Source organism: Pseudomonas peli (assembly GCF_900099645.1).
Lineage (GTDB): Bacteria > Pseudomonadota > Gammaproteobacteria > Pseudomonadales > Pseudomonadaceae > Aquipseudomonas > Aquipseudomonas peli.
On sequence record NZ_FMTL01000002.1, the window covers coordinates 584,180 to 805,201 of the forward strand.

The following is a 221,022-nucleotide window of genomic DNA, read 5'->3' on the forward strand; positions in this document are numbered from 1 at the left end:
CAGCGCAAAAGAGCTGAAACGCACAATTAGTTGCGGGCTTCCAGGCTTATACCCATACCCCTTGCCTCTAACATGCAGTTCTACTCTAGAGCAAATGGACGGTGCGCCGCCCAGCAGGACAGCTTTTGCACCCGATTCAACGTCTGAATCCAGCGCATAAGTGCAATGCTGGCCCTTGAATAACTGCCACTTCAAGCCTGATGGCTAGCATCTACCTTTTTTTGCCTGTCCAGGAGGGCAGTGAGGCGGGCCACCTCCGCCATCTCCAATATCAACTCCTACTCCGGGAAGCCTCAGGCTGCAGCCTGACATGAGTATCGCCACCATCATCAACGCAAGTATGCGAGCAATCATTTTGTTATTTCCTTAGGCGTTAAGCCTGAAAATTCCACTGCAAAAGTCATCATTGCCTCCGCTTTAAGGTATCAACACCCTCCAAGTGCTTGAGGCCTAGAATCATCAATATAGATGTCTTTGTGGGTGCATCGTTCATTACCCATGGGTTTCTTTTCATGTGCTCTGCGCAAAGGATTCGCAGGCTTCTATCAAATTTCAGAAAACGCTTGACCTTACTCTCGTGGCAAGGTCGAGGATGTCCCCAAGGTCCAGATAGAAACGCCTATTTGGTGACTACTGAGGCGACTTAAAGGGGATTACGTAATGAGCAGAGTTGATCTGAATGTCGAAGGTATGAGTTGCGGCTCTTGTGTCAAACACATCAATGCGGCGTTGCATCCGGTTGCAGGCGTCAATGAGGTAGCTGTAGACCTGAACACTAATCAAGTGACCGTCATTGGCAGCATGGATACCGCGGCCGTCATAGGTGTTCTGCGAGAAGCGGGTTACCCAGCTCATGTTGCCACACCAGACATTAATGCAGGTACTAAGACGGCGTCATCGGTCGGTTCTGGATGTTGTTGTCATTGATAACCGGGCCCCAATCGTCGCCAAATCGTAAGCGAATTAAAATCATGCAAGCGCCCCTTTATCAGTGCGTTGGCTGATACCGCGAATGCGACTTTTTTGCAGCACTGTTCAGTAGATTGTTTGCGGTATACAAAAGGACTAATCGGTGGATAATTGGCTATCGACTTTGCTTTTAGACCTCTAGTGCCTATGCGCTTACTAAAAATTGCACTAATCTGGATGCTGATGCTCGCCTTACCGGTGCAGAGCATGGCAGCTATCAGCATGCAGTTATGCGCGGTAACCCAGCAAAGCGGGGCGATGACGCAGGATGATCCGCAAATGGCCGCGCATCACCCGGGTGCGATGGTTATGGCTGAGCCTGCGAAGGCACCTGCCCATGGCGAGCATCACGCCAGCGATACTTCCAGCAAGTCCGTGTCCAACGCCGATAACAGCCTGTGCAGCCTCTGCGCTTTTTGTGTCGGCGCGGTGGCCCTGAGCACGGTGGTTGCCAGCAATTCCCCACTGCAAGCGGTCGAGCCGTCCCTGGCGCTACTGGATCAGTTTGTCGGTTTTATCGCCGAAACCCCCGAAAGACCCCCACGACTGTTTCTCGCTTAAGCCAAACCATGCGTTGACGCACCTAGCTCAGTTGCTGCCTGGGATCGCGTAACGCGTATTTAGCTATTAGTCGGTGCTTGCCTGCGAAATGCAGGCTGCGCCTCTGCACGCGAGATTATTCGATGATGCGTTTTCTCTTTGCCCGCCCGCAGGCGTTTATCTGCCTGGCATGGTTGCTGCCGGCCGGCAGTTGGGCTGATTCACCCGATCCGCTGGACGCCCAGGCCGCCACGCCGCCTGTGCACTATCAATCGCCGCTCAAGGCCTACCAGGGTTTTAGCGAGCAACCGCTGTACGACTGGCGCGAGGCCAATGACTTGGTCGGCCGGATCGGCGGCTGGCGCACTTACGCCCAAGAGCCGTATGCCCATGAGTCCGATACCCAGGAAACCCCGGCGCAGCAGCCAGCCGAGCCTTCGAGTAAGCCAATGGAGGCGCACCATGGCCATCACTAAATCGAGTGGCATGACGAGCCGCGTCGGGCTTTGCGCAATGGTTGTTTTACTGAGCGGCTGCGCCAGCTTTAGCCAGGATGGTGGTTTTACTCAGGTCGAGCAGGCCAGCCAGGCGCAGTTGGACAAGCAGGTGACCTGGGTGAAAACCCCGGAGCAGCGCAGCCAGGTGGCCGAGCGGGTCGCCGAGTTGCTGGTCGAGCCGCTGACGGTGGATGCCGCGGTACAGGTTGCCTTGCTGAATAACCGCGACTTGCAGGCAAGCTTCGATGCGCTGGGTATCAGTGAAGCCGAGCGCGTGCAGGCCGGGCGTATCCCCAATCCGGGCTTTTCCTTCGGGCGTTTGGAGAAAGGCAGCGAGGTGGAGTACGAGCGCGGCTTGCATATAAATCTGGCGCGGCTGATCGCCATGCCGCTGACCTCCGACATGGAGGCCAAGCGCTTCGAGCAGGTGCAGCGGCAGACCAGTCTGTCGTTGTTCGAACTGGCCAGCCAGACCCGCAAGGCCTGGTACCGAGCGGTGGCCGCGCAGGAGAGCTTGGCTTATATGCAGCAGGTGATGCAGGCGGCTGAGGTTTCGGCTGAGCTGGCCCGGCGGTTGGCCGCAGTGGGCAACTACAGCACGCTGCAGCGAGCTCAGGAGCAGAGTTTTTATGCCGATGCTGGGCTGAACCTGATTCGCGCCGAGCAGGCTCGGATGCAGAGCCGTGAGCAGTTGATCCGTCTGCTTGGTTTGTGGGGGGAGCAGATTGAATTCCGCTTACCCGAGCGCTTGCCCGAGTTGCCGGCTAAGCCTGAGCAGTTGCCGGATGTCGAACGTTTGGCCATGGCTCAGCGTCTGGATATCCAGGCTGTGCGCCTGGACGCCGAGCGGCTGGCCAGCAACCTGGGGCTGAGCAAGACCACACGTTTTATCAACGTGCTGGAGCTAGGCGTGGTGAACAACCGCTCCAATGAGGAACCGACCCAGCGCGGTTACGAGATCAGCGTCGAGTTGCCGCTGTTCGACTGGAGTGGAGCCAAGGTGGTCAAGGCCGAGGCGCAGTACCGGCAGATGCTTAATCGCGCCGCTGCCACAGCAATCAACGCGCGCTCGCAAGTGCGCGAGGCCTACCTGGGTTACCAGGCCAGCCATGACGTTGCCCGGCATTATCGCGACGAGGTACTGCCGCTGCGCGCGCGTATCGCCGAGGAAAACCTCCTGCAGTACAACGGCATGTTTATCAGCACCTTCGAGCTGCTGGCCGATGCACGCAAACAGATCCTCGCGGTCGATGGCTATCTGCAGGCGCAGCGCGACTTCTGGATCGCCAAGGCCGATCTGGATATGGCCCTGTTGGGCGCGCCTAGTCTGTCATCAAGCACACCGGCAATGGCCGCCACCGACGAGCCCGCCGGGCACTGATCAAGGAAAATTCCCCATGGTTTCACGACGTGATTTCTTTCTCGGTGCCAGCGCGATTACTGCCGCTGTCGCCACCTCGGCGGTCAGCCGGGTATCCCTGGCCGGCATACCGGAGGCGGTGTCGCAGGGCAGCGCCGATACCCAGCCGCCGCTGCAACCGCAGAATGGTCGGCCCTATAACCCGGTGGTCACCCTCAACGGCTGGACCCTGCCGTGGCGCATGAACAACGGGGTCAAGGAATTCCATCTTGTTGCCGAGCCGGTGGTGCGCGAGCTGGCGCCGGGCTACAAAGCTCACCTGTGGGGCTATAACGGCCAGTCGCCGGGGCCAACCATCGAGGTGGTGGAGGGCGATCGGGTGCGCATCTTCGTTACTAACAAGCTTCCTGAACACACCAGCATCCATTGGCACGGCCAGCGCCTGCCCAATGGTATGGATGGCGTCTCCGGGCTAACCCAGCCGGCGATTCCAGTGGGCAAGACTTTTGTCTACGAATTCGTCGCGCGCCGTCCCGGCACCTTTATGTACCACCCCCATGCCGACGAGATGACCCAGATGGCCATGGGAATGATGGGTTTCTGGGTCACTCATCCCAAGGAACACCACCCGCTGATCAGCGAAGTGGATCGGGATTTCTGCTTTCTGCTTAACGCCTATGACATCGAGCCTGGGGCGGCTACGCCGCAGATCATGACCATGCTCGACTTCAACCTGTGGACCTTCAACAGCCGCATCTTCCCTGGCATCGACCCGTTGGTGGTGCGGCATAACGACAAGGTGCGCCTGCGCGTTGGCAATCTGACCATGACCAACCATCCGATCCACCTGCATGGTCACGAGTTTGAGGTGACCGGCACCGATGGCGGGCCGACGCCGTTTGGTTCGCGCTGGCCGGAGGTGACTACGGATATCGCGGTGGGGCAGATGCGTCAGGTTGAGTTCCTTGCCGACGAGGAGGGCGACTGGGCTTTTCACTGTCACAAGAGCCACCACACGATGAACGCTATGGGCCATGACGTGCCGACGCTGATTGGCGTCGATCACCGCGAGATGACGCGCAAGGTCGCCAAGCTGATCCCTGACTATATGGTGATGGGTGAACGCGGCATGGCCGATATGGCGGAAATGCAGATGCCGCTGCCGGACAACACCGCCCCGATGATGACCGGCGACGGCCCCTTCGGCTCGGTGGAAATGGGCGGCATGTTTACTGTGCTCAAAGTGCGTAAGGATCAAGCGCCCGGCGATTACAGCGACCCCGGCTGGTTTAAGCACCCGGCCGGCACTGTGGCCTATGAATGGAAAGGGGAGTTGGCCAAACCGGCGCGTTCCAGCGAGGCCGGCGGGCAATCCATGCCGCTTAAGCAGCCGCTCGGTGAAGCAGTTGAGGTGCAGGTGCGTAAACCAAGCGGCCATGCTGGCCATTGAGGAGGTAGACCCATGAAACAGACAGCTTATTTGCCGCTGGCATTCGCCCTGGCGTGCTTGCTGCTTAGCGGTTCAGCGCTGGCCCATAGCGAACAACACACTGCGCAGTACAGCGCTGCCGTAGTCAAAGAACAGAAACCCTGGGGTATTGCCGGTGACCTTGAGCAGGTCAGCCGTACCATCGAAATAGGCATGAGCGACCAGATGCGCTTTAGCCCCGACCAACTTGAGGTCAAGCAGGGCGAGACCATCCGCTTTGTGCACCGTAACCAGGGCAAGTTGCTGCATGAGTTCGTCCTGGGTACTCAGGCGGATCTGGATGCGCACGCGGCGATGATGGCCAAGTTTCCCGGCATGCAGCATGACGAGCCCTATATGGCTCATGTCGGGCCGGGGCAGAGTGGCGAGATCATCTGGACCTTTAACCGTGCCGGCGAATTCGATTTCGCCTGCCTGATCGCCGGCCACTACCAGGCGGGAATGGTCGGAAAAGTGCTGGTTGTGTCTAACTGACTGATACGTGTGAGCCCACGTCAGCTTGTGCTGGCCTGGGGAATAGCGGCAGCGCAATTCTTGCGGGTCGATAAATGAACATGGCGGCCGTGTGGGCGCCTGACTTGAGGATTAAGACCATGAAACAACTACTGATTGCGTGCCTGCTGGGTAGCCTGACCTTTAGCGTTCAGGCCGGCAATGAACACAGCGGTCATGAGGACCATGTAGCCGCGCAGGCCAACGCCAGCATGAGTCATGGCGAGGTGCGTAAGATTGATGCAGCCAACCAGAAGATCACCTTGCGCCACGGGCCGTTGGCCAATATCGGCATGCCGCCGATGACTATGGTGTTTCAGGTGGAGGATGCTGCTCAACTGGAAGGTCTTAAGGTCGGTGACAAAGTGAGTTTTGTTGCGCAGCAGCAGGGCAGTCAGTTTGTTGCAACCGATTTGAAAACTGCACCCTAAAAGGTAATCGGGGCCGTGATACGGCCCCGGTTATAATGTTGAGCGTGTTAGAACATGTTTTTTCAGAAGATTGCACATGCTCACTCCCATAAATGTGAGTGAGCTTGAACTGCTATTAGCCGACCTATGCCAAACGCTCTAGGCTGGAATCGGCTAAAAGCTGACTGCCCGCAGGCTCCAGTTTAGTCGTGGAAATATCTACGAAACTAGGAGCGATTCAGTTAGTGCACAGTCCTCGCGGGCAATCCGTCAGGAGCTCTCCGCCACCGGCAGCCATACATACTCAAAGGCCTCTATCGCCATCGGCCGGCCGAACAGATAGCCCTGGAAATGCTTGCAACCACTATCGTACAGGGCCTGGCGCTGCACCTGGTCTTCCACGCCCTCGGCGATCACTTCAAGCTCCAGGCTCTGCGCCATGGCCAGGATGGCACGCACAATCGCCAGGCTACTGGTACTGGCTGGCAAGTCGCGAACAAAGGACTGGTCGATCTTCAGCTGATCAAGCGGCAACTGCTGCAGGTAAGCCATGGACGAATAACCGGTGCCGAAATCGTCAATAGAAAACCGGATACCCATCGCGCGCAGCGCCTGCATGCGCAGCACAGCCTTGTCCTTATCATTGAGCAGCAGCGATTCGGTGATTTCCAGTTTCAGGCGCAGCGGGCTGGCCTGGGTGTCCACCAGGATCTGCTGGATCAGATCGACAAAGTCGTCCTTGTAGAGCAGCCGGGCACTGATGTTGACCGCCAGGCTCAGGCTGGCCATCTGCGGCAGTCCGGCCCAGCGGGCCAGCAGCTCGCAGCCCTGGCGCAGGGTCAGCAGATCCATCTGCTCGATCAGGCCGCAACGCTCGGCAATCTCGATGAAGTTGCCCGGCCCGAGCAAACCGCGCTGGGGGTGCTGCCAGCGCACCAGGGCCTCCGCGCCCTCCAGCGCACCATTAGCGCCGGCTTGCGCCTGCAGGTACAGGATAAACTCGCCTTCGGCCAGCCCACGGCGAATATCCTCTTCCAGTCGCAGGCGCATGCTGACCACGGCTTGCATCTGCGGGTCATAGAAACTCAGGGTGTTCTTGCCCGCCGCCTTTGAGTTGTACATGGACAGATCGGCATGCTGCATCAGCTCATCGACCGTGTGCTGCTCATCATTGAACAGCACCACGCCAAGGCTGGCGCTATTATTGAAGCGCTGGTCATTGACCAGATACGGCTCGCGCAGCGCTTGCAACAACTTGCTGCCGATATGCTCGACCTGGGCACCGGCCTCCTCGGCATAGGGCCCCAGGCCCTCCAGCAGGATCACGAACTCATCCCCACCCAGGCGCGCCACGGTATCCAGCTCGCGCAGCGTTGTCTTCAGCCTGTCGGCTACCTGGCAGAGCAGCTCATCGCCAACCTGATGGCCATGCAGGTCGTTGACATTCTTGAAGTCGTCCAAGTCCATGAAAATCAGCGCAGCGTGCTGGCCTTTTCTGCTGCACAGGATCATCGCCTGCTGCAGACGATCACGCAGCAGACGCCGGTTGGGCAGGCCGGTCAACGGATCGTAAAAGGCCAGGTGCTGGATTTTCTGCTCGGCGCTCTTGCGTTCGCTGATATCGGTGAGTGAAGCCACGTAGTTGGTGACCCGCTCCTGCTCGTCACGCACAGCACTGATGGTGAGCCATTCGGGGAAGACTTCCCCGTTCTTGCGCCGGTTCCAGATTTCACCCTGCCATTCCCCGGTTTCCGTCAGAGTCTGCCAGAGCTCCTGATAGAACTCCGGTCCCTGGCGCCCTGAGCCGAGCATGCGGGTTGGCTGACCCAACACTTCCTCCTCGCTATAACCGGTGATTTTCGAGAAGGCCTGGTTGGCTTTGACAATCCTCGTCTGTGCGTCGGTAATCAACATGCCTTGTTGGGACTCGAAGGCGATGGCAGCAATCCGCCGGTCCAGCTCCAGCGTGACCCGTTCGGTGATATCACGAGCCATCAAGACCACCGCACGCTTGCCCTCGATGGGCGCATCCAGACGCCGTGCGCGGGCTTCGAAGGTACGATGGCCCGCCTGAGTCTGCATGCCGTACTCAATGGACTGCGGAGTATCACTGCCCAAGGTGCGTTGGATGAACTGCATGAACAGATCGGCCTGGCTCGCCGGCAATACCTCATCCAGGCGCTTGCCCAGCAGCTCCTCCGAACCTGCCAGCAGCAGATCGTTGTCTGGCGTCTTGATCTTCAGGTAGCGTCCATCTTCATCCAGCACCAGAGACAGGTCGGGCACCGCCTCAGTAATGGCACGTAACTGCGCTTCACTCTGGCGCAGAGCCTCACGGGCTATTTTCTGCTGCTCGATATCCCTGAGCAGCAAGCCCATTATCAGCGTGGACGGCAGCAGAACCGTCACCACAGGCAGCAAGCCGACCTGTAGGAAATGAGCAAAACGCTCAGCCGGCAACAAGGTCAGGTTTAGCACCTGCAGGACCTGTACCAGCACCGCGAAAATCAACAGAGCCAACACATTGAAGGGCAGCCAGCCGCGCCGATGCAGGTGGCGATATAGCAAGCCCATCAAAATCGGCATCAGTACATTGAGCACGCCTGGCATCACCCCGATACCACCGAGCCACCAGCGAAACAGCGCCGCTATGCCCCCAGCAATCACCGCCACCAGAGGACCACCGAAAAAGGCGGCCATACTTAGCACCACCGTTCGCCCATCGAAGATCAAACCATCGGCAAGGGTCAGCGGCATGGCCATACCCATGATGCACACCAGACCAAATAGGACTCCTGCGCTGATATCCCCCAGCAGCTTGCGCCCCTCTAGGCAGCGCATCAGCATGCCGTGCATCCAGCACAAGGTGATAAGCAGCGTGACATTCTTGACGAGCTCTAAAATCATGCGGTTATCCACTAGCACGGTTCGGGCATATAAAGACCCAAAGTTTGCATAGTAGCAATCTACCGGCTCGGAAGAGTCGCTCTGGCTAATCGATGCCTACCCACACAGCGGTCGTCCTAACCACACGGAAAGCTTTATTTCGCAGCAGACTATTTCTCTATCCCTCAGTTTGAAATTCTATAAATGGATGCAAAGGCATACACCCAGAGTGAGGGTGTGCAAATTTTATTTGCCACAGCACATGGATTCTTCGTCGAAAAGGGAAAGATTATTTTTGCAGGCAAACAGGCCGCTTATGGCCGTTTTCTGCCAGTCAATCGGTACAGCCTACTGGTCAGGTCGAATGCAATCGCTGGTCAGGACCAATGCAACTGATTGGTCAGTTGGGTGCAATTACGCAGCGATGTACAGAAGTGAATCTGATTGTTTCATCCGCCCCCTCAACCGCTCTGCGGTATGTTGGGTGACTTGCCTACGGTCGAGTTCAGGATCATCGACCCAATCGACATAGACCTTCTTTCCCATCCCCTCCAAAAGCACTTTCACTCCTAGCACCAACTCTGCATCGATGATCGAGTGAGATAGGAAAATGTCGAATCTGGTCGCGCGCTTGTTGTACTCCATCGACTCGGTAATCATCTCGCCGAGGCTGCGGTTCTTCATTGCTCGCTTGGCTGCAGATCGCGCCTCAGCTTTAGTAAAAAAGGCCATCTTCTTCTTCCGTATGATGTGAAGGTGTAATTGGCGCTATCGGGGCTTGTACGATTCAAAGCCTACGCTCCAATGGCGGAGTTGGCTGGCAAAAATTTCCAAGCCTCTTATGAAGAAGCACAGACACAACGCTTCTGCGCCAAACCATAAGCCACAAGACCTCTTAAGCTCGGAAGTGGCGTGGCCTCGGAGCCCTCTGAACTGACCCGGAAGCCATAAAGCACTTTGGTCATCGATCTCTCGAGTATGCCAAACGAAGGCATTGCGTTCCTTTCTCAGGCCTGTCCACCTTGCGACGCTCTGAGCTCAGATGCATAAACGGGCAGCTGAGGAATTGGCTGAAAGTCACCGATGTTACTCCGCCAATTTTTGCTTGATAGAAAATGTCTGCCCAAGTGTCGAGCTCTTCGTCACTCATGCCGTCAGCTGTATTCATCATTTCTACCTCTTGTATTCAGGTGGAGAAAACCAGAGCGCACAGCTTCACCACTGACGAACTACGCGGTGATGAGGGCCACCAGTTTCCAAGTCGCGACCTGGATTTCTGAGCTCAGTAAAAACAGGGCTCCAGGTGCTGCCACTGCAGCGAACCCGACGAGATAAGCCAGCGCTTCCCTCGTTTTTAAGCTCAATTTTTCGCGCATCTTGGCCTCCAAAGAAAATGCCTAAAATGTGATCTGTGATCTGTGATCTGTGATCTGTGATCTGTGATCTGTGATCTGTGAGGTCACATCTCCCGTTGTACATTCCCGGCCAGTACGCCTGACTCGATGAGTGCGAACCGAACCAGTGCGCTAACAGATCTGTTGGATGCGTTGCTGCGTTTATTCTGTAGTGCCGATTCCTCAAGCTGATGGATCATCCAAGTGGGCAGATTGATCGTTATGGGGCGCATCTGCGATTTTGATGGACCGTCTGTTCCGCTGTAAGACCTGTCGGCGAGTGTCCGTGAAAGGGCATCTACTTCGGCGGCCAGTGGGACTGGTTTTCGTGGAGGATTAACCATTGAGGAGCTCCGTGAGCAGCTGCTGAATCTCGTCAGCTGCAAGGGGGTTATTACTTTCGAGAACCCCAATTCCCTCGGAGATACACTCGCGATATGCCAAGCGTTGAAACCCTGATGAATTTGCTAGCAGGAGGTTTTCAAACACGCTGACATAGCTGCAAAAATCACTTCGTTCACGTTGTCGAATCTTTGGGTTGGTCGTCCCCATCGATTGGTAAATCAACACCCGTATTTTTGGATTCAACGGCCGAAGAGCATGGACCTGGTCCTCTAATTCTTGCAGGGTCTCCAGGTCCAGTTGGCTGCAAGCGTGAGGAGAAATGACTATGTCCGCAACGGACATTGCACTGATCAGCTCAGGGCTGTTTCTGCCGGGCACATCAACGATTACAACCTGGTTTTGGCGGCTTAAAACCTTCAGCGCGTCAACCAGGTTTCCTCGTCGCTGTGCGACATTAACAAATGGTGTGTGTTGTTTTTGCTGTCTTACTGAGCCCCAGTAAAGAGCTGACCCCTGCGGGTCCGCATCAACGAGCACCGCCTTGTTCATCCGGATTGCAAATGCTACGGCCAAGTTGGTGGCGAGCGTTGTTTTGCCAACGCCACCTTTGTTGCTACCAATGACGATGATCAAATGCTGATCTCCTATGAGCTGTGATGTATGAGGTCATAGGCATCGTGTCAGGGCTTTTGAAAATGCAACTGTTGCTACAGCGATTAGACATTTTTGGAGCCGGCACGGCTTATCCAATTGCCCTGAAGCCGAGGTTCCCAATCTTGAGCTTTTCCCAGCCGTACCAAAATCACTTGCAGGGTCAGCCAATACCTATACCGAGTTTCTTGAGATGAGTTTTTGAGATGGATATCGATGAACCAGTGGATGTGCTTTAGTCGCCATTGTTCGGGGTGATGGCGTTGCCAGCGATCGGCAATAGCCTGTTGAATGCAGTTGGCCTGCGTGATGTGACGATTTTTGGTGTGAGCGGACCCTCTGAGCACTCCGCCAAGAAATGCTTTCATACAGATGCTCATGACGAGTGCTTACCCAGATAGGCGTTGGTGACATCCAGTCTTTCGTGCCCGAGCTCACGGCTGATTTTCTGGCGTGCCTCTCGATTGCTCGACTTCGATAGAACTGGTGATTCATCGTCCGATACGCACACGGGGGCCGGAACTCCAGCTAACTCTTGATGCCGGTCGCAGGCATAAGCTGCGCGCAGGTCATGAATGCGTGGTATGCCGTGGGCCTTGAGGGTAATGCGTGAGGCGTTAACTGTGCCCCTCAAAAACTCAACGTAACTTTCGGTAGGGGACAGTAGGTTTCGACTACCTGGTGTGGAAATGCTTCTGGCGAACTCAATCGCTGAAAGCACAATGTCCGTTGCGGGTACCCAGCGAGGTGCGAATGCACCGGAGCGGCCGCCCTTGCAACCGTCTTGGATGTTGATCTGTCCAAACTTGGAGGCCTCCCGCGCTAAGCGGGGCAGGTCTGCAAGGATGGCTTCTCTCAGTCGCATACCTGTAGCCCTAGCTAGCAGGATTATTGCAGCCACTCGCGGAAAGTCGGTCTTGATCAGGTCATCAATCAATGGATCTAGGTGTTCAAAAATCATTCCTTGCGGAGCGACGGATCTGATGTGGCTGCGCTTTTCTCCGAGTACTTTTCCAATCTTGGAAATATGAACTTTGGTGTCGCCACGAAGAATCTTCATAACGACATTTACGCTGGAAATTCGATTTGTTGCCGTGCTGACGGAGATGTCACCGTTTTCTAGCAAGCCGCGAACATGGGCAGCGTACGCATAGAAAACTTCTTGGTTGATAAGACGAGCATCTGCAATTTGATGCGATGACAACAGCCAGTCGCAGAAAAGGCGGCAGCGCTCTGAATGTGCTTGCACTGTTGCGTAATGCCCATCTGCGAAATGTGTGCGGAGGCAATTTTTGATCGCGTAATGCAGCTTGCGGCCAAAGCCGAAGTTTCTACTGTCACGTGAACCGTGATTTTTTGACATGGATACTCCTTGCCTAGTTAAAGGCGAACATTCTGAAAAGTGGTTGTCCGGATAGAACGAAAAGCAGTCAGCCAACTCCCGCCGGGGATGTTTAGTGTTAACGCGATATGCGCACTGGCTGATGAGCGAAACTGTGGAGCGCCGATAGGCACTCCTTTGCAATGCATGGCCCTGAAGGCCCGAAACGGGCGGCGGGAAGGCTGGCTACCTGACAAAAACAGCCGCAAAGCTTTTTAGGTCTGCATAGCTACAGGTCTACTTGTCAGGTAGAGGTCCATTTTGGACGCAGCGTATGAGTTGGCACCGTCTAGCCTAGCTAGAAACAGGTGATTGTCAGTAGGAATGTCTGGGGCGCTGATTGGTGAAAGCTATAACCGGCGTGGCTTTGAGCTTTCCCGACCAAGGCCGTCTCTGTTTAGGGCAAGTCATCTTCTAACGACAGTCGAGACTATGGCTAGGATGGCGGTCTAAACAGCTTGTTGTCGAACTGGAATCTTTTCGGAGTAGCGATAAGACCGCGGTTATGGTCATTGACGAACGTCAGGACATCGCACCGTGACTTTAAGGCCGGAGATGAAATTGGCGTGTGATGCATGCTGAGCGCAAACAATACTGCCGCATGGTTGGCAAAATGACTCTGCCAAGGTGGTGATCACGCCTATAAGTTCCGGACGTGAACGAATTGAGGTGCTGGTGCCACCAGCTAGGGTTGATGTCCGCACATGGGTCATCATTACGAGTTAATATTTCCACGATACAGTGGGTTTTGACAAGCGAAAAAATGGCCCGATTGCGTGCTTGCTCACATCCTTGATGCTAGATGCAGAAAAAGTTCACTTATGTGAACTTTATTCAGGGAAGGATGAGGACTGGTCATTAAAAAGCGTTCAAGTGGATAAAAAGTTCACTTTTGTGAACTTAAACCAGCAGTGAGCAAATGGCTGAAGCTTTGGGACACCGTTCTGGCGCATGGAAGGTTCACATTTGTGAACTTATTCCTGTGCTCAGCGTTTTGTTAACTGAGCGCGCAGTGATCGATTGAGCTGGTTTACAGGGGCGAATAGCTGCAATCGGCCTGTATTGATTAGTTCCAAAGAACTATTGTGCCTCAGCTTGATGTGGTCAATGCTGGTTCTTAAACCTACGTCCTACGGCTTTGCCCGTTATGTCCGATGTAATCGATTGTTACTCCCTCCAGAATATGAGCCCCGTTTTTTTGCGCCTAGATAACGGGTTATCAGTCAGGTTGTTCAGCCTTCCTTGGCTAAACCAATCGGCTCTGTGTTTGCAGGTACATGCCGGCAGCCATGATGAGCCGCTGGAATATCCGGGGTTGGCGCATTTTTTGGAGCACCTGCTGTTTCTTGGCAGCGCCGGATTTACCGCTGAGCAACGCCTGATGCCCTTTGTGCAGGCGTGCGGCGGCCAGGTGAATGCCACCACGCAGGCGCATTACACCGAGTATTTCTGTGAGGTACCGACCTTTTATCTGGAAGAGGCGCTGGTGCGGCTGTTGGACATGCTGGCTCGGCCGCTGCTGGAAGAGGCCGAGCAACTGCGCGAGCGAGAAGTAGTGCATGCCGAATTCATTGCCCGTAGCCAGGATGTCGACACCTTGCTTGGCGCTGCGTTGGGGCAAGCCCTGGCCGAAGGGCATCGTTGCGCTGTGTTTCAGGCGGGTAATCGCGACACGTTGCCGGTTACTGATGCAGCGTTCCAGCAGGCGCTACGGGCTTTTCATCAGGCGTTCTACCACGCTGGCAATTGTCAGTTAAGCATCGTGGCGCCGTTGTCACTGGCGGATCTCACGGCTCTGTCGCAACGCCATGGGGCGCTGCTGCCCGAGGCGCAGGCAGTCGTTCGCAGTCGGCTGGCGCCACTGTTACCGCTGCGCACTGAACGGCTGCGATTGAACCTGCGGAGTGCAGCCGCCACTCTGCATCTGGGGTTTGCCCTGGAGTTGCCTGAAGCGCGTGCGGACAGCGCACTTGATTGGCTGCTCGGCTGGCTATTGGATGAAGCGCCGGCAGGCTTGAATGCCGGCTTGCGTGAGAGTGGATTGGGCGAGGTGGCGCGTGCCCAGGTGTTGTACTGCCATGCGGGACAAGCCTTGTTGCTGTTGAGTATGCGCGGTGGTGTTGCCCCGAATGAGGCGGTGGCATTGCTGCTTGATTGGCTGGCCTTTGTCAGTGCGCAGGCCGATCCTCTGGCGTGGCATGAGGCGTATCAGCAGACTCGCCAGTTGCGCCTGTGTGGCATGACACCACTGGCGTTGGCCCGTGACTGGCAAGCTCCCGCATCTGATGATGGCGGGGCGATTTGCCAGCTGTTGCAGCAGTTGCAAGAGCCGCAGCGCCGTTGTGTGCTGCTGGCGGATGAGCGCGAGCTGCCACCCTGGCCTGGTACGGGTTTCCCCTTGAAGATGCGTGCCGAGCCGGCGCTGCCGCTGCCAGTGCTGCGTGGTCGTTGGCAGTTGCCGGCACGCAACCCCTTGCTGGCAGCGGTCGAGTTGCCGACGGTGAAGCTTGCCGTGCCTGCGGCATGGCGCTGGCTAGCGACGCCGGTTGATTACAGGGTGCCGGCGGCGGCCATGGCGGTGTGGCAGGCGCGTTGCTGTTTTGCTGAGCCATTGGGTGCGAGCGTATTGCTCAACCTGGCGCACACCGCTTTGCGGGCCGTGACCCAGCATCTGCATAACGTCGGTATCAGCCTGAGTCTGGAGGCAGAGGCCGCCAGCCTGAGTGTGCGTGTGCAAGGCAGTGCCAGGTTGATTCCCGCGGCGGTTGGTCTTTTGATGCCGGCGTTGTTGCAGCCTGCGCTGGCGCAGTGGTCGGCGCTTGCGGAGGCTGAGGCGCCGAGTATGCCGATACGCCAGTTGTTGGCGGCGTCTGCCGAGCTGATGCAAGGTCAAGCACAAGCGCTTGCGGGCGAGGTGGCTATTACGTTGCAACAGCGTTATCGCCCGATGCGCATCGAAGCCCTCGGGGTAGGGCTGGATCGCCCGGATCAGTTACGGATTGAGCGCCTGTTCAGCACCTCAGCGCTCTGGCCGTCTGCGCTCGTTGCCCCGTTGCAATCTGGCTTGTATTGGCGAACACGGACCGCGCCCGGGGACAGCGCGCTGCTGCTGTTCTGCCCGCAAGTGGATGAGTCGCCCGCTACCGAGGCCTGCTGGCGGATGTTGGCGCATCTGCACCAGGGCGCGTTCTACCAGCGTCTGCGCAGTGAGTTGCAGCTGGGGTATGCGGTGTTCTGCAGTTACCGGCAGATCCAGGGGCGACGTGGGTTGCTGTTCGGTGTGCAATCGCCGGGGTGCAAGGCCGCAGAAATTCTGCAGCACATTCAGGCTTTTCTACAGGCGCGCAGTGCTTGGCTGGCTGGGCTGGATCAGGCTGCATTGGCTGCGTCGATTACTGCACTGCTTGGCCAGTGGCAGGTGCAGGCGCGTAGCTGTGACGGGCTGGCCGAGCAGGCCTGGCTGGCGCACCTGGCCGGTCTTTCAGATGATCATGGCGAGGCCGTGCAACAGGCGTTGCAGTCGCTCAGCCTGGTGACCGTGCAGCAGGCTCAGCAGGCGCTGCTTGAGGCTTCCGCGGGCTGGTACGTACTGAGCAACGAGCCCACGCCCGCTCACATCTAAGGGCTGTTTCTCGCCACGCTCCTCTCTCAGTTTGCGCATTCCGTTGGGATCAGCCCGTTTGCGTACTGATCGGTTCGCGTCCATGCATTTCTCACCCGCAGCCATGCCGCCATTGTTCATCTGGGCAGGGCTTAGTCCGTCTACGACCTTGGGTGGGCATCCTTGCGGGCAGGGTCTTTGGGAGTGGCGGTCGTACACCGTTCCGACAGCGCCTCCAGGACGGGCCAAAGCAGCAGGCAATCAAGGCCATGGCAGCGTATGGCCGCTATCAGGGCTTTTCGATAATCGCCTCCGACCCGACTGACCGTTGCCGGTCGTCCCATCCAGCGGAGAGTGTTATGAACAACAACAAGATCGCCAGCACCCGATTTCTGCCCCTGACCCTGGCTGCTGCCGTCGCCATGGCGACAGCACAACATGCAGCTGCCGAGATCGTCCTGTATGACCAGGACGAAACCACCTTTTCCACCGATGGCTATATCAACGCCTTCTATGTGAACAGCGATGTAGACCGTGAAGGCGAGCAGTTTGACCGTCGCCAGTCGCGGGTGAAGATGGGCTTTCTGCCCAACTGGATCGGCTTCAACTTTGGCAAGCAGATCGATGGCCTGAAACTCGGCGGGCGTTCGTCGTTCTGGGTCACCATCAACGACAGCGAAACCAACGGCACCGATACCGCTATCGATGTGCGTCAGTTCTACGGCACCGTTTCCAGCCCGGAGTGGGGCGAGGTGCTGGTGGGTAAGGACTTTGGCCTGTTCTCGCGCTCGAACATCTTCCTGGACGAACTGCTGGCCGGTTACGGCAACGTCAGTGACACCCTGGGCCTGGTGGATGGCAACGGCGTATCGTTCGGCAACATCGGCACCGGCTACCCGTATCCGTTCCCGACGTCGCAGATCACCTACCGCAACAACAATCTGGCAGAAGGCCTGCGTGTGGCAGTGGGTATCATGGACCCTGTGGACACCAACGATGACAGCGCCGTGGGCAAGTCCTACCAGGAGGAGCCGCGCTTCGAGTCCGAGGTCAGCTATCAGTTCGATGTGGGCGGCGCGACCATCTACTCCTGGCTCAACGGCGCTTACCAGACCTCCGATAACACCGACAAGGCCGTCGACAGCGTGACCTCGCAAGGCCTTGGTTATGGCGTGCAGGCGAAGATGGCCGGTTTCTCGGTCACCGCGTCGGGTTTCCAGGCTGAAGGGATCAACCCGTTCTTCACCAACAATGCCGGTGAAGCCACGCTGCGCGAGATCGACAGCGAAGGCTACCTGCTGCAGGGCTCCTACACCTTCGGCAAAAACCGCGTGGCGCTGTCCTACGGCAAAACCGAGGATGACGGCAACGGCCTGGGTACTGCCGCCGACTACGAGACTCGCGGCATCGCCTATTTCCGCACCATCAACGACAACCTCAAGCTGGTAGCCGAGTACAACCAGTACGAGATTGATGCCGCCGAGGGCAGCGGTCTGGGTGAGGACACCAACACCTTCGCGGTGGGTGCCGTCCTCAGCTGGTAAGCATGCAGCACAGGCCGGGCAAACCTTGCCCGGCTTTTACCTGGAGGTTGCCATGCCCCTGGATGCCCTGCTGATTCTGCTGCCCTGCAGCAGCGTACTGCTCGCATTGCCACTGCTGCTGATGCGTTGCCTATAACCCTACCTGACACCAAGGACGACACCATGCTCGGTTTATGGAGTGCACATGCCCAGCAATACCTACTGTGGCTGACCCTGGCCACCACCTTGGTCTTTGCATTGCCGATTTTCTGCATCCCGCTGGTCTGGGCCCGTTTGATGGGCTGGACGTTGCCCAGTCACACCCACCTGGCGGTGTATTTCGGGCGCTGCCTGGGGGCTTTTATCCTGATTGTTGAAGCCTTGATGTTGCGCGCCGCGTTGACTGGCGAGGCGATTCACACGACTTTCGAGGTGCTCGCCGCCGTGGCCGTGATGATGATCATCGTCCACGTCTATGGGGCTCTGCGGCGTATTCAGCCGCTCAGTGAAACCCTGGAGATCGGCTTCTACAGCGGCCTGCTGATGCTGACACTGTTGTTCTGGCCCGCTACTTAGGAACTAGTCCTGCGCTACTCAAGTGGCATGTGGGGCAGTGGAGCAGCTTCGTAGAATAACCCCAGTAATTACCGTGTTTCTCATGGGGGCCGCTATGCCGCATACGCATACCGAAGGTGTGGTGACCGCCACTGCCAACGCCACGGATGTCGAGCTGGTGGCGCAGGAATTGGCCCGTCAGCTGATCCATCCACACCTTGGCTTTGTACTGTTCTTCTGCTCGGCGGAATACGACCTGCAGAGCCTGGGCGAGGCCTTGGACCAATACTTTGGCGGGATCAACCTGGTGGGCTGCACCAGTGCCGGGGAGATCACCGCCCAGGGCTATGACCGTGGTTGCGTCAGCGCCATCGGCTTCGACCACCGCAGCTTTTCGATTGCCAGCGCGCTGATCGACGAGATGGAGCGCTTCAGTCTGATCGATGCGCAACAGCTGGTTGAGCGCCTGGTCAGTGATTGCCGTAACAATGAGCTGGCTACTATCAAGGGTCACAGTTTCGCCCTGACCCTACTCGACGGCCTGTCCAGTCGCGAGGAAGTGGTGCTTGGCGCGTTGAGCGCGGCCTTTGGCAGCATTCCACACTTTGGCGGGTCGGCCGGCGACGACAATCACCTGACCCGCACCCACGTCTACTACAACGGCGAATTCCATACCGGTGCGGCGGTGGTGGTGCTGTTCAATACCTGGCTGGATTTCGAGGTGTTCAGCACCCATCACATTCTGCCGCGTGACGAGAAGTTGGTGGTAACCCGTGCCGACAGCACCAGCCGGCGGGTCTATGAGCTCAATGCAGCGCCAGCAGCGCTGGAGTATGCCGAGCTGATCGGCGTGCCGCTGGAGGCCCTCGACCATCGCCTGTTTGCCGCCCATCCACTGGCCGTGCGTATTGGTGGCCAGTACTACGTGCGCTCCATCCAGCGAGTCAACGATGACCTCAGCCTGACCTTCTATTGCGCGGTAGAGAACGGCATCGTGCTCACCGCCATGCAGCCCGGACCATTACTGCCTGACCTGCAAGGGGTGTTCGACGGCCTGCGTGAACGGCTCGGGCCATTGCTGCTGACGATTGGCTGCGACTGCTTTCTGCGCCGTCTGGAAATCGAAGGGCGCGACGGGGTCGAGCCGGTGTCGGCCTTTCTGCGCAGCCAGAACGTGATCGGCTTCAATACCTACGGAGAGCAGTTCAATGGCATGCACATCAACCAGACCTTTACCGGAGTCGCCATTGGCCGTCCTGGTCGCAGTTGATGTGGCCGAGCTGCAAGCCCGTTGCCTGGAACTGGAACGGCAGAATGGCAAACTTCGGCAGATCAACAGCGCCCTGATCGAGCGGGTCGAGTCGGTGCATTCGCGCGGTGATGATGCCTACGCCGCGTTCCAGCATTCGGTGGTGCTGGCCGAGCAGGTGCGCGAGCGCACCGATGCCCTCAACCAGGCCATGGCCGAGCTTAAATCCAGTAACCAGTTGCTCAGCGACGCGCGCCTGCGGGCGGAGACGGCTCACCAGCACCTGATCGATGCCATAGAAAGTATTTCCGATGCCTTCGTGCTGTTTGATCGCGAACAACGCATCGTGCTGTTCAACAGCCGCTTCAAGTCGTTCTGGGCCGGCAGCCGGGCGCGGATCACCCCCGGCACGCGGCTGACCGAGATCAAGCGCCTGAGCAAGAGCACCGGCCTGGTGGTCGAGGAGCAGCGCGGCAATCGCGACGACAACATGCTCTACCGCCTGCAAGACGGGCGCTGGGTGCAGGTCAGCGAACGGCCGACTCGCGAGGGCGGGCTGGTGATCCTCTACACCGACATCACTGAGGTCAAACTCAACGAAACCATGCGCCGCGAGCAAGCCCTGGCGCAGAAGTCGCGGCTGTTGCAACGGGCCATGGACAACCTGTCCCAGGGCATGGCCATGGTCAATGCCGAGGGCCAACTGGAGTTGTGGAACCATCGTTTTCTCGACCTCTGCGGCCTGGCACCGATCAGTGCCCACCGGCCGTTTGCCGAGGTAATGGCCGAGAGTGAGCTGGAACTGCTGACGCCGGCCAGCCGCGATGCCAACGGCCGGCTGATTGCGGAACTGGAGTTGTGCCTGTTCGATGGTCGCATGCTGGAGGTGCGCACCCATCCGCTGCCCACTGGCGGCTTCGTCAACACCTTCACTGACATCACCGAGCGTCACCGCCATGCCAAGGCGCTGAGCGAAAGCGAGCGCTGGATTCGCCTGATCACCGACCATGTGCCAGCGCTGATTGCTTACCTCACGGCAGATCTGGTCTACCAGTTCACCAACAAGGTTTACGAGGAGTGGTACTGCTGGCCCCGTGACGCGATGCTCGGGCAAAACCTGCGGGTGGTGCACAGCGAAGAGCATTGCCGGCGGCTGGAGCCGTTTATCGAGCGGGCGCTGTCTGGCGAAAGCGTGACCTTTGAATTTGCCGAAACCAACCACCATGGCCAGGAGCGCTACATGCTGCGCTCCTACGTGCCCAACCGGCAGGCCAGCGGCGAGGTGGTTGGCATTTTTGTGCTGATCCGCGACATCACCGAACGCCGGCGTACCGCCGAAGCCCTGCATCAGGCCTACCAGCACCTGGAGCAGCGGGTGCGTGAACGCACTGCCGAACTGACCGATCTGAACACCCAGCTGCGCCGCGAGATCGATGAGCGCACGCAGATGGAAGCCCGTCTGCGTGAGGCCAAAGGCGAGGCGGAGCAGGCCAACCTGTCGAAAACCAAGTTTCTAGCCGCCGTCAGTCATGACCTGTTGCAGCCGCTCAATGCGGCGCGGCTGTTTACCAGTGCGCTGCTGGAAAAACGCGACCTTGCCGGCAGTGCTGCCCTGGTGCGCAATGTCAGCAACTCGCTGGAGGATGTGGAAAGCCTACTCGGCACCCTGGTGGATATTTCCAAGCTCGACGCCGGGGTGATCAAGCCGGATATTGCTCCGTTCGCGGTCGGCGAACTGTTGGAAAACCTGGCCGCTGAATACCACCAGATCGCCGGCAGCGAAGGTCTGCGCCTGGACTTCATTCCCAGTTCGGCACTGGTGCGCAGCGATATTCAGTTACTCGCGCGGATTCTGCGCAACCTGCTCAGCAATGCCATCCGTTACACCTCCAGCGGGCGCATTCTGCTGGGCTGTCGGCGGCGTCGGCAAAGCCTGTCGATCGAGGTCTGGGACACCGGTATCGGCATCGCCGATGACAAGCTCGGCGAGATCTTCCAGGAGTTCAAACGTGGTGATGTCAGCCACCGCAAGCAGGACCGTGGCCTGGGGCTGGGCCTGGCGATTGTCGAGAAGATCGCCCGCATGCTTGGCCACCGCATTCGCGTGGCGTCGCGCCAGGGCAAGGGTTCGATGTTCGCCATCGACGTGCCGCTGACCAGCCTCGCGCCGCGTGCCCGTACTGTGCAGGAAGCACCCAACCCGCTGGTGGAGCGGCTTAGCGGTTCGCGCATCTGGGTGCTGGATAACGATGCCGCCATCTGTGCCGGTATGCGCACGCTGCTGGAAGCCTGGGGCTGTCAGGTGGTGACGGCCTTGTCCGAAGAGGACCTGGCACGCCAGGTCGACAACTTCCATGCCGATGCCGACCTGCTGATCGCCGACTACCACCTCGATGACGACCACAACGGTGTTGATGCCGTGGCGCAGATCAACGCCCGTCGCAGCTCACCCTTGCCCGCGTTGATGATCACCGCCAACTACAGCAACGAACTCAAACAACAGATGCGTGAGCTGGGCCATACCCTGATGCACAAGCCGGTGCGACCGATGAAACTGAAGACGGCGATGAGTCATTTGCTGGATCGCGGCGCGGCTGGCTAGGGTTGGTTGCCGTTTCGTTCGTGGATGCACCGGCCGGAAAAGCAGGCCGGTGCATATCGCATCTGATGGTTACGCCAGATCACCGAGCAGGGCGTCGGTGGTGTCCACCTTGGCATAAGCGAACGCCAGTGCGGCCATATAGGCGGCGTGTACCTGGCTGGCCGGCACGCTCACCCCGTTGAACTCCAGGGCCAGGGTGGCGCAGGCGTCATGCGCGACCGCACAGCTGTAACCGAAGTCATGTGCGGCGCGGGTTACGGCGTCGATGCACATGTGGCTCATGGCCCCGCAGATAAGCACCTGACTGGCTCCGGCCTGGTCGAGCACCTGTTTGAGCTCGGTATCACGAAAGCTGTTGATCTGCTGCTTGATCAGCACGGCCTCGCCCGGTTGCTCCTGCACCAGTGGGTAGACCTCGGCACCCTTGGAGCCTGGGGCGAAGAAGGGCGCATCGCTGCTGGCGAATACATGGCGCACGTGCACCACCGGCAAGCCCTTGGCGCGAAACGCGGTGAGCAGGCGTGCGGCATTGGCGGCGGCCGCTTCGCTGCCTTCGAGCTGCCATTTGCCACCTTGGAAATAGTCATTCTGCAGGTCGACGATGATCAGTGCTGTTTTAGACATGCGCTAAGCCTTGTAGTGAGAGCGTGAGGTGAGTAGTCGCTGGCGACTCGACGCCCTCCGTGGGCGTTGCCGCATATGGCTGTGGGTGCGGTTCAGCGGCGCAGATAAGCGGCGAAGTCGATATCCCCGGCCGAGAGAATGGCCTGTACCCGGTTGTGCACATTGAGCTTGCGCAGGATGGCCGAGACGTGGGCCTTCACCGTGGTTTCGGCGATGTCCAGGCTGTAGGCGATCTGTTTGTTGGACTCGCCCTTGGTCATGCGTTCGAGTACCAGCAGCTGTTTGCGGGTCAGTGCCTGCAGCAGTTCCGGCGGGAAGCTGTGGTGGTCGGCGTGGCTGCGCTGCGAGCCGCTCTTCTGCGTGCGGATGATGTCCGGCGGCAGGTAGACGTTGCCGTTGAGAATCTGCTGGATGGCATCGGTCATCTGCGCCCGTGGCGAGGACTTGGTGATAAAACCGACCGCGCCGTAGGTAATCGCCTGCAGGACGATCTGTTTGTCCTGCTCGGCCGAGACGATCACCACTGGAATGGTCGGCGCCTCGTTGCGCAGGTTAATCAGCCCGCCCAGGCCGTGCATGCCAGGCATGTTCAGGTCGAGCAGGATCAGGTCGAGGTCGTCATGTTCCTGGGTCATTACCAGGGCGCTGTCGAGATCGGCAGTTTCCATGATGTTGCTGCCGGGGAAGCCGTCACTGATGACGTTGTGGATGGCTTCGCGAAACAGCGGGTGGTCATCGGCAATCAGAATTTTGTACATGGCCTTATCACCTCGTTGTTTTGATTATGGTGGGGTTGCAGCCGTAACGCATGGTTTAACGCAGCAAGGGCAGTGGTTGTGCGGGTATCAGGGGCAGGCCGGCCTGTTGCCAGGCGTCGATGCCGTCACGGTACCAGTACAGGTTGGTGTAACCCAGATGATGGGCGCGTTTTACCGCATTCCAGCCCAGCCAGCAGTCGGAGCGGCAGTAGAACACCAGCGGCCAGGCGCGATTGCCCTGGCTGGCCTGGGCCAGGCTGCGCTGGAAGTAATTCTGCCACTGCGGACTCAGCTCACCGTCGCCGGTATTGGCCAGCCACAGGCTGTTAGGCAGGTTGGCGTGCACTTCATCCTCGATGAACTGGCCGTGCAGCCATTGCTGGCGATAAACGTCGATCAGCCGAGTGCCAGGCTGTTCACGCAGCAACTGCTGCAGGGCAACGGTGTCCAGGGTGCGTGCGTGTTCGTGGGTCAGCGGTGTGGGGCTGCGGTAATGGCTGAGGCGGTAGCCATCGGCAGAAAACAACGGGGTATCGGCCAGTACGGCGCTGGTCGGTAGCAGGCTGGCAAGCAATATCAGGGCCTTTGGCCAGTGTTTCATCGCCTTTGTTCTCGATTCTTTTTATGGATCTATTACAGGGCAATGCCGATGCTTTGGGAATTCTACGTTGGAGATGAAAACCAGTACCAAAGTAGTAGATATGCGTGGTGCCTGATATGCCTAGCTGCCTTTGCGCAGGGCTGCATGTTGCGGGTTGAAGGTCAGCACCGCGAGCGCTGCGAACAGCAGGGTTAGGCCCAGACATACGGCCAACGCCAGGGGGCTGAAGCGCAGGTAGAGGGCAAAGCGCACCAGTTCCACGGCATGGGTGAAGGGGTTGAGGGCGCACAGCCAGTACAGCCACTCGCTGGCCTCGCGCATCTTCCACAACGGATAGAGCGCTGATGAGAGGAAAAACAGCGGGAAGATGACGAAATTCATCACCCCGGCGAAGTTTTCCAACTGGCGGATGCCATTGGACAGCAGCAGGCCGAGGGCGCTGAGCAGCAGAGCCACCAGCAGCAACGCCGGCAGCGCAGCGAGCAGGCCCCAGACGGGCGGTTGCACGCCGTAGAACCAGGCAATGGCGAGAAAGGCGTACACCTGCAGCAGTGAGATCAGGGCAATCGCCAGCAGTTTGCTGGCAAGTAGAAAGGCCCGTGGCAGTGGGCTGGTCAGCAGCACACGCATGCTGCCCATTTCGCGGTCGTAGACCATCGACAGAGAACCCTGCATGCCGTTGAACAGCAGGATCATACAGGCCAGCCCCGGCACGATATAGGTTTCGTAGGTGATGTAGGTGTCGTAGGGCGCGATGATGGCGATGCCCAGCGCCGCGCGAAAGCCAGCGGCGAACACCAGCAGCCACAGCAATGGCCGCACCAGAGCGCTGAAGAAGCGGCTGCGCTGCAGCACGAAACGCAGCCATTCGCGTTGCACGATGCCTTGCAGGCAATACCAGTAGGCATTCATCGACCAACCTCCATCGGTTGTGGTGCTGGCGCAGTGAGTCGGTTGAAGCTGGCGGCCAGATCATCACCCAGTTCGCCGGCTGGGCCCTGGGCGACCAGGCGGCTGCGGTTGAGAACCAGCAGGTCGTCGCCCGTCGCTATTTCATCGAGCAGGTGGGTGGTCCACAGCACCGCCAGTTGCTGTTCGCTGCACAGCGTGCGCACATGCTGGTTCAGCGCCAGACGGCTGGCCGGGTCGAGGCCGACGCTGGCTTCATCAAGCAGCAGCAGGCGTGGCCGATGCAGCAGGGCGCGGGCTATCTCGACGCGACGGCGGTGGCCACCATTCAGCGCGCGGATCTTCTCGTGGCGGCGTTCGCCGAGTTGCTGGCGGGCCAGTTCCTCGTCGATGCGCGCGCCGGCTTCGCGTTTGCCCAGACCATGCAGCGCGGCGTGGTAGGCGAGGTTCTGCTGCACCGACAGGTCCAGGTCCAGGGTGCTCTGCTGGAACACCACACCCAGTTGGCGCAATGCCTGGCGCGGCTCGCAGCGCAGGCTGTGGCCGAAGATGTGGATGTCGCCGTGTTGCAGGTCATAAAGCCGGGTGAGCAGGGCGATCAGCGTCGACTTGCCCGCACCGTTAGGCCCCAGCAGTGCGCTGAAGCTGCCCGCCGCTACATTGAAGCCGACCTCCTGTAACGCCTGGCGTGGGCCGTAGGCGAAGCTCACGCCCTGTACCTGGAGTGCACTCATGGCGTGACAACCACGCCCCAAGGGTAGCGGCCGACCTTGATCGACTTGGTCACCTTGAGGCTGTCGACATCGATCACCGACACATCACCGCTGACCCCGTTGGTGGTCAGCAGGCGTTTTTGATCTGGAGTCAACGCCATATGCCAGACACGGCGGCCGACCAGCAGGTAATCGAGCACCTCATAGGTTTTGGCATCGACCACGGCCACATGGTTGGCCGGGCCGAGGGCGACAAAGGCGTACTTGCCATCGTCGCTCAGCTTGACCCCGACCGGCTGGACCTTGTCCGGGTGCACGCCCTTGATCTGGAAGTTCAGCACCTTCTCGATCTGCCGGCTGGCCACATCGATCACGCTGACTGTGCCGCCGATCTCGGCTGAAGCCCACAGGCGTTTGCCGGTCTTGTCGAATTCGACATGGCGGGGGCGTTGATCGACCAGGGTGTTGTCCACCAACTGCTGGGTGCTGGTATCGATCCAGTGCAGCATGTTGGTGGTTTCGCTGGTGTTGACCGCCCATTTGCCATCGGGGCTGACAGCCATGCCTTCCGGCTCGACGCCGACGTCGATCTGCGCCAGCACTTCGTCGCTCTGGGTGTCGACCACGGTCACCAGTGCATCGTCCTCGTTGGAGATGTACAGCCAGCGGTCGTTGGGGTGCAGGGCGAACTGCTCGGGGTCGGCGCCCGAGGGTAGTTCCTTGATTATGGTGCGGGTGGCCAGGTCCATCACCTGTACCCGGTCCGAGTCGCTGGCGCAGATGTACAGCAGCTTGTTGTCGGAAGACAGCAGCAGGCCGCGCGGCCGCATGCCTACTTCAAGGGTGGCGGTGACCTCAAGGCTGTCCAGATCAATCACGCTGATGCTGTCGTCTTTCTCGTTGGACACATAGGCGGTGGCCGCCAGGGCGGTGTGGCTGGTCAGGCCAAGGGCAATGGCGCAGGCAAGGTGAGTCAGGCGCATGGGGTTGATCCTCTTGTTGTTTTGGGCTGCAAGTTGTGTGGGTGGTGCGCGCGGCGCACCCTACGGTTCTACGCGCGGTAGGGTGAACCGCGCGCACCATCAATTACTGTTGCCTGCCAGATCGCAGCTCACTTCCGGCCGGTCATAGCCGAGGCTGTCCATTTCGTTGTTGGGGTGCAGAAAACCATCCTGTGGCGAGGTGCTGACCAGCGCGCGTGGCTGTACCAACGGGATTGGTTGGCGCAGTTCGCCGTTCCACGGGCGGAAGCTCAGCTTGCGACCCTTGAAACCATCGAGCGGCAGCTGCTCGCTCAAGGCCAGGGTGCGGATTGCCTGGGCGTCGTTCTGGCGCAGTTTGGTCACCGCGGCGGCAATGCTGCGCACGGCCATCCAGGCGGCGAAATCGCGGTCGTTCATCCAGCGCTGGGCGTGGGCCTCGAAGCGTTTCTGCAACTGCGCGGCACCGAAGGTTTCCACGGTCTTGTGCCAGGCAGTCGGGATCAGGCCCTGGGTGCCGGCCACCGGGCGCGGGTACCAGGTGTTGTAGGGCAGGTACTCGCCGAAGTCGCCACGCTCGTCGGCCACCAGCACCACGTCGTATTCCGCCGTCTGGGTGAACAGCGGCATTTCCGCCTGGGCGCTGCGGCGCTGGTCGTTGTCGAAGCTCCATGGCTTCTCGGCGACGATCTTGTGGCCGAAGCGTTTGGCGGAGCGCTTGAGCGCGGCGGCGTAGGCGATATCGTCCTCGGTGCTGCCGGTCACCAGCAGCCAGCGCGTCCATTTGCGCACGGCGAGAAACTGCGCCAAGGCATCGGCGAGCATGGTGCGGCTGGGCAGGGTGTGCAGCACATTGTTCAGGCACTGGCTGTGGCGCAGGCTGTCGTCGGCGCTGCCGGCATTGAGCAGCAGGCTGTCGGGCAGCGCCTGGCTGAGTTGGCGCAGGGTTGCTGTCGGCGCATTGACCACGAACAGGCGCAGGCCCTGTGCGTGCAGTTCACGAGCTGCAGCCAGCAGGCTGTCGTTGTCGCCTCGTTCGGCTACGTCGAGCTGGTAACTGTGCTTGAGAAAACGCCCAGTGCTGTTGCTGTCGATAATCGCCAGCTCGGCCCCGCGCAGGCCGGTATCGGCCGGCTCGGGGATGACGTTGGACAGCACCGGGCCGGTTGCCGGGGTGTAACCCAGGTAAGCGATACGCACCTGCAAGGTGTCGGTTGTCGGGCTGGCCAGGCAGGGCGTTGCCAGGCTGCACAACGCGGCGGCGCAGAGCATGAGGGGGTGGCTGATCCGACGCATGGGCAACTCCTGGATAGGTGTTGCCAGCATAGGAACAGCCCGGTATTCGGGAAATATGCCCAAAGTACCAGTACGCCAGTACCAAGGTAGTAAGTCGGCGGGTGCGTCAGCGTTTTAGGATGATCCCATCCCATAAAACAAGAACAGGTACCCTCCATGAGCACGCTCAAAACACTCGCCCTGGCGCTGATTCTGCTGAGCAGCCTGATCGGTTTTGACAACATTTATGCGGCCGGCGACCTGACCCGTCGCACCGAGAAACTGCCGGATCTGCTGCTGGGCAGCGAAGCCAGCGATTACAGCCTGTCGCAAAGCGAATACCAGCTGGAAACTGGCAAGGCCTACCAACTGAAGATCATCGCCAGCGGGCTGAAGGAGTACGCCTTCCAGGCTCCGGAATTCGCCACCTCGATCTACCTGCGCAAGGTTGAAGCCGGTGGCGTGGAGATCAAGGCCATCACCCTTACCGAACTGGAGTTTGAGGAAGCCGGCGAGGCGGAGATCTTCTTCGTACCGATCAAGCCCGGCACGTTCCGTTTCTATGCCAAGGGCCTGGAAGGCAAGGGCATGCTCGGTCATTTCGTGGTCAAGTAACGTGTCCGTTCTATGGCGCATCTACCTGCTGGTGACGCTGTTTTTTGCACTGGTCACGGTGCTGGGCCTGGCGTTGCTGCTGCGCCAGGCCCGCGAGGATGTACAGCGTGAGGTGCAGGCTGCCGAGGCGGTGGTCGAGTACCTGTACGAAGCGGCTCAGCGTGACCCGGCCAGCCTGCACAGCGGGCTGACCGGCAACCTGCGGCATGTGCGGGTGCAGTGGCTACCAGCACCTGCCGCCGTGCCACAGTTGTCGCTTGAACAATGGCTGGGGCAGCGTCTGTTCCCGCAGCAACACCGCCCGCGTGTGGTGCAACTGGCCGATGGCCGACAGTTGCAGATTGCCGTCGATCCGGCGGATGAAATCGATGAAGTCTGGGATTCGCTTCTGCAACTGCTGTTGCTCTGCCTGCTGGCGCTGTTGATCAGCCTGGTGGCGATTCGCTGGGCCGTGCACCGTGGCCTGCGCGTGCTGGATGAGTTGCTATGCGGTCTGCAACAGGTGACTCAGGGCCAGTTCGATGCGCGTCTGCCGGCGCACAGCCTGCCAGAGGCACGGCAACTGGCCGGGCATTTCAATGCCATGGCCACCACCCTGCAACAGGTGCAGGCCGACAATACCGAACTGACTCAAGCGCTGATGGCGTTGCAAGAGCGCGAGCGCACCCGTCTTGGGCAGACCCTGCATGACGACCTCGGCCAGTACCTCAGCGGTATCCGTGCCCAGGCCTGCCTGCTGCAAGCGGTGGCCGCTCAGCCCGAGCAGGTGCGCCTGACCGCCCAGCATCTGGACAACCACTGCCAGCGCTTGCAGGACGGTTTTCGCGCCTTGATCCGTGATCTCTACCCGGTGGTACTGGAGCGCCTTGAACTGGACGAGGCGCTGCAACTGCTCGCTGATAACTGGCAGGCCGCACAGCGCGTGCAGTGCCAGGTTTCGCTCAGCCGCCGGCTGCCAAGTTTGCCACTGCCGACCAAGGCGCATCTGTACCGGCTGGTGCAGGAGGCCCTGACCAACGTCGCCAGGCACGCCCAGGCCAGCGAAGTGCGCGTGCGCCTGCATTATCAGGGGCAGCGTTTGCGTCTGTTTATTCGTGACAATGGTTGTGGTGCGCAACTGCCGCAGCGTCCCGGCATCGGCCTGCGCTCGATCCACGAGCGGGCGCGCAGCCTGGGTGCCGTACTGCGCGTACACAGCCGTCCTCAAGCGGGGTGGGCACTGTGCCTGACCCTGATAGTGCCGGAGCCCGAGCTATGAAGATTCTGCTGGTCGATGATCACGCGGTGGTCCGTCAGGGCTATGCCAGCCTGCTGCGGGCCTTGTTACCAGAGGTGCAGGTGCGCGAGGCCTGCGATGGCGAACAGGCCCTGCAGATGGTGCAGGAGGAAATCCCCAATCTGGTCATCATGGATATCGGCCTGCCCGGGATCAGCGGTCTGGAAACCACCCGGCGGCTGCGTCAGCGTTTGCCGCAACTGCGGGTGCTGTTCTTCAGCATGCACGATGAGCTGCCCCTGGTTCGTCAGGCCCTGGAGGCCGGTGCACTGGGTTATCTGACCAAAACGTCCTCACCCGAGGTGCTGGTTGAAGCGGTTAAACGTACCCTGGCCGGACATGCCTATATCGAGCAGGGGCTGGCCACGCATCTGGCTTGCAATCCACTTGGCGAGGGCAGCAGTGATCCGCGCCTGCGCGGCATGACCCAGCGCGAGTTCGAGATATTCGTGATGCTGGCCAAAGGCATGCCCAGCCGGCAGATTGCCGAGCGGCTGTGCATCAGCGGTAAGACCGTGTCCAACTACCTGACCTTGCTCAAGAGCAAGTTGCAGGTCAGCTCCCAGGCCGAGCTGGTGCATCTGGCCATCGATACCGGGGTCATCCGCCTGGGCCTGGAAAGCGCCTGAGCCGTTTTTCTAGATAAAAGAATAGGTAGCCCGGCTGAACTCCTCGGAGTGCAGCCGGGCTACGGCTTTGTGCTGTGTAGAGGTTCGCGGGCATGGCCCGCTCCTACAGAGGAAGGGGGGGTGTAGGAGGGGCGTTAGCGTGAGGTTATTCCCAGCCATCGGGGCAGGCGGTGCAGCCTTCCATATTGGCGCCCTGGAAGTTGCCGTAGTGGGTGCGCGTGCCGCTTAGGTCGGCGTCGGCGAGGTTGGAGCCTGAGAGTTTGACCTCTTGCAGGTTGGCGTCCTTGAGGTTGGCGCCCTTGAGGTCAGCCTTGCTTAGCCAGGTCATTTCCAGATTGGCCGCTTGCAGGTTGGCATTGTGCAGTTTGGCGGCAGACAGGCGGGCGAATTCCAGGTTGGCAGCGCGCATATCGGCTGCGTTGAATTTTGCCGCCTGGGCATACATGGCCCAGCCGTTGATGGCTACCAGGGTGCTGTTGCTGAAGTCGGCCAGGCGCAGCTGACTTTGTTGCAGGCTGGCACGGGTCAGGTCGGCACCTTGCAGTTGTGCTTTTTCCAGGTTGGCCAGATCCAGGCGGCTATGGCGTAAATCGGCACCACGCAGGTCGGCACCTTCCAGGTTCATACGGCGCATGTCCTGGTTGCTCAGGTTGGCACCTTGCAGGTTGGCTTTGGGGCATTGGCTGTCGGCTTCGATGCGGCAGCCGTTGACGGTGAGCACCTCATCGGCATTGACCAGTTCGGTACCCAGCACCAGCAGTACGATGGGCAGAAGCAGAGGCAGGTAATTCATGGCGAGTCCTCGGGTAGGGTGCGCCGTGCGCACCACGGGGCAACGCAGGTGGTTGCTTGGAAGCGCGTGCGCATGACGCACCCTGGGGTGCGTCATGCGAGTTGCGATCAGCGTTGTGCGGTCTTGTTATCCCAGCTTGGCAGCTTGAATACCCAGAACGAGCCGCCTTGCGCGACCGGTTTGGTCAGCTCGGCCATGTCGCCGCCCCACAGCGGTACTGCTCCGCCGTAACCGGTGGTTACGCCGATGTACTGCTCGCCATCCTGTTCCCAGGTGATGGGCGGGGAGATGATTCCGGTGCCGGTCTGGAACTTCCACAGCTCCTTGCCGTTCTTCGCGTCGAAGGCCTTGAAGTAGCCGTCGCCAGTGCCGGTGAACACCAGATTGCCCTTGGTGGCCAGTACGCCGGCCCACAGTGGCAGTTTTTCCTTGTGCTCCCAGACGACCTTGCCGGTGGTCGGGTTCATTGCCCGCAGTATGCCGACGTGGTCTTCGAACAGGCGTTTGATGCGGAAGCCCATGCCCAGGTAAGCGGAGCCCGCCTTGTAGTTGGCTTCCTCGGCCCAGTAGTCCTCTTTCCAGTGGTTGGCCGGCACGTAGAACAGGCCGGTGTCCTGGCTGTAGGCCATCGGGTTCCAGTTTTTGCCACCGAGGAAAGGCGGCGACACTTCTACCGATTTGCCTTTGGCTTCACCCGGCTCCGGTTTTGGTGGGCGTTGACCTTCGTTTTCCACCGGGCGACCGGTTTTCAGGTCGATATGGCTGGCCCAGGTGATCTTGTCGACGAAGGGGAAGGCGTTTTGCAGCTTGCCGTTGGCGCGGTCGACTACATAGAAGAAACCGTTGCGGTCGGCGTGGGCGGTAGCCTTGACGGTTTTACCGGCCTTGTCCTTGTAGTCGAACAGCACCAGTTCGTTGTTGCCGGAGAAGTCCCAGGCATCGTTCGGGGTGTGCTGGTAGAACCACTTCACTTCACCGGTGGTCGGGTCTACGCCAACCTGGCCAGAGGTGTAGAGGCTGTCGTAGTCCTTCGGATTGCCACCTTCGCTGGTGCGTGCCCAGCCGTTCCACGGGGCCGGGTTGCCGGCACCGATGATGATGGTGTTGGTTTCCGCGTCGAAGCTGGCGCTCTGCCACGGTGCACCACCGCCCTGACTCCAGGCCGCTTTCTTGCCGGTCGGGTGGTTGGGATCATCCGGCCAGCTCGGTGCTTTCACGTCGCCAGTCGGGGTGCTGTCTTTGCCGTTCAGGCGGCCCATGTGGCCTTCGACGAACGGACGCATCCAGACTTCTTCACCGGTGTCCGGGTCGCGGGCAAACAGCTTGCCGACTACGCCGAATTCGTCACCGGAGCTGCCGTGGATCAGCAGGGTCTTGCCGCTCTTCTGGTCTTTCACCAGGGTTGGCGCGCCGGTCATGGTGTAGCCAACGGCGTGGTCACCGAACTTCTTGTTCCACACCACTTTGCCGGTGTCTTTGTTCAGCGCGACGACGCGGGCGTCGAGGGTGCCGAAGTAGATCTTGTCGCCGTAGATGGCAGCGCCGCGGTTGACCACGTCGCAGCACGGACGAATGTTGTCCGGCAGGCGGTGGTTGTAGGTCCACAGGCGTTTGCCGGTTTTCGCGTCGAGGGCGAATACCCGCGAGTAGGAGCCGGTCACGTAGATCACGCCGTCATGGACGATGGCCTGGGACTCCTGGCCGCGCTGCTTTTCGTCACCGAAGGAGAAGGACCAGGCGGGCGTCAGTTTGAACACGTTCTGGTCGTTGACCTGGGCCAGCGGGCTCCAGCGTTGGGCGTTGGTGCCCATGCCGTACTGCAGCACGTTGTTGGTGGTGGTGTGGTCGTTGGCGATGTCGTCCCAGGTGACATTCTTGGCCAGGGCGCTGCCACTCAAGGCCAGGCCACCGGCCAGCAGCAGGCTGTGGACGGCAAGTGCCACGGGGCGCGGCATGCTGGGTAACGATCTTGTTGTCATGGTTGTGGTTTCCCATCGTGGTGGTGAAGGTTGCAGGTCCTGTGCTGTTGGCGACCTGGCGAGCCGATAGTGGAACCACGGGGATTGCGCCGAAACGGAAAAACTCCCGCCTGCGCCGGGAAGAATGCCCAAACTGGACATGACTTAGCCTTGCTGCCAAAGCCACCTGTCATGGGGTCGCAAGCCCTACTACCAAGGGACTAGTCGCGGGCCACCAAAGCAGCATTCGGCGGGCGCGGCGCTGTTTCTAAGATGCTCGCAAGCAAGCTCCGTACGAGCTGTGTGCGTGCATTCGATGAGGCCTTGAACATGACAATTAAAAAGAACACCGGTTTTGCTCTGCTGCTGTTGGCCTTCTCGGCCAACCTCTGGGCGCATGGTGATGTGGTGCCCCAGGCGGTGAAGACCGACGGTCTGGAGCCGCTGGGCGAAGAATGGCGTGATGAGAACCCCTACCGGGGCAACCCGCGCGCCATCGAAATTGGCTCTTCGGCCTACAACCAGAACTGCGCGGCGTGCCATGGCCTGGAAGCCAAATCCGGTGGCATTGCCCCGGACCTGCGCCTGCTCGAAGCCGGCATCAGCGGCGATGAGTGGTTCAAGGAGCGGGTGATCAATGGCGCCGTGCGTGATGGTCGGGTGTATATGCCGAAAATGGCCGACTACCTCAGCCAGGAAGCGCTGTGGGCCGTGCGCAGTTACCTGGAGAGCGTGGCCATCGAGGAGTAATCGGCATGGCTCGGCGACTGGTGTGGCTGGGGCTGTGGTGTTCTGCACTGCTGGCGGTCTGTACGCCGCTGCAGGCGCAGGTGCGCAGCTATGACTCGATTGTCGAGTCCGGTGTGCTCAAGGTGGCGCTGTATCAGGATTTCGCGCCTTACAGCTTTCAGCAGGACGGGAAATCCCGTGGCGTCGACTATGAGGTCGCCGAGGCTTTGGCCGCAGGTCTGGGGCTCAGGCTTGAAGTGATCTGGGCACCGCCGGGCGAGAAGCTCGATGATGACCTGCGTGATTACATCTGGCGCGGGCATTACCTGCGTCCGCACGAACTGGCCGATGTGATGCTGCGCGTTCCTTATGACCGCGAGTTTTCCTACAAGAGCAACGAGTTCGGCGAGCTGGTCAACGAACTGGTGGTGATGTTCGGCCCGTATCAGCGTGAGCGCTGGCAGGTGGCATTCGACCGCCGCCGGCTGGACGCGGTGCCCAGTGTGGCGGTGTTTCAGCGCCACCCCATTGGTGTCGAGGTGGAAAGCGTGCCGTCCTTTTATCTGTCATCGGTGAAAGACGGCATGCTCAGCCAGCAGACCCATCACTACAGCAATGTTCAGCAAGCGTTCGCGGCGATGAAAGCCGGTGAAGTGGATGCGGTGATGGCGCTGCGCGGCGAGGTCGACTGGCAGCTCAAACTGGCGGCTGACGAGCAACTGGCGCTGGCCGAGAACGCTTACCCGGACATGGGCAAGCAGGTCTGGGACATCGGCATGGCGGTGCATGAAAGCAATCGGCAATTGGCCTATGCCCTGGAAGAAAAGCTCGAAGAGCTGATTCTCGCCGGGGAGCTCAAGCGTATCTATGGCCACTACGGTCTGCGTTATGAGTTGCCGGGGTTGTACCAGGAGGTTGAGTAGGGCTGCAGGTCAACGGCACCGGGAGGTGTGGGATGGAACTGGATTGGCGTTCATTTCTACTGCTGGCGCTGTTTGCCGTGCCCTGGGACAGCTGGGGCAGCCAGCGCGACCCGGTCACATCGGTGATGTGGGACTACTACCACGAGCGTCTGCTGGGCGGCGAAGCCTTTGTTTTCGATGAGCGGGTCAAGCTCAGCGCGCCGCCGTTTGCCGAGGACGCGCGGCAGGTGCCGATTCAGATCGACGCCAGTGCCTTCGACGGTCAGGTGGTGCGCATGCTGGCCTGGGCCGAACTCAATCCGATTCCACAGATCTTCGATTTCCAGCCGGGTGAGCAGGTGCTGCCACGGCTGGCCATCCGCATTCGGGTCGAGCAGGCCACGCCGCTGCGGGTGGCGGTACTGACCCGTGACGGGCTCTGGCATGTCGGTTCGACGCAAATCGATGCTGCCGGTGGCGGCTGCACAGCCCCCAGTGTGGTGCGCGCCCAGGCCGGTTGGGAGGAGCATCTGGGTGAAGTGCTCGGCAAGCGCTTTGTCCTGGCTGATGCCAACCGCCTTCGCGTGCAGGTGGCCCACCCGATGGACAACGGCCTGGTCGGCGGTATTCCGGAATTTTTTCTCAACCAGGCGCAGTTGCGTGATCGCAGCGGCAACACCCTGGCCAGCCTCGAACTGTTTCCCGCCGTCAGCGAAAACCCGACCATCAGCCTCGATGTAAAGGGCAACGTCGAGACCGAGCTATGGTTGCGTGACAACAACGGCAATGAATTCAAAGCCGAACTCTGAAAGCCACAAGGACCTGCCATGATCAAAGTCAGCGTGCTGTACCCCAATACTCCCGGTGTGCGTTTCGACATGACCTATTACTGCGAGCAGCATATGGCGATCGTGCGCGAATGCCTGGGCAGCGCGTGCCAAGGCATTGCCGTGGACGCTGGCCTGGCCAGCGCCACGCCCGGTGAGGCCGCGCCCTATATCGCCATGGGGCATCTGTATTTCGACAGCGTGGCGGTGTTCGAGCAGAGCTTTGCCCCGCACGCGGCACGGATCATGGGCGATCTGCCGAACTTTACCGACAGCCAGCCGCTGGTGCAGATCAGCGAGGTCCGCCTCGCGCCCTAAATGGCGGTTCTGCCCTGGGCAGCCCAGCACGGCGCTGCCCGTCTTATCGCGAGGTGCTTATGCGCTGGATACTCATACTGGCGGCGCTGGCCAGCGCCTGCGTGCACGCCAATCCGCTCGCCTACGACCTACAGCCCCGGCAGATTGCCGATGGCGTGTGGCTGTTTGAAGGCAGCACGGACAACTTCTCCCAGGCCAATGGCGGCAATATCGTCAACACCGGGTTTATCGTCACCGATAAAGGCGTTGTGGTGATCGACAGCGGGCCGTCGCGGCGTTACGGCGAGGTGATGCGCCAAGCGATTGCCCGCGTCACTGACAAGCCGCTGCTCAAGGTCATGCTGACCCATCATCATCCCGACCATGTGCTGGGCAATCAGGCCTTCAGCGATGTGCCGATTGCCGCCTTGCCCGGCACCACCGCGTTGCTGGTAGAGCAGGGCGATACCATGGCGGAGAACATGTACCGCCTGGTGGGCGACTGGATGCGCGGCACCGAAGTGCTGCTGCCCACTGAGAGCCTTGAGCCGGGAATGCTTGAGGTAGGCGGGCGGACGCTGCAACTGCTGGCCCTGAGCGGCCACACCGGGGCTGATCTGGCGATTCTCGATGTGCAGAGCGGCGTGCTGTTTGCCGGTGATCTGGTGTTTTATCAACGTGCCCTGACCACACCCGGCACACCGAGCCTGGCCACCTGGCTGGCGGATCTCGACCAGCTGCAGCACCTGCCCTGGAAGCAGATCGTGCCCGGCCATGGCCCGCTGGCCAGCGATGCTGCGCCCTTTGCCCAGATGCGTGATTACCTCGGCTGGCTGGACGGCGTCATGCGCAGCGGTGCCGAGCAGGGCGCGGAAATGAATGAACTGATCCGCACCGCCATCCCGGAACGCTTTGCCGGCGTAAACCTCAGCCGTTATGAGCTGATCCGCAGCGTCAGTCATCTCTACCCGCGTTATGAGCAGGCCGCGATGCAGCGGGTGGATCGCTAAGAAAAACTGCGATACCCAGATGCGGTGGCTCTATACCACGAGTGTGGTACGTCTGTATTTATCGACACAGACGTGAGGTGCTCTTGCTTCGTAGGGTGCGCCGTGCGCACAAGTCATTACTCGTCTAATTGGGGGTATGTCCGCGCAGACGTTGAATCCCGGTGCGCGCAGCGCACCCTACGGGTTGTCCCTGGCAACACATGATTGGCTTAGCGCAGCTGCAATTCCTCGCCGCGCTCCTGCTGCCACTCATCCTGGCTCGGCGCGGCCTGGTCGCCGTCCATATGGTGGATGATGTCGAAGTAGTGCTGCTTGAACGGGTCGAGCATCACGTCGTCACGCTTGCGTACCCGTACCGCATAGATGCTCTGCACGTTCTGATGGTCGAAGGCGCGCCACTGCTGCTGCCCCTTGAGCAACTGGTAACTGTGGTCTTCCAGGGTGCTGATCAGCCGTTCGCTGTCCAGGCTTTGCGTGCGCTGCACGGCATCGGCCCATTGCTTGACGATGGAGTAGGCGGAGGCGCTGGTGCTGCCGGGGTACTCCTGATAATCGCTGATATAGCGCTCAACGAATTGCTGGCCCTGGGCGATGTTGTCCTGGCTGGGCAGGTTCCAGGTCCAGGCTTCGGTGCCGATCACGCCCTCCATCACCAGCGGCCCGGCCTGCTGCACCACGCTCTTGGTCAGGTTGGGCACGATGATCTGCGTACGTTGCTTGAGGCCCATGTTGTGCACCATGCGCATGCTGCGCTGCAGGTTCTCGCCGAGCAGCACCAGCACGAGGATATCCGCCTCGCTGCGGGCCGCTTTATTGAGCGCCGCCAGGTACTGCTCACGGCGCACCAGACCACTGGGTAGCGCAGTACGGCCATGGCGTGCGCGGTCGGTGCTGTTGGTGGCCAGGCGCAGGGCGTTTTCCATGCTGCGGCCCCAGGCGTCATCGACAATGATGTAGTGGTAGCGCTGGCGTGGCATATGCCAGGACAGGTATTCGCCGAGCACCCGTGCACTCATCCAGGCGCTGTTGGACTCCCGGAACAGATAGCGATGGCCGGCCAGGCCGGTCACTTCATTGGCATAGCTCAGGGTGGCGAAGTACAGCAGGCCGCGCTCGCGGGCGCGTTGCCCGGCGGCTATCGCCTCTTCACTGGTGGCGCCGCCAAACACCATGCGTGCGTCCTGGTTGGCGAAGTAATCGACATTGCTGACGGCCTTGTCGGCCTGCGAGCTGGTGTTCTTGCTGAGCAGCTCCAGCGGTTTGCCGAGCACGCCACCTGCTTGGTTGATTTCGTCCACGGCCAGCAGTGCACCACGGCGCAGCTCGAGACCTTCATCCTTGTAATTGCCGGTACGTGGGTAGTTGAGGCCGATCTTGATGGGCTCGGCCTGGGCAAGGTTGCCCAGGTCTACCAGCAGCAGGCAGCTCAACAACAGGTGGCTGAGTGGGGTGGTGCGGCCCATATGGCTTGCTCCTTAGCGTGGGGGAGTAGCTTTCTAACGGCTGGGCCGGGGGCTGGGTATGCTCTTTTCAGGGGGCTGGGCTAGCACTTAAGTCGGCCAGGCCATGTGCCGGTACGGTGTGGGTGCACATCCGGGCGGGAAAATTGCCTGCGTGGCAGGTGCGTCAGGCAGCGATAAAACGGGCGGTATTGCTACCAAGGGAGTAGCTAAATCGGTACTGCGTTCAATTGTTGGGGGAGGCTGGGCAGCCAAGAATCTGTGGCAGATCGGGAAAAATTCCCGGTGATAACAATGAACCCACAGAGGTAGCCGCAATGAAACACACCGGTCTTCGCCAGCCTTTCCTCCTCACCGCGCTGTGCGCGGCGATGCTGATGCCGTCCGCCGCCGCCCTGGCGGTGACCGATGAGGAAATCCTCAAGGACGCCACCACCACCGACCAGATCGTCACCAACGGCCTGGGGCTGCAAGGCCAACGCTACAGCCCGCTGGCCACACTCAACACAGACAACATCAAGGACCTGCGCCCGGTTTGGACGCTGTCCTTTGGTGGCGAGAAGCAGCGTGGCCAGCAAGCGCAGCCGCTGATCAAGGACGGCGTGATGTATGTCACCGCGTCCTACTCGCGGGTGTTTGCCGTCGATGCCCGCACTGGGCGCGAGCTGTGGCAGTACGATGCGCGCCTGCCGGATGACATTCGCCCGTGCTGCGACGTTATCAACCGTGGCGTGGCGCTGTATGGCGACCTGGTGATCTTCGGCACCCTGGATGCCAAGCTGGTGGCTCTGCACAAGGACACCGGCAAGGTGGTGTGGCGCAAGAACGTGGCGGACCACAAGGCCGGTTACTCGATCACGGCGGCACCGCTGGTGGTCAACGGCAAGCTGATCACCGGGGTGTCCGGTGGCGAATTCGGCGTGGTCGGCAAGATCGAAGCCTACGACCCGAAAAACGGCGAGCTGCTGTGGAGCCGTCCGACCGTAGAAGGCCACATGGGCTACGTCTACAAGGACGGTAAGGCGATTGAGAACGGCATCAGCGGTGGCGAAGCCGGCAAGACCTGGCCTGGCGACCTGTGGAAAACTGGTGGCGCCGCGCCGTGGCTGGGCGGTTACTACGACGCGGAAACCAACCTGCTGCTGTTCGGCACCGGTAACCCGGCACCGTGGAACTCGCACCTGCGTCCGGGCGACAACCTCTATTCGTCTTCGCGCCTGGCGCTGAACCCGGACGATGGCACCATCAAGTGGCACTTCCAGACCACCCCGCATGACGGCTGGGATTTCGACGGTGTCAACGAGCTGGTGTCCTTCAACTATCAGGAAGGCGGCAAGACCATCAAGGCCGCAGCCACCGCTGACCGTAACGGCTTCTTCTACGTGCTCGATCGCACCAACGGCAAGTTCATCCGTGGCTTCCCGTTTGTTGACAAGATCACCTGGGCCAAAGGCCTGGACAAGAATGGTCGGCCGATCTACGACGACAGCAACCGTCCTGGTTCGCCAAGCGCGAAGGAAAAGGGCAAGAGCGTGTTCTCCGCACCCGCCTTCCTCGGTGCGAAGAACTGGATGCCGATGGCCTACAGCCAGGACACCGGGTTGTTCTACGTACCGTCCAACGAGTGGGGTATGGACATCTGGAACGAGGACATCGCCTACAAGAAGGGCGCGGCCTACCTCGGTGCTGGCTTCACCATCAAACCGCTGAACGAGGAGTACATCGGCGTACTGCGCGCCATCGACCCGAAAACCGGCAAGGAAGTCTGGCGGCAGAAGAACTACGCGCCGCTGTGGGGCGGGGTGATGACCACCAAGGGTAACCTGGTGTTTACCGGCAACCCGGAAGGTTTCCTGCAGGCCTTCAACGCCAAGACCGGCGAGAAGGTCTGGGAATTCCAGACCGGCTCCGGTGTGCTGGGTTCGCCCGTAACCTGGGAGATGGACGGCGAGCAGTATGTTTCGGTGCTCTCCGGCTGGGGTGGTGCAGTACCACTGTGGGGCGGCGAAGTGGCCAAGCGGGTGAAGAACTACAACCAGGGCGGCATGCTCTGGACCTTCAAACTGCCCAAGGACCTGGTCAGCAAGCGTTGAGTGGTAATTAGCCTGTAGCAAATGGCCGGTCTAGACCGGCCATTTGCATTTGTGCAGCAGGCAAATCGGGTGCGCGCAGGCTTGAGCTCTGCGCGCTGCCTATGCTTTGGCACGGCTGCCCCAAGACCAAAGAGGCATGGTCATCTCCGCCGTGCTGTAGCAGCGTGGCAGCATCAACGAAAGCAGGAGCCACTATGCAGGGCCTTACACGTCGTCAATTGCTCGCCGGGGCCGCCATGCTGCCCTGGCTGTTGCCGGGGGCGCTGCAAGCCAGTGTCGGCCGTGCGCGGGTACTGGTGATCGGTGGTGGTTTTGCCGGTGCTACGGCGGCGCGCTACCTGAAACGTCAGGCCGGGCAGCTGGACGTGGTGTTGATTGAGCCGAAGTCTGACTTTCACACCTGCCCCTTCAGCAACCATGTGCTCGCCGGGCTGCGTGAGCTGGGCAGCCTGCGTCAGGATTACCGCGCCTTGCAGCAGCAACAGGTGCTGCATGTGCGCGAATGGGCGCGGGAAATTGACCTGCAGGCCCGGCAGGTGGTGCTGCAGGGCGGCCAGCGTCTGCGCTATGACCGGGTGTTGCTGGCGCCTGGAATCGACATGGACTGGCAGGTCATCGAAGGTTACGACCGCAATGCTGCCAGCCGTCTGCCGCATGCCTGGCAGGCTGGCGCACAAACCGCTCTGCTGCGCCGGCAACTGCAGGCCATGGACGATGGCGGCCTGGTGATCATCAGCGTGCCGGACAACCCCTATCGCTGCCCGCCGGGGCCCTATGAGCGGGCCAGCCTGATTGCCCATTATCTGAGCCAGGCCAAACCACGCAGCAAGGTGCTGATCCTCGACAGCAAGGACAGTTTCTCCAAGCAGGCGCTGTTTCAACAGGGTTGGCAGGCGCTCTACGGCGAGCGCATCGAGTGGGTTGGGCGTGCCGGCGATGGCCGCGTGGTGCGCGCCGATGCCGGGCGGCGCGAGCTGCTCTGCGAGTTTGGCCAGCGCCATCGCGCGGCGGTGATCAACCTGATTCCACCGCAGAAAGCCGCCGAAATTGCTGCCCGCAGCGGCTTGGTCGATAGCAGCGGTTGGGTGCCGATCCGCCCGGCCACCTTTCAGGCACGCGAGGCCGGTGACATCTATGTGGCGGGGGATGCCTGCATCGCCGCGCCCATGCCCAAGTCAGCCTACAGCGCCAATGCTCAGGCCAAGGTGGCAGTCGCGGCCCTGCTGGCGGATCTGGCCGGCCAGGAGCCGCCAAGTGCGGCCTGGCGCAACACCTGTTACAGCGCGTTGGCACCGGGCCAGGCGGTGTCGATTGCGGCTGATTACGGCATTCAGGAGCAGCGCCTGGTTGAGCTGCCAGGCAGCCTGACGCTCAGCCCGTTGCAGCCGCCCGCTGGGTTGCGGGCTCAGGAAGCGGCACTGGCCGACGCCTGGTACCAGAGCATCTGCATGGATGCCTGGGGGCATCTGGCATGACCCTGCGCCTGCTGGTGTTGCTGGTGCTGGCCGGCCCTGTGGCTGCGCAGCCCTGGGGCCAGGCGCAGAACAGCGTTGAACAGTGGTTGCAGGGCCATGAGGTGCAGACACAAGGGCTGAGCCTGGCGGTGCCGACCTGGGTCGAGGATGGCGCGTTTGTCGCCATTGACCTGACCCTGCGCGATGCCCAGCCCCCGGTATCGCTCAGCCTGCTGCGCAGCGGCGAAGACGATCCGCGTATCGCCACACTGCACGTGCAGGCCTGGGAGGCGCCGCTGCGTCTGTCCACCCGTGTGCGCCTGCCGCGCAGTCAGCAACTGATCGTGCTGGCCCGTGATGGGCGCGGGCGCGTATGGCTGGCGGCGCAGGCGGTGGAGGTGTTGAGCAGCAGTTGCCTGTCGCCGAGTAGCGCTCAGCCAGGCAGCAACCTGGGGCCGTTGCAGGCCTGGCTGGAGCCGCATGGGCGCGGTCTGGAGTTGCGCAGTCTGTTGCGCCATCCAATGGAAACCGGGCGGCGTTCGAGCGTGGATGGTCAACTGCTGCCCCGGCATTTGCCGACACATTTTGAGGTCAGCGGGACGCACGGCAACCTGCTGCGCATCGAACCTTTTGAGGGTTTGGCGGCCAACCCTTACTGGAGGATGCTGCTGCCCGCCGGACAGACACCGCTGCTGCTGTGTTGGGTGGATGCCGATGGCCGCGCGTTTAGCCGGCAGCTGCCCTGAAACGGGGCGGTGCACGGCTCTGGGGCGAGCTTTACGGCTCTACTACCAAATGACGAGAGGTTTTGTGCCATGGGCGCATACCGGTCGAGCAGGGCGCTTCCTAAGATCGAACCATGACCTGCTCCACGTCCCAGGGGGCAGGCTCCGCCAACAAGAGAGGTCAATCCCATGCTTTACGCCAAACCCGGTACGCCAGGCGCCGTCATCACCCTCAAACCGCGCTACGGCAACTACATCAATGGTGAGTTTGTTGCCCCGCTGAGTGGCCAGTACTTCAGCAACACCAGCCCGGTGGATGGTTCGGTGATCGGTGAATTCCCCCGTTCCGACGCCGCCGATATCAACAAGGCGCTGGATGCTGCTCACGCCGCTGCCGATGCCTGGGGCAAGACCTCTGTGCAGGAGCGTTCGCACATTCTGCTGAAGATCGCCGACCGCATCGAAGCCAACCTTGAACTGCTGGCCGTGGCCGAGACCTGGGATAATGGCAAGGCCGTGCGCGAAACCCTCAACGCCGACGTGCCGCTGGCCGCTGACCACTTCCGCTACTACGCCGGGTGCATCCGCGCGCAGGAAGGCAGCACCGCCGAGATCAATGAAGGCACCGTGGCCTACCACTTCCATGAACCGCTGGGCGTGGTCGGGCAGATCATCCCGTGGAACTTCCCGCTGCTGATGGGGGCCTGGAAACTCGCACCGGCTCTGGCCGCTGGCAACGCCATCGTGCTCAAACCGGCCGAGCAGACGCCGCTGTCGATCACCGTGCTGATGGAGCTGATTGGCGACCTGCTGCCGCCGGGTGTGCTCAACGTCGTCCAGGGCTTCGGCCGTGAAGCCGGTGAAGCACTGGCCACCAGTAAACGCATTGCCAAGATCGCCTTCACCGGATCGACTCCAGTGGGCTCGCATATCCTCAAGTGTGCCGCCGAAAACATCATCCCGAGCACCGTCGAACTGGGCGGCAAATCGCCGAACATATTCTTCGCCGACATCATGAATGCCGAGCCGGCGTTTATCGAGAAGGCCGCTGAAGGCCTGGTACTGGGCTTCTTCAACCAGGGCGAGGTGTGCACCTGTCCGTCGCGTGCGCTGGTGCAGGAATCGATCTATGAGTCGTTCATGGTCGAGGTCATGAAAAAGATCAAGCAGATCAAGCGTGGCGATCCGCTGGACACCGACACCATGGTCGGCGCCCAGGCCTCGCAGCAGCAGTTCGACAAGATCCTCAGCTACCTGGAGATCGCCCAGCAGGAAGGTGCTCAGGTGCTCACCGGCGGTGGCGTGGAGAAACTCGAAGGCAACCTGGCCAACGGTTACTACATCCAGCCGACCCTGCTCAAGGGCACCAACCAGATGCGCGTGTTCCAGGAAGAAATCTTTGGCCCGGTGATCGGCGTGACCACCTTCAAGGACGAAGCCGAAGCGCTGGCGATTGCCAACGACACCGAGTTCGGCCTGGGCGCAGGCGTGTGGAGCCGCGACATCAACGTCGCCTACCGCATGGGTCGGGCAATCAAGGCTGGCCGCGTATGGACCAACTGCTACCACCTGTACCCGGCGCACGCCGCGTTCGGTGGTTACAAGAAATCCGGTGTTGGCCGTGAAACGCACAAGATGATGCTCGACCACTACCAGCAGACCAAGAACCTCCTGGTGAGCTACGACATCAACCCGCTGGGCTTCTTCTAACTCGTGTAACCCCGGCGTATCCGCTCCAGTGCGCCGGGCTCCTTCCTGCGATTCGCCGGTCGGCGAGATCTGTTTGTGGTCTGGGCAGATAACTGCTGCAGCAGGTCACTATCGCAACGCGGCTTCGGCCGCGTTTTTTATTGCGCCGTGCCAAGCGTGTACCTGTAGGGTGCGCCGTGCGCACCGCAGGCCAGGGCTTCCACTATTGCGGTGCGCGCGGCGCACCCTGCGTCGGTTGGCATCAGCCGGGGCCCGTAAACGCTACCAATGTCAGCAGAAATTCATCCCAAAGTACCATTTGGCTGCTGTCGGTCGGGGGGCTTAATGAAGGGGCCGGAATTCGCCGGCGTCGATAAGAAGAGGACCGCGCCATGTGGACTAAACCCGCCTACACCGACCTGCGTATTGGTTTCGAAGTGACCATGTACTTCGCCAATCGTTGAGCCGTTTTGCCCCGGCATTGCCGGGGCATCCCAACAGGCATGCCCATCGGCATCGCAATCGGAAGCGTCCATGCATATCCAGATTCTTGGCTCCGCCGCCGGCGGTGGCTTCCCCCAGTGGAACTGCAACTGCCGTAACTGCCGTGGCGTGCGCGCGGGCAGCGTGCGGGCGCAGCCACGTACCCAGTCTTCGATTGCCCTGAGTGACAATGGCCAGGACTGGATCCTGTGCAACGCCTCGCCGGATATCCGCGTACAGATCGAAGCCTTTCCTGCGCTCAACCCGGCGCGTCGGCTGCGCGACAGCGCGATTGCCGGAATCATCCTGCTCGACAGCCAGATCGATCACACCACTGGCCTGCTGACCCTGCGCGAAGGCTGTCCGCACCAGGTCTGGTGCAGCGAGATGGTGCATCAGGACCTGACCAGCGGCTTTCCGCTGTTCAACATGCTCAGCCACTGGAATGGCGGTTTGCAGCACAACCTGATTACCCTCGATGGCGAGCCGTTCAGCATTGCGGCCTGTGCCAACTTGTCGATCACGGCCGTGCCGCTGCGCAGCAGTGCTCCACCGTATTCACCGCACCGTGGCAACCCGCATCCGGGCGACAACATTGGTTTGTTTGTCGAGGATCGCCGCACCGGCAGCACGCTGTTCTATGCCCCCGGTCTGGGTCAGGTTGATGAACCGTTGCTGGCCTGGATGCGCCGCGCCGACTGCCTGCTGGTGGACGGTACGCTGTGGCGCGATGACGAAATGCGTGTGTGCGAAGTGGGCGACAAGCTCGGCAGCGAGATGGGCCATCTGTGCCAGAGCGGCCCGGGCGGCATGATCGAGGTGCTCGATGGCCTGCCATCTGCGCGCAAGATCCTTATTCATATCAACAACACCAACCCGATTCTCGACCTGGATTCGCCTGAGCGCGCTGAACTCGACGCGCACGGTATCGAGGTCGCGTTCGATGGCATGAGCATCGTTTTGTAGGGCGCCCAGGCCGTGCGCACCTCAACGAATGCGGGTGCGCACGGCGCACCCTACGGCAACGCGTATTGGAGATACTGATGAGCCAACCCGCCATGAGCCCTGCCGAGTTTGAGCAGGCCTTGCGCGCCAAGGGCGCGTACTACCACATTCACCACCCGTTTCATCAGGCGATGTATGCCGGCCACGCCAGCCGTGATCAGATTCAAGGGTGGGTGGCCAATCGCTTCTACTACCAACTGAACATCCCGCTCAAGGATGCGGCGATCCTGGCCAACTGCGCCGATCGCGACACCCGCCGCGAATGGTTGCAGCGCATTCTTGACCACGACGGTGCGCAGGGCGAGGAGGGCGGTATCGAAGCCTGGCTGCGCCTGGCCGAAGCCGTGGGCCTTGAGCGCGAGCAGGTGCTGTCGCAAGAGCTGGTGCTGCCCGGCGTGCGCTTTGCCGTGGATGCCTACGTCAATTTCGCCCGCCGCGCGTCCTGGCAGGAGGCCGCCAGCAGCTCGCTGACCGAACTGTTCGCCCCGCAAATCCACCAGTCACGCCTGGACAGTTGGCCGCAGCATTACCCCTGGATCGATGCCGAGGGTTACAGCTATTTTCGCGCGCGGCTGCAACAGGCGCGCCGCGATGTCGAGCATGGCCTGCGGATCACCCTGGAGCACTACCGCACCCGTGAAGCGCAGGAGCGCATGCTGGAGATTCTGCAATTCAAGCTCGATGTGCTGTGGAGCATGCTCGACGCCATGAGCATGGCCTACCAGCTGGAGCGCGCGCCGTATCACACGGTGACCGCTGAGCGCGTCTGGCATCGGGGGATTGCGCTATGAGCCACAGACAAACGGTGCGCACGGCGCACCCTACGGGTGAACGGTATGTAGGGTGCGCCGCGCGCACCGCCACGGAGCCGAGATTATGACTGCCACCATCCTGCCCACTATCCCCGCCATTCGCCGCGGTTTTCGCCTGCAATTCGAGCCGGCCCAGGGTTGCCATGTGCTGCTCTACCCGGAAGGCATGATCAAGCTCAACGACAGTGCCAGTGAAATTCTCCAGCAGGTCGATGGCAAGCGTTCGGTAGCCGAGATCATCGACAGCCTGCATCAGCGTTTCCCGGATGTACCGGGGATCGACGAAGACATCCTCGCCTTTATGGAGGTCGCCAGTGCTCAATTCTGGATCGAGCTTCGCTAAAGCAGGTCATGAACCAGGGCCGCCGCTGTGGCTGCTGGCCGAACTGACCTACCGCTGCCCGCTGCAATGCCCGTACTGCTCCAACCCGCTGGATTTCGCCCAGCAGGGTGCCGAACTGAGCACTGCCGAGTGGATCGAGGTGTTCCGCCAGGCCCGTGAGCTGGGTGCTGCCCAACTGGGTTTTTCCGGCGGCGAGCCGCTGGTGCGCCAGGACCTGGCCGAGCTGATCAAGGCCGCGCGTGATCTGGGTTATTACACCAACCTGATCACCTCTGGTATCGGTCTGACTGAAACGCGTATTGCCGAGTTCTCCGAGGCCGGGCTTGACCATATCCAGATCAGCTTTCAGGCCGCCGACGAGGAGGTGAACAACCTGCTGGCCGGCTCGAAAAAGGCTTTCGCTCACAAGCTGGCCATGGCCCGTGCGGTCAAGGCGCATGGCTACCCGATGGTGCTGAACTTCGTCACCCACCGGCACAATATCGACAATATCGAGCGGATCATCGAGCTGTGCCTGGAGCTGGAGGCGGATTTCGTCGAGCTGGCCACCTGCCAGTTCTATGGCTGGGCCGAACTCAACCGCGCAGGGCTGCTGCCGACCCGCGCTCAGCTAGAGCGCGCCGAACGCATCACCAATCAGTGGCGCGACAAGCTGGCGGCCGAGAATCACCCGTGCAAGCTGATCTTCGTCACCCCGGACTATTACGAGGAGCGTCCCAAGGCCTGCATGAACGGCTGGGGCAACCTGTTCCTCGACATCACCCCGGATGGCACCGCGTTGCCGTGTCATAGCGCGCGGCAGTTGCCGGTGCAGTTTCCCAATGTGCGCGAGCACAGCCTTGAACATATCTGGCGGCATTCCTTCGGTTTCAACCGCTTCCGTGGTGATGACTGGATGCCCGAGCCATGCCGCAGCTGTGACGAGAAGCACAAGGACTTCGGCGGCTGTCGTTGCCAGGCCTTTATGCTCACCGGCGATGCCAGCAACGCCGACCCGGTGTGCAGCAAGTCGGCGCACCATGGCGTGATTCTCGCCGCGCGCCAGCAGGCCGATGACGCGCCGCTGGGGCTGGAGGCCCTGCAATACCGCAATGAGAAGGCCTCGCGGATCATATGCAAGGCCTGATCGACCCCGACGCGATCTGGAGCGCCGAACAGGCCGCAGCGGCCAGCGCTGACTTTGCCGAACTGCATGCGGCCCACGGCGGAGTGTTGTGGGCGGCGTTTGATCCGTTACTGGCGCGCTGTGGGTTGTTCTTTTGTCGTGATGGAGTCGTGACTGAACTGACCCCGCCGGGGTTCTCTGTACGCAGCCGGGTTTACGAATACGGCGGCGGTGCGTGCTGTGCCACGGAGCAGGGCGTGGCCTTCGTCAATGAAAATGATCAGCAGATTTACCTAGTCAATATTGACCCTGACGGCGGTGCGAGCAGCGCACCCTACGGCGTGACCGACTCACCCAACTGCCGTTATGGCGACCTGTGTTTTGTGCCCGCCTGGCAGGCGCTGCTGGCCGTGGAGGAAAGCCATGAAGGCGGCGCGGTGGTGCATCGCCTGGTGCGTATTGGTCTGACGGGCAAGCGCGAGGTTCTGGTCGAAGGCGCTGATTTTTACGCCGCGCCAGTGGCCAATGCCGATGGCCAGCGGCTGGCCTGGATCGAATGGGATCGCCCCGATCAGCCCTGGGTTGCCACACGCCTGTGCCAGCGTAAGTCGGGCGAGCGCACCCAAGTGCTGGCCGGGCAGGGGCGTGATCAATCGTTGCAACAGCCGCGTTTTGACCCACAGAACCGCTTATGGGTACTGAACGACAAAGCAGGTTGGTGGCAGCCCTGGTGCGTTGATGATCAGCCTGATGCGCGCGCCGCGCCCTACGACCATGCGCCCGCGCCCTGGCAGTTGGGTACGCGAACCTACCTGCCGCTGGAAGATGGCGAACTGTTGCTGACACGTTTCGAGCAAGGCACAGGCGTCCTCGTAGGGTGCGCTGCGCGCACCGATTATTTTGCTGCCGAGACTGATGGTGCGCACAGCGCACCCTACGAGCGGCAACTTGCCGAGTACTTCACGCGTTTTCGCAGCCTGGCCGCCGATGCCGCTTATTTCTATTGCATCGCCGCCGCACCGGATCGCCTGCCGGCGGTGCTGGCGATTAGCCGAGGCGATGATACGGTGCAGATACTGGCCGGTGGTGAACAGCCACTGGGCGAGGAACAACTGTCCCGCCCCCAACCATTTAACTGCGAGGTGGGTGAAGGCGAGCGCAGCCACGGTTTTTTCTACTCGCCGGTATCAACCGGGGAGCGCCCGCCGCTGGTGATCTTTCTGCATGGCGGCCCCACCTCGGCTTGCTACCCGGTGTTCGACCCGCGCATCGCCTTCTGGACCCTGCGCGGCTACGCCGTGCTCGACCTGAATTACCGTGGCAGCAGCGGCTATGGTCGCGCCTATCGTCTGCGTCTGGCTGCGCAATGGGGCGAGCTGGAGGTCGAGGACATTCGCGGCTCTATCGATGCGCTGGCCGCTGCTGGCTGTATTGATCCGCAACGCGTGTTCGTACGCGGCGCCAGCGCGGGGGGCTTCAGCGCGCTGCGGGCTTTGGTCGAGCTGCCACCGCTTCGTGGGGGGGCCAGCCTCTATGGCGTCAGTGACCCGCTGGCACTGCGCAGGCAGACCCACAAGTTCGAGGCGGATTACCTCGACTGGCTGATTGGCGACCCGGAGCAGGATGCCGAACGCTACCGGGAGCGCACCCCCCTGTTGCAGGCCGAGCGGATCATGGCACCGGTTATTTTCTTCCAGGGCGCGCTGGATGCCGTGGTGGTACCGAGCCAGACCGAGGTCATGGTCGAAGCATTACGCCAGCGTGGGTTGCCGGTGGAATGTCAGCTGTTCGCCGACGAACGCCACGGTTTCCGTCAGGCCGCCAATCTGGCCGCCGCGTTGCGCGCCGAATATGGGTTTTATCAGCAGTTGAACTGAGCGCAGGTCGCATTGCATAAACCGAGCAATGCAGTAGGCTGGCGCATACCTCGCTTAACCTATTCCATAACAACAAGAACAGGCCGTTGTATGAGCCACACCCTCAGCCAGTTACGTAAATTCGTTTCACCGGAAATCATTTTTGGTGCCGGTTGCCGGCACAACGTTGCCAATTACGCCAGTACCTTTGGTGCGCGTAAGGTGCTGGTGGTGTCCGACCCCGGCGTGGTTGCCGCCGGCTGGGTCGCGGATGTTGAAGCCAGCCTGCAGGCGCAGAATATCGACTACTGCCTGTACACCGATGTATCGCCCAACCCACGGGTTGAAGAGGTGATGCTCGGCGCGGAAATCTACCGGGCCAACGCCTGCAACGTGATCGTTGCCATTGGTGGCGGCAGCCCGATGGACTGCGCCAAAGGCATCGGTATTGCGGTGGCTCATGGCCGCAGCATTCTTGAATTCGAAGGCGTGGACACCATCCGTGTGCCCAGCCCGCCGCTGATCCTGATTCCCACCACCGCCGGCACCTCGGCGGACGTGTCGCAGTTCGTGATCATCTCCAACCAGCAGGAACGGATGAAGTTCTCCATCGTCAGCAAGGCGGTAGTGCCGGATGTATCGCTGATCGACCCGGAAACCACCCTGAGCATGGATCCGTTCCTCAGTGCCTGTACCGGCATCGATGCGCTGGTGCACGCGATCGAAGCCTTCGTTTCCACCGGCAGTGGCCCGCTCACCGATACCCATGCGCTGGAGGCCATGCGCCTGATCAATGGCAACCTGGTGCAGATGATTGCCACGCCGAACGACATCGCCCTGCGCGAGAAGATCATGCTCGGCAGCATGCAGGCCGGGTTGGCGTTCTCCAATGCGATTCTCGGCGCGGTGCATGCCATGAGCCACAGCCTCGGCGGCTTTCTCGATCTGCCCCATGGCATGTGCAATGCGGCGCTGGTCGAGCATGTGGTGGCGTTCAACTACAGCGCCGCACCCGAGCGTTTCAGCATGGTTGCGCAAACCCTCGGTATCGATGTGCGCGGGCTCAACCACAACCAGATCCGCCAGCGGTTGGTGGAGCATCTGGTGACCTTCAAGAAGTCCGTAGGCTTTCATGAAACCCTCAAGCTGCACGGGGTTTCCAGCTCCGATATTCCGTTCCTCTCGCGGCATGCCATGGAAGACCCGTGCATCCTGACCAACCCGCGTGAGTCCAGTCAGCGTGATGTCGAGGTCGTCTATGGCGAAGCCCTCTGATTTGCCGCAGTCGCAGAGCGAGGCCCTTGCCGGCCTGCTGGGGCTGGGCAGTCATTCGGCACGCAAAAGCCATTACCCCGAGCTATTGGCGCGCCTGGAGGAGCTGGAAACCGAGCGCAACCGCTACAAATGGTTGTTCGAGCATGCTGTGCACGGGATTTTCCAGGCCAGCCTGCAGGACGGCCTGCTCGCCGCCAATCCAGCCCTGGCGCGCATGCTGGGGTACGACGATCCGCAGCAGGTACTCTGGTCGCTGACGGGCTTGGCCAACTACCTGTTCGTTGGCGGTGTTGCCGAGCTGGAACATATACGCAGCGTGCTAGCCCATGAGCCTGGGCTGTTTGGCTATGAAACCCAGCTGCGCCGCCGTGACGGCAGCGTGATCGACGTGCTGATGAACCTGCTGCTCAAACCCGATGAGAACGGTCTGTTCGAAGGTTTTGTCGCTGATATCACCGAGCGCAAACAGGCCCAGCAACGCCTGCAACAACTCAATGACGAACTGGAACAACGGGTCGGCGCACGCACCGGTGAGTTGCAGGAAGCCAACCGCAACCTGCTGCAGCAGATCGTCGAGCGCAAACGAATCGAGAAGGCCCTGCGCGAGGCGCGTGATGCGGCTGAAGAGGCCAACCGCAGCAAGGACAAGTACCTGGCCGCCGCCAGCCATGACTTGCTACAGCCGTTGAACGCCGCACGTCTGCTGATCTCGACCCTGCGCGAACGCAGCCTGCCGGCCAGTGAGCAGAACCTGGTGGAACGTACTCACCAGGCACTGGAAGGCGCGGAAGACCTGCTCACCGATCTGCTGGACATTGCCCGCCTGGACCAGGCGGCGATCAAGCCCGATCTGGATGTCTACAGCCTCGACGAACTGCTTGCGCCGTTGGCCTCGGAGTTTCAGCCGGTAGCAGCTGCAGTCGGGTTGCAACTGCGCGTACGCCATGGCGAGCACCTGCTCAATACCGACCTGCGCCTGCTCACGCGCATCCTGCGTAATTTTCTCAGCAACGCCTGCCGTTATACCGAGCAGGGCCGCGTGCTGCTTGGCGCGCGCAAGCGTGGCGGGTATGTCGAGTTGCAGGTATGGGACAGCGGCACGGGGATTGCCGAAGACCAGTTGCAAAGCATCTTCCTTGAGTTCAATCAGCTGAATGTCGGCCGCGCCGCCGAGCGCAAGGGCGTGGGCTTGGGCCTGGCGATTGTCGAACGGATTGCACGCATCCTCGGTTACCCGATCAAGGTGCGTTCGCAACCAGGACGTGGCTCGGTGTTCAGCATTCAGGTGCCACTGGCCAGCGGCAGCCAGTCGCGTACATTGGCAGCGCCGATGCCGCCACAACAGCGCCTGGGGGATCCGCTGCCAGGGCGGCGATTGCTGGTGCTGGATAACGAGCTGAGCATTCTGCACAGCATGAAAGCACTGCTGGAACAGTGGGGCTGCGAAGTACTGACCGCCACCGATCAGGCCACTGCGTTGCAGGTGCTTGGCCAGCAGGCACCGGAGCTGATCCTGGCCGACTTCCACCTCGACCATGGGGTGGTCGGCAGCCAGGTGGTGCAGCACTTGCGTGAGCACTTCGGGGTGACGATTCCCGCGGTGATGATTACCGCTGATCGCAGCGATCAGTGCCGTCGTGAACTGCACGGCATGGGTGTGCCTCTGCTCAACAAACCAGTCAAACCGGGCAAGCTGCGCGCGGTGCTGAGCCAGATCCTGCAGGATATGCCTTTAGTCGGCCTTTAATTTAGACGCACGATAGCTATAGATTTTTTGGGCAAAATTTGGGCAAAAGTGAGGCCGCCTTGGGCCTTTCTAGACCGTTAAGGAATTCTTTCGTCTAGGTTTTCTGCGGCCTGCAGCGGTGTACAAAGTTTACTACTAGCGTTCAAATCCCTATCTTCCCGCCATATTGAAGTAAGCAAAGCCCGCTGAAGTCTTGATAGATTCCAGCGGGCTTTTTTGTGGGCTTAGATTTTAAGATATACAGTCCCAAAAATTCTCCAAGCCTGTCCTTTTTATGCTGTTCCCCATCGGCCAGCGCTTACTTGCAGGTTAGCGGGGCAGGGGCTGGATCTTTTTCACAGCTTCAAGCCAGTCCGCATCGAGTTGCAGTTGGTCAATATCCATACCCAGTTCTTCCATGCGTTCCTGGTGTTGGTTGATTTCCGCCACCGCTTCACTCAGGGCGCTGGAGTTGCCATCCAACTGGTGCATTTGGGTCAGGCCCAGGTGGTAGAAGCGCAGTAGCTGCATGGCGGCTGGGTCGCGGGCGGCGACGCCGGCTTTGACGTGGTGCATCAGGTTGGTCACGCGCATCAGGCTGCGTTTCAGGCGCCAGCCGTACACGGCAGCGGCCATAAAGGGCTGTGGCCACAGCACTACGCGCACCAGGACCACGGTCAGCGCTAATGCGGCGATAACCCCACCAAGATTCCAGCGGAAGTTGTCGCCGCCTGGGGTGCCGAATAGCAGCACAGCGCTGCTCGACAGCAGCATGGCCAGGGCGACGAAGATTGCCGCGATAGTTAGGGTGCTGCGGCGGGTTTGCTGACGGTAGATTTCAGGAGTGCGGTGTTGGATTTTGAACATCGGGGCCACGGTAATTCTCACTTGAGCAGGTGGTAGCGGCGTTGCTTACGGGTTGGGTAGGGCAAGCCGGGGTTGTCGAGGCATGCTCCCAATGCTGCAAATTATGCGCGATTGCTCGGCAACAGGTATCTTCGCCCATCCGTTGACCGCATCGCTTAAGGATTTACCGGGTTTATGAGTCGTACTGTGTTTCAGGCTGTGATTATCTCCGTGGCGGCGCTGTGTTCGGGCGCCGCGTTGGCCAAGGTCGAGGTGCAGGCCGGGCAACACAAGACCCTCGGGCGGATGCTGGTGGCCAAGGTTTCCGAGGATATTGCGCCGGGCGATTACGAGGCGCTGCTCAAGGGCATCAAAGCCAATCCGGGCAAGTACACGAAGAAGATCGTCATGCTCGACAGCATCGGCGGTAGCGTGTCTGAGTCCATGCGCATGGGGCGTTTGCTGCGTGAAACTGGCTTCGATGCTCTAGTGCCTTCCACCGGGGTGTGCCAGGGCAGTTGCGTGTACCTGCTGGCGGCGGGCCACGCTAAAACCGTGCGTGGTTATGTGGGGATTCACCGGCCGTATTATGCGAGTAGTGATTCGGTGCATTCGGCATCTGCCTTTGGGCCGAGCAAGGCGACTCAGGCAGCTTACTTCAAAGAAATGCAGATTCCGCCGGAGCTACTTGAGGCGATCAACAGCACCGAGCCGCGGCGCATGCGCGTGCTGACGCCGGCTGAGCTGGCACGCTATCGCTTGAAGTGAGGCGGGCGCTTGCTTGCCAGCGTTCGCGCGCTATCAGCTGGTGCGGTGCCTTTCAAAGAAACTCATGACCTGCTTGCTGGCGTCCTCGCGGGGCATGTCATAGCGTTGCTGCACCAGGTTGGTCAGTTTCTGCGCATCGCCTTCGGATTTGATCAGTTCATCCAGGGTCAACTCGTCCCAGACAATCAGGGCGAGGCCGGCCAGTTTGCGCCAGTTCTTCTGGATGATTTCGGCAAGGGGTCTGCTCATGTGTGGTGCTCCTGAGGTTACCGCGCTGGGCCGGTTGCGCGGTCAGAGCGGAATTGTGCTGATGCCAGCCTGTCAAAGCTGAGGTCGCCAGTCGGTGCGCTACAGCGCTTATGCGGGTTTGCGTACCGACGCCATGGCGCTGCGCCGATAGCCTGATTGCCGCGCCGTAGGTGAAATGGCGTGGCAATTGCTCTATTTAGAGCCTCATGGGCCTGTTCTGGCATGCCTGTCGTCAATTCAAGGATATGCCGCAATGTCGATGATCGAACCTGTGCTGCTGACGGCTGCACGCGTCTGTACCTTTGCCGGGGAGCAGTTGCTGACCAACGCCAGCGGCTTTTACTTCGCCCGCGATGAGCGTTTGTTCTTGGTAACCAGTCGGCACGTGATGATTGATGAGCCGAGCCAGCATTTTCCCGATCGTATCGAGATCGAAGTGCACATCGATTTGCATAATGTGGCGCAGACCACCGGCTTCTCCATGCCGCTCTATCGCGATGGCCAGAGCCTCTGGCGGCAGGGCTGCGATGGCGCTGGTGAGGTTGATGTGGCAGTGCTGGAGATCGAGCGCGCGGCGCTGCCAGAGAGCATGGTCTATCACGCCTTTACTCCGGAGCACCTGCTGCAGCCGCAAACCCCGGTCGAGGTCGGCACATCCTTGCTGGTGGTGGGTTTCCCCCTGGGTTTTCACGACACCCTGCACCATATCGCGGTGGTGCGGCATGCTGTGGTGGCGTCGTCATTCGGCCTGCGTTTTCAGGGCCAGGGGTACTTTCTGACCGATGCCCGCACACACCGTGGCACCAGTGGTGCGCCAGTGGTAATGCGCATACCGGACAGCGAGACGGATGAGTTGCCATGGGTGCTGCTGGGCGTGCATTCGGCGCGGCTTGATCTGGGCAGCCGGGATCTAGAGGTGGACGAGGCCCTAGGGCTCAATTGCACCTGGTATGCCGATATTCTGCTGACGCTGACTCAGTAAGGACCTGGGCTCAACGTTGCTGCTGCAGCTCGGGTGCAGCGGCCATGTTGATGTCCTTGACCAGGCCGGATGTGGCCCTGATCACCTCGCGTGCCATGCGGGTCTCCTGCTCGTTGTGGGTCTGTGCCACCAGCACCACATCACCGTGGGTAATCGCCCTGCTCACCAGCTTGGCAAAGCGTCCGTGATGCTGGCCAGCGCCGGATGAAGCGCCGATCACACTGCCGAGAAAACCGCCGATAAAGCCCCCCATGCCCATCAGGGAGAAGGGCGCAAGGATCGGGCTTGCGTGGAACAGGCTGACTTCACTGACGATCAACGCTACCGCGATCAAGGCACCAATGCCGATACCAATACCGGTACCAATAGCGATGTCGACCAGCATGTCCTTGAGCACCTTGTTGCTTTTCCCCTGCGGTGCAGGAGCGGGTGGGGCGTCGGCGTTGCCTGCAACGATCTCCAGCTGTTCGTGGTGCATGCCGCGCTGAATCAACTGGGCCAGTGCCTGTTCAGCGTTGCTGCGTTGGGTAAAGAAGCCTGAAACGTGGTGGCGATAGAGGTCCATCTTGCTGCTCCTGATCGTGAGCCGTCGTCGACGACCGAACGGAAGCTTAAGCCGCGTAAATGGGCGTGTCTGTGCGCCTGCGTACGCAGGGCGTATCGCGATACCCGCGATTGTGCGGTCTATGCGCGCCAGCGTACCGACAGGACTGCGCCGAGCTGCGATTGTCGCTCCAGGCGAGCTGCAGCCGTGGCGTGAGTGCCGTGTTTCAAGGTGGCGTTTAGCCTGCAGTTGCCTGTGCATTAACCGTCGGAGATGCGCCATGAAAATCCACTACCGCCCGCTCTTGCTGGCGTTTGCCATTGTCTATGCCGTCCTTGCCGTGAGCAGTCTGCTGATTGCCATGAGCCTGGCGCAGAGCGCCATGCCATAGGCCATTGATCTGGCGACCGAGAATGCTGTCTGCCGCGCTGATTGAGCGCTGTGGCTTAGCCCACCTGGGCCCGTGTGCGGCGAAAGCTGTGGCGTGCTTACCCGTAATTGTTTTTGAGGACATTCCTATGAACAGGACTTCATCCATCGTTGATGGCATGGCTGCGTTGCGTTTTGCCGGCCTTTGCGCCGGGCTGCTGATGCTCAGCGCCTGCGCTTCACCGCCCCTGCCGCCGAGCCAGGCGTTGCAAGCTGCCGAATCGGCGATCAGCAATGCCGAACAGGCCCGCGTGGCCGATTACGCCTCACCGGAGCTGGGTGTCGCTCGGGAAAAACTGACCGCCGCCAATATGGCTGTGCAGCGTGAGGAGATGCTGCTCGCCGAGCGCCTGGCAGACCAGTCGCGGGTAGAGGCCGAGCTGGCCCTGGCCAAGTCACAGGCGACCAAAGCAAAGGTAGTCAATGACGAAATGCAGAAAAGCACCAACAGCCTGAAACAGGAAATGCAACGCAACACGGGAGCTCAACAATGAACCTTGCTCATAACGCGAAGCACCTGCTGCTGGTCAGCGCAATCAGCCTTGCACTGGCCGGCTGCGCCGCTAAACCGAGCATGCCGGAAGGCGCCGCCGATGTGCGCGGCAAGCTCACCCGCTTGCAAGCCGATCCACAGCTGAATACTCGCGCGCCTGTAGCGCTTAAGGCCGCTGAAGATGCGGTGATCGTTGCCGAACAGCCGCGCAAGGATCAGGACGCAGAGCAGGCCTTGGGCCAGCATCTGGTGGTGATAGCTGACCGCAAAGTGGAAATTGCCACGGCGCTGGCGCAGACACGCTTCTACGAGGATCAGCGCAAAATCCTCAGCCAGCAGCGTGAAGGCGCGCGTCTGGATTCGCGCACCCGCGAGGCCGATCAGGCGCAGCGGCAGAACAGCCAGTTGCAGCAACAGATTGATGAGCTGAATGCCAAGCAAACCGAACGTGGCTTGGTCATGACCCTGGGTGATCTGCTATTCGCTACCGGGCGCTCGGAGTTGCGTGCGGGTACGGCCAATAACCTCGGTAAGCTGGCGATTTTTCTCGGCCAGCATCCTGAGCGCCAAGTACTGATTGAAGGGCATACCGATAACGTCGGCAGCGAAGAAATGAACCTGAGCCTGTCGCAACGTCGCGCCGACTCGGTGATGCATTACCTGACCAATCAGGGGGTTTCCCCAAGCCGCCTGGGTGCTTCGGGCAAGGGCGAGAGCATGCCAGTTGCCGGTAATGAGTCGGCTTCAGGTCGGCAGATGAACCGGCGGGTGGAAATCATCATCAGCCATGACATGGCATCACAACGCTGATGCCATGTTCTGAACTGCAGCCTTTGTAGGTCAGCTAAGCGCAGGTCGGAGCCCTTCCGACCTGCACGGCTGTACACCATTGTCTGGCAGCTTTTCCAGGCGGCTAGGCGAACTGCACCGGGCAGCGCTCCGGGCCTTCCAGCTTGCGAATTTCGTCGATCACTTGTGGCCGTGCGTTATGCAGCACCAGATGCCGCTGCTGGCTGTGCAGGCGGCGCGCTTCTTGGTGCAGCATGGTGACGCCGGCGTAGTCGATAAAGTTGATATGCCGCGCATCGATCATCACCCACGCTGCGCCGCTACGCTGCAGGCGTTGCTGCAGGTAATGACAGGCACCGAAGAAGATCGAACCTTCGATACACAGCCATTCCTGCTCGCCGTCCTGCCACTGGCGCACGCGCGGCTGTGAAGTGCGCTTGAGGTAGACGATCAGTGAGGCCAGCACGCCGGCGTAGATGGCGCTTTGCAGCTCCAGTACCAGGGTTGCCAGCACGGTCAGCAGCATCACCAGAAACTCACTGCGGCTCACGCGCTTCAGGGCTTTGACGGCGGTGAGGTCGAACAGTCCCCAGCAGATCAGCAGAATGCTCGCCGCCATGGCGGGAATTGGCACATAGGCAAACAGGCGGCTGCCATACAAGGCGAATAATGCTACTAGCAGGGCAGCGAACACCCCGGCCATGGGCGAGCAGGCGCCGGCTTGCTGGTTGAGCGCTGAGCGGGTGAAAGAGCCGGCAGATAGCGAGCCGCCGAACCAGGGACCGATGATATTCGACAGGCCCTGGGCGCGGACTTCCTGATTGGCATCGAACAGTTGCTGGGATTTATCTGCCAGGGCGCGGGCAATCGACAGGCTGGTGACCAGCCCGAGCAAACCGCAGGCCACGGCCGCGGGCAGCAGTTGCAGGATGTGGGTGAGGTTGAACTCCAGCAGCGCGAAGGGCGGCAGGCTGCCTGCAAAACGGCTGACCAGTGCAACGTGGCCAAGCTGTCCCGGCCAGGCCATGACCAGCAGACTGGCGGCCACAATCCCGATCAGTAAAGCCGGCGCACGCGGCCACAAGCGCCTGCTCAACAGGCTGATGGCCAAGGTGAACAGCGCTACGACCAGGGTGCGCCAGTCACTTTCGGCCAGGTGCTCGTCGAGGCTGAGCAGGCTCGTCAGCGCGGTGGCTTGGCTGGTGACGGTGAGGCCGAGCAGGTTGGGCAACTGGCCGATGCCGATCACCAGTGCGGCGCCCAGGGTGAAGCCGAGCACCACCGAGTGCGAAACGAAATTCACCAGTGCGCCGAAGCGCAGCAGCCCGAGTAGCCATTGGCATACACCGGCTAAAAGGGTCAGCAGCAGTATCAGGGCAATAAAGTGGTCGCTGCCCGGTGTCGCCATCGGGCTGACACTGCTGAACAGCACGATGGAGATCGCGGCGGTGGGGCCGCAGATCAGAAAGCTAGAGGAGCCCCACAGGCAGGCGATCAGCACCGGCACGATGGCCGCGTACAAGCCGTATTGCGGCGGTAGCCCGGCGATCAGGGCGTAGGCGATGGATTGCGGCAGCGCGAGAATGGCGCCGTTGAGTCCCACCAGCAGGTCTTTACCGAGGCTGCGTTTGCTGCAATGCGGCAGCCAGCGCAAAAAGGGCAACAGGGTCTGAAGGCGGAGCAAGGGCATGCGTGGGCTTCTTTTGCAGGCGATGGACAAGGCCGCTGCACAGCAGCGGCTCGTCTACTTTAGGGAATCAAGCCGGCCGATTCAAAGCTTGGCGTTAACTGCCGCCAGACCATCACCGCCAGTGCGGCTGGTTACGCCCTCAAGCCAACCGGCAACCACCGCTGGATTGGCCTTGAGCCACGTCTTGATTGCTTCATCGTTGCTGGCTTGCTTGCTCAGCACTTTATCCACGATGGCGTTCTCCATTTCCTGGGTGAATTTCAGGTTGCTCAGCAGCTTGCCGACATTCGGGCACTGCGCGGCATAGCCTTTGCGGGCCAGGGTGTTGACGCTGCCGCTGGCACCGAAGTACTTCTCGCCGCCCTTGAGGTAGCGCATGTCGTATTGCACGTTCATCGGGTGCGGGGTCCAGCCCAGGAACACCACAAATTGCTCGCGTTTCACTGCGCGGCCAACCTGCACCAACATGGCTTGTTCACTGGATTCGACCAGGCTCCAGTCCTTGAGGCCGAATTCGTCGGCGGCGATCATCTTCTGGATGGATTCGTTGGCCGGTGCGCCGGAACCAATGCCGTAGATCTTGCGGCTGAACTTGTCGGCATGCTGATCGAGGTCGGCAAAGGTTTTCACCCCGGCCTCATAGGCGTAGGTGGGCACGGCCAGGGTGTACTCGGTGCCGCTGAGGTTTTCCACCAGTTGCTCGACTTCACCGCTGCTGACGAACTTGTCGTAGTTGCTCTGCTGCGCGGGCATCCAGTTGCCGAGGAATACATCCACCTGACCTTTCTGCAGCCCGGCGAAAATGATCGGCACGGCCAGGGTCTGCGGCTGCGCCTTGTAGCCCAGACCGTCGAGCAGGAAGCTGGCGATGCCATTGGTCACGGCAATATCACTCCAACCCGGATCACCGAGTTTCACCGTGGCGCAACTGGCGTCTTCGGCGAAGGTGTAGCTGCTGGCGGCCAGTAACAGGCCGCCGATAAGTGCTGTGCGAAGTGTGTGCATGGCAATGTCCTCTTGAATTATTAGTTTTGGATCAACGCGGCAGTGGCTTGCAATCAGGGTTGCGGAAAACGGGCGCGACGTTCGAGGTCGTCGAGATCAATGTGGTTGCGCATGTACTGTTGGCTGGCATCGACCATTGGCTGATGGTCCCAGCTGGTCAGGTGCCCCTGGGGCAGGGCGCTGGCAACAAAACGCCGGCGACGCTGGCTGGCCAGAGTGGCCTGATGAATCGCCTGCATGTCCCAGCGCGCCTGGGCCTGGTTGATAAAGTCAGCCAGCCGGCTTTGGTGCTCGGCGGACTCTGCCAGGTTTTCGCGCTCTTGCGGGTCGTGGCGCAGGTTGAACAGCAGCAGGGGGTCGTGTTCTGAATAGATAAATTTCCACTCGCCCTGGCGGATCATCATCAGCGGGCTGATGGTGCCTTCGGCCATGTATTCACCGATGACTTCATCATGCCCCTGGCGACCTTCGAGGTGTGCCAGCAGCGAGCGGCCATCCAGCGGCAGGTCGGCTTGCAGCGTGCCACCGGCCAGTTCCACCAGGGTCGGCAGCAGGTCCATGGTCGAGACGTTCTGGCTTACCCGGCGCGCAGCAAACTGCTTGGGTGCATGCACCAGCAGCGGCACGCGGGCGGCCATTTCAAACCAATGCATTTTGTACCAGAGGCCGCGCTCACCCAGCATGTCGCCGTGGTCGCCGGAGAATACGATGATGGTGTTGTCGCTCAGGTTGCAGTCCTTGAGGGTTTTCAGCAGCTTGCCGATGTTGCTGTCGATGTAGCTGCAGGCACCGAAGTAGGCGCGGCGCGCGTCCTTGATCTTCTGTTCAGGTAGCGGCTTGTCCCACAGGTCGATGACTTTCATCAGGCGTTGCGAGTGCGGATCTTGTTCGGCCTGATCGATGTGCTGGCGCGGCAGTGGGATGTCCTCGTCGCGGTAGAGGTCCCAGAACTCGGTCGGGATGGTGTAGGGATCATGCGGGTGGGTCATCGACACGGTCAGGCAGAAAGGCTGATCGCCGTCGCTGCGCACGTGGTCATACAGATACTGCTGGGCCTTGAACACCACCTCTTCATCGAAGTCCAGCTGGTTGGTGCGCACGCATGGTCCGGCCTGTAGCACCGACGACATGTTGTGGTACCAGCTGGCGCGCACATCCGGCTCATCCCAGTTCACCGCCCAGCCGTAGTCGGCGGGGTAGATGTCGCTGGTCAGGCGCTCTTCATAGCCATGCAACTGGTCCGGGCCGCAGAAATGCATCTTGCCCGACAGCGCGGTGCGATAGCCCAGGCGGCGCAGGTAATGGGCGTAGGTCGGTACATCGGCGGGGAAGTCGGCAGCGTTGTCGTAAGCGCCGATCTTCGAGGGTAGTTGGCCGCTGACCAGGGTAAAGCGCGACGGCGCGCACAGCGGGCTGTTGCAGTAGGCGGCGTCGAACACCACGGCCTCGGCGGCCAGGCGCATCAGGTTGGGCATCTGGATCGGTGAGGCGGCATCGTGCAGCGGCAGAATCGGCGCGGCCATCTGATCGGCCATGATAAAGAGGATGTTCGGGCGTTTCATGGCAGCCGGTATTCCATATAAAAGATTTATGCGACAGTGCTGGCTTGATCATCCGGCTTAGCAAAAGCTGGGTAAACCTGCTGTCAGCAGATGCATTGGATAACCTGAGCTTATGTTTGAACGCATCGATGGCGTGTCACTGGATGTGCTGCGGGTGTTCGAGTCCGCCGCCCGCCAGCTGAGCTTTACCGCCGCCGCCAGCGAGCTGGGCACCAGCCAACCGGCGATCAGTCAGCAGATCAAACGGCTTGAGCAGCAGCTGGCCACGCGGCTGTTTGACCGGGTGTATCGGGGCATTGCCCTCACGGATGCCGGCGAGCTGTTGCTGAGTTATGTGCAGGATGGCCTGCAGAGTCTGGATGCCGGTCTGCAGGCCGTGACCGCGCAACAGCAGCATGAGGTTCTGCAGGTGGCCACCGACTTTGCTTTTGCCGCCTACTGGTTGATGCCGCGCTTGCAGCGCTTCCATCAATTGCACCCGGAGGTGGATGTCAGCCTGATTACCAGCGAGCGTGATCAGGGCACGTTACCGGCGGAGATTGATGTGGCGATCAACTTCGGCGACGGGCGCTTCAAGCACGCCGAGGCGCAGCTGATGTTTCGCGAAGAGGTGTTCCCGGTGTGCAGCCCGCAGTTGCTCAAGGGGCAGACATTGCCTTTGCCACCGGCTGCACTGGCCAGCCTGCCGCTGCTGCACCTGCGCCCGGAAAATCGTTCGCGCTGGTTCGATTGGGCCGGGCTGTTTCGCGCCTTCGGCCTGCAGCAAACCCCAAGCCCCGGCAGCCTACGTTTCGATAACTACACACTGCTGATTCAGGCGGCCATCGCCGGGCAGGGCGTGGCCATCGGCTGGCGGCATCTGGTCGATGAACTGCTGACGCAGAACCTGTTGTGCCGCATGGGCGATGAAGTCGCGCATTCGGAACTGGGTTACTACCTGGTGCTGCCCGAGCGTAAACGTCGCCAGCGTTTGACCCAGGTATTTGTCGATTGGCTGCAGGCCGAACTGGCCAAGGGACCTGGGGTTTAACCGATGCTTGGCCTCAGGCGATACGGGGACGCCAAGCCCTGTTCCCAGCGCTGATGCCCAGACGCCGTTCTTCAGGTTGCGCCGCTATTTGAGTGTGGGCGGTAGCCCGCCCACTTCATGGTTGCTCACAGCTTGGCGATCGACACCTCGGTGGATTTGACGAAGGCAATCACTTCGCTGCCCACGCCCAGCTCCAGCTCTTTTACCGAGCGGGTGGTGATCACGGAGGTGACGATGCCCGAGGCGGTCTGCACGTCGATTTCCGAGAGTACGTCGCCCAGGACGATTTCCTTGATGGTGCCTTTGAACTGGTTGCGTACGTTGATGGCTTTAATGGTCATGGTGATGCTCCTTGGTTTTAAGAGTGGTCATGCGGGTTAAAGCGCCCAGCGCAACTGCGTGGGCAAGGGTGAAACAGGTTCGGGTTGCGGTGGCAGTTCGGGCAGCGACAGCACGCGGTTAAGCACCTGTTCCTCAACAGCCGCCAAGCGGGCCGAGGCACGTTGACGCGGACGGGGCAGGTCGACGCTTATATCCAGGCCGACGTGGCCGTCTTCGATCAGAATTACCCGGTCGGCAATCGCTACCGCTTCGCTGACATCGTGAGTCACCAGCAGCACGGTGAAGCCATGCTGTTGCCACAGGCGTTCAATCAGTTGCTGCATCTCGATGCGGGTCAGGGCATCCAGTGCGCCGAGCGGCTCGTCGAGCAGCAGCAGGCGCGGTTGGTGGATCAGCGCACGGGCCAGGGCCACGCGCTGTTTTTGTCCGCCAGATAAAGCGGCAGGCCATTCATTGGCGCGATCCGCCAGGCCAACGGCTTCTAGCGCCTGTTGCGCTTGCGGCCGCCAGTTGCCGGTCAGGCCCAGGCCGACGTTGTCGATTACTCGCTTCCAGGGCAGCAGACGCGAGTCCTGGAACATCAGGCGAATGTCTTCGCGTGAGGCGGCCAGCAAGCCGTTACCGGCCTGCAGTTCGCCCTGGGTGGGCACATCCAGACCCGCCAACAGGCGCAGCAGGGTGCTCTTGCCGCAGCCACTGCGGCCGACCACAGCGACAAACTGCCCGGCGGGAATGTTCAGCTGAACATTCTTCAGCACTTCGCGTTCGCCGAAGGCCTTGTGAATGCCGTTGATTGCGAGTGGCAGGCCACGTTTGAGTGTGTGCAGCGCAGTCATTGTCCACCTCCCTTGACCTGATAGGCCGGGTGCCAGCGCAGCCAGATGCGCTCAAGCGTGCGTGCTGCCACATCCGCCAGCTTGCCGAGTACGGCGTAGAGCAGAATGGCCAGCACCACCACGTCGGTTTGCAGGAATTCGCGGGCATTCATTGCCAGGTAGCCGATGCCGGCGCTGGCGGAGATGGTTTCCGCGACGATCAGGGTCAGCCACATAAAGCCCAGGGCGAAACGCACGCCGACCAGGATCGAGGGCAGGGCGCCGGGCAGGATTACCTGACGGAACAGGCTGAAACCGTACAGGCCATAGCTGCGCGCCATTTCCACCAGCGCCGGGTCGACGTTACGGATGCCGTGGTAGGTATTCAGGTAGATCGGGAACAAAGTGCCGAGGGCGACCAAAAAGATCTTTGCGCTCTCATCAATACCGAACCAGAGGATCACCAGCGGAATCAGTGCCAGGTGCGGTACGTTGCGGATCATCTGCACCGAACTGTCGAGGAAGCGCTCGCCCCATTTCGACAGGCCGGTGATAAAGCCCAGCAGCAAGCCGAGGCCGCCACCGATGGCAAAACCGATGCCGGCGCGCCAGCCGCTGATGGCCAGGTGGGTCCATATTTCGCCACTGCGCAGCAGCTCCCAGCCGGCGCTCAGCACCGCGCTCGGAGCCGGCAGAATACGCGTGGACAGCAGGCCGCTGACCACCGCCAGTTGCCAGGCCGTCAGCAGTGCCACCGGCAAGGCCCAGGGGGCCAGGCGCAGGGCCAGGTTGTGTAAGGTTGTGTTGCTCATTGCAAACCCCATCAGGTCTTTGTAGGAGCGGGAGGCACGCCTAGTTCCATTCCCGCGATGTTTCTAAGGTTCGCGGGCATGGCCCGCTCCTACGGCATTGCATCAACTGGCCGAGGCCGCCTTGGGCAGAATGTCGCTGGAGATCATCTCGCCGAACGGGCTGACATAGCTGGCCCCGCTGGGTACCTCTGGGCGATTGACGTCCAGGTGCGGGAACAACAGTTCGGCAACTCGGTACGACTCTTCCAGGTGCGGATAGCCGGAGAAGATAAAGGTGTCGATACCCAGGTCGGCGTATTCCTTGACCCGTGCGGCCACGGTCGGGCCATCGCCAACCAGTGCCGTGCCGGCACCGCCACGCACCAGGCCGACCCCTGCCCAGAGGTTGGGGGACACTTCCAGGTTGTCCTTGCTGCCGCCGTGCAGGGCGGCCATGCGCTGTTGGCCGACCGAGTCGAAGCGCGCCAGGGAGGCCTGGGCGCGGGCGATGGTGTCGTCGTCGACATGGCTGATCAGCTTGTCAGCGGCGGCCCAGGCTTCGGCATTGGTTTCGCGCACGATCACGTGCAGGCGGATGCCGAAGCGCACTTCACGGCCTTGAGCGGCGGCCTTCTCGCGCACCTGGGCGATCTTTTCCGCGACCGCAGCCGGTGGCTCGCCCCAGGTCAGGTACAGCTCGACCTGCTCGGCTGCCAAATCCTGCGCGGCTTCCGACGAGCCGCCGAAATACAGCGGCGGACGCGGTTGTTGAATAGGCGGGTAGAGCAGTTTGGCGCCTTTGACTTGAATATGTTTGCCGTCGTAGTCGACCACTTCACCTTCCAGCACGCGGCGCCAGATGCGGGTGAATTCCACCGAGGCTTCGTAGCGTTCGGCGTGGGACAGGTTGAGGCCATCGCCGGCCAGCTCATCCGGGTCGCCACCGGTCACCAGGTTGAACAGCGCGCGGCCATTGGACAGGCGATCAAGGGTTGCTGCCTGACGCGCCGCCACCGTCGGGGAAATGATCCCGGGGCGCAGGGCGACAAGGAATTTCAGACGCTGAGTCACGGGAATCAGGGAGGCGGCTACCAGCCAGGAGTCCTCGCAGGAACGTCCAGTCGGGATCAGTACACCGCCAAAGCCAAGGCGGTCGGCTGCTTGGGCAATCTGCTGCAGGTAACCGTGATCGACGGCGCGTGCGCCCTCGGCGGTGCCCAGGTATTTGCCGTCGCCATGGGTGGGCAGGAACCAGAAAATATTCAAGCTCATGGAGTGGTCTCCTCTTACGAAATCGTGGGCGTAGCCCGGATGGCTCCGGGCTACGGTGATGCAGCTGTCGCGAATGGTTATTGGGCTGTTGCGACCTTGGTCGGGGACGCCTTAGTCGGGGCTTTCCAGATCACGTCCTTGATCACCAGGCGTTTGGGAATCAGTTTCAGGTCGGTAAAGGTGTCCGCGATCTTCTGCTGCGCCTCGACCACTTCCGGGCTGATCAACTGCGCGCCGTAGCTCTGGCGCTCGACGGCGACGCGGGTGATTTCTGCCGACAGACCCAGCAGTGGAGCGACCTGGGCGGTGGCTGCAGCGCTGTTGTTTTTGGTCCATTCGCCAATGCCGCGAATTTCGTCGATCAGCACTTCAACCACTTGCGGGTTTTTCTCGGCATAGGGTTTGGTTGCCAGGTAGAACTGGTGGTTGTTCACCAGGCCTTGGCCATCACGCAGGGTGCGTGCTTGCAACTGGTTTTCGGCGGCGGCCTGGAAGGGGTCCCAGATGACCCAGGCGTCGACGCTGCCACGCTCGAAGGCGGCGCGGGCATCGGCCGGCGGCAGGTACACCGGTTGGATGTCGCTGTATTTCAGGCCGGCATCTTCCAGGGCGCGTACCAGCAGGTAGTGCACGTTGGAGCCTTTATTCAGGGCGATTTTCTTGCCCTTGAGATCAGCGACCGATTTCAGCGGCGAGTCTTTCGGTACCAGAATGGCTTCGCTGGTCGGCGCCGGTGGCTCATAGGCGACATACAGCAGATCCGCGCCTGCGGCCTGGGCAAATATCGGTGGGGTTTCGCCGGTGGTGCCGAAGTCCACCGAGCCGACGTTCAGCCCTTCAAGCAGCTGCGGGCCGCCGGGGAACTCGGTCCATTTAACGTCGATGCCTTTGTCGGCCAGGCGTTTTTCCAGGGTGCCCTTGGCTTTGAGCAGCACCAGGGTGCCGTATTTCTGATAGCCGATACGCAATGTTTCAGCTTGTGCTTGGGTGATGGCGCCGAAAGAAATGGCCGCGGCAAACAGGGCGACCAGACTCCGACGCAAAGTAACAGTGCGCATAGCGCTCTCCTTTGCTGTTGGGGTTATTGGGTTGCGACCTGCTTGCCCGTTGGCGGGCGAGTAAGGTGGGGTAAAGCGTGTTGCGGTGTGTCAGATACTCCAGCGAGCGTTGATCAGCCGATCATTCAGCACACCCGGATCAATCGGTGCCGGACGGCGGGCCAGTGCTTGCTGGAAGTGCTGTAAGGCATCATCAAAACGCTGTTCCAGTGCCGGTGCTAGCTGTGCCGCCGCGCCGTTCTCGCCGTAGGCAATCTGGCTGTCGTCAGCAAAGATGGCGTGCAGCATTTCCTGGGCTTTCAGCGCCGCCAGTACCGGCTTGAGCGCGTAGTCCACGGCGAGCATATGCGCGCTGCTGCCACCGGTAGCAATGGGCAGCACCACCTTGTGGTTCAGGGCGCGTTCGGGCAGTACATCGAGCAGGGTCTTCAGCGCGCCGGAAAACGAGGCCTTGTACACCGGTGTGGCGATAATCACGCCGTCGGCGCGCTCCACCTGCTCGATCAATTGCTGCACGGCCGGGCTGCCGAAATTGGCAAACAGCAGGTCCTCGGCATTGAAATCACGCACCTGGTAGCTGATTACTTCAACACCACGTAGCTGCAGCCAGTGTTTGGCGCGATCAAGCAAAATATTGCTGCGTGACTTCAGGCTCGGGCTGCCGCCCAGGGATACGACAAGCATCTTCAGTCCTTAGCGGTTCGGCTGCGGGGTCAGACGCAGGTAAGGTTTGACGGCGCGGTAGCCTTTGGGGAAACGCTGCTTGATTTCGTCCTCATCCTTCAGCGACGGCACGATCACCACCTCATCACCATCCACCCAGTTGGCTGGGGTGGCGACCTTGTGGTTGTCGGTCAGTTGCAGCGAGTCGATCACCCGCAGGATCTCGTGGAAGTTGCGCCCGGTGCTGGCCGGGTAGGTGATGATCAGGCGCACCTTTTTGTTCGGGTCGATGATGAACAGCGAACGCACGGTCAGGGTGTCGTTGGCGTTCGGGTGGATCAGGTCGTAGAGGTCGGAGACCTTGCGATCAGCATCGGCCAGGATCGGGAAATTGACCTTGATGTTCTGCGTTTCGTTGATGTCGTCGATCCACTTCAGGTGCGAGTCCACCGGGTCAACCGACAGGGCGATGGCCTTAACGCCACGCTCGGCGAACTGCTCTTTCAGCTTGGCGGTAAAGCCCAGCTCCGTGGTGCACACCGGGGTGAAGTCAGCCGGGTGGGAGAACAGTACGCCCCAGCTATTGCCCAGCCATTCGTGGAAGCGAATGCGGCCTTCACTGGAGTCCTGTTCGAAGTCGGGGGCGATATCGCCGAGTCGGATTGTCATGCGTGTTCTCCTTGGTAAAGTCCGTTGCCTGGCGCTCACTATGCTTATGAACAAAAAATAGTAAAAAGAATAAATAACGATTTATTTATAACTTTTAGGTCTTTATGGGCGATGCCGTCACCAAAGCGGCTTCAGCAGCTCTAAAGCAGATAAATGCATAAGCAAGTAACTAACTATTCTTTCTACGAATAAAAAACCGCTTTTATAGTCGCCGCACACCTCATTCAAAGGATGCGTAATGAAACGACTCTTACCTTTCTCGTTGCTGGCCGCCGGCCTGATCTTCGGCTCCAGTGCCCAGGCGACGACCCTGCTCAACGTCTCCTACGACGTAATGCGCGACTTCTACAAGGACTACAACACCGCCTTCCAGAAACACTGGCAGGCTGAGGGTGGTAAGCCGCTGGTGCTGCAGATGTCTCACGGCGGTTCGAGCAAACAGGCACGCGCAGTGATCGACGGCCTGCCCGCCGACGTGATCACCATGAACATGGCCACCGACATTAATGCGTTGGCCGACATTGGCGGCCTGGTCCCGAAAAACTGGGCCGAACGCCTACCGAACAGCAGCGCGCCGTTTACCTCAGCTACAGTATTTATCGTGCGCAAGGGCAACCCAAAGGGCCTGAAGGATTGGCCAGACTTGCTCAAGGATGGCGTGCAGGTGGTGGTACCCAACCCGAAGACCTCGGGTAACGGCCGCTACACCTACCTGTCCGCTTGGGGTTACGTGCTGGAAAAAGGCGGCGACGAGAAAGCCGCCAAGGAGTTTGTCGGCAAGCTGTTCAAGCAGGCACCGGTCCTCGACACCGGCGGCCGCGCCGCCACCACCACCTTTATCCAGAACCAGATCGGTGACGTGCTGGTGACCTTCGAGAACGAAGCCGAGATGATCGCCCGCGAGTTCGGCCGTGGCAGCTTCGAAGTGGTCTACCCGAGTGTCTCCGCCGAGGCTGAGCCACCGGTTGCAGTGGTCGACAAGGTGGTCGACAAAAAAGGTACTCGTAAGGAAGCCGAGGCCTACTTGAAGTACCTGTGGTCCGACGAAGCCCAGCGCATCGCCGCCAACAACTACCTGCGCCCACGTAACCCGGCGATCCTCGCCGAGTTCGCCGACCGCTTCCCGAAAGTCACCTTCCTCAACGTGGTGAAAACCTTCGGCGACTGGCCGGTGATTCAGAGCACCCACTTCAAGGATGGCGGTCTGTTCGACCAGATTTACACCGCGCAATAAGGAGTACCTGAAATAAAAAAGCCCGGCCATGTGCCGGGCTTTTTTGTTGCTCCTGCTTTGCTGGGTGGTCACAACGCTATCGCCACCGATTCAAACCCGAGCTGGCGAGACCAATCTAGTCTCCACGCTCAGTGGGCATTTGGGCGGTTACTCAGTGGTCGATTGTTCGCCTGACACGGGCTATTGCCCAATAAGCGCTTATCCCTAGCTCTCATTTATTTTGCCCATAAAAAAACCGGGCCATGTGCCCGGTAAAGATTCCACCTGAGGAATTCGTTTAGATCGCGTGGGATTGGTACAGCTCAGTCAGGGCCTCGCCACGCAGGTAGGCCAGTTCGGCCGAGCGGCGGTCCCGTGGTCGCGCCAGCGGCACCGCCAGTTCGCGTTGCAGGCGGCTGGGTGTGCCGCCGAGGATCAGTACGCGGTCGCTCAGGTAGAACGCCTCGTCCAGATCGTGAGTAACCAGCAGTACGGCGATTTCATAGCGTTCGGCCAGCTCGCTAAGCAGGTCCTGCAGTTTCATGCGGGTAAAGGCGTCCACTGCGCTGAACGGCTCGTCGAGCAGCAGCACATGGGGCTTGCCATACAGCCCGCGGGCAATCGCCGCGCGTTGCGCCTGGCCGCCGGAAAGCTTCTTGGGCAGGGCATCGGCATGCCCGCTGAGGCCGACATCGCGCAGCAGTTGCTGCACCCATTTTTCATCGGCAATCCAGCCATCGGCGAAGCTGACGTTCTGCGCGACATTCAGCCAGGGCATCAGCCGCGGCTCCTGAAAGACCACTCCGATGCCGGTGCCACGACCGAACTGCAGCAGCGGGTTGAATTCCAGCGCGCCACTGAAGTCCTGATCGAGCCCGGCGGCGATGCGCAGCAGGGTGCTTTTGCCGCAACCACTGGGGCCGAGCAGGCTGACGATCTCGCCAGGCGCCAGGCTCAGGCTGACATCGTCGAGCACGCGCAGACCGTCGTAGGCTTTATGAATATTCTGCAGTTGCAGGAGTGCGCTCATGTTCAGTTCTCCCCACCCTGATAGCTGTCGCGCCAGCTCAGGGCGCGGGTTTCCCAGTATTTGAGTAGGCTGTCGCTAAGCTTGCCGAGCACTGCCAGTAAGAGGATGGCGGCAATCACCAGGTCCGGCCGTGAGGTTTCCCGACCATCACTGAGCAAGTAGCCAAGGCCACGCGTGGCGGCAATCAGCTCGGCCGCCACGAGAAACATCCAGCTCAGGCTCAACGCCCCACGCAGCCCAGTAAACAGGTTGGGCAGGGCGGCCGGCAGAAGAATCCGCCGCACCAGGGCGAAGCGGCTGAGCTGATACAGCTGGCCGACTTCGACCAGCTTGCGGTCGATATTGCGTATCCCGGCCAGCAGTGCCAGGTACACCGGAAAGAATGCGCCCAGGGCAATTAGCACCACCTTGGGTGTTTCATCAATCCCCAGCCAGAGCAACAGCAAGGGAACCCAGGCCAGGCTGGGAATCGCCCGTAAGGCTTGAAAGGTCGGTTCCAGGTAGGCCTCGGCGCGGCGGCTAAGGCCGACCCAGGTGCCGATCACGATGGCTAGGCCAGCGCCGATCAGAAAACCGCCAGCCACCCGCAGTAGGCTGGCATTGATATGCCGCAGCAACTCACCACTGACCGCCAGGTGGAACAGGGTTTGCGCCACTTGAGTCGGCGCAGGCATCTGGTGCGCCGGCAGAATGCCGGAACGCACCAGGGTCTCAAGCCCCAGCAGCAGTGCCAGGGGTACCGCCCAACCACGCAGGTTGGCCAGTGATGGACGCAGGCTGGGTAAGCGTTCGGCCCAACGGCTAAGCCTGAGGTTGAGGGCGCTCATGGTTTACTGGCTCGCCTTGGCGACGGACTGCTTGATCACACTGGCAGCCAGTTGCGGGCTGATCAGTTGATCCACCACCTTGGCCACGTCAGTGCCCGGGCGAACCAGTTGCTCATCCAGCAGAATCGGCGCGGCAGCTTTCAGCGCGGCGATATGCTCGGCGCCGGGCTGCGAGTTGCTGAAGTCGGTACGCGACAGTTGCAGTTTGGCGACTTCCAGCGGCAGTTTGGCTTCGTCGGCGAGCAGCTGTGCCAACGCATCCGGGTTGGCAATCGCCCACTCGCGGGCCTGTTCGTAGGCGCCGATCACCTGCTTGATCAGCTCAGGCTGAGTGGCGGCGAATTTCTCGGTGACGCTGAGCACGCCGTAGCTGTTGAAATCGAGGTTGCGGTACAGCTGGCGCGAACCGGCCTGCAGTTGGCTGGAGGCCATCAGCGGGTCAAGGCCGGCCCAGGCGTCGACATCGCCACGTTCAAGTGCCGTGCGGCCATCGGGGTGCTGCAGGTGGACGATTTCCACGGCGTTCTTGTCCAGCCCGGCTTTCTGCAGGCTTTGCAGCAGGAACAGGAACGGATCGGTGCCTTTGGTGGCGGCGATTTTCTTGCCTTTAAGGTCAGCCAGGCTGTCGATCGACGAATCCTTGGGCACCACCAGGGCGGTCCATTCCGGACGGCTGGCCACGTAGACGGTGTTGATCGGGCTGCCGTTGGCGCGGCTGAGTACGGCGGCCAGGCCGGCAGTGGAGGCAAAGTCGGTGCTACCACCATTGAGGTATTCCAGCGAGCGGTTGCTGCCCTGGCTGAATACCCATTTGACGCTGATGCCTTGCGGCGCAAGAGCTTTTTCCAGCAGCCCTTGTTGCTTGAGCACCAGGCTGGTGGGGGCGTAGTAGGCGTAGTCCAGACGGACTTCTTTTGGTGTTTCGGCATAGGCGCCGGCAGGCAGAATCGCCACAAACAGGGCGGTCAGCCCCCGACGCAGATTGAATAGACTCATGGTCGTTTCCTCTGGTTAGGGTTGTCGCCTGTCGACCCGTGGACGGGCACTTCAGGTCAAAGTTATTGCGGGGTTGAAACCGGCCTGTGGTCAGGCCGGTACACATTGGGGTTTGTTGTTGCAGGGTGGCCTTAGAGCAGCGGCAGGCTGTAGCTGACGATCAGGCGGTTCTCATCCTGATCTGCAGCACTTGTGTTGCCACGGAAGGTGGCGTTACGCCAGGACAGACCCAGGCCTTTCAGTGCGCCTTCCTGCAAGGTGTAATCCACGCGGAAGTCGCGCTCCCATTCCTTGCGGTCGCTGTCGGCGGCGTCAATGTTGCTGCCCGACAGGTAGGTCACGGTGGCTTTCAGGCCGGGAATGCCGGCGCTGGCAAAGTCATAACCGTATTCGGCCAGCCAGGTGCGCTCACCGGCGCTGGCGAACTTGCCGATCTGCCGGTCAGTGATCAGGTACGCGGTGGCACCGTCGCCCTGGCTGACAAACGGGAAGGCGCTGTTGCCGGAAACTTGCTGGTAACCGGCGCTGAGGGCGTGGCCGCTCAGGCTGTAAGTGAACAGGGCGCTCCAGGTGTTGTTATCCACTTCACCGTTTTTGCTGTCGCCTGCACGCCAGAAACCACTGCTTTTGTAGCCTTCGGTGCGGCCAGCCAGGCTGCCGTTCTTGCCGTCTGAGCCGCTGTTGAAATAGCGCAGGTCAGTTTTCAGCGCGCCGACCGGCAAAGCCAGATTGTGGGTCAGGCCGAGGAAGTGCTGTTTGTAGAAGTCTTCCAGGTTGCCGTAGTAGTACTGAGCGGTGAGGTCCTTGGTGATCTTGTAATCGCCACCGGCGTAGATGAATTCATTGGAGTCGGCAGCTTTGCCCTGGAAGCTGGCCGCGCCACCAATGCGCAGGGCGATATCGTCAGTGGAGCTGCGGGTCTTGGTGCTTTCCAACTGGCCGGCAGTGAGGGTCAGGCCGTCGATCTCGGCGGAGGTGACTTGTGCGCCCTCAAAGGTTTGCGGCAGCAGACGGCCATCGTTGAAGTTGATCACCGGCAGCTTGGGCTGCAGGGTGCCGATGCGCAGTTCGGTCTTGGATAAGCGCGCTTTGGCGGTGACACCGGCCTTGCCGTAGTTGTCCACCGCACTGCCGTCGCTTTCCAGGGGGAATAACGCGCCAGGGGCGCGGCTACGTGGCGTGCTGCTATCGCCGCCGGAGTCGAGCTTGATACCCACCAGACCGATGGCGTCCAGGCCAAAACCTACGGTGCCTTCGGTGTAGCCGGACTGGTAGTTAAAGATAAACCCCTGGCCCCATTCACTGGCTTCGTTGTTGCTGTTGGCGGTGTTTTTATCATCGCGGTCGAAATAGAAATTACGCAGGCCGAGGGTGGCTTTGCTGTCTTCGATAAAGCCGGCGGCGGTGGCCTGGTTGGCGAGGGCGGCGAGGGTAACGGCCAGGGCCAGTGTGGACTTGTTCATGCTCGATGCTCCAAATGCAGGTCTGTGCGGAATGTGTTTGGCACTGCAGAAGGGGCTCGAGCGGACGGTGTGCGTTGCACCTGTCTCAGCGAAATAGCAAAGAGCCCCTTGATGTTTCATGGGCCCGATGCGGTGGTCCGCTGTCGGCTTGGGCGCACTGTAGGGATTATTCGTAATCCCTAAAAAGAATTTATTTTCACTTTTTAGTAACTAAAAAGAATAAGCGATGCTTAGTCGCGAACCCCATAAGCTAATGCTTAAAAATTATTTGCGAAGACTTTTTTAGATCATTTAGCTTGTCTCTACCGGATCACCGGACTTCCTGTTCACCCCTGAAGTTTGTCGTGATCCGGCTTATCAGAAGGCCGGCACGTCCTTGACGAGGTCTGCCATGCCTAGCCGCTCCCTATTCAACCGTCGTCCCTTGCTGAGCGTGGGCTTGTCCCTAAGCCTGGCACTGGCCAGCGTGCTGCCCGCCGATGCCGCCACGCAACTGCGCATTGGTTACCAGAAGTCTTCGACCCTGATCAGCTTATTGAAAAGCAATGGGGATCTTGAGAAGGCCCTGGCCAAGCAGGATGTCAGTATCAGCTGGCATGAGTTCCCCAACGGCCAACCGCTATTAGAGGCGCTGAATGTCGGCAATATCGATGTATCTGCCGATGTCGCCGATACCGTGCCGGTATTTGCCCAGGCTGCCGGTGCGCAGCTGACCTATTTTGCTCAGGAGGCGCCGTCGCCGTCGGCTCAGGCGATTATCGTGCGTGATGATTCGCCGCTGCGCAGCGTGGGGCAACTCAAAGGTAAGAAAGTCGCGGTCACCAAGGCGGCTGGCAGCCATTACCTGTTGCTCGCAGCCTTGGCCAAAGCCGGCCTTAAATTCAGCGACATTGAGCCGGCCTACCTAACTCCGGCTGACGGCCGCGCCGCATTTGAAAACCGTAAGGTCGATGCCTGGGTCACCTGGGAACCCTTTCTCAGCGGTGCCCAGCAGCAGTTGCCGACCCGTACCTTGGCCGATGGCAAGCAATTGGCCGATTACCAGCGCTATTACCTGACCAGTACCGCGTTTGCCAAAAACAATCCGCAGGTGCTGGCGGTGGTCTTCGACGAGCTGGTGAAGACCGGTGATTGGCTGCGCGCCAACCCGCGCGCTGCGGCGCAAGTGCTTAGCCCGCTGTGGGGCGGTCTGGACCCAGCCATCGTCGAACAGGCCAATGCTCGGCGTAGCTATCAGGTGCGTTTGGTGCAGCCGCAGAGCCTCAAGGAGCAGCAGAAAATTGCTGACGCCTTTGTCGCCGAAGGCTTGCTGCCCAAAGCGGTGAACGCCCTCGATGTGACTATCTGGAAGGCGCAATAACCATGGCCGCCGAGCTTCGTGCCAATTCCCAAGCCTTCGATAGTACTGCGCCGCTATTCGATCCACGGCTGTTTCCCAGTGACTTCGCGAGCCGCAGCGGAAAGATCGAGCGCCTGGCCCGCAAACTGGCGGCCACCGCGGTGCTGCGTGATCGGCAGGGTGGCAGTGCCCAGGCCGAGCGTCAGTTGCTGCGTGACAGTGGCCTGCTGACCCTGGCCATTCCACAGCAGTTTGGTGGTCAAGGTCTGGTATGGCCGGAGATCTACCAGATCATCCGTTACCTGGCTGCCGTGGACAGCTCACTGGCGCACCTGTTTGCCTTTCAGCATCTGCAGGTGGCGACCATCCTGCTGTTTGGCAGCCCCGATCAGCAGCGCCACTGGTTGAGCCGCACGGTGCATGAACGTTGGTTCTGGGGCAACGCCACCAATGGCCGCGACACTCGGCTGAAACTCAGTCGCCGTGAGGAGCATTACGAGCTCAATGGCAGCAAGTCATTCTGCTCGGGTGCCTTGGGTGCCGATGCCCTGGTGATAAGCGCGCCGCGCAGCCACAACCCGGAAGACCGCGTATTTATCGTGCTGCCCAGCCAGCGAGAAGGGCTGGCGGTGAATGATGACTGGGACGGTTTCGGCCAGCGCCAGACCGACAGCGGTACGGTGCAATTCGACAATGTGTTTGTCGACAGCAGCGAACTGCTCGGTCCCAGCGGCGTAAGCCCGCGCACCACGCTGCGCGCCTGCCTGTCGCAATTGATCCTGACCCAGTTGTACCTGGGCAATGCCCAGGGTGCGCTGGATGGCGCGCTGCGTTACACCCGCGAACACAGCCGCGCCTGGCCGGCTTCCGGGGTGGCCCTGGCCAGTGATGATCCTTTTATCCAACAGCGTTATGGCGAACTGTGGCTGCTGTTTCGCAGCGCCCAGTTGCTGGCCGACAGCGCCGCTCAACGCCTGCAAAGCGCCTGGGAAAAGCCCGCGCTGACCGCCGCCGAGCGAGCTGAGGTGGCCTTGGCCATCAGCGAGGCCAAGGTGGTTTCCGCCCGCGCTGCACTGGAAATCACCTCGCGCATTTTCGAAAGCATGGGCGCCAGTTCCACCAGTTCGAAGTACGGATTTGATCGCTTCTGGAGAAACGTGCGGGTGCACAGCCTGCATGACCCGCTCGATTACAAGGTGCGCGATCTCGGGCACTGGTTACTCAACGGCAAGGCGCCCACGCCTTCGCTGTATGGCTGATACGACAGGGAGGGGCGCGCAGAAAAGACATGCAGCAGATTGATAAACCAGTAAACCAATAGGGCCACCTGGCCGTGTTTCATAACCGTTGAGGCAGTGTGAAATGACTATAAAAAACCTGTTTGGTGCCGGCCTGCTGGCTGCTGCCACGCTGTTGCAAGCCGCCCAGGCGCTCGCCGCCAGTGATGTGCTGGTCAGCACCGAGTGGCTGGAAAAGAACCTTAACAACCCTAAGGTGCGGATCATCGAGGTGAGTGTTGCACCTGGCGTTTACGAGCGTGGGCATATCCCCGGTGCGGTGAACTTTGCCTGGCACCGTGATCTGGTCGATCCGGTGCGCCGTGATATCGCCAGCCAGGAAAACTTCCAGGCGTTGCTGCGTAAATCGGGCATCTCCGCAGATACCACCACGGTGCTCTACGGCGATAACAACAACTGGTTCGCTGCCTGGGGCGCCTGGGTGTTTGATGTGTATGGCGTGGACAACGTCAAATTGCTCGATGGCGGCCGGGTGAAGTGGGAGGCAGAAAAACGCGCCTTGGATAACCGCGCGAAAACGCCGGTAGCCGGCAATGTCACGGTCAAGGCGGCGAATAAAGACCTGCGCGCCTTCCTCCCGGACGTGCTCGCAGCGGCAGAGAAGCGCAGCGATGTGCAACTGGTGGATATCCGTTCCGCTGATGAATACAACGGCAAGGTCTTTGCCCCGCAAGGTGTGCAGGAACTGGCAGTGCGCGCCGGCCACGTGCCAGGTGCAGTCAACGTCCCTTGGGGGCAGGCAGTGGCTGCCGATGGCACCTTCAAATCGGTTGAAGAACTGAAAAAGGTCTACGGCGCAGTGGGTATCGATGGCAGCAAGCCGATCATCACCTACTGCCGTATCGGCGAGCGATCCAGCCACACCTGGTTCGCCCTGAAGAAAATCCTCGGTTACGACGTACGTAACTACGACGGCTCCTGGACCGAATACGGCAATGCCGTGGGCGTACCGGTAGTCAACGTGGCCGGCACCGTATGGGGCGGCAAATAAGCCTTTACTACCGTGAAAAAATCATGGAATGGGCCAGCCCCATGCCCCTGTTTAGGGTGAGCGTTCAGGCAGGGCGCTCACTCTTCTTTTATCTGAGGAGCCACTATGGCAACGACTGCGTTGCAGGCGCCGGGACGCTGGGCCAGTGCATTGGCGGCGGTATTGAGCCTGGGCCTGGTGTTTGCTGCCTGGCAGTTGGGCGGCGCGGACAGTGACAGCCAGGCGTTGAGCCTGTCCTTGCTTGGCGGCGCGTTATTTGGCCTGTTGTTGCAGCGCTCACGCTTCTGCTTCTTCTGCGTAACCCGCGACTTTATTGAGCAGCGCAAACCGGATGGGTTGCTCGGCATCATCGCCGCATTGGCGGTGGGTACCTTGGGTTATCACCTGGTATTTGGCGCCTTTGTGCCGGACCCGAGCAGCGGGCGATTGCCGCCGGATGCGCATGTCGGGCCGCTGAGTTGGGTGCTGGGGTTGAGCGCCACGGTGTTTGGCATTGGTATGGCATTGTCCGGTTCGTGCATCAGTGCCCATCTCTACCGCCTTGGCGAGGGTGCGTTTGCATCGCTGTTTGCGCTGTTCGGCGCGCTGATAGGTTTCTTTCTGGGTTTTCTCTGCTGGAACCCGCTGTATTTGCTGAGCATCCAGCAGGCTCCGGTGGTCTGGTTGCCGGCCTGGCAGGGTTATGGCGTGTCGTTTCTGCTGCAGATCGCTTTGCTCGGTGGGCTGGCCTGCTGGCTGCTGTTGCATGTGCAAGCGAGCACTGAGCCACGCGTGGTTGCGCGCAACCTGCGGCAGCTGCTGTTTGGCCAACGCTGGCCGACCTGGGTGGGCGGTTTGCTGATCGGCTTTCTCGCCACCCTGAGTTATCTGCGTGTTGGCCCACTGGGCGTGACGGCGGAATTAGGCAGTGTGGCGCGCACCGCGGCAGACGGGCTGGGCTGGCTACCGGAGCGGCTGGAAGGCCTGGACAGTTTTTCCGGCTGCGCCACGGCAGTCAAAGAGGCGCTGTTGTCGAACAACGGTCTGTTTATTCTCGGCCTGGTTGTGGCGTCTTGGGCTAGCGCTTTGCTGGCGGGGGACTTCCAGCCCAAGCGTCCGCGCGTCAGTGAACTGCTGCGTAATCTGCTCGGCGGCGTATTGCTCGGCTGGGGCAGCATGCTGGCGCTGGGTTGCACCGTGGGCACGCTGCTCTCGGGGATCATGGCCGGCGCGTTGTCCGGCTGGGTATTTGCGGTGTTTTGTTTAGTGGGTGTTTTGCTCGGGCTGCGTATACGCCGTTACTGGTAATCGGTGTTCAGGCTAGCCAGGGGTGTCTGCGACGTTGATTAAAGTGTGCAGGCGCTCTTGGCTACCATTGAGCAGTTGTTGCAACGCGCGCAGTTGCTCAGGCTGAGCATCATTGAGTATCGCCTCAATCGCGGTTTGCACGGCTGTAAGGGCGACAACGCTGCCTACCAGGTTGAGGTGCTGGCTGAGAATCTCATCACCGCTGCTGACCAGCAGGGCGAAGTGGATGACGTTTTCCAACTCGCGGGTATTGCCTGGCCAGCTGTGGGCCTCTAGCCGCAGCTGTGCGGCATCGCTGATGGCAGGCAGCGGCAGACTCAGGCGCTGGGCGTAGATGCCGAGGAAGTATTCCGCCATGGGCAGAATATCGCCGGTGCGTTCACGCAACGGCGGCAGGTCAAGGCGGCCGTCGCTGAGATAACCGTATAGCCGCTCATTGAATTTGCCAGCTGCCACGGCCTGAGCCAGGTCGATGCTGGTTGCAGCCAGCAGCCGGACATCCGCCGGGCTCGGCTGGCTGGCGCCGACTCGCAGCACTTCACCGGTTTCCAGGGCGCTAAGCAGTTCAGCTTGCAGCGGCAGCGGCAGGTCGCCGATTTCGTCCAGATACAGCGTGCCGTTGTTGGCCGAACCAAACCAGCCGGCCCGGCTGCTAGCGCTGCCTTGATAGGCGCCGGCGGCATAGCCGAACAGTTCTGCCTGGGCATGCTTGCTGCTGAGGCCGCTGCAGCTGAGCGCGACAAACAACCCCGGCCGTTCGCTGGCGCGGTGGATATGCCGCGCCAACAACTCTTTACCGGTGCCGGTTTCGCCTTCAATCAGCAGCGGTAAAGATTGTGTGGCAAGCAGCTCGACCTGGTCGCGTAGCTGCCGGGAGCGGGGATCGATAAACACCAGCGCTTTGGCGCGGATGCTTAGCGGGCTTTTCTCTGCATCGGGAAAGGTCAGCAGCGGTTGGCCACCGAAAGTGTTCTGGCTCATCAACGAGTCTCCAGCCCGACTCGGATTGCGAGCAGGCAGGTTGCTTGATCTTTACAGGGGCTGCGGCCGTTCGGGCGATTGGCTTTTCAGGCGCGGCGGCGGTCGGCTTGTTCGATACTGCTCTGCAGGCGATACAGGTAGGCAAAACCCTGCTCCCAGCGTTGATGCCCCGACTTCACATTGATATGCCCAGCGCCGCTGAGAATCGCCACATCGCTGCCCCAATCACGGGCCATTTCGATAGCCCGTGCGGCACTGGCGGCGGTGTCGTTATCCGAGCCCACCAGCTGGCTGGGGAAGGGCAGTGAGTGCTGGGGAATCGGGGAAAAATTCTGCAGCGCTGGCGGGCAGTTGGCCCGTTCCACATCGGCTGGGGCGACCAGGAGCGCGGCCCTTACCCGGCGCAGCGATTCCACCGGGGCGTGAGCTGCCCAATGCGCCACGGTGATGCAGCCCAAGCTATGGGCTATCAGGATGGTCGGGCGCGGATCGCTGGCGATGCTGCGCTGCAGTTCTGCGACCCAGTCTTCACGCTTGGGGTTTAGCCAGTCGGCTTGTTCCACCCGGGCGCTGTTCGGCAGGCTGCGCTGCCAGTGGCTCTGCCAATGCTCGTCGGCCGATCCTTGCCAGCCCGGCACTATCAGGTAACGGATAGTTTGGTTGCGCATCGTGCGCCCTCCTGTAGATGTGAATGGCTGCAGTGTAGGGAGGACTGATGAATATCAAAAAGAATAAGAACTTATTTGCTTATGCCTTAAATCCAATTTCTCTGTGGGAGAAGGTCATGGATTGGTATATGCAAAAAAAGTATATAAATGTTCTTAAATAATATTTTTAAGAATATTGGTGTCTCTCTACTATCCGCTCCACGCCCACTGACTACGGCCAGTTTTCGCCGCTTACAGGGGCTATTTCAAGGAGCATTACCATGACTGCAACCCTACGAAACCTTGAAGGTCAGGATGAGGCCAGCATCCTGCGCGAGATCCAGGCTGCACTGAACGGCCTGAAGTTTGGCTCGGTGGAAATCACCGTGCACAACGGCCAGGTCGTGCAGATCGAGCGTAAGGAAAAATTCCGCTTGCAGGCTCCGGCCGGCAAGAACGCCTGACCCGTTAAATCAACACCGAGCCTCAAAACCCGACTGGACCACCGGAGGGTGTGAGCATGAACCGAGCAGAAACCATGAGCACACACCGGTATTGCAGCTGTCACCCGCGAATGCGTTGTTGACCGCCAACCCCTAAATACAAACCAACAAACACTCGAAAATTTTAGGAGCTGCACCATGTCCATTCGCCGTTTTGCCCTCGCTGCCCTGGCCAGCGCCATTTTTGCAGGCCCGGTGGCCGCTGCAGAAACCCTGCTCAACGTGTCTTACGACCCGACCCGCGAGCTGTACAGTGAATTCAACGCCGCGTTCAACAAGCACTGGCAAGCCCAGGGCAATGAAGCCATCACCATCCAGCAGTCCCACGGTGGCTCGGGCAAGCAGGCCCGTGCGGTAATCGATGGCCTGCGTGCTGACGTGGTAACCCTGGCCCTGGCCGGTGATATCGATGAGCTGTACAAGCTCGGCAAGCTGATCCCGGAGAACTGGCAGGAGCGTCTGCCGCAATCGAGCACGCCGTACACCTCGACCATCGTGTTCCTGGTGCGCAAGGGTAACCCGGAAGGCATCAAGGACTGGGATGACCTGGTCAAACCGGGCGTGGAAGTGATCACCCCGAACCCGAAAACCTCCGGCGGTGCGCGCTGGAACTTCCTCGCCGCCTGGGCCTACGCCCAGCAGAAGTACGGCAGCGAAGAGAAAGCCCAAGAGTTTGTCGAGAAGCTCTACAAGAACGTGCCAGTACTCGACACCGGTGCCCGTGGTTCGACCATCACCTTCGTCAACAATCAGATCGGTGACGTGCTGCTGGCCTGGGAAAACGAAGCCTTCCTGGCATTGAAAGAAGAGGGCGGCGACAACTTCGAAATCGTCGCACCGTCACTGTCTATTCTGGCCGAGCCGCCGGTGGCTGTAGTCGATGAAAACGTCGACAAGAAGGGCACGCGCAAAGTGGCTGAGGCCTACCTCAACTACCTGTACAGCGATGAAGGTCAGCGTCTGGCCGCCAAGCACTTCTACCGTCCGCGTAACCAGGCCATTGCCGGTGAGTTCGCCAAGCAGTTCCCGGAACTGAAGCTGGTGACCATCGACAAGGACTTCAACGGTTGGAAAACCGCACAGCCGAAGTTCTTCAATGATGGTGGGGTATTCGATCAGATCTATCAGGCGCAGTAAGTCAGATAGACCCGGGGTGGGTTAGCCACGCGCTGTCCACCCTTTGTTGTGTAAGCGTCGGTCTTGTTGCAGGCCAGCCGGAAAGGGCGACACCGGCGGCAGGGCTGATTTGAGCGTTCCAACGCAGAAGCAGATAAGGACTGAGAATGTCTCGTCGTACTTCCCCCGTCATACCCGGCTTCGGGCTGACGCTGGGCTACACCCTGGTGTACCTCAGCCTGTTGGTGCTGATTCCTCTGGGTGCCATGTTCGTTCACGCCGCTCAGCTTACCTGGGCTGAGTTCTGGGCGATTATTTCCGCACCGCGGGTACTGGCCGCGCTCAAGCTGAGCTTTGCCACTGCCTTCGCGGCCGCCGTGATCAACGGCATTATCGGTACATTACTGGCCTGGACGCTGGTGCGTTACACCTTCCCAGGCCGCAAGGTGATAGAGGCGATGATCGACCTGCCTTTTGCCTTGCCCACCGCCGTTGCCGGTATCGCCCTGACCGCCTTGTATGCCCCCAGCGGCCTGGTCGGCCAGTTCGCCACCGACCTGGGTTTCAAAATTGCCTACACGCCCATCGGCATCACCCTGGCGCTGACCTTTGTCACCCTGCCGTTTGTGGTGCGCACCATCCAGCCGGTGCTGGCTGATATTCCCCGCGAGGTCGAAGAGGCCGCGGCCTGCCTCGGTGCCAAACCACTGCAGGTGTTTCGCCATGTGCTGCTGCCGGCGTTGCTACCGGCCTGGCTGACTGGCTTCTCCCTGGCCTTTGCCCGTGGTGTCGGTGAGTACGGTTCGGTGATTTTTATCGCCGGCAATATGCCGATGAAAACCGAGATTCTGCCGCTGCTGATCATGGTCAAGCTCGACCAGTACGACTACACCGGTGCCACGGCTATTGGCGTGTTGATGCTGGTGGTCTCCTTCATTCTGCTGCTGCTGATTAACCTGCTGCAGCGCCAGATCGCCAAGTCCTGAGGAGGTCGCCATGTCTTCTGTAACCCTAAGCGCGTCAGCCTCGGCCAACGCCGCACGGCGCGGCAATGTGCTCGGTCGCAGGCTGCTGATCATCAGCGCCTGGCTGGTGTTTGTGCTGTTCCTCGTGTTGCCGCTGTTTATCGTACTGAGTGAGGCGTTAAAGCACGGCTTTGGCACCTTCTTCGGCGCGATCTTCGAGCCCGACGCGATCAGTGCGCTGAAGCTGACTCTGCTCGCCGTGGGTATTTCAGTACCGCTCAACCTGGTGTTCGGCGTGGCCGCAGCCTGGTGCGTGAGCAAGTACGAGTTCCGCGGCAAGAGTATTCTGGTCACCCTGATTGACCTGCCGTTCTCGGTGTCGCCAGTGATCGCCGGTCTGATCTACGTGCTGCTGTTCGGCGCCCAGGGCTTCTTCGGCCCGTGGCTGCGCGAGCACGATATCCAGATCATCTTCGCCTTGCCGGGCATCGTCCTGGCCACGGTGTTTGTCACCGTGCCCTTTGTTGCCCGCGAGCTGATCCCGCTGATGCAGGAGCAGGGCACCCAGGAAGAGGAGGCCGCGCGCCTGCTCGGCGCCAACGGTTGGCAGATGTTCTGGCACGTGACCCTGCCGAATATCAAATGGGGCCTGATCTACGGCGTGGTGCTCTGTACTGCGCGGGCCATGGGCGAGTTCGGCGCGGTGTCAGTGGTCTCCGGGCATATCCGGGGTTACACCAACACGCTGCCGCTGCATGTCGAGATTCTCTACAACGAATACAACCACGTCGCCGCCTTCAGCGTCGCCAGCCTGCTGCTGTTGCTGGCGGTGTTTATCCTGCTGCTCAAGCAGTGGAGCGAGTCGCGTATCAACCGCCTGAAAGCCAGTGCTGGCGAGGAATAAGTCATGTCGATTGCAATCTCTAACGTCAGCAAGAATTTCAATGCGTTCAAAGCGCTGAACGACATCAACCTGAATATCCAGAGTGGCGAACTGGTGGCCTTGCTCGGCCCGTCCGGCTGCGGCAAGACCACCTTGCTGCGCATCATCGCCGGCCTGGAAACCCCGGACAGCGGCAGCATCGAGTTCCACGGCGAAGATGTCTCCAACCACGATGTGCGCGACCGTAACGTCGGTTTCGTGTTTCAGCACTACGCGCTGTTCCGCCATATGACGGTGTTCGATAACGTCGCCTTTGGTCTGCGCATGAAGCCCAAGGGCGAGCGGCCGAACGAGAATGTGATCAAGAAAAAGGTCCACGATCTGCTCGATCTGGTGCAGCTTGACTGGCTGGCGGATCGCTACCCGGAGCAGCTTTCCGGTGGTCAGCGTCAGCGTATCGCCCTGGCCCGCGCCCTGGCTGTGGAGCCGAAAGTGCTGTTGCTCGATGAGCCCTTCGGCGCGCTGGATGCCAAGGTGCGTAAAGAGCTGCGCCGCTGGTTGGCGCGTCTGCACGAAGAAGTGCACTTGACCTCGGTATTCGTCACCCACGACCAGGAAGAAGCCATGGAAGTGGCCGACCGCATCGTGGTCATGAACAAGGGTGTGGTTGAGCAGATCGGCTCGCCGGGTGAGGTGTACGAGAAGCCGGCCAGTGATTTCGTCTACCACTTTCTCGGCGATGCCAACCGCTTGTACGTCGGCAACGACACCCACGTGCTGTTCCGCCCGCACGAGATTCACCTCTCACGTCAGGCCGAAGCAGGTCACCAGGCCGGCGAGGTGCGCGACATCCGCCCGCTCGGCGCGATCACCCGCGTGACCCTCAAGGTCGCCGGGCAGAGCGAGCCGATCGAAGCCGAAGTGGCCAAGGATCACCTCAGCCTGGCTAACCTCACTCGCGGTGAAACGCTGTACTTCAAACCCAAGGCGGGGCAGCCGGTAATTCAGCAGCGCTAAGTTCAGGCGTGTAAAACAAACAAGGAGCGCAATGCGCTCCTTGTTTGCTTTAGGCGGCAAGCTATTTGCGCTGCCACTTACCTTCAAGCTGGATGTATTGTCCCGCCGGGGTCTTGTCGATGGCCTTCTGCCCGGCAATCGCTTCCACATCGCTGAGCTGGATGCCGTTCTGCGCCGCCAGCTTCTGGTATTCGGTGCGGCGCGCCTGGTTGATCAACTGGGCGATTTCGGCGGCCTGGCCACCGTTACTCACCACGCCGAGATAGCCGTTAGGCATTTCGCCCAACTGGCCGCTGGCTTTGGCGTCACCCAGGGCGGACATGGCTTCGTTAAGGTTCAGGGCTACGGCCGGCAGGCTCAGACTGAGCAGCAGCAACAGGCTGGCAAGGCGTTTATAGAGGTTCATGCTCGGGCTCCTTAGAACAATCCGCTGGATTCGCTGAACATGCTGTCCAGGGCTTTATCCACCTTGATATAGATTTCGTGCTCGATCTTCACATTGAGGTTGATGTTGATCGGCTCATTGGGCATCGCCAGCTGTACGGTCGGGGTGCAGGCCGTGCTGAGCAGCCCTAGTAGCAGGACGGCGAAACAACTACGCAAGCGCATGGCGCTTCTCCTTGGTCATGGCTCTGTCGGGGCCGTTTTGGCATTGCGTTCCAGCATACGCTGTTGCACACGCTGCTTGATGATATCGCTGACTTTGTCGGTCAGTTGCAGGCTGGCCAGAAGGGTCGGAATGTCTTCTTCCAGGTTGATATTGAAGTGGATCGGCCGGCCCTGTTCGATGGCCGGGTTCTGTCCCTCTAGGCGCATGGCCAGCGCCAACTTGCCTTGCTGATCGTAGTTGACCTGGCTGCTCAGAGTCGTAAAGCGAAAATCCTCCAGTGATTGAGTCACCAGCTGCATCGCCGGGTTGCTGCGGCCGAGGGCGCGAATGCGTTCGGAGTGGAACTGCAGTTTGCCGCCCGGTGCGCGTGCGCTGAGTTGGCCTTGTTCGATGGTCACGCCCTGGCTGCTGATCTGCAGCGGCAGACGACCATCGAGAGTGCCGGTACCTGCCAGGCCCTCTGTGGGATAGAGGATAAACAGCTGCTCAAGTTCCAGGCCCTGCACCTGTACGGAAAATAGCAGCGGCTCGGCGGCCAGGCTCCATTGTCCGGGTGCCAGTTGCAGCTTGCCGCCCATCAGCGCAGCTTCGGCCCGACGCAGCTGGAGTTGGCCTTGGGTCGGTGTTTGCAGCGCGGCGCTGTAGTTGCCGCTGAGCTGCAGCGGGCCCAGCGGTATGCCGGGGTTGGCCTGAGCCAGGCGCAGCTCGTTCAACTCAAGTTGCAGCTGTTTGGGGTCGACTCGCACACTAATACGGCTGTCCAGGCCCTCCAGCGCGGCGCGGTCATAAATCCCGCCCAGGCCCTTGCCGGTAAGTTCGAGTTTGACCGTGGGTAGCTGTTGATCGCTGGCCAGAGTCAGGTTGGCGTTGGCATTCAGGCGACCGTTGTTCAGCTCCAGCAGGGCAGGCCATGCCGTGAAGCTGCCTTTTAAAGGGTTGCCGCTGCGCAGAAACAGTTCCGCCAGTTGCGCTTGCAGGCTCAAGCCCTTGGCGCTGCTGTGTTGCGCCTGCAGCTTGAGTTGCAGCCCGGCATCGTTGCGCAGTGTGCCGTCCAGCTCCGTTTGCACTTGGCTGGCATTCACGGGGCCTTGCCAGTACCAGCGCTGCGGCTGCAATTGCCCATGCTGCAGCTGCGCACTGAGGTCGAGCGGGCCTTTTAGCTGCCAGTCGAGCAGTGCGCCTGCCCCCAGTTGTGCCTGCAGGTTTAGCCCGCTGCTGCTGGCCTTGAGCTGCTGCGCCTGCACATCCGCACTACGCAGATGCTGCAGGCTGAGCTGTGAGCCTTTGCCGAGAGCGAGATCCAGCTGCTGTGCATCCAGAAAAGCGTCAAGTTGCAACTGCGTCTGCAGCGCGCCGATCTTCCAGCCCTCCATCTGAAATGCCGGGGTGGATGCGCTAAGGCTGCCGTCCAGCAGTTGCAAGCCCCAGGGCAAGCCGTTGGCCAGGGCCAACGTGCCCTGCAGTGCAAATTGGCTGCGCCCCTGGCCCTTTAACAGCAGTTGCAGGGGCAGGGCGCGATCAACCAGTTGTGGCGCAAGCTTGTCGGGCGTTTGCGTGGCCTGGATTGTTAGCTGCAGCGCTTCGGGATGCAGTTTCGCGGATACGCCACTGATAAGGTCATTGGCAATCTGCTTGAGGTTGAGGTCGGCGTTCAGGCTATTAGCCAACCACTGCCCATCCAGCGCCTGGGCGGACAAATCGAAGCTGCCCTGCAACTGACCGATAGCGGGAATGGGCCAGGGCTCTGGCAGGTTGGCGCTGGCCTGCAACTGGCCGCTGGCCTGCTGCAGTTGCGCCACGTTAAGTGGGCCAGGCGCAAGCTGCAGTTGCCAGCTTGCCTTCAGCTGCGCTGCCGTCGGAGCCTCAGGCAGCGTACCTGCGGCGTTGGGTAGCCATTGGCTAAGCCAGCTTTGCAGCACCGCGCTTTGCTGCAGATCGCCGGTGAAATCACCTTGCCAGAGTTGCCCGGCGGCGCTCTTTTGCAGGCTGCTGCTGAGCTGCAGTTGCGCTTGTTGATTGATCGTCAGGCTTAGCTGCAACGCTGCAGTTGTGGCGTCGCCTTGTAGTTGCGCGTGCCAGCGCAGTTGGTCCTGCTGATGTTGCAGGTTGAGCTGTGCATCAAGCTGTGCGGCGTCTTTGCGTAGCAGCAGATCGCCGAGCAGCTGGCAGCGCGTGTCGGCGCAGGGCAGCTCGATTTGCAGCGCATCAATCTGCACGCGTTGCGGCAATAGGCTGATAACAGCGGTGAGTTGCTCAATCGGCACCTCAAAATCCGTGCTGTCTTCAGATGCAGGCTCGGCTTGAGAGGGCAGGTTCAGTTGCAGGGCGGCGATCTGTACCTGCTGCCAGAAGGGCAGCGCCAGGCTGAATCCGCTCCAGTGCAATTGCACCTGTTGCAGCTGCACTGCGCCGCTAGGGTGCTGCAGGCTGAGCTGTTCAAGCTGTATGCCCTGGGTGGATAGGCCCAGACCGCGCCATTCGAGATTATCGATCTGCTCGCGTTCGAGCAGACGATTCAGGCTCAGGTAGCCGTAAGCGCCAAGCAGTACGAGCAGTAAAACCAGGCAACTGATAAGTCGCAGCCAGGTGCGCCGGCTGGGCATAAGCACTGATCCATAGTGGGGGAGTTGCGTGGCAGGACGTTAACCCATGTCTGGCAGGCTGCCAATCACAGGTTATTCTCTTCTGTGTAATTACAGCATTTAGTGGTATTTTTGCTGTAAACAGACATTGTGAAAGTAGGAGGCCGTGATGAGCGCATTGATTCGACCGGTTGCCGACGCCGATGCAGTGCTGGCCAAGGCGCTGCTCAATACCCGTGAACAGCTGGGCCTGACTCAGCAGGAGCTGGCGGACATCATTGGCGTACACCGTACGGCCATCTCGCGCTGGGCTGATGGTGGCCTGCGCGTGCACAGCAAGACCGGTGAGCTGGCCCTGCTGTTGGTCCGTGTATACCGCTCACTGTTTGCCCTGTTTGGCGGCAATTTGCCGGATATGCAGCATTTTCTGCGCACCGACAACCGCCATCTGGATGCACCGCCCTTATCCCTGATGATGCAGGTGCAGGGGTTGGTGCGGGTGGTGGAGTATCTCGATGCGATTCGTGGCAAAGGCTAGAGCGCGCAGCACCCAACAATAATAAAAGTTAAGGACAACGCCACCATGGATATCTGGCAACACTGCCAAGGCCCGGCTCAGATAAAACCGCTGCGTGGACGTCTGGTGCGTCTGGTCGAGAGCCAGGCCCAGGTCGCCACTCTGCAACTGGTTGATACCCTTGCCGAACAGGCGCTGCTCGAAGAGCTGCTGGAAACCAGCAAACCGCCGCTGCCGCAGAGCGCCGAACCGCTGCATTACCTGCTGAAAACCCCGTTCCGTTATCCACCGCTGCGCTGGGGCTCGCGCTTTGGTTCGGTGCATGAGCCGAGCCTGTTCTATGGCGCGCTGCGTATCGACACTGCCATGGCCGAGGCGGCGTATTACCGCTTTCTGCTCTGGGATGGCATGAGCATCGCGCCGCCCAGCGGGCGCATCCTTTCCGAGCATTGCACCTTCGAGGCGCGCTATCAGGTTGAGCGCGGTATTCAGTTGCAGCATCCGCCGTTTACGGACTTCCAAGCTGAGCTGAGTCACGCCAGTGCTTATCAACCGTGCCAGGCCCTAGGCGCGGCGATGCGCGGATCAGGTGTTGAGGCGTTTGAATACCGGTCGGCGCGCTGTCCGCTGCAAGGCAATAACGTGGCGCTGTTTGTGCCCGCTGCGTTGGTGGAGAAGCGCCCGCGTAATTTGTTGAGCTGGTTATGCGAAACCACCGGCGACTATGTGGCATTCAAGAATGCCCAGGTTCCGGATACTCCCAGAGTCTTTCGTCTCGACGCCTATCAAGTGGAGGGACGCCTGCCACGTCCGGCCTAGACAGGGCGGCTTTTTCAGGGCGTTTTGCCCTGAAAAAGGGCAGTGCGACGGCGTGACGCAGCAACTTGTGCACAATTGCGATGCGCCTTGTCAAGCAAGATGCAGTGCTTGACGTAAACCCTTGATTCTTTTTATTGATTTTATAAGTCAATGAAATATATGGATTTTTTACGCTGGTGAAAAAATCACCAGTTTGACCTTGGGCCCCACGCCATAGGCGCTGAGGCCGCTTGCTCCCATGTTATCCACGAAGTTATCCACAGCTTCTGTGGATTAACCCGAGCGCTTGCTCTAGACCGCCAGTCAGCGCCTTTTTGCAAGACTTTACCTGGCTGAAAAAAGGAGTAGAGTTGCGCGCCTTCCCGGCTACCGCTGCTTTTTATGCCTCGCGCAATCACTCGACTACCTATCGCTTCAACCTCGGTTCCTCGCCTGCCCACCCGTGTGGCGCTCTGGCTACTGGACAGTCCTCGCTTTGGTCATGCCCCTAGCGTCAAACGCTTTGCTGGTCATCTGCTTAAGCAGCCTGCTTTGCAGGGTGTGGTGCAGGCGCAGAGTCGACTGGGGCAGATGCTTTGTCGTGATTGCGGCAACCCGCGTGATCGGCGCATTGGTTTTGAGCTGCTACGCCAGGCCGCCCGCGCCGGCGATATGGGCGCCCAGCTGGAACTCGGCCAGCTCTATAACCAGCCGCGTAACAATGAACCGCAGCAGGCCCGCCATTGGCTGGAGCTGGCTGCAGGGCAGGGTTCGCTAGAGGCGCGGCAACTGCTTAAACAGCTCTGACGCAGTTTGGAGTACTGGTTATACTGCCAGTACTTTTCTGCGGAGCTGCTTATGCCCATCGATCTCTTCACCGCACTGGCACCAGCGTTGCTCGGTTTTGCCGCCGCAGCACTTCCTCTTCTATATATGGCCTGGTCGCTGCAACGCCGTTTGGCCAGTCAGCAGCTGGAATTCAGCCTGCTACAAGAGCGTCTGAATAATGCGCAGCTGGCTCAGACCGGCCTGACGGCGCAGCTGGATGATTGCCGCGAGGAAGTCGCCGAGATCAGCGAGATCAAGGCCGATCAGCAAGCTGAACTGGCGGCGCTGCGTCGTGAGGCCGACTTGCTGCAACAGGAGCGGCAGATCGCCCGCGAATCCGCCCAGGCCTGGGTCACTCATCGCGAGCAGCAAGAAGCTGAAATCCGCCGCCTGGATGCCCAGCGTGCGGCCCTGAGCGCCGAACTTAAAGAACAGCAGGACAGCCATCAGCAGCGCCTGAGCGACCTGCAGGGCTCGCGCGATGAGCTGCGCGCGCAATTTGCCGAGCTGGCCGGGAAGATCTTCGATGAGCGCGAGCAGCGTTTTGCCGAGACCAGCCAGCAGCAGCTTGGCCAGTTGCTCGATCCGCTTAAGGAGCGCATTCAGTCCTTCGAAAAGCGTGTGGAAGAAAGCTATCAACAGGAAGCCCGTGAACGCTTTTCCCTGGGCAAGGAGCTGGAGCGCCTGCAACAGCTCAACCAGCGCCTGGGCGATGAGGCGACTAACCTGACCCGTGCGCTCAAGGGCCAGAAAACTCAGGGCAACTGGGGTGAATTGGTGCTGGAGCGCGTACTGGAACACGCCGGCCTGGAGAAGGGGCGCGAGTACCAGACCCAGGTCAGCCTGAAGAGCGCCGATGGCGAACGCTTCCAGCCGGATGTGCTGATTCAGTTGCCCGGCGATAAGCAAGTGGTGGTGGACGCCAAGGTCAGTCTCACCGCGTACCAGCAATATATTGCTGCCGAAGATGATGCCAGCCGCCAGCTGTCGCTCAAGCAGCATGTGTTGTCACTGCGCAGCCACCTGAAGGGCTTGTCGCTCAAGGATTACCAGCGCCTGGAAGGCCTGCATAGCCTGGATTTTGTCCTGCTCTTCGTGCCGATCGAAGCAGCCTTCGCCGCAGCATTACAGGCCGATCCGGGCCTGTTTCAGGAGGCCTTCGACCAACATATCGTGATCGTCAGTCCGACCACGCTGTTGGCTACCCTGCGGGTGATCGACAGCCTGTGGCGGCAGGAGCGACAGAGCCAGAACGCCCGCGAGATTGCCGAGCGCGCCGGCGCGCTGTACGACAAGTTCGTCGCCTTTATTCAGGACCTGGATGAAATGGGCGCTCGCCTGCAGCAACTGGACAAGGCCTATGCCGGCGCGCGCAACAAGCTCTGCGACGGGCGCGGCAATATCATCAGCCGGGTGGAAAACCTCAAACTGCTCGGTGCCCGCGCCAGCAAGAGCCTGCCTGTCGAGTTGCTCGAACAGGCGGCCGGGGTGATGGTGCTGGATGATGAGGCGGCCGAGTAGGGCGCGCTACTGTTGGTTGACGAGCTATCAGGCCGTGACCTGGGTTTTTTCTGCTGCCGCGCGTTGCGCCGCCGGTGAGTTGGCCAGGTAGTCCAGCGCCACGCGGATATCGCCTTCGCTGCGTGGGTGATAGCTGGGGTTGAAATAGCGCAACACTGAACGGCCGATACTGCCCATGCGCGGCAGCAAGCCGCGCTTGCCCAGGTGGTACCACAGGCGCAGAAAGCCTGGACGGTAACGAGTGACCGGGTCCTGGCACATCATGGTTTTCATCCCGGTGCTGAACAGGAAGATCAGCGCGGGCGTGGCAATCAGCATATACACCCAGCGCATCAGCAGGCTGCCGCCGATATGCACGTGCAGGTCGTGGGCCACGCTGCGGTGTTCGACTTCCTCTGCGCCGTGCCAGCGCAGCAGATCGAGCATCACCGGGTCGGCATGGTCGAGGCTGCGGGTGGTGATAATCCAGTCGCCCAGTACGCAGGTGAAGTGTTCCACCGCGGCGATCAGCCCGACTCGCTGACGCAGCCACCAGGGCTGCAGAAAGCGGCTGATGGCGTTATCGCCCAGCGGGTGGTCGCACAGTACCCGCTCGAATAGCCAGTGGATCGGTCCGGTGAACGGCGTTGGGTCGATGCCGTGGCGCAGCAGGTAGGGCGTCAGCGCGCTGTCGTGGGCGCGGGCGTGCTGTGCTTCCTGTTTGACGAAGCCTTGTACGTCCTCGCGTAGTTGCGGGTCGCTGACCAGAGGCAGGGCCTTGTTGTAGACCCGGCAGAACCAGAACTCGCCGGCCGGCAGGATCAGATGCAGGCTGTTCATGATAAGCGAGGCTTCCGGCTCGTTCGGCACCCAGTGCAGCGGCGTGTTGGCAAAGTCGAAACGTACTTTGCGTTGCTGCAGGCGGTGCTGTTCGCTCATCTCGATTCTCCTTATCAACCCGCCAGATTGCGTCGGGCGGGTGCGTTGCTGCCTGCCTTGCTGTGAATGTGGGCGGTGAATTCTCGCAGCCAGGCTGCCAGTTGTTGTGGCTCGGCCAGCAGCTGCCAGTGCCCGGCATTTACCTCGCGCCGCTGCAGCTTGGGTGCCCAGTGCTGTAGTTGGTCGAACAGTTGCGGGCGCACAAAGCGGTCGCGGGTCGGCACGATCAACTGCACAGGCACCTGGGTGTGGCGCAGGCGCGGCGTGAACAGGCTGCGGATAAAGTTGGCGCGGTACAGCTTGACCCCGTGTACCCCATCGGAGCGCTGGCTGCTGCTGATCGGCACATTACGTAGCCCTTCGATTTTGCGCAGCAGCTGGGGCCAGGCGCGGTCCAGGCCCAGGCGCCAGGTCAGCTCGGGCAGCAGCGGAGTGTGAAACAGTGCGATATACCAAGAGCTGAGCAACTGACCGAGCACCTGCAGCAGCGCGCGCGGAGTCTTCTGCTTGAGCGTGTCGCGCATCCAGTGGCCGACATGGTCCAGGCAGGGCCCGGAGATGCTGGTGTAGGAGGCCAGCAATGGCTGAATACGCGGCTCGGTGACCGCTTCCCAGGCCTGAATCGAGCCCCAGTCGTGGGCCACCAGATGTACCGGCTGATCGGGGCTGAGGGCCTTTATCACCGCCTCCAGATCATTCGCCAGTTTCTCCAGGTGATAGTCCAGGCGCTTGCGTGGAATATCCGATGCGCCAAAGCCGCGCACGTCGTAGGCGATGATCTGATAGTCAGCGGCCAACTCGCGTACCAAGGGTAGCCAGATTTCGTGGTTGTCCGGGTAGCCATGCACCAGCAACAGAGTTGGCCCGCTTGGGTTGCCCCAGCGATAGGTCGCCAGCTGCACGCCATCACCCTGAATCCACAGCTGTTCGGCCTGCAGCTCTTTATATGGCAGCACTGCTGGTGCGTTCATACGACTGCCCGATGCAGAGCGAGCGTTAGTGAGTAGCGCTGGGTGATAAAGGCGAGGTCAATGGGCATGCGGCGTCTCCGGATTGTCATGGCTGACCGTTACATCATTTGATGTCACGGGCAGTGTTGGACGCTCGGGAGGTATCTGCCTAGCCAACTTTTTGGCTAACAGCAGAGCCTGTTACGGTGTTACTGAGGAAGCTGAAAGCTTTCTACAATGCGGCTGTGCGCGGGTTTACGTGGGCAGATGAGCCGCTTGGCAAAGCAAATCCAGCCCTTGGTTGGGGCGTTTTACAGGGGCGGCTATGCGAGCAGCAGTAATGCCGTCGCGCCGGCCAGCAGACCGGCAGCCATTACCGGCAGGGTCATCAGCGCCAGCTTGCGGCCACCGATCAGCGCGACCAGAAAGCCTTTGACCAGGCTGTTGCTTAGCGCAGCGAGAAAGATGCCCTGTACCGCTACCTGAGCATGCAATTCGCCCTTGGCGCTGCGGGCCAGCGACAGGGTGATGGCATCCACATCGGCCAGCCCCGAGATCAGCGCCACCAGATAAATGCCGACATCGCCCAGCCAGTGCTGCGCACCTTCGACCATCAAGAGAATCAATGCGAGCAGCGCGGCAAAGCGCAGGGCGGGGACCAGCTCGAAGGGGTTTTTCAGCGGTGGTTCGGCCTGTTCTTCGCTTTCCGCTCCGGCGCGGCGGTAGTACAGCAGCGCGCCTGTGGCGTATACCAGTGCGGCAATACCTAAAGGCCAGGCCAGCTGTGGCAGCAGACTGGCGTTGACCAGGCCGACTTCCAGCAGCACGCGTGGAAACATCAGCGCCGAGGTGGCGAGCAGGCCGCAGGCGAGGATTGCTTGCAGATTGCGCCCCTGAGCCAGGCGAGCCAGGGTCACGGTCATTGCAGTGGAAGACACCACGCCGCCCAGTAGCGCAGTGAACAGCAGGCCGTGGCGCGTGCCCACCAGGCGAATCGCCACATAGGCGGCAAAGCCGATACTGGCGATCAACACCACCATCCACCAGATGACGTAGGGGTTGAAGGCTTGCCAGGGGCCGTAGCCTTGGTTGGGCAGCGCGGGCAGCAGCACCAGGGAAATAAACAGCAGCTTCAGTGCGCCGGACAGCTCTGCCTCGCTGAGGCGTTGTAGGGCACCGTGCAGCGATTGCTTGAGGCTTAGCAGCAGTGCCACCGCCACTGCGCCGGCTGCGGCCAGGCCGGCATAACCGGCCATGGCCAGGCTGCCGAGGATAAAGGTGATCAGCAGCGCGACTTCGCTGGTCAGGCCCAGGTCGCCCTGGCGTTGCTGCTCACTAAAGTATGACGCCGCCACCAGAATGGCGAAGCCGGTGAAGATCACCGCCCAGGCGATCACGCCAAAGTGCTCACCGAGCAGCATGGCAAAGGCACCGAGCAGGCTGCTCAGGGCGAAGGTACGAATCCCTGCAGCCAGCTGACTGTCCTCGGTATGGCGGCCCTGCCAGCCGCGTTCGGCACCGATCAACAGGCCGGCGGCCAGGGCACTGGCAAAATTCAGCAAGGTGTCGAGGGCTTCTGGCATGGGGCTGTCCTGAGCGAAGAGTGCTGGCAGTTTAGCCAGCGGGCACCTGGTTGTATTGTTGCAGGTCAGTCTGCGCTGTCATCGCTGCGCAAGATTGTTCAAGACGGCGCGGCCGGGATGCGCCAGGCTATGCAGCAAAGGAGGGCGTATGAGCCGTTTGCAGCAGTTTCTCTATGGGGGTCGTGACAGCATTCCGATGATTGTCGGCATTCTGCCGTTCGGTCTGATTTATGGCGCGTTGGCCAGTCTGGCTGGGCTTAGCCTGGGGCAGGCGCTGGGCATGTCGCTGCTGGTATATGCCGGCTCCGCGCAGTTTATTGCCATCAGCCTGCTGACCCTGGGCAGCGGCGCGGCGGTGATTCTGCTCACCACCTTGGTGGTCAATCTGCGTCATGTGCTCTACAGCGCGGCGCTGCAGCCCTATATCGGCAAGCTTTCGCAGCGCTGGCGGGTGCCGCTGGCGTTTGGTTTGACCGATGAGACCTTTGCCGTGGTGCAGCGGCGTTATCTGGCGCGCGGCATGACTGAGCACGGCCAGTGGTACCACGCCGGCGTGGCGCTGGCGTTGTACCTGTCCTGGGTGTCCAGCTCGCTGGTGGGTGCATTGTTTGGTCAGAGCGTGCCGAACCTGGCGGGTTGGGGGCTGGACTTCGCCATGCTGGCGACCTTTATCGGCATTGTGGTGCCGGCGCTGCGCAATCAACCGCAGATTGCTGCAGCTCTGGTAGCCGGTGCGGTGGCGCTGCTGTGCCACGCATGGCCCTACAAGCTGGGGCTGATGGCGGCCGCACTCAGCGGCATTGCGGTCGGCGTGTGGCTGGAGCGCTGCAAAACGCCGGTGACTGTCGAGGAGGGCGCGTGATGGATATCTGGCTGCTGATTCTCGGCATGGCGCTGATCACCTTTGCGATTCGCTACAGCCTGTTTGCCTTTCCCGATATGCGTTTCCCTCCGTTGGTGCGCCAAGGGCTGCAGTACGTGCCGACGGCGGTGCTGAGCGCCATCGTGCTGCCGGGCATGCTGATCCCCGATGGCCAGCAGTGGGCGTTCAGCCTGGATAATGCCTACCTGTTGGCGGGCCTGGCGACTATTGCCATTGCCGCGCTGACTCGGCATTTGTTAGCAACTATTGGTGGCGGCCTTCTGGTGTTCTTTGTTCTGCGTGGCTTGCTCGGGCAGTTGCCGTTGTAAGAGCGGGTTATTTGCTGAAAGTGCGGGAAAAAGCATGCTTGGCTGTGGCTTTGTCGGGTGTTCTTGCAGTCAAATGCCTGACAACTCGCTTGGCCACTGCAGACAGGTACACGGACGATGACCGAACATTCTCAATTCACATTGCTGGGTAAAAAGCGCTTTTTGCCGTTTTTCATCACCCAGCTGCTGGGTGCTTTCAACGACAACATCTTCAAGCAATCACTGATTCTCGCCATTCTGTTCAAGATCAGCTCTGGGGCCGACAAGGCCTTGCTGATCAACCTCTGTGCGTTGCTGTTTATCCTGCCGTTCTTCCTGTTCTCGGCCCTCGGCGGCCAGTTTGGTGAGAAGTTCGCCAAAGACTCGCTGATTCGCAAGATCAAGTTCGCCGAGATCGTGATCATGCTGCTTGGCGCCGTCGGTGTGCTGCTCGGCAATCTGCCAATGATGCTCGCCGTGCTGTTTGCCATGGGTACGCAGTCGGCGTTGTTTGGTCCTGTGAAGTATTCGATTTTGCCGCAGCACCTTGAAGAACAAGAGCTGGTGGGCGGTAACGCGCTGGTGGAAATGGGCACCTTCCTGGCCATTCTCGCCGGCACCATTGGCGCGGGCATCATCATGGCCAGCAGCGGCTACGCGCATATCGTCGCAGCCTGCGTGGTGTTGGTGGCGGTGTTTGGCTACCTGGCCAGCCGCGGCATTCCTGCGGCATCGGCGGCGATGCCGCAGCTCAAGCTGGATTGGAACATCCTGCGTCAGTCCTGGTTGATCATGAAACTCGGCCTGGGCCAGCGTCCGGCCGTGTCGCGTTCGCTGGTGGGCAACTCCTGGTTCTGGTTTCTCGGCGCGGTGTACCTGACGCAGATTCCGGCCTATGCCAAAGAGTGGCTGTACGGCGATGAAAGCGTGGTCACGCTGATTCTCACTGTGTTCTCGGTGGGTATCGCGCTGGGTTCGATGCTCTGCGAGCGCATGAGTGGGCACAAGGTGGAAATCGGCCTGGTGCCGTTCGGCTCAATCGGCCTGACCCTGTTTGGCATTCTGCTCTGGTGGTTCTCCGGCGGCTTCCCCGAAGCAGCGGTGGCGCATGACTGGCTGGCGGTGCTGAGCATTGGCCAGGCCTGGTGGATTCTCGGCTCGATTCTCGGCATCGGTCTGTTCGGCGGCTTTTATATCGTGCCGCTGTATGCGCTGATCCAGTCGCGCACTGTGGAGCATGAGCGGGCGCGGGTGATTGCCGCCAACAACATCCTCAATGCGCTGTTTATGGTGATCTCGGCGATTGTCTCGATCCTGTTTCTCAGCATTGCCGAGCTGTCGATTCCGCAGCTGTTCCTGACCATTTCGCTGATGAACATCGCGGTCAACAGCTACATCTTCAAGATCGTCCCCGAATTCAGCATGCGTTTTATGATCTGGCTGCTCAGCCACTCGATGTACCGGGTGGAGCACAAGGGGCTGGAGGCGATCCCCGATGAGGGCGCGGCGGTGCTGGTGTGCAACCACGTGTCGTTTGTCGATGCGTTGCTGATCGGCGGCGCGGTGCGCCGTCCGGTGCGCTTTGTCATGTACTACAAGATCTACAACCTGCCGGTGCTCAACTTTATCTTCCGTACCGCCGGCACCGTGCCAATTGCCGGGCGCAACGAAGACCTGTTGATCTACGACGCCGCGTTCAAGAAAATCGCCGAATACCTGCGCAATGGCGAAGTGGTGTGCATCTTCCCAGAGGGCAAGTTGACCACCGATGGCGAACTGAATGAGTTCAAGAATGGCATCGAGCGCATCGTCGAAGCCAACCCGGTGCCGGTGATTCCCATGGCGTTGCAGGGCTTGTGGGGCAGCTTTTTCAGCCGTGATCCGCACAAGGGCTTGTTCAAGCGCCTGTGGTCGCGCATCACCCTTGTGGCCGGTACGCCGGTTGCGCCCGAGCTGGTCAAGCGCGAGTTGCTGCAGGCCCAGGTGGCTGAGTTGCGAGGTGAGCGGCGTTAAACCGCAGATATGAAAATGCCCGCCAATTTGGCGGGCTTTTTTGTGCAGTTTGAGCGGCTAGTGGCTGAGTTTTAGCCCGATCAGGCCGCAAACGATCAGCGCCACGCTGGCGATACGCAGCAGCGTCACAGCCTCGCCAAACAGCATGATGCCGGCAATCACCGTCCCCACAGCGCCGACACCGGTCCAGATTGCATAGGCGGTGCCCAGGGGCAATTCCTTCATGGCCAGGCCAAGCAATGCCAGGCTGACGATGATCGCCGCAACAGTCAGTAGAGTGGGGATAGGGCGGGTAAAGCCGTCGGTGTATTTCAAGCCAACGGCCCAGCCTACTTCGAACAGGCCGGCCAGCAGCAGAATGAACCAGGACATACAAACCTCCAAAAACAAATAGAGGGGCCGTCCCGTGGTGATCACTCGCAGAGTGGTGAGGTCGTCCTCACACTGTGCAGTATTTTGCACATTGGCCGGCGCAGGGCAAGCCGCAGAGGACCAGTGGTCTGTTTCTCTGCGGTTGCTCTACGGGCGTGCAGCGGCTTAGATCCCCTGCGGAATCTCTTCACCGCCCAGGGCTTCGAACAGCGCCGGGAGGAAGTCCACCAAGGTCAGCATCATCAGGGTGAAGCTGGCGTCCTGCTGGCCGAGGTCGTCGTCGCCGCCGTCCTGTTCGGCCTGATCCTGCAGCAGGTCTTCAAAGCGCAGGCGCTTGACCACCAGCTTGTCGTCCAGCATGAAGGACAGCTTGTCCTGCCAGGCCAGGGATAGCTGAGTAACCTGCTTGCCCGAGCTCATGTGCAGCTGGATTTCGTCGCTGGTCAGGTCCTGGCGCTTGCAGCGCACCACGCCGCCATCTTCATGGGTGTCACGCAGCTCGCACTCGTCCAGCACATGGAAGTCCGGAGCGGCTTGCTGCACCTTGACCCAGTCGGTGAGGGTGGCGCTTGGCGCGATCTTCACCGTCAGTGGGCGTACCGGCAGCGAGCCGATGGCTTCACGTAGAGTCGACAGCAAGTCTTCGGCACGCTTGGCGCTGGCCGAGTCGACCAGGATCAGGCCCTGTTTCGGCGCGATGGCGGCGAAGGTAGCGGATTTGCGGATAAAGGCGCGTGGCAGGAAGGTCTGCACGATGTCGTCCTTGAGCTGGTCGCGCTCCTTCTTGTAGACCTTGCGCATCTGCTCGGCTTCGATTTCGTCGACCTTGTCCTTCAGCGCATCGCGCACCACGCTGCCCGGCAGGATGCGTTCTTCCTTGCGTGCGGCGATCAGCAGGAAATCCCCGCTGACGTGTACCAGCGGTGCATCGCCGCCTTTGCCGAAGGGCGCGATAAAACCGTAGGTGCTGAGTTCCTGACTGGCGCACGAGCGGGCCGGTTTGGCTGAGAGGGCCGTTTCAAGTGCCTCGGCATCAAACGGGATGTCCTGGGTGAGGCGATAAACCAGCAGGTTACGAAACCACATAAGAGGGTGTATCTCCATTAACAGACCCGCCGGCAGCGGCAGGTATCACAAGTCGTCAGTACCCTATGCGGGTGCTGTTTCAGGTTGGCCGAAGCGGTATGACCCGTTGCACAACCTGTGCGTTGCATTCGGGGCGCATTATTCCCCCGAGCGGTGCCTGAGGCCAAGTCTGCGCTAAGCCTTTGCTGCATCAATAAAAAATTTTAAAAACAGTGCTTGCCAAGGTGTCGATGGCTCTCTAGAATGCGCCCCACTTCGAGAGTGAAGGGTGATTAGCTCAGCTGGGAGAGCATCTGCCTTACAAGCAGAGGGTCGGCGGTTCGATCCCGTCATCACCCACCAACTCGCTTTTTGAAGTTACGCGCAGCGGTAGTTCAGTCGGTTAGAATACCGGCCTGTCACGCCGGGGGTCGCGGGTTCGAGTCCCGTCCGCTGCGCCATTTTTATTCTCGCTTCATCCCCTCTGTGACATATCGCAATACCTCGCAAAATCCTTTCTGAATAATCAGCTAAACATCTGAACTTATACGCATTTTCTGTCTCCTAACACGGTAGCCAGTGATCGCGGCAGCCTGCTAAGCTCGCGCTTTCACACCATTTGCCCTAGGGCGCACCGGACAAGGAACAAGCATGAAACAGCATCGTTTAGCAGCGGCGGTCGCCCTGGTAGGTTTGGTTCTCGCAGGTTGCGATTCGCAAACCAGCGAAATCACCCTGGAAACCCCAGCACAGAAAGCGTCCTACGGTATCGGCCTGAACATGGGCAAGAGCCTGGCTCAGGAAGGCATGGATGACCTGGATTCCAACGCCGTTGCTCAAGGCATCGAAGACGCCATTGGCAAGAAAGAACAGCGCCTGAAAGACGAAGAGCTGATCGAAGCCTTTGCCTTCCTGCAAAAACGTGCCGAAGAGCGCATGGTTACTCTGAACGAAGAGTCGGCCAAAGCTGGCAAGAAGTTCCTGGAAGACAACGCCAAGCGTGAAGGCGTGACCACCACCGCTTCCGGCCTGCAGTACGAAGTTGTGAAAAAGGCCGACGGCGCTCAGCCGAAAGCCACTGACGTGGTGACTGTTCACTACGAAGGCAAGTTGACCGATGGCAGTGTGTTCGACAGCTCGGTTGAGCGTGGCAGCCCGATTGATCTGCCGGTTAACGGCGTGATCCCGGGTTGGGTTGAAGGCCTGCAGCTGATGCATGTTGGCGAGAAGTACAAGCTGTACATCCCAAGCGAGCTGGCATACGGCGAGCAGAGCCCGACTCCGGCCATTCCAGCCAACTCGGTGCTGGTGTTTGATCTGGAGCTGATTGCGATCAAAGACGCCGCCGCTCAAGAGTAATTTTCAGCGTTTCCTGACAACGCCCCGTCTCGACGGGGCGTTGTCGTTTCTACAGGCTGCTTCGGCACTTTTCGCTTGACTGGAGTGTCTCAGTGGGTGTGTGAAGTGGGGGTGGTGTTACGGTTATGCACATTTCTAAAATCAGCCGTGACGGATTAGGGTAACTTTCTTGCAGAAACCCTTTGCCATTTTTAACTTATTGATTTATATGATTTTTTACTGTGTGGGCAAAAAATGTTCGATCTATGGCGAGGCCGCATGGGCTGGGCGTTTGCCAGGGTTATCGAGAAACTGTTCACAAGGTTATCCACAGCTTTAGTGGATAACCATGGCCAGCCCAGCCCGTGCGCGGGTTGCCGGGAGAAAGCGATGAAAGCACCGAAGAATTTCGCGCGTTACCAGTTTTTAGCCAAGCGTTTCCTCAAGCTTGGACGGTTACCGGCATTGCTATTATCCGTCGCTCGAAAGCGTGAAAAACTTGGCAGCGGCTTTGCGGAATTGGCCGATCAGCTGAAATTGCTGCAGGCGCTTTGCCTGGCTTGGTGGCGCGGTGAGTATCGGGCCATCGACTCGCGTGCCTTAATGGCCGTGGTCGCGGCTTTGGTGTACTTCGTGACGCCGCTGGACGCCATGCCTGACTGGTTGTTTGGCATTGGCCTGGTTGATGATTTGGCAGTGCTGGCCTGGGTGTTGCGTACTTGGCAGGAAGAGTTGAACGCATTTCAGCAATGGCGGGCGAGTCAGGCGCCAGAAATGCTGCGGGTCGTTGAGCGGTTACCGGCGGTGGACGAGTCACAGGCACCGCTGCAAGGCCGCGTAGAGTAGGAGTAGAGGGGTGATGCTTTAGATGTCGTTGAGCATGTGCTTGATCAGGCCTTGATCGCGCAGGCGCAGCAACGTGCTGTCCATGGCTTCGTCGCTCACGGGCAATTGCGGGCTATAGGTGCAGTACATCTCATAGCGCTCGATCACCCAAGGGTTTATTTGCAGTGGTGTATCCGGGTGTTTGGCCATTTCGAAGCGCAGTGAGCGGCGCATGTCGATGATCGCGTCCAGCCGCTGCTTACGCAGCAGGTTAAGCCCTGCTCTGTGGTCGCGAAGATCCTGGCGGATGATCTGCTTACTGGCAAATGCTTGCATGAGCTCATTGTTGTAGACGTAACCCAGCTGGGTTCCGACAGTTTTACCGTGGAGTTCTTGCAGGCCGGTGATTGGCGCGTGTTCACGGTGCAACAGCAGCACGTCCTCTTCGCTGTAGAGTGGGGCTGACCAGTGATAGCGCTCCGGTTTGTCTATCCATTGCGGGTTACTGTTGCAGATCACATGGATACGCCCGCGCTGCATAAATTCATCAATGCGTTTATTTGGCGTTTCGACAAATGCTGCGTCGAAGCCCAGCTGCTGACTGGCCAATTGGCCCAACTGGTAGATGAAGCCACCACGTAGTTGCTGCTCGTGGACATCGACATAGGGCATGCCATCAGCCGTAGCAAAACCCCAGCGCAGCTCATCTGCGCAGGCCCAGCCACCGCAGCTAATCAACAGTATTGTTATCAGTGTGCGCAAACCAGCCCCCAGCAACCGCTTGATAACCTGGTGGCAGTATAGATCACGCTCTTTATCGTGCCGGGCTGTTAAGATGGCCGCCTGTTCTGGAGTTGCCGAGAGTGATGGAAGTGCTCTGCATGGAGGTTTACAGATGAATGTGCAAGTGATCGAGCGCGATGGCCAGCCTGAATATGCAGTGCTGCCCTGGGCGCAGTATCAGGCTTTGCTGCAGGCTGCTGGACAGGTGCCTAAGGCAGCCGCTGTGGTAGCCGATAGCAACAAGCCGACGTTGGATCAGCTGGCAGCCTTGCGTGAGGCCAAAGGTATGAGTGCTGAGCAGCTGGCACGCAATGTCGGCATCAGCCCGCATTACCTGGGCATGATCGAGAGCGGCGAACGCCAGCCCGACGCGGCCATCCAGCGTGCGCTGGCCTGGCATCTTGGTGTCGATGGTTGGGAGGCACAGTCTTGAGCGTGAGCATCAGTCGGCAACACTGGCAGGCGTTGCTCGGCGAGCTTGAAGATGCTCAGCGCCAGCGTCACCTGCTTACCTACCGTGCCTTGATCGAGCGCTTGGCCCTGCCTAGCCCTGCCATGCAGACCTTAGCTGCCGCGCTGGAGCATCTGGCGGCACTGGATGCGCGTGCCGAACGTCCTTTGCGCAGTGCGTTGGTGATCAGTCAGGGAGCCAGTCGCTTGCCGCGTACTGGCTTCTTCGAGTGTGTAAGCCGCTTGGGCCGCTTCAGTGGTGCATCCGATGGCATCGCTGCTGCCTCCTGGCATGCTGCTGAAGTGGCACGTGTGTTCGAGTTCAGCTACCCGGAAGAGGCCTGATGTTCGGCGCGCTGCGAGCCCGTATCGGCTATCTGATTGCGCGCCGCCTGTTCCACTGGAGCGGGTTGGTTAAGCAGCCGCAGGCCTGGCGTTGGATGGAAGGGCAGTTTGCGCGCATGGCTGCGTTGGGCGACACCCAGGCGCAAAGTTTCTATGGGCATATCCTGCTGTTTCGTGGCCAAGGCCTGGGCGCTCGCAACGAGGGTCGACGGTTACTCAGTTTGGCGGCCATGGCTGGCGATGCCAAGGCCGCTTACCAGCTAGGTGTGTTGAGTCTGTCGGGTGATGCTCAGCAGGCAGCAGATGCCGCCAAGGCTGTTGAATGGTGGACGCTGGCTGCGCAGGCGGGGCACCCAGCTGCGGCTTATCGCTTGGCTGAGTTGTACCGCAGCGGTGCGGCGGGTGTTGACGCTGATGCCGTGCAAGCCGAGCATTTCGCGGCGTTATCCAATCGCCTGAGCGGCCTCTGATCCTGCCTCCAGGTACTGCCATCAAGCTGCCGAATCCGCCTGGGTGTCGATGATATGCAGGCTATAGCCCGGCACGGCCTTGGCATGACGCTTGGCCTCTGAGGCCATTGCCGCCAGCTGGCTTGCATCCAATTGCGCACACTGCTCGGGGTGGACGTGAACGACACCTAGAGACAAAGACAGCAGGGCATATTCCTGGCGTTTGCCACTGCGATCATGGGCGATAAAGCAGCCTGCATGCAGGTCTTCTTCACGGTAGAAGCGTCGGCACTGGCTCTGGAAATCCTCCAGTAGGCGATTGAGCCGCGCGCGCCAGTCCTGCGAGCCAAGTACCAAGAGAAAATCATCACCGCCGATGTGGCCGACAAAGTCCCGCGACGGATCAACTCGGTCATTCAGGCACTGCGCCAGGCTCAGCAACACCTCATCACCTTTGGCATAGCCGTAGATGTCATTGAACGGCTTGAAGTTGTCGATATCCACATAGCACACCACCACTTCACGACACTGTTGCAGCAGACGAGTCAGGCACTGCTGGATCGGCACATTGCCCGGCAGCAAGGTCAGCGGATTGGCATAACGGGCCTGCTGGATTTTCAGCTCGGTGATCAGCTTGAGAACATCGATCACCCGGCCGAGCCCGATATAGCCGCCGTCCTCAATGATGATGAAGTCTTCTTCGATGCGTTGGCGGGCGCGGCTGGTGAGCAGGCGGCTGACTTGTTGTAACGACTGGCTGCATTCCACCGCCAGGTAGTCATCACTCATCAGGCGGCTGATCGGTTTGCGGGCGAACAACTCGTTGGCGAAGGGTTTGAGCAAGGCTTCGGCCAGCGAGTGACGGTGAACGATACCGACGGGTTGCTGCGCGGGGTTGAGCACTGCCAGCGAGTTCAGGTTGGCCTGGGCGCGAAACAGTTCCAGCACCTCGCTGGTCGGTGTGCTCAAGGCCACGGCTTGTTGTGTGTTGAGCAGGCCACGCAGGTCGCTGGACTCTTCGCTGAGTGGGCTGCTGCTGGTGGTGCTAGGCAATAGATTGAGGGCATCACGCGGCGGCTGCTCCTGCGGGCGGCAGAGCAGATAACCTTGCAACAGGTCGACACCCATTTCCGCGAGCACGGCCAGCTCCTCGGGCAGTTCGATGCCTTCCGCGATGACCTGGGCACGGGAGGCTTTGGCCATTTTCAGGATCGAGCCGACGAACTCGCGTTTGACCGCATCCTGATGAATGCCGTCGATAAAGTGGCGATCAATCTTTACGTAGTCCGGGCGCAACTCAGACCACAAACGCAGGCTGGAATAACCGGCGCCAAGGTCATCCAGGGCGATGGAAAAGCCCATGGCGCGGTAGTGGTGCAGTGCGGTGTCGAGCAGAGCGAAATCGTCAGTGGGCGATTGCTCGGTCAGTTCAATCACCACTTGGCTTGGCGGAATGCCCAGAGTTTGCAACAGTTGTAAGGTGCGCCCCGGTTGGTGTTTGGGTTCCATCAGCGAGTCGGGCGAGACGTTGAGGAACAGTTTGCCGTCAAGCTTGAGCTGGCTGAATCGCTGGCAGGCATTCTTGCGGCACAGCAACTCCAGTTCGCTCAGGCGGCCTGCGCTGCGCGCCACAGCGAACAGGTTGATCGGCGAGTGCAGGGCACTGTTGGACGGGCCGCGGCTGAGGGCTTCGTAGCCTAGAATGCGTCGTTCGGAGAGCGAAAAAATCGGTTGAAATAAGCTGTGCAGGTCGCCATTGGCGAGGATGGAGTCCAACGCGCTGAACTGCTCGGTGACGATCATGGCGGCTCTCTGTGCATAAAAAACGGGGACTGGCATTACTACCAGTCCCCGCATTTCACGACAGTTTGATGACCCTTTGATGACGCTCGCTGTTTTACTGTTTTGCCAGGCGCGTATTCAAGCCCAAGTAGTCGAGCAGAATGCGTCCGCTTTCAGCGAGGTAGGCGTCATCTTCCGGCTTGGTTTTCTCATCTTCAACCGGCAGGGCGTCTTCGTCTTCTTCCTTTAGTTTGTTCAGGAGCGCTTCACCTTTGGCTTTGCGGCGGCTGTTCTCGATGGCGAGCTGCTGGCCTTCGATATCGGCCTGCTGAGCGCGGCGTTTGCTTTCATTGAGGCTGACGGTGGTTTCTTCCATCAGCTTCTGCGCCAGTTGCAGGCGTTCACGGGCGAAGGTGAAGTCCGGGTTCTGGGCGGTACGGCCTTCAAAACGGCTTTGCAGCTCGGCGAGGAACGGCTTGATTGGGTCCAACTCCGGTTTGATCGCCGGCTTGATGCTGTCCCATGGCAGGGCCTCGGGCAGAGCGCTCTCACCGATTTCCTTGGTGTCCATGATATCCGGGTAGCGAATATCGGGAATCACACCCTGGTGTTGGGTGCTCTGCCCGGATACGCGGTAGAACTTGGCCAGGGTCAGCTTCAGTTCGCCATGGTTGAGCGGCTGGATGGTTTGCACGGTGCCTTTGCCGAAGGTCTGGCCACCGAGAATCAGTGCGCGGTGATAGTCCTGCATCGCGCCGGCGAAAATCTCTGAAGCCGAGGCCGACAGGCGATTGACCAGCACGGCCATGGGGCCTTTGTAGTAGATGCCGGTATTTTCGTCGGCCAGTACGTCAACGCGACCATCGCTGTTGCGTACCAGCACGGTCGGACCCTGGTCGATAAACAGGCCGGTCAGTTCTGTGGCTTCTTGCAGCGAGCCGCCACCGTTGTTGCGCAGGTCAATCACCACGCCGTCAACTTTTTCCTTCTCCAGTTCGGTGAGCAGGCGTTTGACGTCACGGGTGGTGCTTTTGTAGTTCGGGTCGCCGGCACGGAAGGCTTTGAAGTCCAGGTAGAACGCCGGTATTTCGATAACCCCGAGCTTGTAGTCGCGGTTATCGTGCTTGAGTTTGAGAATGGACTTTTTCGCAGCTTGCTCTTCCAGCTTCACAGCCTCACGGGTAATGGCGACAACCTTGCTGGTTTGATCATTTGGCGCATTGCTCGCTGGAATCACCTCCAGGCGCACTTGTGAGCCTTTCGGGCCACGAATCAGCTTGACCACTTCATCCAGACGCCAGCCGATCACGTCGACCATTTCCTTGCTGCCCTGGGCTACACCGATAATTTTGTCGGCGGGTGCGATCTGCTTGCTCTTTTCTGCCGGGCCAGCCGGTACCAAGCGCACAACCTTGACGTGTTCGTTGTCGCTTTGCAGTACGGCGCCAATACCTTCGAGCGACAGGCTCATATTGATATCGAAGTTTTCCGCGTTGTCCGGCGACAGATAGGTGGTATGCGGGTCGTAGGACATGGCAAAGGCGTTGATGTAAGCCTGGAACACGTCTTCACCGCGGGTCTGCTTGAGGCGCGCGAGCTGGTTGTTGTAACGCTTGGTCAGCAGCTCCTGGATCGCTTTGGGCTCTTTGCCGGCGATTTTCAGGCGTAGGACTTCATCTTTAACGCGCTTGCGCCACAGGTCATCGAGCTCGGCAAGATCTTTGACCCAGGGGGCATTCTCGCGGTCAATCAGTAATGTTTCGTCGGTGTTGAAATCGAGCGTGTCGACACCGTTTTCGAGCATATTCAGGGTGAACTGCAGGCGGCTCTGCAAACGCTCCAAGTGACGTTTGTAGATGACGAAGCCTGGCTGCAGGTCGCCGTTTTTCAACAAGTCGTCAAATCGCGTGCGCCATTGATCGAACTCGGCGATATCGGAAGCAGTAAAGTAGCTGCGCGAGGGGTCGAGCATCTTCAGGTAGCCCTGATAGATCTTTTCCGAGCGCTCGTCATTCAGCGGTGGCTTGTTGTAGTGATGGCGCTTCAACAACTCCACGACGTTGAGGCTGGCGATAACCTGTTCGCGGTCAGGCTGCAGGTATTCCCAGGAGTCGTCACTGGTGGTTTTCGCCGCGAGCGGCAGAGCGCTGAGGGCAAACGAAAAGGCGAGGGTGACGCTGAGTAGGGATCGCTTCATGCTAATTCGACGTGTGGGCAGTTGATAACGCATATTAGGCCGTCTTTAAGGGCGCCAGGTTCCATCGGCGCAATGCAAAAGCCCGGCGGCAGCGCCGGGCTCGGTTCAAATGCACTATGGAGGCAGCGTGAAGGCATTGCAAGGCGTTGAAGGCCGTGTGGAATGGGCGCAACACCCCACGCCGGCCTGTGATGTAGGGGAAATTCGCATCCGTGTAGCGGCTGCCGGGTTGAATCGTGCCGACTTGTTACAGCAGGCTGGGCTTTATCCGCCTCCGCCTGGCGCCAGCGAGGTGCTTGGGTTGGAATGCGCCGGTATCGTCAGCGAGGTGGGTGCCGGTTGCGACTGGAAAGTAGGCGACAGGGTGTGCGCGCTGTTGAGCGGCGGCGGTATGGCCGAAGAGGTCGTGGTTGATGCACGGCACGCCTTGCCGGTGCCCGAAGGCATGACGCTGGCCGAAGCGGCAGCGTTGCCGGAGGTGTACGCCACAGCCTGGCTCAATCTGTTCCAGCTGGCAGCGTTGAAGCCCGGGCAGAAGGTGCTACTGCATGCCGGTGCCAGTGGCGTAGGTTCGGCAGCCATTCAATTGTGTAAAGCCTTTGGCAGCCCTTGCTGGGTCAGCGTCGGCTCTGCTGAACGGCTGACCTACTGTGAAAGCCTGGGCGCTCAGGGCGGGGTACTGCGCGGCGAAGAGCAGCTACAGGCCCTGCGCGATTTTGCTCCGTTCGATGTCATTCTCGATCCGGTAGGTGGTAGCTACGCCGCGCTTAACCTGGATTTGCTGGCTGTGGATGGCCGCTGGGTAAACATCGGCTTGCTCGGCGGACGCAAGGCTGAGATCGATCTGGCGGTGGTATTGGGCAAGCGCATTGCGTTGATCGGCTCGACCCTGCGCAATCGTGATGAGCAATTCAAGGCTGATCAGTTGCGCGATTTGCAGCAATTTGTCTGGCCGCTTTTCGCCGAAGGGCGCCTTAAGCCGCAACTTCAGCAGGCTTATGCGCTCAAAGATGTCGAGGCCGCCTTTGCTGCGTTGGCGAGCAATCAGGTCAACGGCAAGCTGGTGCTGGTCATAGACTCAACCTTGGAGTGAAGCCTAGGGTCGATTGGCTTAATCAATCGGAATCATGGCGGCAATCAATAAGCTTTTTTTGCACAAGGCGCTAAGATGCGCCCTGTAAATTTCTAACCCTCAACAAGGAATCAGAGATGAATCTCATCAACACCCAAGTTCAACCGTTCAAGGCCAACGCTTTCCACAACGGCAAATTCATCGAAGTGACCGAGCAGTCCCTGAAAGGCCAGTGGTCGGTACTGATCTTCATGCCAGCTGCCTTCACCTTCAACTGCCCGACTGAGATCGAAGACGCTGCCAACAATTACGCTGCGTTCCGCGATGCCGGCACTGAAGTTTACATCGTCACCACCGACACCCATTTCTCCCACAAAGTCTGGCACGAAACTTCGCCAGCTGTAGGCAAGGCTCAGTTCCCGCTGGTTGGTGATCCAACCCACGCTCTGACCCGCGCTTTCGGCGTGCACATCGAAGAAGAAGGCTTGGCCCTGCGTGGCACCTTCCTGATCAACCCGGAAGGCGTGATCAAGACCGTTGAAATCCACTCCAACGAAATCGCTCGTGACGTGTCGGAAACCCTGCGCAAGCTGAAAGCTGCTCAGTACACCGCTGCTCACCCAGGCGAAGTGTGCCCAGCCAAGTGGAAAGAAGGCGAGAAGACTCTGGCTCCTTCCCTGGACCTGGTTGGCAAGATCTAAACTTGCCAATACCCCCCTGGGCTAAGGCTCGGGGCGTGGAGTACTTAGCGCTGTCAGGGTCGCAACCCGACCCTAGTGGTGCCCGATGCCCGGGCGCGATCCGCCCGGGCATTTTATTGCCCAGAATTTTTGTCATTGAGGACTATTCGCCATGTTGGACGCTAACCTGCAAACCCAGTTGAAGGCCTACCTGGAAAAGGTCACCCTGCCGTTCGAGATCGTCGCGTCCCTCGATGACAGTGCGAAATCTCAGGAACTGCTTGAGCTGCTGCAAACCATCGTCGGCCTGACCGACAAGATCACCCTGAAGACCGATGGTAGCGACGCCCGTCGTCCGTCGTTCTCGCTGAACCGTCCAGGCGCAAACATCGGTCTGACCTTCGCCGGCATTCCCATGGGCCACGAGTTCACCTCGCTGGTACTGGCGCTGCTGCAGGTGGGCGGCCATCCGTCCAAGCTGGATGCCGAGACCATCGAGCAGATCAAGAGCATCGAAGGTTCGTTCGAGTTCGAGACCTACTACTCGCTGTCCTGCCAGAACTGCCCGGACGTGGTTCAGGCACTGAACCTGATGGCGGTGCTCAATCCGAATATCCGCAACGTGTCGATCGACGGTGCGCTGTTTCAGGAGGAGGTCGAGCGTCGTCAGGTGATGGCCGTGCCGAGCATCTACCTGAACGGCGAAGTGTTCGCTTCCGGTCGCATGGACGTGAAGGAAATCCTCGCCAAGATCGACACTGGCTCCGCCAACCGCGATGCCGAGAAGATGAGCGCCAAGGAAGCCTTCGACGTGCTGGTAATCGGTGGTGGCCCAGCCGGTTCTGCAGCAGCTATTTACGCAGCGCGTAAAGGTATTCGCACCGCCCTTGCAGCCGAGCGTTTCGGCGGTCAGGTGCTCGATACCATGTCGATCGAGAACTTTATCTCGGTGAAGGAAACCGAAGGGCCAAAACTGGTGCGCGCTCTGGAGGAGCACGTGCGTGAATACGAAGTCGACATCATGAACCTGCAGCGCGCCAGCGCCTTGGTTCCTGCGAGCAGCGAAGGCGGCCTGCATGAGGTGAAGTTCGACAATGGCGCGAGTCTCAAGGCCAAGACCCTGATTCTCTCCACCGGCGCGCGCTGGCGCGAGATGGGTGTGCCCGGTGAGCAGGAATACAAGGCCAAGGGTGTGTGCTTCTGCCCGCATTGCGACGGCCCGCTGTTCAAGGGTAAGCGTGTTGCAGTAATTGGCGGTGGTAACTCCGGCGTCGAGGCAGCGATTGACCTTGCCGGTATCGTGGCTCACGTGACCCTGCTGGAGTTCGCCGACACCCTGCGTGCAGACGCCGTGCTGCAGAAGAAACTCTACAGCCTGCCCAACGTTACTGTGATCAAGAGCGCGCAGACCACCGAAGTCAAAGGCGATGGCCAGAAGGTTAATGCGCTGGTCTATAAGGACCGCACCACCGAAGAGCTGCACAGCGTCGAGCTGGAAGGCATCTTCGTGCAGATCGGTTTGCTGCCTAACACCGACTGGCTGAAGGGCAGCGTCGAGTTGTCGCGTTTCGGTGAGATCATCGTCGACGCTAAGGGTGCTACCAATATCCCGGGTGTATTTGCTGCCGGTGACGTGACGACTGTGCCGTACAAGCAGATCGTCATCGCTGTGGGCGAGGGCGCCAAGGCCTCCCTGAGTGCCTTCGATCACCTGATCCGTAGCTAAAAAGCTCGACGATCTACGTCGCACCAGAGCGGACAACCTTTGCGGGTTGTCCGCTTTTTTGTGCTCTGCCATCAGGCGGTTAGCGGTCTTTTTTCGAGTGTTTTACGTCCCAGGCGTTTGCGGCATGGCTGTCGATAGTTTTTATTATGATCGACATATAGTATTTATATTATGTGTGTAATATGAGTTGGCGCACTATACCTCCAGACGCACTACCTACCCCCGCAAAGCCAGGAGACGCACCATGAGCACACATAACGAGAAAGGCACTGCATTGATCACCGGCGCTTCATCAGGCATTGGTGCCACCTACGCCGAGCGCCTGGCGCAACGCGGTTACGACCTGCTGTTGGTTGCCCGCGATCTGCCGCGCTTGCAGGCGCTGTCTGCGCGTTTGACCGAGCAGTACGGGGTAAAGATCGAAACGCTGAAGGCCGACCTGACTGACAAGGCTGATCTGCATGCCATTACCCAGCGCCTGCGTACCGACAAGGCCATCAGCACGCTGGTCAACAACGCCGGTATGGCCATGAACGGTCAGCTGGCCGAGGCCGATCTCGGCACCGTGGATCGGATGATTCTGCTCAACGTGGTTTCGCTGACTCACCTGTCCACCGCAGCCGCGGCCAATTTCACCGCCGCCGGGCGTGGAGCAATCATCAATATCGCCTCGGTGGTGGCTCTGGCTCCGGAAATGTTCAATGCCGTGTACAGCGCCACCAAGGCCTATGTACTGAGCCTGACCCAGACCCTCAACGGTGAAGTGAAGGCGCAGGGCCTGCAGGTGCAGGCTGTATTGCCCGGTATTACCCGCACCGAGATCTGGGAGCGTAGCGGCATGGATGATTCGGCACTGCCGGCGAGCATGATCATGGAGGTCGGCGAAATGGTTGATGCGGCGCTGGCCGGTTTCGATCAGGGCGAGCTGATCACCATTCCATCGCTGCCTGATGCGGCTGACTGGCAGGCCTTTACCGATGCCCGTAGCAAGCTGGCGCCGAACCTGTCCCACAGCAGCGCCGCTGCACGTTACAAGTAAATCGCTGGCCACAACACAAAAAGCCCTGGCTGGAGACAGTCAGGGCTTTTGCTGTGGGCAATGATGTTCTGCAATCAGGTAGTTTGCGCCGCGTCGCCGGTATTCTGTTCGATCAGCAGGCTGCGGGTGGTTTTCAGCAGCCGGTCAGACAGTTCCGGGTCGCTTACGCTGCGTGACAGCAGCAGGGCGCCGACCATGGCGCTAAGAATCAGCACGCTCTGCTCATCTGCATTCTCAACGCCAAGGCCGGCTTCGATGGCTTGCAGGCGGTCGCTGATCAGCTCATCGGTCACCGGGCTGGGTGCGCCGCGCTGGCCCAGCTCGGCTGACATAGTCGGCAGCGGGCAGCCATCGCCCGGGTTGGCACGGTGGGCGGACGACAAGTAACCGCTGATCAGGCGGGTCAGCGGTTTATCGCTGTTGGCCATCTCGTTGGTGATCGCCGTCAGCTTGTCAGCGCTGTGACGCAGGGCGGTTTCCACCAGTTCATCTTTCGATTTGAAGTGGGCGTAGAAACCGCCATGGGTCAGGCCGAGGGTCTTCATCAGCGGCTGCAGGCCGGTGGCGCCAACGCCGTCGCGGCGGAACAGGCGCGCAGCCTCTTCGATGATGCGCTGATGGGTCTGGGCTTTGTGGTCTTCGGAATATCGCATGGAGTACCTGGCCGCTGGTTTCAGATGTTGCCTGCCATCTTACTCGCTTCGCCCCGGTGTTTCAGTGCCGGGTGTATGCGATGTCCCAGGCATGCTGAGAATCAGGCAGGTGGTTGAGCCGACGGCGTATAGGCGGTCGTCGACATCGTAAATGCGCCCTTCGGCCAGCGCCGTGGTGCGGCCGATATGGACGATGCGGCCTTCGGCGCGGATCGGCCCGACCTTAGTGCTGAGGGCGCGAATGTAGCTGATGCGCAGATCGGTGGTGGTGTAACCCTGGCCGCGCTGCAACTGGGTGTGGATGGCGCAGCCCATGCAGGAGTCGAGCAGGGTGGCCGCATAGCCGCCGTGCACGCTGCCCAGCGGGTTGTAGTGGCGCGCGTCCGGTGTGCCTTGGAAGACAAAGCGCCCGGATGACCATTCCAGCGGAACAAAATCCAGCAGATGGCCGATGGGCGGCGAGGGCAGTTCACCGCGGCCGATGCCGTCAAAGAACTCCTGCGGCAACAGTTCGCTGACCTGCGCCAGGCTCATGCTGCCGGATGCACCGAGGCTGGCGCGCATGGCCTGTTCAGCGGCGAGCCATTCGGCCAGTTTTTCTTCGCGTGATGGGATGCTCATGGATCAGGCCTCGTCTGCTGAGGGGGGGGTAAAATTATAAGCGTAATTTAATTATTTATATTATGGTCGAAATGTTATTGTTTGGCGAGCCACGCCAGCCCGTGATCACAGGACCCACGCCCATGCATCGCTATCCCTTGCCGTCGCGCAGCCTGCTGTTGATTCTGGTGGCCCTGACCGCCCTTGGAGAGATTTCCACTCAGCTGATCATCCCCAGCCTGGGCGTTATCGAGCTGATCATGACGGCCCGCCCCGGCAGCAGCCTGCTGGCTCTATCGGCTTTCGTCGCCGCCTTTGGTCTGGGCCAGTTGCTGCTCGGCCCGCTGTCGGATCGCATCGGCCGGCGTCCGGTGTTGATCGCCGGGTTGCTGGTTTATCTGCTCGCGACCCTGTGGATGCTGCTGGCCAGCAGCATGGGCGAATTCATTGCCGCCCGCGTGCTGCAGGGGCTTGGGGCCTGTGCGGCATTGGTTCTGGCGCGGGCCATCGTTCGCGATGTGTGGCAGGCGCAGGCTGGTCCTGCATTAGCGCTGACGGTGATTGGCATGCTTTGCGCCATCGTCCTGTCGCCCATGCTCGGTGGTGCGCTGACGCTATATGGCGGCTGGCGCGCACCGATTGCCCTGGCACTGCTGATCGGTGTTGCCATCGTGGCTGCGGTGCTGGGCCTGTACCGCGAAAGCAATCGGCAACTCGACCCGCATGCTGGGCAGCTCAGCCGTTTGGTCGGTAATTACCGCGATCTGCTGCGCGCCGCTTCGTTTCGCGCGCTGGCCATGACGCTGGCCTGCACCTACGGCGCAATGTTCGCGGTAATTGCCGGCTCTTCGGCTGTGTATATCGGCCTCCTGGGGCTGAGCCCGGCGCAATACGGCATCACCTTTGCGGCGATTGTATCGGCGCTGATCGCCGGCGCGCTGTTTACCCAGCGGCGCATTCTGCAGTTGGGCCCCGAGAGAATAGTGGGCATAGGTGCGGCGCTGGTGGCGAGCGGCGCCGTGGCCACATTGGCGATTTATCTGCTGTTTGGTTTGTCTCTGCTCGGCCTGTCGTTGCCACAGGTGTTGGTCACCTTGGGCGGCGGCATGTTGCTGCCGGCATCGGTGGCGGGCGCGGTGATCCCCAATGCCCACCGCGCCGGCTTGGCCGCAGGGTTTATGGGCTTTGCGCAAATGGCCGGCGCCACTTGCAGCGGCGTCTTGCTTAGCTTGCTGGCGGATGGCTCGGCGTGGCCTATGGTGTTGCTGAACAGTTTATTCGCCGTCGCGGCGTTCTGCGCCTTCCACCTGCTGCGTCCACGGCCGGCAGCGAACGCGGCCCTGGTTCGCTAAACCTCTGCAGCCTAGGAGTAACTCAATGAGCAACTATGACGTGCTGATCATCGGTGGCGGCCCCGGCGGCTATAACGCTGCAATCCGCGCCGGGCAACTGGGCCTGAAAGTCGCCTGCATCGAGGGGCGCGAGACTCTGGGTGGCACTTGCCTGAATGTCGGCTGCATGCCGTCGAAGGCGTTGCTGCATGCCTCGGAACTGTACGAGGCGGCAACCAGCGGCGAGCTCAACAACCTTGGCATCGAGGTCAAGCCGACGCTCAATCTGGCGCAGATGATGAAGCAGAAGGATGAAAGCGTAACGGCCCTGACCAAGGGCATCGAGTTTCTGTTTCGCAAGAACAAGGTCGAGTGGATCAAGGGCTGGGGCCGTTTGAACGGGCCGGGCAAGGTCACGGTGACCCTCGCCGATGGCAGTGTGCGCGAGTTGCAGGCCAAGGACATTGTGATCGCCACCGGCTCGGAACCGACGCCACTGCCAGGGGTGACGATTGATAACCAGCGCATTCTCGATTCCACCGGCGCGCTGGCCTTGCCGCAAGTGCCCAAGCACCTGGTGGTGATCGGCGCCGGGGTGATCGGCCTGGAGCTGGGTTCGGTGTGGCGGCGTTTGGGCAGCGAAGTGACAGTGGTGGAGTACCTCGACCGCATCTGCCCAGGCCTGGATAACGAAACCGCGAAAACCCTGCAGCGTACCCTGAGCAAGCAGGGCATGAATTTCAAACTGGCAACCAAGGTCAGCGCCGCCAAGGCCACGGCCAATGGCGTAACCCTTGACCTGCAGCCGGCTGCCGGCGGCGCTGTCGAGCAATTACAGGCGGACTATGTACTGGTCGCCATTGGCCGCCGCCCCTATACCGCCGGCCTGGGGCTGGAAACCGTGGGTCTCGCCACCGACAAGCGCGGCATGCTGGAAAACCAGCAGCACCGCAGCAGCGTGCCGGGCATCTGGATTATCGGTGACGTGACCTCCGGGCCGATGCTTGCGCACAAGGCCGAAGATGAAGCCATCGCCTGTATCGAACGCATCGCCGGGCATGCTGCCGAGGTCAATTACGAGGCGATTCCCGGGGTGATCTACACCAAGCCGGAAGTCGCCACCGTGGGCAAAACCGAGGAGCAGTTGAAGGCCGAGGGGCGCGCCTACAAGGTCGGCAAGTTTCCTTTTACCGCCAACAGCCGGGCGAAGATCAATCACGAGGCTGAAGGCTTCGTCAAAGTGCTGGCCGATGAGCGCACCGATCAGATTCTCGGCGTGCATATCATCGGCCCCAGTGCCGGCGAACTGATCGGCGAGTACTGCGTGGCTCTGGAGTTCAGCGCTTCTGCCGAAGATATTGCGCTGATCTGCCACCCGCACCCAACCCGCTCGGAGGCGCTACGCCAGGCGGCGATGAGTGTGCATGGTTGGGCCATGCAGGCCTAAGCCTACTTACAGTCTGCTGCGCGTCGGCCCTGCTGCGTTAAAAGCAGGCTCGGAATGCTCATGTACAAAAGTACACTCCGCTTCCTTGCCTGCTTTTGCCTTGCATGGCTCTAGCTCGCAATACTTCAAAAAGATTCTTAAAGCCCCAAAGCATTACGCGCCGAAACGCTGGAGCTGCATCTCCTGCAAGCGGCTGAGGGTGCGGCGAAAGGCGAAGCTCAGGTAGCCCTCGGTATATAGTTCGGCCAGCGGCACCTGGGCTTCGAGGTACAGCGGCACCTTGCGGTCGTAGCACTCATCCACCAGGGCGATAAAGCGCCGCACGCTGTCATCCTTGACCGACAGAGCGGGCAGCTGGCGGTCACCGGCCTGCACCCGCTCGATGCCATCTTCGGTGCCGCGGGCGATCTTCGCCGCGCGTTGCGGGCTGCTCAGGTTGGGAACTTCGCTGAGCAGAATGGCCTGGAAGCGGTCGCACAGGGCGATAAAGTCCGGCGCGGCCAAGGGCTGCTCACACAGATCGGCAAAGCGGCACCAGAGTACGCCGTCGCAGTGGCGCAGGGTCTGCACGCTGCGGTTGCCGAGCGTGAGCGGTTGATCGCTGCTGTGCCTACCTGCGGCCAACTGACTGAAGGTCCGGCTGAGCACACTGGGCAACCCAGGCGTGGCGACCCAGTAACGGGTATGCGCGATACCTGGGTGCAGGCGATGGTCTTCCTCACCATTGATGCTCACTACCTGCATATGCCGTTGCAAGGCGGCCACCGCAGGCAGAAAGCGCTCGCGATTAAAGCCTTCGGCATACAGCAGTTCAGGTGGCTGGTTGGACGTGGCCACCAGCACCATGCCCTGTTCGAACATCACCTGAAACAGGCGGCCGAGAATGATCGCATCGCCGATGTCGCTGACAAACAGCTCGTCGAAGCACAGCACGCGCACTTCTTGGCTCAGCTCAACGGCCAGCGCATGCAACGGATCAGGTGTACCGGTGAGCTGAAACAGGCGCCTATGCACCCAGCGCATAAAGTGGTGAAAGTGCTGACGTCGCGCGGGGACTTTCAGGCCTTTGTAGAAGCTGTCCATCAGCCAGGTCTTGCCACGGCCCACCGGCCCCCACAGATACACCCCGTTGATTGAGTCCAAGGGTTCGTCTTGGTGCAAGGTCTGATAGCAAGCGTGCAAGGCTTGGGCGGCCTGCCACTGTGCTGGATCGGATTGAAAGCCATCACAGTCGATGGCCTGCTGATAGGCGACGAGGGGTGAATTGCTGGGCATGAAATCAGGCGCATGGCGGTGAGGTGACGCGTTATAGCCTGTAGACAGGCCTACGCGCCACATCCAGCCTCAATCAGCGCCAGTTAAGGACCGGCCAACCGGCCTGCTGGGCGTGCGCAAGCAGAGTAGGATCTGGGTTGACCACATAGGGCTTGTCGACCACCTGCAGCAGTGGCAGGTCGTTGCGTGAGTCGGAGTAGAAGTAGGCGCCGTCGAGGGCTTCGCCGTGCTCTTGCAGCCAATCACGCAGGCGCGTGACCTTGCCTTCGCGGTAGGTCATGACGCCCTGGGTACGGCCGCTGTAGTGGCCGTGCTGAACTTCCAGGTCGATGGCCAGCACTTCCTCGATCTTCAAACGTGCGGCGACGGCGCTGACCAGAAAGTGCGCCGAGGCGGAAATCACCAGCACCCGGTCACCGGCGGCGCGGTGGTTGGCCAGGCAGCGGGTGGCGTCGCTGTAGAAAATCGGCTCGATCACGTCTTCGACAAACGGCTCGACCACGTGGGCGACTTCTTCCGGCGTGCGACCCACCAGGGGCGACAAGGTAAAGGCCATGTAGTCTTCCATGGCCAGGCTGCCGGCGGCGTATTGGCGCATCAGCTCCTGTTCATGGGCGATAAAACTGTCGGCGTCGGCCCAGCCGAGCTTGACCATTTCCTGGGTCCACAGGCTGGCGCAGTCGCCGCCGATCAGGGTTTCGTCCAGGTCGAAAATTGCCAGGGCCATCAGGCCACCTCACAGATTGCGTTGTCTTCAATGTTCAGGTTGATGCGTTGCCCGCTGGCGTGCAGGTCCGCCGGGGAGCGGTTGAGCACGTCCACCAGCAGTTCGACGCCGCGCGCCTCGATGCGGTAACGGATCACGTTGCCGAGCAGGCGATGGCTGCGGATCTGCCCCTCGATGCTGCCCAGGGCGCCAATCTGGATGGCCTCCGGGCGGATTGCCACGCGGCTGTTGACCGGGCGCAGCAGCAGGCGACTGGCGGTATCGGCGTCGAGCAGGTTGTAGTTGCCGATAAACCCGGCGGCAAAGGCATCGGCGGGGGCGGTGTAGAGGGTTTCCGCGTCGCCGCTCTGGACGATCTTGCCGGCGTTCATCAGGAAGATACGGTCGCTCATGACCAGCGCTTCTTCCTGGTCATGGGTGACGAAGATGGTGGTCAGGCCCAGCTCCTGCTGGATGCTGCGGATCTGCTCGCGCAGGTGCTTGCGAATCCGCGCGTCCAGCGCTGACAGCGGCTCGTCGAGCAGCAGCAGGCGCGGGCGGGTGACCAGCGAGCGGGCCAGAGCCACGCGTTGGCACTGGCCGCCGGACAGTTGCTGCGGGTAACGGCCGGCGAAGTCATTCAGCTCAACCAGCTCCAGCACTTCCTTGACCCGCTGCTCGGCTTCGCTGCCTTTGACCTTCTGCATGCGCAGGCCGAAGGCGACGTTCTGTTGCACGGTCATATTGGGGAACAGCGCGTAGCTCTGGAATACCATACCGATGCCGCGCTTTTGTGGGGCAACGGGCACCAGGTCCTCACCGTCGAGCAGAATCTGTCCGCCATTCACTCCGGTTAAGCCGGCGATGCAGCGCAGCAGGGTGGATTTGCCGCAGCCAGAGGGGCCGAGCAGGGTGATGAATTCGCCCTTGGCGATCTCGCAGTTGATATCGCTGAAGATTGCGGTATCGCCGTAGCGCTTGTGCAGGCCTTGAATACTCAGATAACTCATGACTTGTCCTTATTCAGGCTGTTGGCCGCCCAGGTCATCAGCAGCACGAACATGAAGTAGGAAATCACCAACGCACTGGTGAAGTGACCACTGTCGTTGCGCATGTTGTAGAGGTACACCTGCAGGGTTTCATAGCGGCTGCCGACCAGCAGGTTGGCGAACACAAACTCACCGAACAGGAAGCTGAAGGAGAGAAATACCGAGACCATCAAGCCCTTGCGCAGATTAGGCAGCACCACCATAAAGGCCGCGCGCCATGTGCTGGCACCGAGCAGGTGGGCGGCGTCCATCAGGTCGCGCAGGTTGATCGCCTGCAGGTTGTTACTGATGGCTCGGTACATAAACGGCAGGGCGATAGTGAAGAAGCAGCCAATCAGAATCCACGGCGTACCGAGGATTGGCAGCGGGCCGCCGGCGAACAACTGCATCAAGCCGACCGAGGACACCACTGGCGGGATGGCGAACGGCAGCAGGATCAGCACGTTCATTACCGCATCGAGCTTGGGGAAGTGGTAACTGACCACAAACAGCAGCGGCAGAATCAGCACCAGCGACAGCGCCAAAGCAGCCAGGCAGACCAGCAGCGAGCGGCCAAACGCAGCGAGGAAGCGTGCATCGCTCCACAGTGCCAGGTACCACTTTAAGGTTAGCCCGCTGGGCAGCACGCTGGCCGACCAACTGGTGGAAAACGAGTAGAGCAGGGTGCCGAGCAGCGGCAGCAAAAGGATCAGCAGCAGGCTGTAGACCACCAACTGGTGGAACAGCGGCGAGCGTTTTTCAGCGTGGGACATGGTAGCTCCGGCGCAGCAGCCATTGGTGAACGATGGTGATCAGGGTCATCAGGCCAACCAGAATCATCGCCAGGGCACTGGCCATATTCGGGTCGAGGAAGATGTCGCCGGAAACCATGGCGGCAATCCGAATCGGCAGGATATTGAAGTTGCCAGTGGTCAGCGCATACACCGTGGCGTAGGCGCCGAGAGCGTTGGCCAGCAGAATCACAAAGGTGCCGAGCAGCGCGGGGGTCAAGACGGGCAAGCCGATATGCCGCCAGAACTGCCAGTTGCTCGCGCCGAGCAATTCAGCCGATTCGCGCCAGTCTTCACGCAAGGCGTCGAAGGCTGGGTAGAGCAGCAGCACACCCAGGGGAATCTGGAAGTAGGTGTACAGCACGATCAGGCCGGTTTTCGAGTAGAGGTTGAAATCCTCGATGATCCCCGCCTGCTTGAGCAGGATGGTCAGTGCGCCGTTAAACCCCAACAGGATGATAAAGGCGAAGGCCAGCGGCACCCCGGAGAAGTTGCTGGTCATGTTGGAAAACGCCATGACGAAGTCGCGCAGCTTGCTGTCGACTTGCCGCAGCGAGTAGCTACCGAGAATGGCAATGCTGATGCCGATCAGGCTCGACCAGAACGCCACTTCAAGGCTGTGACGCATCGCCTGGCGGTAGAACGGTGAGGAGAAGGCCTGCTGGAAATTGCCCAGGCCCCAGCCTTCAGTCGTTTGCAGGCTGTTACTGGCCACCCAGAGCAGCGGGGCGATCTGAAAGGCGATAAAGAACAGGGCAAAAGGCAGCAGGCACAGCAGCGCCAGCCATTTGCCGCGCAGGGCAGACATCATGCGAGGAGCTCCCGGCAGACAGGTTTGTCGTGGGCCACGCCGAGCAGCTCGCAGACCGTGCCGCACAACTCCAGCTGTTTCGGCTGGGCGTTGGGGTTGAGGCTGAAGGCGCTGCCAAGTACCAGCAGCGGCACTTCGCGTTCTTCCGGCAGCAGGCCGTTGTGGCTGCGATCGTTGTTCATGCCGTGGTCGGCGGTCACCAGAATCTGGTAGCCGGCATCGAGCCAGGGCTGAATATATTCGGCCAACAACACATCGGCCATGCGCGCGCTGTTACGGTACTGCGCGCTGTCGAGGCCGTGCTTGTGGCCGGCGTCGTCGATATTCATTGGGTGCACCAGCAGCAGGTTGGGCGCATGGCGCAGGCGTAGACTTTCCGCATCGGCAAATAGGTGCGAATCCGGGTAATGATCGGCGTAGTAGAAGTGGCCGTACTGAATCGGCAGGTTGGCGTCTGTCGTGTGACGGTCGCGCGCCGCTTTGAATGGCGAACGGTTATACAGCTCGCTGACCCAGTGATAGGCCGCCGCAGCGGTAATCAGCCCAGCGTCGCGGGCGTAGTGGAACATGCTGCGCTGGGTCGACAGGCGCGAGACATCGTTATTGACGATGCCGCTGTCGATGGGCGCAACACCGGTCAGAATCGCTTCATACAGCGGGCGTGACAGGGCCGGGAGTTCACAGTCGAGCTTGTACAGCGCGGCGCGTCCAGCCTGGCAGTAAGCCTGCAGATGCCCCAGCGCGTGCTGAGCCACCTGATAGCTCAAGCCATCCAGAACCACGAGGATGACGTTGTGCGACATGATTGAAAGCCTTAGCAACCGAATCGGCCCCGGAGTGTATCCGGGGCCAGATTGCATTAGTTCATATTGATGATGACGTGTTCCTGCCACAGACGCGGCAGTGCCTTTGAAGTGGCTTCCCAGGCAGCAGCATCCTTGATCGGCTGAACCTTGGCGTATTGCTCCTGCGGCAGCAGCTTGGCTTGTACTTCGGCTGGCAGGGTCAGGTGCTCGGCACGGATAGGCCGGGCGTTGCCTTTTGCCAGATTGATCTGGCCGGCGTCACTCAAGATGTACTCACGCGCCAGTTTGGCCGCGTTGGGGTTTTTCGCCCACTTGTTGATGATGGTGCTGTAGCCGGAAATCACCGAACCATCGGAAGGAATCAGCACTTCGAAGCGGCTTGGGTCGATCTGGTCGCGGTAGCTCAGGCCGTTGAAGTCCCATACCACGCCCACTTCCACTTCGCCTTTTTCCAGGGTCTGGATGGTGGGGTTGGCCAGCGACAGACGGCCTTGTTTGGCCAGCTCGCCGTAGAAATCCAGCGCCGGTTGCACGTTGCTTTCATTACCGCCCATGGCGATGGCGGCAGCCAGTACACCGTTTACGGCTTGTGCGGCGGTGCTGACATCACCGGCAGAGACTTTGTAGGTGCCCTCTTTCAGATCAGCCCAGGAGCGCGGGATATCCTTGACCAGCTGCTTGTTGACGATAAAGGCAATGGAGCCGGTGTAGGCGAGCATCCAGTGGCCGTCGGTGTCCTTGGCCCAGGTTGGAATCTGTTCCCAGGTGCTTGGCTTGTAGGGTTGGGTAACACCCTGCTGCACGGCGATGGGGCCAAAGGCCGCGCCGACGTCGCCGATATCGGCGGTGGCGTTGTCTTTTTCAGCGGCGAACTTGGCAATTTCCTGGGCCGAGCTCATGTCGGTATCCATATGCTTCAAGCCATACAGTTTGTTCAGGTCGGCCCAGGTGTCTTTCCAGTTGGCCCAGCTGTCCGGCATGCCCACACTGTTCACCGCGCCTTCAGCGCGCGCGGCCTTTTCCAGTGCTTGCAAATCCGTTTCAGCAGCCATGGCCGAGGTGGCCAGGGCGATGGCTGAGCCCATCAGTGAAGCCAGCAGCAGTTGTTTCATTGGAAACTCCTTTGCGATTGAGGTGCGTGCAGTGAAAAGTTCTGGTCTAGATCAGCAAGACCCAGGCCAATTTAGGCTTGTTAAATGACAGTTTTATGTACGTTGGTCATTTACCGGCTCGAGCCGGGTTGCACAAACTGGCGCACCACTAGCGTAGACCATGAACAAATTCAGTCATGTATGGCGTGCAGGCCAAGTTTTATCAGCTTTTACTGGCGCTGAAAGAAAGTTGTCATGGCGTGGTCATCAAGACTGCTTAAACTTGAAACATGGTTTTTACTGCTGCATTCACATGTTGATGCCCCGAAATGGGGCTGGACTAGTCCAATTTTGGAGGTCTTGATGCGCGATGAAGCGCCGCGGGCAGTCACAGCTATATGCCGGGCATTGGAAGAGCAGATCGAACACGGTCTGTTGCCGTCGGGAAGTCAGTTGCCGGCCGAGCGCAAGCTCAGCGAGGTATTCGATACCACGCGCATCACCCTGCGTGAGGCGCTGGGCCAGCTTGAGGCTCAGGGGTTGATCTATCGCGAGGAGCGTCGCGGCTGGTTTGTTTCGCCGCCGCGGGTGGCCTACAACCCGCTGGTGCGCAGCCACTTCCACGCCATGGTCGGCGAGCAGGGGCGGGTGCCGGCCACCCAAGTGCTGAGCGCCAAACTGATTCCGGCCAGCGCTGAGATCTGCCAGCTACTGGCTTTGCCGGCACTCTCCAGCGTCTATCAGATCCGCCGCGCCCGGCGTATCGACGGCCGTTTGGTGCTGTATGTCGAGCACTACCTCAATCCGAATTACTTCGCCGGCATCCTGGATTTCGACCTGACCCGCTCACTGACTGAGTTGTATGCCAGCGAATATGGCATTCATTACGGCCGGGTGCGGTTTGATATGGTGCCCACAGCGTTGCACAGCGAAGCCGCATCGGCATTGAAAGTAGCGGTGGGCAGCCCCGCGCTGCGCATTGTGCGGATCAACCGCGACCAGCATGGCCGACTGATTGATTGCGATCTGGAGTTCTGGCGCCACGACGCTCTGCATGTGAGCGTCGAGGTGCCGGAGTGACGGTAACAGCGGAGGGCGGATGGTGCTTTTTCATCCACCCTACAATATCGTGAGCTTTTAGATAATGAGCGTCACGGCAGCTCAGCGCTGGCGTAAAACGCCGTCAGCACTTTCACCAAATGCGCCAGATCATGGCTGCCTGCCAGTTCGCGGATCGAGTGCATGGCGAAGGTCGGCAGGCCGATGTCCACGGTGCGTACGCCCAGCTGGCTGGCGGTGATCGGGCCGATGGTCGAGCCGCAACCCATGTCGCTGCGGGTAACGAAACTCTGCACCGGCACTTCATTTTCCAGGCATAGATGACGGAAGAACCCGGCGGTTTCGCTGTTGGTGGCGTAGCGCTGGTTGCTGTTGATCTTGATCACCGGGCCGGCGTTGAGCTTGGGGCCGTGGTTAGCGTCATGTTTGTCGGCATAGTTGGGGTGTACGCCGTGGGCGTTGTCGGCCGAGACCAGCAGCGAGCGCTGGATGGTGCGCACAAAGGCATCACCGTCCGGCAGCACGCGGCGCAGCACCTGTTCGAGCATCGGGCCATCGGCGCCGCAGGCCGAGCAGGAACCGACTTCCTCGTGGTCGGTACACACCAGCACGCAACTTTCTTCATCCGGCGCTGCCAGCAGCGCCTGCAGCCCGGCGTAGCAAGACAGTAGGTTGTCCAGGCGCGCGCCGGCGATAAAGTCGCCATTCAGGCCAATCACTGCAGCGCTTTGGGTGTCATAGAAGCTCAGTTCGTAATCGAGCACCGCATCGGCGCTGAAGTCGTGTTCGCGTGCCAGTTGATCGGTGATCAGCGCGCGGAAATCCGCCGGTTCATCGCCGGATAGCTGCGCGAGGATTGGCGGCAGCTCGCTCTGCGGGTTGATTGCCCAGCCCTGATTGGCTTCACGGTTGAGGTGAATGGCCAGGTTGGGAATCACGGCAATCGGGCATTGGAAGTCGATCAGCTGGCTTTCCACCTTGCCATCGCGGCGGTACGTGACACGACCGGCCAACGACAGGTCGCGGTCGAACCAGGGCGCCAGCAAGGCACCGCCATACACCTCAACGCCGAGCTGGAAAAACCCCTGCTTCTGCAGTTCTGGTTGCGGCTTGACCCGCAGGCACGGGCTGTCAGTGTGTGCGCCGACCAAGCGGATACCGCCTTCCAGTGGCGCGCGCTTGCCTAGCTTGAAGGCGATGATCGAGGAGTCGTTGCGCGTCACGTAGTAGCGGCCGCCGGCCTCGGTGTGCCAGCTGGCGCGCTCGTCCAGGTGCTGAAAACCGGCCGCTTCAAGACGTTGAGCCAGGCTGGCGGTGGCATGAAAAGGGGTTGGCGAGGCCTTGAGGAACTCGATCAGGCCTTGATTCAAATCTTCGCGCATAGGGCACTCCAGACGGCAATCGGCCGAGTTTAGCGGATTTGCCTAGCGCTTTGGGCTGCCACGCTCGACAGATCAGCGCGGGATGCTGACCAGGCTCAGCAGATAACCGTCGAACTCGGCGAATTGGCCTGCCAGCTCACTGCCAGCGGGCCAGTCCGCATGCAGGTCAATCAGCAGACGCATACGCACGTTATTGTCGGCGTCGACGCTGAGCAGCTCGGCATCCTGAAAGTAGAAGTGCTGCAGCACCTGCGGGTAGAGCGCCTTGAACAGGCTTTCCTTGAGCGAAAATATCAGGCTGATGCGTTGGGCACGCTGTTCGTTCGGTAAGGTTTCCAGGCGGAACAGTTCAGAGGGCGTCAGGATTTCCGCTGCCAAGCGTTCGGCGCGACTGGCTGGCATGATCTGCTCGATGTCCAGGCCCAGGCCGCGCCAGTCCGTGCTGTTACCCACTACGGCGCCGGCCCAGCCGCTGCCGTGGGTGATCGAACCGACCATGCCTAGTGGCCACTGCGGCGCACGGTCTTCACCGCAGGCCGGCGTGGCGGAAATGCCCGTCAAACGCATCAATGCCTCACGCGCACACAGCCGACCGGCCAGATATTCGGTCTGCCGTTTGGCCACGCCGCGCACCGGCTCGACGGCGCAGCGGCTGAAATCCTCTGCATCCAGCAGCTCGGGGCTAAAGCGTGTGCTGATCAGCTGCACCGCCGGCAGCGCATGCGGCAGTGGCCAGTGGTCATTCAGCGGGCTGCAGCAGGATGGCAAGTAGGCTGTATTCATCGGTCTATTCTGCCGCGCGGCGGTTTGTACGGCCAGCCGGCGCGGGCGTTTACATTTCTTTGCAAAGCGGCAACAAAGCTAAACGAAGTCGTCCAGGCTTTTTTGCCACACTGCGGCATGCGTTTCTTCGGGGACGCAGGTGAGGTTGTAGCTGACGCAGGCGTGAGGCTTGTTCCGGCATTTCTCTGAGAATGAGTACGGGAGCCCGTTTGGGCTCCCGTTTTTTTATGGGCGCTATTTACAGCGACCATCCTTCGCGCTGCTTAACGTGTGCGCTACCAGCCCGGTACGCCGCTCATATCGGGCAGCTTGTGGGCGATGCCTTTGTGGCAGTCGATGCACGTAGCTTCGCCGCTGGCCAGGGCGGTGGAGTGCATCTGTTTGGCCCGCTGGCCTTGGCGGGTGAAGTCCATAAACTCGAAGTTATGGCAGTTACGGCATTCCAGCGAGTCGTTGGCTTTTAGCCGCGCCCATTCGTGTTCGGCCAGTTCGCGGCGGTGGGCGAGGAACTTATCGCGGGTGTTAATGGTGCCGAAGATCTTGCCCCACACCTCTTTGGAGGCCTGCATCTTGCGCGCGATCTTGTCGGTCCACTTGTGCGGCACATGGCAATCCGGGCAGGTGGCGCGTACGCCGGAGCGGTTGGTGTAGTGGATGGTGTCCTTTAGCTCGACGTACACGTTGTCGCGCATCTCATGGCAGGAGATGCAGAACTGTTCGGTGTTGGTGGCCTCCAGCGCGGTGTTGAAGCCGCCCCAGAAAATGATCCCGGCGATAAAGCCGCCGAGGGTGAGAAAGCCCAGGCTGTAATGCACGCTCGGGCGACGCAAGATGCGCCAGTAGTCCTTGAGCAGGGCAAGCAATGACTTCATGACGCCTCCTCAGGGCTTTGCCGGGGCAGTGGCTTCGTTCTGCAACAGCGTGTCGATGTTCTCGAAGCTGTTGCCCACCAACGGTTGCACCTCGTTTTGCGAGACATGGCACTGGTTGCAGAAGTAGCGCCGTGGCGACACCGCCGCCAGGGCCTGGCCATCGCGGTCCATGTAATGGGTGATGCTGATCATCGGCGCCTGGCTGCGTGCGCTGCCAGCGCGGCTATGGCAGGTCAGGCACTTGTTGCCGTTCTTGTCGATCTGGTAGCTGCTGATGCTGTGCGGGATGGTCGGCGGCTGTTCGGGGTAGTTGCGTTCGCGTTTGAGATCCTTGTTTTCCTCATTGGCGATGGCAGGGGCCGGCAGGCTCTGGCTGATGGTGCCGCCTGGGCGGCGGCCATCCGGCGCGGGTGCGTCCAGCGGGTAATTGAGCTCGGCAGCCACGGCAATGCCGAATGCGGCCAGCAGCAGGAGAGGCAGTAGGCGAATATTCATCAGGGTTCTCCTCAGGCCACGCTGATCAGTTCGATCTTCACCGCACACTTCTTGTAGTCGGTCTGCTTGGAGATCGGGTCGGTGGCGTCCAGGGTGACCTTGTTGATCAGCTTGTTGGCGTCGAAGAACGGCACGAACACCAGGCCCTGGGGCGGTTTGTTGCGCCCGCGTGTTTCGATGCGCGCACGCATTTCACCGCGTCGGCTGATCACTTTGACTTCGCTGCCGCGCCGCGCGTTAAGCGCTTTGGCATCGTCCGGGTGCATATACACCAGGGCGTCGGGTACGGCCTTGTGCAGCTCTTCGACACGCTGGGTCATGCTGCCGGTGTGCCAATGCTCGAGTACCCGACCGGTGCTGAGCCAGAACGGGTAGTCGGCGTCCGGCGCTTCGGCGGGCGGCTCGTAGGGCAGGGCGAAGATGATCGCCTTCTTATCAGGGTAACCGTAGAACTGTACGCCGCTGCCTTTTTCCACATAGGGGTCGAGGCCTTCGCGGTAGCGCCAGCGAGTTTCTTGGCCGTCGACCACCGGCCAGCGCATACCACGCTCGCTGTGGTAACGGTCGAAGTCGGCGAGGTCATGGCCGTGGCCACGGCCGAACTGGGCGTATTCCTCGAACAGGCCTTTTTGCAGATAGAAGCCGAAGGCCTTGGACTCATCATTGATATGACCGGCCTCGATCTGCTCGCTGGGAAACTGATCGACCTGGCCGTTGGCGAACAGAACCTGGTACAGCGTCTTGCCCTTGTGTTGCGGCGACTTGGCCAGCAGCTCGGCAGGCCAGACTTCATCGGTAGTAAAGCGCTTGGAAAACTCCACCAGCTGCCACAGATCGGATTTCGCTTCGCCGGGCGCAGTCACCAACTGATGCCAGAACTGCGTGCGACGCTCGGCGTTGCCATAGGCGCCTTCCTTTTCCACCCACATGGCGCTGGGCAGAATCAGGTCGGCGGCCTGGGCGGAAACGGTCGGGTAAACGTCGGAGACAATCACGAAGTTATCCGGGTTGCGCCAGCCCGGTAGCACCTCGCCCATGATGTTGGGTCCGGCCTGCATATTGTTGCTGGCCTGGGTCCAGTACACGTTGAGCACTCCGTCTTTGAGCATGCGGCTCTGCTGCACGGCGTGAAAACCGACCTTCTCCTGGATGGTGCCAGCCGGCAGCTTCCAGATTTTTTCCGCCGTGGCGCGGTGCTTGGGGTTGGTCACTACCATATCGGCCGGCAGGCGATGGGAGAACGTGCCGACCTCGCGCGCGGTGCCGCAGGCAGAGGGTTGCCCGGTGAGCGAGAACGGGCTGTTGCCCGGCTCGCTGATTTTGCCGGTGAGCAAATGGATGTTGTAGATCAGATTATTGGCCCACACCCCACGGGTGTGCTGGTTGAAGCCCATGGTCCAGAACGACATGACCTTGCGCTTGGGGTCGGCATACAGCTCGGCCAGAGCCTTGAGGCGTTCGGCCGGCACCCCGGTTTCCTTGGCGGTGCGCTCCAGGGTGTAGGGTTTGACGAAGGCCGCGAACTGCTCGAAGGAGATATCGCTCCAGGTGTTGGCTGTGGCGGCATTCTTCGCCTGCATTTCCAGCGGGTGATCGGGACGCAGGCCGTAGCCGATGTCGTCGGCACCCTTGGCGAACTTGGTGTGCTGGCTGACGAAGCTCTGATTTACCGCGCCGCTTTCGATGATGTGGTTGGCGATGTAGTTGAGGATTAGCAAATCGGTCTGCGGCTTGAACACCATGGGGATGTCGGCCAGCTCGAAGCTGCGGTGCTCAAAGGTCGACAGCACCGCGACCTGGGTCTGCGGGTGGCTGAGGCGGCGGTCGGTGACCCGGCTCCAGAGAATCGGGTGCATCTCGGCCATGTTCGAGCCCCACAGCACAAACACGTCGGCCGCTTCGATATCGTCGTAGCAACCCATCGGCTCATCGGCGCCGAAGGTGCGCATAAAACCCATCACCGCCGAGGCCATGCAGTGGCGCGCATTGGGGTCGATATTGTTGCTGCGCAGGCCGGCTTTCATCAGCTTGTTGGCCGCATAGCCCTCCCAGATGGTCCATTGTCCTGAGCCGAACATGCCCACCGACTCGGGGCCTTTGTTCTTCAGGGCTTCCTTGAACTTCAGCTCCATGATGTCGAAGGCCTGCTCCCAGCTGATCGGCTGGAACTCGCCCTGCTTGTCGTACACGCCGTTCTTCATGCGCAGCAGCGGTTCGGTCAGACGGTCGACGCCGTACATGATCTTCGACAGGAAATAGCCTTTAACGCAGTTCAGACCGCGATTGACCTCGGCCTTGACGTCGCCATGGGTGGCCACCACGCGGTTGTTCTTGGTCGCCACCATCACGCTGCAGCCGGTGCCGCAAAAGCGGCAGGGCGCCTTGTTCCAGTTCAGCGCGGTCATGTCCGCTTCGGTAATCAGGTTGCTGGCCGAAGTGGCGATCGGCAGGCCAGCCGCTGCGGCGGCAATGGCGGCAGCGTTGGCTTTGGCGAATTGACGGCGGGTTATGCTCATTCGGCGGCTTCCTCGGGGCTGAGTACTTCGTGGTAGACCAGCGCGGCGTTAAGTACGCCCGGCAGATTGCTGATCTGCTCGATGCGCTCAAGGATCTGCTGTTCATTTACGGTTTCCAGCACCACCACCAGCTTGCCCAGTGGGCTTTGCTGATGCAGTTCCACACCGTCAAGTAGATGCAGATTGGCTTTTACCGCCTCGAACAGCTCAGGGCGGGCGTGTACCAGCAGGCTGGCGATATGCAGGGGTGTGGCCATATTCCGTGGCTCCAAGTTGAACCTGTCCACGATCTGCTGCGCGTCGGCCCTACTGCGTTAAAAACAAGCTCGGGTGCGAGCCCAGTCGGCATGCTCATTTACACCAGTAAACTCCGCTTCCTCGCTTGTTTTTGCCTTGTAGTGCTCTAGCTCGCGAGATCGTGAGCAGGTTCTGTGAAAAGGAGGATTAGCTGGGCGGTCCGGGCGGGCCGAGAAGCATCTGCATAAACCAGATAAAGAAGCCGTAACCACCGACCAGGGCGATGGACAGCAGGGGAAAAAAGCAGACGACAAGAAACAGAAAAAGGCGGGTCTCCTTGCTTTTCTGCACGCTTTTGTCGTTATCGGTGGTCATGGCGGCTGACTCCATTCAGATATAGCAATCAGGTTAGACCCTACTCTTGATATGGATAGTGGCGTTGATCTGAATCAAGACGGATGGCTTTACCTCGGTATTTGTTCGCGCACGCACAACGGCTATGCCCGCTGCGCAAAAACCAGCCAGCTGGCTACGTGCTATCTGCAAGGACGGCCGATTTAGAGTCTTTTTATGAGCCTGCCGATGTCTGCTGCCGATTCCTCTGCGCACCTGATGCACGGCACTGCCGCCTACCGGCGCGCGACCCGGGCGCTGTTCTGTGCCGGGTTGGTTGCCGATGTTCGCCGTGCTAGCGGCTTTGTTTGTCGCGGCTGGAGTCAGCGCGCACAAGCTATAAGAGGGCAGGCGTTGTATGTGCGTTTCGCGTCGAATACGCGAGCAGTTGTAGAGCTGCGGGGCTAACCCGATGCAAATTCGCCGAGCTGCTTCGGCTCAGATTAATGCGCTCTGTAGCTCGCCAGCACCAGGTAAACCACCACCATCAGCGCGATCAGTCCCAGCCAGATCAGGGCATTTGTTCTGCTCAGGCCAACGATACCGGCCCCGCGTAGGCGAATTGGTGGGTTTTCTTCGAGGTAGGTATTTATCTGTTCTTGCGCTGCTTCCGGGCTGATGCCCTGGTTCAGGCTAAGCATACGAATGGCCTGGTCGTGATCGCCGCGTTGTATGGCCTGCAGAACGGGCTCGGGTAGTTGGCTCATTAGACGTTTCCTCCAGTAGCGATAGTCGTTAGAGCCCGCCTACCGGTCAGGGTTCGGTACTTTTCCTATCAGGGCCGACGTCAGCCTGTAGGAGGGGCTTTAGCCGCGAGTTTTTTCTGCTGTTGACGGTTCTTGTTCGGGTTCTGCGGAAAGGTCATTAGCGGGGTGATTTTGGGTTTTGGTTTCGCCCCTTACGGGCGAGTCACTTTTTCCAGTCGCGGAAAAAGTAACCAAAAACGCTTGCCCCGACATCCGGCCCTGCCTGCGGCAGGGTTCGTGAACAGAATCATTGCTCCAGGGGCCCGCCGCGAAGGGCCATCCCTGGCCCATCGCGGCTCTCGCGACATCCATGTCGCTCAACCCCTTCCGCAATGATTCTGTTCACCCTCCTGAAGGGGCGTTTGGCGTCGTCTGCACGTTTTGCGTGGGGTAACTAAAAGCAACGGCCGCGTTGCCACTTGTAGGGTGGAAAACCGCGAAGCGTTTTCCACCACTACGATTTGATGGGTATCGCATTGCTCAACCCATCCTACGAACTAGAAACAGACGCTGCTGTGTTCGAACTTGATGAAATCTCACAAGCGCGCGTCCGGGGCCCGTCAGGAGGCCGAGTGGAGGTGTTGTGTAGAGGGGCGTTTGGCATGGATGCCAAACGAGGAACGATGGGCCAGGGATGGCCCACCGTGACGACCCTCGGAACAGCGCCGGAGCGAGGGAAGTTGAGCGAAGCGAAACCCGGATGTCGGGTGTGCTTTCTCTTTGGTTACTTTCTCTTTGCACAAGCAAAGAGAAAGTAACTCGCCGTAAGGGCGAAACCGGTAGAAATAGGCGACGGAGAAAATAAGCCTGTTCCCTTTTCCTACTGACGACGGAGCTCCAGATATATGCCTAGTTCGCTAAATCGAAGGTTCGATTTTAATATTTAGCTTGCGAAGCTCCTCGATAAACATCCGAGGAGACCACCCTTTCAGCAGGCCGCTAAGGACATACTCGTCTACAAGATCGAAACCTATGTCAGCTGCAGGTGCCACGAGTGCGCCGATCGTTCCACCGACCGCTAGCCCGACTGGCCCTGTAATTGCACCTACTCCAGCACCAGCGAGAGCCATGACTGTCGTTTTAGTGAGTTTTCCAGCGTGGCTATCAAAGAAGCCCTTCTTGTTTGCTACTGCGTCAATATAGGCTTTTGAAATTTCGCTGAGTTCGTTGTTTTCGACGGTCTCGTCAAGCCAAGAGCGGAATTTTCTAGTGTTTTTATTGCTTCTTATTTTTACAGCCTGTCTAAGAGGGGCGCTTATGTTGGAATAGACTTTTCTCAGGTCGGGGAAGTTTTCAATTTCAATTATTTTTGAGAATGCTTCGGGGTGATTTATTTTTATTATCTTGTTTATGCATTCATTAAGTAAGATGTGACTGCCAATGCTGTCGGTTGAAGTTAGTTTCGCGTTTGTTATGTGCTTGTATTCGAGCAGTTCTTCGGCGCACTTGGATAGTTTTTCTTTTAAATGGCTTGGGAGTTGGTATATGTCGTGTATTTCTTTGTCTAATCCGAGCTTAGAAAGCTTGTTGGAGTCGAAAGCTGATAGGACATAGTCTTTGGATTTGTGTTCTATGTTGTCCTCTGCGTACTCGTACAGGTCTCTGACCTTTCTAATTAAAGTTTTCCGTTCTTTTTTATTTAACTTCTGTGCGAGCGCATTGAGTCCTAATGAAATTGACTCCTCGGGGTCGTTGTGAGCCTTTGATCTATGGCGCCCAGATGCCAGTGGATACACTCCAGGTATATTTCCCACGAAATGTAGAATCATTGGGGTCCAGTGAGTGAATCGCAGCGCTTCTTGATCTATTAGTTCTTCAATCCCTTTAGTCCCTATCTCTGTAGCTAGAACCGCGAGCGGGATATTTTCTCCGACCACTTTAAAATTAATGGTGTTAAAGAGAAGCATACTTTCAAAAGTTGATGCTTTTATAGCTTCGAAGCGTTGCGGGAAAAGCATGATGTCTTCGCGGGTAGGTTGATATTGCCCTTTTAACAAAAACTTATGGCTGAACTCATTTGGTTTTGTGAGGTATGCCGTGCTCATTGACTCTTCCCTTTTTCTCAAATACGGCTGCAATTCTTCTTGATTTTCAAGCCTGAACTGAATTCGTTCGTGCAAGCAATATGGCTTTCTACTAATGGACACTTAACCTAGGCAGAAGCGCTCTTTCTCCATTTGATTCCTGAGATCAAGCGAGGTGCGCCAGGATTTGATCGCGGATCAATTCGACGTCGGTGCCGGTGGAGCCGTGCTGCTCGCGGTGGTTGTGTTGCACCTCAGCCTTACCCCTCCTGCGCCCGATAAGCCCCCGGTGTCAGCCCCGTCCACTTCTTAAACGCCCGATGAAACGCCGACGGTTCGGAAAACCCCAGCTGCTCTGCAATATCCTGAATCGCTAACTCATCGCGCCCCAGGTGGTAAATCGCCAAGTCGCGGCGCAGATGGTCTTTCAATTCCTGAAAACTCGAGCCTTCCTCACGCAAGTGCCGGCGCAGGGTTTGTGGGCTCATATGCAGTTGCTGGGCAACGGCATCCAGGTCTGGCCAGTTGCTGCAGTCACGGCCGAGCAGGCGGCGGATTTGGCTGATCAGGCTGTCGCCGCCATCCGGGCGGGCCAGCAAGTCGGCGGGGGAGTGTTGGAGGAACTGTTTGAGGGTGCGTTCGTCCTGCAGCAGCGGCATGGCCAGGTAGCGCGCATGGAACAGCAGGCTGGTGCGCCCGGCCGTGAAGCGCCGGGTGCAGGGGAATAGCAGTTCATATTCGCCTGCGTGGGTGGGTTGGCTGTAGGTGAAGGTGGCTTCTTCTAGGCGGATGCGTTGGCCGATCAGCCAACTGCCCAATCGATGCCAGATCACCAGCAGGCTTTCCACCAGAAAGTGGTCGGGATCCCACAGGGTGGAGTCGTCCACGCTGAGGCGTGCCCAGTCGCCTTCGCGCTGAATGCTGATAGCCGGCGCTTCCGGGAACAGGCTGTAGAACAGCGCGCCACGACCCAGGGCTTTTTCCAGTGAATGGCAGTGGATGATGGCGTAACACATCATGGCGAAGGTGCCGCGTTTGCTGCGCAGGCGGCCAAAGCCCAGGTATTCGTCGTCGAGGCTTTCCCAGAGCAGTTGCATCAGGCGGGCGAATTGCTCGGGGGCGATGCGGGCCCGTGGCTCATCAAGCAGGGCGGGTTGGATGCCCAGTTGGCGCAGCAGCGGCGTGCAGTCGTGGCCCTGGCGCTCGGCGCCGCGCAAGGCGGCGCGGACAAAGTGGCTGGCGATGGTGCGTTCGCGCATGACGGCTCCTTGAAAGTACGCCGATGGTAGGCAGCTCACTGCGCCGCCGACAAGCCGGTCGAGCGATTGGGTCAATCCAGGCTGAGCGCATGGGTCATTGAGGCGGCGGGGGCGTGGGGCCTAACCTGCTGCACGACTTCAGCTCAGGGAGCACACCCGCATGCAGCGCCTTATTTTCGACACCGAACACAACATGTTCCGCGACGCTTTTGCCGCCTTTCTGAAAAAGGAAGTGGTCCCGTATCAGGATGAGTGGGAAGCCGCCGGCGTGGTCAGCCGCGAGGTATGGAAGAAGGCCGGCGACATGGGCTTTCTGCTGCCCTGGGCGGATGAGGAGTACGGCGGCGCCGGGCTCAAGGATTTTCGCTATGAGCAGATCATGTGCGAGGAACTGGCGAAGATTAACGAGCCGGGCTTTATGTTGCCGCTGCATTCCGCACTGTGCGGCCCCTATATCGCTGAGTACGGCAATGCCGAGCAGAAGGCGCGTTTTATGCCCGGCATCATCAGCGGCGATCTGATTCTGGCGGTGGCGATGACTGAGCCGAGTGCTGGTTCCGACCTGGCCGGTATGCGCACCAGTGCGGTGGATCAGGGCGACCATTACGTACTCAACGGTTCCAAGGTGTTTATCTCCAACGGCCTGCTGGCCGATGTGGTGATCGTGGCTGCCAAGACCGACCCAAATAACAAACATGCCATGGGCCTGTTCCTGGTTGAACGCGGTATGGAAGGTTTCGAACGCGGCAAGAACCTGGAAAAACTCGGCATGAAGAGTCAGGACACGGCCGAGCTGTTCTTCAATAATGTCAAGGTGCCCAAGGCCAACCTGCTGGGCGATGCCAAGGGCGGCTTCTTCTACCTGATGAACATGCTCGCCCAGGAGCGCCTGACCAACGCCTGCGGTGCAGTGGCGGCGGCCGAGGCGGCGTTGCAGACCACCATCGATTACGTGAAGGAGCGCAAGGCCTTCGATCGACCGATTTCGCACTTCCAGAACACCCGTTTCAAGCTGGCCGAAATGCGCACGCAGATCGACGTGGCGCAGGTATTTGTCGACCGCTGCGTAACCGACCACAACGAGAAGAAACTCACCCCGGAAGTGGCCGCCGAGGCCAAGCTGTTCACCACCGAGCTGCTGTGCAAGGTGGTCGACGAAGGCGTGCAACTGCACGGCGGCTGGGGTTATATGTGGGAATACCCGATCTGCAAGATGTACGCGAACGCGCGCATCCAGCGCATCTTCGCCGGTACCTCGGAGATCATGAAGGAGATCATCAGCCGCGGCATGAAGTTGTAGCGCACGAGCCACCACCTGCCGATCCCGGCGGTTTATCGGGGTCTTCGCCTTTAGGCCGTAGGATATTTTTTACCGAGGGAAGCTGTTCAAACGCTAACGTTCACGTCGGTACAACAATAAGAACGAGGGATTGCGATGACCGATCAACTGCCCCTGGAGCGCCTGGCGCTCTGGGTTGAAAAACGCCCGGATGCGGTCTGGCTCAGCCAGCCGGTAAACGGCCAGTGGCATGACTTCACCTGGGCTCAGGTGGACGACCAGGCGCGGCGAATGGCCACGGCCTTGCATGCGCTGGGCTGTACGCCGGGGGATCGGGTGGCGTTGCTGGCGAAGAACTGCGCCGAGTGGATCATCGCCGATCTGGCGATCATGCTCGCCGGGCTGATCAGCGTGCCGTTGTATCCGTTGCAGTCGGCGGAAAGCATCGACTATGTGCTGCGCCATTCGCAGTGCAAGGCGATCTTCCTCGGCAAACTGGATGAGCCGGCCAAGCTCGCGCCGGGTATTCCGTCCGAGGTCATGCGTATCGCCATGCCGTACCCGACCATCGAGGCCAATCACGGCTGGCATGCCTTGCTGGTAGCGCACCAGCCGTTATGCGATGGTCATTCGCAGTTACCGGATGAGTTGCTGAGCATTCTTTATACCTCCGGCACCACCGGCCAGCCCAAGGGTGTGATGCTCTCGGCCAAGGCCTTTGCCATTGCCGGCGGGCGCTCGGTGAAGGAACTGCAGATTACCGAGCAGGATCAGTATTTCTCCTACCTGCCGCTGTCGCATGCCGCCGAGCGTTTTCTGGTGGAGATGAATGCGCTTTACAGCGGTGGACGGGTGGCCTTTGTCGAGTCACTGGAAACCTTTGCCAGCGACCTGCGCCATGTGCGGCCAACCGTGTTCTTCTCCGTGCCACGGCTATGGACGCGTTTTCAACAGGGCGTGCTGGAGAAACTGCCGCAGCCCAAGCTGGCGCGGTTGCTGGGTATTCCGCTGATTGGTGGCCTGGTGGCGCGCAAGATTCGCAAGGGCCTGGGCCTGGATCGTGCACGCATTCTGGTCAGCGGCGCGGCGGCGATTCCACGTGCCTTGCTCGACTGGTATCAGAGCATCGGCATCACCATTTGCGAGGGCTACGGCATGACCGAGCACCTGGCCTATGGCTGTTTCAACCGGCCGGGGCAGGTACGTTTCGGCACCGTGGGCCGGCCGATGCCGGGTAATGAATTGCGCATCGCCGAGAATGGCGAAATCCTCCTGCGCTGCCCGAGCCTGATGCTGGGCTATTACCAGGACCCGGAGAAAACCGCCGAAACCATTACCGATGGCTGGCTGCACACCGGCGACAAGGGCGAGGTCGACGCGGCCGGTTACCTGAAAATCACCGGGCGTGTGAAAGACATCTTCAAGACCAGCAAGGGCAAGTACATCGCCCCGGCGCCGATTGAGGGTGAGATTGCCAAGAACCTTTGGGTCGAGCAGGTCTGCCTGATGGGCAGCAACCTGGACCAGCCACTGGCGCTGATCGAGCTGTCGCCGGCGGCCCGCGAGCAATCGCGTGAGCAAGTCACCGCGGACTTGCAGCAGACCTTGCAGCAGCTCAATGCGCAGCTTCAAGCGCATGAGCGGGTGAGTCACTTTGTGCTCGTACGTGAGGCCTGGACCGTGGACAACGGCTGCATGACCCCGACCATGAAAATTCGCCGCAATGAACTGGAAGCTCGCTTTGCCGATCAGCTCAGTGAGCTGGATGCCAAGCAGCCGCTGCATTGGCAGTGAGCGCTTAGTAGCCCGGATACAATCCGGGAGCCTGTTGATATTCCCCGGATTGCATCCGGGCTACGGGATTGAGATCCCTGAGGAGCTGTCATGCAAGGCCCGTTGTCGTCACTGAAAGTGCTGGATTTCTCCACCCTGTTGCCCGGGCCGTTTGCCTCGCTGCTGCTAGCCGACATGGGCGCGGAGGTGCTGCGGGTCGAGTCGCCTTCGCGCATGGATCTGGTGCGTGTACTGCCGCCGCATGACGGCGGCGTATCGGCCAGTCACGCCTACCTCAACCGCAACAAGCGCTGCATTGCTCTAGACCTGAAAAAGCCTGAAGCGGTGGAGATGGTCAAGCAGTTGGTGGCCGAGTACGACATCGTGCTGGAGCAGTTTCGTCCTGGGGTGATGGACAAACTCGGCGTCGGTTACGAAGCGCTCAAGGCAATCAACCCGAAGCTGATCTACGTGTCGATCACCGGTTACGGCCAGAGCGGCCCGTACAAGGACCGCGCAGGCCATGACATCAACTACTTGGCCCTGGCCGGTATCGCCAGCTACACCGGGCGCCGTGAAACCGGGCCGTTGCCACTGGGCATTCAGGCGGCGGATATTGCTGGCGGCTCCCTGCACGGGGTGATCGGCCTGCTGGCGGCGGTGATCCAGCGTCAGGCCACGGGGCAGGGGCAGCAGGTGGATATCAGCATGACCGACTGCGCCTTCAGCCTGCACGGCATGGCCGGCGCGGGCTATCTGGCCGCTGGAGTGGAACCGGCGATGGAAAACCAGGCGCTGAATGGCGGTAGTTTCTACGACTACTACCGCACCCGCGACGGCCGCTGGTTCTCGGTCGGTAGCCTGGAGCCGCAGTTTATGCAGCAGTTCTGCGCCGCCATCGGCCGCCCCGAACTGGCTGCGCGCGGGCTGTCGCAGAAGCCGGAGGATCAGCAAGCGCTTAAACGTGAGATTGAAATCGAGTTCGAGAAACGCGACTTTGCCGAGTGGAGTCAGGTATTTGCCGGCCTGGATGCCTGCGTCGAGCCGATGCTCAACCTCAGTGAAGCGGTCGAACATCCGCAGATCAAGGCGCGCGGTCTGGTCACCGAGGTGCCGCGTGCAGGCAACGCGCCGCAGACGCAGATCGCCTGTCCGATCAAATTCTCCAGCGGCTTGCCTGTGCCCCGGCATATCGGCGCAACCCTAGGTGCACATACCAGTGAAGTGCTGGCGGAACTGGGTTACAGCACTGAGCAGATCGCTCAGCTCAAGGCAGCTAAGGTGGTGGCCTGATTGACTGATGCAGGTGTTAGCGCAATCCCGTCACTGCGGGGATGCACACTGACACTCGTCAAACGCTGAGTTTTCCGGCATAAGCCTGATGCATTTTCGCCATCGGGCAGCTTGGGAACGGAGAACATGTATCACGGGGAACGCTTCAACGCCTGGACCCATCTGGTCGGGGCGCTTCTGGCCTGCGCGGGTGCAGTGTGGCTCTTGGTGTTGGCGAGCCTGGACGGTGAGCTGCGTACGATCATCAGTGTGGCGATTTATGGCCTGACTTTGGTGCTGCTCTACAGCATCTCCACGCTTTATCACAGCGTGCAGGGGCGGGCGAAAGTGCTGATGCGCAAGCTCGATCACCTGTCGATCTACCTGCTGATCGCCGGCAGTTATACGCCGTTTTGCCTGATCACCCTCGAAGGTGCCTGGGGGTGGACGTTGTTTGGCATTGTCTGGACGCTGGCAATCATCGGCATGCTGCAGGAGATCAAGCCACGCTCCGAGGCGCGCGTGTTGTCGATTGTGATCTACGCCGTGATGGGCTGGATTGTGTTGATTGCGGTCAAACCGTTGATCGCTGCCCTGGGCATGGAAGGGTTTATCTGGCTGGCAGGTGGCGGGGTGCTGTACACCGTGGGGATCATCTTCTTCGCCTATGACAGCCGCTTTCGCCATTGGCATGGCATCTGGCACTTGTTTGTCATGGGCGGCAGCCTGATGCACTTTGTCGCGGTGTTGCGTTACGTCCTCTAATGCCAACATCGGCTTATTCGACGCGCTGTTCGCCGGTATAGCTCAAGGTCACCTTGCAACGCCGGCAGTAGTAGCGCCGGCCTTTGCTGACCAAGGAATGACGCTGGGCTGAAAACGGAAACTCGCCCTGAGGGCAGCTGCAACGGTAGATATAGCGGCTGACCGTGCGCCGCTGAACCGCATAGCTGTGGCAGCGATTGGGCGGCAGCTCATACACGCCGCGCATGATCAACTGCCATTCCTCGCCATGGGGTTGGATTTTCAGGCCGAATAGCTGATGCGCGATCAGGTGCGCCACTTCATGCGGCACGGTCTGTTTGAGAAAGTCTTCGCGGTTTTCCCGGTACAGCTGCGGGTTGAAGCGCAGCTTGTTTTCCGTCAGGTGAGCCACACCGGCTTTTTGTCCACGCAGCTTGAAACTCACCTCGGCGCGGGCAAAGGGGCGTTTGAAAAAGGCTTCAGCCTGCTGGTAGCACTGCTCTACGCGGCTTAGAAGGTGTTCGGACATAAGTACGGTGATCAGGATCGGAGCGACGATTATGCCCAAGCAGCGCAGCGATCACAGCCCTGAAACGACGAAACCACCCGCAGGTGGTTTCATCTTGTGTCATCAAGTGTTGCGTTAGCTGGTGTAGACCGGGCCGACCCCAAAGCCCCAGAGAATCACCGAACTGGCGATCATCGCCACCAGCACCACCAAACCTACAGCGAGCACCGAGCTGGAGAACATGAAGCCTTCATCCTCGGGTATGCCCATGAAAGTCGGTATGCCGACGTAGAGTAGATAAACCGTGTAACAGATGGCCGCCGTGCCCACCACCATGGCTAGCCAGAGATGTGGATAGAGCGCCGCCAAGCCACCGATAAACAGCGGTGTAGCGGTATAAGCCGCAAATACCACGCATTGCGTAAGGTTCGGACTGGCATCGTATGTGCGTGCCATCCAATGGATAAACGCGCCCATCACTGCGATCCCGGCAAGCATCGCCAGGTAGGTCATGACGGTCATTTGCAACGCACTGGCTTCGGTCAGCATCACCGGCGCTCGATCGCCGATTGCCCAGCCGACCTGGGTGGTGCCGATATAGGCCGAAACTGCGGGAATTGCCGCGAGAATCAGTACGTGGGTGAGATACATGTGGCTGATGGTTTCTTCTTCGCCACGGATTTCCTGCCATTCCTGGTCAGGATGGGTGAATAGCCCCCAAACGTGATGGATCATGCCAGACCTCCTGTTTTTATAGCGGTCGCCCCCCAGCGCAGCGCCTGATTCGCGTGTGCAGCGTCATCAGGTACAAGGCCGAACCTATGCGACCGTATGTCGCAGTATAGGCAGAGGTCGCGATTGGCAAAGGCTGGGTGTTAGAGCAAATCGGACTCTCAAGCACGTCCGTAATAGCGTTCGAGGATTTCCATGGCCTTGTTGATCGATTGCAGGCGCGCCGTGTTACCGCCGCGATCAGGGTGATGCAGGCTCACCAGTTGTCGGTAGCGGTGCTTAATCATGGCGAGATTGAGCGTCTGTTCGCTGCCTTCGAGCTCGAACAGCTCCAGCGCCGCCTGTTTCTCTTCGCTGCCGTGCATGCGCGTCCAGAAACTCAATAGCAGCTTGGCCACATCCTGCTCGTCGGTGTCGTTGAGCTGGCTGAGATCGAGATAATAGTCACGCAGCGGGTCGTGTTCGCTCAGTTCCGCGCTTCCGGTTTGATAGGGCAGCAATTGGATATTCAGCGCACTGATTTGCAGGTAACCGCTCTGCGTCGCCCAAAGTCGTTCACGCAGCCGGTAGAGGGCGTTGAACAGCAGAAAATGGGTGCGGAATAGCACCAGCTTGTCGGTCAGTGGCAGATTGGGGATGTGCACACACTGGCGGGCTTTCAATTGTTGGATCAGCTGGTATTCACCGAGGCCTTCAGGGACCGCGCGCAGCAGCTGGTACAGTTGTTCGGGCAAGTCGAGGCCCGGGTCGAAGTCGTCATTCATCGGTCGAGCCTAGCATTTCAGCAACTCTGGGGTAGGGCACGTCACGCTTTCTGCGTAAAATGCCGCCTCTTCAACGACTTCCGGACTCCAGCGCACCATGGGCACCCTCTCGGTCAATCAGAACAAACTGCAAAAGCGCCTGCGTCGTCAGGCCGGCGAAGCCGTTGCCGACTTCAACATGATCGAGGACGGCGACAAGGTCATGGTCTGCCTGTCTGGCGGCAAGGACAGCTACACCATGCTTGACGTGCTGCTGCACCTGCAGAAGGTCGCGCCGATCAAGTTCGAGATCGTTGCGGTGAATATGGACCAGAAGCAGCCGGGTTTCCCCGAGCATGTGTTGCCGGCCTATCTGGAGTCCATCGGTGTGCCGTATCACATCGTCGAGAAGGACACCTATTCGGTGGTCAAGGAGAAGATCCCGGAAGGCAAGACCACCTGTTCGCTGTGCTCGCGCCTGCGTCGCGGCACGCTGTATACCTTTGCCGATGAGATCGGCGCGACCAAGATGGCCCTAGGTCACCACCGCGACGACATCCTGGAAACCTTCTTCCTCAATATGTTCTACGGCGGCACGCTCAAGGCCATGCCGCCCAAGCTGCGCGCCGACGACGGTCGTAACGTGGTGATTCGTCCGCTGGCTTACTGCAACGAGGCGGATATCGAGGCTTACAGCCAGCTCAAGGAATTCCCGATCATCCCATGCAACCTCTGTGGTTCTCAGGAAAACCTGCAGCGCCAGGTGGTCAAGGAGATGCTGCAGGACTGGGAGCGCAAGTCGCCGGGGCGCACCGAGATCATGTTCCGTGCCCTGCAGAACGTGGTGCCGTCGCAGCTGGCTGACCGCAACCTGTTCGACTTCAAGAGCCTGAAGATCGACGACAGCGCCACACCGCGCTTCCTTGATGTGATGAACCTCTGATCCAGCAGTTTCCCGCCTCAAGGAATGCCCGATGCGTGATTACAAATGGCTGCATGAGTACTGCCTGAACCGTTTCGGCTCGGTCGCTGCGCTGGAGTCGATCCTGCCGCAGCCACGCAGCGCCGAGGAACTGCGCGCGATCAGTGATGATCGCTACCTCTCAGTGCTCAGCCTGCGGGTGTTCCGTGCGGGCCTCAAGCACAGCTTGGTCGATGCCAAGTGGCCTGCATTCGAGCAGGTGTTCTTCGGTTTCGATCCGGAGAAAGTGGTGCTGATGGGCGCCGAGCGCCTGGAAAACCTGATGCAGGATGCGCGCATCATCCGTCACCTGGGCAAGCTCAAGAGTGTGCCGCGCAATGCCCAGTTCATCCTTGATGTGCAAAGGGAGAAGGGCAGTTTTGGTGCGCTGATTGCTGATTGGCCCGTGAGCGATATCGTTGGCCTATGGAAGTATTTGGCCAAACATGGCTGTCAGTTAGGCGGGCTGTCCGCACCGCGGTTCTTGCGCATGGTTGGCAAGGACACCTTCGTCCCTAGTGATGACATGGTTGCCGCGCTGAAGGCGCAGAAGATTATCGACAAGGTGCCGACCAGCCTAAAAGAGCGGGCCGCCGTGCAGGCCGCGTTCAACCAATGGCAGGAGCAGAGCGGGCGGCCGCTGTGCCAGCTGTCGGTGATGCTGGCGCATACGGTCAACCACTGAGGGTTTGGCGATGGAACGGGCAATCAAGCAGGTTGCACAGCAGCTCAAGCAGGCTGAACGCATCCTGCTGATTACCGGTGCTGGGCTGTCCGCCGATTCCGGTTTGCCCACCTATCGCGGCCTCGGCGGCCTGTATAACGGCCACACCGCTGAGGGTTTGCCGATTGAGGCGGCGTTGTCCGGCTCGATGCTGCAGCGTGATCCGGCGCTGTGCTGGAAATACCTGGCGGAGCTGGGCAAGGCCTGCCTGGGTGCTCAGGCCAATGCTGGGCATTACGCCATCGCCGAATTGCAGCGCAAGAAGCCAGAGTGCTGGCTGCTCACTCAGAATATCGACGGCTACCACCGCGCCGCTGGTAGCCCGATGGAGCGGGTGATCGAGATTCATGGCGAGCTGGCGCCGCTGTATTGCCAGTCCTGTGGCGCTGTCGACAGCGAGCTGGCGGAACACCTTGAACGGCCGCTGCCGCCCAAATGCCGGCAATGCGCCGGGGTACTGCGTCCGCCCGTGGTGCTGTTCGAAGAAATGCTCCCAGAGCAGGCTATCGACACGCTCTATACCGAGGTGCGCAAAGGCTTTGAGGTGGTGATCAGTATCGGTACCAGCGCGAGCTTCCCGTATATCGTCGAGCCACTGCTGCGTACCCGCCAGGCGGGTGGCTTTACCGTGGAAATTAACCCGCAACGTACCGACTTGAGTGCTCGAGTGGATGTGCATCTGCAAGGGCGGGCATTAGATGTTTTGCCGGAACTACTGAGTCACATTTAGAGTCATAGAATTTGCAAATGCATGCCATAGAGGGCATAGTCACGCTCTTGTGAAATTCACCGACACGGTCGTGCCCATGCTCAAACGCCTCGCACCCCTCGTGCCTATCGCACTCTCCGTGGTTCTGGCCGCCTGCGCCAACCATGCCCCACATCCAGAGCTGGCAACCCAGCCTGCGGTGTTCTCCTCGACAGAACTTGCCGAGTTTGACGAGCAAGCCAAAGAAGCGGCTTTGGGCGACTTCACTGAAGACAAATCCTACAAACTGCCGCAACTGGCTGACAGCATCCTGACTCACGGCCTGTCGCTGGTGGGTACCCGTTATCGTTACGGTGGCAGCTCGGTGAAATCCGGCTTCGATTGCAGCGGCTTTATCGGTTATCTGTTCAAGGAAGAGCTGGGCATGAAACTGCCACGCTCGTCCCGCGACATGATCAATATCGACGCACCGCTGGTGTCGCGTGATGACTTGGAGCCGGGTGATCTGCTGTTCTTCAGCACCAGTGGCCGTAACCGCGTCAGCCATGCCGGCATCTATATGGGCGATAACCAGTTTATCCACTCCAGCAGCAGCCGCAGTGGCGGCGTGCGGGTCGATAGTCTGGATGATCGTTACTGGTCGCGTACCTTTATCGAGGCCAAGCGTGCCCTGGCGCTGGCGCCAAGCGAGTCGGTTGTACGTCACCCTTGATCTCGTGAATAGCGACTGAATCTGTTCGGTCGCTGCGATTAACTGACACTCCCGTCCTATCTCGATAATTTTCAACAACCTGCCAAGCAAAGCTAAAGCTTGCACTACGATGTGCAAGCCGGCAGAGTAGGGTGCATCCCGGCTCAGGATCGCTCGTCCATGACCGCTATCACCCGTCTCAGTTTGATTGTGCTTGCCGCGTTGCTCAGCGCCTGCGCCAGCAATGCCCCCACGCCAACCCCCAAGCCAGTTGTGCATGCGCCTATCAGCAGCTTTAACGGCAATGCTGAAGATGTGCTTTTTCGTGCCCTCGGTTTAGTCGGGACACCCTATCGCTACGGCGGCAATACCCCTGATGGCGGCTTTGATTGCAGCGGTCTGATTGGCTATGTCTACCGCGATGCGGCGGGCATCAAACTGCCACGTTCGACCCGCGAGCTGATCAGCATGCGCGCCCCGATTGTCGGCCGTGATCGCCTGCAAAGTGGTGATCTGGTGTTCTTCGCCACTAATGGCGGCAGCCAGGTCAGTCACGCGGGTATCTATGTCGGCGATGGCCGTTTTGTTCATGCACCTTCAAGCGGCGGCACCGTACGCCTGGACAGCCTGAGCAATACGTATTGGCAACGCACTTATCTGAATGCCAAGCGCGTGTTCACCCCGGAACTGGCGCGCAACCCCTGACAGCTTTGGTTTGCAGAGGGAGTAGGCATGACCAATCGAACGCTCAATCTCGATTCCACCCTGTATCAATACCTGCTGGATGTTTCCCTACGTGAAACACCGCTGCTCAAACGTCTGCGTGAGGAAACCGCGCAGCTGAGTACGGCGCGTTGGCAGATTGCTCCCGAGCAGGGGCAGTTTATGGCCTTGCTTGTGCAGCTGACGGGAGCGCGGCGGATTGTCGAGGTCGGCACCTTTACCGGCTACAGCGCCATCTGCATGGCCCAGGCCATGCCTGAGGGTGGTCGGCTGATCTGCTGTGATATTCCCGGCGAATACAACGCCACAGCTGAGCATTACTGGCGCGCCGCGGGATTGAGTGGGTGTATCGAACAGCGTTTGGCGCCGGCGCTACAGACCCTGGTGGAGCTAGAAGCTGAAGGTTTGGCTGGCAGTATCGACCTGCTGTTTATCGACGCCGACAAGGCCAATTACCTCGCCTATCTGGAACATGCCCTGCGCCTGGTGCGCCAGGGTGGACTGATCCTGTTCGATAACACCCTGTGGAGCGGACGTGTGCTTGAGCAGAACCCCGAAAGCGACGACACCCGAGCCATTCAGGCGCTTAACCTGGCGCTGCGTGATGATCCGCGCATCGACCTGTCCCTGTTGCCGTTGGGCGACGGTCTGAGCCTGTGCCGTAAACGCTGAACCCGTATGCCTGAACCGATTCGTCTGCCCGAACAACCTGATGCCTGCGAGCTCTGCGCCCGTGCGGCCGCTTTGACGCGTCACCATTTGATCCCCAAGGCGCTGCACAACAAGGTTTATGTGCAGAAGCGCTTCGGCAAAAGCGAGCGCATCAGCGCCACGCTCTGGGTCTGCCGCGCCTGCCACAACCAGATCCACCGGCTGTTCAGCGAAAAGGAGCTGGCGCTGACCTATAACAATCGCGACAGCCTGCTCAGCGACGAACGCCTACGTACGTTTGTCGAGTGGCTGGCCAGCAAGCCGGCGGGCTTTATGCCCAGATATTGAATCGCGGCTAGGCTTGCTGCTTGTTTGTGATGACCTTCTGAACTCTTAGTAGTGGCGACTGCCGATGACCTGTTTACGCGCGCTGTCATGTGTATGCCTTGCTCTGTTGTTGGGCGCCTGTGCTGGGCCAACGCCGCTGATGCTGATGAGTACGCCGGTGATTTATCACCAGGCTGCTATCGATCCTTTCGCCCATTTGTCACCGGCAGAATGGGTGCCCGATGTGGCACTGTTCTACGCCACTACTCGGGCGCCAGAGGGCGTGGGCTATGGCAATCGCGTCAGTCCAACCTTGCAACTGGGGCGTGCCCAGGTGCGTTTGGGCGATCAGCAGAGTGATTGGTCGCAATTGCATTCGGCTTCGGTCAGCGAGCTGCGCGCGCGTGAGCTGCCACTGAGTCTGATTGAGGCTCAGCAAACAGCGATACTGCCGGTGCAGCGGCCGGTTGATGTGCCTTTGGCGCCGGCGGTGCAGAGCTATGTCGATGCGATCAATCTGGCGCTGGACAAGGCCCGCGACAAGGAAATCATCATCTATGTGCATGGTGCAAAAGTGGATTTTGCCAATGCCTGTGAACTGACGGGCGAGCTTGTGCATTTTGCCGGGCGCGACTTTGTCGGTCTGGCGTTCGACTGGCCGTCACACCAGAACATTGCCAGTTATCTGCTCGGCATCGATGTGAATCGCGCTCGTGATTCCAGCCAGGCGTTGGCGCAGTTGATCGAGCTGCTGGCGCGACATACCGCTGCTGAGCGGATCAACCTGATCGCCTATAGCGCCGGTGGGCGCGTGGCATCTCTGGCGTTGCAGGCGTTCCAGAATCGTCATCCGGATTTGAATACCGCGCAGTTACAGGCGCGTTATCGGATTGGCGCGGTGGTGTTTGCCGCTGCGGATGTCCCCGAGGAAGTATTTGAAGGGCGTCTGCCGGCAATCAGTCGCGTCGCTGAACAGGTGATGATCACCGTGTCCGATCAGGACGAGGCGCTGGATTACGCGCAGCGCCTGATGCCCGGTGGCGCGCGGATTGGCAGCAGTCGGGCCGAGCAGAGCCTGCACCAGTTCACCCGCAGGCGGCACTTGAACAATGTCACTCTGCTGGATGTTTCCGGTAATAGCAGCGAGCGCGGCTTTGATATCGTCGGGCATCACTACTGGTACCGTCATCCCTGGGTCAGCAGTGATGTGATCTTGCTGCTGCGTACCAACCTGCCGCCGGATCAGCGAGCGCTATCTGTCACCGAGCACCCGGCAGTCTGGTACATGAATACGGACTACCCGCTGACGGTACGTGAAGCAACCCGGCGGGTACTCAAGGGGCAGTGGTAGGTGCTCTGGTCTGGCCTTAGCTGACGAAGCATGCAGCTTGTCGCAAGCAGGGTGTACGCCTGGATACGGCTATTAAAAACCAACGTAAAGCGGACGAGGAATCAGCATGTTTACCCCTAAGCGTTTTGCCCTTTTAGCTCTGCTCGGCCTGCCGTTAGCGACCCTGCAGGCGGCTGAGCCATCGTTCAGCTGTACCAAGGTTGAGGCTGGCAGTATCGAGGAGCTGATTTGTCAGGCGCCTGCTCTGGCCGAGCTTGATCAGAAAATGTCGAATGTTTATCAGCAGGCGTCGGCCAAGGCCATAAACCAGCATCCACCGGTACTCAAGGCTGAGCAGAGAGGTTGGATAAAAGGCCGCAATGACTGCTGGAAGGCCGCTGACCGTGAGCAGTGCGTAGCCGAGAGCTATCGCCTGCGGATTGCCGAATTGCAGGCGCGCTACGCGTTACTGAAAGGGACCGGTCCGGTGCGTTTTCAATGCGATGGTCTGCCGGCCAAGGAAGTCATCGTCACCTACTACCCCACCGAGCCTGGGACCCTGGTGGCCGAGTTTGCTGACAGCGTGTCGTTGATGTATCAGCAGCCTGCAGCCAGCGGCAGCAAATATCAGGGGCGCAACGAATCATTCTGGGAGCACCAGGGGGAGGCGACCGTGGTGTGGGGCTATGGCTCGCCCGAGATGAAGTGTCAGGCCAAGTAACCCTGGTGGCTTAAGCAGTCTGCGCCAAATGGCGCATTCGTTTGACGCTTAATCATGAACTCTCTAACCTTCGCGCCTTGTAGCAGGTGCCCCCAACGCATTGCGTGTGCGGGGTGAAACAGGGAAGTCGGTGCGCTGTGCGTGTGAACGCCCGCTATTCCGACGCTGCCCCCGCAACGGTAAGTGAGTCAAACGCCGCAAGAACCACTGTGCGTGATGCATGGGAAGGTGCGGTCGTGAGCCATTCGGCTCGCTCACAAGCCCGGAGACCGGCCTGCTGCAGTCCACGGCATCGCGGAGGGCGATGGCTGGCGTGTGGTGTGCGCTGTGCGCAGGCCCGCGCTTTCCCTATCCCCGCATGCTTTTTCCAGCCAGATCGCCCTGTGGCGGTGGAGCATGCGATGACTGAATCGATTGAACGTGACGCCCGGCACAAGGCGCGCATGGCCCGCAAGAAAGCCCTTATCGATGAAAAGATTGCCCAAGCCCAGGATGAGTACGGCCTGCTGCTGGTGCACAGCGGCAATGGCAAGGGCAAGAGCAGCAGCGCTTTCGGCATGGTCGCCCGCGCCCTGGGCCACGGCCTCAAAGTGGGCGTGGTGCAATTTATCAAGGGTGCAGCCAGCACTGGCGAAGAAGCCTTCTTTCGCCGTTTTCCCGATGAAGTCAGCTACCACGTGATGGGCGAGGGCTTTACTTGGGAGACCCAGGATCGCCAGCGTGATATCGACAAGGCGCGCGAAGCCTGGACGGTGGCGGCGCAGCTACTGAATGACCCGGCCATCGGTCTGGTGGTGCTCGACGAGCTGAATATCGCCCTGAAGTACGGTTATCTGGAACTCGACGCGGTGCTCGCCGACATCGAAGCGCGGCCGCTGCTACAGCATGTGGTGGTAACCGGTCGCGGCGCGTTGCCGGGCATGATCGAGGCAGCGGATACCGTGACCGAGATGAGCCTGGTCAAGCATGCGTTCAAGGCCGGGGTTAAGGCGCAGAAGGGCGTGGAGTTTTGAACAGCGCCCACTCTTGCCCCGCGTTATTGATCGCTGCACCGGCCTCCGGTCAGGGTAAAACCACGGTCACCGCTGCCTTGGCGCGCTTGCATGCACGCCAGGGCAAGCGCGTGCGGGTGTTCAAATGCGGCCCGGACTTTCTTGACCCGATGATTCTTGCTCGCGCCAGCGGCGCGCCGGTGTATCAGCTCGATCTGTGGATGGTCGGTGAAGCCGAGAGCCGTCGTCTGCTCTGGGAGGCGGCGGGTGACGCCGACCTGATTCTGATTGAAGGGGTGATGGGCCTGTTCGATGGCACGCCTTCGGCAGCCGACCTGGCCCGGCACTTTGGTGTGCCGGTGCTAGCGGTGATTGATGGTTCGGCGATGGCGCAGACCTTTGGCGCTATGGCCCATGGACTGGCGACCTTCCAGGCGGATTTGCCATTCTCTGGCGTGCTCGGTAACCGGGTTGGCAGCGCGCGGCATGGCGAGATTCTGCGTGATGCGCTGCCAGCCTCGATCCGCTGGTACGGCGCGCTACCGCGCAGCGCCGAGGTCGGTTTACCGAGTCGTCATTTGGGACTGGTGCAGGCGGGCGAACTGCTCGACCTGGATGCGCGTCTGGATGCCGCCGCCGATGCCTTGGCTGCCAGTGCCGATACCAGTCTGCCGCCGCCCGTCAGCTTCGCCGCGCCTGAGTCTTGTGGTATTGAACCCTTGCTCAAAGGTGTGCGCATTGGCGTTGCACGCGACAGCGCTTTTGCCTTTCTCTATCAGGCCAACCTCGATTTGCTGCGCGCACTGGGTGCCGAATTGCAGTTCTTTTCGCCGCTTACAGATGAGCAGTTGCCGGATGTCGACAGCCTGTACCTGCCTGGCGGTTACCCAGAGCTGCATCTGGAGCAACTTGAAGCTAACCAGCACATGGCCGAGGCAATCCGCGCTCACCACGAGGCAGGCAAACCGATCCACGCCGAGTGCGGCGGCATGCTCTATCTGCTCGATAAACTGACAGACAAGCAGGGCGCCAGCGGGCAGATGCTCGGTTTGTTAAACGGCGAGGCGACCCTGCAACCACGCATGACCGCCATGGCTCTGCAACAGGCTGAACTGCCAGAAGGGCTGCTGCGCGGCCATAGCTTCCACTACTCGGCGCTCAGCAGTGAACTGCAACCACTGACCCGTGGTGAGTGCCCGAACTACAAGCGCACCAGTGAGGCGGTCTATCGTCAGGGGCGGATGACCGCCTCCTATATTCACTTCTATCTGCCGTCCGACCCGGTTGCCGCTGCTGCACTGTTTTGTCCCGGTGCGCCGGCATGAGCGAGCAGGCTTTCAGTCCCGAGGAGCGTGCGGCGGTATACCGCGCCATCGCTGAGCGCCGCGATATGCGCCATTTCAGCGGTGGCGAGGTGGCTCCCGAGTTGCTCGCGCGCTTGCTCGAGGCTGCGCATCAGGCGCCGAGCGTGGGCTTGATGCAGCCCTGGCGATTTATTCGCATCACTCGTCCGGCCTTGCGCGAAGCGATCCACGGTCTGGTAGAGGAGGAGCGCACGCGCACCGCCGAAGCCTTGGGCGAGCGCAGCGACGAGTTTATGCGGCTGAAAGTCGAGGGTATTCGCGACTGCGCCGAGCTGTTGGTTGTGGCCCTGATGGATGGGCGTGAGGCTCATGTGTTTGGCCGCCGCACCTTGCCCGAGATGGACCTAGCGTCCCTGGCCTGCGCGATTCAGAACCTCTGGCTGGCGGCTCGTGCAGAGGGTTTGGGCATGGGCTGGGTGTCGCTGTTCGAGCCCCAGGCCCTGGCGGATTTGCTCAACATGCCAACCGGTAGCAAACCGTTAGCGGTGCTGTGCCTGGGGCCGGTGACGGAATTCTATGAGGCGCCGATGCTGGTGCAGCAGGGTTGGGCTGAGCCTCGGCCGCTCAGCGAGTTGCTGTTCGAGAATCAGTGGAGCACGCCATGAGTCTGGTACTGAGTACCTGCGCCGGGATCGTTCTGGATGCGATTTTTGGCGAACCCAAGGGCTGGCACCCGCTCGTGGCCTTTGGTCGTATGGCCGAGCGTATCGAGCAACGCTTCAATCCGGCGGGCGGCGGTTGGCGCAGCCATGGCGTCAGCGCCTGGTGCCTGGCGGTATTGCCGCTGACCCTGCTGGCCTGGCTGTTGAGTGAGATCAGCGGGCTGGGTTGGGCGGTGGAGATCATGGCCTTGTATGCCGCCTTGGGCCTGAAAAGCCTGGGCGAGCATGCCATGCCAGTGGCGCAGGCGCTGCGTCTGGGAGATTTGCGCCTGGCCCGCGAGCGGGTTGGCTATATGGTCAGCCGCAATACCGCGCAACTGGATGCCACAGGTGTGGCCCGCGCTGGCAGCGAATCGGTGCTTGAGAACGGCAGCGACGCGGTGTTCGCCGCGCTGCTCTGGTTTGTGTTGGCTGGCGCACCGGGGGTGGTGCTGTATCGCCTGAGCAATACCCTGGACGCCATGTGGGGCTATCGCAATGAGCGCTTTGAACGCTTCGGCTGGGCCGCGGCGAAGATCGACGATGCACTCAATTACCTGCCTGCGCGGCTGGTAGCCTTGACCTACGCGCTGCTGGGTAAAACCTTGTTGGCGCTGCGTTGCTGGCGCACTCAGGCGCCGCTGTGGGACAGCCCGAATGCTGGCCCCGTGATGGCAGCGGGTGCAGGTGCCTTGGGCATCAGCCTGGGCGGAGCGGCGGAATATCACGGTGAGGTGCATGTGCGGTCTGATCTGGGTGCGGGGCCGCCGCCCCGGGCGCGGGATATCGAACGGGCAGTCAATCTGGTCTACGGCGGCGTGCTGCTGTGGCTGGCGCTGCTACTGCTGTGGGGGCTGTTTTATGCTTGAACATGGTGGTCGCCTGCGCGCGGCCTCGCTGCGTTATGGCATAGCCCTGGCGGAGTGGCTGGATTTGTCCACCGGCATTGCGCCCTACGGCTGGCCCTTGCCCGCCATTCCGGCCAGTGCCTGGACACGCTTGCCCGAGCAGCAGGACGGTCTGGAAATCGCGGCGCGCGATTACTACGGCGTCGCCAACCTGCTACCGGTGGCGGGTTCGCAAGCCGCCATTCAGACGCTGCCGCGTCTGCTGCGGCACGTCACTGTGGGCATTGTTTCACCCGCTTATGCCGAGCATGCGGCGGCCTGGCAGCGCGAAGGGCATCGTTTGCTGGAACTCAGCGAAGGAGCCATCGAGCGAGCGCTGGAGCGCATCGATGTGCTGTTGCTGGTCAACCCGAATAACCCCACCGGCCGCTGTATTGAACCTGCGCGTTTGCTGGAGTGGCATCGGCGGTTGGCCGAGCGGGGCGGCTGGCTGGTGGTGGACGAGGCCTTTATCGATTGCGCGCCGGCATTCAGCCTGGCGGCGTTCAGTGAGTTGCCCGGGTTGATCGTGCTGCGCTCGTTTGGCAAATTTTTCGGTTTGGCGGGCATTCGTCTGGGTTTTGTCCTGGCGCAACCGCAGCTGCTGGCGCAACTGGCCGAATTGCTTGGCCCCTGGACCATCAGCGGACCGAGCCGCGTGGTGGCCACGGCGTTGTTGCAGGACATGGCTGGTCAGCAGGCGCAACGTGAGCGGTTGTTCGCCGATGGTGAACGTCTTGCGGCGCTGTTGGCTGCGCATGGGTTCAGCCCCACAGGTGGTTGCGCGTTGTTCCAGTTCTGTTGCACACCGCAGGCTGCCTTGCTACATGAGTTTCTCGCCCTGCAAGGCATCCTTACCCGCCTGTTTGAAAAGCCGCTGAGCCTGCGTTTTGGTTTGCCACCGGATGAAGCCGGCTGGCAGCGTTTGCAGCAGGCGCTGGCGGTCTTCGCTAGAGAGCTGACATGAGCACACTGATGGTGCAGGGCACCACCTCCGATGCTGGCAAAAGCACCCTGGTCACTGCGCTATGCCGCTGGCTTAAGCGCCAGGGCGTTAGCGTGGTGCCGTTCAAACCGCAGAATATGGCGCTCAATTCAGCCGTCACCGCCGACGGTGGCGAAATCGGCCGCGCCCAGGCAGTACAGGCACAAGCCGCCGGGCTGGCGCCGCATACCGATATGAATCCGGTGCTGCTCAAGCCCAATAGCGACACCGGCGCCCAGGTGATCATCCACGGCCGCGCCCTCAGCAGCATGGATGCCGTGGCATACCACGATTACAAAAAGGTGGCGATGCAGGCGGTGCTGCAGTCGCACCAGCGTCTGAGCGCCGCTTATCCGGTGGTGATGGTGGAGGGCGCCGGTTCGCCAGCGGAGATCAACCTGCGCGCCGGCGATATCGCCAATATGGGCTTTGCCGAGGCGGTGGATTGCCCGGTGATCCTGATTGCCGATATCGACAAGGGCGGGGTGTTTGCCCATCTGGTCGGCACCCTGGCGTTGCTTTCCGAGAGCGAGCAGGCGCGGGTCCAGGGTTTTGTGATCAACCGCTTTCGCGGTGATATCGCCCTGCTGCAACCGGGGCTGGATTGGCTGGAGCAGCGCACCGGCAAACCGGTACTGGGCGTATTGCCTTATCTGATGGATTTCCATCTGGAGGCCGAGGACGCCATTGATATTCGCCAGAGCGCCAAGACGGCCGAGCGGATCAAGGTGGTGGTACCGGTGTTGCCCCGCATCAGCAACCACACCGATTTCGATCCGCTGCGCCTGCATCCGCAGGTCGAGCTGACCTTTGTCGGCCCGGGCCAGGCCATTCCTGCGGCCGACCTGATTATCCTGCCCGGCTCGAAAAGCGTACGCAGCGATCTGGCGTTCCTACGTGAGCAGGGCTGGCCGGCAGTCCTTAACAAACACTTGCGCTATGGCGGCAAGTTACTGGGTATCTGCGGTGGGCTGCAGATGCTCGGCCATCAGATTGATGATCCGCATGGGCTGGAAGGCGCGGCAGGTTTCAGCCCTGGGTTGGGGCTTCTGGATTTCCACACGGTGCTGGAGCCGGAGAAGCAGCTGCGCAATGTACGCGGCCAGCTGTGTCTGGAAAATGCCGCGGTCAGTGGTTATGAAATTCATGCTGGGGTCAGCTCTGGCCCGGGGTTGAACGCGGCTGTACGACTCGATGATGGCCGCAGCGACGGCGCGCTGAGCGCTGATGGCCAGGTGCTCGGCACCTATTTGCACGGCCTGTTTGAAACCCCGGAGGCGTGCAGCGCCTTGCTGCGCTGGGCGGGGCTGCGTGACGTGCAGGCGGTGGATTACCACGCCCTGCGTGAGCGTGATATCGAGCGCCTGGCCGATCTGGTCGAGGCGCATCTGGATACGGCCCGGCTGCGCGAGTTATGTGGAGTAGGTCATGCATGAACTGATTCTCGGCGGTGCTCGCTCTGGCAAAAGTCGTCTCGCCGAGCGTTTGGCGGCCGAATCCGGCCTGGCCGTGACTTATATCGCCACCAGTCAGCCGCTCGATGGCGAGATGAGTGTACGGGTTCAGCAGCACCGTGCGCGTCGCCCTGCGCACTGGGGACTGGTGGAAGAGCCTGTGGCTCTGGCCCGAGTGCTGCGTGAACAGGCGGGTGCCGACAAGTGTCTGCTGGTCGATTGCCTGACGCTGTGGCTGACCAACTTGTTAATGCTCGATGATCCGGCGCGCCTGAGCGCCGAGCGCGATGCGTTGCTGGATTGCCTCAGCGACTTGCCGGGGCGGCTTCTGCTGGTCAGCAATGAGACCGGCCTGGGCGTGGTGCCGCTGGGCGAGCTGACCCGGCGTTATGTTGATGAGGCCGGCTGGTTGCACCAGGCCCTGGCCGAACGCTGTGAGCGTGTGGTGTTTACCGTGGCGGGTCTGCCGATGGTTCTCAAAGGAGAGGCGCTGTGAGTGAGCAATGGTGGCAGCAGGGCTGTCAGGCGTTGGACAGGCCTGCGCGCAACACCGCCGAGGCGCGGCAGCAGCAGCTGACCAAGCCGGCCGGCTCCCTCGGCCAGCTGGAGCAGCTGGCGATTGAGCTGGCGGCCATGCAAGGCAGCCAGCGGCCGCAGGTCGACCGGCTATGGATCAGCATTTTTGCCGGTGACCATGGTGTGGTCGCTGAAGGGGTTTCGGCATTCCCCCAAGCCGTCACCGGGCAGATGCTGCGCAACTTCGTCAATGGAGGTGCGGCGATCAGCGTACTGGCCAAACAATTGGGCGCGACGCTTGAGGTGATCGACCTGGGTACCGCGCTGCTGTTGGAACCGCTGCGCGGCGTGCGTCATTTGCATCTCGGTGAAGGTACGCAGAATTTCGTCCAAGGCCCGGCGATGACTGCCGCGCAGTTACTGCAGGCCCTGGCTGCCGGCCAAGCCAGCGTGCAGCGTGCCTGTGAAGCTGGCAGCCAGCTGTTTATCGGCGGCGAGATGGGCATCGGCAATACCACTGCCGCCACAGCCATGGCCTGCCTGCTGCTGGAGTGTCCGGCGCAAGAGTTGGTCGGCCCCGGCACCGGCCTGGATAGCGCGGGTGTGGCGCATAAAGCCAAGGTCATCGAGGCAGCCCTGGCCTTGCATCGCCCGGCGATCAGCGACCCCATCGATATCCTGCAGCGCCTCGGCGGCTTTGAGATTGCGGCGCTGAGCGGCGCTTATCTGGCTTGCGCGCAGCGGGGCATCACTGCACTGGTGGATGGGTTTATCTGCAGCGTGGCCGCGCTCATGGCGGTGCGCCTGAATCCGGCTTGCCGCGACTGGCTGTTGTTTGCTCACAGCGGCGCCGAGCCCGGCCATCAGCGGGTGCTCAAGGCGCTGCAGGCCGAGCCGCTGCTTGATCTGGGCCTGCGTCTGGGCGAGGGCAGTGGCGCGGCTTTGGCGGTGCCACTGCTGCAACTGGCCTGCAGCCTGCACAACGACATGGCCACCTTTGCCGAGGCGGCGGTAGCCGAGCGTCCGCTATGACGGTCTATCTGGAACTGCTGCGTCACGGTGAAACCGAACTGGGCGGCGGCCTGCGCGGTAGCCTCGACGATGCCCTGACCGAAACCGGTTGGGCGCAGCTGCGCGCGGCGGTGGCTGACGGCAGCCGCTGGGACCGCTTGATCAGCTCGCCCTTGCAGCGCTGCGCGCGCTTTGCCGAAGAGCTGGCCGCGCAGCATGGCGTGCCACTCAGTCTGGAGCCTGATCTGCAGGAACTGCATTTCGGCGCGTGGGAAGGGCGCAGTACCGCCGAGCTGATGCAGACCAACGCAGAAGAGTTGGGCCGTTTCTGGAACGATCCCTATGGTTTCACCCCGCCCGAAGGCGAGACCTTGCTGGCCTTCGAGGCGCGGATACTGAGTGCCTTGCAACGCTTGCAGGCCCGGTATGCCGGCGAGCGCTTGTTGCTGGTCACCCACGGTGGGGTGATTCGCCTGCTGCTGGCGCGTGCCCGTGGCTTGCCGCGCAATGATCTGCTGCAGGTTGCTGTGGGCCATGCCGAGCGCTATCAACTGTGCCTGGATGAACAAGGCGAGCTGTGGGAGCGCGCATGACGCCCTGGTGGATTGCCCTGCAATTTCTCACCCGTTTGCCAGTGACCCTGGCTGGCATGCCGACGCCTGAGCAGGTCGGCCGCTCGCTGTTGTTCTATCCGCTGGTGGGGCTGCTGATCGGCCTGTTGCTGCTCGCCGCGCAACACTTGCTGGGCGATAGCGCGGTGTTGCTGCAGGCGGCGTTATTGCTGGCGCTGTGGGTGGGTATCAGCGGCGGCTTGCACCTGGATGGCCTGGCCGACAGTGCCGATGCCTGGGTCGGTGGTTTTGGCGATAAGCAGCGCACCCTGGCGATCATGAAAGACCCTCGCAGCGGACCGATCGCAGTGGTGGTGCTGGTGCTGCTATTGCTGCTCAAGTTCGCCGCGCTGGTGGCCTTGCTGGAGAGCGGCGCCGGATTGCTGTTGCTACTGGTGCCTTGGCTGGCGCGTTGTCTATTGCCGCTGCTATTTATGACCACACCCTATGTGCGCGCCGGCGGCCTCGGTCAGGCCTTGGCCGAACATCTGCCGCGCCGACAACTGCCTTGGGTATTGGTTGCCAATGTGCTGGCCATGTTGCTGTTTGGATGGCCGGCGCTGCTCGCCTTGCTGGTGGCCGGGGGCGTGTTTATCTGGCTGCGCAGCTTGATGCTCAAGCGTTTGGATGGCACCACCGGTGATACCGCCGGAGCTCTGCTGGAAATCGTCGAGTGCGCGGTGCTGGTGGCGTTGGCCTGCTAGCGTGTAAGGACAGCAAGACACAGCAGGGATGGACATGGGGCGTAGGTTGCTTTACTCGACGCTGGTGGCGGCACTGCTTGGGATCGTGCCCTGTGCGGGTGCCACTCAGGCTGAGGAGCTGGTATGGGGCGTTGTACCGATACCCGGCGCTTTCAATGTGCGTGACGGTGAGGTGGTTGATGGCGTGCTGTACGAGGTCATGCAACTGCTGGCCGCCCGTCTACCCGAGTTGCAGATGCGTTATCAGGTTTTACCCATGGCTCGGGTTGAACAACGCATGAGCGAGCAGGGTGAGTTGTGCAGCAGTGGCCAGCTGCAGAGCCCCGAACGCGACCAGTTGGGTTACTTCGTACCCTATGTGGCGAGCACACCTATCCATGTGCTGGTACGCAGGCAAACCCTGGATCAACTGCTGATCGAAGACGGCCAGGTCAGCCTTGACTGGCTATTCGGTAATCCTTATTTGCGAGGGGCTCTGGCCAAGAGTCGCGTCTATCCCGCGCCGATTCGTGATCGCCTACTTAAAGCGCACGCCGAAGACCGCATCCCAGAGCTAGGCGGTAGCCTGGCCGGCGAGAATTTGCTGCTGATGGTCAGCCATCACCGTCTGGATTATGTCTTCGATTACCCCGTGATCTACACCGAGGTAATGCGCCATTTCAGTCTCAGTGATGCGCTGGTCAGCGTACCGCTGCGCGAGAACGCTGAACTGGTGACGGTGGGCATCTATTGCTCGCGCACACCATGGGGGGCGCAGATGGCTCGGCGTCTCGATCAGGCGATTCGCGAGGTTTCCGCCGCGCCCGCCAGCACCCTGGCGATTTACCAGCGTTGGCTGCCGCCTGAGGTGTACAGCCATTACCACGATGCGTTGCTGCAGTTTTTTGCTCAGCGCGCCAGCGACGCGCCGCTGCGGTTCGATTAGCCGATGGTCGGCTTGTCGGCATGGTCAATTCAGCGTGCAATCTGTAACACCGGATTGCCGAGCAGCTGTAGCTGTTGCCAGCGCGGGTAGGGGTATATACCTGCGTCATCTTGCCGATTTATCGAGAGCGGGCCAGGCCCCGCATAGGACACCGTATGACTTCGTTATGGCGCACCAGTGGCTGGTTAATGCTGGGGGCATCGCTGGTGCTGGCGCTGTCACTGGGTATTCGCCATGGCTTTGGCTTGTTCCTGCCGCCGATGAGCGCCGAGTTCGGTTGGGGGCGTGAGGTGTTCGCCTTCGCCATCGCTTTGCAGAACCTGATATGGGGCTTGACCCAGCCCTTTACCGGCGCCCTGGCTGACCGCTTCGGTGCCAAGCGCACGGTGATTGTTGGCGGCATTCTGTATGCCATTGGTCTCGGTTGCATGGGCCTGGCCGACTCACCTTTAAGCCTGTCGCTGAGCGCCGGGTTGCTGATCGGTATTGGTTTGTCCGGCACTTCGTTCTCGGTGATTCTCGGTGCAGTGGGGCGCGCCGTACCGATGGAAAAACGCAGCATAGCCATGGGTATCGCGGCGGCGGCGGGCTCCTTTGGCCAGTTCGTCATGCTTCCTGGCACCCTGGGCCTGCTTAGCTGGCTCGGTTGGTCGGTAGCGCTGATGGCGCTGGGCCTGTTGGTGGCCCTGATCATACCGCTGGCAGCCATGCTCAAGGACACGCCACTGCCGCTCACCGGCCAAGAGCAAACCCTAGGCGAGGCCTTGCGCGAGGCCTGCAGCCATTCCGGGTTCTGGCTGTTGGCGCTGGGCTTTTTCGTCTGCGGTTTTCAGGTGGTGTTTATCGGCGTGCATTTGCCGGCTTATCTGGTCGATCAGCATCTGCCTGCGCTGGTCGGCACCACAGTGCTGGCGCTGGTCGGTTTGTTCAATATCTTTGGTACTTACATTGCCGGTTGGTTGGGCGGACGGATGTCCAAGCCGCGCCTGCTCAGTGCGCTGTATCTGGCCCGCGCGGTGGTTATAGTGGCGTTTATCGTGACGCCGCTGACGGTGTGGAGCGCCTACGCCTTTGGTGTGGCCATGGGCTTGCTGTGGTTGTCGACGGTGCCGTTGACCAATGGCACGGTGGCGACGATGTTTGGTGTACGCAACCTGTCGATGCTCGGTGGTATTGTGTTTCTGTTCCACCAGCTGGGGGCGTTTCTCGGCGGTTGGATGGGCGGCTATCTGTATGACCACACCGGCAGTTATGATCTGGTTTGGCAGATTGCCGTCCTGCTGAGTTTGCTGGCCGCCGCACTCAACTGGCCAGTACGTGAGTTGCCCGTGGCGCGCTTGCAACAACAGGAGGCGAATGTATGAACACCGATTACGGTTGGAATACCGCGCTGGTGATGGGCGGCATGTTGGCTTTGGGCCTGGCCTGGTGGGGTTGGTTACAAAGTGGCCTGGCTTTTCTGCAGCTGGGTTTGGGTGTGTGTTAAAGCAATTACGGCGTCGTGAAAGGGGTTCAAAGTGATTCGGATGTGGCGTTTTACCCTGCTGGTTGTCGCTTTGCTGAGTACCTGGGTTATCCCTGCGCAGGCTGATGAGTGCCCGGCGTTACTGCAAGGTGAAGTGCAGAAGTTGCGCAGCGAGGAACGTATAGATCTGTGTGCCCAGTTTGCTGGTAAACCGTTGGTGGTGGTCAATACCGCCAGCTTTTGCGGGTTTACGCCGCAATTCAAAGGCCTTGAAGTGCTCTATCAACGCTACAAAGCCCAAGGCTTACAGGTATTTGGCGTGCCTTCTGATGATTTTCGTCAGGAATCCGACAACAGCGAAGAAACGGCGAAAGTCTGTTACGTCAATTACGGCGTGACCTTCCCCATGAGTGAAACTCAACGTGTGACGGGCAGTGAGGCGCTGCCGCTGTTCAAAGAGTTGGCCGCGCAAAGCCAGGCGCCACGCTGGAATTTTTCCAAGTATGTAATCGATGCTAAGGGTAAGGTGATCGCCAGCTTTCCCAGCAGCACCACACCGGATGATCCGGCCTTCCTGGCCGCCGTCGAGCAGGCAATCGCTTCGCAGCGTTGAACCTCAGATGGGTGAGCGCCTCACCCATCTGGGCGATAGTCCACACCGCAGTACCTCCTTAAAGTTGTGAGTACGCCGGACGCAGTTCTCCCGGCGTGCCAACAAGAAAAATAAGGAGGCACCCATGCGTCGCGTTATTACTTCTGCTTTAGCTGTATGCGCCCTGGTCGGCGCGGTTGAGGCTCAGGCCAACTACACCAAGACTAAATACCCAATCGTGCTGGTGCACGGGGTGACCGGCTTTGACACCATCGGCGGTCTGATCAACTACTTCCACACCATCCCCTGGAACCTTGAGCGCGATGGCGCAAAGGTCTATGTGGCCAGTGTTTCTGCGCTCAATGACAGTGAGCAACGTGGCGCCTCTCTGGCGCAGCAGATTGTGCCGTGGGCCAGCGCCAATGGCGGCAAGGTCAACCTGATTGGTCATAGCCAGGGGTCGCCAACCTCGCGCGTAGCCGCTTCGTTACGTCCGGATCTGGTGGCGTCGGTGACCTCGGTCAATGGCGTTAATAAAGGCTCGAAAGTGGCCGACGTGCTGCGCGGTGTGATCCCGGCGAACAGCGCCATCGAAGGTGGGGCCAATGGCCTGGCCAACGCCATCGGTTCGTTGATCAACCTGCTGTCGGGTAACAACAACCCGCAGAACGGCTTGGCGGCCCTGAAGACGCTCACCACCGCAGGCACCACGGCACTCAATGGCCGTCACCCATGGGGCGTGAACAGCAGCAGCTACTGCGCCAAGTCCACCGAAGTGCACAACGTGCGCGGGCACAACATTCGTTACTACTCATGGACCGGTAATACCCCGTACACCAACGTCTTTGATGCGGTTGATCCGTTTCTGGCCATCACCGGCCTGGCGTTTGGCAGCGAGAAGAACGACGGCCTGGTTGGCGTCTGTTCAACTTACCTGGGGCAGGTCATTGGTGATGGTTACAACATGAACCATGTGGATGCGATCAATCACCTGTTCGGCGTACGTGGCTGGACCGATCCAGTTTCGCTGTACCGCCAACATGCCAACCGCCTGAAAAGCAAAGGCGTCTGACCGTCACCTCAGCGGGCTGCGTCCTGCAGCCCGCATTTTGGAGGTCATATGGCCCTGTCGTTACGTTCAACGGTTCCTCTTTTACTCCTGGCCGGCAGCGTTGCCGGCTTTACGCTGTATTGGCAGTGGCCAGATGCTGCCTCACCCGGTGCGACGGCTATGCCGGTCACTGCTTCGGCGCCTGTAGCTGTTGTCACCCCCTCTCAGTTACCCCTCGTCAAATCAGAGCGCTCAGTGCCTCGTGCGCCGACCAGCCTGCCGGGTTTGCAGGACACGGAGGTGGATGGTGAACTCAAGGCCGACAGCGCCGGCAATCTGCAGCTGAACCTGGCGCTGCGCGACTATCTGGATTACTTCCTTAGCGCCGCGGATCAGGCTGGGTTGGACGCGGTGGTCGAAGTGATGCTGGCCGACGCCCGAGGGCGTTTGCCGGAGCCTGCCCTCGGCCAGTTTATTGGCCTGTTGGGCGACTACATGGATTACAAACGCGCCAGCCTGGCGTTACTGCAACAGCCCTTGAGCACGGCCCAGCAAAGCACCCCAGATGGCCAACTCGTTGCGTTACAGCGGGCTTTTGAACAGCTTGCCGAGTTACGCCGGGCGCATTTTTCCAGTGCCGCTGCCGAGGCCCTGTTTGGTGCGGAAGAGGCTTATGGCCGCTACACCTTGGATAATCTGGCCTTGATGGCCCGTACTGATCTCAGTGAGCACGCCAAGGCTCAGGCGCAAGAGCGTCTGCGTGCGCAGCTGCCCGAGGCCATGCGCGCCAGTGAGGTGCGCCAGACGCAGGCGCAAGCGCTACAAGTTCAGACCGACAAGCTCTGGCAAGACGGCGCCAGTGAAGAGCAGGTGCGCCAGCTGCTTGCCTTGACCTATGATCCGCCCACGGTCGAGCGTGTACTCGACGAACAGCGCAATGAGCGCGCCTGGCAACAGCGTTATGCCGCCTACCAGCAGGAACTTGCCGCATTGCAGGCCAATGGCCTCAGTGCTACGGATCAGCAGCAGGAGCAGCAACGGTTACGTCAGCGCCTGTTCAGCGCCGAAGATCAGCACCGGGTGGAAACCTATGACGCCATCGCCGCCAAGCAGCAGGAAAATCAATCCCCCGAGTTGTAAGGCATGAGCCTGGAGCGTCAGGAGTCGCTGCTGTTGGCCCAGCAGCGTCGTGGTTACCGGCGGCTGCGCTTTACTGGCGTTCTGGAAGATGAGTTTCTCGACCATCGGGTGCAGCGTATTCGCCGCCGCCTGCTGCTGATCATCAGCACGGCAGTCATCTTCCAACTCGTCTACACCGCCCTTGATCTGGTGTTACTGCCCCTCAACGCCAGCCTGGCAACTTTACCCATGCGGATGATGGGGATGTGCGGTGCGCTGTTGGCCTTCTTCTACTGTCGTCGTCCGCACACGCCACCGCGACGCGCCTTGCTGGCTTATGTGGCGGCCTATGCACTTAATGGCGCTTCGGTTGCGGTGATTATTCACCTGTGTTGGAGCCTGGGTGTGGCCATGCCCTATGACGGGCTGTTTCTGGTGCTGCTGTTTGGCTATGTGTTGTTGGGGGTTTCGTTTCGTGCCGTGAGCCTGGCGTCCTGGGGCGTCTGCGGGTTGTTCCTGTGGCTGGGGTGGGTTGTCACGGGTGGAAGCGTGGCATTGGGTTACCAGGGATTGTTTCTGTTTTGCGCCAACCTGATTGGCAGTGTCGGCGCGTACCTGCAAGAGCATGGCCAGCGCGGTGCTTGGCTTAACCTGCGATTGCTCGATCTGGCGCGGCAGCGTGCGGAAGCGGACGACGCTCGCAAGCTGCGCCTGCTGGCAGCGGCCAGCCATGACCTGCGCCAGCCCCTCAACGCGATGGGCCTGTATGCCCAGCACTTGCTGGAACAAAATCAGGATCCCAACGTACACCGCATCAGCAGCCGCCTGGCCATTGCCGTGGAGCAGCTCAGTCGACTGCTGCAGTCGCTGTTTGATTACACCCGTCTGACCTTGCCCGGCGGCGTGCAGGCCAAACCAGAGGTGTTTGCCTTGCGTCCCTTGCTGGTGCGCTTGAGTGGTGAAAGCCGCGCCGAGGCCGATGCTCAGGGTGTCGAGCTGCAACTGCAATGCGCGGAGCTCTGGGTACGCAGTGATCCGCTGCTGCTCGAGCGCGTGCTACGCAATCTGCTGAGCAACGCCTTGCGGCATGCCCAGGCGCGGCAAGTCTGGCTGCATGTCAGTGTTGAGCAGGGCGAAGTGCAGCTGGAGGTCGGTGACGACGGCCAGGGGCTGAGTGAAGAAGAACAGAGTCAGGTCTTTGAAGAGTTCCGCCAGCTCGATAACCCTGGGCGTAATGCCGAACGTGGCCTGGGTCTGGGTCTGGCCATCGTTCAGCAACTGGCGCAGTTGCTTGGGCATCCGCTGCGGCTGGATTCAAGCCCTGGCGACGGAGCGCGTTTTATCCTGCAACTGCCGCAAGCTGAAGCCGGTGAGTGGCAGCCACCTGCAGCGGTTGCCGCAGCATTGAGCGGGCGGGTGTTATTACTGGAAGACGACGCTGCAGGGCGTGAAGCCCTGTCCGGTTTGTTGCAGCGCTGGGGCTGTGATGTCTGGGCCTGCGCCGACCCCACAGAGGCCATGCAGTGTTTGCGTGAAGCGCAGCCGCAGGTGCTGATTAGCGACTACCGCCTGGCCGCCACCGAGGACGGCTTGCGCGTGATCGAGCGCTTACGTGAAGAAGCCGGACGCATGCTCCCAGCGTTGCTGATTACTGCAGATGTCAGCGCTGACTTGCAAGAGCGCTGCACCCGTGCCCATGTCACCTTGCTCGGTAAGCCGCTGTTGCCAGCCCGTTTGCGTCAAGCGCTGGCAGTGCTGTTGCCCGCCGAGCTCAGAGCCAGCCCCGTTGCCGCGCCGCACTGACACAAGCCGTCCGGGTGTGCACAGAAAACTCCTGGAACAGTGATTTCAGGTGGGTTTTCACCGTGTCCTCGGAGACCCCCAACTGACGGCTGATCGACTTGTTTGGCAAGCCTTCGGCCAGTAGCTGGAGGATTTCCATCTGTCGTGGAGTGAGCTGCGGTTTGTCGCCCGTTTGCGGTGCGGGCAGGGTTTCACCCAGCAGTACGCGGGTTACTGCCTGACGCAGTTCATCGCTATTGGCACTTTTCGGAATAAAGCCCAGCGCACCGGCGGCTAAGGCTGCTTGAGCATCCAGGTTCGAATCGCTGGCGCTGAGGATTGCCACCGGGGTCATGCGGCCTTGTTGTTGCCAACGCTGCAGCAACTCCAGGCCCGGCAGGTCGGGCAAGCGCAGGTCAAGCAGAATCAGGTCGAAGGTGGTGTGTTGCAGGCAGGCTTCGGCGGCGGCAGCGGATTCGGCGGTGCGAATGTGCAGGTCGGCGCAGAGTGGGCCGAGGGCCAGGCTGAGGCCATCAAGAAAAATACGGTGGTCGTCCACCAGGAGCAGGCTGAGCTGTTCGGGCAGGGTAGTGCAGAGTGTGGTCATCAGGGCTGTCTCAGGCGGCTTCATGGCCTGCCATCCATGGCGGCCACCCGCGGGCAGTCGCTACGCGACGTTAGAACGGTTCCAGACCATTCTTCTTATTGTTGTGTGCGCCGCGCGAGTGTAACCCAAACTGCAGGGTGATTTAGAAGCGGTACGTCACCTGAGCGCCCAGGCCGTGAGCGGTGTTTTTGTAGGTGGCGCTGTAGTCGTCGCGCTCGATGTGCGCGTCGTCTTCCATCAGGTAGGAGTAGGCCAGGTCGATGGTCACGTCATCATTCGGGCTCCAGGCTGTGCCCAGGCTGACGATGGTGCGATCGCCCGTAGGAATACGCGGCGAACGGTCAGTGTTGTTGGTAGGGGACTGGTCCACAGCCAGGCCGGCGCGCAGGGTCCACTGCGCGTTCAGCTTGTAGGCAGCACCAACGGCGTGAGCCCAGGTGTCGTGCCAGTTCTGCGGTTCGCTGATGCTGTTGAGCTTGCCCGCCAGCAAGCCACCCACGCCTTTGTTATTTGCACGAATTTCTTCCAGACGGCTCCAGCGCGTCCAGGTGCTGCCGGCGTAGAGGGTCCAGTCAGCATTCAGCTCATGGGTGACGGAGACATCCACCGACTCCGGAGTGGTCAGCTCCAGTGACGCATCGTAGGTGCCAGCCGAAGTTGCAATAACGCCTGGGCCAGAGACTGTGGTGTCACCCTTCAGGCGGTAGTCCACTTTGGAGTGGTAGGTCAGGCCGAAGCGTGTCTGTGGGGTGATTTCAAACAGTACGCCGAGGTTGTAGCCCAGCGCGGTGTCATCGCCCTTGATTTCGACCTTGCCGTCACTGGCGCCAGGCACTGGGTTATCGATAGCCGAAGTCAGCTCGCCGTCGATGCGGTTGATGGTTGGGCCGAAGCCGATCGACAGTTGCTCGTTGACGCGATAGCTCAACGTCGGCTGCAGGGTAATCACCCGCACCTCACTGCGGTCACCGTGGTAGCGACCCTGGAAGCTGCGCTCATAGTCGGTCACCAGGCCAAAGGGCACGTACAGGCCCAGGCCGAAGCTCCAGTTGTCGTCCAGCGGTTTGACGTAATAGCCCATGGGCGCGCCGATAAACGGCACCATGTCGCCGTCATTGCTGCCGCGGGCAGAGCCGCTGGTGTTGTCGATATCGGTTTTAGCGTGGATCAGGGCAATGCCGCCGCTGACTTGTTCGCGCTTGATGCGTGCCATGCCAGCGGGGTTGCCGAATACGGTGCTGGCATCATCGGCAGACGACGAGCGGCCTGCGAAAGCGGTGCCCATGCTGCTGACGCTTTGTTCATTGATGGCAAAGCCACCGGCAACGCTTTGACTGGTAGCAGAAATGAAGGCAATTGACAGGCAGGTCTTGACGACTCTTTTAGGCACGGAGGACTCCTAGGGTTTAGCGGGAGGCGGAAACTAGCAACTTTCCATGACCCTTGCCAAGCCTTTGAAGTTCCCGAGATAGAGCGGTTTTATGCCTTTATCATGACGCTATTTTCTGCTAACCGCGTGGATGTTGTCAGACAATCTTCTGGCCTGTTTGGCTTCAAGCCACTTGGCTGAGGCTGCCGATGCAGCGTTGCCAGGCGGCGATAAAGTCTTTAGTGCGACCGTGCGGCTTGAACACTCGGCGCCAAACGTGCGCCATACCCAGCAGATCATCAGCGGCTGGCAGCTCGCGGTGCTCAGCTTCGATCAGCATCCAGGCAATCGCTGTGGCATAACGCAGGTTAACGGTCAGTTCCAAGTGCGGCGCCGCGAGGAAGGCATGCTGGCTGGCGAGACCGCGTACTTGGCTGGCGAGGTCCGGATCCAACGCGAGGTGCTGATCCCAGAGCTGTTGATGGCGCAGAGCGGCGATCCGGTAGAGGCCATGACCGTGCTTGTCATCTAAAACAGAGCCAAGCCCGGATTGGCTGGCGGCGGCCCCCAGTAACAAGGCTTCGGCAGCGGTGGAATGGCGGCCCAGGTAAAGCAGGGTCGGGCGGATGACGTACTGGCCTAACTCGCAGGCGGCAATTCCCATATAGCCCTCGGCGAAAAGTGACCGGTGGGGCCGGGGCGCTGGCAGCTTCGACTTATTCTGATAAAGGCCCCACCGGGAGCGGGGTTAGCCGCTCAAGTTGAAGTGTAGTGCGACCTTTTTACTGTAAAGGGCTGTTTTTAAATTGTTTTCGGCTTTCGGTTATTGCCTATATTCCAGTTGGTGCTTAAGCACTGCTGGCGAGCATGAGTCGCGCGGCCAGCCAGCCTGAACTGAAATCAGTCGCCAGTGGCTACTGGGCGAGCAGGGTCAGTGATCCATTCGCTCCAGGAACCGGCATACAGCGGCGCCAGCGGGTAGCCGGCCAGGCACAGGGCAAACAGGTTATGGCAGGCTGTCACACCAGAACCGCAGTAGGCCACCAGTTCACTGGCCGGGCGCTCACCGAGTTGTGATGCAAAGCGCTGGCTTAGCTGCTCTGCGCTGAGGAAGTGCCCGTCGCTGTCGAGGTTGTCCGTGAACGCCGCGCACTGCGCGCCGGGGATATGCCCTGCGACCGGGTCGATCGGTTCGACTTCGCCCCTGAAGCGCGGCAGGCCACGTGCATCCAGCAGTGTCATTTGCTGATCGCCCAAGCGCTGCTGCAGTTGGGCGGCGCTGACCACCAAGTGGGTGTCCGCTTTGCCACTGAATGCCCCTGGCGTTGGCTTAGGTAGGTCCTGGGTCAAGGCGCCGCCTGCTTCGCGCCAGGCCTTGAGGCCGCCATCAAGCAGGTAAACGCCCTCACGTTTGCCTAACCACGCCAGCAGCCACCAGGCACGTGCCGCAAAGGCGCCCGGACCGTCGTCGTAAAGCACCACTTCGCTGTGGTTGTTCAGGCCCCATTCGCGCAGGCGCTGCAGCAGTTGCGCCGGTTCTGGCAGGGGATGACGGCCGGTGATGCCTTTGTGGATCGGCCCGGACAGATCACGCTCTAGATCGGCAAACTGCGCGCCGGGAATATGCCCTTCGCCATAGCTGCGTTGGCCGTAAGTCAGATCCTCCAGGGCAAAACGGCAATCGAGAATCAGCAGGTCGGGCTCATCAAGGCGTTGCTGCAGCTGTGCGGCACTGATCAGTTGGGAGAGGGGCATACAGTCATCATGTGGGTAAATAAGAACCTGCTCACGATCTGCTGCGCGTCGGCCCTGCGGCGTTAAAAACAGGCTCGGAATGCTCATGTACAAAAGTACACTCCGCTTCCTCGCCTGTTTTTGCCTTGCATAACTCTAGCTCGCGAGATCCTGAACAGATTCTAGGGCAGGCGGCATCATAAACCCTGGCGTTGAGCTGTCGAGACGCCGCGCATAGAAGAATTTCTGCCGACAGGGCGCTGCATCTTTGTCGGTTTATGGGCATGCTGCATGCCCGTTTTGTTCTGACCCAGGTTGCCGTACCCCATGAAGCGTTTTGTATTGCTCGATACCGCCCCGATTCCCGATGGCTCCGGTGCGCTGTGCCTGTTCGAGTACGGTGAGGACTTTGTGATCAAGATTGCCGGCGGCGATGGCGGTCAGCTGATGAATACGCGCATGCATGGCTCTGAAGATGCCCTGGCGGCGATTCCCTGCAAGAAGGTCGCCGGCCGGTCGGATTCGCGGGTGCTGATCGGCGGTCTGGGCATGGGTTTTACCCTGGCGGCTGCGTTGCAGAACCTGGGCAAGACCGCCGAGGTGGAAGTGGCCGAGCTGGTGCCTGGGGTGGTGGAATGGAACCGCGGCCCGCTGGGCGCTAAGGCTGGTTATCCCATCCTCGATCCGCGTACCCGGGTGATTCAGGACGACGTGGCTAATTGCCTGAAGAGCGCCGATCAGCGTTATGACGCGATCATGCTGGATGTCGACAACGGCCCCGAAGGTCTGACCCAGAAGCGCAATAGCTGGCTGTATTCCGCCCAGGGCCTGCAGCGCTGCTACCAGGCGCTGCGCAACAAGGGCGTGCTGGCGGTGTGGTCGGCGAGTGCCGACCGGGTATTCAGCGACAAGGTGCGCAAGGCCGGCTTTAAGGTCGAAGAAGTGCAGGTCTACGCCCATGGCAACAAGGGCACTCGGCACACTATCTGGATCGCGGAAAAGATCAAATAGGTAAATCGCGAACATTAAAAAGCCCGCGCAGCTAAGCAGTTGCGCGGGCTTTTTTACGAGCTTAGAACCTATTCAACGCCTCGCGAGCTAGAGCCATGCAAGGCAAAAACAGGCGAGGAAGCGGAGTGTACGAGTTGTACATGAGCATCCGAGCCTGTTTTTAACGCAGCAGGGCCGACGCGCAGCAGGCGTTGGGCAGGTTCTTAGCGGATTTTCAGCTTACCGATCCGATCATTATCCAGGCTGCCAAAGTACAGGTAGTCGCCCACCGGTTTGACCGAGGTGATCATGCGCAGGTGGGTGCCGCTGGTGTCGTGCAGGCTCTGGGTGATTTCGCCTTGTTCATTGAGGGCGATGGCAAAGCCGTAAGGCACGGCCTTGGGCCAGAAGGCGCGTGGCAGTTTGGCTAACTGTGATTTCGCCCAGGGCGAGCGGTGCAGCATGTCGGCGTCGGCTTTGCGTGGGGTTGGCAGGGCCACCCAGAAGGTGCCATTGCGGTCGCCCTGCAGGTTGTCTGGCAGGCCCGGCAGGTTGTCGATAAAGATGTCGTGGGTGCCGGCCTTCTCGCCGCTCAGCCAGTAACGGGTGATGCGGTAGCGGTAGGTTTCGTTAACCAGCACGAAGTCTTCATTGGCCGACAGCGCCACGCCGTTGGCGAAGTACAGGTCCTTGAGCAACACCTTGGTTTCGCCAGTAGCCGGGTTGTAGCTGAGCAGGCGGCCGTGTGGGCGGGCTTCGAGCAGGTCGAGCAGATAGTCGGGCTGTTCGAAACGCTGGCTGGCATCGCTGAAGTAGATGGTGCCGTCGCGAGCGATATCCAGATCGTCGGTGAACTTGAAGGCTACGCCTTCGGCTTCGGTGGTCAGTACCTTGATCTGGCCCTGGGCGTCGATGCTCAGCAAGCCCTTGTAGGCGTCGGCGACGATCAGGTTGCCGGCGGCGTCAAAGTCCATACCCAGTGGGCGGCCCTTGGTGTCGACAAAGGTTTCCACGCTGCCATCGGCCTTGATCCGCACTATCTTGCCGTCATGCAGGCCGGAGTACACCAGGCCCTGGGCATCCACGGCGGTGTCTTCCGGGCCATGCACCTGGCCGCGGCCGAGCAGTTCGGCCTTCATCAGCGTGTCGTTGGGTTCCAGTACGCCGGTCATCGGCGGGATGGCCGGGGCTTCCCAGGCCAGTGGATCAATCGGGCTGGGTGTGACGGCGAGGTAGATCGCCGCCGCAGCAATCAAGGCCACAAGCAGGCCAAGCAGTTTCTTCATTGTTTTTATTCCCTGTGATGAAGGTAAGCAGATGCAAGCGCCGGCCAGATTACAGGGTTCATTCGCATCTGTGATGCCCCGGGGGTAAATGGCCGGCAAATGCCCGGCACAGTGCCTGGGCATATATACTGCGCGGCATTCTTGATGGGAGAGCTGTGTGGCGATTGATATTCAGTGGATTGGTGATAACGCCAGCCTGGCGCAGCATTGTGCAACCTGGCGCACGCTGGCGTTTGTGGCGGTTGATACCGAGTTTATGCGGGTCGACACCTTTTACCCGATTGCCGGCCTGCTGCAGGTCAGCGAGGGCGAGCGGGCTTACCTGATCGATCCACTGCTGATAAGCGACTGGGCGCCCTTTGCCGATCTGTTGCAGGACCCTGCCGTGGTCAAGGTGCTGCATGCCTGCAGCGAGGACCTGGAAGTCTTTCTGCGCCTGACCGGCAGCCTGCCTACGCCGCTGTTCGACACCCAACTGGCGGCTGGCTACCTCAACTTGGGTTTCTCCATGGGCTATTCGCGCCTGGTGCAGGCGGTGCTGAATATCGAACTGCCCAAGGGCGAGACCCGCTCTGACTGGCTGCAGCGGCCGTTGTCGGCCACTCAGGTCAGCTATGCGGCCGAAGACGTGCTGCACCTCGCCGAGGTGTATGCGCATCTCAAGGCGCAGCTGTCTGCCGAGAAATACGCCTGGGTGCTGGAAGATGGCGCCGAGCTGGTCAGCAACCTCAAGCGCGAAGTCGATCCCGAGCTGGCCTACCGCGAAGCCAAGCTGGCCTGGAAACTCAACCGGCAGCAGTTAGCCGTGCTGAAAGCGCTGTGCACCTGGCGTGAAGAGCAGGCGCGCAAACGCAACCAGCCGCGTAACCGGATTATCCGTGAGCATTCGTTGTGGCCACTGGCGCGCACCCAGCCGGATAACCTGGTGGCGCTTGCGCGGATCGAGGACATGCACCCGAAAACTGTGCGTCAGGACGGCGACTTTATTCTGCAATTGATCCAGCAAGCCGCCGCAACCCCGCCTGAGATGTGGCCCGAAGCGTTGCCTGAGCCCTTGCCGCTTGAGGCCGCGTCGCTGCTGAAAAAGCTGCGTGCCATTGGTCAACGTGAAGGCGAGCGCCTGAACATCGCCCCGGAGCTGATGTTGCGCAAGAAAACCCTCGAAGCCTTGCTGAAAACCGGCTATCCCAAAGGGCCTTATCAGCTGCCGGAGTCGCTGCGCGGCTGGCGGCGTGAATTGATGGGTCAGGCGCTGCTTGATTGCCTGGCTGCAACCGGAGAGTCCGCGTGAAACGTATCTGCTCAATCTATAAAAGCCCGCGCAAGAATGAGATGTACCTCTATGTGCTGCGCAGCGATGGCCTCAAGCGCGTGCCGGAAAACCTGCTGCTGGCTTTCGGCCCTCCAGCCCTGGCCTTTGAGATGGTGCTGACGCCTGAGCGCGTTCTGGCCCGCGAAGACATCCACAAGGTGCTGGCCAACCTCGACGAGCAGGGCTACCACCTGCAGATGCCGCCGCCGGAAGACGAATATATCGAGCATCTGCCCGATGAGTTGTTGCGCCGTAACGACCCAATGTAACCGCCATGCCCGCCACTGCGAATGCCCCACTGCGTGTATTGATTGCCGAAGCCGAACACGGCCTGTATGCCGAGTTGCTGCGCCAGCAGGCACCTGAGCTTGAGTTGTGCAGCAGTGATCAGCCGGCCGAGTTGGCCGAATACGCCGCGAGCTGCCCGCTATGGCTGGGCCAGCCGGATCTGCTCTTGCCTTTGCTGCGTCAGGGCAGCAGGCCGCAGTGGCTGCAATCGACCTGGGCGGGCATCACGCCGCTGCTCGCCAAGGACTTGCCAACGGATTACGCGTTAACCCGTGCCGTGGGCATCTTTGGGCAGGTGATGGCCGAGTATGTGCTGTGCCATCTGCTAGCCCATGAGCGCCAACTGTTTGCTGCACTGGCCTCTCAGGTTGAGCAGCGCTGGGACAATCGTCTGCCGCGCAGCCTGGTCGGGCGCAAGGTGCTGATCGTCGGCAGCGGTGATATCGGCCTGAGCGTGGCGCAGTTTCTGGCGCCGTTCGGTATCGAGCTACTGGGCATCGCCAGCAGTCCGCGCAATCTGCCGCCGTTCCGTCAGGTGGTCGGGCTCGACGAGCTGCCGCGCCTGGTGGGTGAGGCCGATTACCTGATCAACCTGCTGCCGGATACACCGAATACTCGCGATATTTATGACGTCGCGCTGTTCGCCGCCTGCAAGCCCAGCGCGCTATTTATCAATGCCGGGCGCGGTGTCGCGGTGGTCGATCATGCGCTGGTGAATGCGTTGAAACAGGGGCAACTGGCCGGCGCGGTGATTGATGTGTGCCGTGAGGAGCCTTTGCCCGCTGGCCATCCATTCTGGGATGCGCCGCGTCTGCTGCTTACCGGACATAGCTCGGCGCCGACTGATCCTCATCTATTGGTGAAGTTGTTTGTCGATAACCTGGCGCGCTGGAAGGCCGGTCATGCACTGCGCGGGCACGTGGACTTTGTTCGTGGTTATTGAAGTTTCTAGAATCTGTTTACGATCTCGCGAGCTAGAGTCATGCAAGGCAAAAACAGGCGAGGAAGCGGAGTGTACTTTTGTACATGAGCATTCCGAGCCTGTTTTTAACGCCGCAGGGCCGACGCGCAGCAGATCGTAAATAGGTTCTCAGGACCATTCGGCTCGCCGCCCTTGGCCGCTGTTGCCCCAGCCGCTAGACTGCCGGCCTTTTCACCCCTCACCGTACCCTCGCCATGGCCGCCAAAGTCGAACCCTTCTGGAAACGTAAAACCCTCGAACAGCTGGATCAGGACGAGTGGGAATCGCTGTGCGATGGCTGCGGCCTGTGCTGCCTGCAAAAACTCGAGGATGAGGACGATGGCAGCGTGTATTACACGCGCATCGCCTGCAAACTGCTGGATCTGAAGACCTGCCGCTGCACCGACTACAGCAACCGGCGCAAATTCGTTGCGGACTGCATCCAGCTCACCCCGGCCCAGGCTGACCAGTTCCAGTGGCTGCCGCCGACCTGCGCCTATCGCTTAGTTAGCGAAGGCAAGGATCTGCTGCTGTGGCACCACCTGGTCTGCGGCGACCCGGAGCAGGTGCACAAACAGCGGATTTCCCAGGCTGGGCGCATGCTCAGCGAGAACAGCGTGGCCGAGGACGAGTGGGAAGACCACATGATTTTCCGCGCTGGCTGAACCTCGCCGGTAAATGTCAGCCTAAACTCGCCTGAATCAATGATTTGCACTGTGGAGCTTTGCCATGTTGATGCGCCGTTTGCTGCTGTCCGTTGTTCTGCTGAGCCTGAGCACGCCACTCTGGGCAAAGAAGGTCGATCTGGATTATCGCGTGCGCTTTCTGCCAGACACTGAGCAGGCCGAGGTCAGCCTGACCTTGGAAGACGGCGCGCAGGTGATCAGTCTGGCCTTCAACCTTGGTGAGCAGGGTGCCTACAGCGATTTCAAGGCCGATGGCCAGTGGACGCAAAACAGCCCTGAGGTGGGCACCTGGCAGCCGGGAAAAGGCAAGTCGACCCTGAGCTACCGTGTGCGCATCAATAACGAGCGCAGCCCGGATCGGTTTGATGCGCGGATCACCCCGGACTGGGCGTTGCTGCGGGGCGATGACCTGGTGCCGGCGGTCAAGCTGCGCCAGGAAGATAAAACCGAGCTGGTCTCGCGCCTGCAATTCGACCTGCCCAAGGGCTGGAAGAGCGTCGAAACCGGCTGGCCGCGCATCGGCAAGAACAAATTCCGCATCGACAACCCTCAGCGCAAGTTCGATCGCCCGACTGGCTGGATGGTGGCCGGTAAGGTCGGCACGCGCCGCGCCAAATTGGGTGAAACCGATGTAGCTATCGCCGCGCCAGTGGGCGAGGGCATGCGCCGCATGGAAGTTATGACCCTGCTGACCTTTATCTGGCCGCATGCTCAGGACGTGTTCCCGCGCGACCCGGCCAAATTGCTGATTGTCGGCGCCGGTGACCCGATGTGGCGCGGTGGCCTGTCGGCAGCCAACTCCTACTACATGCACACGGACCGTCCATTGGTCAGTGAGAACGGCACCAGTTCTCTGGTGCATGAGCTGGTGCATGTGTTCAGCCGGATTCGCGCCCGTGATCGCAGTGACTGGATCACCGAAGGCCTGGCGGAGTATTACGCCATTGAGCTGATGCGCCGCGCCGGCGGCCTCAGCGAGGAGCGTTATCAGAAAATCCGCGAGCAGCTGATTCGCTGGAGCAAGCCGGTGGACAGCCTGCGCACCAACAACTCCAGCGGCCCGGTCACCGCCCGCGCGGTGTTGCTGCTGCAGGAACTGGATCGGGAAATCCGCCAGGCCACCAAAGGCACCACCCAGCCACGTTCGCTGGATGACGTGACCCGCGGCCTGATGCGCCTCGACAAAGCCAGTACCAAAGACTTTATCGAGATCAGCGAGAACGTCATGGGTAGCGCCTCGAAGACGCTGGACAACAAGCTGTTGCGCTAGCCCACGCCCTGAGTAAGCATGCGCAGCCTACCGTCCCTCACCGCCTTGCGCACCTTCGAGTGCGCCGCCCGGCACTCCCACTTCGGCCGGGCGGCGGCCGAGCTGTGCGTTACTGACAGCGCAGTCAGCCATCAGATTCGCCAGCTGGAAGAACAACTCGGCACGCCGCTGTTTACCCGCGAAGGTCGCCAAGTCGTACCGACGCCAGCCGCACGGCGTTTGCTGCAGCGCTTGCAGCAGGCTTTCGAACTGATCGGTGAGGCTTGTGACGAGCTGCGCGACCCCGGCTCGCAGGCGGTGCTGCGTATCGCGGTAACGCCCGAGTTGGCGCAGAAGTGGCTGGTCAGCCGGCTGGCCGACTTCAGCGATCGCTATCCGCAGATCACCCTGCATCTGCACGAACAGCCGCTGGAAGCCAGCCTGCCGAGCCCGGATATCGATCTGGCGATTACCTACGGCACCGGTCCCGAGGATGCCAGTGCCTACTTCGTGCGACCGCTGCCTACCCTGCAGTTCTTTCCGGTGTGCAGCCCCAGCCTGTTCAACCAGGGCGGGCTCAAGCATCCGCGTGACCTGGCCCGCCATGGTCTGCTGCACGATGATCAGGACGGCAAGACCTGGACCGCCTGGCTGACCACTCATGCCGGCGATATCCAGCCGGCGCGTCATCTTTACCTGGGACATGCAGGCCTGGCGCTGGAAGCTGCGGCGCAAGGGCAGGGCGTGGCCATGGGCGACAACCTCACCGCCGCCGAAGACCTGGCCAGCGGCCGTCTGGTGCGGCCGTTCAACGCCAGTGTGGCGGCGCTGGGGCAGTATGCGCTGGTCTGTGAACGCATCCGTTTGGAGAGGCCTGCGGTGGCGCACTTCTTAGATTGGCTGGGGGATCACCTGGCTGACTGATGAATTGAATTCAGCTATTCCGCAATAATCGTCGTTGGAACCTCGGTCAAAGCGCCGCGTACTGTGTGGCCATCTTCCCCACAGGCATAAGGTGCATCCGATGGCGCGTTCCCTGACTTCTCTCCCCAAAGCCGATGGCTTCCGTCTGCCCGGCGAATTCGAACCCAAGGCCGGCTGCTGGCTGGGTTGGCCGGAACGCACGGACGTGTGGCGCAACGGTGCCAAGCCGGCGCAGAAGGTCTGGGTGGATATCGTCACGGCGATTGCCAGCAGCGAGCCGGTCACCGTGTGCGCCTCTGCCAGCCAGTACGCCAACGCCCGGCGCCAGCTGCCGGCCCATGTGCGGGTGGTGGAGATGACCTGCAACGACACCTGGTTCCGCGACAGCGGCCCGGCCTTTCTGGTCAATGACGACAGCGGTGAAGTGCGCGGCGTGGATTTCGAGTTCAACGCCTATGGCGGCCTCGACGGCGGTTTGTACTACCCCTGGGACAAGGACGACCAGATCGCGCAGAAAATCCTCGAGATCGAAGGCTATGACCGCTACCGCGCACCCTTTATTGCCGAAATGGGCGGCATCCAGACCGATGGCCAGCGCACTCTGCTGACCACCGAGCAGTGCCTGCTTAACCGCAACCGTAATGCGCATCTGGGTAAGGAGGAGATGACTCGCCGACTCAGCGATTACCTCGGCGCCGAGCAGGTGATCTGGCTGCCGCGCGGCTGCAAGTTCGATGAAACAGACGGCCATATCGACGACCTGGCCTGCTTCGTCCGCCCTGGCGTGGTGGTGCAGCAGTGGACCGACGACCGTAACGATCCGCAGTGGGAAATCTACCAGGAGGCCCACGACATCCTGCGCAGCACCCGCGACGCTCGTGGCCGAGCGCTGGAAGTGCACAAGCTGCCGCAACCGCGCGTGCTGGAGTGGACGGCGGAAGAGGCCGAAGGCCTGGATCAGGATGACGCCACCCACACCCGTCAGGCCGGCACGCAGATCTGCGCCTCCTATATCAACTATTACGCCGGCAACTCGGCCATCGTCGTGCCGCTGTTCAATGATCCCTGCGACCGTGTGGCTCAGGCCACTCTGGCCGAGCTGTTCCCCAAGCACCGGATTATCGGCATCGAGAACTCCCGGGAAATTCTGCTCGGTGGCGGCAACGTCGCCTGCATCACCATGCCGCAATACGCTGCGCCCAAACGCGCCTAGGAGGCTCTGATGAAACTGCATACCAGTCTGTTGGCCTTGAGCCTGGCCGTGAGCGCGCAAGTGCTGGCGGCCGAAACGCCGAAGCAGGTCAATCTGTTTATCTGGGGCGAGTACCTGGCGCCAGACACCTTGAGCAGTTTCGAGGAGAAAACCGGGATCAAGGTGGTGGTCGATCATTTCGACTCGCTGGAAACCGTGGAAACCAAGCTGCTTACCGGACGCAGCGGTTATGACCTGGTGCTGACGGCCGGTCAGCATCTGCAGCGGGCAATCCAGAGTGGGGCGTTGCAGCCGCTAAACAAGGCCGCGCTGCCGCATTTCAGTGGGCTAGACAGCGAGTTCACCGGGCATATGGCTGCGTTCGATCCGGGCAACCGTTACGCCGGCCTGTACGTCTGGGGCACCACAGGCTTTGGCTATCAGCAGCAGGCCATTGCCAAGCGTATGGCCGATGCACCCACTGACAGCTGGGCGATGTTGCTCGATCCGCAGGTGGTGGCGAAGTTTGCCGACTGCGGGGTGAGCTTTCTCAATGACCCCAATGAGGTGTTTTCCGCCGCGTTCCGTTACCTGGGCCTGGATATCAACAAGCAGAGCCTGGACGACCTGAAACTGGCCGAAGCCCATCTGGCCAAGGTGCGGCCGTCGATTCGCTACTTCGACAACGACCGCAATATCACTGACCTGGCCAACGGTGATACCTGCCTGGCGATGTCATGGAACGGCAACGTCTCGATCGCTGCCGGTCAGGCGCAGCAGGCGGGTAAGCCTTACAGCCTGCACTACAGCATCCCGCGTGAAGGCACGCTGATCTGGTTCGATGCGATGGTCATTCCCAAGGACGCACCGCACCCTGAGGCCGGATTGGCATTGATGGACCACCTGATGACGCCAGAGGTGATTGGCGCGATCACTAATAGCATCTACTACGCCAACGCGGTACCAGCGGCCAATGCCACGGTCGATCCAGCCATCCTCGCTGACCCCGGCACCTATCCACCGGCCGCTGTGCGCGCGCAGCTGTACACCAAGAACGACAACGCCAAGGCGTTCAACCGCGCATTAACTCGCGCCTTTAGCCGGCTCAAGTCGGGCTTGTAGCGGCGGGGCAGCGGTCTACTTGAGCCCTGGCCCGGACTTGGTGTTGATGCCTTTGGCCATGCGGTCGTAGAGCACCACATTGACGGTGGCGGCGAGGTTCATGCAGCCCTGGGTGGGGATGTAGATCACGTCCTCGCACCAGTCGAGGACTTCCTTGCTCAGCGAGCCGTCTTCGGGGCCGAAGATATAGATGGCGCGGTCGGGGTGGGTGTATTGCGGCAGTGGCCGTGCGCCTTCGACCAGCTCCACGGCCACCGGCGTACAGCCGATGGGAATGATCTGCTGCAGGTCTTCCACGCCAATCAGCGGAATATCCATATAGATGCGCTGGGTGTCGGTAATAAAATCGCGGGCACGGGCGTAGCGTTTGCCGCTGTAGAACACCGAGGCCGCGCTATAGCAGCCGGCTGCGCGCATCACTGAGCCGACGTTTTCCGGGGATTTAGGGTTGAACAGGCCGATGCAGGCGTATCTCTTGTTGGCCACGGTGGCACTCGCGCAGAATTTTCGGGAGAAGTTTTGCAGCCGCGCCAAGGGTGCGGGCGACAAAAAAGACGCGAGTATACCTGTATGGCAGCGGCCTGATTTTTCTAGGAGCCAGCTTGCTGGCGATGCGACGACCCTAAGATCGTCAGCAAGCGGGTTCCCAGAGTATTGCGCTACTGCTTTTTCAGCCTTGCAGCCAGGTCGGCGAAGGGGTTGTGGGTCGCCTGAGCAGTCTTCGGTGTGCTCAGCGAACCTTCGCTGAAGTACTGCTGGTCGGTGTAGCGCGAGTGTTCGTTGTCATGGCAGTACAGGCACAGCAGCTCCCAGTTGGAGCCGTCCTGCGGGTTGTTGTCGTGGTTGTGGTCGCGGTGGTGCACGGTCAGCTCGCTCAGGCGCTTGCCGGAGAACTCACGGGCGCAGCGGCCGCAGACGTGCGGGTACATCTTCAGCGCCTTGTCGCGGTAGCCTTCTTCACGCGAGCGCTGGGCCTCGGCGAGGATGCGGTCAAGCTTGCCGGTGGCGGAGGGGGATTTGTCGCTGCTCATCTGGATTCTCGTACGCTGGGGCTGTGCGATCAGTCTAGCCTTGCCAGTGGTCAGTGAGAACCGCCCGTGCGGCACTTAGCTGCAGGGTTGCTGCCCAAGAGGATAACTGCCCTGGAGATACCAGCATGCGCCTGAACCATCTGTTGTTTGTTCTAACCACGCTGGCCAGCACCGCGCTGCTTGCCCAGCAACCGCCGAAAATGCCGAGCACAGCCCCAGCGGCAGGTGCCCCGGGTACCGCCACGCCGCAACCTTATGCACCGGCGCCGCCGCAGCATCTACCTGCCCCGGCCCGCAATAATCCGCCGCTGCTCAGGCAGGCGCCGCAGCCGCAATCCAACCAGCCGCGCAGCGATCAGGATGTGCCGTTGCTGCAACAGCAGCGCGAACGCAATACGCAGCCGGTGCCGAAGCCTGACGAGTGAGTTGCGGGTAGCTAGAGCTGCTGCTCGACCAGCTGCCCATCGGCCATCCGCAAGCGCCGGGACATGGCGATAGCGATGGCGCGGATGACCTTGGCGGCGGTCTTGGGGGCTTCGCCGAGCATCTTGTCCAGTGAGTCCCTGGCCAGCATCAGCAGGCTGCAGTCACTTACGGCGATGCAACTGGCCGAGCGGCGCTCGCCGTCGAGTACTGCCATCTCGCCAAAGGCGCGGCCCTTGCGCAGCTTGGCCAGTTCGATGGTTTCCCCGCTGGAGTTGATCTTGCGCACCGATACCGCGCCCGAATGGATGATGCACATAAAGGTGCCGGGGTCGCCTTCGCGGCAGATGCTCGCGTCCGGGGCGCATTTGCTGATGTTGAAGTAACCGGCGGCGCTGAGCAGCTCGTTGGGCGTGAGGCTGTCGAACAGGCCGCAATCGAGCAGCATGTCGCGTATTTCATCAATCAGTTGGGAGTGGGCGGGCATGGACGGCAGCCTGGATAGACGTGGCGCGAGGTCAGTCGCATAGATTGACCTTAGCCGCCTGCCACTTGGCTCGCCAGCGCCACTCGCGACCTGCAGCCGAGTGGCCTGAACGGGGGCTACGGTCTAGAAACTGAAGCGCCGCATCACGCCCTGCAAGCGCCCGGACATGGCTTGCAGGGACTGGATGGCCTGGACGATGCCGCCTTGTGCCGCAGAGTTTTCCTCAACAACTTGCGCCACCAGCTCCACGTTCATGGCCACCTGCTCGCTGGCCGCACGTTGTTCTTGCAGTGACAGCGAAATCACACTGACGGCTTGCAATGATTCATTCAGCGCCAGGCGAATGCCCGTCATCGAATTGCCCGCCTGATCGACCAACTGCGTACCGATGCTCACTCGTTCACAGCCAGCGGCCATGCTGATTTTTGCTTTGTGCATACCGCTGTGAATGGCATCGACCAGGGCGATGATTTCCGTGGTTGAGTGGGCGGTACGCCCGGCCAGACTGCGCACTTCATCGGCGACCACGGCAAAACCGCGACCTTGCTCACCGGCACGTGCCGCTTCGATAGCGGCATTCAGGGCAAGCAGGTTGGTTTGCTCAGCAATGCCGCGGATTACGTCGACAATGGCGGTGATGTTGCGCGATTGTGCGGCCAAAGTTTCGACATCCTGCGCGCTCTCAGCAACCAGCTCGGCGATTTTGTGCATTTCTGTGGTGGCGCGGGCCATGACAGAAATGCCGGCATCGGTCATGTCACCGGCTTTCTTGGCCATGTCATAGGTTTGCTGGGCGTTTTCGGCAATGTGATTGATGCTTACGGCCAGTTGTTCGACGGTGGCGGCCATCGCTGACGCGGTATCACTTTGCACATTGGCGCTGGTCAGCACCTGCTCGGAGGAGGCGGCCAGTTGCAGGGTGGCGCATTCAATCTGTTCGGAGGCTTCGCCGATATTGCCGATCATATCCTGCAGGCCGCGGCGCATGCTCTGCACCGATTTCATGACGCCGGTCATCACTTGGTTACCCAAGCTCTTGCCGCCGCCCAGACGACCTTCGGCAATCCGTGCGCTGATTTCTTCCAGCTCACCGGGCTCTGCGCCCAGTTGCTGGCTCATCAAGCGGATGAAATAGATGACCTGGGCCAGACCAATCAACAGCGCAATCAGCAGCACACTGATGCTCAGTTTGAGGTTGCTCGCATAAGCGGCCTCACCCAGTTGGTACTGGCGCTTGGCTTCGAGCAGTTGCACATCGATCAGCTCGGCGAATTTCTCAGAGAGTGGGTCGATCAATGGATAAAGACGTTGGCTGGCAAAGGCATCAATGCCAGTCTTATCACCACGGTTAAGCAGGCTCTGTAGCTCATTGAGTGGTTGCCGTGCCTGTTCCATCAGCGGGTTGATTTGCTCAATCAGCTGACTTTCTTCGCGGATCAGTTCGGTGGCTAAGTACGCTTTCCAGGTGTCCTCAATTCGTACCTGGGCCTCTTCAATCAACCGTTGCGCCGTTTTTTCATCCAGTTCGCCACTGTGCGCCTTGTGGGTCGCGTCAACGATATTGACCGCGTAGAGGTCGGCAATCAGTTTGAGGTCGCGCAGCGGCACCACGCGGTCTAGATACACCGTTTGTAGCCCCTTGACGGTGGCCTGCAAACCATACAAACCCAGACCGCCAACACAGAGCAAACCCAGCAGTAGGCAGCCGGCGAGCAGGAATAAGTGGGTTCTGATCTTCCAGTTTTTCATCACAGACCGTCCATGGTGAGCAGGCAGCGAAATGGGAGGGATTGCAGTAAGCCAGCGTGCAATTCAGCGTAGTTGAACTTGTACGTCAGGCCGGTTAGATCTGCATGACCGGTCAAGTAATTTTTCGCGCTAAACGTCCGCTGTTTAGTGCGAATGACTCTGAGCGTGTGTCGCGCGGCTTAACCGCCTGACAGCAGGCGGTAGCGCGGTGGTGGCGGGTCAAGCCCGACCGAGTACCTTGAGAATAAAGGCGTATTCCAGGGCGACATCTTTGAGCGCTTGGTAGCGACCGCTCATGCCGCCATGGCCGGCGTCCAGTTCAGTTTTCAGCAGTAACAGGTTGTGGTTGGTTTTCTGCGCGCGCAGCTTGGCCACCCATTTGGCGGCTTCCCAATACTGCACGCGGCTGTCGTTGTAGCCGGCTACTACGAGAATCGCTGGGTAGTCTTGGGCCTGGACGTTTTCGTAGGGTGCGTAACCCTTGACCCGCTCGAACACTTCGGGCTGGCTAGGGTCGCCCCATTCGTCGTACTCGGTGACGGTCAGCGGCAGGTCGGGGTTCTGCATGGTGTTGAGCACATCAACAAACGGCACTTCGGCGATAGCGGCGGCGAACAGCTCGGGACGTTGGTTGAGCACTGCGCCCATCAGCAGACCGCCGGCGCTGCCGCCGCTGATCACCAGCTGTTGCGCGCTGGTATAACCGGTGCTGATCAGGTGTTCGGCACAGGCGATAAAGTCGCTGAACGAGTTCTGCTTGTGCTCCAGTTTACCCGCGCGGTACCAGGCTTCACCCAGCTCGCCGCCGCCACGCACATGGGCGATGGCGAACACGAAGCCGCGCTCCAGCAGGCTTAGGCGCGCATGGGAGAACCAGGGATCGAGGCTTTCGCCATAAGCGCCGTAGCCATACAGATAGAGTGGGGCAGAGGTGCCAATCACCTCGCGTTTGGCCACCAGGCTGATTGGCACCTGGCTGCCATCGGCGGCAGTAGCCCACAGGCGCTGGCTGACATAGTCGTCGGCATCGAACGGCCCAAGCACCGGGGTTTGCTTGAGCACCACTTGCGCGCCTGTAGCCAGTTCCAGCTGACGCACCTGCGCCGGGCGATTGAGCGCTTCATAGCGCAGGCGAATGGCGGGGCTGTCGAATTCCAGGCTGTCCTGTACATAGAGGCTGTAGGCGGCGTCCGGTAGCTGCACGCGGTAGGCCGCTTGCCCGTGCGGCTGCACGTCGATCATCGGTAAACCGCCTTCTCGCAGACTCAGCACCAGCGCTTGCTGATTGAGGCTAACGCCTTCCAGCATGACGTCGGGGTCATGGGCGCGCAGCAATTGCCAATCGCTACGGTTCAGCGTTGTGTCGCATGCAGTAAACAGCGCGAAGTTGATGCCGTGCTGGTTGCTGCGGATAAACCAGCGCCACTGGCCATCCAGAGCGCCGTGGTCGACGTCGTATTCGTGACCCTCTTCGCGCGGGACCACGCAGCTGAACGCGGCTTGCGGTGTTTCGGCGTCCAGCACCCAGGCTTCGCTGGTGGTTTTGCTGCCCAGTTGCAAGATCAGCTGGCGCTCGGAGCTGCTGCGGTAGCAGCTGAGGAAGAAACGTCCGTCCGGCTCGTGGAACACCAGTTCGGCTGCGTCGGTGCCAAGGCGGTGGCGGTAGAGTTTGTGCGGCCGGTGGGTATCGTCCAGTTCACCGAAGAACAAGGTCTGGCTGTCATTGGCCCAGGTCATGCTGCCGTCGCATTCCTCGAACGGCAGCTCGATCAGGCTGTCATCGGCCAGCTCTTTGACAAACAGCTGGTAGGTTTCCTCGCCGCTGGTATCCAGGCTGTAGGCCAGGCGCTGATGGTCAGGGCTGATGCTGAAAGCGCCGAGGGAGATAAAGCCGCCATCGGCCAGGTCGTTGGGGTCGAGCAGCAACTGTTCGCTGGCCTCATCGACCGTCAGCGAGCCATCGGCGGGTTTGCGGCAGCGGTAATGCCGCGGGTATTCGTCGCCCGCCGTGGTGCGCTGGTAATACAGATATGGCCCCCAGGGCGACGGCAGGCTCAGGTCGGTTTCGCGGATGCGCCCTTTGATCTCTTGAAACAAGACTTCGCGCAGTGCCAGTTGGTCGCTGAGTTGTTGTTCCAGGTAGGTATTTTCCGCCTTGAGGTAATCAAGCACCTCAGCGCTGTCACGGTTTTCCAGCCAGCGATACGGGTCTGCAGCGTTATCGGCACGGGCTATGGGGGCGTGTGGCATGAAACAACTCCTGTAGATGGCGGCCGACAGCGGGGACGCCGAGGCAGGCAAAAGCCGTTATCATAAGCGCCACTTTGACCGTCGGCTGCTGAAATCTACGTGCTTATGTGCATGCGCCGCTGGGTCTTCAATGCCAGAGAATGTGTGTTTTATGACTGAAAACGACTACCTGCTTGCCTGGGGCGCCTATCTTCTGGCCGCTCTTGGTTGCCTGTTGGTGTGGTTTCGCCTGACCAGTTGGATGTGGCGCTACCTGCGTGAGCCGCTGCGCGTGTTGGTGTTGGTGTTGCTGTTCAGCCCAACTGTGGTTGACCCCGGTAAGGAGCAGTTCGCCCCTGCGGTGGCAATCACCGCCATGGACCTGTTGCTAGATGTGGGCAATAACGCCTGGCGTGCAGTGGCGGATCTGAGCATGTACGCGTTGATTCTGTTTACTCTTTATCTGCTGTTTGTCGCGGTGCGCTGGCCTATTGAGCGTTGGTGGCAGGCCCGTAAGGGGCCAGCGCCGGCTGCCGACGATGAGCCGACCTTGCGTGAAATGATGACGCGTGATGAGCAGGATTTTGGCGACACCCGATACGATGCCCGCGGCGACCGTCGCTTGCGAGTTGAACCCCGCCTGTAAGCCTCGGCGGCGCTGCCTGACGCCGCCGGCCTTGTGCCAACGCAGCCAGCCGTTCAGCATGCTGGGTTGTTGATTAAGGAGAGGCTTATGACGTGTGTGTTCTGTGCAATCGCCGCCGAGCAATTGCCTGCCGAGCGTATTTATGAGGACGAGCACTTTATCGTCCTGCTGGATATCTTCCCTCTGCGTCCGGCCCATGTGCTGATTGTCAGCCGCGAACACGCGCCGTTTCTTAAAGACCTTTCCTCTGCGGCCAGCGAGCAGTTGCTGCAGCTGGCGCAACGCATGGCTGCCGCCCTGCGTGCGGCCGGCTATGGCGAGCAGGGCATCAATTTCTTGATCAACGACGGGCCGACCTCCAATCAGCATGTGCCACACCTGCATCTGCACCTGATTCCACGACGCAGCGGCGATGTGATGCCGTTGCTGTGGCGCGCCCTGACACGTTTTCTGCCGTTGGCGCGCAAACGCATCGAGGCGCGTCTGGCAATTGAAGCGCAGCAGCTGCGCGAGGCGTTACGCAATGTGTGAATTGCTGGGCATGAGCGCCAATGTGCCGACCGATATTGTCTTTAGCTTTACCGGCCTGATGCAGCGCGGCGGGCGAACCGGCCCGCACCGCGATGGCTGGGGCATCGGTTTTTATGAAGGGCGCGGCCTGCGCCTGTTTCAGGACCCGCGCGCCAGCAGCGAGTCAGAGGTGGCGCAGTTAGTACAGCGCTACCCAATCAAGAGCGAAGTGGTGATCGGCCATATCCGTCAGGCCAATGTCGGCCGCGTCTGCCTGGCCAACACCCATCCGTTTGTACGCGAGATGTGGGGGCGTAACTGGTGTTTTGCCCATAACGGCCAATTGGCCGATTTTGCCCCGCAATTGGATAACTACCGGCCGATTGGCGATACCGACAGCGAAGCGGCCTTCTGTGATTTGCTCAATCGCCTGCGTCAGGCCTTTCCCGAGCCGGTGGAGGTAGAGCGGTTACTGCCCACTTTGGTCAGTGCCTGCGCGGGCTATCGTCAGCTCGGTGTATTCAATTGCCTGCTCAGTGATGGCGACTGGCTGTTCAGCTTCTGCAGTAGCAAGCTGGCGCATATCACCCGACGTGCGCCGTTTGGCCCGGCCCATCTGAAAGATGCCGATATGCAGGTGGATTTTCAGGCGGAAACCACGCCCAATGACGTGGTCAGCGTGTTAGCCACAGAACCCTTGACCGATAACGAGAGCTGGACGCTTTACCAGCCGGGCGAGTGGCGATTGTGGCGCGGTGGTGAATGTGTGGCACAAGGCCTAACGGACTGAATTGGGGGAGGGGACATGTTTAGAAGCTATCTGCGGTTGGCCTTGTTTGCTCTGGGGTTGCTGGTTGGGGTGCAGGTGCCGGGGTTTATCGACGACTACAGTAAGCGCGTTGAAGCCCATCGGATTGAATCCGAGCAAGGGCTTAAAGGCTTTCGGGAGACTGCAAAGCGCTTTTTCAAGGGGGATCTGGTCGCGTTGGTTGGCCATTACCAAGCCAGCGCTGACCCCGTGATGCGCAGCGATGCGCAGAGTTTGGGCACCCTGGTTGAGCGTTCGGCATTCCTTGAGCGCGAATCCAAGGCGATGCAAGGGCCCTGGTATGGCCAGGTCTGGCATCTGTCTACAGCAGCAGACCATGAGTTGCTGGAAGAAACCTTCGCCGCCTACCGTTATCAGGTTCTGTTGGCCCCCGAGGCCATCGCCTGGGGCATTGCCTGCGCCATGTTGCTGGCCTGGCTGCTGGAAAGCCTGGCGCTGCTGGTCGGCATGCTGTTTGGTGCGGGCCGCAGCCAGAAGGTGCAGCAGCGGCACTGGCGTTAAGTTGCATCACTCTCAAGGGCTCGCAAGAGCCCTTGTTGTTTCTGCTGATAAACCGCTTCTAAGCCTACTGGCCGGGTGAAACCGGCGTGGCGAGTGCCTGCTTGCTAGGGTGAACATCCTCGGCGGTAGGTGCGGGCTGAACGGGCACTGTTTTACGCCGCGACACCAACAACACCCCCGCCAGCACCAGGCCTGCCCCCGCCAGCTGGGCAAACGACACCGGCTCCGATAACAGCATCCAGGCGAAGACAATCGTCAGGATCGGCCCCAGTGTGCCAATCAGTACGGTACGCGCCGAGCCAATCAGGCGCAGTGCAGCCGATTGCCAGAATATCGGCAGCACGGTGGAGAAAATCGCCATCGCCGCGCTGTACGCATATACCTCTATCGGCTGCTGCAGTGCAGAAAACGGTTGCGTGGCGAGGAAGTGAATCTGCGTGGCAAAGGTGGACACGATAATCGCCAGGGCAGCAAAGCGGATGGTGCCCAGCCGGTGAATAGCTACCTCGGCTCCCGAGCTGTAGAGCGCGTAGGACAGTGCAGAACCGAAGATAAAGGCGGCGCCGATCAGGACCGTATGCAGGTCCTCCGCTACTTGCAGATCGTGGGCGAACGCCAGGCCGATGCCCGCGTAGGTCAGCAGCAGCGCCGCAATCTGGCGTTTCTCCAGACGCTTACCCAGAAACAGCACGCCAATCAGCACGGTCATGGTTGGGTAGATAAACAGAATCAACCGCTCCAGCGCCGCCGAGATGTACTGCAGGCCAATAAAATCAAGAATGCTGGCCCCGTAGTAACCGAGCAGCCCCAAGGCAATCAGCATGCCCCAGTCTTTGCGCGTGAGCGGCGGCGCTGCGCGACACAGCCACAGCGTGGCCCACAACGCGATAGGCAGGGCAAAACTCATGCGCAGCGTCAGCAGGGTGACCGCATCCACGGGCGCAGCGGCATAGGCCAGCTTGACGAAGATCGCCTTGAACGAGAAACCGAAGGCGGCGAGCACCGCGAGTGCAATGCCCAATCGTTCAGCAGACCAGGTTTTCCATGGCATGTGGGTAATCCTTAAAGAGTTGTGCTGAGCCGAATGATGATGGGGTTAGAATCGCTATGGAATTGGCTTTTTCATAAGTAATCGTTCGGATTTAACTAACGCTATGCATTACGACCTGATTGATCTGCGTCTGTTTGTTGCGATTGCCGAAGCAAAGAATTTAACCCGCGGTGCCGAGCGCGTGCATTTGGCCGCGTCTTCGGCCAGCCATCGCATGCGCGTGCTGGAGGAGTCGATTGGCACGCCGCTGCTGCTCCGCGAACCGCGCGGTGTCAGGCTGACCCGGGCCGGCGAGGCGCTGCTGCGCCATGCGCGCCAGGTGTTTGCCCAGCTCGAACAGATGCATGCTGACCTTACGCCCTACGCCAAAGGCGTACGCGGCCATGTGAGCCTGTGGGCAAACACCCACGCCACCCATACCTTTCTGCCCGACAGCCTTTCGAGCTTTTTGCAGCGTCATCCGCAGGTCAGTATTTCGCTGGAAGAGCACACCAGCCCGCAGGTGCTGATGGCCGTGGCGCGCGGCGAGGTGGAGGTCGGCGTGGTGGCGGGGACGATTGCGGACGCGGAGGTTGAACTTATCCCGTACCGGGCCGATCGGTTGGTGCTGATTGCCCCGGTCGATCATCCGCTCGCTGCGCACGTCAGCAGCCTGTTTGCCCAAGTGCTGGATTACCCCTTTGTCATGCTGCATTCGGGCTCGGCGATTCACACCTTTACCATGAACGCAGCCGCCGCATTGGGGCGGCACCTCGAGGTGCGGATTCAAGTGCGCAGCTTTGAGGCGGTGTGCCGCATGGTCAGCGCAGGGGTTGGCATCGGCCTGGTGCCGCGCAGTGCGGTAACCGCTGGGGCGCAGCTGGCGGTAATTGAGCTGGAAGAGCCCTGGGCGCAGCGCGATTTGAAGGTTTGTGTGCGCAAGCGCGAGCTGTTGTCGGGGTTTGCTGCGGCGCTTGTCGACTGCCTGACAGGCAGCGATACCAGTCCCAGTTAACGAGTCTTAAAGAACAACGGGCCCTGCTGGGCCCGTTTGGTTTACTTGGAAAGAAACTTCATCCCGTCTTCTAAGCCCTGCAGGGTTAGAGGGTACATCTGGTCTTCCAACAGCTCGCGCATGATGTTGGTCGAGGCTGTGTAGCTCCATGTGTCCTTGGGGTAGGGGTTGATCCAGATAAGCTTTTTGTACTTCTCCATAAAGCGCTTGATCCAGACGTAACCCGGCTCCTCGTTCCAGTGCTCGACGCTGCCGCCGGCCTGGGTGATTTCATAAGGGGCCATGGCTGCATCGCCAACGAACACCACTTTGTAATCCGCGCCGTATTTGTGCAGCAGGTCCTGGGTAGAGAAGCGCTCAGAGGTGCGACGCAGGTTGTTCTTCCACACCGACTCGTACACGCAGTTATGGAAGTAGAAATACTCCATATGCTTGAACTCGGTTTTGCAGGCGGAAAACAGCTCCTCACAGACCTTGACGTGGGCGTCCATCGAGCCGCCGATGTCGAACAGGATCAGCAATTTCACCGCATTGCGCCGTTCCGGGCGCATCTGGATATTCAGCAGGCCGCCGTCTTTGGCGGTGTGGTCGATGGTGCCGCTCAGGTCAAGTTCGTCTTCAGCACCCTGGCGCGCAAACTTGCGTAGGCGGCGCAGGGCCACCTTGATATTACGCGTACCCAGCTCGACCTGATCGTCGAGGTTCTTGTACTCGCGCTGATCCCAGACCTTGACCGCTTTGCCCTGACGCTTGCCGGCGTCACCCACGCGGATACCTTCCGGGTTGAAGCCGCCGGAGCCGAATGGGCTGGTGCCGCCAGTGCCGATCCACTTGTTGCCGCCTTCGTGGCGTTCTTTCTGCTCTTCGAGGCGCTTCTTGAATTCCTCGATCAGCTTGTCCAGGCCGCCGAGGGACTCGATCTTGGCGCGCTCCTCGTCGGTCAGCGAGCGTTCGAACTCCTTGCGCAGCCACTCATCGGGGATCAGTGCCTCGATGTGCTGATTAAGGTTTTCCAGGCCCTTGAAGTAGGCCCCGAACGCGCGGTCGAACTTGTCGAAATGCCGCTCGTCCTTGACCAGGATGGTGCGCGAGAGGAAATAGAACTCGTCCATATCGGCGAACACCACGTTGTGTTTCAACGCGTTGATCAGGTCGAGCAGCTCACGCACCGACACCGGCACCTTGGCGGCGCGCATTTCGTTAAACAGGTTGAGCAGCATGGCTGCACCCTCATGTGTTGATTCTGGTCGGGCTGCTGCGCGTCGGCCTGCGGCGTTGAAACCTCGCTTCACATGCTCACGTACTGGAGTACGCTACGCGGATTAGCTCGGTTTCACCTTGCCCGGCTCTAGCTCGCTAGCCCTATACCGCGTGGATAGCGCGTCCGATAGGCGCGCAGCAGCCCGATTATTTAACGATTGGCACGGCGGCTCATAAAGGCCAGGCGCTCAAGCAGTTGCACATCCTGCTCGTTCTTTACCAAAGCACCGGCCAGAGGCGGGATGGCCTTGGTGGGGTCGCGCTCGCGCAGCACGGCTTCGCCGATATTGTCGGCCATCAGCAGTTTCAGCCAGTCGACCAGTTCGCTGGTGGACGGTTTTTTCTTTAGGCCCGGCACTTTGCGCACGTCGAAGAACACGTCCAGCGCCTCGGCGACCAGGTCCTTCTTGATGTTGGGGTAGTGCACATCGACGATCTTCTGCAGGGTCGCGCGATCCGGGAAGGCGATGTAGTGGAAGAAACAGCGGCGCAGGAAGGCGTCCGGCAGTTCTTTTTCGTTGTTCGAGGTGATGATGATGATCGGGCGTTTAGTCGCCTTGATGGTCTCGTCAGTCTCGTAAACGTAGAACTCCATCTTGTCGAGTTCTTGCAGCAGGTCGTTGGGGAACTCGATGTCGGCCTTGTCGATTTCGTCGATCAGCAGGATGACCCGATCCTCCGACTCAAAGGCTTCCCACAGCTTGCCCTTCTTGATGTAGTTGCGCACGTCGTGGACTTTGTCGCTGTCCAGTTGCGAGTCGCGCAGGCGGCTGACCGCGTCGTACTCGTACAGGCCCTGGTGAGCCTTGGTGGTGGACTTGATGTGCCAGGTGATCAGGCGCGCACCAAAGGACTCGGCCAGTTGTTCGGCCAGCATGGTTTTACCTGTGCCCGGCTCACCCTTGACCAGCAATGGGCGCTCCAGGGTGATGGCGGCATTAACCGCGAGCTTGAGGTCGTCGGTGGCGACGTAGGACTGGGTGCCTTCGAACTTCATCGGTAAATCCTCGAACGGTAACGCGCAGGGCCATACCCGCGGGTTCAGTATTTGAAAAGTGGACTATAACGCGCAGTCCCGGTGACTGTGAACGTAGACGGGCTATTCAGTCACTGAATGGCGGGTCACCTGGCTACTGTTGCTGTTCCTGGTTATCAAAGCGGCTGCTGAAGGCGCGTACAAAGGCGTTGCGCAGGATCGCTTTAAACGCCTGCCAGCGGCTGATGTCATAGGTTTTGAGGTCACCTTCAATGTTCACCCGAGTGGCGAACTGGTCTTTACGCTGGTTTTTCAGCAGCCAGCTGCCGCCACCGACCAGGGCTTCCCAGGCGCCGGTGAGCAGGTTCTTGTCTTTGGCCGCGACATCCTGCTGCCAGTCGAAGACTTCCATGTTGCGCAGCAGCGGTTTGGCATAACCCTTGAGCTTGCCTTGGCGGGCATCCAGCTCCATGACGAAGTCGCCTTGGCCTGCGGCAAAGTCGAAGTCGGCATAGGCGCGGGTAAAGCTGTTGAGCTGCTTGAGCTGGATATCGGTGATGCGCAGGCGCAGATCGAAGTCGTCCAGCTGGCCGAGCGGGTCGAAATTGGCACTGGCTTGCACAGGGGCTTGCTCGAACACCTTGGCGGTGGCCTGCAGGCTGGCGGGACGCGTATTGTCTGCGACGCTGACGTTGCTCAGGTTGAGGATGCTGCCATTGATCTCGCTGGCCTGCAGGTCGACCGGCGGCTTGGCGGTGAAGTTGCGAAAGGCCAGGGTGCCATCGATTACGCGGATTTCGTTGATATGAATCGGCAGCAGGCCCCTGAGTTGGGCGCGCCAGTCGACGCCTTCACCGGTCTGTGAATTGGCGGCGTTACCACCGTCAACAAAGGTCAGCTGCGGCCGCTCGAAGGCTACTTCGGCGACTATCGATCGGTTATTCCATAACTCGCGCCAGCTGACGGCCAGGTCGATGACCGGTGCTTCGAGCAGCGGCACTGGTACCTGGCCATTGAGCTTGACGATATTCAGGCCGTTGATCTGGTAAGCCCCGCGCCATAACGCCAGGTCGATGTCGCTGATCTGCCCGCGATAATCGCCCATATTGGCCAGGCGTTCATTGAGGTAGTCACGCAGCAGCAAGGGCAGGGCGATATGCAGTGCCAGCAGTGCGATGGCCAGGGTGAGCAGAGTCCAAAGGGGCAGTGCGTAGCGCTTTCTCATACAGAAACAGACTTATCCAATCACAATAGGTTTCCGCCGAGCTGTGTACATGGCTGGACTGCCACACGAACGGGCCTTAGGCTTGGGAGCTTACTCGGTAATGCATGAACAAGGACCTCGCCATGAGCCGCATCTTTGCAGATAACGCACAAGCCATCGGTAATACCCCGCTGGTTCGGATCAATCGTTTGGGCCCAGAGGGCGTAACCATTCTGGCCAAGATCGAAGGGCGTAACCCCGCCTACTCGGTAAAGTGCCGCATTGGCGCTAGCATGATCTGGGATGCCGAGGAGCGCGGCGTGCTCAAACCAGGCATGACGATTGTCGAGCCAACCTCGGGCAATACCGGCATCGGTCTGGCCTTTGTGGCGGCGGCGCGTGGCTACAAGCTGCTGCTGACCATGCCAGCTTCGATGAGCCTGGAGCGGCGCAAGGTACTCAAGGCCTTGGGTGCTGAGCTGGTGCTGACCGAGCCGGCCAAGGGCATGAAGGGCGCTATCGAGAAGGCCGCTGAAATTGCTGCCTCTGACAGTGCCACCTACTTTATGCCGCAGCAGTTCAACAACCCGGCCAACCCGGCGATCCATGAAAAGACCACTGGCCCGGAAATCTGGAACGACACCGATGGCGCGATTGACGTGCTGGTTGCTGGCGTCGGTACCGGCGGCACCATAACCGGTATTTCGCGCTACATCAAAAAGACCCAGGGCAAGCCGATTCTGTCGGTAGCGGTCGAGCCGATTGGCTCGCCGGTGATCACCCAGACTATCGCGGGTGATGAAGTCAAACCCAGCCCGCACAAGATCCAAGGTATCGGCGCCGGTTTTGTTCCTGGCAACCTCGACTTGGCCATGGTCGACCGTGTTGAACTGGTGACGGATGACGACGCCAAGGCTGTAGCCCTGCGCCTGATGCGCGAAGAGGGCATCCTCTGTGGCATCTCCTGCGGCGCGGCCATGGCGGCCGCCCTGCGTATCGCCGCCGAACCCGGCATGCAGGGCAAAACCATCGTGGTGATCCTGCCGGACTCCGGTGAGCGCTACCTGTCGAGCATGTTGTTTAGCGATATGTTTACCGAGCAGGAATTGCAGCAGTAAGCATTCCGTTGTGACAAAAAAGCCGCCTGTTAAGGCGGCTTTTTTATGGGGCTTGCTTAGTTGTCGTAGCCGAGGTTGGGCGCCAGCCAGCGCTCGCTGACGTTCAAGTCCTGCTTTTTACGTGCGGTATAGCTTTCCACCTGATCCTTGTCGATTTTGCCGACGGCAAAGTACTGCGCCTGCGGATGAGCGAAGTACCAGCCGGATACCGCAGCCGCCGGGAACATGGCGTAGTGCTCGGTGAGGAACACACCGCTGGCGCCGGCCTTGTTGAATTCGGCCGCCGGGTCGAGCAGGGTGAACAGGGTCTTTTTCTCGGTGTGGTCCGGGCAGGCCGGGTAGCCGGGAGCAGGGCGGATGCCTTTGTAGGCTTCCTTGATCAGCTCGTCGTTGGAGAGCGCTTCTTCGGGGTCGTAGCCCCAGTAGTTCGTGCGCACCTCTTTGTGCAGCCACTCAGCGCAGGCTTCAGCCAGGCGGTCGGCCAGGGCTTTGACCATGATCGAGTTGTAGTCGTCGCCGGCGTCTTGGTAGGCCTTGGCCACTTCCTCGGCGCCGATGCCGGCGGTGGTGATAAAGCCGCCTACATAGTCGGTGACACCACTGTCTTTCGGCGCGACGAAGTCGGCCAGTGAGTAGTTCGGTTTGCCGTCCGGTTTGATGGTCTGCTGGCGCAGGTGGTGCAGGGTGGCCAGCTTCTCGCCGTTGTCGGCGTAGACGTCTAGATCGTCATCGTTCACCTGATTGGCGGGCCAGAAGCCGAACACGGCGCGGGCACTGATCAGCTTTTCGTCGATCAGTTTTTTCAGCATTTCCTTGGCGTCGGCGTACAGCGCGGTGGCGGCTTCACCGACCACTTCATCGGTGAGGATGCGCGGGAACTTGCCGGCCAGGTCCCAGGAAATAAAGAACGGCGTCCAGTCGATGTACTCAGCCAGAACATTCAGGTCGATATTGTCGAGCACCTTCACACCGGTGAACGTCGGCACGCTCGGCTGATAGTTGGCCCAGTCGAACTTGGGCTTGTTTTCCACAGACTTGGCGTAGCTCAGGCGTTCGGTACGGGCGCTGCGGTTGGCGGTGCGCTCGCGTACTTCGATGTAGTCCAGGCGGGTGCGCTCGACAAAGTCAGCCTTCAGCTCCTTGGACAGCAACTGGGTGGCCACGCCGACCGCCCGCGAGGCGTCGGTGACGTAAACCACCGCATCGTTCTGGTACTTGGGCTCGATTTTCACGGCCGTGTGGGCTTTCGAGGTGGTCGCGCCGCCGATCATCAGCGGCAGTGTGAAGCCCTGGCGCTGCATTTCGCGGGCGACATGCACCATCTCATCCAGCGACGGGGTGATCAGGCCGGACAGACCGATGATGTCGCACTTCTCGGCGATGGCGGTCTGCAGGATTTTCTCCGCCGGCACCATCACCCCCAGGTCGACGATGTCGTAGCCGTTGCAGCCGAGCACCACGCCGACGATGTTCTTGCCGATGTCGTGCACGTCGCCTTTGACTGTGGCCATGAGGATCTTGCCCTTGGCTTCCGGCTTGTCGCCTTTTTCGGCCTCGATAAACGGAATCAGGTGCGCCACGGCCTGCTTCATCACGCGGGCGGATTTGACCACCTGCGGCAGGAACATCTTGCCGGCGCCGAACAGGTCGCCGACCACGTTCATCCCGGCCATCAACGGGCCTTCGATGACTTCGATGGGGCGCGCGCACTGCTGACGGAACTCTTCGGTGTCTTCGACGATGTGTGTGGTCACGCCTTTGACCAGCGCGTGCTTGAGTCGCTCTTCAACGCTCAGGTTACGCCACTCTTCGGTTTCGGCCTCTTTGACGCTGCCGTCGCCCTTGTAGTTGTCGGCGATGGCCAGCAACGCTTCGGTGGCGCCGTCGTGACGGTTGAGCACCACGTCTTCTACTGCGTCGCGCAGCTCTTTGGGAATCTCGTCGTAGATTTCCAGCTGACCGGCGTTGACGATGCCCATCGTCAGGCCGTTCTGGATCGCGTAGTAGAGGAACACCGAGTGAATGGCTTCACGCACCGGGTTGTTGCCTCGGAAGGAGAACGACACGTTGGACACGCCGCCTGAGCTCAATGCATAGGGCAGATGGTCACGGATGTAAGCGCAGGCCTCGATAAAGTCGACCGCGTAATTGTTGTGCTCGTCGATGCCAGTGGCCACGGCGAAGATGTTCGGGTCGAAGATGATGTCTTCCGGCGGGAAGCCCACGTCGTTGACCAGAATGTTGTAGCTGCGCTGGCAAATTTCACGCTTGCGCGCAGCGGTATCGGCCTGGCCGGCTTCGTCGAAGGCCATCACCACCACGGCGGCGCCGTAGCGCTTGCACAGCTTGGCGTGGTGCTTGAACTGCTCGACGCCTTCCTTCATCGAAATCGAGTTGACGATGCCTTTGCCCTGAATGCACTTCAGGCCGGCTTCGATGACTTCCCACTTGGAGGAGTCGATCATGATCGGTACGCGGGAGATGTCCGGCTCGCCGGCGATCAGATTCAAGAAGGTGACCATGGCCTTCTGTGAATCGAGCATGCCCTCGTCCATGTTGATGTCGATCACCTGGGCGCCGGCTTCCACCTGCTGCAGGGCGACTTCCAGGGCTTCGGTGTAGTTGTCCTCGCGGATCAGCCGGGCGAACTTGGCCGAGCCGGTGATATTGGTGCGCTCGCCGACGTTGATAAACAGCGAGTTGCGGTCGATGGTGAACGGCTCCAAACCCGACAGGCGACAGGCCTTGGGAATATCCGGGATGGCGCGCGGCGGGTATTTGCTCACCGCTTCGGCAATCGCCTGGATATGCGCCGGCGTGGTGCCGCAGCAGCCGCCGACAATGTTCAAAAAGCCCGAGGCGGCAAACTCTTCCACCACCACGGCCATTTCCGCGGGGGTTTCGTCGTATTCACCAAAGGCATTCGGCAGACCGGCGTTGGGGTGCGCGGAGACAAAGGTGTCAGCCTTGTTGGCCAGCTCTTCCAGGTACGGGCGCAGGTCACTGGCACCAAGGGCGCAGTTCAAGCCCACGGAAATCGGCTTGGCGTGCCGCACCGAGTTCCAGAAGGCTTCGGTGGTCTGCCCGGACAGGGTGCGGCCGGAGGCGTCAGTGATGGTGCCGGAAATCATGATCGGCAGCTCGAAGCCTTGCTGCTCGAAGACTTCCTGCACGGCGAAGATCGCCGCCTTGGCGTTAAGGGTGTCGAAGATGGTTTCGATCAGGATCATGTCCGCGCCGCCTTCGATCAGGCCGCGGGTGGCTTCCACGTAGTTTTCCACCAGTTCGTCGAAGGTGACGTTGCGGTAGCCAGGGTTGTTCACATCCGGGGAAATCGAGCAGGTGCGGCTGGTTGGGCCCAGCACACCTGCGACGAAACGCGGACGATCCGGCGTTTCCAGGGTTTTGGCATCGGCCACACTGCGGGCGAGGCGCGCACCCTCTACGTTCAGCTCATACACCAGGCTTTCCATGCCGTAGTCGGCCTGCGACACCTGGGTGGCGTTGAAGGTGTTGGTTTCGAGGATGTCGGCGCCGGCATCCAGGTAGGCTTTTTCGATGGCGCCGATCACGTCCGGGCGGCTCAAGATCAGCAGGTCGTTGTTGCCTTTGACATCCTGCGGCCAGTCGGCAAAGCGTTCGCCACGGTAATCGGCTTCCTCCAGCTTATAGCTCTGGATCATGGTACCCATGCCGCCGTCGAGAATCAGGATGCGCTCGGAAAGAGCCTTCTGCAGAGCGTGGAGGCGGGCGGTGCGATCAGACATGGGGAACTACCTGGGGAGCGGAAACAAAGGCGGCGATGATAGCAAAGCTGCGTGCTTTTGCAGTGGGCTGTGCTTTTACATGAATCTTGCTCATGTTTACGGGTTGGCCTAGGTGACCCTGGGCCAGCTAGAATCGCCATTTAAGCCATTTTAGAGACGTTTCCATGGTCTGCCGCTTAATGCTCGCTGTGTGTTTGTTGTTCATTGGCTCATTACAAGCGGCAGAACCCATTTCCTATAGCCGTGATGTTCAACCGATCTTTACTCAGCACTGTGTGGCTTGCCATGCCTGCTACGACGCGGCCTGCCAGCTCAATTTAGGCAGTGGCGAAGGCGTGCAGCGCGGTGCCAGCAAGGCGGCGGTGTACAACGGCACGCGCACCCAGGCCCAGGCCACTACGCGGCTGTTTGTTGATGCCCACGGTGAGGCCGCGTGGCGGCGCAAGGACTTTGTGTCTGTGCTGGATCAGCAGGGCAGTCAGGCCGCGTTGATGGCCCGCATGCTGGAACTGGGTCATCAGCAGCCGTTTGCTGCCAACAGCAAATTACCGGCGCAGCTGAATATCGGCATCAACCGGGTCAACCAATGTCCGCTTCCTGAGGAGTTTGAGGCGTTTGCTCGGAAAAATCCGCAAGCCGGCATGCCGTTCGCAGTGACCGGGCTGAGTGATGCCGACTACCAGACGCTGCAGGCTTGGCTGGCGCAGGGTGCACCGGTAGATGAGCAGGCGCTGCAGGCCAGTGCTGCGGAGGCAGAGCAAATCGCCAGCTGGGAAGCGTTTATGAACGCCCCAGGCGCCCGCGAAGCATTGGTGTCACGCTGGCTCTACGAGCACCTGTTTCTGGCCCATCTGCATTTCGCCGGCGGTGAGCCGGGGCATTTCTTCCAGATGGTGCGTTCACGCACGCCCACAGGTAAACCTGCGGACATCATTGCCACACGTCTGCCCAATGATGACCCCGGCACTGAGTTCTACTACCGCCTGATCCCCGTTCAGGGCGTGATTGTGCATAAGACCCACATCACCTATGGCCTCAGTGCCGCCAAGTTGAAGCGGGTCAACGAGCTGTTCTTTGACAGCGATTGGCAGGCGGACGCGGTGCCAGGTTATGGCCTGCAGCGCCGTGCCAACCCATTTGAGACCTTTGCGGCGATTCCGGCCCAGGCGCGTTATCAATTTATGCTGGATAACGCTGAATACTTTGTGCGCACCTTTATTCGCGGTCCGGTGTGCCGCGGACAGATTGCCACAGACGTGATTCGCGATAATTTCTGGGCGGTGTTCCAGGACCCGCAGCATGACCTCTATATCACTGACCCTGAGTACCGTGAGGAGGCCAAGGAGTTGTTGGCCATGCCGGGTCAACTGGACAGCATCGGCGACACGCTCGGTCTATGGCGGACTTACCGCGACAAGCGCAATCAGTATGAAGCGCTGCGTATGCAGCGCTACGCCGATGCGCCAGCGCCCAGTTGGTCGCATATCTGGGCCGGTAACGACAACGCACTGCTGTCGATTTTTCGCCAGCACGACAGTGCGTCAGTGCGCAAAGGCCTGATTGGCGAAGTGCCGCAAACCATTTGGTGGCTGGATTTCCCGCTGCTGGAGCGTACCTATTACCAGTTGGTGGTGAATTTCGATGTGTTCGGCAACGTGTCGCACCAGGCGCAAACGCGGCTGTACTTCGATTTGATCCGCAACGGCGCCGAGGTCAACTTTCTGCGCTTGATGCCAGCCGAGTCGCGGCAGGGCTACCTAAGCGACTGGTACCAGAGCAGCGGCAAACTGAAGATCTGGCTGGATTACCAGGCCATCGACAGCGAAAGCCCGAGCGCCCTGCGCTTGCCCGGCAGCGACCCTAAACGCAGCTTTGTCGAAACGCTGCTGGAGCGCTACGGCAGCCTGAATGCCCGGCCCGACCCGATCAACCGCTGCACGGGTGCGTATTGTCATCGCTCTGGGCTGGATGCCGAATTACAGCGCGCTGAGCAGTCTCTGAGTCGGTTGACGGCAAAACCTGCGGGCACCCTCAAGGTGATCGAGCAACTGCCAGAGGCTACCTTGCTGCGGGTGGAAATGGCCGATGGCCAGCGTGAGGTGTACAGCCTGCTGCGCAATCGTGCGCACACGAATGTGGCCTTTATGCTCGGTGAGGAACTGCGCTACCAGCCGGCACTGGATACCCTGACAGTGTATCCGGGCGTGCTCAGCAGTTACCCGAACTTTATCTTCAATGTGCGGGTGGAGCAGGCAGCGGAATTTATCACGGCGCTGGAGCAGGCGCGTGACGCAGCGGCCTTCGAAAAAGTCGTCGAGCGTTGGGGGATTCGCCGTACGCATCCGGAGTTCTGGCGCTACTTCCACGATATGTCGGCGTATATCCAGCAAACCGAACCGCTGGAAGCTGGCGTGCTGGATATGAACCGCTACCAGAACTTGTAAACGGGGAGGACCGCGCACTGCGAGGCAGTGCGCGGTTACACCTTAACGGTTGAAGCGTTCTACCAGCGCGTACTGACCGTGTGCTGTGGCCGTCAGGGCTTCGCTGAGCAGGGCAGTGTCATGTGCTTCACCGGCGGTCTTGTCGGCCAATTGGGCGATGGTGGTGATGCTGCGGTTGACCTCATCAGCCACCGCGCTCTGCTCTTCGGCAGCGGCGGCAATTTGGTTGGCCATGTCGGTGATATTGGCCACCGCGTCGCTGATGCCGGCCAGAGCCTCATCGGCCTGCTGCACACGTTCAACCCCTTCGTCAGCCTGTTTGCGGCCGATTTCCATGGTCAGCACCGCCTCTTCGGCGGTGCGCTGCAGCTTGGCGATCAACTGGTGAATCTGCCCGGTAGATTCGGCGGTCCGCTGCGCCAGTGAGCGCACTTCATCGGCCACCACGGCAAAGCCTCGGCCCATTTCGCCAGCACGCGCTGCTTCGATGGCGGCGTTGAGGGCGAGCAGGTTGGTCTGGTCGGCAATGCCTTTGATCACATCGACCACACCGCCGATTTCAGTGCTGTCCTGGGCCAGGCGGGTCACTGTTTCACCGGTATCACCCACCGATTGCGATAGGCGCTGAATGGCTGCGCGGGTTTCTGCGGCAATGCCACGACCGGCGCTGGTCAGGCGGTTGGCATCCTGGGTGGCGATTGCGGTACGGGCGACGTTGCTCGCCACTTCCAGGGTGGTGGCGGCCATTTCATTGATCGCAGTGGCCACCTGGTCGGTTTCGCTGCGCTGACGCTCAAGCCCGGCGGAGCTGTTGTGCGCCAGGGTGTCGGCCTGCTTGGCTTGCTGGGTGAGCTGTTCGGCGGTGTCCTGCAAGCGCGTCAGGCAGGTTTTCAGGCGCGCTTCCTGGCTGAGGATGGACATTTCCAGGCGGCCCTGGGCGCCGCGGCTGTCGGTGTACATTTGTGCAATCAGCGGGTCGGAGGTGGTCTGGTCGGCCAGGCGCAGCAGGCGTTTAAGGCCACGCTGTTGCCAGTTCAAGCCGGCCAAGCCGAGCGGCACCGAGAGCGCCGCTGCCAGGGCAAATCCCCAGCTGGAGTCGAGCCAGGCACCGATCAGGAAGCCGATCTGGCTGACCAGAATAAATGGCAGCCAGTCCTGCACGATTGGCAGCCAGCGATCACTGCCGGGAATGGCTGATTTGCCGCTGTTGATGCGCTGGTATAACGCCTCGGCCCGGCGGATCTGCTCGGCCGTTGGTTTGACCCGAACTGACTCATAGCCCACCACTTGGTTGCTCTCTGTCACCGGCGTGACGTAGGCATTGACCCAATAGTGGTCACCGTTCTTGCAGCGGTTCTTGACGATACCCATCCACGGCCGGCCTTTTTTCAGGGTGTCCCACATATGCTGGAACACCGCTGCAGGCACGTCCGGGTGGCGCACCAGGTTGTGTGGCGCACGAATCAGCTCATCGCGGCTAAAGCCACTGATCTCGACAAAGGCGTCATTGCAGTAGCTGATCTGGCCTTTGAAGTCGGTGGTGGAAATCAGTCGTTGCTGCGCGGGGAAGGTGCGCTCGCGCTGAGTAATAGGTTGATTATTGCGCATGGCGTTTTTTATTCCTTTAAACGTTACCGGTACTTCGGCCGTTGCTGGCGGAAGTTTAGCCCGTGAATCCAGGCGTAACCGACAAGGGACAGGTTGTGGCCGTGTGACACGTTGTTTTGCTGGGGCGGCCGATGAGCGGTTGGCAGGCTCTAGAGCCTTGCGCAGTGGCGTAAGTCTAACCTGCAGATCAGGAAAAGGCCGATGCAAAGCAAGCACAGGCGGGTGACTCGGCTATGATGCGCGCCTTGAGGAGAGTCGCTGATGAATACGTTGTTGTTGCACTGCCGTCCGGGTTTTGAAAATGAGGTGTGCGCGGAAATCGCCGAGCACGCCGCGCGTCTGGACGTTGCCGGTTATGCCAAGGCCAAGCCGAGTACCGCCTGCGCGGAATTTATCTGCACCGAGGAGGACGGTGCCGAGCGCCTGATGCGTGGGGTGCGCTTCAATCAGTTGATCTTCCCGCGGCAGTGGGCACGCGGGGTGTTTATCAACCTGCCAGAGCTGGACCGGATCAGCGTGCTGCTCGGCCATCTGGCAGATTTTCCGGTATTTGGCAGCCTGTGGCTGGAAGTGCTGGACACCAACGATGGCAAGGAGCTGTCGAATTTCTGCAAGAAGTTCGAGGCGCCGCTGCGCAACGCCCTGACCAAGGCCGGCAAGCTGGTCGAGGATGCACACAAGCCGCGTCTGCTGCTGACCTTTAAAAGCGGCCGCGAAGTATTTGTTGGCATGGCTGAGACGAATAACTCGGCGATCTGGCCGATGGGCATTCCCCGGCTGAAATTCCCCCGCGAGGCGCCGAGCCGTTCGACGCTCAAGCTGGAAGAGGCCTGGCACACCTTTATCCCCCGCGAGCAATGGGATGAGCGCCTGTCCGATGAGATGACCGGGGTTGACCTCGGTGCGGCACCCGGCGGCTGGACCTATCAGCTGGTCAAGCGCGGCATGCTGGTGACGGCCATTGATAACGGGCCAATGGCGGAAAGCTTGATGGACACAGGGCTGGTCAACCACTTGATGGTCGATGGCTTCACCTGGACGCCTAAGCAGCCGGTGGACTGGATGGTCTGCGATATCGTCGAAAAACCGGCGCGTACTGCGGCGATGGTGGAAACCTGGATCGGCGACGGCCATTGCCGGGAAGCGGTGGTTAACCTCAAGCTGCCGATGAAGCAGCGCTACGCCGAGGTGCGTCGCTTGCTGCAGCGCCTTGAAGATGGCTTTGCTGCACGCAAGATCAAGGTGTCGATCGCCTGCAAGCAGCTTTATCACGACCGCGAAGAAGTCACTTGTCACCTGCGCCGCTTAGGTAAATAACCCCTCAGTGCCTGGCCAGTTGCGGCTGCAATGGCAGCAACTGCGGCCACTCGACGCTGCCTTGCAGCGTGCTGCTGGAGAGCTGCCAGGAACCGTTGAACAGGTATTGGCCGCTAAAGCCACTGATGCGCAGGCCCAAGGTGTCGCCCGCTTGTAGCTGCGCGCTGACGGCAGCCAGTTCTGTGCTGGCTTGCCCGTTGAGCGGGGTGACCTGTTCACTGAGCACTGCACTGCTGCCGTCGGCACGCTGGACCACCAGGGCGGCAAACAGTGTCGGCATTCCTTCAGCGTTTTCCAGATGCACGCGTGGCACGCCAACCAGCGCGCTGCTCGTCTGCACCTGTTGCAACGGGATAAAGCGCGCCGGTTGCAGCAGCCCGCTGCTAAATGGCCGAATTGCGGTGGCCGGCAGTTCGATTCGTTGATTGGCCGGCAGTTGTTGCAGGTCCACGCCCTGATCCAGATCGAGACTGACGCAGAAATCGGGAATGCTCGCTGCCACGCCTGTGCGCCCGCGCAGCTTGTCTTCGTACCAACTGATGATGCTCTGGTAGAGGTTGATCGCCCGACCGTCACAGTTCAGCACCGCCTCGTTATTGAACGGCGGCAGGCCGCTCCAGCGTTGCATCGGTGGCGGCAGAATATGCCCGCCCTGCATGCCGAGCAGGCGCACATCACGGGCGCCTTGTTGCAGGCAATCCCGAATCGCCAGGCCCTGGTTGAGCGGGAACAGGGTGTCGCGCATGCCTTGGATCAGCAAGGCATCGGCTTGTGGGCGCTGACCTCGTGCGCAGTAGCTGGTCAAGCTGTGGGCTTTGAGTTCGTCGCGCACCGGTTCGCGCATACGGCCATCAGCGCTTTTCAGGTAGGGTGCTTGGACGAACTTGCCCAGGTCATAGCCGGTGGACAGGCCCAAGCTGAGCAGCACGCTTGTCCAGCCGATTTTCAGGTGGCTGTCCGGGGCCAGGGCTTCGCTTAGGTCGTACCAGGTGGCTATCGGCACAATCGCGTCGATGCGCGGGTCCGTAGCTGACGCAAGCAGCTGCACTGCGCCGCCGTAGCTTTCGCCGAGCATACCGACCTTGGGGTCATTCGGTCCGTCCATGCTCAGGCGTGGCAGGTTGGCGGCGGCCCAGTCGATCACTGCAAGGGCATCTTGCACTTCATAGTCGGGGTCCATCATCTCGATATCGCCCTCGCTGCCGCCCCAGCCGCGCTGGTCGTAGCTGATTACCCAATAGCCAGCCTGCCAGGCTTTCACTGCGGCGCGACCGGACATCATCTGCGTGCCGTAGAAGCCGTTCGGCCGGGTGACGCGCCAGCCGCCCCAGCCGTGGGTGTGCACGATGACCGGAGCCTGCTCGCCAGCCTTCAGTGCAGGCTGGAATACGGTGGCCGACAGCCGTGTGCCATCGCGGCCATGGATCACTGCATCAAAGTGGGTGGCTGGTAGATCCTGCTGCGCGGTGACGCTGAAGTCAGGCAGTTGATCACGGGCGGCGCAGCCGCTGAGCAGCAGGGTGGCAAGTAGAAGGGCAAGGCGCATGAATGGCTCTTATTGGAATGGTGGACGCTGCGCAGCCTGCCTGATCAGGGCGTGGCTGCCTGCCCATCCAAGGTTGTGTTGACCTGTTGTCGGGCCAATCGCGCTACACAGGCGTTTTCCATCAGGCGCTAGATGACCTTTGGGTCAGCTTTGCGCGAGAATAGCGGCCTGCTACTGGAGCCAGCCGATGTCTTTGCAAACCACCGCCATTCCCGATGCCACCCTTGACGCCACTGGGCTCAATTGCCCCGAGCCGGTAATGATGCTGCACAACAAGGTGCGCGACCTGCAGGCAGGCGGCCTGCTCAAGGTGATTGCCACTGACCCCTCGACCCGTCGCGACATTCCAAAATTCTGCGTGTTTCTTGGCCATGAACTGGTGGAGCAGGCAGAAGAGGGCGCGACCTACCTGTACTTAATTCGCAAGAAACTCGACTGATGCAGTGGTACTTCGCCTACGGCTCGAATATGAACCTGGCACGCATGCAGGCGCGCGGCATGGTGGTGCTGGAGGCACTGCCGGGTCATCTTCCCGGTTACAGCCTGTGCTTTAACAAGCGGGCGGCGGATCGGGCGCCGGGGCGGGCCTACGCCAATATCCGTCATCAGCGCGAGGGGCGGGTGGAAGGTGTGCTGTATCGCCTGGCCGACGCTGGTGAGATCGCCAAGCTGGATCACTTCGAAGGTACGCCGATCTATTACAGCCGCGAATGCCTGCCGATTGTCGCGGCCCACGGCGTGCAGCCGGCCTGGGTGTATATCGCCAACCCGGTCTTTCGTGAAGAAGGGCTGTTGCCCAGCGCTGATTACCTGGCCCACCTGCTGGCGGGGCGTGAATTATTGTCCGAAGCCTACTGGTCGACGCTGTCAGCTTGGCCCGTCCATCCCGATTGACCGGGCGCCAGGCCGCAGCTGTTCAGCACGTCCTGCCAACTGCGCACATGCCGTGCGGTGGCCTGTTGAAAGTCCGCCCATAACGACGCCTCGTCACTGCTCAATTGCTGCAGGTATTCCCGCGTCGCTGGGGGTATCTGCGCAACGCCGCTGAGGCTGCGTAGGCTGCTGCTCCAGGCTTGGCCGCGTTGATCCACGAGCGCTAGGTAGGGCTGCAGGCCACCGGCGTAATACTTGACGAAGATGTTCTGTAGGGTGCGCGCACGTTCCGTGGCCTTGCCCGTGGGGCAGAGCGGCCGGCCCTGTTGGCGGCTTTGCAGCATGGCGCTGCCTTGGTTGAGGCTGTGGGTCAGGCTGGCCAGGCTGCTGATCAACTGGCCGCCCTGGTCGCTGGCATGCAGGGCGAAGAACAGCGGATCCAGCTGCTCGGCACTCGGCGGCAACGCATCAGGCAGCGCGCTGCCGATGGCGGCCAGCTGCGTTAGAGCATCCAGCGCCGCGTTATCCTCGCCTGCATTTGGCGGCAGCGGCTGTTCGGCAAAGCGCAGGTAGCGCTCGACCTCCGGGCTGGCATTCAGGGCATTCCAGAATACGCCGGGCAGCTGCGCACGTTTTTCTTGCGCCAGTTGTTCAAGGGTATTGCGCAGGGGTTGCTGGTCCTGGCTGCGCAGGTGTTCGCTGCAGGCGTCCAGGGCGCGCAGCAGATCGCCTTCGTAAGCCAGGCGGCTGCTGGGTGTGAGCTGTTTACCGAGGCTGTTGTTGCGCTGGCTGATCTGCTGTTGCAGGGCGGGGCAGCGACGCACATCGACCAACAGGTCCAGCAGGCTGATGCGCAGTTCGGCAATTTCTATCAGTCGTTCGCGCCGAGCGGGTAGGCGGTAACGGGTCAGTTCGCTGGAGTCGAAGGCGGTTGCCGGTTCGACATCCAGAGCATTGCTTAATCGCTGCAGGTAATCAGCCTGCAGCGCTAGGCCGTCATCGGCGGGCGTACAGGCGCATAGACAAAGCGCAGTGATTAGAAGCAGCAGGCGGGCGTTCATCAGGCCATCTTAGCGGCTCGAATGCGTTTGCGCGCGCTGCCGGCCAAGCGCACGGCGAGCATGCCGCCAGCGCAGGTCAGGCCGACCACCAGACCCTGCCAGAGCCCACTGGGACCACTGGGCTCGCCGAACCAGTCGGTCAGGCCGAGCGCATAACCCACCGGCAAGCCGATGCCCCAATAGGCGAACAGGGTCAGGATCATGGTGACGCGGGTATCCTGATAACCGCGCAGTGCGCCGGCAGCCGTCACCTGAATGGCATCGGAGAACTGGAACAGCGCCGAATAAACCAGCAGCGTGGTGGCTACCGCAATTACTGCACCGTCTGGGGTATAGATCTGCGCAATCTCTTCGCGCAATAGCAGCATCAGGCTGGCCGACAGGCAGGCGTAACCCAATGCCGCCGCCATGCTCACCCCGGCAGCAAAGCGCGCTTCACGCGGCTCGCCACGGCCCAGCGCCTGGCCGACGCGCACGGTGGCGGCCATGCCCAAGGAATAGGGGATCATAAACACCATGGAGCTGAAGTTCAGGGCGATCTGGTGCCCGGCCACCACGGTGGCGCCCAGGCCGCCGATCAGCAGAGCAATTACCGCGAAAATGCTCGATTCGGCGAATACCGAGATGCCGATCGGCAAGCCGACCGAGAGCAGGCGTTTGTGCACCGGCCACTGCGGCCATTCGAAGTGGTTGAAGATTTTGCTCGCCTGATAGAACGGCGCCCATTTCACCCACCAGAGCATGCTCAGGAACATAAAGCCCATCACCAGGCCGGTGGCCCAACCGCAGCCGACGCCGCCCATGGCCGGCAGGCCGAGCTTGCCGTAGATAAAGATGTAATTGAGCGGGATATTCAGCGCCAGGCCGCACAGGCCGATGACCATGCTCGGCCGGGTATGCCCGAGGCCGTCACTGAAGCAACGCAGCACGTGGTACAGCGCCACAGCCGGAAAACCGCAGGCCACAGCACGCAGGTAGCCCATGGCGGGTTCGATCAGCGCCGGGTCGACGTTCATCAGGCTGAGGACGATTTCTGCGTTCCACAAAATCACCGCCGCCGCGATGCCCACCGCCAGAGCCAACCACAGCGCCTGACGAACTAACGGGCCGATCTCGGTATGCGCACCTGCGCCAAAGCGCTGCGCAACCTTGGGCGTGGTGGCCAGCAGAATGCCGGTCATCAGCAGAAATACCGGCACCCAGATCGAGTTGCCCAGCGCCACCGCGGCCAGATCCTGCGGGCTGACCCGGCCGGCCATCACGGTATCGACGAAGCCCATGGCAGTATTGGCCAACTGGGCAATGATGATCGGCGTTGCGAGCTTCAGCAGGTTGTAGAACTCGGTGCTGGCGCGTTGCAAGCGGGTTTGGGCAAGCATGAAAAGTAGTATCCAGCTGGTATCAGGAAACCGTGCAGTCTACGCCCTGACGGCTTGGTCAGGAAACCTTGTTGCACAGTGTTTCAGCACAACGGGCGCATTGCTCTACTCAGCGTAGCCAAGCAGTGCAGGCAGGTTAGAATGCCGGCCTGATTTATGGAGCACAGCCATGCGCATCGTTGCTGATGAAAATATCCCCCTGCTTGACGAATTCTTTGCCGGTTTTGGCGAAATTCGTCGCCTGCCCGGCCGCAGTATCGATGCGGCTGCTGTCGCCGATGCTGACCTGTTGCTGGTGCGCTCGGTGACCCAGGTTGATCGCGCGCTGCTAGACGGCTCGGCAGTGAAGTTTGTCGGCACCTGCACCATCGGCACTGATCACCTGGACCTCGACTATTTCCAACAGGCCGGCATCACTTGGGCTAGCGCGCCGGGCTGCAATGCCCGCGGTGTGGTCGACTATGTGCTGGGCAGCCTGCTGGTATTGGCTGAGCAGCAGGGTGTTGATCTGGCTACGCGCACCTATGGGGTGGTTGGTGCGGGGCAGGTAGGCAGCCGTCTGCTTAAGGTGCTGCGAGGTCTGGGCTGGCGTGTGCTGGTCTGCGATCCGCCGCGTCAGGCCGATGAGGGCGGCGATTTCGTCAGTCTGCAGCAGGTGCTAGCCGAGTGCGATGTGATCAGCTTGCATACGCCGCTGGAACGTCTGGGTGAGCACCCGACTTATCACCTGTTCGATCACGCACGCTTGGCCGCACTCAAGCCAGGCAGCTGGCTGATCAACGCCAGCCGTGGCGCGGTGGTGGATAACCAGGCCTTGCGCGAGTTGCTGCCCCAGCGCAGCGATCTGCAGGTGGTGCTGGATGTCTGGGAAGGCGAGCCACAGGCCGATGTCGAGCTGGCTGCCTTGTGCCGCATCGCCACGCCGCATATTGCCGGCTACAGCCTGGACGGCAAGCTGCGCGGCACGGCGCAGATCTATCAGGCGCTGTGTCAGCACCTAGGCGTTGAGCCTATTACCGAGCTGGCGCAGCTGATGCCCGCGCCGTGGCTGAGTGATTTGACTATCGACCCCAGCGCTGATCCGGCCTGGGCCCTGGCCAGTATCTGCCGCGCCGTGTATGACCCGCGCCGCGATGATGCGGATTTTCGCCGCAGCCTACTGGGCGATGCGGTAACCCGGCGTGCGGCTTTTGACGGGCTGCGCAAGCACTACCCGATGCGCCGGGAGATCGACGGGTTGGAAGTATGCGTAAAGGGAGATGCACCGGCGTTGGCCAGCCTGGTGCAGGCGTTAGGTGCGAAGTTGAATCGGCTGTAGCGAAGGGCAGCGAATGCTGCCCTGGCGGGAAACTTATTTACGCTTGGTGGTTTGCTGTTGAGCTTTTTCCAACGCGTTGCAGGCCTGTTGGATCATCTCTTCGGTGATCGGGATTTCACGGCCCTGGGCGTCGATGACAAAGCCACCAATCGGCATTGTCGTGGTTTTTTGCGAATTCTGTTGTTGGCTGTGCATGGCTTGTCTCCTCATCGGTTAGCGCGATTTTATGAGTGTTAGATGAAGGCGCTATGACAACTGCGACGGCAGAAAACCGCCGCAAGACACAGGGCAAGTTAGCCATTGCAGGCACTGTGCCAGGGCCGGCAGGTATTGAGCTGGCAGGTATTGAATCAGAGGGTGTTATGGGGCTTTTCCATATTGGCTTGATCATCAACCCATTGGCCGGCCTGGGCGGCCCGGCGGGGTTCAAGGGCAGTGATGGCATGGCCGAGCAGGCCTTTGCTTTGGGCGTTGAGGCCAAGTCGGCACTGCGTACGCAAACTGCCCTTGAGGTGCTGTTGCCGCTACGCGAGCGCCTGGAATTCGTCACCTTTCCCGGCGTTATGGGCGCCGATCTGCTGAGCGAGATGGGTTTTGCTCACCGTGTGGTTGGTGAATTGGGCGCCGGCCCCAGCAGCGCAGCCGATACCCGTCAGGCAGTTGAGCTGCTGCAGAATGCTGGCGTGGCGCTGATTCTGTTCGCTGGTGGCGATGGTACGGCGCGGGATATCTGCGCCGCTGTGCGCGAAGGCCAACCTGTGCTGGGGATTCCGGCCGGGGTGAAGATTCAGTCCGGGGTCTATGCCATCAGCCCGCGTGCAGCCGGTGAGTTGACTGCGCGGCTGATCGAAGGCGGTCTGGTGCGCCTGAGCAGCGGTGAAGTGCGCGATATTGATGAAAGCGCTCTGCGTGAGGGGCGCGTAACCGCACGCTGGTACGGCGAACTGACGGTGCCGCAGGAAGGCGGCTATGTGCAGCAGGTCAAACAGGGCGGCGTGGAGTCCGAAGAGCTGGTGCTGAATGATCTGGCCGACTGGCTGCAGGAAAGCTGGGAAACCGATGTGCGTTATGTCTTCGGCCCGGGTTCGACCCTGTATGGTCTGGCGCAGAACCTCGGTATGCAGACCACCTTGCTCGGCGTCGATGTGGTCGAAAACGGCCAGCTGCTGGCCTGCGATGTAACCGAGGCGCAGCTGTTCGAGCTGGTTGATGGCCATCCAGCGCGTCTGTTGGTCACCGCCATTGGCGGGCAGGGCCATATCATCGGTCGCGGCAACCAGCAGATCAGCCCACGGGTGTTGCGCGCGATTGGCCTGGATAACCTGCGGGTAGTCGCCACCAAGCGTAAGCTCGGTACGCTTGAAGGCCGCCCGCTGCTGGTCGACAGTGGTGATGTTGCGCTGGATGATGCCTTTCCCGATGCCGTGCGTGTGTGGGCCGGTTATAAGGAAGAGCTGCTCTATACCGTGGGCAAGTAGCAGCTGGGCGATCAAGGAGGCGTGATGCGGGCAATTCTGCTGTTTGCATTGGCTATGTTGCTAAGCGCCCAGGCCTGGGCGCTGCAAGCTGATGTCCTGGTTACAGCGGCCCGCGAGCAGGTCGGCGTGACTTTGAGTTATGACCCCGCCTATCGCCGCCTGAGTTACCCCAATGGCGATGTACCGCTAAATACAGGCGTGTGCACCGATGTAGTGATCCGCGCCCTGCGCGAACAGGGGCTCGACTTGCAGCAGGCCGTGCATCAGGACATGCGCGCGAACTTTCGCCTCTATCCCAAGAACTGGGCGCTAAGCCGGCCCGACAGCAATATCGACCACCGCCGTGTGCCGAACTTAATGACCTGGTTTAAACGCCAGGGCTGGGCGCTGCCGCTTGGCCAGGATGCCGAGCGCTATCGGCCTGGTGATATCGTCACCTGGGATCTCGGCGGCGGCCTGACCCATATCGGCATTATCAGCGACCGTCAGGCCGGCAGCGGCGTGCCCCTGGTGCTGCACAATATCGGCCGCGGCACCCAGGAAGAGGACATTCTCTTCAGTTTTAAAATTACCGGTCATTACCGTATCCCGGCCGCTTAAAGGCCAGGCAGAAGGAGTTGGGCATGCAGGAGCAAGCACAAACACTTCCACCCCTTATCCAACCTGGCGAACGTGTGGTGCTGTTCGACGGGGTGTGCAAACTGTGCAACGGCTGGGCGAAGTTTCTGATTCGTCATGATGCTGAGCAGCGCTTTCGCCTGGCCTCGGTGCAGTCGGCCGAGGGCCAGGCGCTACTGGCTTGGGGCGGTTTGCCCACCGATCGTTTCGATACCATGGCGTTGATCGAGAATGGCCAGATGCTGTTGCGTTCGGATGCGGTGCTGCGCATCGTCGCGCAATTGCCTAAACCATGGCGCTGGCTGGCCTGGCTGCGGCTGATCCCTCGGCCTGCACGTGACTGGTGCTATGACCGTATTGCGCTCAATCGCTATCGGCTATTCGGTCGTTACAACAGTTGCCTAATACCAACCGCCGATCATGCCCGGCGCTTCTTGCATGACTGATCCCCGTCTACAGCAGATTGCCTGGCTCGCGCGTATCGCCTTGGCGCTGGTGTTTATCTGGCACGGCCTGGTACCGAAGATTCTCTGGTTAAGCCCTGATGAGCTGGCGATGATCCAAGTCCACAACCTGCCGGCTCCCGAATGGGTGGCGCGCATCGCTGGTCTGGCGGAAATCATTCTGGGTTTGTTGCTTCTTTGGCGGCGTCAGCGCTGGCCGTTGCTGCTCGCGGGTTTGCTGTTAGCCGGGCTGCTGCTTGATGTGATGCTATTCAGTCCCCATCTACTGCTGCAGGCGTTCAATCCGCTGTCGACCAACCTTGCTGCTTTGGCGCTGTGTTGGCTGGCTTGGCGGGCGGAAACGCCGCAATCGCTTCCTCATTAACGGGCGTCAGCGCCCCAGCGAGCTTTCATGCTTTCGATCCTGTCTTCCCGTCAACGCAATGCCCTGCGCATGGCCTGGCGCTTTATTGCGCCGTATCGCGGTCGCGTGTTTGGGGCCTTGCTGGCGCTGATGTTTACCGCCGCCATCACCCTGTCGATGGGGCAGGGCATCAAGCTGTTGGTTGATCAGGGCCTGGCGACTCAATCGCCGGCGGCCTTGCAGCAGTCGATTGGGCTGTTCTTCGTGCTGGTACTGGCGCTGGCCATCGGTACTTTTACCCGGTTCTACCTGGTGTCGTGGATTGGCGAGCGCTTTGTCGCCGATATCCGCAAGCGCGTATTCAACCACCTGATCGAGCTGCATCCGGGGTTTTATGAGAGCAACCGCAGCTCGGAGATTCAGTCACGCCTGACTGCTGATACCACGCTGCTGCAATCGGTGATCGGCTCGTCGCTGTCGATGGCACTGCGTAACCTGATCATGCTGGTTGGCGGCAGCGTGCTGCTGGTGGTGACCAATGCCAAACTCAGCGGCATCGTGTTGATGGCGCTGCCACTGGTGGTCGCGCCGATTCTGATATTCGGTCGCCGCGTACGCGCGTTGTCGCGGCAGAGCCAGGACCGGGTGGCAGATGTCGGTAGCTATGTCGGCGAGGTGCTGGGGCAGATCAAGACCGTGCAGGCCTATAACCACCAAAATGAGGACAAGCGCCGTTTCGGCCTGTCCGCCGAGGCGGCCTTCGATACTGCGCGTCAGCGCATTGCCCAGCGTGCCTGGCTGATTACTGTGGTGATCGTGCTGGTGCTCGGCGCGGTGGGGGTGATGCTCTGGGTCGGCGGTATGGACGTGATTGCCGGGCGAATTTCCGGCGGTGAGCTGGCCGCTTTTGTGTTCTATAGCCTGATCGTAGGCTCGGCCTTTGGCACCCTGAGTGAGGTGATCGGCGAGCTGCAACGCGCCGCAGGTGCCGCTGAGCGCATCGCTGAACTGTTGCAGGCACGCAATGAAATCACCCCGCCGGCGTCCGATGCGTTGCATCTGCAACAGCCGGTGCAGGGCCGTATCGAGCTGCAAGGGCTGCGCTTCGCCTACCCGTCGCGCCCCGGTAGTTTCGCCGTGGACGGTATCGATCTGCAGGTTGCAGCTGGGGAAACCCTGGCGTTGGTCGGGCCGTCTGGCGCAGGTAAATCGACGCTGTTTGATCTGCTGCTGCGCTTTTTCGACCCGCAGCAGGGCCGTATCCTGATTGATGGCGTGCCGATCCAACAGCTCGACCCTCGCGAACTGCGCAGTAGCTTTGCCCTGGTGTCGCAGAACCCGGCGCTGTTCTTCGGCTCGGTGGAGGACAATATCCGCTACGGCAAAACCACTGCCAGCCTGGCTGAGGTCGAAGCGGCAGCCAAAGCCGCACATGCTCACGAATTTATTATGAAGCTGCCGGACGGCTATCAGACTCACCTCGGCGATGCTGGGCTGGGCTTGTCCGGTGGTCAGCGTCAGCGCCTGGCAATCGCCCGCGCGCTGTTGGTGGATGCGCCGATTCTGCTGCTCGATGAGGCAACCAGTGCACTGGACGCCGAGAGCGAGCACTTGATTCAGCAAGCCTTACCGCCGCTGATGGAAGGGCGTACCACCTTGGTGATCGCCCACCGCCTGGCGACGGTCAAAAGCGCTGACCGCATCGCTGTGATCGAGCACGGCAAGCTGGCGGCGATTGGCACGCACAGCGAGCTGGTCAGCAACAGCCCGCTGTATGCCCGTTTAGCCGAGTTGCAGTTCAGTAACGAGGCGGAGGCCGCTGTTTAAAGCGGCTTGGCGTTGGGGCGTATGGTCGCCGCTGCACCGGCCGAGGCGAGAATGATGGCGCTGATCGCCAGCCATTGACTGAGAGTCAGGCGCTCGCTGAGGAATAGCAGGCCAGAAAGCGCGGCAATCGCCGGCTCCATGCTCATCAGGATGCTGAAAGTGCGCGCGGGCAGGCGGGTCAGAGCGACCATTTCCAGGCTGTAGGGCAGGGCCGAGGACAGCACGGCGACGCAGAGGGCGACGGGCAGCAGGTCCAGTGAAAAAAGGCCGCTGCCGGCTTGCCACAGGCCAATCGGGAACACCAGCAGGGCCGCGACGATGGTGCCGAGTGCCACGGTCTGGTTGCCGTGCTCAGCGCCGGCTTTTTGCCCGAAAACGATATACAGCGCCCAGCACAGCCCAGCCGCCAGGGCCAGGCCCATGCCGACGGGGTCCAGCGGTACATCGCTTTGCCCGGTGGGCAACAGCAGCCACAGGCCGAAAACCGCCAGGGCAATCCAGACGAAATCCACCAAACGGCGTGACGACAACAGCGCCAGGCCCAACGGGCCGGTGAATTCCAGGGCCACGGCGATGCCCAGAGGGATGGTTTTCAGCGAGAGGTAGAACAGCAGGTTCATACCGCCCAGCGACAACCCGTAAGCCAGCAGCGAACGGCTGGACTTTAGCGTCAGCTTGGCCTGCCACGGGCGCATCAAGATGCACAGGATCAGCGCGCCAAGGCTCAAACGCAGGGCCGTCGTGCCGCTGGCACCAATCTCCGGAAATAGCCCCTTGGCCAGGGACGCGCCGCTCTGGATCGAGGTCATGGCGATCAGCAGCAATATGATCGGCAGGATCACCAGGGAGAATTGCGTTGAGCGCGGCATGGCTGTTCCTTTGGGTTATCTATCCAGTAATAAAAAACCGGCCACTGGGGCCGGCTTTTATGCACCACGGCTAAGGCTTAGCGGTATTCACACAGGTATGCAGTATCAGCTGCCACCTTGAGCTGAAACTTGCTGTCGGCCGGTACGGTGAACTTGCTGCCGCTGGTGAAGGTTTCCCAGTTGTCGCTGCCGGGCAGTTTCACGGTCAGGGCGCCGGCGACCACGTGCATGATTTCTAGCTGATTGGTGCCGAATTCATACTCGCCTGCAGCCATCACGCCAATGGTAGCCGGGCCTTCAGCCATGCCGAAGGCGATGGATTTGACGGTGCCGTCGAAGTATTCATTGACCTTGAACATCTGCAGTTCCTCGATAGGGGATTAAAAAGGCTGGCCGCCAGTAGCGACAGGCCATAGAAAAAGGCCCGCCAGTATGCCCAAGCGTTTTTTCTTCGTCATCTGCTTTGCGCAGGCAAAACCAGTGGCAGCAGCCGGGCGGTATTGCGCGCATCGGTCAGGGCGCGGTGTTGCTGGCCCTGGAACTGCAGGCCGGCGAGATTCAGCGCCATTTTCAAGCCAATCGGGCTGGGCAGCTGGCGGGCTTCGGCGAAGCGCTTTTTCAGGTTGATGTGCGGGATCTGGCTCAGGTGACTCTCCAGCCCATGGGCGCGCCATTCCTGTTCAAACTGGCGGCGGTCGTAGTCGCCCCAGCTGGCCCAGCCCGCCAGTTGTGCCTGATGGGCCAGCAGCCAGCGTTCGAATTGTGCCCATACCGCACTCAGCGGCGCGGCGGCATCAACATCGGCCTGGCTGATCTGGGTGAGCTGACGGCAGAAGTGGGTCAGGTGCGGGCGTCGTGTGGGTCGCACAAACCGTTGGAAACTCTCGATTTCATGGCCGCCCGCGTTGACCAGGCTGGCGCCGATTTCGATGATTTCCATGTCTGTAATCGGCCAACCGCCTTCTTCGGTGGTGGCTTCTAGGTCGATGACCAGCCAGTGCTGCATAAGCCCTCCTTAGCGTGCAGTCAGTATGGAAGCAGTTTCAGCGTCGGGTAAAGCCTGTTGCTTGGGGCATCCATACAGTTTTGCCACATGGCTGTACTGGCGTTGATTGCAGGTGGCGGGCATGCTTGCAGCCAGGTTCGTACCCGCTGTATGGCGCAGGTATGCAGTTAATCAGAAGCGTGCGGTAAAGGACGCTCGACGGTAGAGGTGGATATGGCAAAGCTGGCGTTTATCGGGCTGGGCGTAATGGGTTATCCGATGGCTGGGCATCTGGCACGTGCCGGGCATCAGGTGTGTGTGTACAACCGCACCGCCGCCAAGGCTGCGCAATGGGCCGCCGAATACCCCGGCAGCCACGCGCCAACCCCGCGTGAAGCGGCTGCGGGTGCCGAGTTTGTGATGGTCTGCGTGGGCAATGATGACGATCTGCGCAGTGTTGTGCTGGGCGAGCAGGGCGCCTTTGCCGGCATGCAGGCTGGTGCGGTGCTGATTGATCACACCACCGCCTCGGCGCAGGTTGCAAGTGAATTGGCCGAGCAGGCCGCTGCCCGGCAACTGGGTTTTCTCGATGCGCCGGTCTCCGGCGGACAGGCTGGGGCGCAGAACGGCGCGTTGACCATCATGGTCGGCGGTGAGGCGGCGACCTACGCCAAAGCTGAGCCAATCATTCAGGCCTATGCACGCATGGCCCGCCTGATGGGCGAAGCCGGCAGCGGTCAGCTGACCAAGATGGTCAACCAGATTTGCATCGCCGGGCTGGTGCAGGGCTTGTCCGAGGCGCTGCATTTCGCCGAGTGCGCCGGTCTCGACGCCCATGGCGCGATGGAAGTGATCAGCAAGGGCGCTGCACAATCCTGGCAGCTGGAAAATCGCCACAAAACCATGCTGGCCGGCGAGTTCGAACACGGCTTTGCCGTGGACTGGATGCGCAAGGACCTGGCAATTCTGCTAACCGAGGCGCGCAGCAATGGCGCGCAGCTGCCGGTCACCGCGCTGGTCGATCAGTTTTATGCCGATGTGCAGGGCATGGGCGGCGGCCGCTGGGACACGTCCAGTCTGTTAGCCCGCCTGAACAAGCGCTAACTGGCAGCTGAGTACGGCCGTCTATACTGGGTTCAAAGCCAGTATGGATTCGGCACTGTTCTCACTTTTCAGGCATGCGGGCACTGTTCATGGATGATCAATTTGCATTCAGCGACGACCTTCCCAGCACCACCAGCCAGCCCGTATGGCGCGTGCTGGCAGTTGATGATGACGCCGACTTCCAGCGCGCCACCGCCTTTGCCCTGAGCGAGCTGGAGCTGCTGGGCGGGCGTATTGAGCTGATCCAGGCGTTCAGCTGCCGTGAAGCTTCGATGCTGTTGGCCAAACACCATGACATCGCCCTGGTATTGCTCGATGTGGTGATGGAGACCGAAGACGCCGGCCTGCGCCTGATCAAGGCGCTGCGTGAGGTGATCGGCAATCGCGAAACCCGCGTGGTGATGCTCACTGGTGAGCCAGGCCTGGCGCCGGCTCATGAAGTGATGCGTGATTACGACATCAACGATTATTGGACCAAGAGTGAACTCAGCGCCGAGCGCTTGCTGACGGTGCTCACCGCAGCGGTGCGCGGTTATGCGCAGCTCAGGGCTGTAGCTAGCGCGCGGCGCGGCTTGCAGATGATCGTCGAGTCGAGCAATGCACTGTTCTGTTCGAAGAGTACCCGCGAGCTGTCGGCCAAGATTCTCTCGGAAATCACCTCACTGCTTGACCTGCAGACCGAGGGCATTGTCTGCGTGCGCGCCGATGAGGGTGACGCCACTACCGAGCCAAATGCGCGGATTGTCAGCGCCAGCGGGCGCTTCTTCGACAGCATCGACGCCAATCTGGACGTGCTGCAGCCGCAGGTCGCGGCGGCGGTGCGCCAATGCCTGCGGGCGCAGCAGACTCTGCGTCTGAGCGATTGCACGGTCTTGTTCTTTCCGCGCTTTCAGGCCGGTTCTGACTACGCCTGCTATATCGACAGTGCACGGGCGCTGGATGACACCGAGTTGGAGCTGCTCAAGGTGTTCAGTGTCAGTATCAGCCGTGGCCTTTACAACGTTGCGCTGTTCAGCCGCCTGGAGGAAATGGCCTATCAGGACGACTTGCTGAAGATCCCCAATCGTAATGCGCTGATTTGCATGCTGGACATGACGCTGAAGTCGGAGGCCAAGGATCAGCGGGTGCTGGTGCTCATCGATATCGATAATTTCTCTGGTGCCAACACCGCCTTTGGCACCGGTTATGGCGATTTTATTCTCGGCCTGGTGGCGAAGAAACTGCGCGACGCCTTCACCCATGAGGTGCTGATTGCCCGGGTGCGTGATGACCTGTTTGCCATCCTCGGCCCGCAAACCCAGGTTAATGCCGCGGACGTGGTGGCACTGTTTCGCCGGCATAAACGCCCTTATGAGCTGGGCCAGGTGCACAGCCTGAGCAGCGTGACCATGCACCTGGCTGACTTTACCGGCAGCGCCAGTGTGGCCCTGCAGGATGCGCTGTTGACCCTAAAACAGGCCAAGCGCTTGGGGCATGACCAGCACGGCGTCTACGACCCTAGGCTGCAAGGTGCGCATGCAGAGTCCTATCGCATGTTGCTGGCCTTGCGTGATGCGGTGGACGCCGGCCAAATCAGTGTTGAACTGCAGCCGCAAATTGACCTTGAAACGCTCCGCGTAACTGGTGTGGAAGCTTTGGCACGCTGGCGTAAAACTGACGGCAAGATGGTTCCGCCTTTGAGCTTTATTCCTCTGGCTGAAGCCACGGGCTACATCTTGCCGTTGGGCGATTTACTGATGCGTCTCGCGCTGCAGGCGGCAAAACAGCTTGCTGATGCGGGGTACCCGCACATCCGCGTTGCGGTTAACGTCTCTGCACCGCAACTGCTGCAGCATGACTTCATTGAGCGGTTTAAGTCGCACTTGCAGGTGGCTGGGGTGCTGCCTGAGCAGATTGAAGTGGAAATTACCGAGTCGGTGGCCATGCGCACCTTCGACACCGTCTGTGAAAAGCTTCGTGCGCTGCGGGCCATGGGCGTGGAGGTGGCCATCGATGACTTTGGCACTGGTTTCTCATCGCTCAGCTACCTGCGTTTGTTGCCTGCCGATCGCTTGAAAATCGACCGCAGTTTTGTTCTGGAAATCGGTGAGGTCAGCGACCAGCAGATGATCGCCGAAGCGGTGATCCAGATTGCCGCGCGGGTTGGCATGCGGGTCATTGCCGAAGGCGTCGAAACCCAACAGCAGGCCGACTGGATTCTCAAACATGGCTGCCGGCAGGCGCAGGGCTATCTGTTTGCCAAACCGATGGCCTGCGCGGATTTACTCAATTGGTTGAGTGACTGGCCGGAGTGCACGGCCTGATGCAGCAATCCAGGCGCGCCAGGCTGTTGTCGCAGCCGGTCAGGCGCAACCTATTGCTGCTATTTGTGCCATGGACGCTGCTGATTCTGCTGCTGATGGCACTGCTTTACGAGCGCTTGCTGGATGCGCGACTTGAACCGTTGTTGCGCGATCAGCAGGTCAGCCTGAACGAGGGCGTTGGCGTGCTAAATCGGCACCTGGCGACATTGCGCGGCAATCTGCAATTTCTCATCCAACAGCCACTACTGGCTGAGGTGCTGCGGAACCCAAGTGCAGATAACCGGCACGCCCTGAGTCAACTGTTTGTCGAGTTCGCCCGCAGCAGCATGGTCTATGACCAGATTCGCTGGCTGGATGAGCGTGGTGCAGAGCAGGTGCGGGTTGATTGGCGCAATGGCGAGCCGCTGGCGAGTGATCAGGCACAATTGCACAACCAGGCGCAGCACTATTACTTCGTCGAGACCATGAACCTGCCTCAGGGTGCGTTCTACCTCTCACGTTTTGACCTGAACGCTGATATGGGCAGCGTCGAGCAACCACTCAAGCCCACCCTGCGGGGTGCCGAGCCGATTTTCGATGGTGAGGGCAAGCGCCGCGGCATCCTGATCCTCAATTACCTTGGGCAAGTGCTGTTGCAACGTCTGGCCGAGGTGTCCAAGAGTTACGGCAACAACCTGACTCTGGTCGACCATGAAGGCTACTGGATACTCGCTGCTGATGAGCAGGATGCCTGGGGTTTTGCTCTGGGCAAGCCTGAGGCAACGCTGGCCAGCCGCTTTCCGGATAGCTGGCGGCGGATGCAGGCTGCCCACGATGGCGTGTTTAGCGACAGTGGTGGTTATTGGGCCTTTAATAAGTTCGATCCTTACCAGGGTAGTGGCCAGAACGCGGCAACAGGTGAGTACTGGTTACTGGTTTCGCACCTGCCTCTGGAGCAAATTCAGGGGCTGCGTGGGCAAGTACTCTGGCAGGTATTGCTGTTTGTCTGCGTGATGCTCTCTCTTGGGCTACTGGTGGTGTTGCGCCTCGGCTTGGCGGAGTTCGAGCGTGATCAGGTGCGCCAGGCGCTGGAGGTCAGTAGCCAGGCACTGTTGCAGCGTAATGCGGAGCTGCGTGACACGGTTGATCAGCTGCAGCGCACGCGCGGCGCCTTGCTTCAGGCGGAAAAGCTCTCTTCGTTGGGCACCTTGGTCGCGGGGGTGGCGCATGAGCTGAATACGCCGATTGGTGCCGCCAGCATGGCTGCCTCAACCCTGGATAAAGGTAATCAGAGCCTGCAGAAAAGCCTCGGTGAAGGGTTACAGCGTTCGGCGCTGGAGCGCTTTGTGCAGCGCAATGATGAAGGCCTGGCGATCATCCTTAATAGTCTGACGCGCATGGCGCAGCTAACCCGGGCCTTCAAGCAACTGGCCAGTGACCGTGCGAGTACCGAGCGACGTTGCTTTGATCTGGTCGAGTTGGTCGGTGAGGTCATGCTGCTGTTTACTCCCAAGCTCAAGCAGTCAAACCATCGGGTACAGCTGGAGCTACCGCCGAGCCTGATGCTCGACAGCTATCCGGGGCCTCTGGGTCAGATCCTGCAGAACCTGATCGACAATGCGCTGATCCATGCTTTCGATTCGGGCATGAACGGCGTGGTTACGGTCAGGGTTGAGCATGATGAGAT

217 protein-coding genes, 2 tRNA genes and 1 riboswitch (1 of these 220 running past the window's edge) are annotated in these 221,022 nt (G+C 60.4%); of the genes, 127 read left to right on the plus strand and 92 right to left on the minus strand.

Features of this window, described 5'->3' with window-relative positions; all coding sequences use genetic code 11:
* Positions 1-204 precede the first annotated feature (204 nt).
* A complete protein-coding gene (locus tag BLO50_RS22065) occupies positions 205-354 on the minus strand; it encodes a hypothetical protein (RefSeq protein WP_244152877.1) in 150 nt (49 codons plus the stop codon).
* Positions 355-690: 336 nt separating this feature from the next.
* On the opposite strand from BLO50_RS22065, the gene BLO50_RS11555 reads away from it, so the two are divergent.
* The 7 genes from BLO50_RS11555 (at position 691) to BLO50_RS11585 (ending at position 5,778) form a co-directional block, all read left to right on the plus strand.
* Positions 691-927 carry a heavy-metal-associated domain-containing protein gene (locus BLO50_RS11555; RefSeq protein ID WP_244152895.1) on the plus strand — a complete coding sequence of 79 codons (237 nt, stop codon included), beginning with the start codon at positions 691-693 and terminating at the stop codon, positions 925-927.
* Between the two features lie 225 nt (positions 928-1,152).
* The gene (locus tag BLO50_RS11560) at positions 1,153-1,530 is read left to right on the plus strand and encodes a hypothetical protein (RefSeq protein WP_143003818.1); all 378 of its coding nucleotides are present in this window, start codon (positions 1,153-1,155) and stop codon (positions 1,528-1,530) included.
* A gap of 122 nt (positions 1,531-1,652) precedes the next feature.
* On the plus strand, positions 1,653-1,985 hold the full coding sequence (locus BLO50_RS11565; protein ID WP_090252742.1) for a hypothetical protein: 333 nt from the start codon (positions 1,653-1,655) through the stop codon (positions 1,983-1,985).
* Positions 1,972-3,387: a TolC family protein gene (locus BLO50_RS11570; RefSeq protein WP_244152878.1), complete on the plus strand. Its 1,416-nt coding sequence runs from the start codon at positions 1,972-1,974 to the stop codon at positions 3,385-3,387. The genes BLO50_RS11565 and BLO50_RS11570 overlap by 14 nt, the downstream gene beginning before the upstream one ends.
* Before the next feature lie 16 nt (positions 3,388-3,403).
* The gene (locus BLO50_RS11575) at positions 3,404-4,816 is read left to right on the plus strand and encodes a multicopper oxidase family protein (protein WP_090252745.1); all 1,413 of its coding nucleotides are present in this window, start codon (positions 3,404-3,406) and stop codon (positions 4,814-4,816) included.
* Positions 4,817-4,828: 12 nt separating this feature from the next.
* Positions 4,829-5,329: a cupredoxin domain-containing protein gene (locus tag BLO50_RS11580; RefSeq protein WP_090252747.1), complete on the plus strand. Its 501-nt coding sequence runs from the start codon at positions 4,829-4,831 to the stop codon at positions 5,327-5,329.
* A gap of 119 nt (positions 5,330-5,448) precedes the next feature.
* Entirely contained in the window at positions 5,449-5,778 is a 330-nt protein-coding gene (locus tag BLO50_RS11585; RefSeq protein WP_090252750.1) for a copper-binding protein, read from the plus strand.
* A 249-nt stretch (positions 5,779-6,027) separates the two neighbouring features.
* On the opposite strand, the gene BLO50_RS11590 is transcribed toward BLO50_RS11585, so the two are convergent.
* The 6 genes from BLO50_RS11590 to BLO50_RS11620 all read right to left on the minus strand — a co-directional run bounded on the left by BLO50_RS11590 (position 6,028) and on the right by BLO50_RS11620 (position 12,396).
* Positions 6,028-8,664 carry an EAL domain-containing protein gene (locus BLO50_RS11590; protein WP_090252753.1) on the minus strand — a complete coding sequence of 879 codons (2,637 nt, stop codon included), beginning with the start codon at positions 8,662-8,664 and terminating at the stop codon, positions 6,028-6,030.
* Between the two features lie 393 nt (positions 8,665-9,057).
* Positions 9,058-9,375, minus strand: a complete 318-nt coding sequence (locus BLO50_RS11600; RefSeq protein WP_186343915.1) for a hypothetical protein — start codon at positions 9,373-9,375, stop codon at positions 9,058-9,060.
* A 497-nt stretch (positions 9,376-9,872) separates the two neighbouring features.
* Positions 9,873-10,019 carry a hypothetical protein gene (locus BLO50_RS21830; RefSeq protein ID WP_167354455.1) on the minus strand — a complete coding sequence of 49 codons (147 nt, stop codon included), beginning with the start codon at positions 10,017-10,019 and terminating at the stop codon, positions 9,873-9,875.
* 354 nt (positions 10,020-10,373) lie between these two features.
* Positions 10,374-11,015 carry an AAA family ATPase gene (locus tag BLO50_RS11610; RefSeq protein ID WP_167354456.1) on the minus strand — a complete coding sequence of 214 codons (642 nt, stop codon included), beginning with the start codon at positions 11,013-11,015 and terminating at the stop codon, positions 10,374-10,376.
* A gap of 83 nt (positions 11,016-11,098) precedes the next feature.
* Positions 11,099-11,401, minus strand: coding sequence for a hypothetical protein (locus BLO50_RS11615; protein ID WP_244152879.1), 303 nt, complete (start codon positions 11,399-11,401; stop codon positions 11,099-11,101).
* A gap of 8 nt (positions 11,402-11,409) precedes the next feature.
* The gene (locus BLO50_RS11620) at positions 11,410-12,396 is read right to left on the minus strand and encodes a site-specific integrase (RefSeq protein ID WP_090252765.1); all 987 of its coding nucleotides are present in this window, start codon (positions 12,394-12,396) and stop codon (positions 11,410-11,412) included.
* Positions 12,397-13,597: 1,201 nt separating this feature from the next.
* On the opposite strand from BLO50_RS11620, the gene pqqF reads away from it, so the two are divergent.
* The 5 genes from pqqF to nahK all read left to right on the plus strand — a co-directional run bounded on the left by pqqF (position 13,598) and on the right by nahK (position 21,944).
* Positions 13,598-16,036, plus strand: coding sequence for a pyrroloquinoline quinone biosynthesis protein PqqF (gene pqqF / locus BLO50_RS11625; RefSeq protein WP_244152880.1), 2,439 nt, complete (start codon positions 13,598-13,600; stop codon positions 16,034-16,036).
* A 338-nt stretch (positions 16,037-16,374) separates the two neighbouring features.
* Positions 16,375-17,559, plus strand: a complete 1,185-nt coding sequence (locus tag BLO50_RS11630) for a porin (protein WP_090252770.1) — start codon at positions 16,375-16,377, stop codon at positions 17,557-17,559.
* 162 nt (positions 17,560-17,721) lie between these two features.
* Positions 17,722-18,114 (plus strand): hypothetical protein, encoded by a 393-nt coding sequence (locus BLO50_RS11635; protein ID WP_090252772.1) that lies wholly within the window; start codon positions 17,722-17,724, stop codon positions 18,112-18,114.
* 94 nt (positions 18,115-18,208) lie between these two features.
* The gene (gene nosP, locus BLO50_RS11640; RefSeq protein WP_090252775.1) at positions 18,209-19,363 is read left to right on the plus strand and encodes a nitric oxide-sensing protein NosP; all 1,155 of its coding nucleotides are present in this window, start codon (positions 18,209-18,211) and stop codon (positions 19,361-19,363) included.
* Positions 19,302-21,944 (plus strand): hybrid sensor histidine kinase/response regulator NahK/ErcS', encoded by a 2,643-nt coding sequence (gene nahK / locus BLO50_RS11645; RefSeq protein ID WP_090252777.1) that lies wholly within the window; start codon positions 19,302-19,304, stop codon positions 21,942-21,944. The genes nosP and nahK overlap by 62 nt, the downstream gene beginning before the upstream one ends.
* 69 nt (positions 21,945-22,013) lie before the next feature.
* Here nahK and BLO50_RS11650 read toward each other — a convergent pair whose 3' ends face one another.
* From BLO50_RS11650 to BLO50_RS11680, 7 genes are all read right to left on the minus strand, one after another.
* Positions 22,014-22,568: a cysteine hydrolase family protein gene (locus tag BLO50_RS11650; protein ID WP_090252780.1), complete on the minus strand. Its 555-nt coding sequence runs from the start codon at positions 22,566-22,568 to the stop codon at positions 22,014-22,016.
* A gap of 92 nt (positions 22,569-22,660) precedes the next feature.
* Positions 22,661-23,326: a response regulator gene (locus BLO50_RS11655; protein WP_090252782.1), complete on the minus strand. Its 666-nt coding sequence runs from the start codon at positions 23,324-23,326 to the stop codon at positions 22,661-22,663.
* Between the two features lie 55 nt (positions 23,327-23,381).
* On the minus strand, positions 23,382-23,927 hold the full coding sequence (locus tag BLO50_RS11660; RefSeq protein WP_090252785.1) for a PQQ-dependent catabolism-associated CXXCW motif protein: 546 nt from the start codon (positions 23,925-23,927) through the stop codon (positions 23,382-23,384).
* Between the two features lie 120 nt (positions 23,928-24,047).
* Positions 24,048-24,839, minus strand: coding sequence for an ABC transporter permease (locus BLO50_RS11665; protein WP_090252788.1), 792 nt, complete (start codon positions 24,837-24,839; stop codon positions 24,048-24,050).
* Positions 24,836-25,570, minus strand: a complete 735-nt coding sequence (locus tag BLO50_RS11670; protein WP_090252790.1) for an ABC transporter ATP-binding protein — start codon at positions 25,568-25,570, stop codon at positions 24,836-24,838. Before BLO50_RS11670 ends, BLO50_RS11665 begins: the two co-directional genes overlap by 4 nt.
* Positions 25,567-26,532 carry a YVTN family beta-propeller repeat protein gene (locus tag BLO50_RS11675; protein ID WP_090252793.1) on the minus strand — a complete coding sequence of 322 codons (966 nt, stop codon included), beginning with the start codon at positions 26,530-26,532 and terminating at the stop codon, positions 25,567-25,569. The genes BLO50_RS11670 and BLO50_RS11675 overlap by 4 nt, the downstream gene beginning before the upstream one ends.
* A gap of 99 nt (positions 26,533-26,631) precedes the next feature.
* Positions 26,632-27,825: an ABC transporter substrate-binding protein gene (locus tag BLO50_RS11680; protein ID WP_090252796.1), complete on the minus strand. Its 1,194-nt coding sequence runs from the start codon at positions 27,823-27,825 to the stop codon at positions 26,632-26,634.
* 156 nt (positions 27,826-27,981) lie between these two features.
* On the opposite strand from BLO50_RS11680, the gene BLO50_RS11685 reads away from it, so the two are divergent.
* Genes BLO50_RS11685 through BLO50_RS11695 form a run of 3 tightly spaced genes read left to right on the plus strand, consistent with a single transcriptional unit; the run spans position 27,982 to position 30,324 of the window.
* The gene (locus tag BLO50_RS11685; protein WP_090252799.1) at positions 27,982-28,419 is read left to right on the plus strand and encodes a cupredoxin domain-containing protein; all 438 of its coding nucleotides are present in this window, start codon (positions 27,982-27,984) and stop codon (positions 28,417-28,419) included.
* A gap of 1 nt (position 28,420) precedes the next feature.
* The gene (locus BLO50_RS11690; protein WP_090252801.1) at positions 28,421-29,677 is read left to right on the plus strand and encodes a HAMP domain-containing sensor histidine kinase; all 1,257 of its coding nucleotides are present in this window, start codon (positions 28,421-28,423) and stop codon (positions 29,675-29,677) included.
* Positions 29,674-30,324, plus strand: coding sequence for a response regulator transcription factor (locus tag BLO50_RS11695; protein WP_090252804.1), 651 nt, complete (start codon positions 29,674-29,676; stop codon positions 30,322-30,324). Before BLO50_RS11690 ends, BLO50_RS11695 begins: the two co-directional genes overlap by 4 nt.
* Positions 30,325-30,469: 145 nt before the next feature.
* Here BLO50_RS11695 and BLO50_RS11700 read toward each other — a convergent pair whose 3' ends face one another.
* Both BLO50_RS11700 and exaA read right to left on the minus strand, forming a co-directional pair.
* Positions 30,470-31,117 (minus strand): pentapeptide repeat-containing protein, encoded by a 648-nt coding sequence (locus BLO50_RS11700; protein ID WP_090252807.1) that lies wholly within the window; start codon positions 31,115-31,117, stop codon positions 30,470-30,472.
* A 107-nt stretch (positions 31,118-31,224) separates the two neighbouring features.
* Positions 31,225-33,096 carry a quinoprotein ethanol dehydrogenase gene (gene exaA / locus BLO50_RS11705; RefSeq protein WP_090252809.1) on the minus strand — a complete coding sequence of 624 codons (1,872 nt, stop codon included), beginning with the start codon at positions 33,094-33,096 and terminating at the stop codon, positions 31,225-31,227.
* A 309-nt stretch (positions 33,097-33,405) separates the two neighbouring features.
* Here exaA and pedF point away from each other — a divergent pair, with 309 nt between their 5' ends.
* Genes pedF through BLO50_RS11730 form a run of 5 tightly spaced genes read left to right on the plus strand, consistent with a single transcriptional unit; the run spans position 33,406 to position 36,840 of the window.
* Positions 33,406-33,825, plus strand: a complete 420-nt coding sequence (gene pedF, locus BLO50_RS11710) for a cytochrome c-550 PedF (RefSeq protein ID WP_090254087.1) — start codon at positions 33,406-33,408, stop codon at positions 33,823-33,825.
* A gap of 5 nt (positions 33,826-33,830) precedes the next feature.
* Positions 33,831-34,727, plus strand: coding sequence for a substrate-binding periplasmic protein (locus BLO50_RS11715; protein WP_090252812.1), 897 nt, complete (start codon positions 33,831-33,833; stop codon positions 34,725-34,727).
* A gap of 38 nt (positions 34,728-34,765) precedes the next feature.
* Positions 34,766-35,515, plus strand: coding sequence for a quinoprotein dehydrogenase-associated SoxYZ-like carrier (locus BLO50_RS11720; protein WP_090254090.1), 750 nt, complete (start codon positions 34,766-34,768; stop codon positions 35,513-35,515).
* A gap of 18 nt (positions 35,516-35,533) precedes the next feature.
* Complete coding sequence (locus BLO50_RS11725) at positions 35,534-35,851, plus strand: EthD family reductase (protein ID WP_090252814.1); 318 nt, start codon at positions 35,534-35,536, stop codon at positions 35,849-35,851.
* 59 nt (positions 35,852-35,910) lie between these two features.
* Positions 35,911-36,840 (plus strand): quinoprotein relay system zinc metallohydrolase 1, encoded by a 930-nt coding sequence (locus tag BLO50_RS11730; protein WP_090252817.1) that lies wholly within the window; start codon positions 35,911-35,913, stop codon positions 36,838-36,840.
* A 209-nt stretch (positions 36,841-37,049) separates the two neighbouring features.
* Here BLO50_RS11730 and BLO50_RS11735 read toward each other — a convergent pair whose 3' ends face one another.
* Positions 37,050-38,303: an ABC transporter substrate-binding protein gene (locus tag BLO50_RS11735; RefSeq protein WP_090252820.1), complete on the minus strand. Its 1,254-nt coding sequence runs from the start codon at positions 38,301-38,303 to the stop codon at positions 37,050-37,052.
* 314 nt (positions 38,304-38,617) lie between these two features.
* Between BLO50_RS11735 and BLO50_RS11740 the strand changes: the two genes are divergently transcribed.
* The 12 genes from BLO50_RS11740 to BLO50_RS11795 all read left to right on the plus strand — a co-directional run bounded on the left by BLO50_RS11740 (position 38,618) and on the right by BLO50_RS11795 (position 52,887).
* Positions 38,618-40,393, plus strand: coding sequence for a methanol/ethanol family PQQ-dependent dehydrogenase (locus tag BLO50_RS11740; RefSeq protein WP_090252823.1), 1,776 nt, complete (start codon positions 38,618-38,620; stop codon positions 40,391-40,393).
* Between the two features lie 194 nt (positions 40,394-40,587).
* Entirely contained in the window at positions 40,588-41,868 is a 1,281-nt protein-coding gene (locus BLO50_RS11745) for an NAD(P)/FAD-dependent oxidoreductase (RefSeq protein ID WP_090252826.1), read from the plus strand.
* Positions 41,865-42,593, plus strand: coding sequence for a thiosulfate oxidation carrier protein SoxY (locus BLO50_RS11750; RefSeq protein WP_090252827.1), 729 nt, complete (start codon positions 41,865-41,867; stop codon positions 42,591-42,593). The genes BLO50_RS11745 and BLO50_RS11750 overlap by 4 nt, the downstream gene beginning before the upstream one ends.
* Positions 42,594-42,761: 168 nt before the next feature.
* Entirely contained in the window at positions 42,762-44,282 is a 1,521-nt protein-coding gene (gene exaC / locus BLO50_RS11755) for an acetaldehyde dehydrogenase ExaC (RefSeq protein ID WP_090252831.1), read from the plus strand.
* 371 nt (positions 44,283-44,653) lie between these two features.
* The gene (gene pqqA / locus BLO50_RS11760; RefSeq protein WP_003243383.1) at positions 44,654-44,725 is read left to right on the plus strand and encodes a pyrroloquinoline quinone precursor peptide PqqA; all 72 of its coding nucleotides are present in this window, start codon (positions 44,654-44,656) and stop codon (positions 44,723-44,725) included.
* A 70-nt stretch (positions 44,726-44,795) separates the two neighbouring features.
* On the plus strand, positions 44,796-45,710 hold the full coding sequence (pqqB, locus tag BLO50_RS11765; RefSeq protein ID WP_090252832.1) for a pyrroloquinoline quinone biosynthesis protein PqqB: 915 nt from the start codon (positions 44,796-44,798) through the stop codon (positions 45,708-45,710).
* A gap of 77 nt (positions 45,711-45,787) precedes the next feature.
* A complete protein-coding gene (gene pqqC, locus BLO50_RS11770) occupies positions 45,788-46,540 on the plus strand; it encodes a pyrroloquinoline-quinone synthase PqqC (RefSeq protein WP_090252836.1) in 753 nt (250 codons plus the stop codon).
* Positions 46,541-46,625: 85 nt separating this feature from the next.
* Positions 46,626-46,904, plus strand: a complete 279-nt coding sequence (gene pqqD / locus BLO50_RS11775; RefSeq protein ID WP_090252838.1) for a pyrroloquinoline quinone biosynthesis peptide chaperone PqqD — start codon at positions 46,626-46,628, stop codon at positions 46,902-46,904.
* The gene (gene pqqE / locus BLO50_RS11780) at positions 46,876-48,030 is read left to right on the plus strand and encodes a pyrroloquinoline quinone biosynthesis protein PqqE (protein WP_090252841.1); all 1,155 of its coding nucleotides are present in this window, start codon (positions 46,876-46,878) and stop codon (positions 48,028-48,030) included. The genes pqqD and pqqE overlap by 29 nt, the downstream gene beginning before the upstream one ends.
* Complete coding sequence (locus tag BLO50_RS11785; protein ID WP_090252845.1) at positions 48,018-49,886, plus strand: alpha/beta hydrolase family protein; 1,869 nt, start codon at positions 48,018-48,020, stop codon at positions 49,884-49,886. The genes pqqE and BLO50_RS11785 overlap by 13 nt, the downstream gene beginning before the upstream one ends.
* A 90-nt stretch (positions 49,887-49,976) precedes the next feature.
* Positions 49,977-51,140 carry an alcohol dehydrogenase-like regulatory protein ErcA gene (gene ercA, locus BLO50_RS11790; RefSeq protein WP_090252847.1) on the plus strand — a complete coding sequence of 388 codons (1,164 nt, stop codon included), beginning with the start codon at positions 49,977-49,979 and terminating at the stop codon, positions 51,138-51,140.
* Positions 51,124-52,887, plus strand: coding sequence for a NahK/ErcS family hybrid sensor histidine kinase/response regulator (locus BLO50_RS11795; RefSeq protein WP_090252849.1), 1,764 nt, complete (start codon positions 51,124-51,126; stop codon positions 52,885-52,887). Before ercA ends, BLO50_RS11795 begins: the two co-directional genes overlap by 17 nt.
* 309 nt (positions 52,888-53,196) lie before the next feature.
* Here BLO50_RS11795 and BLO50_RS11800 read toward each other — a convergent pair whose 3' ends face one another.
* Positions 53,197-53,733 carry a DUF3087 domain-containing protein gene (locus BLO50_RS11800; protein ID WP_090254092.1) on the minus strand — a complete coding sequence of 179 codons (537 nt, stop codon included), beginning with the start codon at positions 53,731-53,733 and terminating at the stop codon, positions 53,197-53,199.
* 174 nt (positions 53,734-53,907) lie between these two features.
* Between BLO50_RS11800 and BLO50_RS11805 the strand changes: the two genes are divergently transcribed.
* Entirely contained in the window at positions 53,908-54,480 is a 573-nt protein-coding gene (locus BLO50_RS11805) for a COG3904 family protein (protein WP_090252852.1), read from the plus strand.
* A 33-nt stretch (positions 54,481-54,513) separates the two neighbouring features.
* Here the strand turns inward: BLO50_RS11805 and BLO50_RS11810 are convergent, their stop codons facing one another.
* The gene (locus BLO50_RS11810) at positions 54,514-54,729 is read right to left on the minus strand and encodes a CsbD family protein (RefSeq protein WP_090252854.1); all 216 of its coding nucleotides are present in this window, start codon (positions 54,727-54,729) and stop codon (positions 54,514-54,516) included.
* A 253-nt stretch (positions 54,730-54,982) separates the two neighbouring features.
* Here BLO50_RS11810 and BLO50_RS11815 point away from each other — a divergent pair, with 253 nt between their 5' ends.
* Complete coding sequence (locus tag BLO50_RS11815; protein WP_244152881.1) at positions 54,983-55,711, plus strand: S1 family peptidase; 729 nt, start codon at positions 54,983-54,985, stop codon at positions 55,709-55,711.
* A gap of 10 nt (positions 55,712-55,721) precedes the next feature.
* On the opposite strand, the gene BLO50_RS11820 is transcribed toward BLO50_RS11815, so the two are convergent.
* Positions 55,722-56,276 (minus strand): hypothetical protein, encoded by a 555-nt coding sequence (locus tag BLO50_RS11820; RefSeq protein WP_186343918.1) that lies wholly within the window; start codon positions 56,274-56,276, stop codon positions 55,722-55,724.
* A 497-nt stretch (positions 56,277-56,773) separates the two neighbouring features.
* On the opposite strand from BLO50_RS11820, the gene BLO50_RS11825 reads away from it, so the two are divergent.
* Both BLO50_RS11825 and BLO50_RS11830 read left to right on the plus strand, forming a co-directional pair.
* Positions 56,774-57,178 (plus strand): DUF4398 domain-containing protein, encoded by a 405-nt coding sequence (locus BLO50_RS11825; protein ID WP_241693772.1) that lies wholly within the window; start codon positions 56,774-56,776, stop codon positions 57,176-57,178.
* Positions 57,175-57,987, plus strand: a complete 813-nt coding sequence (locus BLO50_RS11830) for an OmpA family protein (RefSeq protein ID WP_090252859.1) — start codon at positions 57,175-57,177, stop codon at positions 57,985-57,987. Before BLO50_RS11825 ends, BLO50_RS11830 begins: the two co-directional genes overlap by 4 nt.
* 103 nt (positions 57,988-58,090) lie before the next feature.
* On the opposite strand, the gene BLO50_RS11835 is transcribed toward BLO50_RS11830, so the two are convergent.
* The 3 genes from BLO50_RS11835 to betC form a co-directional block, all read right to left on the minus strand.
* Positions 58,091-59,656 carry a SulP family inorganic anion transporter gene (locus BLO50_RS11835; RefSeq protein WP_090252862.1) on the minus strand — a complete coding sequence of 522 codons (1,566 nt, stop codon included), beginning with the start codon at positions 59,654-59,656 and terminating at the stop codon, positions 58,091-58,093.
* Between the two features lie 81 nt (positions 59,657-59,737).
* On the minus strand, positions 59,738-60,661 hold the full coding sequence (gene choX / locus BLO50_RS11840) for a choline ABC transporter substrate-binding protein (protein WP_090252864.1): 924 nt from the start codon (positions 60,659-60,661) through the stop codon (positions 59,738-59,740).
* 53 nt (positions 60,662-60,714) lie between these two features.
* On the minus strand, positions 60,715-62,223 hold the full coding sequence (gene betC / locus BLO50_RS11845) for a choline-sulfatase (RefSeq protein WP_090252867.1): 1,509 nt from the start codon (positions 62,221-62,223) through the stop codon (positions 60,715-60,717).
* Between the two features lie 112 nt (positions 62,224-62,335).
* Here betC and BLO50_RS11850 point away from each other — a divergent pair, with 112 nt between their 5' ends.
* A complete protein-coding gene (locus BLO50_RS11850; protein WP_090252870.1) occupies positions 62,336-63,253 on the plus strand; it encodes a choline sulfate utilization transcriptional regulator in 918 nt (305 codons plus the stop codon).
* Positions 63,254-63,378: 125 nt separating this feature from the next.
* On the opposite strand, the gene BLO50_RS11855 is transcribed toward BLO50_RS11850, so the two are convergent.
* The 7 genes from BLO50_RS11855 to BLO50_RS11885 all read right to left on the minus strand — a co-directional run bounded on the left by BLO50_RS11855 (position 63,379) and on the right by BLO50_RS11885 (position 68,863).
* Complete coding sequence (locus BLO50_RS11855; RefSeq protein ID WP_056842174.1) at positions 63,379-63,594, minus strand: TOBE domain-containing protein; 216 nt, start codon at positions 63,592-63,594, stop codon at positions 63,379-63,381.
* A gap of 36 nt (positions 63,595-63,630) precedes the next feature.
* Positions 63,631-64,431, minus strand: a complete 801-nt coding sequence (gene ssuB, locus BLO50_RS11860) for an aliphatic sulfonates ABC transporter ATP-binding protein (RefSeq protein ID WP_090252871.1) — start codon at positions 64,429-64,431, stop codon at positions 63,631-63,633.
* Entirely contained in the window at positions 64,428-65,222 is a 795-nt protein-coding gene (gene ssuC / locus BLO50_RS11865) for an aliphatic sulfonate ABC transporter permease SsuC (RefSeq protein WP_090254097.1), read from the minus strand. Before ssuC ends, ssuB begins: the two co-directional genes overlap by 4 nt.
* A 102-nt stretch (positions 65,223-65,324) precedes the next feature.
* Positions 65,325-66,473 carry an FMNH2-dependent alkanesulfonate monooxygenase gene (ssuD, locus tag BLO50_RS11870; RefSeq protein WP_090252875.1) on the minus strand — a complete coding sequence of 383 codons (1,149 nt, stop codon included), beginning with the start codon at positions 66,471-66,473 and terminating at the stop codon, positions 65,325-65,327.
* A 77-nt stretch (positions 66,474-66,550) separates the two neighbouring features.
* Positions 66,551-67,531, minus strand: coding sequence for a sulfonate ABC transporter substrate-binding protein (locus BLO50_RS11875; RefSeq protein ID WP_090252878.1), 981 nt, complete (start codon positions 67,529-67,531; stop codon positions 66,551-66,553).
* 90 nt (positions 67,532-67,621) lie between these two features.
* Positions 67,622-68,215, minus strand: coding sequence for an NADPH-dependent FMN reductase (gene ssuE, locus BLO50_RS11880; RefSeq protein WP_090252880.1), 594 nt, complete (start codon positions 68,213-68,215; stop codon positions 67,622-67,624).
* Positions 68,216-68,224: 9 nt separating this feature from the next.
* Complete coding sequence (locus tag BLO50_RS11885; protein WP_090252883.1) at positions 68,225-68,863, minus strand: peroxiredoxin; 639 nt, start codon at positions 68,861-68,863, stop codon at positions 68,225-68,227.
* 238 nt (positions 68,864-69,101) lie between these two features.
* Here BLO50_RS11885 and BLO50_RS11890 point away from each other — a divergent pair, with 238 nt between their 5' ends.
* On the plus strand, positions 69,102-70,097 hold the full coding sequence (locus BLO50_RS11890) for a sulfate ABC transporter substrate-binding protein (RefSeq protein ID WP_090252885.1): 996 nt from the start codon (positions 69,102-69,104) through the stop codon (positions 70,095-70,097).
* A 277-nt stretch (positions 70,098-70,374) separates the two neighbouring features.
* Here BLO50_RS11890 and BLO50_RS11895 read toward each other — a convergent pair whose 3' ends face one another.
* From BLO50_RS11895 to BLO50_RS11910, 4 genes are all read right to left on the minus strand, one after another.
* Entirely contained in the window at positions 70,375-71,106 is a 732-nt protein-coding gene (locus BLO50_RS11895) for an ABC transporter ATP-binding protein (RefSeq protein WP_090252888.1), read from the minus strand.
* Positions 71,107-71,108: 2 nt separating this feature from the next.
* Positions 71,109-71,933 carry an ABC transporter permease gene (locus BLO50_RS11900; protein WP_090252891.1) on the minus strand — a complete coding sequence of 275 codons (825 nt, stop codon included), beginning with the start codon at positions 71,931-71,933 and terminating at the stop codon, positions 71,109-71,111.
* A 3-nt stretch (positions 71,934-71,936) separates the two neighbouring features.
* A complete protein-coding gene (locus BLO50_RS11905) occupies positions 71,937-72,929 on the minus strand; it encodes an aliphatic sulfonate ABC transporter substrate-binding protein (protein ID WP_090252893.1) in 993 nt (330 codons plus the stop codon).
* A 131-nt stretch (positions 72,930-73,060) separates the two neighbouring features.
* Positions 73,061-74,392 carry an OprD family porin gene (locus BLO50_RS11910; protein WP_090252895.1) on the minus strand — a complete coding sequence of 444 codons (1,332 nt, stop codon included), beginning with the start codon at positions 74,390-74,392 and terminating at the stop codon, positions 73,061-73,063.
* 391 nt (positions 74,393-74,783) lie between these two features.
* Between BLO50_RS11910 and BLO50_RS11915 the strand changes: the two genes are divergently transcribed.
* The 4 genes from BLO50_RS11915 (at position 74,784) to BLO50_RS11930 (ending at position 79,307) form a co-directional block, all read left to right on the plus strand.
* Positions 74,784-75,752 (plus strand): aliphatic sulfonate ABC transporter substrate-binding protein, encoded by a 969-nt coding sequence (locus BLO50_RS11915; protein WP_090252897.1) that lies wholly within the window; start codon positions 74,784-74,786, stop codon positions 75,750-75,752.
* 2 nt (positions 75,753-75,754) lie between these two features.
* A complete protein-coding gene (locus tag BLO50_RS11920; RefSeq protein WP_090252900.1) occupies positions 75,755-76,990 on the plus strand; it encodes an acyl-CoA dehydrogenase family protein in 1,236 nt (411 codons plus the stop codon).
* Between the two features lie 103 nt (positions 76,991-77,093).
* Positions 77,094-78,020: a sulfurtransferase gene (locus BLO50_RS11925; protein ID WP_090252903.1), complete on the plus strand. Its 927-nt coding sequence runs from the start codon at positions 77,094-77,096 to the stop codon at positions 78,018-78,020.
* 105 nt (positions 78,021-78,125) lie between these two features.
* Positions 78,126-79,307, plus strand: a complete 1,182-nt coding sequence (locus tag BLO50_RS11930; RefSeq protein WP_090252905.1) for a YeeE/YedE family protein — start codon at positions 78,126-78,128, stop codon at positions 79,305-79,307.
* Positions 79,308-79,319: 12 nt separating this feature from the next.
* On the opposite strand, the gene BLO50_RS11935 is transcribed toward BLO50_RS11930, so the two are convergent.
* On the minus strand, positions 79,320-80,288 hold the full coding sequence (locus BLO50_RS11935) for a sigma 54-interacting transcriptional regulator (RefSeq protein ID WP_090252907.1): 969 nt from the start codon (positions 80,286-80,288) through the stop codon (positions 79,320-79,322).
* A gap of 86 nt (positions 80,289-80,374) precedes the next feature.
* Positions 80,375-80,956 (minus strand): alpha/beta hydrolase, encoded by a 582-nt coding sequence (locus BLO50_RS11940; protein ID WP_090252911.1) that lies wholly within the window; start codon positions 80,954-80,956, stop codon positions 80,375-80,377.
* A 260-nt stretch (positions 80,957-81,216) separates the two neighbouring features.
* Between BLO50_RS11940 and oscA the strand changes: the two genes are divergently transcribed.
* The 5 genes from oscA to BLO50_RS11965 all read left to right on the plus strand — a co-directional run bounded on the left by oscA (position 81,217) and on the right by BLO50_RS11965 (position 85,419).
* Positions 81,217-81,399 carry a sulfur starvation response protein OscA gene (oscA, locus tag BLO50_RS11945; protein ID WP_090252912.1) on the plus strand — a complete coding sequence of 61 codons (183 nt, stop codon included), beginning with the start codon at positions 81,217-81,219 and terminating at the stop codon, positions 81,397-81,399.
* Positions 81,400-81,576: 177 nt separating this feature from the next.
* Complete coding sequence (locus tag BLO50_RS11950; protein ID WP_090252915.1) at positions 81,577-82,575, plus strand: sulfate ABC transporter substrate-binding protein; 999 nt, start codon at positions 81,577-81,579, stop codon at positions 82,573-82,575.
* 146 nt (positions 82,576-82,721) lie between these two features.
* Positions 82,722-83,540 (plus strand): sulfate ABC transporter permease subunit CysT, encoded by an 819-nt coding sequence (cysT, locus tag BLO50_RS11955; RefSeq protein ID WP_090252916.1) that lies wholly within the window; start codon positions 82,722-82,724, stop codon positions 83,538-83,540.
* A 10-nt stretch (positions 83,541-83,550) separates the two neighbouring features.
* On the plus strand, positions 83,551-84,423 hold the full coding sequence (gene cysW, locus BLO50_RS11960; protein ID WP_090252919.1) for a sulfate ABC transporter permease subunit CysW: 873 nt from the start codon (positions 83,551-83,553) through the stop codon (positions 84,421-84,423).
* Between the two features lie 3 nt (positions 84,424-84,426).
* Positions 84,427-85,419 carry a sulfate/molybdate ABC transporter ATP-binding protein gene (locus BLO50_RS11965; protein ID WP_090252921.1) on the plus strand — a complete coding sequence of 331 codons (993 nt, stop codon included), beginning with the start codon at positions 84,427-84,429 and terminating at the stop codon, positions 85,417-85,419.
* Positions 85,420-85,480: 61 nt separating this feature from the next.
* Here the strand turns inward: BLO50_RS11965 and BLO50_RS11970 are convergent, their stop codons facing one another.
* From BLO50_RS11970 to BLO50_RS11980, 3 genes are read right to left on the minus strand one after another with little or no spacing between them, the layout of a single operon-like run.
* Complete coding sequence (locus tag BLO50_RS11970) at positions 85,481-85,825, minus strand: YdbL family probable chaperone protein (protein WP_090252924.1); 345 nt, start codon at positions 85,823-85,825, stop codon at positions 85,481-85,483.
* A gap of 11 nt (positions 85,826-85,836) precedes the next feature.
* Positions 85,837-86,028, minus strand: a complete 192-nt coding sequence (locus tag BLO50_RS11975) for a YnbE family lipoprotein (RefSeq protein WP_090252927.1) — start codon at positions 86,026-86,028, stop codon at positions 85,837-85,839.
* Positions 86,029-86,043: 15 nt separating this feature from the next.
* Positions 86,044-88,632 carry an intermembrane phospholipid transport YdbH family protein gene (locus tag BLO50_RS11980; protein WP_090252929.1) on the minus strand — a complete coding sequence of 863 codons (2,589 nt, stop codon included), beginning with the start codon at positions 88,630-88,632 and terminating at the stop codon, positions 86,044-86,046.
* A gap of 148 nt (positions 88,633-88,780) precedes the next feature.
* Between BLO50_RS11980 and BLO50_RS11985 the strand changes: the two genes are divergently transcribed.
* The 4 genes from BLO50_RS11985 (at position 88,781) to BLO50_RS12000 (ending at position 92,275) form a co-directional block, all read left to right on the plus strand.
* Positions 88,781-89,149, plus strand: coding sequence for an antitoxin Xre/MbcA/ParS toxin-binding domain-containing protein (locus BLO50_RS11985; RefSeq protein WP_090252932.1), 369 nt, complete (start codon positions 88,781-88,783; stop codon positions 89,147-89,149).
* Positions 89,150-89,194: 45 nt separating this feature from the next.
* A complete protein-coding gene (locus BLO50_RS11990) occupies positions 89,195-89,947 on the plus strand; it encodes an RES family NAD+ phosphorylase (protein WP_090252935.1) in 753 nt (250 codons plus the stop codon).
* Between the two features lie 381 nt (positions 89,948-90,328).
* Positions 90,329-90,733, plus strand: a complete 405-nt coding sequence (locus tag BLO50_RS11995; RefSeq protein ID WP_090252938.1) for a tetratricopeptide repeat protein — start codon at positions 90,329-90,331, stop codon at positions 90,731-90,733.
* 177 nt (positions 90,734-90,910) lie between these two features.
* A complete protein-coding gene (locus BLO50_RS12000) occupies positions 90,911-92,275 on the plus strand; it encodes a DNA recombination protein RmuC (protein ID WP_167354467.1) in 1,365 nt (454 codons plus the stop codon).
* Between the two features lie 27 nt (positions 92,276-92,302).
* Here the strand turns inward: BLO50_RS12000 and BLO50_RS12005 are convergent, their stop codons facing one another.
* From BLO50_RS12005 to BLO50_RS12015, 3 genes are all read right to left on the minus strand, one after another.
* On the minus strand, positions 92,303-93,193 hold the full coding sequence (locus BLO50_RS12005) for a metal-dependent hydrolase (protein WP_090252943.1): 891 nt from the start codon (positions 93,191-93,193) through the stop codon (positions 92,303-92,305).
* 14 nt (positions 93,194-93,207) lie between these two features.
* Entirely contained in the window at positions 93,208-94,164 is a 957-nt protein-coding gene (locus tag BLO50_RS12010) for an alpha/beta fold hydrolase (RefSeq protein ID WP_090252946.1), read from the minus strand.
* A gap of 302 nt (positions 94,165-94,466) precedes the next feature.
* Entirely contained in the window at positions 94,467-95,726 is a 1,260-nt protein-coding gene (locus BLO50_RS12015; RefSeq protein ID WP_090252949.1) for an MgtC/SapB family protein, read from the minus strand.
* Positions 95,727-95,874: 148 nt separating this feature from the next.
* Between BLO50_RS12015 and BLO50_RS12020 the strand changes: the two genes are divergently transcribed.
* The 3 genes from BLO50_RS12020 to BLO50_RS12030 all read left to right on the plus strand — a co-directional run bounded on the left by BLO50_RS12020 (position 95,875) and on the right by BLO50_RS12030 (position 98,909).
* Positions 95,875-96,588 (plus strand): AzlC family ABC transporter permease, encoded by a 714-nt coding sequence (locus tag BLO50_RS12020; protein WP_090252951.1) that lies wholly within the window; start codon positions 95,875-95,877, stop codon positions 96,586-96,588.
* Positions 96,588-96,917, plus strand: coding sequence for an AzlD domain-containing protein (locus tag BLO50_RS12025; RefSeq protein WP_090252953.1), 330 nt, complete (start codon positions 96,588-96,590; stop codon positions 96,915-96,917). The genes BLO50_RS12020 and BLO50_RS12025 overlap by 1 nt, the downstream gene beginning before the upstream one ends.
* Positions 96,918-97,034: 117 nt before the next feature.
* Complete coding sequence (locus BLO50_RS12030; RefSeq protein ID WP_090252955.1) at positions 97,035-98,909, plus strand: MFS transporter; 1,875 nt, start codon at positions 97,035-97,037, stop codon at positions 98,907-98,909.
* A 57-nt stretch (positions 98,910-98,966) separates the two neighbouring features.
* Here the strand turns inward: BLO50_RS12030 and sugE are convergent, their stop codons facing one another.
* Both sugE and rdgC read right to left on the minus strand, forming a co-directional pair.
* Positions 98,967-99,281: a quaternary ammonium compound efflux SMR transporter SugE gene (sugE, locus tag BLO50_RS12035; RefSeq protein WP_090252958.1), complete on the minus strand. Its 315-nt coding sequence runs from the start codon at positions 99,279-99,281 to the stop codon at positions 98,967-98,969.
* Positions 99,282-99,446: 165 nt separating this feature from the next.
* Positions 99,447-100,367: a recombination-associated protein RdgC gene (rdgC, locus tag BLO50_RS12040; RefSeq protein ID WP_090252960.1), complete on the minus strand. Its 921-nt coding sequence runs from the start codon at positions 100,365-100,367 to the stop codon at positions 99,447-99,449.
* A gap of 266 nt (positions 100,368-100,633) precedes the next feature.
* On the opposite strand from rdgC, the gene BLO50_RS12045 reads away from it, so the two are divergent.
* The 4 genes from BLO50_RS12045 (at position 100,634) to BLO50_RS12060 (ending at position 102,530) form a co-directional block, all read left to right on the plus strand.
* Positions 100,634-100,709 (plus strand) — tRNA-Val (locus tag BLO50_RS12045).
* A gap of 21 nt (positions 100,710-100,730) precedes the next feature.
* Positions 100,731-100,807 (plus strand) — tRNA-Asp (locus BLO50_RS12050).
* A 190-nt stretch (positions 100,808-100,997) separates the two neighbouring features.
* A complete protein-coding gene (gene bamJ / locus BLO50_RS12055) occupies positions 100,998-101,705 on the plus strand; it encodes a BamJ family beta-barrel-assembly machinery protein (protein ID WP_090252963.1) in 708 nt (235 codons plus the stop codon).
* A 369-nt stretch (positions 101,706-102,074) separates the two neighbouring features.
* On the plus strand, positions 102,075-102,530 hold the full coding sequence (locus tag BLO50_RS12060) for a YkvA family protein (RefSeq protein WP_090252965.1): 456 nt from the start codon (positions 102,075-102,077) through the stop codon (positions 102,528-102,530).
* A gap of 18 nt (positions 102,531-102,548) precedes the next feature.
* Here the strand turns inward: BLO50_RS12060 and BLO50_RS12065 are convergent, their stop codons facing one another.
* Complete coding sequence (locus tag BLO50_RS12065) at positions 102,549-103,181, minus strand: substrate-binding periplasmic protein (RefSeq protein WP_090254099.1); 633 nt, start codon at positions 103,179-103,181, stop codon at positions 102,549-102,551.
* A gap of 223 nt (positions 103,182-103,404) precedes the next feature.
* On the opposite strand from BLO50_RS12065, the gene BLO50_RS12070 reads away from it, so the two are divergent.
* The 3 genes from BLO50_RS12070 to BLO50_RS12080 are packed head-to-tail and all read left to right on the plus strand — an operon-like array spanning position 103,405 to position 104,557.
* Complete coding sequence (locus tag BLO50_RS12070) at positions 103,405-103,725, plus strand: helix-turn-helix domain-containing protein (RefSeq protein WP_090252968.1); 321 nt, start codon at positions 103,405-103,407, stop codon at positions 103,723-103,725.
* Positions 103,722-104,087 (plus strand): hypothetical protein, encoded by a 366-nt coding sequence (locus tag BLO50_RS12075; protein WP_090252971.1) that lies wholly within the window; start codon positions 103,722-103,724, stop codon positions 104,085-104,087. The genes BLO50_RS12070 and BLO50_RS12075 overlap by 4 nt, the downstream gene beginning before the upstream one ends.
* Complete coding sequence (locus BLO50_RS12080) at positions 104,087-104,557, plus strand: SEL1-like repeat protein (RefSeq protein ID WP_090252975.1); 471 nt, start codon at positions 104,087-104,089, stop codon at positions 104,555-104,557. The genes BLO50_RS12075 and BLO50_RS12080 overlap by 1 nt, the downstream gene beginning before the upstream one ends.
* 21 nt (positions 104,558-104,578) lie before the next feature.
* On the opposite strand, the gene BLO50_RS12085 is transcribed toward BLO50_RS12080, so the two are convergent.
* Together BLO50_RS12085 and BLO50_RS12090 are read right to left on the minus strand one after the other, a co-directional pair.
* Positions 104,579-106,339: a bifunctional diguanylate cyclase/phosphodiesterase gene (locus tag BLO50_RS12085; protein ID WP_090252977.1), complete on the minus strand. Its 1,761-nt coding sequence runs from the start codon at positions 106,337-106,339 to the stop codon at positions 104,579-104,581.
* A 94-nt stretch (positions 106,340-106,433) separates the two neighbouring features.
* A complete protein-coding gene (locus BLO50_RS12090) occupies positions 106,434-108,515 on the minus strand; it encodes a carboxy terminal-processing peptidase (RefSeq protein ID WP_244152882.1) in 2,082 nt (693 codons plus the stop codon).
* A 127-nt stretch (positions 108,516-108,642) separates the two neighbouring features.
* Here BLO50_RS12090 and BLO50_RS12095 point away from each other — a divergent pair, with 127 nt between their 5' ends.
* From BLO50_RS12095 to BLO50_RS12110, 4 genes are all read left to right on the plus strand, one after another.
* Complete coding sequence (locus BLO50_RS12095) at positions 108,643-109,608, plus strand: NAD(P)H-quinone oxidoreductase (protein ID WP_090252984.1); 966 nt, start codon at positions 108,643-108,645, stop codon at positions 109,606-109,608.
* Positions 109,609-109,724: 116 nt separating this feature from the next.
* Entirely contained in the window at positions 109,725-110,288 is a 564-nt protein-coding gene (gene ahpC, locus BLO50_RS12100; RefSeq protein ID WP_090252986.1) for an alkyl hydroperoxide reductase subunit C, read from the plus strand.
* Positions 110,289-110,439: 151 nt separating this feature from the next.
* Positions 110,440-111,993 (plus strand): alkyl hydroperoxide reductase subunit F, encoded by a 1,554-nt coding sequence (gene ahpF, locus BLO50_RS12105; protein WP_090252989.1) that lies wholly within the window; start codon positions 110,440-110,442, stop codon positions 111,991-111,993.
* A gap of 244 nt (positions 111,994-112,237) precedes the next feature.
* The gene (locus tag BLO50_RS12110; protein ID WP_090252992.1) at positions 112,238-113,032 is read left to right on the plus strand and encodes an SDR family NAD(P)-dependent oxidoreductase; all 795 of its coding nucleotides are present in this window, start codon (positions 112,238-112,240) and stop codon (positions 113,030-113,032) included.
* Positions 113,033-113,106: 74 nt separating this feature from the next.
* Here the strand turns inward: BLO50_RS12110 and BLO50_RS12115 are convergent, their stop codons facing one another.
* Both BLO50_RS12115 and BLO50_RS12120 read right to left on the minus strand, forming a co-directional pair.
* Positions 113,107-113,685 (minus strand): TetR/AcrR family transcriptional regulator, encoded by a 579-nt coding sequence (locus BLO50_RS12115; RefSeq protein ID WP_090252994.1) that lies wholly within the window; start codon positions 113,683-113,685, stop codon positions 113,107-113,109.
* A gap of 39 nt (positions 113,686-113,724) precedes the next feature.
* The gene (locus BLO50_RS12120) at positions 113,725-114,306 is read right to left on the minus strand and encodes a PaaI family thioesterase (protein WP_090252997.1); all 582 of its coding nucleotides are present in this window, start codon (positions 114,304-114,306) and stop codon (positions 113,725-113,727) included.
* A 122-nt stretch (positions 114,307-114,428) separates the two neighbouring features.
* Here BLO50_RS12120 and BLO50_RS12125 point away from each other — a divergent pair, with 122 nt between their 5' ends.
* Both BLO50_RS12125 and lpdA read left to right on the plus strand, forming a co-directional pair.
* On the plus strand, positions 114,429-115,637 hold the full coding sequence (locus BLO50_RS12125; protein ID WP_090252999.1) for an MFS transporter: 1,209 nt from the start codon (positions 114,429-114,431) through the stop codon (positions 115,635-115,637).
* A 25-nt stretch (positions 115,638-115,662) separates the two neighbouring features.
* Positions 115,663-117,063 carry a dihydrolipoyl dehydrogenase gene (gene lpdA / locus BLO50_RS12130; protein ID WP_090253002.1) on the plus strand — a complete coding sequence of 467 codons (1,401 nt, stop codon included), beginning with the start codon at positions 115,663-115,665 and terminating at the stop codon, positions 117,061-117,063.
* Positions 117,064-117,216: 153 nt separating this feature from the next.
* Here the strand turns inward: lpdA and zapE are convergent, their stop codons facing one another.
* The 7 genes from zapE to BLO50_RS12165 all read right to left on the minus strand — a co-directional run bounded on the left by zapE (position 117,217) and on the right by BLO50_RS12165 (position 123,592).
* Entirely contained in the window at positions 117,217-118,338 is a 1,122-nt protein-coding gene (gene zapE / locus BLO50_RS12135) for a cell division protein ZapE (protein ID WP_090253004.1), read from the minus strand.
* Positions 118,339-118,411: 73 nt separating this feature from the next.
* Positions 118,412-119,065 carry an HAD family hydrolase gene (locus BLO50_RS12140; RefSeq protein WP_090253007.1) on the minus strand — a complete coding sequence of 218 codons (654 nt, stop codon included), beginning with the start codon at positions 119,063-119,065 and terminating at the stop codon, positions 118,412-118,414.
* Entirely contained in the window at positions 119,065-120,054 is a 990-nt protein-coding gene (locus BLO50_RS12145) for an ABC transporter ATP-binding protein (RefSeq protein WP_090253009.1), read from the minus strand. Before BLO50_RS12145 ends, BLO50_RS12140 begins: the two co-directional genes overlap by 1 nt.
* A complete protein-coding gene (locus BLO50_RS12150) occupies positions 120,051-120,845 on the minus strand; it encodes an ABC transporter permease (protein WP_090253010.1) in 795 nt (264 codons plus the stop codon). Before BLO50_RS12150 ends, BLO50_RS12145 begins: the two co-directional genes overlap by 4 nt.
* Positions 120,832-121,671 carry an ABC transporter permease gene (locus BLO50_RS12155; RefSeq protein ID WP_167354468.1) on the minus strand — a complete coding sequence of 280 codons (840 nt, stop codon included), beginning with the start codon at positions 121,669-121,671 and terminating at the stop codon, positions 120,832-120,834. Before BLO50_RS12155 ends, BLO50_RS12150 begins: the two co-directional genes overlap by 14 nt.
* Positions 121,671-122,477: an alkaline phosphatase family protein gene (locus BLO50_RS12160; RefSeq protein ID WP_090253015.1), complete on the minus strand. Its 807-nt coding sequence runs from the start codon at positions 122,475-122,477 to the stop codon at positions 121,671-121,673. The genes BLO50_RS12155 and BLO50_RS12160 overlap by 1 nt, the downstream gene beginning before the upstream one ends.
* Before the next feature lie 56 nt (positions 122,478-122,533).
* Entirely contained in the window at positions 122,534-123,592 is a 1,059-nt protein-coding gene (locus BLO50_RS12165) for an ABC transporter substrate-binding protein (protein ID WP_090253018.1), read from the minus strand.
* Between the two features lie 342 nt (positions 123,593-123,934).
* Here BLO50_RS12165 and BLO50_RS12170 point away from each other — a divergent pair, with 342 nt between their 5' ends.
* Positions 123,935-124,651: a UTRA domain-containing protein gene (locus BLO50_RS12170; protein ID WP_090253020.1), complete on the plus strand. Its 717-nt coding sequence runs from the start codon at positions 123,935-123,937 to the stop codon at positions 124,649-124,651.
* Between the two features lie 71 nt (positions 124,652-124,722).
* Here BLO50_RS12170 and BLO50_RS12175 read toward each other — a convergent pair whose 3' ends face one another.
* The 10 genes from BLO50_RS12175 to BLO50_RS12220 all read right to left on the minus strand — a co-directional run bounded on the left by BLO50_RS12175 (position 124,723) and on the right by BLO50_RS12220 (position 135,337).
* Positions 124,723-126,012 (minus strand): M18 family aminopeptidase, encoded by a 1,290-nt coding sequence (locus tag BLO50_RS12175; protein ID WP_090253023.1) that lies wholly within the window; start codon positions 126,010-126,012, stop codon positions 124,723-124,725.
* A 72-nt stretch (positions 126,013-126,084) separates the two neighbouring features.
* On the minus strand, positions 126,085-126,795 hold the full coding sequence (locus BLO50_RS12180; protein WP_090253025.1) for a 4'-phosphopantetheinyl transferase family protein: 711 nt from the start codon (positions 126,793-126,795) through the stop codon (positions 126,085-126,087).
* Between the two features lie 275 nt (positions 126,796-127,070).
* Entirely contained in the window at positions 127,071-127,667 is a 597-nt protein-coding gene (locus tag BLO50_RS12185) for a cytochrome c3 family protein (RefSeq protein ID WP_090253028.1), read from the minus strand.
* Between the two features lie 9 nt (positions 127,668-127,676).
* Positions 127,677-128,162 (minus strand): nitrate reductase cytochrome c-type subunit, encoded by a 486-nt coding sequence (locus BLO50_RS12190; protein ID WP_090253029.1) that lies wholly within the window; start codon positions 128,160-128,162, stop codon positions 127,677-127,679.
* A gap of 11 nt (positions 128,163-128,173) precedes the next feature.
* Positions 128,174-130,678, minus strand: a complete 2,505-nt coding sequence (napA, locus tag BLO50_RS12195; protein ID WP_090253032.1) for a nitrate reductase catalytic subunit NapA — start codon at positions 130,676-130,678, stop codon at positions 128,174-128,176.
* Positions 130,675-130,935, minus strand: coding sequence for a chaperone NapD (locus BLO50_RS12200; RefSeq protein WP_090253034.1), 261 nt, complete (start codon positions 130,933-130,935; stop codon positions 130,675-130,677). Before BLO50_RS12200 ends, napA begins: the two co-directional genes overlap by 4 nt.
* Before the next feature lie 187 nt (positions 130,936-131,122).
* A complete protein-coding gene (locus BLO50_RS12205) occupies positions 131,123-131,290 on the minus strand; it encodes a periplasmic nitrate reductase, NapE protein (protein WP_090253037.1) in 168 nt (55 codons plus the stop codon).
* A 461-nt stretch (positions 131,291-131,751) separates the two neighbouring features.
* Positions 131,752-132,015, minus strand: a complete 264-nt coding sequence (locus BLO50_RS12210) for a hypothetical protein (RefSeq protein WP_090253039.1) — start codon at positions 132,013-132,015, stop codon at positions 131,752-131,754.
* Between the two features lie 896 nt (positions 132,016-132,911).
* A complete protein-coding gene (locus BLO50_RS12215) occupies positions 132,912-134,099 on the minus strand; it encodes a glycine zipper 2TM domain-containing protein (RefSeq protein ID WP_090253042.1) in 1,188 nt (395 codons plus the stop codon).
* A gap of 239 nt (positions 134,100-134,338) precedes the next feature.
* Positions 134,339-135,337, minus strand: a complete 999-nt coding sequence (locus tag BLO50_RS12220) for an AraC family transcriptional regulator (RefSeq protein WP_090253046.1) — start codon at positions 135,335-135,337, stop codon at positions 134,339-134,341.
* Positions 135,338-135,497: 160 nt separating this feature from the next.
* Here BLO50_RS12220 and BLO50_RS12225 point away from each other — a divergent pair, with 160 nt between their 5' ends.
* The 4 genes from BLO50_RS12225 to trhA all read left to right on the plus strand — a co-directional run bounded on the left by BLO50_RS12225 (position 135,498) and on the right by trhA (position 140,426).
* On the plus strand, positions 135,498-136,637 hold the full coding sequence (locus tag BLO50_RS12225) for an acyl-CoA dehydrogenase family protein (protein WP_090253048.1): 1,140 nt from the start codon (positions 135,498-135,500) through the stop codon (positions 136,635-136,637).
* Between the two features lie 135 nt (positions 136,638-136,772).
* Positions 136,773-138,410 carry an AMP-binding protein gene (locus BLO50_RS12230; protein ID WP_090253052.1) on the plus strand — a complete coding sequence of 546 codons (1,638 nt, stop codon included), beginning with the start codon at positions 136,773-136,775 and terminating at the stop codon, positions 138,408-138,410.
* Positions 138,411-138,500: 90 nt separating this feature from the next.
* Positions 138,501-139,682 (plus strand): CaiB/BaiF CoA transferase family protein, encoded by a 1,182-nt coding sequence (locus BLO50_RS12235; RefSeq protein WP_090253055.1) that lies wholly within the window; start codon positions 138,501-138,503, stop codon positions 139,680-139,682.
* Positions 139,683-139,808: 126 nt separating this feature from the next.
* Positions 139,809-140,426: a PAQR family membrane homeostasis protein TrhA gene (trhA, locus tag BLO50_RS12240; RefSeq protein ID WP_090253058.1), complete on the plus strand. Its 618-nt coding sequence runs from the start codon at positions 139,809-139,811 to the stop codon at positions 140,424-140,426.
* A gap of 13 nt (positions 140,427-140,439) precedes the next feature.
* On the opposite strand, the gene BLO50_RS12245 is transcribed toward trhA, so the two are convergent.
* The 3 genes from BLO50_RS12245 to BLO50_RS12255 all read right to left on the minus strand — a co-directional run bounded on the left by BLO50_RS12245 (position 140,440) and on the right by BLO50_RS12255 (position 142,409).
* The gene (locus tag BLO50_RS12245; protein ID WP_090253060.1) at positions 140,440-140,934 is read right to left on the minus strand and encodes a SprT family zinc-dependent metalloprotease; all 495 of its coding nucleotides are present in this window, start codon (positions 140,932-140,934) and stop codon (positions 140,440-140,442) included.
* Positions 140,935-141,048: 114 nt separating this feature from the next.
* Complete coding sequence (locus BLO50_RS12250; protein WP_090253063.1) at positions 141,049-141,648, minus strand: Yip1 family protein; 600 nt, start codon at positions 141,646-141,648, stop codon at positions 141,049-141,051.
* Positions 141,649-141,806: 158 nt separating this feature from the next.
* Entirely contained in the window at positions 141,807-142,409 is a 603-nt protein-coding gene (locus BLO50_RS12255) for a DNA-J related domain-containing protein (RefSeq protein WP_090253065.1), read from the minus strand.
* Between the two features lie 97 nt (positions 142,410-142,506).
* Here BLO50_RS12255 and ttcA point away from each other — a divergent pair, with 97 nt between their 5' ends.
* The 26 genes from ttcA to BLO50_RS12380 all read left to right on the plus strand — a co-directional run bounded on the left by ttcA (position 142,507) and on the right by BLO50_RS12380 (position 165,345).
* Entirely contained in the window at positions 142,507-143,331 is an 825-nt protein-coding gene (ttcA, locus tag BLO50_RS12260) for a tRNA 2-thiocytidine(32) synthetase TtcA (protein ID WP_090253070.1), read from the plus strand.
* A gap of 31 nt (positions 143,332-143,362) precedes the next feature.
* Positions 143,363-144,034 (plus strand): DNA-3-methyladenine glycosylase I, encoded by a 672-nt coding sequence (locus BLO50_RS12265; protein WP_090253072.1) that lies wholly within the window; start codon positions 143,363-143,365, stop codon positions 144,032-144,034.
* Between the two features lie 10 nt (positions 144,035-144,044).
* Entirely contained in the window at positions 144,045-144,803 is a 759-nt protein-coding gene (locus BLO50_RS12270; RefSeq protein ID WP_090253075.1) for an NAD-dependent deacylase, read from the plus strand.
* Positions 144,804-144,879: 76 nt separating this feature from the next.
* Positions 144,880-145,494: a C40 family peptidase gene (locus BLO50_RS12275; RefSeq protein WP_090254101.1), complete on the plus strand. Its 615-nt coding sequence runs from the start codon at positions 144,880-144,882 to the stop codon at positions 145,492-145,494.
* 159 nt (positions 145,495-145,653) lie between these two features.
* Positions 145,654-146,178 (plus strand): C40 family peptidase, encoded by a 525-nt coding sequence (locus BLO50_RS12280; protein WP_090253077.1) that lies wholly within the window; start codon positions 145,654-145,656, stop codon positions 146,176-146,178.
* A gap of 27 nt (positions 146,179-146,205) precedes the next feature.
* A complete protein-coding gene (locus tag BLO50_RS12285) occupies positions 146,206-146,868 on the plus strand; it encodes an O-methyltransferase (protein WP_090253080.1) in 663 nt (220 codons plus the stop codon).
* 6 nt (positions 146,869-146,874) lie between these two features.
* Positions 146,875-147,195, plus strand: a complete 321-nt coding sequence (locus BLO50_RS12290; RefSeq protein WP_090253083.1) for a hypothetical protein — start codon at positions 146,875-146,877, stop codon at positions 147,193-147,195.
* Positions 147,196-147,259: 64 nt separating this feature from the next.
* Positions 147,260-148,525, plus strand: a complete 1,266-nt coding sequence (locus tag BLO50_RS12295; protein ID WP_090253085.1) for an alpha/beta hydrolase — start codon at positions 147,260-147,262, stop codon at positions 148,523-148,525.
* 106 nt (positions 148,526-148,631) lie between these two features.
* Positions 148,632-149,225: an MliC family protein gene (locus tag BLO50_RS12300; RefSeq protein WP_090253088.1), complete on the plus strand. Its 594-nt coding sequence runs from the start codon at positions 148,632-148,634 to the stop codon at positions 149,223-149,225.
* 67 nt (positions 149,226-149,292) lie between these two features.
* Positions 149,293-149,517: riboswitch (cobalamin riboswitch) on the plus strand.
* A 109-nt stretch (positions 149,518-149,626) separates the two neighbouring features.
* Positions 149,627-150,238 (plus strand): cob(I)yrinic acid a,c-diamide adenosyltransferase, encoded by a 612-nt coding sequence (cobO, locus tag BLO50_RS12305; RefSeq protein WP_090253090.1) that lies wholly within the window; start codon positions 149,627-149,629, stop codon positions 150,236-150,238.
* A complete protein-coding gene (locus tag BLO50_RS12310) occupies positions 150,235-151,542 on the plus strand; it encodes a cobyrinic acid a,c-diamide synthase CobB (RefSeq protein WP_090253093.1) in 1,308 nt (435 codons plus the stop codon). Before cobO ends, BLO50_RS12310 begins: the two co-directional genes overlap by 4 nt.
* Positions 151,539-152,186 (plus strand): 5,6-dimethylbenzimidazole synthase, encoded by a 648-nt coding sequence (gene bluB, locus BLO50_RS12315; protein ID WP_090253096.1) that lies wholly within the window; start codon positions 151,539-151,541, stop codon positions 152,184-152,186. Before BLO50_RS12310 ends, bluB begins: the two co-directional genes overlap by 4 nt.
* Positions 152,183-153,091 (plus strand): adenosylcobinamide-phosphate synthase CbiB, encoded by a 909-nt coding sequence (gene cbiB / locus BLO50_RS12320; protein ID WP_090253098.1) that lies wholly within the window; start codon positions 152,183-152,185, stop codon positions 153,089-153,091. The genes bluB and cbiB overlap by 4 nt, the downstream gene beginning before the upstream one ends.
* Positions 153,084-154,076 (plus strand): threonine-phosphate decarboxylase CobD, encoded by a 993-nt coding sequence (gene cobD, locus BLO50_RS12325; protein ID WP_090253100.1) that lies wholly within the window; start codon positions 153,084-153,086, stop codon positions 154,074-154,076. Before cbiB ends, cobD begins: the two co-directional genes overlap by 8 nt.
* A complete protein-coding gene (locus BLO50_RS12330) occupies positions 154,073-155,530 on the plus strand; it encodes a cobyric acid synthase (RefSeq protein ID WP_090253102.1) in 1,458 nt (485 codons plus the stop codon). Before cobD ends, BLO50_RS12330 begins: the two co-directional genes overlap by 4 nt.
* Positions 155,523-156,044 carry a bifunctional adenosylcobinamide kinase/adenosylcobinamide-phosphate guanylyltransferase gene (gene cobU, locus BLO50_RS12335; protein ID WP_090253105.1) on the plus strand — a complete coding sequence of 174 codons (522 nt, stop codon included), beginning with the start codon at positions 155,523-155,525 and terminating at the stop codon, positions 156,042-156,044. Before BLO50_RS12330 ends, cobU begins: the two co-directional genes overlap by 8 nt.
* Positions 156,041-157,096: a nicotinate-nucleotide--dimethylbenzimidazole phosphoribosyltransferase gene (cobT, locus tag BLO50_RS12340; protein WP_090253108.1), complete on the plus strand. Its 1,056-nt coding sequence runs from the start codon at positions 156,041-156,043 to the stop codon at positions 157,094-157,096. The genes cobU and cobT overlap by 4 nt, the downstream gene beginning before the upstream one ends.
* Positions 157,093-157,668, plus strand: coding sequence for an alpha-ribazole phosphatase family protein (cobC, locus tag BLO50_RS12345; protein WP_090253112.1), 576 nt, complete (start codon positions 157,093-157,095; stop codon positions 157,666-157,668). Before cobT ends, cobC begins: the two co-directional genes overlap by 4 nt.
* Positions 157,665-158,390, plus strand: a complete 726-nt coding sequence (locus BLO50_RS12350) for an adenosylcobinamide-GDP ribazoletransferase (RefSeq protein ID WP_090253114.1) — start codon at positions 157,665-157,667, stop codon at positions 158,388-158,390. Before cobC ends, BLO50_RS12350 begins: the two co-directional genes overlap by 4 nt.
* A gap of 34 nt (positions 158,391-158,424) precedes the next feature.
* On the plus strand, positions 158,425-159,315 hold the full coding sequence (locus BLO50_RS12355) for a hypothetical protein (RefSeq protein WP_090253117.1): 891 nt from the start codon (positions 158,425-158,427) through the stop codon (positions 159,313-159,315).
* A gap of 155 nt (positions 159,316-159,470) precedes the next feature.
* The gene (locus BLO50_RS12360; RefSeq protein ID WP_090253118.1) at positions 159,471-160,679 is read left to right on the plus strand and encodes an MFS transporter; all 1,209 of its coding nucleotides are present in this window, start codon (positions 159,471-159,473) and stop codon (positions 160,677-160,679) included.
* Positions 160,676-160,801, plus strand: coding sequence for a hypothetical protein (locus BLO50_RS22160; protein ID WP_256665152.1), 126 nt, complete (start codon positions 160,676-160,678; stop codon positions 160,799-160,801). Before BLO50_RS12360 ends, BLO50_RS22160 begins: the two co-directional genes overlap by 4 nt.
* A 40-nt stretch (positions 160,802-160,841) precedes the next feature.
* Entirely contained in the window at positions 160,842-161,393 is a 552-nt protein-coding gene (locus tag BLO50_RS12365; protein WP_090253121.1) for a glutathione peroxidase, read from the plus strand.
* Positions 161,394-161,517: 124 nt separating this feature from the next.
* Entirely contained in the window at positions 161,518-162,444 is a 927-nt protein-coding gene (locus BLO50_RS12370; RefSeq protein ID WP_090253124.1) for an esterase/lipase family protein, read from the plus strand.
* 234 nt (positions 162,445-162,678) lie between these two features.
* Complete coding sequence (locus BLO50_RS12375) at positions 162,679-163,563, plus strand: lipase secretion chaperone (RefSeq protein WP_244152883.1); 885 nt, start codon at positions 162,679-162,681, stop codon at positions 163,561-163,563.
* A gap of 3 nt (positions 163,564-163,566) precedes the next feature.
* A complete protein-coding gene (locus BLO50_RS12380; RefSeq protein WP_090253129.1) occupies positions 163,567-165,345 on the plus strand; it encodes a hybrid sensor histidine kinase/response regulator in 1,779 nt (592 codons plus the stop codon).
* On the opposite strand, the gene BLO50_RS12385 is transcribed toward BLO50_RS12380, so the two are convergent.
* From BLO50_RS12385 to BLO50_RS12400, 4 genes are all read right to left on the minus strand, one after another.
* Entirely contained in the window at positions 165,314-165,955 is a 642-nt protein-coding gene (locus BLO50_RS12385; protein ID WP_169852843.1) for a response regulator transcription factor, read from the minus strand. The genes BLO50_RS12380 and BLO50_RS12385 overlap by 32 nt on opposite strands.
* A gap of 118 nt (positions 165,956-166,073) precedes the next feature.
* Entirely contained in the window at positions 166,074-167,321 is a 1,248-nt protein-coding gene (locus tag BLO50_RS12390) for an OmpP1/FadL family transporter (protein WP_090253132.1), read from the minus strand.
* A 163-nt stretch (positions 167,322-167,484) separates the two neighbouring features.
* Complete coding sequence (locus BLO50_RS12395) at positions 167,485-167,964, minus strand: hypothetical protein (RefSeq protein WP_090253134.1); 480 nt, start codon at positions 167,962-167,964, stop codon at positions 167,485-167,487.
* Positions 167,965-168,200: 236 nt separating this feature from the next.
* The gene (locus BLO50_RS12400) at positions 168,201-169,055 is read right to left on the minus strand and encodes a sulfurtransferase (RefSeq protein ID WP_090253137.1); all 855 of its coding nucleotides are present in this window, start codon (positions 169,053-169,055) and stop codon (positions 168,201-168,203) included.
* A 306-nt stretch (positions 169,056-169,361) separates the two neighbouring features.
* On the opposite strand from BLO50_RS12400, the gene BLO50_RS12405 reads away from it, so the two are divergent.
* The gene (locus BLO50_RS12405; RefSeq protein ID WP_090253139.1) at positions 169,362-170,045 is read left to right on the plus strand and encodes a spermidine synthase; all 684 of its coding nucleotides are present in this window, start codon (positions 169,362-169,364) and stop codon (positions 170,043-170,045) included.
* A gap of 203 nt (positions 170,046-170,248) precedes the next feature.
* Here BLO50_RS12405 and BLO50_RS12410 read toward each other — a convergent pair whose 3' ends face one another.
* Complete coding sequence (locus BLO50_RS12410) at positions 170,249-171,310, minus strand: SMP-30/gluconolactonase/LRE family protein (RefSeq protein WP_090253143.1); 1,062 nt, start codon at positions 171,308-171,310, stop codon at positions 170,249-170,251.
* Between the two features lie 157 nt (positions 171,311-171,467).
* Here BLO50_RS12410 and rnd point away from each other — a divergent pair, with 157 nt between their 5' ends.
* The 8 genes from rnd to BLO50_RS12450 all read left to right on the plus strand — a co-directional run bounded on the left by rnd (position 171,468) and on the right by BLO50_RS12450 (position 179,044).
* Positions 171,468-172,601 (plus strand): ribonuclease D, encoded by a 1,134-nt coding sequence (gene rnd / locus BLO50_RS12415; protein WP_090253144.1) that lies wholly within the window; start codon positions 171,468-171,470, stop codon positions 172,599-172,601.
* Entirely contained in the window at positions 172,598-172,891 is a 294-nt protein-coding gene (locus BLO50_RS12420) for a YcgL domain-containing protein (protein ID WP_090253148.1), read from the plus strand. Before rnd ends, BLO50_RS12420 begins: the two co-directional genes overlap by 4 nt.
* Before the next feature lie 29 nt (positions 172,892-172,920).
* Entirely contained in the window at positions 172,921-173,853 is a 933-nt protein-coding gene (locus BLO50_RS12425; RefSeq protein ID WP_090254105.1) for a D-2-hydroxyacid dehydrogenase, read from the plus strand.
* A 233-nt stretch (positions 173,854-174,086) separates the two neighbouring features.
* Positions 174,087-174,536 (plus strand): YcgN family cysteine cluster protein, encoded by a 450-nt coding sequence (locus BLO50_RS12430; RefSeq protein WP_090253150.1) that lies wholly within the window; start codon positions 174,087-174,089, stop codon positions 174,534-174,536.
* A 64-nt stretch (positions 174,537-174,600) separates the two neighbouring features.
* A complete protein-coding gene (locus tag BLO50_RS12435; RefSeq protein ID WP_090253152.1) occupies positions 174,601-175,827 on the plus strand; it encodes a hypothetical protein in 1,227 nt (408 codons plus the stop codon).
* Between the two features lie 18 nt (positions 175,828-175,845).
* Positions 175,846-176,730, plus strand: a complete 885-nt coding sequence (locus tag BLO50_RS12440) for a LysR substrate-binding domain-containing protein (protein WP_090253155.1) — start codon at positions 175,846-175,848, stop codon at positions 176,728-176,730.
* Between the two features lie 100 nt (positions 176,731-176,830).
* Complete coding sequence (aguA, locus tag BLO50_RS12445) at positions 176,831-177,943, plus strand: agmatine deiminase (protein ID WP_090253157.1); 1,113 nt, start codon at positions 176,831-176,833, stop codon at positions 177,941-177,943.
* A gap of 9 nt (positions 177,944-177,952) precedes the next feature.
* On the plus strand, positions 177,953-179,044 hold the full coding sequence (locus BLO50_RS12450) for an extracellular solute-binding protein (protein WP_090253160.1): 1,092 nt from the start codon (positions 177,953-177,955) through the stop codon (positions 179,042-179,044).
* A 15-nt stretch (positions 179,045-179,059) separates the two neighbouring features.
* Here BLO50_RS12450 and BLO50_RS12455 read toward each other — a convergent pair whose 3' ends face one another.
* Together BLO50_RS12455 and BLO50_RS12460 are read right to left on the minus strand one after the other, a co-directional pair.
* The gene (locus tag BLO50_RS12455; protein ID WP_090253162.1) at positions 179,060-179,530 is read right to left on the minus strand and encodes an RNA methyltransferase; all 471 of its coding nucleotides are present in this window, start codon (positions 179,528-179,530) and stop codon (positions 179,060-179,062) included.
* A 173-nt stretch (positions 179,531-179,703) separates the two neighbouring features.
* Positions 179,704-180,075 (minus strand): YajD family HNH nuclease, encoded by a 372-nt coding sequence (locus BLO50_RS12460; protein ID WP_090253165.1) that lies wholly within the window; start codon positions 180,073-180,075, stop codon positions 179,704-179,706.
* 125 nt (positions 180,076-180,200) lie between these two features.
* Between BLO50_RS12460 and BLO50_RS12465 the strand changes: the two genes are divergently transcribed.
* The gene (locus tag BLO50_RS12465) at positions 180,201-180,500 is read left to right on the plus strand and encodes a hypothetical protein (RefSeq protein ID WP_090253167.1); all 300 of its coding nucleotides are present in this window, start codon (positions 180,201-180,203) and stop codon (positions 180,498-180,500) included.
* An 11-nt stretch (positions 180,501-180,511) separates the two neighbouring features.
* Here the strand turns inward: BLO50_RS12465 and BLO50_RS12470 are convergent, their stop codons facing one another.
* The 3 genes from BLO50_RS12470 to BLO50_RS12480 form a co-directional block, all read right to left on the minus strand.
* Positions 180,512-180,985 (minus strand): Crp/Fnr family transcriptional regulator, encoded by a 474-nt coding sequence (locus BLO50_RS12470; RefSeq protein ID WP_090253170.1) that lies wholly within the window; start codon positions 180,983-180,985, stop codon positions 180,512-180,514.
* Positions 180,986-181,108: 123 nt separating this feature from the next.
* A complete protein-coding gene (locus BLO50_RS12475) occupies positions 181,109-182,734 on the minus strand; it encodes a methyl-accepting chemotaxis protein (RefSeq protein ID WP_090253173.1) in 1,626 nt (541 codons plus the stop codon).
* Positions 182,735-182,953: 219 nt separating this feature from the next.
* Positions 182,954-184,984 carry a S9 family peptidase gene (locus tag BLO50_RS12480; RefSeq protein WP_090253175.1) on the minus strand — a complete coding sequence of 677 codons (2,031 nt, stop codon included), beginning with the start codon at positions 184,982-184,984 and terminating at the stop codon, positions 182,954-182,956.
* Between the two features lie 151 nt (positions 184,985-185,135).
* Between BLO50_RS12480 and BLO50_RS12485 the strand changes: the two genes are divergently transcribed.
* The 4 genes from BLO50_RS12485 (at position 185,136) to BLO50_RS12500 (ending at position 187,449) form a co-directional block, all read left to right on the plus strand.
* Entirely contained in the window at positions 185,136-185,609 is a 474-nt protein-coding gene (locus BLO50_RS12485; protein ID WP_090253178.1) for a sensor histidine kinase family protein, read from the plus strand.
* A gap of 87 nt (positions 185,610-185,696) precedes the next feature.
* On the plus strand, positions 185,697-186,140 hold the full coding sequence (locus BLO50_RS12490; RefSeq protein ID WP_090253181.1) for an HIT family protein: 444 nt from the start codon (positions 185,697-185,699) through the stop codon (positions 186,138-186,140).
* On the plus strand, positions 186,133-186,909 hold the full coding sequence (locus tag BLO50_RS12495; RefSeq protein ID WP_090253183.1) for a class II glutamine amidotransferase: 777 nt from the start codon (positions 186,133-186,135) through the stop codon (positions 186,907-186,909). Before BLO50_RS12490 ends, BLO50_RS12495 begins: the two co-directional genes overlap by 8 nt.
* Positions 186,910-186,924: 15 nt before the next feature.
* Positions 186,925-187,449, plus strand: a complete 525-nt coding sequence (locus BLO50_RS12500) for a DUF2937 family protein (protein WP_090253186.1) — start codon at positions 186,925-186,927, stop codon at positions 187,447-187,449.
* 64 nt (positions 187,450-187,513) lie between these two features.
* Here BLO50_RS12500 and BLO50_RS12505 read toward each other — a convergent pair whose 3' ends face one another.
* Positions 187,514-188,500 carry a DMT family transporter gene (locus BLO50_RS12505; protein ID WP_090253188.1) on the minus strand — a complete coding sequence of 329 codons (987 nt, stop codon included), beginning with the start codon at positions 188,498-188,500 and terminating at the stop codon, positions 187,514-187,516.
* A gap of 103 nt (positions 188,501-188,603) precedes the next feature.
* On the opposite strand from BLO50_RS12505, the gene BLO50_RS12510 reads away from it, so the two are divergent.
* Positions 188,604-189,494, plus strand: coding sequence for a LysR family transcriptional regulator (locus tag BLO50_RS12510; protein ID WP_090253191.1), 891 nt, complete (start codon positions 188,604-188,606; stop codon positions 189,492-189,494).
* A 41-nt stretch (positions 189,495-189,535) separates the two neighbouring features.
* Here BLO50_RS12510 and BLO50_RS12515 read toward each other — a convergent pair whose 3' ends face one another.
* From BLO50_RS12515 to BLO50_RS12525, 3 genes are all read right to left on the minus strand, one after another.
* On the minus strand, positions 189,536-190,714 hold the full coding sequence (locus BLO50_RS12515) for a vWA domain-containing protein (RefSeq protein ID WP_090253197.1): 1,179 nt from the start codon (positions 190,712-190,714) through the stop codon (positions 189,536-189,538).
* A 191-nt stretch (positions 190,715-190,905) separates the two neighbouring features.
* Positions 190,906-191,751: an AAA family ATPase gene (locus tag BLO50_RS12520; protein ID WP_090253199.1), complete on the minus strand. Its 846-nt coding sequence runs from the start codon at positions 191,749-191,751 to the stop codon at positions 190,906-190,908.
* 133 nt (positions 191,752-191,884) lie between these two features.
* Positions 191,885-192,955 (minus strand): DUF748 domain-containing protein, encoded by a 1,071-nt coding sequence (locus BLO50_RS12525; RefSeq protein ID WP_090253203.1) that lies wholly within the window; start codon positions 192,953-192,955, stop codon positions 191,885-191,887.
* Positions 192,956-193,077: 122 nt separating this feature from the next.
* Between BLO50_RS12525 and cysK the strand changes: the two genes are divergently transcribed.
* The gene (gene cysK / locus BLO50_RS12530; protein ID WP_090253204.1) at positions 193,078-194,052 is read left to right on the plus strand and encodes a cysteine synthase A; all 975 of its coding nucleotides are present in this window, start codon (positions 193,078-193,080) and stop codon (positions 194,050-194,052) included.
* A 56-nt stretch (positions 194,053-194,108) separates the two neighbouring features.
* Here cysK and metH read toward each other — a convergent pair whose 3' ends face one another.
* Positions 194,109-197,819 carry a methionine synthase gene (metH, locus tag BLO50_RS12535; RefSeq protein ID WP_090253207.1) on the minus strand — a complete coding sequence of 1,237 codons (3,711 nt, stop codon included), beginning with the start codon at positions 197,817-197,819 and terminating at the stop codon, positions 194,109-194,111.
* Between the two features lie 179 nt (positions 197,820-197,998).
* Here metH and BLO50_RS12540 point away from each other — a divergent pair, with 179 nt between their 5' ends.
* A complete protein-coding gene (locus BLO50_RS12540; RefSeq protein WP_420875466.1) occupies positions 197,999-200,263 on the plus strand; it encodes a fatty acid cis/trans isomerase in 2,265 nt (754 codons plus the stop codon).
* A gap of 42 nt (positions 200,264-200,305) precedes the next feature.
* Here the strand turns inward: BLO50_RS12540 and BLO50_RS12545 are convergent, their stop codons facing one another.
* Entirely contained in the window at positions 200,306-201,871 is a 1,566-nt protein-coding gene (locus BLO50_RS12545) for a methyl-accepting chemotaxis protein (protein ID WP_090253212.1), read from the minus strand.
* A 261-nt stretch (positions 201,872-202,132) separates the two neighbouring features.
* Between BLO50_RS12545 and rlmM the strand changes: the two genes are divergently transcribed.
* Positions 202,133-203,188, plus strand: coding sequence for a 23S rRNA (cytidine(2498)-2'-O)-methyltransferase RlmM (gene rlmM / locus BLO50_RS12550; protein ID WP_090253214.1), 1,056 nt, complete (start codon positions 202,133-202,135; stop codon positions 203,186-203,188).
* 4 nt (positions 203,189-203,192) lie between these two features.
* Here rlmM and BLO50_RS12555 read toward each other — a convergent pair whose 3' ends face one another.
* Positions 203,193-204,734, minus strand: coding sequence for a CocE/NonD family hydrolase (locus BLO50_RS12555; protein ID WP_090253217.1), 1,542 nt, complete (start codon positions 204,732-204,734; stop codon positions 203,193-203,195).
* Positions 204,735-204,921: 187 nt separating this feature from the next.
* Between BLO50_RS12555 and tusA the strand changes: the two genes are divergently transcribed.
* Complete coding sequence (gene tusA, locus BLO50_RS12560; RefSeq protein WP_090253220.1) at positions 204,922-205,173, plus strand: sulfurtransferase TusA; 252 nt, start codon at positions 204,922-204,924, stop codon at positions 205,171-205,173.
* A complete protein-coding gene (locus tag BLO50_RS12565; RefSeq protein WP_090253223.1) occupies positions 205,173-205,628 on the plus strand; it encodes a gamma-glutamylcyclotransferase family protein in 456 nt (151 codons plus the stop codon). Before tusA ends, BLO50_RS12565 begins: the two co-directional genes overlap by 1 nt.
* Here the strand turns inward: BLO50_RS12565 and BLO50_RS12570 are convergent.
* Both BLO50_RS12570 and BLO50_RS12575 read right to left on the minus strand, forming a co-directional pair.
* On the minus strand, positions 205,586-206,668 hold the full coding sequence (locus BLO50_RS12570) for a DUF3080 family protein (protein ID WP_090253225.1): 1,083 nt from the start codon (positions 206,666-206,668) through the stop codon (positions 205,586-205,588). The two genes, BLO50_RS12565 and BLO50_RS12570, sit on opposite strands and share 43 nt — an antisense overlap.
* The gene (locus BLO50_RS12575; protein ID WP_090253227.1) at positions 206,668-208,047 is read right to left on the minus strand and encodes an MATE family efflux transporter; all 1,380 of its coding nucleotides are present in this window, start codon (positions 208,045-208,047) and stop codon (positions 206,668-206,670) included. Before BLO50_RS12575 ends, BLO50_RS12570 begins: the two co-directional genes overlap by 1 nt.
* Before the next feature lie 169 nt (positions 208,048-208,216).
* On the opposite strand from BLO50_RS12575, the gene pdxB reads away from it, so the two are divergent.
* Positions 208,217-209,365, plus strand: coding sequence for a 4-phosphoerythronate dehydrogenase PdxB (gene pdxB, locus BLO50_RS12580; RefSeq protein ID WP_090253231.1), 1,149 nt, complete (start codon positions 208,217-208,219; stop codon positions 209,363-209,365).
* Positions 209,366-209,398: 33 nt separating this feature from the next.
* Here pdxB and BLO50_RS21835 read toward each other — a convergent pair whose 3' ends face one another.
* The gene (locus tag BLO50_RS21835) at positions 209,399-209,575 is read right to left on the minus strand and encodes a PA1571 family protein (RefSeq protein WP_338110971.1); all 177 of its coding nucleotides are present in this window, start codon (positions 209,573-209,575) and stop codon (positions 209,399-209,401) included.
* Positions 209,576-209,727: 152 nt separating this feature from the next.
* On the opposite strand from BLO50_RS21835, the gene BLO50_RS12585 reads away from it, so the two are divergent.
* The 5 genes from BLO50_RS12585 to BLO50_RS12605 are packed head-to-tail and all read left to right on the plus strand — an operon-like array spanning position 209,728 to position 214,095.
* Positions 209,728-210,843, plus strand: coding sequence for an ATP-NAD kinase family protein (locus BLO50_RS12585; protein WP_090254107.1), 1,116 nt, complete (start codon positions 209,728-209,730; stop codon positions 210,841-210,843).
* A gap of 24 nt (positions 210,844-210,867) precedes the next feature.
* Positions 210,868-211,443, plus strand: a complete 576-nt coding sequence (locus BLO50_RS12590) for a DUF1287 domain-containing protein (protein WP_090253235.1) — start codon at positions 210,868-210,870, stop codon at positions 211,441-211,443.
* A 23-nt stretch (positions 211,444-211,466) separates the two neighbouring features.
* A complete protein-coding gene (locus tag BLO50_RS12595; protein WP_090253238.1) occupies positions 211,467-211,907 on the plus strand; it encodes a thiol-disulfide oxidoreductase DCC family protein in 441 nt (146 codons plus the stop codon).
* Positions 211,900-212,289: a DoxX-like family protein gene (locus BLO50_RS12600; RefSeq protein ID WP_090253240.1), complete on the plus strand. Its 390-nt coding sequence runs from the start codon at positions 211,900-211,902 to the stop codon at positions 212,287-212,289. Before BLO50_RS12595 ends, BLO50_RS12600 begins: the two co-directional genes overlap by 8 nt.
* Before the next feature lie 27 nt (positions 212,290-212,316).
* A complete protein-coding gene (locus BLO50_RS12605; protein ID WP_090253243.1) occupies positions 212,317-214,095 on the plus strand; it encodes an ABC transporter transmembrane domain-containing protein in 1,779 nt (592 codons plus the stop codon).
* Here BLO50_RS12605 and rhtA read toward each other — a convergent pair.
* From rhtA to BLO50_RS12620, 3 genes are all read right to left on the minus strand, one after another.
* Complete coding sequence (gene rhtA / locus BLO50_RS12610) at positions 214,092-214,964, minus strand: threonine/homoserine exporter RhtA (protein ID WP_090253245.1); 873 nt, start codon at positions 214,962-214,964, stop codon at positions 214,092-214,094. The two genes, BLO50_RS12605 and rhtA, sit on opposite strands and share 4 nt — an antisense overlap.
* Before the next feature lie 77 nt (positions 214,965-215,041).
* A complete protein-coding gene (gene ppnP / locus BLO50_RS12615) occupies positions 215,042-215,323 on the minus strand; it encodes a pyrimidine/purine nucleoside phosphorylase (protein WP_090253248.1) in 282 nt (93 codons plus the stop codon).
* A gap of 95 nt (positions 215,324-215,418) precedes the next feature.
* A complete protein-coding gene (locus BLO50_RS12620; protein ID WP_090253251.1) occupies positions 215,419-215,970 on the minus strand; it encodes a 3'-5' exonuclease in 552 nt (183 codons plus the stop codon).
* Between the two features lie 207 nt (positions 215,971-216,177).
* Here BLO50_RS12620 and BLO50_RS12625 point away from each other — a divergent pair, with 207 nt between their 5' ends.
* The 3 genes from BLO50_RS12625 to BLO50_RS12635 form a co-directional block, all read left to right on the plus strand.
* Complete coding sequence (locus BLO50_RS12625) at positions 216,178-217,053, plus strand: NAD(P)-dependent oxidoreductase (protein ID WP_279615023.1); 876 nt, start codon at positions 216,178-216,180, stop codon at positions 217,051-217,053.
* A gap of 89 nt (positions 217,054-217,142) precedes the next feature.
* Positions 217,143-219,356: a GGDEF/EAL domain-containing response regulator gene (locus BLO50_RS12630; protein WP_167354459.1), complete on the plus strand. Its 2,214-nt coding sequence runs from the start codon at positions 217,143-217,145 to the stop codon at positions 219,354-219,356.
* A protein-coding gene (locus tag BLO50_RS12635) for a sensor histidine kinase (protein WP_090253259.1) crosses the window boundary here: on the plus strand, positions 219,356-221,022 show its 5' portion. 229 nt of this gene lie beyond the right edge of the window; the window shows 1,667 of its 1,896 coding nt (coding positions 1-1,667); it begins with the start codon at positions 219,356-219,358; its stop codon lies beyond the right edge, outside the window. Before BLO50_RS12630 ends, BLO50_RS12635 begins: the two co-directional genes overlap by 1 nt.

What these genes read in the sequence shown, in the direction of transcription:
- BLO50_RS22065 (WP_244152877.1), bottom strand. Translation starts at nt 354, where the DNA reads ATGATTGCTCGCATACTTGCGTTGATGATGGTGGCGATACTCATGTCA.
- BLO50_RS11555 (WP_244152895.1), top strand. Translation starts at nt 691, where the DNA reads ATGAGTTGCGGCTCTTGTGTCAAACACATCAATGCGGCGTTGCATCCG.
- BLO50_RS11560 (WP_143003818.1), top strand. Translation starts at nt 1,153, where the DNA reads ATGCTCGCCTTACCGGTGCAGAGCATGGCAGCTATCAGCATGCAGTTA.
- BLO50_RS11565 (WP_090252742.1), top strand. Translation starts at nt 1,653, where the DNA reads ATGATGCGTTTTCTCTTTGCCCGCCCGCAGGCGTTTATCTGCCTGGCA.
- BLO50_RS11570 (WP_244152878.1), top strand. Translation starts at nt 1,972, where the DNA reads ATGGCCATCACTAAATCGAGTGGCATGACGAGCCGCGTCGGGCTTTGC.
- BLO50_RS11575 (WP_090252745.1), top strand. Translation starts at nt 3,404, where the DNA reads ATGGTTTCACGACGTGATTTCTTTCTCGGTGCCAGCGCGATTACTGCC.
- BLO50_RS11580 (WP_090252747.1), top strand. Translation starts at nt 4,829, where the DNA reads ATGAAACAGACAGCTTATTTGCCGCTGGCATTCGCCCTGGCGTGCTTG.
- BLO50_RS11585 (WP_090252750.1), top strand. Translation starts at nt 5,449, where the DNA reads ATGAAACAACTACTGATTGCGTGCCTGCTGGGTAGCCTGACCTTTAGC.
- BLO50_RS11590 (WP_090252753.1), bottom strand. Translation starts at nt 8,664, where the DNA reads ATGATTTTAGAGCTCGTCAAGAATGTCACGCTGCTTATCACCTTGTGC.
- BLO50_RS11600 (WP_186343915.1), bottom strand. Translation starts at nt 9,375, where the DNA reads ATGGCCTTTTTTACTAAAGCTGAGGCGCGATCTGCAGCCAAGCGAGCA.
- BLO50_RS21830 (WP_167354455.1), bottom strand. Translation starts at nt 10,019, where the DNA reads ATGCGCGAAAAATTGAGCTTAAAAACGAGGGAAGCGCTGGCTTATCTC.
- BLO50_RS11615 (WP_244152879.1), bottom strand. Translation starts at nt 11,401, where the DNA reads ATGAAAGCATTTCTTGGCGGAGTGCTCAGAGGGTCCGCTCACACCAAA.
- BLO50_RS11620 (WP_090252765.1), bottom strand. Translation starts at nt 12,396, where the DNA reads ATGTCAAAAAATCACGGTTCACGTGACAGTAGAAACTTCGGCTTTGGC.
- pqqF (WP_244152880.1), top strand. Translation starts at nt 13,598, where the DNA reads ATGAGCCCCGTTTTTTTGCGCCTAGATAACGGGTTATCAGTCAGGTTG.
- BLO50_RS11630 (WP_090252770.1), top strand. Translation starts at nt 16,375, where the DNA reads ATGAACAACAACAAGATCGCCAGCACCCGATTTCTGCCCCTGACCCTG.
- BLO50_RS11635 (WP_090252772.1), top strand. Translation starts at nt 17,722, where the DNA reads ATGCTCGGTTTATGGAGTGCACATGCCCAGCAATACCTACTGTGGCTG.
- nosP (WP_090252775.1), top strand. Translation starts at nt 18,209, where the DNA reads ATGCCGCATACGCATACCGAAGGTGTGGTGACCGCCACTGCCAACGCC.
- nahK (WP_090252777.1), top strand. Translation starts at nt 19,302, where the DNA reads ATGGCATGCACATCAACCAGACCTTTACCGGAGTCGCCATTGGCCGTC.
- BLO50_RS11650 (WP_090252780.1), bottom strand. Translation starts at nt 22,568, where the DNA reads ATGTCTAAAACAGCACTGATCATCGTCGACCTGCAGAATGACTATTTC.
- BLO50_RS11655 (WP_090252782.1), bottom strand. Translation starts at nt 23,326, where the DNA reads ATGTACAAAATTCTGATTGCCGATGACCACCCGCTGTTTCGCGAAGCC.
- BLO50_RS11660 (WP_090252785.1), bottom strand. Translation starts at nt 23,927, where the DNA reads ATGAAACACTGGCCAAAGGCCCTGATATTGCTTGCCAGCCTGCTACCG.
- BLO50_RS11665 (WP_090252788.1), bottom strand. Translation starts at nt 24,839, where the DNA reads ATGAATGCCTACTGGTATTGCCTGCAAGGCATCGTGCAACGCGAATGG.
- BLO50_RS11670 (WP_090252790.1), bottom strand. Translation starts at nt 25,570, where the DNA reads ATGAGTGCACTCCAGGTACAGGGCGTGAGCTTCGCCTACGGCCCACGC.
- BLO50_RS11675 (WP_090252793.1), bottom strand. Translation starts at nt 26,532, where the DNA reads ATGCGCCTGACTCACCTTGCCTGCGCCATTGCCCTTGGCCTGACCAGC.
- BLO50_RS11680 (WP_090252796.1), bottom strand. Translation starts at nt 27,825, where the DNA reads ATGCGTCGGATCAGCCACCCCCTCATGCTCTGCGCCGCCGCGTTGTGC.
- BLO50_RS11685 (WP_090252799.1), top strand. Translation starts at nt 27,982, where the DNA reads ATGAGCACGCTCAAAACACTCGCCCTGGCGCTGATTCTGCTGAGCAGC.
- BLO50_RS11695 (WP_090252804.1), top strand. Translation starts at nt 29,674, where the DNA reads ATGAAGATTCTGCTGGTCGATGATCACGCGGTGGTCCGTCAGGGCTAT.
- BLO50_RS11700 (WP_090252807.1), bottom strand. Translation starts at nt 31,117, where the DNA reads ATGAATTACCTGCCTCTGCTTCTGCCCATCGTACTGCTGGTGCTGGGT.
- exaA (WP_090252809.1), bottom strand. Translation starts at nt 33,096, where the DNA reads ATGACAACAAGATCGTTACCCAGCATGCCGCGCCCCGTGGCACTTGCC.
- pedF (WP_090254087.1), top strand. Translation starts at nt 33,406, where the DNA reads ATGACAATTAAAAAGAACACCGGTTTTGCTCTGCTGCTGTTGGCCTTC.
- BLO50_RS11715 (WP_090252812.1), top strand. Translation starts at nt 33,831, where the DNA reads ATGGCTCGGCGACTGGTGTGGCTGGGGCTGTGGTGTTCTGCACTGCTG.
- BLO50_RS11725 (WP_090252814.1), top strand. Translation starts at nt 35,534, where the DNA reads ATGATCAAAGTCAGCGTGCTGTACCCCAATACTCCCGGTGTGCGTTTC.
- BLO50_RS11730 (WP_090252817.1), top strand. Translation starts at nt 35,911, where the DNA reads ATGCGCTGGATACTCATACTGGCGGCGCTGGCCAGCGCCTGCGTGCAC.
- BLO50_RS11735 (WP_090252820.1), bottom strand. Translation starts at nt 38,303, where the DNA reads ATGGGCCGCACCACCCCACTCAGCCACCTGTTGTTGAGCTGCCTGCTG.
- BLO50_RS11740 (WP_090252823.1), top strand. Translation starts at nt 38,618, where the DNA reads ATGAAACACACCGGTCTTCGCCAGCCTTTCCTCCTCACCGCGCTGTGC.
- BLO50_RS11745 (WP_090252826.1), top strand. Translation starts at nt 40,588, where the DNA reads ATGCAGGGCCTTACACGTCGTCAATTGCTCGCCGGGGCCGCCATGCTG.
- BLO50_RS11750 (WP_090252827.1), top strand. Translation starts at nt 41,865, where the DNA reads ATGACCCTGCGCCTGCTGGTGTTGCTGGTGCTGGCCGGCCCTGTGGCT.
- exaC (WP_090252831.1), top strand. Translation starts at nt 42,762, where the DNA reads ATGCTTTACGCCAAACCCGGTACGCCAGGCGCCGTCATCACCCTCAAA.
- pqqB (WP_090252832.1), top strand. Translation starts at nt 44,796, where the DNA reads ATGCATATCCAGATTCTTGGCTCCGCCGCCGGCGGTGGCTTCCCCCAG.
- pqqC (WP_090252836.1), top strand. Translation starts at nt 45,788, where the DNA reads ATGAGCCAACCCGCCATGAGCCCTGCCGAGTTTGAGCAGGCCTTGCGC.
- pqqD (WP_090252838.1), top strand. Translation starts at nt 46,626, where the DNA reads ATGACTGCCACCATCCTGCCCACTATCCCCGCCATTCGCCGCGGTTTT.
- BLO50_RS11785 (WP_090252845.1), top strand. Translation starts at nt 48,018, where the DNA reads ATGCAAGGCCTGATCGACCCCGACGCGATCTGGAGCGCCGAACAGGCC.
- ercA (WP_090252847.1), top strand. Translation starts at nt 49,977, where the DNA reads ATGAGCCACACCCTCAGCCAGTTACGTAAATTCGTTTCACCGGAAATC.
- BLO50_RS11795 (WP_090252849.1), top strand. Translation starts at nt 51,124, where the DNA reads ATGGCGAAGCCCTCTGATTTGCCGCAGTCGCAGAGCGAGGCCCTTGCC.
- BLO50_RS11800 (WP_090254092.1), bottom strand. Translation starts at nt 53,733, where the DNA reads ATGTTCAAAATCCAACACCGCACTCCTGAAATCTACCGTCAGCAAACC.
- BLO50_RS11805 (WP_090252852.1), top strand. Translation starts at nt 53,908, where the DNA reads ATGAGTCGTACTGTGTTTCAGGCTGTGATTATCTCCGTGGCGGCGCTG.
- BLO50_RS11810 (WP_090252854.1), bottom strand. Translation starts at nt 54,729, where the DNA reads ATGAGCAGACCCCTTGCCGAAATCATCCAGAAGAACTGGCGCAAACTG.
- BLO50_RS11815 (WP_244152881.1), top strand. Translation starts at nt 54,983, where the DNA reads ATGTCGATGATCGAACCTGTGCTGCTGACGGCTGCACGCGTCTGTACC.
- BLO50_RS11820 (WP_186343918.1), bottom strand. Translation starts at nt 56,276, where the DNA reads ATGGACCTCTATCGCCACCACGTTTCAGGCTTCTTTACCCAACGCAGC.
- BLO50_RS11825 (WP_241693772.1), top strand. Translation starts at nt 56,774, where the DNA reads ATGAACAGGACTTCATCCATCGTTGATGGCATGGCTGCGTTGCGTTTT.
- BLO50_RS11830 (WP_090252859.1), top strand. Translation starts at nt 57,175, where the DNA reads ATGAACCTTGCTCATAACGCGAAGCACCTGCTGCTGGTCAGCGCAATC.
- BLO50_RS11835 (WP_090252862.1), bottom strand. Translation starts at nt 59,656, where the DNA reads ATGCCCTTGCTCCGCCTTCAGACCCTGTTGCCCTTTTTGCGCTGGCTG.
- choX (WP_090252864.1), bottom strand. Translation starts at nt 60,661, where the DNA reads ATGCACACACTTCGCACAGCACTTATCGGCGGCCTGTTACTGGCCGCC.
- betC (WP_090252867.1), bottom strand. Translation starts at nt 62,223, where the DNA reads ATGAAACGCCCGAACATCCTCTTTATCATGGCCGATCAGATGGCCGCG.
- BLO50_RS11850 (WP_090252870.1), top strand. Translation starts at nt 62,336, where the DNA reads ATGTTTGAACGCATCGATGGCGTGTCACTGGATGTGCTGCGGGTGTTC.
- BLO50_RS11855 (WP_056842174.1), bottom strand. Translation starts at nt 63,594, where the DNA reads ATGACCATTAAAGCCATCAACGTACGCAACCAGTTCAAAGGCACCATC.
- ssuB (WP_090252871.1), bottom strand. Translation starts at nt 64,431, where the DNA reads ATGACTGCGCTGCACACACTCAAACGTGGCCTGCCACTCGCAATCAAC.
- ssuC (WP_090254097.1), bottom strand. Translation starts at nt 65,222, where the DNA reads ATGAGCAACACAACCTTACACAACCTGGCCCTGCGCCTGGCCCCCTGG.
- ssuD (WP_090252875.1), bottom strand. Translation starts at nt 66,473, where the DNA reads ATGAGCTTGAATATTTTCTGGTTCCTGCCCACCCATGGCGACGGCAAA.
- BLO50_RS11875 (WP_090252878.1), bottom strand. Translation starts at nt 67,531, where the DNA reads ATGCGCACTGTTACTTTGCGTCGGAGTCTGGTCGCCCTGTTTGCCGCG.
- ssuE (WP_090252880.1), bottom strand. Translation starts at nt 68,215, where the DNA reads ATGCTTGTCGTATCCCTGGGCGGCAGCCCGAGCCTGAAGTCACGCAGC.
- BLO50_RS11885 (WP_090252883.1), bottom strand. Translation starts at nt 68,863, where the DNA reads ATGACAATCCGACTCGGCGATATCGCCCCCGACTTCGAACAGGACTCC.
- BLO50_RS11890 (WP_090252885.1), top strand. Translation starts at nt 69,102, where the DNA reads ATGAAACGACTCTTACCTTTCTCGTTGCTGGCCGCCGGCCTGATCTTC.
- BLO50_RS11895 (WP_090252888.1), bottom strand. Translation starts at nt 71,106, where the DNA reads ATGAGCGCACTCCTGCAACTGCAGAATATTCATAAAGCCTACGACGGT.
- BLO50_RS11900 (WP_090252891.1), bottom strand. Translation starts at nt 71,933, where the DNA reads ATGAGCGCCCTCAACCTCAGGCTTAGCCGTTGGGCCGAACGCTTACCC.
- BLO50_RS11905 (WP_090252893.1), bottom strand. Translation starts at nt 72,929, where the DNA reads ATGAGTCTATTCAATCTGCGTCGGGGGCTGACCGCCCTGTTTGTGGCG.
- BLO50_RS11910 (WP_090252895.1), bottom strand. Translation starts at nt 74,392, where the DNA reads ATGAACAAGTCCACACTGGCCCTGGCCGTTACCCTCGCCGCCCTCGCC.
- BLO50_RS11915 (WP_090252897.1), top strand. Translation starts at nt 74,784, where the DNA reads ATGCCTAGCCGCTCCCTATTCAACCGTCGTCCCTTGCTGAGCGTGGGC.
- BLO50_RS11920 (WP_090252900.1), top strand. Translation starts at nt 75,755, where the DNA reads ATGGCCGCCGAGCTTCGTGCCAATTCCCAAGCCTTCGATAGTACTGCG.
- BLO50_RS11925 (WP_090252903.1), top strand. Translation starts at nt 77,094, where the DNA reads ATGACTATAAAAAACCTGTTTGGTGCCGGCCTGCTGGCTGCTGCCACG.
- BLO50_RS11930 (WP_090252905.1), top strand. Translation starts at nt 78,126, where the DNA reads ATGGCAACGACTGCGTTGCAGGCGCCGGGACGCTGGGCCAGTGCATTG.
- BLO50_RS11935 (WP_090252907.1), bottom strand. Translation starts at nt 80,288, where the DNA reads ATGAGCCAGAACACTTTCGGTGGCCAACCGCTGCTGACCTTTCCCGAT.
- BLO50_RS11940 (WP_090252911.1), bottom strand. Translation starts at nt 80,956, where the DNA reads ATGCGCAACCAAACTATCCGTTACCTGATAGTGCCGGGCTGGCAAGGA.
- oscA (WP_090252912.1), top strand. Translation starts at nt 81,217, where the DNA reads ATGACTGCAACCCTACGAAACCTTGAAGGTCAGGATGAGGCCAGCATC.
- BLO50_RS11950 (WP_090252915.1), top strand. Translation starts at nt 81,577, where the DNA reads ATGTCCATTCGCCGTTTTGCCCTCGCTGCCCTGGCCAGCGCCATTTTT.
- cysT (WP_090252916.1), top strand. Translation starts at nt 82,722, where the DNA reads ATGTCTCGTCGTACTTCCCCCGTCATACCCGGCTTCGGGCTGACGCTG.
- cysW (WP_090252919.1), top strand. Translation starts at nt 83,551, where the DNA reads ATGTCTTCTGTAACCCTAAGCGCGTCAGCCTCGGCCAACGCCGCACGG.
- BLO50_RS11965 (WP_090252921.1), top strand. Translation starts at nt 84,427, where the DNA reads ATGTCGATTGCAATCTCTAACGTCAGCAAGAATTTCAATGCGTTCAAA.
- BLO50_RS11970 (WP_090252924.1), bottom strand. Translation starts at nt 85,825, where the DNA reads ATGAACCTCTATAAACGCCTTGCCAGCCTGTTGCTGCTGCTCAGTCTG.
- BLO50_RS11975 (WP_090252927.1), bottom strand. Translation starts at nt 86,028, where the DNA reads ATGCGCTTGCGTAGTTGTTTCGCCGTCCTGCTACTAGGGCTGCTCAGC.
- BLO50_RS11980 (WP_090252929.1), bottom strand. Translation starts at nt 88,632, where the DNA reads ATGCCCAGCCGGCGCACCTGGCTGCGACTTATCAGTTGCCTGGTTTTA.
- BLO50_RS11985 (WP_090252932.1), top strand. Translation starts at nt 88,781, where the DNA reads ATGAGCGCATTGATTCGACCGGTTGCCGACGCCGATGCAGTGCTGGCC.
- BLO50_RS11990 (WP_090252935.1), top strand. Translation starts at nt 89,195, where the DNA reads ATGGATATCTGGCAACACTGCCAAGGCCCGGCTCAGATAAAACCGCTG.
- BLO50_RS11995 (WP_090252938.1), top strand. Translation starts at nt 90,329, where the DNA reads ATGCCTCGCGCAATCACTCGACTACCTATCGCTTCAACCTCGGTTCCT.
- BLO50_RS12005 (WP_090252943.1), bottom strand. Translation starts at nt 93,193, where the DNA reads ATGAGCGAACAGCACCGCCTGCAGCAACGCAAAGTACGTTTCGACTTT.
- BLO50_RS12010 (WP_090252946.1), bottom strand. Translation starts at nt 94,164, where the DNA reads ATGAACGCACCAGCAGTGCTGCCATATAAAGAGCTGCAGGCCGAACAG.
- BLO50_RS12015 (WP_090252949.1), bottom strand. Translation starts at nt 95,726, where the DNA reads ATGCCAGAAGCCCTCGACACCTTGCTGAATTTTGCCAGTGCCCTGGCC.
- BLO50_RS12020 (WP_090252951.1), top strand. Translation starts at nt 95,875, where the DNA reads ATGAGCCGTTTGCAGCAGTTTCTCTATGGGGGTCGTGACAGCATTCCG.
- BLO50_RS12025 (WP_090252953.1), top strand. Translation starts at nt 96,588, where the DNA reads ATGGATATCTGGCTGCTGATTCTCGGCATGGCGCTGATCACCTTTGCG.
- BLO50_RS12030 (WP_090252955.1), top strand. Translation starts at nt 97,035, where the DNA reads ATGACCGAACATTCTCAATTCACATTGCTGGGTAAAAAGCGCTTTTTG.
- sugE (WP_090252958.1), bottom strand. Translation starts at nt 99,281, where the DNA reads ATGTCCTGGTTCATTCTGCTGCTGGCCGGCCTGTTCGAAGTAGGCTGG.
- rdgC (WP_090252960.1), bottom strand. Translation starts at nt 100,367, where the DNA reads ATGTGGTTTCGTAACCTGCTGGTTTATCGCCTCACCCAGGACATCCCG.
- bamJ (WP_090252963.1), top strand. Translation starts at nt 100,998, where the DNA reads ATGAAACAGCATCGTTTAGCAGCGGCGGTCGCCCTGGTAGGTTTGGTT.
- BLO50_RS12060 (WP_090252965.1), top strand. Translation starts at nt 102,075, where the DNA reads ATGAAAGCACCGAAGAATTTCGCGCGTTACCAGTTTTTAGCCAAGCGT.
- BLO50_RS12065 (WP_090254099.1), bottom strand. Translation starts at nt 103,181, where the DNA reads ATGCCCTATGTCGATGTCCACGAGCAGCAACTACGTGGTGGCTTCATC.
- BLO50_RS12070 (WP_090252968.1), top strand. Translation starts at nt 103,405, where the DNA reads ATGAATGTGCAAGTGATCGAGCGCGATGGCCAGCCTGAATATGCAGTG.
- BLO50_RS12080 (WP_090252975.1), top strand. Translation starts at nt 104,087, where the DNA reads ATGTTCGGCGCGCTGCGAGCCCGTATCGGCTATCTGATTGCGCGCCGC.
- BLO50_RS12085 (WP_090252977.1), bottom strand. Translation starts at nt 106,339, where the DNA reads ATGATCGTCACCGAGCAGTTCAGCGCGTTGGACTCCATCCTCGCCAAT.
- BLO50_RS12090 (WP_244152882.1), bottom strand. Translation starts at nt 108,515, where the DNA reads ATGAAGCGATCCCTACTCAGCGTCACCCTCGCCTTTTCGTTTGCCCTC.
- ahpC (WP_090252986.1), top strand. Translation starts at nt 109,725, where the DNA reads ATGAATCTCATCAACACCCAAGTTCAACCGTTCAAGGCCAACGCTTTC.
- ahpF (WP_090252989.1), top strand. Translation starts at nt 110,440, where the DNA reads ATGTTGGACGCTAACCTGCAAACCCAGTTGAAGGCCTACCTGGAAAAG.
- BLO50_RS12110 (WP_090252992.1), top strand. Translation starts at nt 112,238, where the DNA reads ATGAGCACACATAACGAGAAAGGCACTGCATTGATCACCGGCGCTTCA.
- BLO50_RS12115 (WP_090252994.1), bottom strand. Translation starts at nt 113,685, where the DNA reads ATGCGATATTCCGAAGACCACAAAGCCCAGACCCATCAGCGCATCATC.
- BLO50_RS12120 (WP_090252997.1), bottom strand. Translation starts at nt 114,306, where the DNA reads ATGAGCATCCCATCACGCGAAGAAAAACTGGCCGAATGGCTCGCCGCT.
- BLO50_RS12125 (WP_090252999.1), top strand. Translation starts at nt 114,429, where the DNA reads ATGCATCGCTATCCCTTGCCGTCGCGCAGCCTGCTGTTGATTCTGGTG.
- lpdA (WP_090253002.1), top strand. Translation starts at nt 115,663, where the DNA reads ATGAGCAACTATGACGTGCTGATCATCGGTGGCGGCCCCGGCGGCTAT.
- zapE (WP_090253004.1), bottom strand. Translation starts at nt 118,338, where the DNA reads ATGCCCAGCAATTCACCCCTCGTCGCCTATCAGCAGGCCATCGACTGT.
- BLO50_RS12140 (WP_090253007.1), bottom strand. Translation starts at nt 119,065, where the DNA reads ATGGCCCTGGCAATTTTCGACCTGGACGAAACCCTGATCGGCGGCGAC.
- BLO50_RS12145 (WP_090253009.1), bottom strand. Translation starts at nt 120,054, where the DNA reads ATGAGTTATCTGAGTATTCAAGGCCTGCACAAGCGCTACGGCGATACC.
- BLO50_RS12150 (WP_090253010.1), bottom strand. Translation starts at nt 120,845, where the DNA reads ATGTCCCACGCTGAAAAACGCTCGCCGCTGTTCCACCAGTTGGTGGTC.
- BLO50_RS12155 (WP_167354468.1), bottom strand. Translation starts at nt 121,671, where the DNA reads ATGTCTGCCCTGCGCGGCAAATGGCTGGCGCTGCTGTGCCTGCTGCCT.
- BLO50_RS12160 (WP_090253015.1), bottom strand. Translation starts at nt 122,477, where the DNA reads ATGTCGCACAACGTCATCCTCGTGGTTCTGGATGGCTTGAGCTATCAG.
- BLO50_RS12165 (WP_090253018.1), bottom strand. Translation starts at nt 123,592, where the DNA reads ATGAAACAACTGCTGCTGGCTTCACTGATGGGCTCAGCCATCGCCCTG.
- BLO50_RS12170 (WP_090253020.1), top strand. Translation starts at nt 123,935, where the DNA reads ATGCGCGATGAAGCGCCGCGGGCAGTCACAGCTATATGCCGGGCATTG.
- BLO50_RS12175 (WP_090253023.1), bottom strand. Translation starts at nt 126,012, where the DNA reads ATGCGCGAAGATTTGAATCAAGGCCTGATCGAGTTCCTCAAGGCCTCG.
- BLO50_RS12180 (WP_090253025.1), bottom strand. Translation starts at nt 126,795, where the DNA reads ATGAATACAGCCTACTTGCCATCCTGCTGCAGCCCGCTGAATGACCAC.
- BLO50_RS12185 (WP_090253028.1), bottom strand. Translation starts at nt 127,667, where the DNA reads ATGAAGTCATTGCTTGCCCTGCTCAAGGACTACTGGCGCATCTTGCGT.
- BLO50_RS12190 (WP_090253029.1), bottom strand. Translation starts at nt 128,162, where the DNA reads ATGAATATTCGCCTACTGCCTCTCCTGCTGCTGGCCGCATTCGGCATT.
- napA (WP_090253032.1), bottom strand. Translation starts at nt 130,678, where the DNA reads ATGAGCATAACCCGCCGTCAATTCGCCAAAGCCAACGCTGCCGCCATT.
- BLO50_RS12200 (WP_090253034.1), bottom strand. Translation starts at nt 130,935, where the DNA reads ATGGCCACACCCCTGCATATCGCCAGCCTGCTGGTACACGCCCGCCCT.
- BLO50_RS12205 (WP_090253037.1), bottom strand. Translation starts at nt 131,290, where the DNA reads ATGACCACCGATAACGACAAAAGCGTGCAGAAAAGCAAGGAGACCCGC.
- BLO50_RS12210 (WP_090253039.1), bottom strand. Translation starts at nt 132,015, where the DNA reads ATGAGCCAACTACCCGAGCCCGTTCTGCAGGCCATACAACGCGGCGAT.
- BLO50_RS12215 (WP_090253042.1), bottom strand. Translation starts at nt 134,099, where the DNA reads ATGAGCACGGCATACCTCACAAAACCAAATGAGTTCAGCCATAAGTTT.
- BLO50_RS12220 (WP_090253046.1), bottom strand. Translation starts at nt 135,337, where the DNA reads ATGCGCGAACGCACCATCGCCAGCCACTTTGTCCGCGCCGCCTTGCGC.
- BLO50_RS12225 (WP_090253048.1), top strand. Translation starts at nt 135,498, where the DNA reads ATGCAGCGCCTTATTTTCGACACCGAACACAACATGTTCCGCGACGCT.
- BLO50_RS12230 (WP_090253052.1), top strand. Translation starts at nt 136,773, where the DNA reads ATGACCGATCAACTGCCCCTGGAGCGCCTGGCGCTCTGGGTTGAAAAA.
- BLO50_RS12235 (WP_090253055.1), top strand. Translation starts at nt 138,501, where the DNA reads ATGCAAGGCCCGTTGTCGTCACTGAAAGTGCTGGATTTCTCCACCCTG.
- trhA (WP_090253058.1), top strand. Translation starts at nt 139,809, where the DNA reads ATGTATCACGGGGAACGCTTCAACGCCTGGACCCATCTGGTCGGGGCG.
- BLO50_RS12245 (WP_090253060.1), bottom strand. Translation starts at nt 140,934, where the DNA reads ATGTCCGAACACCTTCTAAGCCGCGTAGAGCAGTGCTACCAGCAGGCT.
- BLO50_RS12250 (WP_090253063.1), bottom strand. Translation starts at nt 141,648, where the DNA reads ATGATCCATCACGTTTGGGGGCTATTCACCCATCCTGACCAGGAATGG.
- BLO50_RS12255 (WP_090253065.1), bottom strand. Translation starts at nt 142,409, where the DNA reads ATGAATGACGACTTCGACCCGGGCCTCGACTTGCCCGAACAACTGTAC.
- ttcA (WP_090253070.1), top strand. Translation starts at nt 142,507, where the DNA reads ATGGGCACCCTCTCGGTCAATCAGAACAAACTGCAAAAGCGCCTGCGT.
- BLO50_RS12265 (WP_090253072.1), top strand. Translation starts at nt 143,363, where the DNA reads ATGCGTGATTACAAATGGCTGCATGAGTACTGCCTGAACCGTTTCGGC.
- BLO50_RS12270 (WP_090253075.1), top strand. Translation starts at nt 144,045, where the DNA reads ATGGAACGGGCAATCAAGCAGGTTGCACAGCAGCTCAAGCAGGCTGAA.
- BLO50_RS12275 (WP_090254101.1), top strand. Translation starts at nt 144,880, where the DNA reads ATGCTCAAACGCCTCGCACCCCTCGTGCCTATCGCACTCTCCGTGGTT.
- BLO50_RS12280 (WP_090253077.1), top strand. Translation starts at nt 145,654, where the DNA reads ATGACCGCTATCACCCGTCTCAGTTTGATTGTGCTTGCCGCGTTGCTC.
- BLO50_RS12285 (WP_090253080.1), top strand. Translation starts at nt 146,206, where the DNA reads ATGACCAATCGAACGCTCAATCTCGATTCCACCCTGTATCAATACCTG.
- BLO50_RS12290 (WP_090253083.1), top strand. Translation starts at nt 146,875, where the DNA reads ATGCCTGAACCGATTCGTCTGCCCGAACAACCTGATGCCTGCGAGCTC.
- BLO50_RS12295 (WP_090253085.1), top strand. Translation starts at nt 147,260, where the DNA reads ATGACCTGTTTACGCGCGCTGTCATGTGTATGCCTTGCTCTGTTGTTG.
- BLO50_RS12300 (WP_090253088.1), top strand. Translation starts at nt 148,632, where the DNA reads ATGTTTACCCCTAAGCGTTTTGCCCTTTTAGCTCTGCTCGGCCTGCCG.
- cobO (WP_090253090.1), top strand. Translation starts at nt 149,627, where the DNA reads ATGACTGAATCGATTGAACGTGACGCCCGGCACAAGGCGCGCATGGCC.
- bluB (WP_090253096.1), top strand. Translation starts at nt 151,539, where the DNA reads ATGAGCGAGCAGGCTTTCAGTCCCGAGGAGCGTGCGGCGGTATACCGC.
- cbiB (WP_090253098.1), top strand. Translation starts at nt 152,183, where the DNA reads ATGAGTCTGGTACTGAGTACCTGCGCCGGGATCGTTCTGGATGCGATT.
- cobD (WP_090253100.1), top strand. Translation starts at nt 153,084, where the DNA reads ATGCTTGAACATGGTGGTCGCCTGCGCGCGGCCTCGCTGCGTTATGGC.
- BLO50_RS12330 (WP_090253102.1), top strand. Translation starts at nt 154,073, where the DNA reads ATGAGCACACTGATGGTGCAGGGCACCACCTCCGATGCTGGCAAAAGC.
- cobU (WP_090253105.1), top strand. Translation starts at nt 155,523, where the DNA reads ATGCATGAACTGATTCTCGGCGGTGCTCGCTCTGGCAAAAGTCGTCTC.
- cobC (WP_090253112.1), top strand. Translation starts at nt 157,093, where the DNA reads ATGACGGTCTATCTGGAACTGCTGCGTCACGGTGAAACCGAACTGGGC.
- BLO50_RS12350 (WP_090253114.1), top strand. Translation starts at nt 157,665, where the DNA reads ATGACGCCCTGGTGGATTGCCCTGCAATTTCTCACCCGTTTGCCAGTG.
- BLO50_RS12355 (WP_090253117.1), top strand. Translation starts at nt 158,425, where the DNA reads ATGGGGCGTAGGTTGCTTTACTCGACGCTGGTGGCGGCACTGCTTGGG.
- BLO50_RS12360 (WP_090253118.1), top strand. Translation starts at nt 159,471, where the DNA reads ATGACTTCGTTATGGCGCACCAGTGGCTGGTTAATGCTGGGGGCATCG.
- BLO50_RS22160 (WP_256665152.1), top strand. Translation starts at nt 160,676, where the DNA reads ATGAACACCGATTACGGTTGGAATACCGCGCTGGTGATGGGCGGCATG.
- BLO50_RS12365 (WP_090253121.1), top strand. Translation starts at nt 160,842, where the DNA reads ATGTGGCGTTTTACCCTGCTGGTTGTCGCTTTGCTGAGTACCTGGGTT.
- BLO50_RS12370 (WP_090253124.1), top strand. Translation starts at nt 161,518, where the DNA reads ATGCGTCGCGTTATTACTTCTGCTTTAGCTGTATGCGCCCTGGTCGGC.
- BLO50_RS12380 (WP_090253129.1), top strand. Translation starts at nt 163,567, where the DNA reads ATGAGCCTGGAGCGTCAGGAGTCGCTGCTGTTGGCCCAGCAGCGTCGT.
- BLO50_RS12385 (WP_169852843.1), bottom strand. Translation starts at nt 165,955, where the DNA reads ATGAAGCCGCCTGAGACAGCCCTGATGACCACACTCTGCACTACCCTG.
- BLO50_RS12395 (WP_090253134.1), bottom strand. Translation starts at nt 167,964, where the DNA reads ATGGGAATTGCCGCCTGCGAGTTAGGCCAGTACGTCATCCGCCCGACC.
- BLO50_RS12400 (WP_090253137.1), bottom strand. Translation starts at nt 169,055, where the DNA reads ATGCCCCTCTCCCAACTGATCAGTGCCGCACAGCTGCAGCAACGCCTT.
- BLO50_RS12405 (WP_090253139.1), top strand. Translation starts at nt 169,362, where the DNA reads ATGAAGCGTTTTGTATTGCTCGATACCGCCCCGATTCCCGATGGCTCC.
- BLO50_RS12410 (WP_090253143.1), bottom strand. Translation starts at nt 171,310, where the DNA reads ATGAAGAAACTGCTTGGCCTGCTTGTGGCCTTGATTGCTGCGGCGGCG.
- BLO50_RS12430 (WP_090253150.1), top strand. Translation starts at nt 174,087, where the DNA reads ATGGCCGCCAAAGTCGAACCCTTCTGGAAACGTAAAACCCTCGAACAG.
- BLO50_RS12435 (WP_090253152.1), top strand. Translation starts at nt 174,601, where the DNA reads ATGTTGATGCGCCGTTTGCTGCTGTCCGTTGTTCTGCTGAGCCTGAGC.
- BLO50_RS12440 (WP_090253155.1), top strand. Translation starts at nt 175,846, where the DNA reads ATGCGCAGCCTACCGTCCCTCACCGCCTTGCGCACCTTCGAGTGCGCC.
- aguA (WP_090253157.1), top strand. Translation starts at nt 176,831, where the DNA reads ATGGCGCGTTCCCTGACTTCTCTCCCCAAAGCCGATGGCTTCCGTCTG.
- BLO50_RS12450 (WP_090253160.1), top strand. Translation starts at nt 177,953, where the DNA reads ATGAAACTGCATACCAGTCTGTTGGCCTTGAGCCTGGCCGTGAGCGCG.
- BLO50_RS12460 (WP_090253165.1), bottom strand. Translation starts at nt 180,075, where the DNA reads ATGAGCAGCGACAAATCCCCCTCCGCCACCGGCAAGCTTGACCGCATC.
- BLO50_RS12465 (WP_090253167.1), top strand. Translation starts at nt 180,201, where the DNA reads ATGCGCCTGAACCATCTGTTGTTTGTTCTAACCACGCTGGCCAGCACC.
- BLO50_RS12470 (WP_090253170.1), bottom strand. Translation starts at nt 180,985, where the DNA reads ATGCCCGCCCACTCCCAACTGATTGATGAAATACGCGACATGCTGCTC.
- BLO50_RS12475 (WP_090253173.1), bottom strand. Translation starts at nt 182,734, where the DNA reads ATGAAAAACTGGAAGATCAGAACCCACTTATTCCTGCTCGCCGGCTGC.
- BLO50_RS12480 (WP_090253175.1), bottom strand. Translation starts at nt 184,984, where the DNA reads ATGCCACACGCCCCCATAGCCCGTGCCGATAACGCTGCAGACCCGTAT.
- BLO50_RS12485 (WP_090253178.1), top strand. Translation starts at nt 185,136, where the DNA reads ATGACTGAAAACGACTACCTGCTTGCCTGGGGCGCCTATCTTCTGGCC.
- BLO50_RS12490 (WP_090253181.1), top strand. Translation starts at nt 185,697, where the DNA reads ATGACGTGTGTGTTCTGTGCAATCGCCGCCGAGCAATTGCCTGCCGAG.
- BLO50_RS12495 (WP_090253183.1), top strand. Translation starts at nt 186,133, where the DNA reads ATGTGTGAATTGCTGGGCATGAGCGCCAATGTGCCGACCGATATTGTC.
- BLO50_RS12500 (WP_090253186.1), top strand. Translation starts at nt 186,925, where the DNA reads ATGTTTAGAAGCTATCTGCGGTTGGCCTTGTTTGCTCTGGGGTTGCTG.
- BLO50_RS12505 (WP_090253188.1), bottom strand. Translation starts at nt 188,500, where the DNA reads ATGCCATGGAAAACCTGGTCTGCTGAACGATTGGGCATTGCACTCGCG.
- BLO50_RS12510 (WP_090253191.1), top strand. Translation starts at nt 188,604, where the DNA reads ATGCATTACGACCTGATTGATCTGCGTCTGTTTGTTGCGATTGCCGAA.
- BLO50_RS12515 (WP_090253197.1), bottom strand. Translation starts at nt 190,714, where the DNA reads ATGCTGCTCAACCTGTTTAACGAAATGCGCGCCGCCAAGGTGCCGGTG.
- BLO50_RS12520 (WP_090253199.1), bottom strand. Translation starts at nt 191,751, where the DNA reads ATGAAGTTCGAAGGCACCCAGTCCTACGTCGCCACCGACGACCTCAAG.
- BLO50_RS12525 (WP_090253203.1), bottom strand. Translation starts at nt 192,955, where the DNA reads ATGAGAAAGCGCTACGCACTGCCCCTTTGGACTCTGCTCACCCTGGCC.
- cysK (WP_090253204.1), top strand. Translation starts at nt 193,078, where the DNA reads ATGAGCCGCATCTTTGCAGATAACGCACAAGCCATCGGTAATACCCCG.
- metH (WP_090253207.1), bottom strand. Translation starts at nt 197,819, where the DNA reads ATGTCTGATCGCACCGCCCGCCTCCACGCTCTGCAGAAGGCTCTTTCC.
- BLO50_RS12540 (WP_420875466.1), top strand. Translation starts at nt 197,999, where the DNA reads ATGCTCGCTGTGTGTTTGTTGTTCATTGGCTCATTACAAGCGGCAGAA.
- BLO50_RS12545 (WP_090253212.1), bottom strand. Translation starts at nt 201,871, where the DNA reads ATGCGCAATAATCAACCTATTACTCAGCGCGAGCGCACCTTCCCCGCG.
- rlmM (WP_090253214.1), top strand. Translation starts at nt 202,133, where the DNA reads ATGAATACGTTGTTGTTGCACTGCCGTCCGGGTTTTGAAAATGAGGTG.
- BLO50_RS12555 (WP_090253217.1), bottom strand. Translation starts at nt 204,734, where the DNA reads ATGCGCCTTGCCCTTCTACTTGCCACCCTGCTGCTCAGCGGCTGCGCC.
- tusA (WP_090253220.1), top strand. Translation starts at nt 204,922, where the DNA reads ATGTCTTTGCAAACCACCGCCATTCCCGATGCCACCCTTGACGCCACT.
- BLO50_RS12565 (WP_090253223.1), top strand. Translation starts at nt 205,173, where the DNA reads ATGCAGTGGTACTTCGCCTACGGCTCGAATATGAACCTGGCACGCATG.
- BLO50_RS12570 (WP_090253225.1), bottom strand. Translation starts at nt 206,668, where the DNA reads ATGAACGCCCGCCTGCTGCTTCTAATCACTGCGCTTTGTCTATGCGCC.
- BLO50_RS12575 (WP_090253227.1), bottom strand. Translation starts at nt 208,047, where the DNA reads ATGCTTGCCCAAACCCGCTTGCAACGCGCCAGCACCGAGTTCTACAAC.
- pdxB (WP_090253231.1), top strand. Translation starts at nt 208,217, where the DNA reads ATGCGCATCGTTGCTGATGAAAATATCCCCCTGCTTGACGAATTCTTT.
- BLO50_RS21835 (WP_338110971.1), bottom strand. Translation starts at nt 209,575, where the DNA reads ATGAGGAGACAAGCCATGCACAGCCAACAACAGAATTCGCAAAAAACC.
- BLO50_RS12585 (WP_090254107.1), top strand. Translation starts at nt 209,728, where the DNA reads ATGGGGCTTTTCCATATTGGCTTGATCATCAACCCATTGGCCGGCCTG.
- BLO50_RS12590 (WP_090253235.1), top strand. Translation starts at nt 210,868, where the DNA reads ATGCGGGCAATTCTGCTGTTTGCATTGGCTATGTTGCTAAGCGCCCAG.
- BLO50_RS12595 (WP_090253238.1), top strand. Translation starts at nt 211,467, where the DNA reads ATGCAGGAGCAAGCACAAACACTTCCACCCCTTATCCAACCTGGCGAA.
- BLO50_RS12600 (WP_090253240.1), top strand. Translation starts at nt 211,900, where the DNA reads ATGACTGATCCCCGTCTACAGCAGATTGCCTGGCTCGCGCGTATCGCC.
- BLO50_RS12605 (WP_090253243.1), top strand. Translation starts at nt 212,317, where the DNA reads ATGCTTTCGATCCTGTCTTCCCGTCAACGCAATGCCCTGCGCATGGCC.
- rhtA (WP_090253245.1), bottom strand. Translation starts at nt 214,964, where the DNA reads ATGCCGCGCTCAACGCAATTCTCCCTGGTGATCCTGCCGATCATATTG.
- ppnP (WP_090253248.1), bottom strand. Translation starts at nt 215,323, where the DNA reads ATGTTCAAGGTCAATGAATACTTCGACGGCACCGTCAAATCCATCGCC.
- BLO50_RS12620 (WP_090253251.1), bottom strand. Translation starts at nt 215,970, where the DNA reads ATGCAGCACTGGCTGGTCATCGACCTAGAAGCCACCACCGAAGAAGGC.
- BLO50_RS12630 (WP_167354459.1), top strand. Translation starts at nt 217,143, where the DNA reads ATGGATGATCAATTTGCATTCAGCGACGACCTTCCCAGCACCACCAGC.